We start from the raw sequence: 230,686 nt of genomic DNA, 5'->3' as shown, positions 1-230,686 counted from the left end.
GCGGTCGTCGAGATCGCGGGCGTCGATCCCGGGATGGGTGGAGGTACTCGTCACGAGGGGCATGTGAATCCGTTCAGAGGAGGTGGCCGAATGCCGAACCAAATATCTTTGCGCTAAGACAGTTGTAAAGCCTTAGCGCTAAGAGGTCAACCTCGAAGAAGCCCACTACAGGGGCTTGTTACACGGGATTTACGCGTCCGAAACGGCAGAGATGCAGGTCACACCGCATGTGTCGGCCATCACGGGCGGCCCGAAAAAGTTTTGAGTGCGGCGCTCAGACGGCTGCGATCGGGTCCGCTTCGCCGGGATCGAGCCCGTCACCGAGAACCGCGAATCGTGCCGAGTGTTCGAGGGCGCCCAGGAGGCGGGCGAGGTCGGCGGCCTCGTCCTCGGAGAGTTCGGCGAGCATGGTGCGGAGCTTCGCGAAGTGCTCGTCGGCGATGCGGTCGACGAGAGCCGCGCCCTCGGGAGTCAGTTCGACGTAGACCACACGCGCGTCCGAACGGTCTCGAGTGCGCGTCACGAACCCCGCGTCCTCGAGTCGTTTGACGCGCAACGACAGGCCGCCCGTGGTGACGAGGGTCTGCTCGGCGAGTTCGCCCGCGGTCAGACGGTGGTCGGGAACGGCTCGGCGCAGGCACGCGAGGACGTCGAAGCCGGAGTCGGTGATGTTGTGCTCGTCGAAGGTGGAGGCGATGCGCGCCTTGTAGACGAGAAAGCTGCGGTGGAGCCGGCCGAACACCTTGAGCGCCGAGACATCGAGCTCGGGCCGGGCGACGGCCCAATGGGACACGATGACGTCGACACCATCCATGCAGGCGAGGTTAGTGGATCACCGTGCGAGGAAGGCCCCCACGGTCGCCTCGAAGGCGGCCTTGGCCTCGATCATCACCCAGTGCCCGCACTTCGGGAAGATGTGCAGCTCGGCGTCGGGGATGAGTCGCATCGGGATCATCGCCATGTCCGGCGGGCTGACGCGGTCGTCGCGGCCCCAGGTCAGCAGTGTGGGACAGGCGACCTTGTGCATCGATGCCCAGTACGGCGGCGTGTCGGAGGCGGCCATGAACTGCTGCTGCATCTCGAATGCCGCTGAGCCGTACATCATCTGCGCCGTCTTCTGCGCGTCGGGATTGATGGCGGCCTCCCAGCGCTCGGCGATGAGTTCCTCGGTGACCAGCGAGCGATCGAAGACCATCGACGTGAGCCAGCGGACGAGCTTGTCCCGGTCCGGGGCGTCGGTGAACTCCTGCAGCAGGCGCAGGCCTTCACTGGGGCTGGGGCTGAACACATTCGGGCCGACGCCGCCGATGGTGACGAGCTTCTCGACACGCTCGGGCTTCTTGATCGCCAGGTTGACGCCGACGACGCCGCCCATCGAGTTGCCGATCATCGCGGCCTTGTCGATGTCGAGTGCGTCCATGAACCGGATGACCGAACTGCCGGCGGTCAGCACCGGGTGGCCCTCGACGGCATCGCTGACCCCGAACCCGGGGAACTCGATCACGAAACAGCGGTGTGTCTGTGCGAACTGCCCGAGATTTCCGCGGTAGTTGCGCCAGCCGGTCACACCGGGCCCGGACCCGTGCAACAGGATCAATGGCGGCGCGTCGGCGTCGCCGGCCTCGTGATAGCGCAGCGTGCCCTGATCGGTAGTCAGTTCCCGTTTGGTCGCTTCGAAGGTGACATCCACGTCGACCAGACTAGAACGTGTTCTAATCCGTTGTCACCGGGTGGGCGTGATCCGACCGGTCTGCGGCGGTGAGGTGCCCGACCCCGATGATGTCGTGCAGGATGCGATGCACGATCGCGTCGCCGACGACCTCGTAGTGGACCATCCGTCCGGCTTTCTCCGAGCGGACCCATCCCTGGTCGCGCAGTTTGCGGATCGACTGGGACGCGGCGTTCTCCGTGATGCCGATACGGGTGGCCAGTTCGGCGACCGTCGAACCGGGCCGAGCGTGCATCTCCGCGACGAGTCGCAGGCGGTTCGGGTCGCTGAGCAGCATGAACCGCGCAGCCCAGGAGTCGGCGTCGAATGAGTCCGGGTCGAATGAGTCTGCGTCGAATGAGTCTGGGTCGAATGAGTCTGCGTCGAATGAGTCTGGGTCGAAGTCGGTCACCGGCTCCTCCTCGTCGCTCGCGTCAGTGGTGTGCCCATCGTTCACCACCGCCTCAGGTGGCGGCAAATGCGTGTCTGGGAGAACATGTGTCTGTGTACACAGGTGTTGGTGGATCGTCATCCACCGTCCGTCGCCTCGCCGCGGCAGGAGTGGCGGTGCTGATCGCGACGGTCGCACTGGCGGGATGCTCGACCCCGGGCCGCACGCCCGTGACCGACCAGATCGTGCTCGCAGAGGGCCAGGGACTCGGCGACTTCAACCCGATGCTGGGTTACGCGCAACTCGGCGTCTCGCCCGTCTTCGACGGTCTGCTCATCCCGGCCGCGGACGATGACGACCGCGTTCCCGACCTCGTCCCGGCCCTTGCCCGGTCGCGGCCCGAGCGCGTCGCCCCGCGTACCTGGCGGGTGCCCCTCAAGACCGGTGTCACCTTCTCCGACGGCACCGCGTTCGACGCCGCCGACGTCGTCGCGACCTACCGGGCGGTCGTCGATCCACGGGTCGCGTCCGAGATCGCGACCGACTTCGCGCCGATCGTCGCGGTCGAGGCCGATGGGCCCGGAGCGGTCACGGTGCGGATGAACACCGACGCCGATCCGTCGCCGTACCTGCTCATGGGCGTCGTGCCCTCGGAGCGGGTGGAGGACGCGCCGGCCGCGGAGTGGGCGCTGAACACCGAGCCGGTGGGCACCGGGGCGTACCGGCTCGAGTCGCTCGACCCCGATCAGGCCGGTCTCGTTGCCCGCGAGGACTACTGGGGCAAGCGGCCGACGGTCCAACGCATCGTCTACACCCACGTTCCCGACGACAACACGCGCGCACAACGGGTCGCGGCCGGCGAGATCGACGGTGCCAACCTGCCGCCGAGGCTCGCCGCGAGCCTCGAGGGCCGTGACGGGATCGACGTGGTCACGGTGAAATCCGCTGACTGGCGTGGTATCTCGCTGCCGAGCACGAACCCGTTCACCGCCGACCCGGCCGCCCGCCTCGCCATGAACCTGGGCGTCGACCGGCAGGCCGTCGTCGACGACGTGCTCACCGGCGACGGCGAACCCGCCAGCACGCCGATCGCCTCGGTGTACGGGCCGGACGTCTACGACGAGGAAGCGCAGTTCGACTTCGACCCCGAGGGTGCGGAGGACGCACTCGACGCGGCCGGGTGGCGACCGGGTGCCGACGGGATCCGGGTCCGCGGTGCCGACCGGGCATCGTTCCCCCTCCTGTACAACGCCCAGGACACCCTGCGCCGCGACCTCGCGGTGGCCTTCGCCGCGTCGATGAAACGGATCGGCGTCGAGGTACTGACCCGCGGCACGAGCTGGGACGACATCGACTCCGAATTGAGCACGGCCGCAGTTCTTCTGGGCGGGGGAGCGACGCCCTATGCCATCGACTCCCAGGTCCACGACACCCTGCACACGCGAGTCGCGAACTCGTCGCGGTACGCGAACCCCGGCGACCTCACCGCTCCGGGACTCGACGCGCTGCTCGACGAGGCGCGTGCGAGCGCACCCGGACCGGAGAACGACCAGCGGTACCAACGCATCCAGCAGGTCTACGCGGCCGCGCCGTCCTACGTCTTCCTGGCCTTCCTGCACCACACCTACGCCTCCCGCGGCGACGGCTGGCGGCACGACGCACCCATCCTGGAGCCGCACTCGCACGGCGTCACCTGGGGCCCCTGGTGGAACGTGCCGTCATGGCAACCGGTCTCATGACCTCACTCACCCCGGAAGTCCGGTCGGCACCCGGCGTCGACCCGGCGAACCGGTCACGCCAGCAGCGGCCGCGGCACGAACGGTCGCGGCGGGGAAACTCGCGCGCACGGCGAGCCAGACGGCTTCTGCTCCGGCGCATCCTCGTGATGATCCCCACGACGATCCTGGTGTCGCTGGGGATCTTCGCCGTCGCCGCGGCGTCGCCGTTCGATCCCCTCACCGCCCATCTCGGCGACAACTACCAGTCGGCGACCCCCGCGCAGCGGGAGGCGATCGCGGCCGCCTACGACCTGGACCAGCACTGGCTGAGCGCGTGGTGGAACTGGTGGAGTGCACTGCTGCACGGTGACCTGGGCTGGTCCGCGACCCAGGGCCGGGCGGTGGGAGACGTGCTCGTGCAACGGCTTCCGTTCACCGTCGGGATCTCGACGGCCGCTCTGGTCTCCGCGGCCCTGATCGCCGTGGTCGGCGGCGCCGTCATCGGCATGCGGCGCGGCGGGCTGATCGACCGGGCGTGTACCGCGCTGGCGGCCATGCTCGCCGCGACCCCGCCGTTCGTGGTGTCCCTGGTGCTGGTCAGCACCTTCGCGGTCACGCTCGGGTGGTTTCCGACCTCCGGTGCCCGGCGCCCCGGCGACGACTACTCGGTCGAGGGACTGCTCACCCACGCCGTGTTGCCGTACCTGGCGCTGACCGTGTCGATGGTTCCGTGGTTGCTGCTGACCATGCGGGCGGCCGTCGTCGATGCCACCGCCTCGGACGCGGTCCGGGCCGCACGCGCTCGGGGAGTCGACGGCTGGGCGCTGCTCAGGGGGCACGTGGTACCGGTGTCGGTGTTGCCCACGCTCGCGCTCCTGGGCACCCGCCTGCCCGAGCTGATCGCCGGCGCCGCGATCGTCGAGACCGTCTTCGGTTGGCCGGGTCTCGCCGAGGCGCTCGTGGATTCCGCGGTGGCGCTGGACTTCTCGTTGCTGGCCGCGCTCGCCGTCGGATCGGCCGTACTCGTCCTCCTCGGGTCGGCGCTGTCCGATGCGGCGGCGGTGTGGATCGATCCGCGGATCGGGCTGACCGCATGACGGCCCTCGGTGGGGCGACGGGTGTGCCGGTCGAGCGCCGTCGGGCCGCGATCGGTCACCGCGCCGCCGTGGTCGCACCGTGGGTGGTGCTGGCGGTCCTGGCGGTCACCGCGGTCGGGTGGCCTGTGGTCGCAGGCGAACAGACCGCCGACTTCGCTCGTTCGTTGCTGCCGCCAGGGGCGCAGGCCGCGCTGGGGACCGATCACTCGGGATACGACCTCGGTGTCAGAACCGCCGAGGGTTTGCGGATCTCGCTGCTGATCGCCGCCGCGTGCGCGGTCCTGGCGACGGCCCTCGGCGTCATCGTCGGGCTCGGTGCGGTGACGGCCGGCGGGTGGTTCGACGCGGTGGTCATGCGCGTCGTCGACGGCGTCAACGCCTTGCCCCACCTGGTCGTCGGAGTCGTCATCGCCGCGATGTGGCGCGGTGAGCCGGTCGCGATCATCGCGTCGATCGCGCTGACCCACTGGCCGTCCGTGGCGCGCGTGGTGCGAGCCGAACTGCTCGAGGCGAGGTCGTCGGGGTGGGTCGAATCGGCTCGGCTCGCCGGCGCCTCCCGCACCTTCATCGCCGTGCGTCATCTGTTGCCCGCGGTGAGCGGCCAGGTGCTGGTGGCGATGACGGTGTTGCTGCCGCATGCGGTCTGGCACGAGACGACGCTGTCGTTCCTGGGCGTCGGACTCTCCCCGGACGCCGCGAGTCTCGGAACGCTGCTCGGGCAGGCGCGGGGTGACATCCTCACCGGTGCGTGGTGGACGTTGGTGGTGCCCGGCGTCGCCCTGATGCTCACGGCCCTCGCGTGTGCGGCCGCGGCGTCGTCGCTGCGACGCGCCACGTCGCCACCTGTCGGTGAGGTGTGGCGATGAGCGCCGGGCTCGACGGGGTGACGGTCGATATCGTGGCGCGGAATCGGTGGAACCGGTCGGTGGTCCGCGTCCTCGACGACGTCACGCTGCCCCTACCCGCCGGATCGATGACCGCGCTCGTGGGCGAGTCCGGCTGCGGCAAGTCGATGGTCGCGGCCGTACTGTCCGGTCTGCTCCCGCCGGGTTCGGTGCCGACCGGACGGCTTCGGGTCGGCGACGAGGTCTTCACCGATCGCGAACTCGCCGGCGCCGACCACCGCTGGCGAGGCCTTCGCGGGCATCGCGTCGGCCACGTTCCCCAGTCGGCGTCGACCTCGTTCACGCCCGTGCGCAGCGTCGGCGCCCAGCTCGACGAGGTGATCGGCATCCTCGGCGGGTCGCAGGATGCCGTCGAGCTGTGCCGGCGCGTGCACCTCGACCCCGATGCACTCCGGCTGTATCCGCATGAGCTGTCCGGCGGCATGGCGCAGCGCGCCGCGATCGCCGCGGCGCTGGCCGGTGACCCGGACACGATCGTCGCCGACGAGCCCACCTCGGCCTTGGACGCCGAACTCGCCGCCGAGATCTGGCAACTCCTCACCGACACGGCGCGGGCCGGCGCGGCGGTCCTCGTCATCACCCATGACGTGGAGACGATGCGGCGCGGGTGCGATTCGGTGGCCGTCATGCGGGCGGGACGGATCGTCGACCATCGCCGGCTCGATCAGATCGCGGCGTCCGACGACGCCTATGTTGCGGGCTTCTTCGAGCGGGTGCCGTGATCGCCGGCGACCTCCTCGTCGGCGCGGGCCTGACGGCCCGGTTCGGAGACACAGTCGTCTTCGAGAGCCTCGACGTCGGCGTCGGGCCCGGCTCGGTGACCGGGGTGGTCGGGCGATCGGGGAGTGGCAAGACGACGCTGCTGCGCATCCTCGCGGGGCTCGCGGACCCGGCGGCGGGGACGGTCGAGTGGCGGGACGGCCGGCGCCCCGGTGACCTCGGTCTGATCGCCCAGCATCCACGGCTGGTCACCAACCCGCGATGGACGTTGCGCCGGATCGTTGCCGAACCCGCGGCGATCGCGAGACGCGACTGTGACGTCGAACGTGCCGCGACCCGCGTCGGGCTCGACCCCGCTCTGCTCGACCGCTACCCGTCACAGGTGAGCGACGGTCAACTCCAGCGGGCGTGTCTCGGCAGGCTCGTGGTGCAACAGCCGCGGGTCGTGCTGTGCGACGAACCGACCGCGATGCTGGACCCGGTCGCCGCGCGCGCCGTGGCCTCGCTGCTCGACGACCTCGTCGCCGACGGCGCGGGACTGCTCCTGGTGAGCCACGACCGGCGGTTCGTGGGTTCGCGAAGCCGGGACGTCATCGACCTCGACGCGCGCTGATCACATCTGCAGGCGGACGGCGTCGTCCTCGCCGAACTCGTCTTCGAGCACCTCGGGGGAGTAGTCGAGGTCGATCTCGGCGACCGGACGTCCCCGGGCGGACTCGATCGCCGACAGGCGGCGCTGGGCGCGGTCGGCGGCGTAGGCGAGGAACTCGTCGTTGTCGAGCCCGAAGGGCTGGACCTCGAACTGCTGGTTGACCCACTCGATCATGCCCAGTGCGAGTGGCAGCAGTTCGTTCATGCGTTCGCCGACGGCATCCCACAGTGTGTCGTCGGCCGCGACGTGCCGGCGACACGTGAACGTTCCCCACGCCATGTGCCGGCGCTCGTCGTCGCCGATGAACCGGATGAGCTTCTGCATCCCGGGGAAGATCCCGTACCTCGTGCACACCTTCTGCCAGGCGTGGTAGCCGGTGAGCGCCAGGCTGCCCTCGATCACGTGGTTGTAGGTGACGCTGGCGCGGATCTGGTTGCGCGGCGACGGGTCGTGGTCGAGGACGCGCAGCGACGCGGGCAACTCCTCGTAGAACAGCTGGTGATAGTAGGGATTCGCGCTGACGAAGCCCTGGAGGTCGCCGGTGAGGCCGACGGCGTCCATCCATCGCCGGAACACCTGGGTGTGTTTGGCCTCCTCGAAGCAGAACTGCGACAGGTACATCTCGTCGCCGAAGCGGCCCTCGGTCGCCATCGCCTTCATGAACGGCTGGATGTCCTGGGTGACCGCTTCCTCGCCCGCGATGAACTGACTCACCAGGTAGGTGGCGCTCCGGCGCTGTTCGTCGGTGAGCTCGACCCAGTCCTGTGCGTCCTGGGAGAAGTCGATGGCGGCCGGGTCCCAGAACCGGGCGTTGCCTTTCACGAAGAGCCGCAACGGAAACGAGTCCCAGTTGAGACCGCCCTGTCGCAACGAGGAGAAGTCCTGCCGGCCCTCCGCCTTGTGTTCGATGAGAGTCATGAGATCACCAGCCAGACACTTCGGAATCGGAATACCCCGACGCTAACCCCTTCCTCGATCCGGAGACGCGAAATCGGTCAACTCTGTTGCCCCGGAAAGGGTTTCCGGTGTGCGCGGGTCGACCGTCGGTGCCGCCGCCGCCGAACCCCGCGTCGTCGACCGTGCGCCTTAGGTCGTCGACTGGGCGGCTTTTCTCGTCGACTGTGCGGCCCACATCGTCGACTGTGCGCTTTTGTCGTCGACCGTGCAGCCGTACCCGAGGTCGCCGGTGACCTCTGGCGCCCCGCCGTATCGAGAGGCTGGAACGTCACCCCCAATCCTGTGCCATGGATCGAGTGAAACGCCTGCGAGAGTGTCGGCAGTGGACCACCATGTGATCTACGTCGCATAAGCAGACGGCGATATCTGACGCCCCGAATCGGGGTAGCACGAGCAAGGAGCACGAATGAAGACCAAAGGTGCAGTTCTGCGCAATCCGGGCGAAGAGTGGAAGATCGAGGAGTTCGAGCTCGGCGATCCGGTCGCGGGTGAAGTCCAGGTCAAACTCGTCAGCTCGGGTCTGTGCCACTCGGATCACCATCTGCGCACCGGCGACAGCCCGGCGCCCATGCCGGTACTCGGAGGTCACGAGGGTGCCGGTGTCGTGACCAAGGTGGGGCCGGGCGTCACCCGCCTCAAAGAAGGCGATCACGTCGTCACCGCGTTCATCCCCGCCTGCGGCACGTGTGAGCCGTGCTCGCGCGGCCAGCAGAACATCTGCGACGAGGGTGCGCGCCTGCTGACCGGTTTGTCCATCGCCGACGACACCAACCGCGCGTACACGCACGACGGGGTGCCCCTGGTGCAGATGTGCATGCTCGGTACGTTCGCGCCCTACATCACCGTCAACCAGGCGTCCCTGGTCAAGATCGAAGACGACATCCCCCTCCAGGCAGCGGCGCTGCTCGGCTGTGGTGTCGCCACCGGATGGGGGTCGGCTGTCGAGATCGGCGGAACCCACGCCGGCGACACCGTCGTCATCGTGGGCATCGGTGGCGTGGGCATCAACTCGGTGCAGGGAGCGGCCGCGGCCGGCGCGCGTAACGTCATCGCCGTCGACCCTGTGCCGTTCAAGCTGCAGATGGCCGAGAAGCTCGGTGCCACACACACCTTCTCGTCGATGGAGGAGGCGCTCGAGGCGATCGGCGACATCACCTGGGGCAAGATGGCCAACACCACCATCCTGACGGTCGGTGAGATCGACGGCTCGATGATCGCCCCGGCCCTCGCACTGACGGGCAAGGCGGGACAGGTCGTCGTGGTGGGCATGGGCAACTTCGCCTCTATGGACGCCCAGATGAACCTCTTCGATCTCACTCTCATGCAGAAGCGCGTGCAGGGCGCGATCTTCGGTGGCGCGAGTCCCCGGACGCAGGTCCCGGCGCTGCTCAACGAGTACCGGGCGGGCAAGCTCAACCTCGACGACCTGGTGACCCAGACCTACCGTCTCGATCAGATCAACGAGGCCTACGACGACATGCTGGCGGGCAACAACATCCGCGGCATGATCGTCTACAGCGACGACGACTACTGAGCCGACCGGCCAGGGTCCACGGAATCGCCGCGGGCGAGCGAGCGACGCCAGATCACCGCACGGTGATCTGGCGTCGCTCGTTGACCAGCAGGTTGAGGAACCGCAGTCCCAGTCCGAGCAGCACCAGCGTGCTGGCCATCTGGATCGACACCGCGACCCGGGCGCCCTGCGAGTCCGGCGCGATGTCGCCGAACCCCGTCGTGGTGAAGACCGTCAGACAGAAGTACAGCGCATCGACGCGAGTCAGGGACTCGTTGAAACTCCCGTTGTCGTACTCGGAGAACAGGAAATAGGTCGTGGCGAACACGACGATATAGAAGCTCGCCAGTGCCACGAGCATCTCCATCGCGGTCGCGACCGGCCGGTCCGAGTGGCTGAACCGGCGGACCTCCCAGACGCAGAACCAGATCAACGCCACGGCACCGATGATCAGACCCAGGTAGTTGACGTCACTGGCCTTGTTGATGGGCAGCAGGAAATAACCCGTCAGCAGGAGGACCGCCGCGCCGATCGGCCGCAGCAGGGCGACCGTGAGATCGCGCCCCCGCACCAGACCCAGTGATGCGGCCGTGCCCGGCGCAGGCGTGTCTCGCGGACCTGTGCCGCCGGGAACGTCGTTCACCAGATCCGCACGCGCTCGGCCGGGTCGAGATACAGCGCGTCCCCCGGCTCGACGTCGAAGGCGTCGTAGAACGCGTCCATGTTGCGGACGACGCCGTTGCAGCGGAACTCCGGCGGTGAGTGCGGGTCGATCGAGAGGCGCCGGATGGCTTCGGCGTCACGGGTCTTGGTCCGCCAGATCTGCGCCCAGCTGTAGAACACCCGCTGCGTCCCGGTCAGGCCGTCGATGACCGGTGGCTCGGAGCCGGCGCCCTCGGTCGCGATCTGATACGCGACGAGAGCGATCGACAACCCGCCGAGGTCGCCGATGTTCTCGCCGATGGTGAAGTCGCCGTTGACCTTGTGCTCGGGATCGAGCCCGGTCGGCGTGAACTCCCCGTACTGGTCGATGAGTTTGCGTGTCCGCGAGGAGAACTCGGTGCGGTCGGTGTCGGTCCACCAGTCGACGAGGTTGCCGTCGCCGTCGTACTTGGCGCCCTGGTCGTCGAAGCCGTGCCCGATCTCGTGCCCGATGACCGCGCCGATGCCGCCGTAGTTGACCGCGTCGTCGGCGTCGGGGTCGAAGAAGGGCGGCTGCAGGATCGCGGCCGGGAACACGATCTCGTTCATGCCGGGGTTGTAGTAGGCGTTGACCGTCTGCGGGGTCATGAACCACTCGTCACGGTCGACGGGCGCGCCGATCTTGGCGAACTCGCGATCCTGCTCGAACGACGAGGCGCGTGCCACGTTCCCGATGAGGTCGCCACGGTCGACGGTCAACGAACTGTAGTCTCGCCACTTGGCCGGATAGCCGATCTTCGGGTTGAACTTGCCGAGTTTGACGAGGGCCCGCTCCCGGGTTTCCGGCGTCATCCACGGCAGGTCGGAGATGTTGCGGCGGTAGGCCTCCACCAAGTTGGCGATCAGCTCGTCCATCCGCGCCTTGGCCTCGGGTGGGAAGTGCTTGGCCACATAGAGTTTGCCGACCGCGAAGCCCATCGCGCCCTCGACGAACCCGACGCCCCGCTTCCACCGGTCACGGTTCGTCTCCGCGCCGGTCAGGGTGCGGCCGTAGAAGTCGAAGTTCTCGTCGACGAACGGCGAGGACAGATACGGTGCCGCGGAGCGCAGCAGGCGCCAGGTCAGCCAGGTCTTCCATTCGTCCAGCGGGCGCTCGGCGACGAGTTCGCCGACGCCCGACACGAAGGACGGCTGCGCGACGACCACCTCGGCGAAGGTGGCGTCGCCGCTGGTGCCCAGGCCGCCGAACCACTCCGCGAACGGGAATCCCGCTGCCGTGGCGGTCAACTCGTCCAACGACATGAGGTTGTAGGTGAGCTCGGCATCGCGTCGCCGAACCACGTCCCAGTGCCGGCCGGCGATCGCTGTCTCGAGGTCGAGGATCGCCGCTGCCCGAGCAGCGGCGTCGTCGAATCCGGCCAGCGCGAACATGCGCTCGACGTGTGCGACGTATGCCGTCCTGGTGTCGGCGTGCTTGTCCTCCCGGTAGTAGGACTCGTCGGGCAGTCCGAGGCCCGACTGCGTCAGGTGCACGAGGTAACGGTCGGACTGCTTGGCATCGGTGTCCACGTAATAGCCGAACAGGCCACCCGTGCCGTGCCGCTGGAGCCGGCCGATCCGCCGGGCGAGCGCCTCGACGGAGTCGATGGCCGCGATCTTCTCCAGTTCGCCGGTGATCGGGCCGATCCCGAGGGCCTCGATGTGGTCGGTGTCCATGAACGAGGCGTACAGGTCGCCGATCTTCTGCTCGTCGGAGCCGCTCTCCGGGTTCGACGCCGCGCATTCGGTGATGATGTCGCGCACGTTCTCCTCGGAATTGTCGCGGAGCACATGGAACGCGCCGTCGACCGAGCGGTCTTCCGGGATGGCATGCGACTCGAGCCACTTACCGTTCACGTGGGCGAACAGATCGTCCTGGATGCGGACAGAATCGTCGACCCACTCGAGGTCGAGTCCGGAGTTGAGGTCAGTATTCGATGCGGTCACGCGCTCCATCCTGTCACCGGATCAGATATTCGTCAGCCGCATCTGCCGTGGGCGAAACTCGAGACGTGGTGTCGGCATACTCGCCGACCGCGGGCACGCATCCCACCTACCCTGAACCGATGGAGTCAACCTTCGATGTCGTCGTTATCGGCGGCGGTCCGGTGGGCGAGAACGTCGCCGATTACGCGATCCGGGGCAGTGATCGAACCGCTGTCGTCATCGAGCACGAGCTCATGGGCGGTGAATGCTCGTACTGGGCGTGTATGCCGAGCAAGGCGTTGCTGGGTCCCGGGTCCGCGCTGGCGGAAGCACGTGCGCTGGCGGGCGCGCGTGAACGCGTGAGCGGGGACCTGCCCGACGCCGCCGGAGTCCTCGGCTGGCGCGACACCGTGACCGGGCGCCGTGACGGGCCCGGTGCCACCCATGACGATACGGGGCAGGTCAGGTGGGCCGAGGGTGCGGGGATCGAGGTGATCCGCGGACACGGCCGCATCACGGGTGAGCGGCAGGTGACCGTGGGCGACACGGTGCTGACGGCGCGCGAGGCGGTGGTCGTCGCGACCGGGAGCACGGCGTCGATCCCGCCGACACCTGGTCTGGCCGACGCACTCCCGTGGACCTCCCGCGACGCGACCAACCTCGTCGAGGTACCGGATCGTGTCCTCGTCCTGGGCGGCGGAGTGGTGGCCTGCGAGGCAGTGACCTGGTTGCTCGACCTGGGGGCGCGTCAGGTCGTGATGGCCATCCGGGGTGACCGGTTACTGCCCAAGATGGAGCCGTTCGTCGCGCGTCGGGCCGCGGACTCGTTCACCGCTCGCGGCGTCGACATCCGGTTCGGTACGACGATCGAGTCCGTCGACCGGCCCGGCGTCGCCGACACCGGCTACGGACGCGTCCACGGCGGACCCGCGACCGTCGAGCTCGCCGGGGACGGCGCCGGCCGACTGGTCGTCGACGAGATCCTGGTCGCCGCGGGACGATCGCCCGCGACGCGGGATCTCGGTCTGGAATCGGTGGGCCTGGAGGCTGGCGGCCCGCTGCGAGTCGACGACCACCTGACGGTGACAGGTCGTCCGTGGCTGTACGCGGTGGGTGACGTCAACGGCCGGAATGCGTTGACACACATGGGTAAGTATCAGGCGCGGGTGGCCGGGGACGTGATCGCCGCGCGCGCACAGGGCCGCGACCTCGACGGCCCGCGATACGTCGCCACGTCGGATCACGGTGCCGTACCGCAGGTGGTGTTCACCCGGCCGGAGGTCGCGTCGGTCGGGCTGACCGAGAAGCAGGCGAAAGACGCCGGCATCGACGTGCGGATCGCCGACGGGGACATCTCGGTGGCGGGGTCGTATCTGGCCGATCCCGAGTACTCGGGCCACGCCTGTCTCGTCGTCGACGTGAGCCGCGACGTCCTCGTCGGTGCCACGTTCGTGGGGTCGCAGACCGCGGAACTCGTGCATTCGGCGACGGTTGCGATCGTCGGTGAGGTCCCGCTGTCGCGGCTGTGGCACGCGGTTCCGTCGTATCCGACCATCAGCGAGGTGTGGCTGCGGCTGCTCGATCAGCTGCGTTGAGCCGCGGCCCGTCGGCCTGGGAGTCGGGCCCGACCGCCGTCAGAAGCTGAGTCGCCGGATCTTCTCCGGCCGGATGACGATCCGCACCCAGTCGTCGGCGAGGATCTCGGCGAGATCCTGTGCGCGGGTGGGGTCGTCGAGGTCCCAGTAGCGGTCGGCGAGTCGGGCCGCGAGTTCACGTGCGGCCGTACCGTCGGTCTCGACGCGGGCGGGACCGGACAGGGAGATCCAGCGCTCGCGTTCCTCGACCGGGGACGCGACCACGATCGACGCGCGCGGGTCGTCGGCGAGGCGGCGGACTTTGATCGAATCGGGGCCGGTGAAGATCTGGATCTCACCGTCCGGGGTCGCTTCGAACCAGACCGGCCGCGGTTGCGGGGGCGTCGGGCCGCTCGCGGTCGAGAAGAAGCCGAGAAGGGGGCGGGCCAGGAACTCGAGGTCGTCGGCGGTCAGCGTGTCGGCAGAGGTTGCGGTGGCTTCGCTCATGCTGGGTACAACGACGAACGTCGCGGTTGATTCCGCCGGGAATATTGGTAAGACCACTTGACCACCAGGCCGCTCGCGTCTACGGTTCGACCATGCCTTTCGAACCGGTGACGCAGCAGAGCGCACCCGAGATCGTCTTCGGTCAGATCGTCGAAGGCGTGTTGTCCGGTGATCTGCCGGCCGGGGAGGCCCTGCCCAGCGAACGTGAGCTCGCGCGCATCCTCGGCGTCTCGCGACCCACCGTGCGGGAGGCCCTCAAACGGGTGGCGGCGGCGGGACTGGTCTCGATCCGCCAGGGCGACGGTGCGCGAGTCCAGGACATAGCCCGGACGGGGGGCCTCGATCTGCTGCCGCGATTGCTGATCCGGGGTGGTGCACTGGTGCCGAGTGTCGCGCGCTCGATCGTCGAGGCGCGCGCCGCGATCGGCCCGGACGTCGCGGGCCTCGCGGCGAGGCGGGCGACCGACGATCACATCGCACGTCTGGCGGCGGTCCTCGCCGATCTGGCCGCCGAGCCGGACCCGGTCGGACAGCAGGTCGCGGCTCTCGAGTTCTGGAGCACGGTCGTCGACGCGGCCGACTCCATCGCCTTCCGGCTCATGTACAACTCGCTCCGCGCCGCGTATGAGCCGGCGGTTCCCGCGCTCGCGTCGATGTTGGAGCCCGAGGTCGGGAACATCGACGGTTATCGCGCGGTCGTCGACGCGGTCGCGACCCATGATCCCGAACGCGCCGAGGCCGCGGCCCGTGAACTCCTCACGCCCGCGACCGCGGCTCTGCTCGACCTCTGTCGAGCACTCGAGGACGCCGAGTCCGACGCCGGACAGGAGAGCTGATGTCTGCCCACGAGATGCGCAACGACGACCCACACCGCGGCGACCCACCCGGCGATGACATCGACGCCAGGGCACGCAGGCAGGTGGCGGCCGAGGAGCGGCGGATGCGGTCACGGCGGACGACGAGTCTGCGCGACGCATTCGTCGAGTTCCTCCGGCATCCGTCGCCATGGATGATCGGCGCCTTCCTCGCGGCCTCGGTCACGGCGCGAACATGGTTGGGCGGATGGGGGATTGCCGATCTGCTGGTTCCCGTGGTGATGATCGCGAGCTTCCCGCTGGTGGAATGGCTGATCCACGTCTTCGTCCTGCATTGGCGACCTAAGCGGGTTGGTCCGATCACCATCGACCCGCTGGTGGCGCGCAAGCATCGGGAACACCATTCGGATCCCAGGAACATCCCGCTGGTGTTCATCCCGTGGCAGGTACTGGTCGCGGTCGTCCTGGCAGCTGTCGCGGTGGGTCTCGTCGTATTCGCCACTGCCGAACGCGGTCTCACCTTCATGGCGACGCTCGCCGCGATCGGCCTGGTCTACGAGTGGACGCACTATCTGATCCACTCCGACTACCGGCCGCGTCACGCATACTATCGCCGGTTGTGGCGGAATCACCGCTTCCACCACTACCGCAACGAGCACTACTGGTTCGCGGTCACGACGGCCGGGACCGCCGACCGGTTGTTGCGCACCTACCCCGACCCCGAGACGGTCGAGAAGTCGCCCACGGCAAAGGATCTGCACGCGCTCTCGCGGACAGCGGACTGACCGGAGAACCCCAATCAGGTTGCCTTTTGTCCCGGTAACCGGGACAAAGCGCAACCTGATCCGGGATACTCTCGACGCATGCGGGTATTCGTGACCGGCGGCACGGGGGCCATCGGGGGATACGCGGTGCCCGCGTTGGTCGCCGCGGGACACGACGTGCGCGCTCTGGCGCGCTCGGATGTCGCCGCCGCAGCGCTGCGCGCCCACGGTGCCACACCGGTCCGCGTCTCGTTGTTCGATCGGGACGGCCTCGCCGAGAACTTCGACGGCTGCGCCGCGGTCGTCAATCTCGCGTCGGCCTTGCCGGGAACGACGTCGTTCATCCGGAAGTCGGCGTGGGCGGAGTGTCACCGGATCCGGCGGGACGGCTCCGCGGCGGTGGTCGATGCGGCCATCGCCGCCGGCGTACCGCGGGTACTGCAGGAGTCGGTCGCCATGATCTACGCCGATGCCGGTGATCGGTGGATCGACGAGGAGTCCCCGGTCGACAACTACCCGATCGCGGTGGGCAATCACGCCGCGGAGGAGTCGGCCCGTCGTTTCACCGGTTCCGGCGGTGTCGGTGTGGTGCTGCGGTTCGGGCTGTTCTACGGCATCGGCGCCGCCCACAGCGAGCAACTCGTGGCGCTCGCGCGGCGTCGGATCGGGTTCCGGGCGGGCCGGCCCGGCGCCTACGTCTCCTCGATCCATCTCGCCGACGCCGCCGACGCCGTGGTATCCGCACTCCGGACCGATTCCGGCACATACAACATCGTCGACGATCTGCCGGTCACCAAGCGGGATCACACCGCGGCCCTGGCCGGTGCGGTCGGCAGGCATCCGGTCGTGACCGGCCCGGGTCGTGCCGCGCTCCTGCTCGGCGAACGCACCACGTCGCTGACGCGCTCGCTCCGGGTGTCCAACAAGCGGTTTCGGTCGGCCGCCGGCTGGCGGCCGCACTACGCCTCGGTGTGGGAGGGCTACGCGCACATGGTGCGTCGGCCCGCCTGATCAGCCGGTGATGGCGGCGGCAGGCCTGTTGGGTTCGACGGCGCCGGTGCGGGCCGGTGTGTCGCGTCCGAGGTAGCGTAACCAGCCACGGTACTCCGTGATGTCCGTCGCGGACTCGAGAGCGGATGCAGCGCAACCGAACCCGGTCATCGTCCGGCCGTCGGACAACGCGACCGGTCCCAGCGCCATCGGCGACGGGAGGCTACGAGCGAACGACGCGAACCCCGCGGCCGGGACGCGCCAGATGCCGCCGGCGATCTCGACGCCGCCGGCATGCGCATGGACGAGACCCGGTTTGGGCGGGGTGGTGTCCAGCGCGTACAGCCGATACGACGGGGCGGTACGGGCCGGACCCAGATATCGCGCACCGCGCGAGTACATCTCGTGTTCGAGGGGCTGGCCGGGAAGATGCGCCCCGACGACGAAGAGATCGACGAAGGACGCGCCGGCCGCCTCGATCCAGGGACCGGCGGGATTCAGCGGGCCGGCAGCTCCCGGTACGGCAACGGCGTCGGGTGCGACGAACACGCGCCGGGCCAGGTCGAGCGCCACGGCATCACCGAATGCCCGGCACAGCACCGTGACCCCGAACTGGGCGTCGCCCGCCATCCCGGCAGGTGTCGCGACGCCGCACAGGTCGAAGAGATTGGCGAAGTTCGTGTAGGTGCCGAGCCACGAGTTGACGCCGATCGGATCGGATCGAACGGCCTCGATCGTCGGATGGCCGGGGGCCGTGGGGACCAGCAGTGCGTCGAACCCCTCGAGCGACGCCAGGGCTTGCGCGCGCAAGGTGTCGAGCCGGGCGAGGTCCCGGACCATCCGCGACCCGGGGACGCGGCCGGCCGCCGAGATGATGTCGCCGACGGTCGGGTCGATGCGCGCCGGGCCGGACGAGGCCTCGCGATGCGCATCGACGAACTCGCCGACCGCGGCATGTCGCTCGGCGACGAGACCGCCGTCGTACAGCAGCCGGGCGGCGTCGAGGAACGGGGTGAACGGAATGGTCTCTACCGCAACGCCATCGGCGCGGAGCCGGTCGATGACGGCGGAGAACGCCGCCGTCCACGACGCGGACATCCCGGGCAGCTCCGCGGGTACCGCGACCCGTGGTGCCGGGGGCGCGGCGAGTGGCGCGTCATGCGGCACCGGACGTGCATTTGCTCCGCCGGCCATCTGGGCCATGGCGCTGTTCGCGGTGTCGAGATCACGAGCCATGATCGTCACGGCGTCCCACGAGCGGCACGCCGGCACCAGCCCGCGGGTGGACACCAGGCCGAGCGTGGGCTTGATCCCCACGATGCCCTGGAACGCCGCCGGCACACGGCCGGAACCTGCCGTGTCGGTGCCGATCGCGATGTCGGCGAGGCCGAGGGCGACGGCGACCGCCGAGCCCGAGCTCGACCCACCCGAGATGTGGTCCGGGCGGCGCGCGTCGCGCACGCCGCCGTATGGGCTGCGCTGCCCCACGAGGCCGGTCGCGAACTGGTCGAGATTGGTCGAGCCGACCACGGTCGCCCCAGCCGCTCGTAGACGCGCGACCGCCTCGGCATCGGCGTCGGCAGGCCCACCCGCGAACCCCGGGCAGGCGGCGGTGGTCGGCAGGCCCGCGACGTCGACGTTGTTCTTGACGGCCAGCATCAGGCCTGTCAGCGGGCCGTCGGCCGCCGACGCCTCCCGCGTCACGCTCGTGCGGTCGCGGATGTCGATCCACACCTCGGGGCGTCCGACGGCGTCGACACCGTCGAAGAATGCGGTGACTCGTGGGGTCATGGTGGTCGTCCTCATCCCTGTGCCGGGTGGTGCTGGTCAGATCTGTGCCGCAGGTCGCTGATCAGCGAACCGAACGCGTTGTCGAGGTGGGCCGCGTGTGCGGTCCCGGGCAGGACGCGCCGATCGAAGCCGCAGAGCGCGGCGACGGCGTCGACCGACGCGTACCGGGCAGCCGGGGATCGCTCGCCCACGGTCAGTGTCACCGGCGACACCTCGGCGACCGGCGGTCGCGGTTCGAACGACCGGAACATCGCCAGTTCGCGTGCGACAGTGGCCTCGTCGGCCGTCGTCATCGCCGCGCGCCAGCCCGGTCCGTAGAGTGTCTGGCCGAAACCCTGTACACCTCGTTCCCGGAAGGCCTCCACCACGGGGTCGAGCAACCCCGGGGCCAGGGACCCCGCGGCCGGTTCGTGCAGGAACGCCGCGGCCATCTCGACGCCGCGCGCGGCGAGTTCCACGCCGAGGGTGGCGCCGCCGCTCACCCCGAACACCACCGCGCCGTCGCACAGGGGTGCGAGGAACTCGACTTCGGTGTCCAGGCAGCCGGATCGGGGACGCATCGGCACGGTGACGTCATAGCCGATCGCGGTGAGCGCGTCGGCCGTCGAGGCCCACACCGGAGGATCGACGGCGACGCCGCACACCAGGACCGCGCGGTGGCGGGACGTCACGATCCGCCGGCCGAGGTGACCGAACCGAGCGTCGTCAACAGTTGTTCCGACGTCGCCGTGGCCCCGAAAACGCCGCCCTGCATGGCGATCATGCTCAACGCGGCGAGGTGGTGACCGTGGTCGGTCGCGCCGGTGCAGTCCGACAGCACCAGACATTCGAAGCCGCGGTCGTTGGCCTCGCGCATCGTGGTGTGGACGCAGACGTCGGTGGTGATCCCGGTGAGGATCAGGTGGGTGATGCCCGCGGACCGCAGGACGAGATCGAGATCGGTGGCGTAGAACGCGCCCTTGCCGGGCTTGTCGATGATCGGTTCCCCGGGCCGGGGAGCGACTTCGGGCACGATCTCCCACCCCGGTTCCCCGCGGACGAGGATCCGGCCGCACGGGCCCGACGAGCCGATCTCGGCGCCCGCCCGCGCCGACCGCCACCGTTTGTTCGCGGGGAGGTCGCTGAGGTCGGGTCGATGGCCTTCTCGGGTGTGGATCACCAGCATCCCTGCCGCACGGCAGGATTCGAGGACCGACGCCGTGGGAGCCAGGCCGGCCCGGGTCAGGGACAGGTCGTATCCCATCGAGTCGACGTAGCCTCCGGGACCACAGAAGTCGACCTGCCAGTCGATCAGCAGCAGGGCTGTCCGCGAGACATCGAGCGTGCCGTCGTATGGCCACGGGTACGGGGTCGCGTCGACGGTCGACGTCACTGGTCTGCTCCTCGGTTCGACGGGGCGGTGGGTCCGGGACCGACCTCGTAGACGACGGTGACGCTGCCCCCGCCCGGCCGGCCCTGGTGCTCGGCGCCGCCGGACACGTACACCGCTCCGTCGCCCTTGACCGCGGCGGTCAGTGCGCCGACCGCGGCGCGGGCGTGACGAGTGGCGTTGATGTCGGAGTCGGTCAGCATCGTGTGTCGCAGCCCGCGGATGGTGCCGGAGGGATCGGACTCGGCCTTCACGAACAGCTGGCGGATTCGGCCCCCGTCCTGCGCGACGACGTCCGCGGCCTTCTGCAAGGCTGCGAGGTCGTAGGCGTCGGCCATCTCGGTGTGCAGGGCCCGCAACGGGTTCGACGCCTCGGTGCTCACCCCGAGCACCAGCACGTGGCAGGTGTTCAGTTCGGCTCCGGAGCTCGCCGACGCGCGGTTGGACCACGCGGTCCGCTGCCCCGCGAGTGCGGCCCGGGCGGTGTCCTCGTCGATCTCCCCGAGGGACAGGGCGATGCCCAACGAGCTGGCCGCACGGGAGCGAGCCATCGACTCGTAGGTGTCGCCGCTGGCCGGCTCGATTCCGCGGTCACGCAATCCGGTGATGTCGGTCGACGTGAGGAGCGGGCACTTGACCAGCACCAGATGCACATCGTCCGCGCTGATTCCGAGGTCCACGACGAGCTTGGCGACGGTGTCGCGCACCGCCTCCATCTGCCCCACTCGTCCCAGGTCCTCCGGTGGGATGACAGGTGTCTCACCGACCGCGGCCACCAGCCCGCGATCGTGCCGAGGGTCGTGCGTGTCGTCGGCTATCAGGAGGTTGACGTGGGGCGCGAGAACACCTTCGGTGCCGCCGGAGAAGACGGTGACCGCATCGGGCCCGATCCGCGGTTCCCAGGCGGCGGCGGCCAGTGTCCGGCTGAAGTCGTTGACGCAGCCGTTGCCCTCGGTCTTGCCGACCACGGCCAGCACGTCGTCGGCCGAGTATCCGTTGCCGGAGAGTGTGTCCAGTGCATCGGTGTCGTCGGGCCCGGTGGTCGGGACGGTGAGCAGTCGTACGCCGGTCATGCCACGGCCTCCTTGTCTGCGATGGGGTCGGTGGTGGGTGGGTCGGTGCGGCGCCGGCGGGGGAGATGATGAAATATGATGTTCAGCACGAAGGCGGTGATCACCGCGCTGCTGATCGCATTGCCGAAGATGATCTGCACTTCCGCCGGGAAGTTGCTGTAGATGTCCTTCGACACGATCGGGATCATTCCGGCGCCCAGGGCGAGGGACACGATCAGGAGGTTGTCGTTGTTGCGGTAGTCGACCTTCGACAGCGTGCTGATGCCGGTTCCGGCGACGGTCGCGAACATCACCAGGCTCACCGAGCCGATCACTGCGCCGGGGAGACTCGCGATGGTCTCACCGAGCTTCGGGATCACGGCGAGCACGATGAGGATGGCACCGGCGACCACGACCACGGTCCGGCTGGTCACCCTGGTGAGCCGGACGAGGCTCACGTTCTGCGCGAAGATGGTGTCCGGGAACGATGTCCACGCGCCGGCCAGGACCGCCGAGACACCGTCCGCGGCGAGCCCGCGGGCGATGCGCGGCGGGTCGGCGTCGATACCGGTGGTCTCCGAGATCGCCATCATGTATGCGGTCGACTCGATGAAGATCACGATCATCACGATGCTCATCGAGATGATGCCGGCGAGGGGGAACGTGGGAGCGCCGAAGAAGAACGGCTCGGGGATGCCGAACCAGGCGGCGTCGCCGACTCCGGTGAAATCGGTCAGCGACATGAACGCGGCTGCGACGGTGCCCAGGACCAGAGCGATGAGAACTGCTGCCTGGCGCAGGAATCCGTTGCCGTAGCGCATCAGCGCCACCACCACGACGACGATGCCGAGGGCGAGCGAGAGGCGGGCGCCGTCCGCCGGCTCGTCGTCGAAGATCATGGACACGGCCTTGCCGATGAGCGAGAGGCCGATCATCGTGACGGCGGCGCCGCGTACCGCGGGCGGGAAGAACCGCAACAGTTTCGAGAACGGCACCGCCATCAGGATGGCGAAGACGCCGGCCCCGATCATCGAACCGTAGACGGCATTGAGGCCGTACTCCTGCCCGATGAGGATCATCGGGGTGACGGCGGTGAACGAGGCGCCGGCCACCACCGGCATCCGTGCGCCGAGGAACTTGCCGACGCCCGCGGCCTGGATGATGGTGACGATGCCGGCGATCAGGAGATCGGCGTTGACGAGCAGTCCGATGGTCTGTTTGTCGAGGCCGAGGGCGGCGCCGAAGACCAGGGGGACGGTCACGCAGCCCGTGTACATGACGATGACGTGCTGGGCGCCGAACACACCCGTACGCCACCATCCCGCGAGGCCGGACCCGGCCGGTGATGTGAGGAGTTTGTGCATACGAAGATTCGTATACGTTCCTCATGTCTTGGACGTTAGCCAGCGTTACCAGGCGGTAAAATGGACCAATTTCGTATACGAAACTGGTCAGTGGAGCAGTGTTCGGACCAAGTCTTCGTCTTTCCGGACATGCTCGTCCATCAGGTATCCGGCCTGGACCGGCGAGCCGTCGAGAATGGCCCCGGCGATCGCGGTGTGATCGCGCCAGCACCCGTCGGCACGAGTGGCGACCTCGCGATCGAAGACCCACGCGATGCGGCGCAGGGTCCGGTCCAGTGTTCTGGCCAGCTCGCGATTGCCCGATGCCTCGGCGACGAGCGCGTGGAACTGCATCACCAGCGGCGGCACCGCGTCGTGCTGCTGCATCTGTTTCGCGGCGGTGCCCGACTCGGTGACCATCCGCAGCTGCTCGGCGAACTCGCCTCCCCGGCGTTCGGCCGCGAGTTGGGCGCCGAAGACCTCGAGGCCACGACGGACCTGCATCACCTCGAGTGCGTCGGTCCGTGACGCCCCGGACACCGTCGCCCCCTTGTACCGCTCGAGGTGGACGAACCCCTCACTCTGCAACTGCGACAACGCCTCACGCACGGGCACGCGCGACACCCCGAACCGTTCCGCGAGCATCGGCTCGGGAAGACGATCTCCCGGCGAGAGCCGGCCGTCGAGCACGTCGTCGCGGATGGCAGTGGCGATCGCATCCCTCGTCGCGGGTCGCGCCGGTCCACCGTCGGCGATCGTCGGCTCGTCGATCGTCAGGACGGGGGTGGGGTCGGTCGTGTCTGCTTCGGGCCTCACGCGACTCAGGATAGGCCGAGATGGTGGAGTTCACCCGGCCTGACCGCCGCCCAGCCCGGCGGCCATGGACCACACCAGCACCTCGGCGTCGCCGTCGGTGCTCGCGCGGATCGACAACGGCGCCGAATCGACCGCGCGCACGGTATCGCCCGGACCGAGAACACCGATCTCGCCGACGCCGATCTCCCCGACACCGATCTGTCCGTCGACGACGAACAGGTGGGTGAACCGGGAACCGGGCACCTCGACGGCCTCGCCGGGCCGCAGGCGCGCCGCGTACAGGGTCGCGGCCGAGTTGGCGACGGAGATCGCGGCGTCGCCGTCCGCGTCGCCCGACGCGATGTGGACGAGTCCCCCGGCCGCGAGACGCTCGCGGACGTCGGCCTGCGCGTAGGAGGGCGCGAGGCCATGGCGGTCGGGCATCAGCCACATCTGGATGTACCGGACGGGCTCGGTGCCGGAGCCGGCGAGACCGGGCCAGGCGTCGTTGCGCTCGGAGTGCTCCACCCCGGTGCCCGCGCTCATCCGCTGCACCAGGCCGGGGTAGAGGACACCGGAGTGCCCGGCCGAATCACGGTGGACCAGCGTTCCCGAGACCACCCACGTCACGATCTCGCTCTCCTGATGGGTGTGCAGATCGAAGCCCGCGCCCGGCGCGACGACTTCGTCGTTGACGGCCAGCAGCGCGCCGAAGTGGGTGTTCGACGGGTCGTAGTTGTCGCCGAAGGAGAAGCAGTGCCGAGAGGTCAGCCAGTCGGTGGTGGTGACCGCGCGATCGTCACTCCGGAAGACGGTGAAAACCATGTATTCATTCTCGCAGTCCGGCAAGCTGAGGGCGGTCGGGGATGGGCGGGTCCGGCGGCGTGGATGTGGTTGCCGGACGGCGATCTCGTATGTCGCGGTGTGTCATAGGTCCCTATGGCGAGATGAGTTCGTGACCGGCTTGATCCCCGAATGGAAGCTCACGACGTCGAATTCGGGTGTTACACGAGTGAAAATTGATGTCATGAAGATCTGGGTCAAGCGCGCGACGACAGCCGCTTGCGCCGCGGTCACGTGCGCGGTCATGGTGAGCTCCTGCGGGTTCGCCGGTTCGTCGGACACGGGTGCCGCAGCCGCCATCGACGCATTCGCCGCCGCACTGAGCCGCCAGGACGCCGGCGGGGCCGCGGCGTTCACCACCGCGCCGGGACAGGCCGGTGACAGTCTCACCACCACGCTGAAACAGATGTCCGCGCAACGTGTCGATGTCGACGTCGAGAACCCCGTCGAATACAGCGACGGGACGGCGACGTTCTCGGTCAGCACCACCTGGAACTGGGACAAGGGTCGCGAGTACGAGTCGACCAGCGGCGGCACCGCCCGCAAGCTGTCGTCGGGCTGGAAGGTGACCTGGGACCCCGCGATCCTGCACGCCGGCCTCACCGCCGGTGGCACTCTCCGCGAGATCCGCACCGACGCGAAGCCGGCACCGACCGTCCGCAGCCGCACCGGCCGGGTCTTCATGTACGCCCAGCCGGTCAACGAGATCGTGCTCGACCCCACCCGCACCGCCGACCTGAACGCCTCCGTGCGGGCCCTGGCCGGGGTGATCGCGCCCATCGCACCCATGATCACCGGGCAGGTGATCCGCGAGAAGCTCGACGCGACCCCGGGCAAGGCCGTCACCGCGGTCGGTCTGCGTGACTCCGACATGGAAGTCCTCGCGGGCGACCCGCGGCGGGTACCCGGTGTCACGGTCAACCGGTCCGACCAGCTCGTGATGGCCGACCGGCGGCTCTCCTCACCCCTCGAGGACGGACTCACCAACTACTGGCAGGCCATCCGCGACGCCACCGCCGGCTGGCAGGTCGAGATGCTCGGGCCGGGCGCGGCGCCCCGCAAACTGGCGGGCGAACAGGGTCCTCCCGGACCGGACGTGCCGACGACCGTCGACCAGGGTGTCCAGCTGACCTTGGGTGACGCGGCTGTCGAGGTGGGCCAACCCGCGACCATCATGACCCTGGATGCGCAGACCGGGGCGATTCTCGGGATGGCCCAGAATTCGTACGCGGTCGAGAGCGGCGTCGACATCGACCGGCCTTACCAGGTCGGCACGACGCTCAACCCCGTCTTCGACGCGATCGGACGAGCTGCCGGGCCGCAGCACGAGCGCGGTGACGAACTCCTCGACCGGTTCGGGCTCGGCGTCCAGTTCACGGTGCCGGGCGCGAGTGTCGCCACCCCGGATCGTCCCGGTATCGCGACCATCGATTTCCGTCCCGGTCAGAGCATGATGTCGATGACGAACATGGCTGCCTTCGGTGTCGCGATGGCCCGCAGCGCGTCCGGCCAGACGTCGTCGGTGCCGCCGTTCGTGATCAAGAACGTGCCCACGAAGATCTCGGGCGGAGACCTCGGCGGTCTCGACCCTGCTGTCGTCCGGCCGGTTCTGCAGGCGATGACCGCGACTGCGGCCACCGGCGACGCCAGCGACCTCACCCGGGCGCCGGGACTGCGGGCCCTCGTGGGCACCAACGGTCCCGAGGGACCGGGGTGGTTCGTGGGTCTGCAGGGCGGTCAGGTCATCGTGGTCTACACCGAGGGACCGAAGTCGGGAACCGCTGCCCTCCAGGTCGCGCAGAAGTACTTCACGATCAAGTAGGTCCGCCGACAGGTCGCGGTAGCGGGGTCGGTCAGGCGGAGGCGCGACGGCCGAGCATGGCGAAGACGGCTCGCCAGCCCAGCATGAAGGCGGCGAGCACGAGGGCCGCGACGATCACGAAACTCACCGCCACTCCCTGGCTGAGGATGAACCGCAGGATCATCGCGACGGTCACCGTGCAGAACCAGACGACGAGGCCGACCGGGACGACCCGGTCCGGACGATAGTCGTGGCCGAAGAAGTCGCTCGACCGCACGTGGGCGTAGACATAGGTGATCGACCAACCGGCAGCGCAGCCGGCCAGGAAGGGCCACAGCGTGTGCAGCACCGACGTCAGCGCATATCCCTCTTCGTGGCTGGCCCGGCCGATGAGCACGAAGACCGTGATCGCCACGGCGTCGAACAGGGCTGCGACGGGAGCCGTCGCGGTCCCGCGCGCGGGCGAGGTCCCCGTCTCCGCCGCGTCGGAGCCCCGGTCCGTCTTCGAGCTCAGCATGGTGGACTACCGTACCGGGTCCGAGGGCGGATCGGTGTCGGACGTTCGGCCGGAGTCCGAGCGGAAACCGTCTCCGGGCGGCCCGTCCGGAGACGGTCCGTCGACCGACGGACCGGTGGGCCGGCCGTTCGGTGGGCTCCGGTCGCCGGACGTCACATCGCCGCCCGCGGGGTCGGCGGGCCCGGAGTCGGCCGTCGCCGAGGTCTCGTCGGCCGCGCGTTCGAGGACCTCGGCGTCTCGCTCCACCTCGTCGATGAATGTGTCGTCGCGCTTGATCCGGTTGCGGAACATGAGGCCGATGACCACCCAGCCGATGGCCGAGACGATCACGTAACTGATCAGGCGGTAGATCAGGACCGCGGTGATCGCGTCGGCCGCGGGCATCCCGGCGCTGGTGAGCGCCGGCACCAACACCGCGTCGACGACGCCGATACCGCCCGGCAGCAAGGGGATGGCCGAACCGACGGCCTTGCCCGCTGCGTAGGCCACCATCAGGCCGGAGATGCTCGGATGCGCGTCGACCGCCCAGCAGGCGAACATCAGGCATCCCACGTCGGCGACCCAGTTGAACAGGCTCCAGCCGAATGCGACCGAGGTGTCGCGCTTGCCGAGCTGGACCGCCCGGAGTTGTTCGAGCGTCTCGAAGAGCCGTTCGGTGCCCTGGTCCTCCGGTTTGTTGCGGAGTTGGTTCCACCAGCCGAGGACACGAATCCCGGTGCTCTTCAACGATTCCGGGTGACTGGCCAGGTACTGCAGCACCACCGCGACCGCGAGGAACCCGGCGACCGAGAAGACCACCGAGAACGGACTGGTCTTCGCGCCGGCCAGCAGGGCGCCGCCGAATCCCAGTACGGCGAGACCGATGCCGGCGAGCAGACCCGACATCACCACCTGCCAGGACGCGATGACCGGCGTCGCGCCCCACTTCCGGGTCTCCCGGTAGGTGAACGCCGGGGCGAGGACCTGCCCACCCGGCATCGTCTGGCTCAGGGAGTTGGCCGCCAGGATGACCGACAGGGATTTCCACTGCGTGACTCGCAGGCCCGCTGAACGCAACAGTGCACGCTGGACCTGGGCGAAGCTGTCCATCGACAGCATCGCGGCGACAAGACAGGCCGCGACCCAGTGCCACTCGATCTCACCGATACGGAGCCAGGCACCCTTGAGCTCGGGCCAGATGAGGACGACTTCGACGGCGAGGATGATCAGGACGACGGTGAGCAGGACCCAGCGCACCCACCAGAACCGAGGACGGATCGCCGGGGCTGCCGCGCCCCCCGGCGAGCCAACATCCTCCGACGACATACGTGCCACCATAAGGTAGGGGCCCGGTGTCGGTGACGACCCCCGTAGGCCACCCGCACTGTCCAGTGGTGTGTCTCAGAACCAGGCGACGGGTCTCCGGCGTTCGATCGGCGCCTGGCTGCGTTGTCGTCGGTCGAGATAGCTCCGCTATCCCTCCCTCCTCCGCCTTGCCAGATCACCGATCGCTCCGCCGAAAACCGGCCACCTACTTCCGAGACACACCACTAGTGTTGCTTGCGTGACCGAAGCCGAACGCGCCCAGCGGCCGCGCGATGCCCGCGACCTCGCGTCCATCGATCGGGCCAAGGTACACCCGCAGGTGCGGGCTGCGGCGGAATGGGCGTGGCGGCTGCTGCTCCTCGTCGCCGCCGGCTACGTCGCCACCCAGTTGTTCCGGGAGTTCGAGGAAGTCCTCGTGCCGATCGCCCTCGCCATTCTGATCTCGGCGATGCTGGTCCCCGGCGTCGACGCCCTCGACCGGCGCGGACTACCGCGGTCGCTGGCGGTCATCGTCAACCTCGTCGTCGCGATCGGACTGCTCTCGGCCGTCATGACCTTCGTCGTCCGCGAGTTCATCGACGGCGTCCCCGAACTCGCCGAACAGGTCCGGGTGACCGTCGAGAAGACCAGGGAGTGGCTCATCAACGGGCCCCTCGGGCTCGATCGTGACCAGGTACGCAACTTCGGCACCGACACCCTCGACTTCATCCAGCACAACCAGGACCGGGTCACCAGCGGCGCACTGGCCACGGCCACCACGGCCACCGAGATCATCACCGGCGCCCTGCTGACTCTCTTCCTGCTGATCTTCTTTCTCTACGGCGGGGGCCAGATCTGGCGGTTCTCGGTCAACGTGATCCCGCAAGCCAACCGGAATCGGGTGTGGGAGGCGGGTATCGCCGGTTTCGGCACGCTCGTCGGGTACGTCCGGGCGACCGTCGCGGTGGCCTTCGTCGACGCGTGTGGGATCGGCATCGGTCTCGCCATCCTGCAAGTGCCCCTGGCTCTTCCGCTGGCGTCGCTGGTCTTCCTGGGCGCGTTCATCCCGATCGTCGGCGCCCTGGTCACCGGCACGCTGGCGGTGCTCGTCGCCCTGGTGACCCAGGGCTGGATCGCGGCGGTCGTCGCGCTCGCGATCGTCGTCGGCGTCATGCAGCTCGAAAGCCATGTGCTGCAGCCGTTCCTGCTCGGCCGGTCGGTTCGTCTGCACCCGGTCGCGGTGGTCCTCGGGATCGCTGCCGGCCTGGTGTCGGCCGGCATCATCGGCGGTCTGCTCGCCGTGCCCCTGATCGCATTCTTCAACACCGCGGTTCGGCGCCTGAAAGGGAGCGTGGCCGACGGTCACGACGCCGCTGACGACGGCCGGCGCCCGGGGGTCGTCGCCGAGCCGGACCCGCCGGTCTGGGACACCGACGATCCTGACGCCGCGGCCGAGACGCTCTCGCGACAGGCTTCGGGCACGGACTCTCGCGCGGGGGACGTGGCACCGGAGGGACAGGGCCAGGAGATCTCGGACCCGGCCAGGGGCGATCGGGACGGGCGCGGCACGACATGACGCGCCAGCGGCCGCCGGTCGTCGGCAACCCGCCGGATCGGGAGCCCGCCCCGGACCGTCTGGCCCGGGTCGTCGACAACGACCCGGTCGGTCCGCTGTGGCGAGGTGCGCAGATCTTCCGGCTGCTGTCATACCTCTACGCGCTCGGCTTCCAGATCGCCGTGAACCCCGACCTCGACCGTGGCGGCGTCGCCTGGGTGCTGTTCGGGCTGCTCTCGGCGTGGACCCTGGTGAGCGGGATCGGCTACTTCGTCGGGTTCGCACGCAACCTCGTCTGGGTCGGCGTCGAGGTGGTCGTCGTGTGCGCGCTGATGCTGTCGACGTCGTTTGTCGCCGACGCGGAGTGGGCGTGGAACAACCAGACCTGGCCCACCACGCTGTGGGCCACCAACGCGGTCATCTCGGTCGCGATCCTCACCGGGCCGGTCGGCGGGATCGTGGCGGGCCTCATCGTCGGCGGCACCAGTACTTTCGTCAAAGGCGAACTCAACCTCGACTTCGGCCGGAACGCGACGATCATCGTGATCGTGGCGACCGGCATGGCGGTCGGCCTCGCGGCCGCGAACGCGAGGCGCGTGCAGGAGCAACTGTCCCGCGCGGCGCGTATCGCCGCGGCCGCCGAGGAACGCGAGCGGCTCTCCCGGGAGGTCCACGACGGCGTGCTGCAGGTCCTGGCGCTGATCGCTCGACGCGGACGCGAGATCGGCGGCCCGACAGACGAACTCGCCAGCCTCGCCGCAGAGCAGGAGCGCACTCTGCGCCGACTGATCTCCGACACCGACGAACCGGTACCCGCTTCCCCCGATGCGCTCTCCCCCGATCCGCAACGCAGCGTCGACCTCGCCGCGGTCCTCCGCCCCTTCGCCGACGATCGGGTCTCGGTCAGTGCGCCCGCCGATGCGGTGATGGTCCCGGCGCACACCGGTTCCGAGATCCGCGCGGCGGTCGGCAACGCGCTCGACAACGTGGCGAACCACGCCGGTCCCGGTGCGCGCGCGTACATCCTGGTGGAGGATCTGGGGCAGGACGTGGTGGTGAGTGTGCGCGACGACGGGATCGGCATCCCCGACGGCAGGCTGGCCGAGGCGGTCACGCAGGGGCGCGTCGGGGTGTCGAAGTCGATCGTCGGGCGGATCGAATCCCTCGGCGGGACCGCGCAACTCGACACCGAACCGGGTGCGGGCACGGAGTGGGAGTTCACCGTCCCGCGGGACGACAGCTGACAGTCGAGGGGAGAAACGGGTATGGGTGCAGGCCGGAGTGACGAGGAACGGGCGCCGCTGCGGATCATGGTCGTCGACGACCATCCGATCTGGCGTGAGGCGGTGGCCCGTGATCTCGCCGACGAGGGATTCGACGTGGTCGCCACCGCGGACGGCGTGGGCAGCGCGGGCCGGCGCGCGGCCGCCGTCACGCCGGACGTCGTCCTGATGGACATGCAGTTGCCCGACGGTACCGGCACCGAGGCGACGGCCGCGGTCCTCGAGGTCTCCCCGCGAACACGCATCCTCGTGCTGTCGGCGTCGGGCGAGCGCGACGACGTGTTGGAAGCGGTGAAGGCCGGGGCCAGTGGCTATCTCGTGAAGTCGTCGTCGCGCGAAGAGCTGGTCGAGGCGGTGCGGGCGACCGCCGACGGGCAGGCGGTCTTCACGCCGGGACTCGCCGGCCTGGTGCTGGGCGAGTACCGGCGCATGTCCCGGCAACCCGACGCCGCGCCTGCTGCACCCGTACTCACCGAACGTGAGACCGAGGTGTTGCGCCTGGTGGCAAAAGGGCTGAGCGCCAAGCAGATCGCGCGGCGCCTCGACCTGAGTCACCGGACCGTCGAGAACCATGTCCAGGCCACTCTCCGCAAGCTCCAGCTCGGCAACCGGGTGGAGTTGACCCGTTACGTCATCGAGCACGGCCTCGAGGAGGAGTGAGTCGCGCGCCGGCTCAGGGAAGGCGGGTCAACTGTAGAAACGGAAGATGGCTTCCGCCACGCATGCCGGCTTCGTCAGCCCCTCGCACTCCACGGTCATGCCGATGATCATCTGCGTGAACGCCTCGGATTCGTCGACGTCGAGGACGTGGGCGATGCCACGTACGCGGCTTCCGACAAGTACGGGAGACGGAAATCGAACCTTGTTGAGTCCGTAGTTCACGCCCATCCGCGCCCCGTCGACGACGAGGATCTGCTCAATCATCGCGCTGAGGAGTGAGAGGGTGAGGTACCCGTGAGCGATCGGCCCGCCGAACGGACTCTCCCGGGAAGCGCGTTCGGGATCGACGTGAATCCACTGGCGGTCTTCGGTGGCGTCGGCGAAGTTGTCGACTCGTTCCTGCTCGATGGTCAACCAGTCGCTGCGTCCCAGTTCTGACCCGTTCAGCTGTTTCAGATCGGCGAGACGAACGGCATTCGGCGGCATAGACATTCCTACTCGATGGTGGATGGATCGCCGGACACCAGAGGTGCCCGGCGCGGTTCAAGCGAGATCACAAGTAGAGCTGCGCCAGACGCAGCCCGATCGTGATCGTCAGTCTGTCTTCGGCATCGCTCAGATCCAGCCCGTACTTGGACTCGATCTTCTTGAGCCGGCTGTAGACGGTCGAGCGGTGCATGTGGAAATCGGCTGCGATACGGTCGACCTCGCCGTTGCGGTTGAGGTATTCGCGCAGGACGTCCACCATCTCGGCGCGCTCCTCGGCGACCAGACGCCCAACCCTCGGATCGAGAGTTCGCTTCCCACGGTCCCGGCCGAGAGTCGCGAGACTGCGCCACGAGCCGAGATCGTCCCAGCGAGATGTTGTCGGCCGCTCGCTCAGCAACTTTCCAACCCGAAGCGCCGCGAGACCCTCCTCGTATGACTGTCTGGCCGAGTCGAGTCCGTCGACCTCGCCACCGATTCCGAAGAACACGACGGGCGGCGGGCTGCTCTGCTTGAGAATCGTCGACAGTCGATCGATCTCCTTATCCGATGATCGCTCGTCTTCATTCACGACGATCACAAGCCGCTCGTCGATCGCGGCCCAGGCCCCGTCTCCCCCCGGTGGGCCGTCCCACATGATCCGGGTGAGATGGGCGGCGGTGTCGTCCGCGAACTCCGACACGAGCACGCGAATTCGACCGGCATTCTCGAAAGCGCGCATGAACCGAAGACTGTCGACCCCGACACTCCGGATGGCCGGGTCTGGGCTGAGGGCCGAGCGAACCGCGAGCTGCGACTGGCTGGCCCGGCTCTTCTGCAGTTCGATCTCCAAACCGACAGAGATCAAAGTTCGTTGGTTCACCACGTGCCAGTCGGACGGGATCCTCTGATCCGGGTCGAGTGCGAAGATGTATCCGATCGGGTGGCCCCTGTAGGGGATGGAGATGATCGTACGGGGAAGGGCGTCGATCTGTTTGTTCTCGGGCGTCCGTACGAGCCCTAGAGCAGGATCGAGATACTCCTGCAACCACTCCGGTACTCGAGACGGATTGTTCAGCAGAATACCGCCGCGCCGCAGGGCGTCCGATGCCTCCGGTGGTTGATGTGAGAACGCGAGGATCGTGCCCATTCCGGCGGTGATCAAGATCGGCGTATCGAATTGCGAATACAAGAGGTCTGCGATCAGTTGGGCTTGACTGGATGCCCGCACGATGCCTCCTGAAGTGGCCGTAGCTCGCGTCGATCTTCTTCGCAAGAGTACCGACTCCGACTTGGTGAGCTCAGTGATTCAGTCGGAGTCCGGTGCGAAAACCCGTGAGCTCCCAGATCGCGCCCCGGCCCCCGGACGTGATGTACGCGACGTCGAGATCTGCACCACCGAAACAGATGTTGGTTACGTGCGAGTCGTACACCGGGACCTCGACGAACTCGAGGATCGCGCCTTCGGGAGAGAGCACAGTGATCCCGCCCAGCTCGAGCGTCGCCACGCAGATGTTGCCCTCGACGTCGACGGCCAGCGAATCGAACATCGCCCCGGAAGGTCCATGGGATACTCGAGGCTTGGCGACGGACAGTTCGCCGGGCGCAACCACATCCCAGGCCGCAAGCCTGCCGTGTCCGGTCTCCGAGACGTAGACAACCGTTCCGTCCGGCGATAGTCCGACGCCGTTCGGTTGGGTCAGCGGAACGTGTGGCCGCGTGTTGTGAACCAGCTCCACTATCGCGGAACCATCCGCCTTCGCGTAATAGAGACCGCCGAGGTCCGCAGACCGGCCGTCTGCGCGTCCGGTGTCGGTGAAATAGAAGCCACCGTGTGCGTCGAAGACGATGTCGTTGGGGCGGAGAAGCGGGCGACCGTCGCATTCGGTGTACAGCTGCGTGACGTGGCCGTCGAGGCTCACTCGCTGGACCCCGGACGGAGCCGTGCTCACCGGAGAGCCGTTCGGGTCTCCGCCCTTGAGCCCGTTGTGCGATGCGAACGCGATGCCGCCGTTGTTGACGACGTACAGATCTCCGCCGGGTCCCAGGGCGGCGCCGTTCGGCCCGCCTCTGGTCTCGGCCAACGTGTCTGTCGTCCCGGTCTCGGTATCCACCAGGACCAGGATCCCGTTCTCGACGTCGGTGACAACGAGGCGGCCATCTGGCAGTACTGTCGGCCCCTCCAAAAATCCCAAGCCAGAGACGATTTCGCGGAACTCCATGTTGTACTCCTCATCGAGAACAGTGACTGTTTCACTGTGTGCGGTCGGGTTCACTGTGTGCGGTCGGGCGACGCGAGTCCAGAGCCGACTGTCGCGGGTTGTGCAAGGGACCACCGACGGACGTCGGTTGCCCGTCACTCCCGTCGACGAACACCAGCGTCGAGTGGACGAGGGCGTCGCGTCACGTCCGGGACGTCTCCCTCGCGCGCAGGTCCTTTCGGAGGATCTTTCCGCTGGCGGATTTGGGGATCTCGTCAATGAACTCGACGATCCGGACCTTCTTGTGCGGGGCGACGCGTGCGGCGACGAACGCGATCAACTCCTCCCCGGCAAGCGGATGCCCGGGCTGTCGGACCACGAATGCCTTCGGGATCTCCTCGCCGTCACCGTCGCGAACTCCGACCACCGCTGCGTCGGCCACAGCTGGATGGGAGAGCAGGAGAGCTTCGAGCTCGGCCGGGGGCACCTGGTAGCCCTTGTACTTGATCAGCTCTTTGACTCTGTCGACGATCCGGAACAGGCCGCTCGGCTCGACGGTGGCGATGTCACCGGTGTGCAGGAATCCGTCTTCGTCGAGGGTTTCGGCGGTGGCCTCGGGATTGCGCAGGTAGCCGACCATGACGTTGGGCCCGCGCACCCACAGCTCTCCCGGCTCACCCGGTCCGACGTCGGCACCGGACACAGGGTCGACCAACCTGCAATCGATGTTCGGGAGCGCGTACCCGATGCCACCGAGGTCGTCCTCGGGTCGCGCCGGATCCATCATGTGGCTGGTCGGGGACAGCTCGGTCATTCCGTAGCCCTGAAGGACCGCGCAGCCGAGACGTTCACCGACCGCTCGACCCAGTGCCGCGTCCAGTGATGCAGCGCCAGAGACCACGCCTTCTACGCTGGAGGTGTCATGCGCGGCGAGATCTTCTCGCTTGGCCAGGGCGACCGCGATGGGCGGCGCGATGTACACCCACGTGACCCGGTGTTCGGCGACGACACGGAGGAACTCGTCGAGGTCGAATCGGGGCATCGTGACCACGGTGGCGCGCCGCAACAATGCCTGGTTCATGATCACGGTCATGCCGTAGATGTGAAAGAACGGCAGGACCGCGAGAATGACCGACTCGCTGTGTGTCGGCGTGATGGCCGCCGTCTGAACGAGATTGGCGACGACATTGCGGTGCGTCAGCATCACACCTTTGGGCAGCCCGGTCGTCCCGGACGAGTAGGGCAGAACCGCCAGGTCCGACGGTGTGCTGGTCAGTTCCGGTGGCGCGGTCTCGGCGGCGATCAACTCGTTCAGTGAGATGTGACCGTCCGCGCGATCCAGCACGAAGACCGCTTCGCGACCGAGGCCGGCTGCCTCGGCGGCGTCGACGGCCCTGTCCAGACACGCGGCGACCGTGAAGATCGCTGTGGCGCGGGAGTCGACGAGCTGATGCGTGAACTCCGGGGCCGAGTACAGCGGATTCGTACTGGTGACGATCGCGTTCGCCCGGAGAATGCCATGGAACGCGACCACCCATTCGGGGGAGTTGGGCGCGAAGATGGCGACCACGTCCCGGGCCCGTATTCCGCGGCTGTGCAATGCGCCGGCGAGTCGGCGTACGGACTGTTCCAGGTCGGCATACGTGATCGACCTGCCAGTGGCTCCGTCAACCAGCGCGACAGCAGCGGATCGATCACCGAATCCGTTTCCGAAGAGCAGCTCCGGGATAATCGTGTCCGGAATCTGGACCGGCGCAAACGGACTGGGGATCGATGGCGGTCGCCGGGCGGTCTCCGTCTTCTTCGGGGTCATTTCGGTCCTCTCGTCACGTGCACGGCCCGGCCGGTCACAGCCACGCCGGGTCGAGCTCGACACAAGTTCGGTCCAGCCCGTTGAGCAGGTCGAGCTGCGGGTCGGTTCGCGGGAGTTCATAGCGGTAGAAGTAGGTCGCCGCCGCGTGCTTGCCCTGACGCAGAACATCATCGCGTTCCGACGCGGCGAGGAACTGTTCCAACCACACCCAGGCCAGGACGATGTGCCCGGCAGCCTCGAGGTAGATCGAGGCGTTGGCGAGCCGAACGGTCAGATCCTCTTCCTTGTGAATGCGGCGGGTGACGTCGATCAGTCGGGTCAGCGACGCGTCGAGCTGCGCGGCCATGTCCGCAGCCAGATCGCCCGCGTTGCGGGCCTTCTCGATCGTCGAGCGCAGGAGGGTCTCCAGTGCTTCCAGCCCGGCGCCGCCCGCCATCAAGGTCTTGCGGCCGAGCAGATCGATGCCTTGGATGCCGTGAGTGCCCTCGTGGATCTGGTTGAGCCGGTTGTCGCGATAGTGCTGCTCGACGTCGTACTCTCTGGTGTAGCCGTATCCGCCCAGCACCTGGATCGCGAGGTCGTTGGCCTCGACGCACCATTGCGACGGCCAGCTCTTCGCGATCGGCGTGAGGACCTCGAGGAGCAATGCGGCACGTGCTCGGTCGTCCTGGTTCTCGGCGGTGGTCTTGTCGTCGAGGAGTTTTCCGCAGAACAGGATCAATCCCAGGGCACCCTCGGCGTACGACTTCTGCGCGAGGAGCATCCTGCGCACGTCGGCGTGTTCGGTGAGAGCGACCTGCGGCAGTGTCGGGTTCTTGGAGTCGGGCGCGCGTCCCTGGGTCCGGGTGCGTGCGTACTCGAGCGATTTCAGGTAGCCGGTGTATCCGAGGGCAGCGGCCCCCGCTCCGACTGCGATCCGTGCCTCGTTCATCATGTGGAACATGTAGGCGAGGCCCTGATGTGGCTGCCCGACAAGGTATCCGACCGCCCCGGGTGCATCACCGGGAGTGTGGACGCCTTCGCCGAAGTTGAGCATGGTGTTGGTGGTGCCGCGGTATCCCATCTTGTGATTGAGGCCTGCGAGCACGACGTCGTTGCGTTCGCCGATCGAACCGTCGTCGTCGACGAGGAACTTCGGCACGACGAACAGCGAGATGCCCTTGACTCCCGGCGGGCCGCCGGGGATCTTCGCCAGCACGAGGTGCACGATGTTGTCGCCGAGTTCATGGTCACCCGCGGAGATCCACATCTTGTTGCCGAAGACGCGGTAGGTGCCGTCTCCGGCGTCCTCGGCCCGGGTGGTGATGTCGCTGAGTGACGACCCGGCCTGTGGCTCCGACAAGCACATGGTGCCGTGAAATCGTCCCTCGATCATCGGGCGGACGAAGGAGGTGACGAGCTCGGGCGCGGCGTGTTCGACCAGGAGATTGGCGTTGGCGATCGTGAGGAACGAGTACGACCAGGTCCCTGGATTGGCGGCGCCGAACCAGGCGCTGCAGGCGGCATGCACCACGTGCGGTAGTTGCAACCCGCCGACCTCGGCGTCCATCGTTGCGGCGAGCACACCGGATTCGGCGATGGCGTCGACTGCGGGCTTGACTGCGTCATGGATCACGACGCGGCCGTCGACGAATTGCGGCTCCGATATGTCGTTGGTCTTGTTGTGCGGGGCGAGGCGTTCGGTGGCGATGTCGGCGCACAACCCGAGTACGGCGTCGAAGGTCTCGCGCGAGTGCTCGGCGAACCGATGTCGGGCGGTCAGTTCGTCCGCGCGCAGCCAGTCGTACAGGAGGAAGTCGAGGTCGGCGCGGGACAACAGGAGCGATCGGTGTGTCATGTGTTCCTCGTGACGGATGGTCGGGACGTGGTCATCGGTTGAGTGACAGACCGCCGTCGACGGTGAGTAGAGCGCCGGTGACGTAGCCGGCAGCGCGGGAACTGAGATACACGACCGTCCCGGCGATGTCGTCTGGTTCGCCGAGCCGGCCCAGGGGCGTCTGCCCGATGAACTCGTCCGAGCGCTCCTCGAGCGTCCGGGCCATCATCTTCGTGGCGAACGGTCCGGGCGCGACGGTGTTGCAGGTGATGCTGCGGGGGCCCAATTCGACGGCGAGGACGCGGGTGAGGTGATGGAGTCCGGCTTTGCTTGCCGCGTAGGAGTAGTTGGGCAGTGAGGGCACGCTGAGACCGTCCACCGAGCCGATGTTGATGATCCGGCTGGGTGACTTCGTCGTCGCGGTCTCGGCGAGGTCCGGCAAGAACGCCTGGGTGAGGAAGAACGGTGACTTCAGATTGAGATCGAGGACTTTGTCCCAGGCGTCGGCCGGGAACTCCTCGATCGGTGCACCCCACGTGGCTCCGGCATTGTTGACCAGGATGTGTACCCCGTCGTGCCGCGCCCGGACCGCGTCCGCGAGCCGATGACACTCGCCTTCCTGCGAGAGGTCCGCCGGGATGGCCGTCACCTCGCCGAACTCCGCGAGCTGGGCACGTGCCGCCTCGCACGCTTCCGCGTTCCGTGACGAGATGACTACAGACGCCCCGGCTTCGAGGAGACCTTGCGCGATCATCAGACCGATTCCTCGGCTGCCGCCGGTCACGACGGCCGTCCGGCCGCTCAGGTCGAAAAGGCTGCTCATCAGATGGAGATGCCGCCGTCGACGGGCAGGACCACGCCGGTGATGTAGGCGGCCTCGTCGGCGGCGAGGAACGCTACTGCGGCTGCCATCTCGGAGGGATCTGCGAAACGCTGCATCGGGATCTGCTCCGTCAGGAGGGCGAGCTTGTCAGCGGGAACCGACTCGATCATCCGGGTCTGCGCATTCGGCGAGATCGCGTTCACGGTGACCCCGAAACGGGCGAGTTCCTTTGCGGCGGTCTTGGTGAACCCGATGATCCCTGCTTTGGCCATGGCGTAGTTCGACTGTCCGGGATTGCCTCGCAGACCCGTGAACGAGGTGACGTTGATGACCCTCCCGCCGCCCTGCTTGCGGAAATGCGGCACGGCGGCGCGCGTGAACCGGAAGGTGCCGCCGGCGTGTACGGCCATCACCGCCTCGTAGTCGTCGTCGCTGATCTTCCACAGCATCGCGTCGCGGAGGATGCCCGCGTTGTTGACGAGAACGTCGAGACGCCCGGTGTCGGAGATGACCCGCTCGACGACCGCGTCGACGTCGTCCGTCTTGGAGACATCCGCGGTGAGCCCCACGGCGCCGATCTCGTGAGCTGCCTTCTCGACTGCGTCCGCATCGAAATCAACCAGATAGACTGTGGCGCCCGCGGTTCGGAAGTTCTCACCGATCGCCTTGCCGACGCCGCGGCCTGCTCCGGTCACGACAACGGTTCGACCGGTGAAGTCGAAGGTCAGGTTGGTCATCAGGACAGCCTTTCGTAGATGATTGCCATGCCTTGGCCGCCGCCGACGCACATGGTTTCCAGTCCGATGCTCTTGTCCTTGGCGCGGAGTCCGTTGAGCAGGGTCGTGGTGATGCGTGCGCCGGTCATGCCGAATGGGTGCCCGACGGCGATGGCGCCGCCGTGGACGTTCAGTTTGTCGCCGAACGGGTCGATGCCCAGATCTCGGGCCGACGGGATCACCTGTGCGGCAAAGGCTTCGTTCAGCTCGACGAGGTCGACGTCGTCGATTGTCATGCCGGCGCGCGCCAGAGCCTGCTTCGACGCCTCGACCGGACCGTAGCCCATGATCTCCGGGGAGAGTCCCGTCACGCCTGTGGAGATCACCCGGGCCAGCGGCGTGAGACCCAGGTCGCGCGCCTTCGTGTCGGACATGACGACCAGGGCGGCCGCGCCGTCGTTGAGAGGACAGCAGTTGCCTGCGGTGACGAGGCCGTCGGGTCGGAATACCGGCTTCAGCTGGGCCACTGCGTCGTAGGTGACCCCGGAACGCGGACCGTCGTCGGTCCGGACGACAGTACCGTCCGGCAGCGTCACCGGGGTGATCTCCTGGGCGTAGAACCCGTCGGCGATGGCCTGCTCGACGAGATTGTGTGAGCGGACGCCGAACAGATCCATGTCCTCACGGGTCACATTCTTTGCGCGCGCAAGGTTCTCGGCCGTCTGACCCATCGCGATGTAGACGTCCGGCAGCGCGCCGTCGTCGCGGGGATCCGTCCACGCGTCGGTGCCGGAATCGGCGGTGGCGACCGTGCGCGCCTCGGCGTCGGCGAACACCGGGTTGTGCGTGCCCGGGAGTTCGTCGGCGCTGCCTTTGTCATAGCGGGACACCGTCTCGACGCCGGCGGAGATGAACACATCACCCTCGCCCGCTTTGATTGCGTGCAGTGCCATACGCGTGGTCTGCACGGAGGACGAACAGTATCGGGTGATGGTCGTGCCGGGCACCGAATCCAGTCCGAGCAGCACGGACACCACACGGCCCATGTTGTAACCCTGTTCGCCACCCGGCAGCCCGCAGCCGAGCATCAGGTCATCGATCTGACGCGGGTCGAGCGCCGGGACCTGATCGAGGGCGGCACGCACCATCTGAGCGGCCAGGTCGTCCGGACGCATGTCCTTGAGCGAACCCTTTCGGGCGCGGCCGATAGGGGATCGCGCTGCGGCGACGATCACTGCTTCGGTCATCTGAACTCCTAAGTTCATCAGGTTACTAACTAATTAGTAAGCGACTACAAGCACTGTAAGGGGGCGTCGCCAGCGAGCGCAAGCGTGAGGTCGTGAAGGTCGAACCCGGGGCCCAGGTGTCGGAGGCCACACGCTGGACCAGGCGCCCACACAACGTCGCAGATGTAGAACGCGAGGTCGCGCAGCAACTTTCGCGGATTGTCAGCTGGCGGCCGCCGGAACCTGCTACCGGGTTTGTGTGTGGATCTTCAGCGCAGCGAGTATGTTCCTACTCGGTCCTTGGCGTCACCGAAGAGCACCTGAATGTTCTCCCGGATGGAGAACGGTTCTGCACGCTCGGACAACCGGTCGCCACTGGAGCGAACCGAACCGCACTTCGACACCCTGTTCGCGTAGGCGGCGAGTCAGCTTCGCGACCGGGTACTGCGCCTACACCACGCCATGCCCGGGCGACGGCGCCGAGGCTGTTCGCGCAAGTCAGGCAACGCCGGCTCCGGCTACTAGCACCATTGCCGGTGGGACCCTGCCCGCCGCGGTGACCTGGCCGGCGAACAACCTACCGAAAACATGGGCGGCCTCTACGACGGCCAGCTACCCGCGATTGTCGCGATCGGGCTCAGCACATCCATCGACTGGCGCGCGAGATGCGAAGCACCGCGTACATGGTCAGGGCTGTCACTGCCCGCCATTCAATCATCTCGAGCCGGTCCGGATCGAGGGATTGGGGCCAGCATCGCGATCACGACGCTGCCGACATCTAGCGCGGGATCTCATCCGGCTGCGGGGAATTGATCAGCACGACAACTCCCGCGTCCCGCACCTGTCCCGCTGTCACCTCTGCTGCCGTGCGGTAGGCATCTTCGGCGAAGCCGGCCCGCACCGCACTGCAAGGTCACCGTACAGCCCAGTCCGATGACCTTGCGCACAGTACCCGGCGCCAGGGCAACGCAAGCCTCGGCCTTCACAGTCGCGGCCACCACTTCGATCCGCTCGATGATGTGACGGGAGTCGGTGCGGCGGAAATTGGTTCCGGGGATTCTCCCTTATCCGAACTCTCTGCTCGAACTCGGACACAGACGCGGTGCGGGCTTTGTCGGCGACTCGGATCGAGGAATCCAGGCGCGGGCCTTTAGTCAGCCTCGCTCGGTGAATCCCGCGTCGACTTTCATCTCGAGACCGGTGACGTAACGGGCGGCATCGGACGCCAGGAAGAGGACTGCCTGGCTGACGTCCTGTGCTTCGACAAGATCGACAGGGAGCAGATTGGCAGAAACATTGTTTGCCATGTCGGGGTTGTCTGCGTACCACTGGACCAGCTGGGGGTTGGTCACCATGTGTGTGCTGACACCCGTGGGGTGAATCGTGTTGACGCGAATGTTGTGCGGTGCCAACTCATTTGCGAACGTGCGCATCAATCCGACGACACCGTGTTTGGTGGCGGTGTAGTCGGCCATCGACCGCAGACCTCTGATGCCGGCGGTCGAACTGGTCAGCAGGACCGACCCGCCGGCCCCGCGCGCGACCATCGACGGTACCGCGGCTTTGACCGTATGAAAAGTGCCGGTGAGATTGATGTCGATGATATCCCGCCAGCGCTGGAGCTCGATGTCGACGCTGTCGAGCGGCCCGAAGGAATACACACCGGCGTTGGCGACGACGATATCGATCTGGCCGAACTGGTTGAGACCATCGTCTACGACCCGTTGCACTGCATCGAAGTCGCGTACGTCGGCTTCGGCGGCAACGATCTTCTGTCCGGTGGCCTCGACCAATGCGACGGTCTCGGCGAGGTCGTCGCTGGTGGACATCTCGTAAGGGATCGTGCTGAGGGGCTTGCAGATGTCGAGAGCGATGATGTTCGCTCCGTGCTGCGCGAGGGTGACGGCATGTTCGCGCCCTTGACCTCGCGCCGCCCCGGTGATGAAAGCGACTTTTCCTTGCAGTGATGACGTCATTGGTGCTCCGTTCGAGTGCGTTTCAGTGGCGAGACTCGGTGACCGGACCGATGCCGACCGCGGGTGGCGGTTGGCGCGATTCAGGGCTGAGCGGGTGAAGCGCCGAGTCAGAACCGATGCCTGTCCCGTGGCGCCACCGGTCATTCATCCGCCTGGCCTCCACAAGTCCTCGTGGGACGCATTCGATGGAGGACCAGGCTGTGGCGACTATTCACGCTGCAGTCATCTAAGCTCCCGCGATAGCGAGAGTTACTAATTGATTAGTAATCAATATAGGGGGGAGGCCGCGGTGAGCACAAGAGATGAGATTCTGAAGGCAGACACGAAGAGAGCGGGTCGATGATCACCAACCAAGACCAGGAAGCCGCAGTGGACGCGGCAATGAAGATCCTTGTCGCAGAGGATCCATGGCGAGATCTACCGCCGACGGCGCGTCTGGTTGTTGAGTCGGCACTACTCTCGTTCGCCGACCGCGGTTTCCACGCCACGACGCTCAAACACATCGCGGCGGGATCGGGATTGAGCACCGCCGCGCTGTATGTGCACTTCAGTTCCAAGGACGATCTGCTCTACGACATCAGTCGCCGAGGTCACGAGAGTGCGCTGTCGATTGTCGAGAAGGCGGCCGCGCTCGAGCCCGCCGATCACGCCTTCCGCACGCTCGTCTACGTCTTCGGGCGATGGCACGCCGAGCGTCATACTGTCGCCCGGGTCGTCCAGTACCAGCTCAACGCCCTTACCGGTGTTCAGGCCGAAAAGATCGGGGGGATTCGCAAACGGACAGAGCAGGCGGTCCGTCGGGCAGTCGCCGCAGTGTCCGCCGCCGGCGACGACGACATCGACCTGCGGGGCCTCAGCGCCGCGGTCATCTCGCTCGGTATCGACGTCGCCCGCTGGTACGAGCCCGGCGGACGCTACACCCCCGACGAGGTCGGCCGGCTGCAGTGCAGGCTCGCAGCCCGCCTTGTGCAGCTGGGGTCACATCCGCGCTGACACCTGTCCTGGCGCTTGCGCCTTGCGCGTCCATCACCATGCTGCGTGTGTCGCCACTGTCCTGATCTGTCGCATTATCGGACAGTCTTCGAAGTCGGCGAGGGGCCATGCTCACCGAGTCGCCCTCGACCGGCTTCTCGACACGGCGTAAGCGTTCCGAGAAGCCGCTGCTCTGAACGCGGCGTAGAGACCGGGTAGCGCAGGCACCTGGCACCCGGCCCCGACCTTGTCCCGGGCCAGGGAGATCAGAGAGTAGGTGTTGCCGAGATGACGGCATTGATCACAGAGGTCAGCGGGCACGTGGCGATCATGACCTTGAACAGGCCAGAGAAGCACAACGCCATGAATGCGGAGATCTTCGTCAAGATGGCCGAGTCCTTCGCGGCGTGGGCGAACGACCCTCAGGTCAGGTCGGTGATCATCACCGGCGCGGGAGACAAGGCGTTCTCGGCCGGCGCCGATCTGGGGTCGGTTGTTCCGGTGTTGACCCGAGCACGGCCACCCGAGAACGACTATGAGTCCACCCTCATCGGCACCCACCCCAAGGTTCGAGACGCGGCGATGTTGCGTACCTACTTCCCCAAACCGATCATCTCGGCTGTGAACGGTTTCTGTCTGGCCGGTGGAACTGAACTGATTCAGGGCACCGATATCCGAATCTGCGTCGAGGGAGCAACTTTCGGTCTCCCTGAGGTGAAGCGGGCAATCATTCCGGCAGGCGGGTCGCTGGTTCGCCTCACACGTCAAATGCCCTATGCCAGAGCGATGGAAGTGATTCTCACCGGCGATCCTTTCTCGGCAGACGAAGCACTCGGTTGCGGCTTCGTGAACCGTGTGACGACGCCGGACCGGCTCATGGACACGGCCATGGAGATCGCGCAACGGATCAACGAGAACGGACCGGTCGCCGTGGCGGCGGCGAAGCGGGTCATGACCGAGACGTCGGGAATGACGCTGGACGAAGCCTTCTTGGTCGAGAACCGCGCCTGGGACCTCGTGAGTTCATCGGACGACGCCAAAGAAGGACCGTTGGCGTTCATCGAGAAACGGCCTCCGATCTACACCGGGAAGTGAACTACCGGCCGGCACTCGGCCTTCGTCCCGCGTCTCCACGCAGTCACGAGTAAAACGGCTGCGCAGCGTGAAAGTTCCGCGACAGCAGTCGCAGCCCGACAGCCTCTAAGGAATCCCTATGAACAACGAAGAGCCCACACCAGTCGATGACAGCAGCAGTGCGTCCGCGGTGGGCACGCAACAGGCGCCGGCCCACGGTGCAGTGTCCCTGAACCCCAAGAAGAGAAGGGCCGCGTTCATCGGGGCCGTTTGCGGACACATCTTCGAGTGGTACGACTACGCGATCTACGGCTTCCTCGCTGTGTACATCGGCGACAACTTCTTCAGCTCGGATGACCCTGCTGTCAACGTGATCAGCGCATTCGCCGTCTTCGCGCTGGCATTCTTCATCAGGCCGATCGGTGGAGTCGTCTTCGGACCGATGGCCGACAAGATCGGCCGGAGAAAGACGCTTCTCATAGTGCTCACCTTGATGAGCGGTGGAACCGTCCTGATGGGCCTGCTGCCGACCGCCGCTACCATCGGCGTTCTGGCCCCGGCGCTGCTCATCCTCCTGCGGTTGGTTCAAGGGCTCTCTGCGGGAGGGGAACTCGGAACTGTCAACACGTTCATCGCCGAGTATTCCCCGAAGGGCAGACGAGGGGCCTCCACCAGCATCATCTCCGCCGCCGCGCTCGTAGGCCTGTTGTTGGGCGCATTTGTCGCCAACGGACTGAGCTGGGCGTTGGGCGAGGATGCGATGACTGACTGGGGTTGGCGCATCCCATTCCTGTTCGCGGGCCCGCTCGGGCTGCTTGCAATCTATATCCGCCTGAAGCTGGAGGAGAGTCCTGAGTTCACTGCTCTCCAGAAGACCGACAGCACGTCCAAGTCGCCGTTGAAGGAAGCGCTGCGTCATCCGCGGATGCTGTTGCTGGTGTTCTGTGCGGTAACCCTCATGGGCTCGTCCATCTACCTGGTGATGACCTACTCGACAACGTATTTGACCAAAGTCGTGGACTTCGAATGGGGCCCCACATTCGTGTACGTCGTCGTCGCCGGGGTGATCGCCGTGATACTCGCCCCCATCAGCGGCCACGTCGGCGATCGTTTCGCACGCCGGCGCGACTATCTGGTATTGACGTCGGTGCTGCTCGCGCTTGCCACGGTGTGGTTCTTCCTGGCGGCACCTGGTTCCACACCCACGACGTTGATCGTGCCGTGGATCGCACTGGCGGTCTCCTTCGCGCTCCTACTCGGGAGTCCTTTGGCGATGATGAGCGAGCTTCTGCCGGTTCATCTGCGTTCTACGGGTTCGGCAATCGGGTATAACCTCTCGGTAGCCATATTCGGAGGCTCTGCCCCCTTCATCGCCTCGTCGCTCATCGCGTGGACGGACAATCCTTCGAGTCCGCTGTGGTACTTTCTACTCACCGCTGCGGTATCCATCGGCGGCCTCTTACTGGTGCGCAAATCTGACCTACATGGTGAAGATAAATAAGGCGCACGCCCCCCGAATTTCCCTTGCGCTGCTATCGCCGGCCTGTTGAGGCCCACACGCGGCCACCAAGGGAATGAAGTCGAGCATCTGGAGGAGTCAGATCAAATGAACAGATCCGTAAAATTCTTGACGGGAGGCAGCTGAATGAACGCACTTTCTGACAAGTCCTGCATCGTCGGTATCGGCCAGACGGAGTACACCCGGGGGACCGAGAAAACTGAACTTCGTCTTCTTCTCGAGGCGACCAAAAATGCTTTGGATGACGCGGGTCTGAAAGCCCACGAGATCGACGGGATCGTGGGTCCGCCAGTGGCGAGCACGGCCGAACAGCTGGCCGCAAACCTCGGCATCGAGGACCTGAAGTACGCCTCGACCATCCTCATGGGTGGCGCCAGTCCGGTGGTCGCGCTCCAGACTGCAGCGATGGCCGTCGCTTCGGGTGTCGCAGAGAACGTCCTGGTGCCGCTGGGTTGGAACGGGTACACGGATCGACGTATCAGCAAGGTCGGCACGGATCTCGAGGGCCTCGCCGGGTCGCTGGGTTCCTACTACGTTCCACACGGTGCAGTCGCACCTGTTCAGTGGTACGCGTGGCTTGCCACACGACACATGGCCGAGTTCGGTACGGACAAGGATGCGCTGGCCGAAGTTGCCCTGAGTAGTCGATCGAACGCCCAGTTGAATCCAGACGCACTGATGTACGGGCGGACACTCTCTCGCGAGGAGTACGACGAAGCGCGTTGGATATCGAAGCCATTCCAAAAGTTCGACTGCTGTCTGGAGAATGACGGCGCATGCGCCGTCATCGTCTCCTCACCGAGTCGGGCAAAGGATCTGCGGAAGAAGCCGGTATACATAGCCGGAGTCTCCGAGGGGCACCCTTACCCGGCAGACGATTTCGCATCTCGTGAGGACATTTTCGAGATCGGCCTCAACAAGGCTGCCCCGCGCGCGTTTGCGTCTGCCGGCGTCACTCATTCCGACATAGACTTCATGCAAGTGTATGACTGCTTCTCCTTCATTGCACTGCTGCAGATCGAGGCGATGGGATTCTGCAAGCGAGGCGAGGTGAAGGATTTCATCAAAGATGGACGCCTGCGCTTGACCGGAGAGTTGCCGATGAATACGCACGGAGGCCTCCATTCGGAGGCGCACATCTGGGGAATGAACCATATCAACGAGGCCGTCAAGCAGCTTCGCGGTGAGGCCGGTAAGCGGCAGGTTAAGGACGCGAAGACCGGTTTGGTGACAGGCTGGGGAGACTTTGGCGATGGCGGATTGGCGGTACTCCGAAATGACTGACCCGACGAAGAAGCTTACTTTCATCAAACCTGTTCGTTCGCCGGTGGCCGACGAGTTCTATGGGCACTTCGCGCAGGGCAAGATCGCGCTCCAACGATGCAGCGCGTGTAATTCGTGGATTCACATCCCGCGAGAGATGTGTTTTCGGTGCGGCTCTCTCAATCTGAAGTGGGATGAGTGCTCGGGCCGGGCGGAACTGTTCACGTGGACAGACACCGCTTTGGCGCCGCTCCCCGTCCTCGCGGAAGACGTTCCATTCGTGGTCGGTCTTGTTCAGCTCGAGGAGGGCCCTCGCGTGGTCTCCCGGCTTGTCAACGTCGCCGATGTCGAGCTGACACCTGGTCTCAAGTTGAAGGTGAGGTTCGACGAAGTCGACGGCGACACCATGATTGCCACCTTCGAACCCGAGTAGGCGCCGCTGACGAGCGACTCCGATCCCAAATGGCGTGCCACCGCTGAGCGGTGGCACGCCATCTGCGTTTCGGATCCACAGTTCAGTCCATACAGGATTCAGTCGCGCGTGGCCCCGATCGTGATGGCCGCGTAGATGCAATCCTGGTCGAAGTTGTTCTTCCACGCATGGGGGACGCCTCCCATCACGAGCAGACTGCCCGGTCGGAGTGTTCGGACTCGTCGACTGGGAAGTTCGATGTCGACTGGCCGGAGGGCACTATCTCGTAGTCGATGGTGTCTAAGGCATGCAAACGCGGGATCACCGTCGTGGCCGGTCGAGATGGCCGACGGCGTCGACCTGGCCACGTCGAGCTTGCCCGCCGAATGTGCGGGGAAGCAGACGATTCCGAAGGTGTAGCCACCGATCTCGGCGACTCCGGTTCGTGTTGGCACGTTCTCGGGCGAGTTCGTTTGATGCCCATCGGTGACCGACCAGTACCATGACGACTCGACTGCCCCGTCGATCGCAGCCGTCGCAGGTGAAGAAACGTCCATGAAATCGGGTTCACCGTCCTCGCTCTCGATTGCGACAACGAGGTCGAAATCAGATGGGCGTGGGAAAGACATGATCGTTCTCCTGCGTAGGCGGCGAATCGGCAAATACGACCTTTTCGACACTATTCACCACACACTCGCGTCCAATGCGCTTGTGGGGCTTCGCCCATGGCTCCGGTGCATAGCGATGTGGCTTTCTGGAACGGGCTTCCCGACGTGGGGCTGCTCCCGAGAACCGATGTGGTTCAGCACCGCGCGCGGGTCGCGGCTGCAGTCGACATCCCGGTGTACTGCGACGCCGACACAGGTTTCGGCCCCGGGCCCGCGCTGGTTCAGCGAACAGTGCAGGAGTTCATCGGTGCCGGTGTCGCGGGTATACACATCGAAGACCAGGCGGAACCGAAGAAGGCGGGCGGACAGAGCGGTATCGCTTTGGTCTCTGACGCCGAAGCCATCGGTCGGTTGGCGGAGACCCCGGGCCCGGCTTACGTCATCGAGTCCGCGGATCAGCGTTCGCGTCCATCACTGGCGGAACTCTCTGCCATGGGGCGCAAGCGATCGAGGTGACTCCGATAATGCGCACGGGGCTCACTGACATGTGGAGCTTGCTGAAGGAGCTACGCGGTACAGGAAGTCTGGAGCCCTTGACCCGGCGGTTCGATGTGATCGACTCACTGAAAGGCGCTGGTGACTACGTCGGAAGCGGCTACCGCTGGGTCCGGCCGAGCTACGAGCACGTGAGGCTCCTGGAGGAGGAGTATCTTCCGCCGGAGTCGCAGCGCGATTACGTCAACAATGTCAATGCCACACGGGAGGAGGCCTGACCCGGCGCGTGGCGCGGACAAACCCGTCGCTTCCTCCCCGGTCGTCGCCCGTTTCCGGCGAGGTTCGGCGGTGTTGCGGCCGAGCGTTTTTGGTGTTGGCACTGCTTGGCAGGAGGGTTCGCGGCGCGGGCGCAGTATCCGAGGCGCCGTCGGCCGACCTGATCCTGGTCACTGACCTCAGCAGGGCTCGGTCTCTTGGTTGAACAGCGGTGGCCAGAAAGGACAGCTACTTGTCCGCTTTGGTCATTCCGGTCAGCAATGTCGAGACGTAACGTTCGTCACACAAGGTGATCGATGCAACCTGTGCCACACGAACCGGGGTACGTGTGGGTACGTCTGATCGTCATCTGTGTCGATGGGAACCCATGCGTCCCAATCGTAGTCACGACCAACGGATCGGAAAACATCCATGCTTACCAAAGCCGCAATCCTGCCTGCAGTTGGTGCCGAGTGGCAGATCGAAGAGATCGAGCTCGGCGATCCGATCGCCGGTGAAGTTCAGGTTCGCCTCGCCGCCTCGGGGTTGTGCCACTCGGACGAGCACGTGGCGACCGGCGCGAGCCCGCTTCCCTTCCTGCCGGTGCTCGGCGGACACGAGGGTGCGGGCGTGGTTACCAAGGTGGGGCCCGGTGTGAGCGGGATCGAAGAAGGCGATCACGTTGTCCTGTCCTTCGTTCCGGCGTGTGGTACCTGTCGCCCGTGCGCCTCGGGCCTGCAGAACCTGTGTGACAAGGGTGCCGGCCTGCTGACCGGCGAGGCGATCTCCGATGGGTCCTATCGGGCGAGGACCCGCGACGGTAAGCCGTTGCTGCAGATGTGTCTGCTCGGGACATTTGCCCCGTACGTGACCGTCAATCAGGCATCGGTCCTCAAGATCGAGAAGGACATCCCGCTCGAGGCCGCGGCCCTCCTCGGATGCGGAGTCTCGACCGGGTGGGGATCGGCCACCGCGATCGGGCAGACCCGACCCGGTGACACCGTCGTCGTCGTGGGTGTCGGCGGAGTCGGGATCAACGCGGTACAGGGTGCCGCCGCCGCCGGGGCGCGTTTCGTCGTCGCGGTCGATCCGGTCCCGTTCAAGCAGAAGAAGGCACTGGAGTTCGGCGCGACGCACGTCTACGACTCGATGTCTGCCGCGCAGGCAGCGCTACCGGATCTCACCTGGGGACGACTTGCCGAACTGGTGGTACTGACCCTCGGGGAGGTCGAGGGACACCACGTCCAGGAGGCGTTGTCGCTCACCGCAAAAGGCGGCCAGGTGGTGGTCACCTCGGTGGCGCACCACGCCACCACGACCGTGGATCTCAATCTCTTCGAGCTCACCCTGCTGCAGAAGCGCGTCCAGGGAGCGATCTTCGGCGGCGTCGGTCCGCGCACCCAGATCCCCAGCCTTCTCGAGCAGTACCGCGTGGGCAATCTCAAGCTCGAGGAGCTCGTCACGCCCTACCGGCTCGAAGACATCAACCAGGGATGGCAGGACATGCGCGACGGCAAGAACCTCCGCGGAGTGATCCGCTACACCGAAGCGGACTACTGATCGCACCGCCTGTCCCCCATCCATCGACCAAAAAGGATGCATCGCATGAATGTGCATGACACGAACTACATCGGCGGTTCCTGGCAACCCTCGACGAGCACCGAGTTCATCCCCGTGGTCAACCCGGCCACCGGGGAGGAGATCACCAAGGTCGTCGCCGGGACCACGGCCGACGTCGACGCGGCGGTCGACGCCGCCGCGGCCGCTCTGCCGGCCTGGTCCGCGACCTCCGTCGAGGATCGTGCCAAGTTCCTCTCCGGTATTGCCGACGGGATCACGGAGCGTCTCGAGGCCATCGCGGGTTTGTTGAGCAGTGAGATCGGGGCACCGATCGAATTCGCACGCGCAGTGCAGGTTCCGCTGGCGATCAACAGCTTCAGCCACGCCGCCGTGACTGCGGCCGAGTTCGATTTCGAGTACCCCGAGGGCAACTCGACCATCGTGCACGAGCCTTTCGGCGTGGTCGGTGCCATCACGCCGTGGAATTACCCGCTGTTCATGGTGGCCGAGAAAGTCGCCTATGCGCTCGCCGCAGGTAACACGGTCGTGTTGAAGCCCAGCGAGGTCGCCCCGCTGAGCATCATCTCGCTGGTCGAGATCTTCGAGTCAGTCGGAGTGCCGGCCGGCGTCTTGAACGTGGTGTTCGGCACCGGCCCGGTAGTCGGGGAGGCCATCGCGGCGCATCCGGAGGTCGGGATGGTCACCTTCACCGGCTCCACGAGGGCGGGCCGAAGGGTCGCCGAACTCGCTGCGCCCACGGTCAAGCGGGTCACGCTGGAGCTCGGTGGCAAGAGCCCCACCGTGGTGTTGGAGGGTACGGATCTCTCGACCGCGATCCCCGCCGCTGTGCAGGGCGCGATGATGAACTCAGGCCAGACATGTTCGGCGCTCACCCGTCTGGTCGTCCCGCGTGACAAGCAGGCCGAGGTCGAGTCGATCGTGAAGGCGACGCTGGCCAACTTCACCGTCGGTGACCCTTCGGAGGACAGCACTGTGCTGGGCCCCCTCGTCTCGGCAACGCAGCAGCGACGAGTCCTGGACTACATCGAACGCGGTAAAGCCGAAGGCGCACGCGTGGTCACCGGCGGCGGCACCGGCCGTCCGCATGATGACCAGGGGGCGTATGTGGAGCCCACCGTCTTCGCCGACGTCGACACGTCCATGGTGGTCCACCAGGAGGAGATCTTCGGACCCGTGCTCGTGATCGAGCCCTATGACGACGAAGCGGATGCCGAACGAATCGCCAACGATTCCGTCTATGGACTCGCCGCGGCAGTGTGGGCGGGCGATTCTTCCCGCGCGCACGCGTTCGCCCGGCGTATCAAGGCGGGCCAGGTCATGGTCAACGGGGCCGATTTCGACCCGAACGCGCCGTTCGGCGGTTACAAGCAGTCGGGTGTAGGCCGGCAGGCGGGCCGTTTCGGTCTACTCGAGTTCCTCGAGGTCAAAGCACTTCAAGGGTGACCTCCGGCGGTGGTCGCCGGAACCGACCGGCGCCCACCGCCCAGCACGATCACTATTACCGAAAGAACAATTCTCATGCCTCTAGAACCAGTGTCCCAGGCCATGCTGGCCCAAATGGCCGAGGAAGGCGCACCGGCCATCCACGAGTCGACACCCGCCATCGCCCGCATGACCGGACCGATCATGGCCGGCCTGACCGGAGCGGGCCCGGAGGTCGGCACTGTCCGCAACCTCAAGCTCGACGGCACGGACGGCAGATTCCGGGTTCGCGTGCTCGAGCCGGAGGCCCCGTCGCAGGCGATCATCGTGTATTTCCACGGCGGCGGTTGGGTCCTGGGCGACATCGACCTGCAGTACGACCACCTGGCTCGTCTCGTGGTGAACCAGACGCAGTCCACGGTGGTGCTGGTCAACTATCGGAAGGCACCCGAACATCCCTTCCCGACGGCCATCGAAGACAGCTACGCAGGCCTTCGCTGGGTCAGCGATCATGCGAATGAGCTTGCGCCCGAGGGTGTTCCGCTTATCGTCGCCGGTGACAGCGCCGGCGGGAACATTGCCGCGGTGATGACGCAGTGGGCCCGGGACAAGGCCGGACCGCGGATCGACTACCAGGTCCTCGTCTACCCGGTGACCGATTGCGATGTGAACACCGACTCCTACCTCGCGCCGGAGAACCAGCTGATGCTCAGCAGGGACACCATGATCTGGTTCTGGGACCACTACCTCCCCGATGAGGAGGCGCGCAAGAAGCCCGAGGCCTCGCCGATACGCGCCGAGAGCCTCGCGGGTCTGCCGCCGGCGCTGGTGTTTGTCGCTGAATACGACCCCTTGCACGACGAGGGTATCGCCTACGCCAAAGCGCTGGAAGCCGCCGGGGTGCCGGTGACGCTCGAGGAAGCCCAAGGGCAGATGCACGCGTATTTCCAGATGATCAACATCCTGCCCGGAGCCCTCGAGGGCATACGGCTCGTCACCGACCACATCAACACCCACATCGCTTCTCTGGTGGAAAGAGTCTGACCAATGCCTGACCACGACGCCATCATCATCGGTGCCGGCTTCGCCGGCCTCTATCAACTCCACCGCCTGCGCGAGCTCGGTTACGACGTCCGGGTCTTCGAGGCCGGCGGAGACGTCGGCGGAACCTGGTACTGGAACCGCTATCCGGGGGCACGCTGCGACGTCCCGTCGATCGAGTACTCGTACTCTTTCGATCCGGATCTCGAGCAGGAATGGGACTGGAGTGAGCGGTACGCCGCTCAGCCAGAGATTCTCTCCTACATCCAGCACGTGGCGCAACGGCACGACCTGCGCAAGGACATCACGTTCAACACGCGCGTCGAGTCCATGGACTGGGACGACAACCTGAGCCAGTGGACCGTGCTGACCGACGACGGCGCTTCCCACACCGCTACCTACGTCATCGCGGCGACCGGGTGCCTCTCGGTACCGGCGCAACCCGTCTTCGACGGGGTGGAGGACTTCGGTGGGGAGATGTACTCCACATCGAGCTGGCCGCACGAGGGTGTCGACCTGGCCGGCAAGAAGGTCGCAGTGATCGGTACCGGTTCGTCCGGGGTCCAGACGATCACCGCGATCGCGCCGGTCGTCGGTGAGCTGACCGTGTTCCAGCGCACGCCGGTCTATGCCGTGCCTGCCCACAACGGGCCGAACGCGGAACGCCTCGCCGAGGCGAAGACGCATTACCGCGAGATCCGGGAGAGCAGCCGGACGACCCTCGGCGGACTGCAGTGCAACGACGGGACCCGGTTGTTGGTCGAGACCGATCCCGCAGAGGTGGCGATCGAACTCGATCGGCGCTGGGCCAACGGCGGACTGTGTTTCCCCAATGGATTCACGGACGTCTTCACCGACCCGGTGGCCAACGAGGCCGCAGGTGACTACATCCGTCGGCAGATCCGGGCAAAGGTCACCGACCCCGATCTCGTCGAAAAGCTGTTGCCGCACTACCCGGTCTCGACGAAGCGGCTGTGCGTGGACACCGGCTATTACGAGGTCTACAACCAAGACAACGTGTCGCTGGTCGACATCCGGGAGCACCCGATCCGCCGTATCACCGAGCGCGGGATCGTCGCCGGCGACACCGAGCACGAGTTCGATGTCATCATCTTGGCAACCGGATTCGATGCGATGACCGGTGCGCTCAACTCGATCGACATCAAGAACGGCGCGAAGACCCTGCGGGACAAATGGGCTCACGGCCCCCGCACCTACCTCGGACTGATGTCAGCGGATTTCCCGAACTTCTTCTTCGTGACGGGCCCGCAGAGTCCGTCGGTCCTGTCCAACATGCTGACGTCCATCGAGTACCACGTCGACTGGATCGCTCGCGCGATCGAGCACATGCGTGAACGAGGGTTGAGGCGCGTCGAGGTCGACAGCGAGGTCGAGGACAACTGGGTGAACACCACCAATGACCTCGCGGACCTGACCCTCTATCCGCAGGCGACGTCGTGGTACATGGGTGCGAACATCCCGGGCAAGCAGCGGGTCTTCATGCCCTTCGTGGGCGGCGTCGGCACCTACAAGCAGATCGGTGACGGCGTCGAGGTGGCGCACTACCACGGCTTCGAGATGGTCTGACCTCCCTCCGCTCGCGATGGACGTCACCGGGCCGGGCGCGCCGACAGTGACTGCAGTTTAGAGAACCCCACGTCAATCAATCCCGAGAAACAGCGAACGAAGGAGCAATCGATGTCCGAGGCCGTATCCGATGAACGCGCGATCATCGAGGTGGGACTGCGCTATGCGCGGAGTCTCGACACCCGAGATCAGGAAGCCTTCATGTCATGCTTCACCCCCGATGCAGCGTTCGGGCTGCCGAAGCTTCGAACCCAGACGGTATTGGACCAGACGCTGCAGTTCCTGGGCGAGTCGTTCTCCGCCACCCAGCACGTCACCACTCAGTTCCAGGTCGAGGTGTCCGGCGACACGGCATCGATGCACTCGTACTACATCGCCACTCACGTATGGCGTCAGAAGCTCGCCGATCCTCTGTTCGTGATGGGCGGCTTCTACGAGGATTCCCTGATTCGCACGTCCGACGGTTGGCGAATCCGCGATCGCCTTCTGAAGAATGTCTGGGTGACCGGCGACCGCGACGCCATTGCGGCAGCCGGAATGGGAGAACTCTTGGAGTAAGGCCTTGGGGCTGCGACGTCCATCGTCCGATGTGAGGAGCTCGGCTGGATGGAAGTGCCCCTGAGGAAAGCCCACAGCAAGCCCTCCGCAACGTCGCTACATCGATCCCGCTTGGGAGGAGTAATTTGTGAGTAACAACTTGAAAGGCAAGACCGCGCTCGTCACTGGCGGAGGGTCAGGACTGGGGGAAGCCATCAGCAAAGACCTCGCGAGGAACGGTGTCAACGTCGTCGTCTTCGACCTCGACATCGATGCAGCCACGCGTGTCGTGAACGACATTGCGGCCGCAGGCGGTGTCGCAGTCCAGTTCCAGGGCGACGCGGGCGTCGCCGACGACGGCAGGAAGGCTGTCGAACTTGCGGTCGCGACCTACGGTGCCCTCAACTACGCCGTCAACAATGCTGGAGTCGTCGGTGCCGATGTTCCGGTTGGAGACCTCGACTTTCAGGACTGGGACCGGGTCATTGGCATCAATCTGAGCGGAGTCCTCTACGGAATGCGCTATCAGATCCCGGCTATCCTCGCTTCGGGCGCCGCGGAAGGAGCCATTGTGAACATAGCCTCGGTTCATGGCGCCGTCGCCGCCCCTGGCTACTCCGCATATACGGCGGCCAAGCATGGCGTGGTGGGTCTGACCAGGAATGCTGCGGCTGAATACGGAGCTCAGGGGCTGCGCGTCAATGCGATCGGGCCTGGTTACATCAACACACCGATGATGGCCCCCGCGCCGGAGGAAGTTGTCACTGCGATCAAGGCGAAGCATCCGCTCGGCCGCCTGGGACAGCCGGAGGAGATCGCCAACGTGACCACGTTTCTCCTCTCCGACAAGGCCAGTTTCATGACCGGCTCGTATGTGTGCGTTGACGGCGGCTACACCGCAGTCTGAGCGTCAGGGCAGATACGTCCCTGGAGTGGTGGGGGTGATTCGGCGCGGGGCGTGAAGCAGGTGCCCGTCGGCAGACCTTCGGAGTGTAAGGCCAACCACGCAGTGAAAGACAATCACCGGCAGCCTTGCCGCTCTTCCCTGTCCGAACTTGTTCGAGGCCTTCCGCGCCGGTGAGACGGCGGCTCACCGTGGAGGCCGCGCGGCAACCAACAACCGCAAGGGCCGACTATGAGCGGTGACGTCGGCAGGTCGGTGACCTCGGTGACCCAGGCGCCGCGGTTGGCGGGCCTGGGCGATCGATGCTTGGTGGCCAGTCGCCGAAGACACCAGCGCCCACAACCTCCAGGCGAATCCGCCTCGGATTCGATTTAGTCGCGACGGAACCCCGGGACCGTCTGCTCCCACCTGCGTTGTGCACGCAGGAAACTCGACAGATCACCGAAACCGAGTCGATGTGCTGTCTCCGTTGCCGTCAGTTGGTCGACCTCCAGCAGTTCCCTTGCGACCGCGGCACGTACGTCGTCGACGATGCGCCGATAGCTGGTGCCCTCGGCGGTCAGTTTGCGACGGAGGGTGCGATCGGTCATGTGTAGCGCTTGCGCTGCGCCGACGATGCCGTCGTCGCGACCACCCAATCGCAACAGCCTGGCGCGGACAGCAGCGGCGGCGCCGCGTCGGTCCAACCGTTCGCTGAGGATCCGTTCGCAGAGCGAGATGCACTCCTGCGCGGTCTCAGCACATGCTTGCGGCAGTGCCTGGGTCAGGTACTCCCGCTCGAATACGATCGCGGTGTCGGCGGCGCCGAACTCGACCGGGACGTCGAAGAGTGGATGGCCGGCCACGCCTGCGAACTGCGACCGGACCGACAACAGCGGCACCGATGTGGAATCCCCGGCGAACAACTCGTTGTGAGTGGTCACCGTGGCAGCCAGGTCGCGTTCGATCAAGAACTGACGCACATCTTCTGGTACGCCGTCTCCGCTGAACCGGGTCGCGTATCGGCCGTCGGGGGTGATCTCCGCGGTCACCGTCGAGAATGCGAACGTCAACCCCAGGAGCCGCAACGCGGTATGGGTCATGTCGACCGTGCGAGGGCTGCTCAACAGAGCGAAACCGAGCTGTCCGTAGGTGGTCAGGTGAAACTTGCGACCCACCTCCAGTCCGAGTCCGGGGCGGTTCTTCATCAAGGTGAGGAAATTTCGCGTGGCGGTGATCTCTTGCCGCGCATCGACCAGAGTCACCGAGCTGTCGAGTTCCTCCGGAGACAGGCCCGTCGAAGCCAGTACCGCCTCGCGGGAGTAACCGTGCTCGACGGCGTGGTCGGCCATGATCCGGACGCCCAGGGCTGTCCGTGGATGATCCCAGTGGCTGAGCGACGCGGCAAAAGTGCCCGGGCGTCCCTTGTCGAACACACGTTCTTCTTCGGGAGCGTTCGGCGGGTTTGTCGAACTCGCGAAGGGATTGATCATCTTCACCTCACCACTGAATCCTAGGCAACCGGGCGGGCGCGAGAGGGGAAACCGTGAAACACCCGACCCGCGGACCACGCAGAGCGTCCACCCGGTGGTGTGCGTGCGCTCAAAGTCGACCAAAAGGGCTGTGCCGGTGGTGCTTTAGAAGTATTGTCCCGCCTGGGAGGCGCCCTACCGGGCGGCGCGCTCGCCGATCCGAGGTGCCTCGGTCACGCCGTCCCGGGCGAGGTCGGCGGCGATCCACTCACGCAGGTCCACCTTCCTGATCTTGGTTCCGGACATCGGCCACTCCGTGACGATACGCAGATACCGGGGGATCTTGAACGAGCTGATGGCACCGCTGCAGAAGTCGACCAGATCGTCGAGGGTCAGCGAAGCGCCGGGGGCGAGCTGGACGTAGGCGGCTGGGACCTCCTGGTAGCGCGCGTCCGGTGCGGCAACCACCTGGGCGTGTGCGACAGCGGGGTGCTGGGCGAGGTAGTCCTCGATCTCGACCGCTGCGACGTTCTCGCCGCCGACCTTGAGCATGTCCTTGATCCGACCGCCGAAGACGACGTTGCCCTCAGCGGTCACCATGGCCCGGTCCCCGGAATGGAACCAACCGTCGGCGTCGATGGCGGCGGCGGTGCCGGCGGGGTCTTTGTAGTAGCCCTCGAACATCGAGTATCCGCGGATGCACAGCTCGCCCATCTGGTCGGTGCCGGAATCCTGACCGGTATCTGGATCGACGATCTTGACCTCCATCCCGTCGACCGGCCGGCCCAGTGTGCGCAGCCGGATCTCGGGCGGGTCGTCGGGCATCGGCATGAGCAGGTTGGGTCCGCACTCGGTGGAGCCGTAGCACGTCAGTTGATGTGCCTGCGGCACGGCCTGTTCGAACTGAGTGATCCGCTCCGGGGTGGCGATGTTCTGGATCAGGCGAACCGCGCTCAAGTCCGTGGCGCCGAAGTCGGGATGCTCGAGGACTGCCTGCCAGATGGTTTCGAAGATGGGGAAGAGGACGGTGCAGCGCTCAGCGGCGATCATGCGCAGCGCGGCACCAGGTTCGAAGTGACCGGCATGGCAGAAGGTGGCGCCGACGGAGAAGCAACTGAGCATCGGCACGAGGCCCCCGCAATGGAAGAGCGGAAGCGGATTCCAGAAAGAGTCAGCGGGTTCCAGCAAGAACCGGGTGTGCGCGACATTCGCGGCGTGTCGGGCCAGTGCCTCATGGGTCAGCAGACAACCTTTGGGATAGGCGGTCGTGCCGGACGTGTACATCAGCAGAGCGATGTCGCGGACACGGACCCGTTGCCGCAAGGTCTCGATCCGAGACGGGTCGACTGCTGCGGCACCGGCCTCGAACGTCGCGCGGTCGAGCATTCCCGGCGTCGAGCCCGAGAGGTTCACCACCGCCCGGAGTCGCGGTGCTGCTTCGAGGTGCAGCCGTCCCGGCTCGCCGCCGGCGAGGTCGGACAGCACCGTGCTGATCAGTTCGGCGTAGTCGGTGCCGTTGGGGTCCGAGGCCACGAGCAGCACGTCGATGTCGGCGTGTTCGATGACATAGGACAATTCATGCGCCTTGAACCGGCTGTTGATCGGCACGCATACGGCACCGAGCTTCGCGGTGGCGAGCAGCGCGGTCACGTAATCGGACGTGTTGGGCATCAGGATGCCGACCGTGCTGCGGCCGGTGACTCCGAGCGCGAAGAGGCTTGCGGCGATGTGGTCGATCCGGGCCGCGAGCTCCGGATACGTGAAGCGAGCGTCGGGCATGACCAGAGCAGTGGCGTCGGAATGCTGTGCTTGCGCGTCTACCAGATCGCCGAGCGTCGTTACGCGAATGACCATGTCGGTTCCTCATCGATCGTTTGTCGGGTTGTCGTCCGTTGGACGACAGAACCGGTGGTATCCGAGCCGAATCTGCGACGCGGATACCACCGGTCGGGTGTCAGGCGGAGACGGAGTCGCGTCCGCCGACCTTCTGCAGGAACGACAGCAACTCGGCGTTGTACGTGGCCGGCTCTTCCATGTGAGGTGCGTGGCCACAGCCGGACATCGTGAACAGACGGGCGTCCTTGAACAGCTCGATGGACGCCTGGACGCCGTCGAACGGGATGAAGGCGTCCGCGTCGCCGGCGATCACCAGTACGGGGCGATCGAGCTGCCGGGCCAGATCGCGCTGGTCGATGTCAACGAGCTCCCGGAGGCTCTGCTCGGAGCGCGGACCGTTCTGGGCGAACTGGGTCCAGGCCCACTGCGACAGGTCCGGCGAGACCGGCTTGGCGAAGCAAGCGTCGGCGATCACCCTCATTCCCGCCGCGCGGTCCTGTGCCATCAGCGCGAGGGAGTCCGCGGTGCCCTGGCGATCGTTGCCGTACGGCCAGTCGCCGGTCGGGCTGAATCGCGGCGTCGCCGCACCGGTCAGGACCACGCCGCCGAGGTTGTCACCCAGCCGCGATGCAGCCTCCATGACTACCGCGCCGCCGAGCGACCAGCCGTTGAGGATCGGCTTGACGAGCCCGCACTTTTCGACAAGCGCCACCACATCGGACGCGATGGCGCCGATCGAGGCGTCGGTGAAGTCCTTGTCGGACTCCCCGCAACCGCGGTGATCGAGTGTCAGGACCTCGTGTCCGGCCCCGAGAAGCGCGCCGAGCACGGTGTTCCACAGACGTGTCGTACCCCCCCAGCAGTGCACCAACACCACGGGGGTTTTGTCTCCGGCGAAGTGCTCATAGTAGACGTGCTTGCCGTCCTCGACCTCGAGATACGCCATTTCTGCTCCATTCGTCGTTGTAATCAGATGCGCCGAGCGGCGCGTAAGTCAATGGGTCCCGAATGAGGCCCGGCACCGGCCTCGTCGACGGTGCCGGGCCGGGGCTCAGCTGACGGTGGCGGCCGATCGGGCGTCGACGAGATCGAAGCCGCGACTCTCCGACTCCTCGAGCATGTCGAAATAGGCGGGCACCCCGCCGAACCAGTAGAGGATCTTGTGTGCCTTGCCGGGGATGTTGGCACCGAGGTACCAGCTGTGGGCTTCCTCGCCCTTGGCGAGGACCGTCGAATCGAAGGCCTCCTGCGTGACGCGGAACCAGTCGTCTACCGTCTGGCGGGACACCTCGGCGACGCGGCCATCCTCCTCGCAGAGCGTGATCACCTTGCCGATCCACTCGGCCTGATGCTCGATGACCGGCGGGTTGTTGGCAAAGGGGCCCTGGGGGCCGAGGATGGTGAAGAAGTTGGGGAAATCGTCGACCATTATCCCCATGTAGCTCTCCGCGCCGTCGGCCCAACGGTTCTCGATCGTCTGACCGCCGCGACCGCGGACGTCCATGTGCGTGAGAGCCCCGCTCACCGCGTCGAATCCGGTGGCGATGATGACGATGTCGAATTCCAGCTCGCCCTCAGCGGTCTGCAAACCCTTCTCGGTGAACTGCTCGATGGGGTTCGTGTTGACGTCGACGAGGGTGACGTTGTCGCGATTGAACGTCTCGTAGTAGAAGTGCCCGAGGGGAACCCGCTTACCGCCGACTGGGTGGTTCGTCGGGCATAGCAGCTCGGCGGTCTTCGGGTCCTTGACGATCGCCCGAATCTTGTTGCGGACGAATTCGGAAGCCAGATCGTTGCACTCCTGATCGGTCAGGAGGTCGTCGAATGTCTCGAAGATGTAGCGGAATCCGCCTGATTCCCAGCCTGCCTGCAGTACCTGGTCGCGAGTGGCGGGTTCGGTGTCGCCCGAGATCCGATTGACCGGGTCGAACGCCATTCCGAACGGCTGGTCCCGGACCTGGGCCCACACGCGGTCGTAATCTCGCTTGATCGCATTGCGGTGCAAGTCGGTCAGTGCGAAGTTGCGACCCGGCATCACGAAGTTCGGAGTCCGCTGGAAGACGGTGAGGGTCTCGGCTTCCTGGGCCACGAGCGGAATGATCTGGATCGCCGTGGCGCCGGTACCGACGACGGCGACCCGCTTGCCGGTGAAGTCGACGCCCTCTTTCGGCCAGTTCGACGAGTGGTGGGCCTCGCCTTTGAAGTTCTCGACGCCGCCGAAGGGGAAGTGCTGGATGCCGAGCTGTCCGGTCGCTGCGACGACGTAGCGGGACGTGTAGGTCTGGCCGGTGCTGGCTGTGACGGTCCACAGCTGGGTGTCCTCGTCGAACTTCGCGGCTTCCACCGTGACGCCGAATTCGATGTCCTTGCGCATGTCATGACGATCCGCGACGTGACTCAGATAAGCCTGGACCTCCGCCTGGGTGGGGAAGCGTTCCTTCCAGTCCCACTCCTGCTGTAGGTCTTTGTCGAACGAGTAGCAGTAGACCCAGCTCTCGCTGTCCGTGCGTGCACCGGGATAGCGGTTCCAGTACCAGGTTCCGCCGACGTCGGTGCCCTTCTCGAGCACCTTGGTGGAGAGTCCGCGGGACCGTAGCTCATGCAAGCAGCGGAGACCGCCGAAGCCGGCTCCGATGACGATGGCCTCGACGTCCACGTCGTCCCTTCTTCCCGCGGCGTGTGCAGCGTTTGTCACTGTGACTCCTTTTGTAGCTATCGGTGGTGCTGCGTTCGGCGATCCGATGCAGCGTGCAAAATTGGTCGTTGATCTCGGCCGACGAGTGACCGCCATGTGTCGGCCAGTGTGGTGGGCGTCGGCGCGGCCAGATCCTGTGGCGGTGATCACTCAGAATCGTGATTCAATCGAGGGGCTCGAAACTGTCCGAGTACGAGACAGCTCGGGACGCCACCAGATGGCTGTGTAGCGATATGGGACAGTTGTGTCGCATCGCTTCAGGGTTGACTCAAGTCACAAAGGTGAAGTCATAGAGGCTTCGGTCACACAGGGAACGTGGAGGCTTTTACATGATCCTTGACCATCGAGAGCGGGCTGTCCGCACGGCGCGCGAGGAGTTCTTGTCGGGCGATACACCGGTCCGCGACATTCGACCCGAGATCGCGGCGTCATGGCGTCGGTCGCAGTTGTGCGGGGTCGCCCCGAACGCGATCGAGGTGCCCTTCCTTCCGCACCTCGACGGGGCCAATCGGCTGCTCATGAGCGCGGCAACTCCAGTCATCGACTGGCTTGCGGAGCGGCTTCCCAGCGGAACTGCCGTCATTCTCGCGGACTCCGAGGCTCGGATCTTAGACCGCCGCGCCGCGGATCCCACATACTCCCGCTACCTGGACGAGGTGTTCTGCGTGCCGGGCTCGGTGTACAGCGAGGAACACATCGGCACAAACGGGATCGGCAGCGTGATAGAGACGGCCGCACCCGTCGCCATCGCTGGTGCCGAGCACTACCGCGACAACTTCCAGGACTTCACCTGCGTAGGGGCGCCCTTGCGGCACCCGCTCACTCAGAAATTGGTGGGCGTACTGAACGTGTCGAGTTCGTACCGGCACTCCCACGACCTGATGATCCCACTCATGCTCTCCGCGGCCCGAGACATCGAGTCCCGCATGTATGCCGGGTCTTCACTGCAGGAGCGAATGCTCCTGGAGGAATTCCTCGGGGCGTCTCGCCGAACGTCGGCCGCGATCGTCAGCCTCAATCAGGATTTCCTGATCACCAACAATGCGGCCGCAACACTTCTGGATGCGAACGATCATGCGCTTCTGTGGGAATTCGCGACCTCGTCGACGACCGAACGTTGCGAGTTCGTGGGTGAATTGCAGTTGCACGGAGGAACAGTCGTCCAGGCCAGAGGCCGTATGGTCGGCGAGGGTCGAGAGGGTGCAGCTGGAGTGCTCATCGAGCTTCGCGGGGACACCGTGGGGTCGCCCCACCGGAAGTCGGCTACACACATGTCCGACCCGGAGGTGCCGGGACGGAGTGCCGCGTGGCTACGCGTCATCGGTGATGTCACCGCCGCTGCACGTGCGGGTCGTGACGTCGTCCTCACCGGCGAGGGCGGGACGGGTAAGAGTCGACTGGCAACACGCGTGGCCGGTGACGACGCGGCCGTATTCGAGTGTGCTCTCGCGGCGCTCGACCAGGACTGGGCAGTGCAGGTCCGGCGCGCGCTCGAAGGACCAGGAACCGTCATCCTCCGCCATCTCGAGGTTCTCCCGCCCAGTCACACCGCTCTTCTCTCCGCGCTTCTCGACGGACCCCGCAGCGCGCGCGTGATCGCCACGGTCAAGACCACCGGCCTGGCCGATCAGGCGGTTCGACTCATGGACCATTTCGGAGCGCGGTTCGAACTTCCTCCGCTGCGTGACCGCCCCGAGGACATCCCGGACATCGTCACCGCGCTGCTGCGAGAGCCGGACGGGGCCCCGACGCCGCGCATCCAGCCCGCCGCCATGCAGGCGCTTCGCGGTCTGCCCTGGCCCGGCAACGTCCGCGAACTGGGCGCCGCGCTCGAATCGGCTCGGTTGCGTTCTCTCGGCGGAGACATCGGGCTCACCGATCTTCCGCCCGAGTACCGTCGTGCTGTCGGAGCGCCCCTCCCGACGCTGCAGCGATCGGAAAGGGATGTCATTCTGACAGCGCTGGCCGACTCTCGCGGCAACAAACTCGCCGCGGCGGAACGTCTGGGAATCGCGCGGTCCACGCTGTATCGAAAGATGCGGGCTCTGGGCATCAAGGAAGCGTGACGTCGACCTGATTCGATCCATCTCAACGACTCGAACAGCTGTCGGGTTGTTCCGGAGAAACTTCCGACACGAGGCGCGAGCGCATAACGCCGCTCTGGAAGAGACTCAAGTCTGACCAATAGTCGACGAGCGTCTGACAAGGGAGTGCGATGTCTCAGCGAATTCTGTTACTGAACCCATGGGGTATGGATTACATGGATGCGCCGGCAGAGGAGGTGGTCGGACCGCGAGTCCGACCCGATACGACGATCGAGGTCCGCAACCTGGGCGATGGCGCTCCCCCGCTTCCGTGGCCAGTCCCAGGAATTGAGTCCACGATGGTCGCCGCCGCGCAGCGAGCACAAGCGGAGGGCTTCGACGGCGTGGTCATCGCCTGCTCGGGGGACCCATGCCTGCAGGTGGTCCGTGAGGCGGTCGACATTCCGGTGTCCGCTCCGACCGAGGCGGCAATTCGCATGTCGCGCGCGTTCGGCAAACTGGCAATTCTTGCCCGGCAGCTGCCGGACAGCTACGCATCGCGTCTTCGGTCGCTGGGCAGCGGAGACTTCTGGCAGACCACGGCCCGCGAAAACGGCTTGAACGAGGGCGAGTACGCATTCCGCCGAGTGCCGATAACCAATCATCCGGAACCCGACGTGCTCGACCACCTGACTTCCGCCGACCCAGATCGACTGCGTGAGTTGACCCTCGACGCGATGACTCAGGCGCTGCGCACCGACGGCTTACGGCAGGCCGCGGCAGCTGTCGCCGAGGACGGCGTAGATGCCGTGTACTTCGCCTGCACCTTCTTCAGCAAGGGGATCGCAGAGCTGAACACTGACGGCGCGTACTTCGGGGTTCCCGTCCTCAACCCGCTGGTGTCGGCGGCGAACTTCGTTGAATCGGCCATCATCTCCCAGAGTGCGGGTGCGGTCACCAGCTCGTTTGTGTGATTCACCTCAATCATCCGTAATGACAGTAAATTTAAAGGAATTTAGTATGCGCGAATCGAATTCGGACACGCCGCAGTCAAAAGGGCCCCTCCGTTTCTGTATGTTCACGACCAACGCCCCGGCGGGATTCCCGGGTTCGCCGTGGAATCAGCCGCTGGGTGCTGATCACGACTACCGGTCGTTGAAGTCCTGGATGGACCTGGCCCGTACCCTCGAAGAGGCGCGGTTCGACGCCATCTTCTGGGCGGACCACTCCGGTGTCTACGACACCTATGAGGGCTCGCGAGACGCAACCGTCCGTCGCGGTGTGCAGTTCCCGATCAACGACCCCAGCGCGCTGGTGCCTGCACTTGCCGCGGTCACCGAGAACCTCGGTTTCGCGTTCAGCGCGAACGTCATCCAGGAGCATCCCTACAGCTTCTCGCGACGCGTCGCCACCCTCGATCATCTCACGCAGGGCCGGGTTGCCTGGAATGTCGTGACGTCGTTCCAGAGGTCGGCATGGCGCAACGTCGGATTCGAGGAAGTCGCCGATCATGCCCAGAGGTATGCGCGGGCCGAAGAGTACGTCGATGTCTGCTACAAGCTGCTCGAAGGTAGCTGGGAGGATCGCGGGGTCATCCGTGATCCAGAGACCGGGATCTACGCAGACCCGACTGCTGTGCATTCCATCGATCACGTCGGCGAGTTCTACCGGTCAGCGGGACCGCTGTGCGTCGAACCGTCGCCGCAGCGGATGCCGGTCATTTTCCAGGCGGGCTCGTCTAGCACGGGGCGATCATTCGCGGCGCGGAACGCGGAGGCGATCTTCATCTCGGCGAAGAGCCCTCAGGGCGCGGCCACTTTTGTCCAGGATGTGCGTAAGCTCGCCGAGGAATCGGGCCGCGATCCGGGTGACATCCTGATCTTCCAAGCCATTTCCGCCATCGTCGGGCCCACGGAAGAAGAGGCCCAGCGCAAGGCAGACGAGATGCGGGCATACCTGAGTGACGAAGCGAGTCTCGCCTACCAGAGTTCCGCCATGGGACTCGATCTCAGCGGACTCGATCTCGACTCTCCCATCGGCGATCTGAATACGGATGCGATGCAGGGAGCAGTCCGGGCCCTGGCCGAGGCGGCACCGAACAAGCAGTGGACCTTCCGCGAGGTGATCCAGAAGCCCATGACACCGCACGTTGTGGGCACCGGAGAGCAGGTCGCCGATTGTATCGAAGAGTGGGCGGCTGCGGGTCTTGACGGAATCAATTTGTCGTTCATCAACGGCCCGGGTGAAGTCGCCGACTTCACCCAGTACGCGGTGCCCGTACTGCAGGCGCGCGGGCTCATGCAGACCGAGTACGCTCCGGGGACCCTGCGGGACAAGTGGTTCGGCTCAGCCCGCGTCAACGATCGGCACCCGGCGGCCAGCTATCGCCGAGCGGCGCTTGCCGAGAAGGGCAGTGGCTAGATGGCTCGGCACCTCGAGGTGGCCGAGGACGACACCGACTTGACGAGACCTTTTCAAACGCTCGTCCGCGAACGTCGTTCCTATCGCAGCTTCTTACCGGAGCCCGTGGATGAGGAGACGTTGCGCGAGGCGCTGGCCGATGCGTCGTGGTCGCCGTCGAATTGCAACACCCAGCCGTGGGAGGTCCACATCGTCTCCGGCGCCGCTCGGGACCGTCTCGTCGCCGCACTGCTGGAGGCCGAAGAGAAGTCCCCCCCGACTCCCGACTTCACCTTCGATGCGTCGGCGTACCAGGGCGCACTGGGGGAGCGCCGGCAGGCCCAAGGCGCTTCCTATCACGAGGCATTGGGAGTCGAGCGGAAGGACTACAAGAAGCGTCGTTCGGTTTCCGTCCAGAATCTTCACTTCTTCGGTGCACCGCACGCGGCGTTCCTCTTCATGCCCGCAGTCGGAGACTCCGTGCGCGTGGCTTCCGACGTGGGCATGTTCGCACAGACCTTTCTCCTTGCTCTGGCAGCCCGAGGTCTCTCGGGCGTACCGCAGACGACCCTCGGGATGTTCGCCGACACCGTGCGCGAGGAGCTGGGGATCTCGGACGAATCGAAGCTCTTGTTCGGCATCTCGTTCGGACGACCGGACCCGAACGCACCCGCCTACCGCTATCGGATTGGACGAGAGCCCGTCGAGAACATCGTCACGGTGCATACCGGGTGACCGAATGCAGCAGCCCGCCAATGGAGCGTGGCGCTGCCTGAGGCTGACATCTCAAGCCGGCCGACCGAACAGGTCGGCCGGCTTGATTATTCATGCGGTCAACGACGCGTGCTAGAGGCACGTCGAACGTTGCGAACCAACGTGACCCGATAGGCGGCCACCGCCGTCAGGCTCTTGAGATGCTCACTGGGCACCCGCTTGAGGACCTTGGGTTCGGTCAGAGCGAGCATTCGGCGGTACGCGGTCTCCAGGGGGATACCGAACTCCTCGAACACGGTCTGAGCCGAGGGCCCGCCGAAGGGTAACCAGCGCGCAAAATGCTCGATAAGGGCTAGGTCATATCGCTCGAGCATCGGACGATTCTCAGCGGAAGAGGATGCGTGCGATGATGATTCGCTGGACATGACAGAGTTCTTTCGTTTGTGGTGAGGGCGCCCGACCCGTCAGCTCAGTTCGATGACGAGGTCACCGGCTTCGACTTGCGCGGTCGAGGTGATGGCAACGCGAGCGACCGTTCCCCCCTTGCGGGTGGTGATGGCGGCTTCCATCTTCATCGCTTCGATGGTGGCGATGGTGGTGCCGGGTTCGACGTCGTCTCCGACGGCCACGGCGACGGTGACGACACCGGCGAAGGGGGCCGCGACATGGAGGTCATTGCCGGGTTCGGCCTTCTCCGCAGCGGGGATCTCCACGCCGACGGCTCGATCGCGAACCTGCACCGGTCGCAACTGCCCGTTGAGGATGGCCATCACCGTTCGCATGCCGTGGTCGTCGGGCTCGCTGACGGCTTCGAGTCCGGTGAGCAGATCCACGCCTGGTTCGAGTTCGACACTGTGCTCCTCCCCATAGCGCAACCCGTAGAAGAACTGGGCGGTCGAGAGTAGGGAGGTGTCGCCGTAGGTGTTGCGGTGCTGTTCGAACTCGCTCGTCGGTGCGGGAAAGAGCAAGCGGTTCAACAATTCCTGCCGGTCGCGCCCGGGCTGACGCAACGTCTGCTCGTCGGCATCGGAGAGGGTGTTGACCTGCGATGCGGCTGCGCGACCCTCAAGTGCTCTGGTGCGCAGGGGTTCTGGCCAACCGCCCGCAGGATCGCCGAGCTCACCCCGGAGGAACCCGACGACCGAATCCGGGATGTCGTAGGCCGAGGGGTTTTCGGCGAATCCCGCGGCGGATATTCCTCCGCCGACCAGGGCCAGGGCCAGGTCACCGACGACCTTTGAGGAGGGGGTGACCTTGATCAGCCGACCGAGCATGCGGTCGGCCGCAGCGTAGGCGTGTTCGATCGCCTCGAAGCGGTCGCCGAGCCCCAGCGCGATGGCCTGCTGGCGCAGGTTAGACAACTGCCCGCCGGGGATTTCGTGGTGGTAAACCCGTCCGGTGGGTGCGGGCAAACCGGATTCGAACGGCGCGTACACCTTCCGTACCGATTCCCAGTAAGGTTCGAGGTCGCACACGGCGGCGAGGTCGAGTCCGGAGTCGCGCGGGGTGTGCGCGGTTGCCGCCACGATCGCCGATAGCGAGGGCTGGCTGGTGGTTCCTGCCAACGGCGCCGACGCGCCGTCGACTGCGTCCGCGCCTGCCTCCCATGCCGCGAGGTAGGTGGCCAGCTGTCCGCCCGGGGTGTCGTGGGTGTGCACATGGATCGGGAGGTCGAATTCCCGACGCAGGGCCGAGACGAGTCGGGTGGCGGCCGGGGCGCGGAGCAGTCCGGCCATGTCCTTGATCGCCAGGATGTGTGCGCCTGCGGAGACGATGTCTTCGGCCAGGCGCAGGTAGTAGTCGAGGGTGTACAGATTCTCACCCGGGTCGGCGAGGTCGCCGGTGTAAGACATCGCGACCTCGGCGACGCCGGTACCGGTTGCGCGCACGGCGTCGATGGCCGGTCGCATCGCCTCGACGTTGTTCAGTGCATCGAATATCCGGAAGATGTCGACACCGGTCGCGGCGGCCTCGTCGACGAAGGCAGTGGTCACCGACGTCGGGTACGGGGTGTATCCGACGGTGTTCGCGCCGCGCAGCAGCATCTGGAGACAGATGTTGGGGATCGCTTCGCGCAGTGCCGCCAGCCGCTCCCACGGGTCCTCTTTGAGGAAGCGCAGGGCCACGTCATACGTTGCGCCACCCCAGCACTCCACCGACAACAGCTCCGGCGTCGACGCCGCCACATACGGCGCCACGGCCAACAGGTCGCTGGTCCGGACCCTGGTGGCCAGCAGTGATTGGTGCGCGTCACGGAAAGTGGTGTCGGTGATTCCGAGTTGCGGGCGGGCCCGTAGGTCGGCGGCAAAGCCCTCGGGACCCAGTGTGAGCAGTCGTTGCCGGGAGCCCGCCGGCGGTGAGGCCGGCCCTGGCCTGGTCAGCGCTGGCAGTTTGTCTCGTGGATCGACCGCGATCGGGTGCTCGCCGTGTGGCCGGTTGACCGTCACGTCGGCGAGGTAGGTGAGGATCTTCGTGCCCCGGTCCGCGGACACCCGTGCGGTCAACAACTCCGGACGTTGCTCGATGAACGCGGTGGTGATCCGGCCGGCTCGAAACTCGGGGTCGTCGAGGACCGCCTGTAAGAAAGGCACATTCGTGGCGACTCCACGGATGCGGAACTCGGCGACCGCGCGGCGCGCACGGGCGACCGCGGTGTCGAAGTCGCGACCCCGGCACGTCAACTTCACCAGCATCGAATCGAAGTGAGCGCTGACTTCGGCGCCCAGTGTGGCACCACCGTCCAGACGCACGCCCGCACCACCTGGAGTGCGGTAGGCGGTGATGCGGCCGGTATCGGGCCGGAAGCCGTTCGTCGGGTCCTCCGTGGTGATGCGGCATTGCAGGGCGGCGCCACGAATCTGCAACCGGTCTTGCGACAGACCGAGATCGGCCAGCGTCTCGCCGGAGGCGATCCGCATTTGCGACTGGACCAGATCGACATCGGTGATCTCTTCGGTCACCGTGTGTTCGACCTGGATTCGAGGATTCATCTCGATGAACACGTGCTGACCACGCTCGTCCAACAAGAACTCGACGGTGCCGGCACACGAGTAGCCGATGTGACGGGCGAAGGCGACGGCGTCCGCGCAGATCTTCGCTCGCAGTTCCGCGGACAGATTCGGCGCCGGGGCGAGCTCGATCACCTTCTGATGCCGTCGTTGCAGACTGCAGTCCCGCTCGAAGAGGTGGATCACGTTCCCCTGGGTGTCGCCCAGGATCTGTACCTCGATGTGGCGCGGGTTGATCACCGCCTGCTCGAGGAACACCGTCGGGTCACCGAACGCCGACTCCGCTTCTCGTGATGCTGCCCTGATCGCCTCGCCCAACTCCTCGGCTTCCGCAACCCGGCGCATCCCCCGACCACCGCCGCCGGCTACGGCCTTGACGAACACCGGGAACGACATCGCCTCTGCGGCGGCCAGCAACTCATCGACATCGGCCGACGGAGCGGATGACGCCAGCACCGGCAGGCCGGCTTCCCGCGCTGCTGCCACTGCTCGGGCCTTGTTCCCGGTCAGCTCCAGCACCTCGGTGGGCGGCCCTATGAACGTGAGCCCGGCCGCCTCACAGGCCGCGGAGAGATCCGGATTCTCGGACAGGAATCCGTAGCCCGGGTAGATCGCATCCGACCCCGACCGGCGTGCCGCGGCGACTATCTCCTCCACCGACAGATAGGCCCGCACCGGGTGGCCCGGCGCACCGATCTGATAAGACTCGTCGGCCTTCAGCCGATGGGTGGAGTTTCGATCCTCATACGGGAACACCGCCACCGTCGCGGCTCCGAGTTCGTATGCGGCACGAAAGGCTCGAACAGCGATCTCGCCGCGATTGGCCACCAAAATCTTGTCAAACACCGGGTTGTTCCTCGTCTAGGTCGTGGGGGTCTCGCGTGCAGATCGCCTGCGCCGGCGGTCGTCGCCTGGCACCCGACGGTCGAAGCCAACCATCGGGAAGAGCCTGAGCTCGTGGATCGGACCTCGCTCAGCTGGAGGTCATGGGTGAGGTACGCCCCCGGTAGAACAACAGCGGCGGACGCTCGTCCTGCACCGTATGGGTAACTCGTCCGACGACGATCTCGTGATCACCGCCGGGATGGATCTCTTCGATGTCGCACACCAGGCGGGCGATGGCTCCGCGGAGGGCCGGTAATCCGTCCGGGAGTGAGTCGAGTTCCACCCCATCGAATTTCGGCCCACCCGAGCGGGCGAAGGCGCCGGCGAGCGCCGCCTGCTCGGCACCGAGGATGTTCACCGCGAATCGCCCGGTCGCCCGGATTCCCGGCCAGGTGCTCGAGGAGAGCCCGGGGCAGAACAGGATCAGGGGAGGGGTGAGCGACAGGGAGGTGAACGAGTTGACCGCCATCCCCAACGGGCTGCCGTCGGTGTCACGGCCGGTGACAACGGCGACCCCGGTGGCCCAGCGGCCACACACGTCCCGTAGTACCTCCGTGCTCACGGGCTCCTGTAGGTCGGTCATGCGGATTCCTTTCTCTTCGCGTGTCCGGTGGACTCGAGTGCGGTGATGTCGCCATCTGTAGTCCCGAACTGCCGGGTGGGGGGCTCCGGTGCAGGTGCGCACCCGGTCGGACCGTCGAGCCCGTGTCCGAGGAGCCGGGTTTTCGTCTCGAGATAGGCTCTGTTGTCCGTTCGGACGGGGGTTCGGAGCGGAACGAGTTCGACCTCGATGCCGGCCCGCTCCAGTGCTGTTAGCTTGTCCGGGTTGTTGCTCAGCAGGCGGACACGACCGAGTTCGAGCATGCGCAGCATGTCCACTGCGGGTCCGTAGTCGCGAGCGTCGACGGGATGCCCGAGGAGCACGTTGGCTTCGACGGTGTCGTAACCCGTGTCCTGGAGGGCGTAGGCCTTGATCTTCTCGAAGAGACCGATCCCGCGACCCTCGTGCCCCCGCACGTACAGGACCGCCCCGACTCCTGCGGCGCCGATCTCGGCGAGGGCGAGGTCCAGCTGATCGCCACAGTCACACCGCCATGAACCGAGTACGTCGCCTGTCAAACACTCGGAGTGCACGCGGACCAGCGGAGCGTCGACCGTCGCCAAATCCCCGAGAATGAGGGCCAGGTGTTCGGTGCCGCTGCTGTCTCGGTGAGCCACCGCGGAGAAGGTCCCGTAGCGCGTGGGGAGTCGTGCACCGACAGGAGGCTCTACGTGGTCAGGCGCGTCGAGGTGGGCGACGAGTTCGGCAACCGTGATCAGCGGGATGTCGAGACGGCGCGCCAACCGACGGAGGTAGGCGCCGTCGGCCGCGGACCCCTCGTCGTCGAGCACCTCACAAATGGCGGCCGCCGGTGTCAGACCGGACAATCGGGCGAGGTCCACCGAGGCCTCGGTGTGCCCGCGCCGAACCCGTACACCGCCGTCGACCGCGCGAAGCGGGAAGATGTGGCCGGGTCGTCGGAGCTGCGCCGGCTGGGTGGCCGGATCGGCGATGGCGCGTACGGTGGTGGCTCGGTCCGCGGCCGAGATGCCGGTTCCGGTGGCCACGGAGTCGACCGACACCGTGAATGCAGTGCCGTGGCTGTCACTGTTCGACTCGACCATCTGCGGCAGATTCAACCTGTCGATGATGGAACCGTCAGCCGCGACGCAGACCAGGCCGCGCCCCTCGTTGATCATCGTGTTCAGATGCGCTGCGGTGGCGAATTCTGCGGCGACGACGAGGTCGCCTTCGTTCTCCCGCGATGCGTCGTCGACGATGATCACCAGCTCCCCGGCGGTGAACGCACGGATGGCGTCGTCAACGGTGCTGTTCTTGCCGGTCACGCGCCCGACACTCCTGGCATTGATGTCCATCTCGAGCCTCCTCGTATCCACGGCATAATCACTGGTTTGCGGGCCGGAACCGTGACAGCCCCTCGACGGCCTTGGTCCGGATGTGGCCGACGTCGGATCCGATCGTGAGGAAGTCGGCCTCCTCGTCGAGGCCGAATCCGACGGGCGCACCGATCCGCGCACCGGTCGGACGAATAGCGGACTGGACACCGATGAAGATCTCGCGGATCTTGTCTCGGTCGGCGTACATGTCCAATCCGAGATCCTGGGACAGGTCGGCGGGGCCGAAGAACAGGTAGTCGATGCCCTCGATGGCCGCGATCTGTCCGGCGCTCTCGATCCCCGCCATCGTCTCCAACAGCGGTATGAGCAGCACGTTCTGGTTGTGATGCGCGGCCCGCACCTCCCACTCGGTGGCAAGGAAGCCGGCGCCGGGCGTCTGCGGGCACTTGCCGCGGCCGCCCGGTTCGTACCGAGTCGCGCTCACGAGTCGCTCGATCTCCGTGGTGTCCTCGGCCTTCGGGATCACGATCCCGTGCGCACCTGCATCCAGAGCCTGCTGGAGCGCACCTGCGGTGGGTTCCAGAACGCGGATCAGAGGTACGGCTCCGCCCGACTCGACGGCGCGGACATGGTTCACCGCCGCCGTCAGATCAATCATCCCGTGCTCGCGATCGATGATGACGAAGTCGTAGCCGGACGAGGCGAAGATCGCGCTGGTCGACGCATCGTTCGTCATCACGAATGCGCCCAGGGGACGCACCCCGCGATCCACCACGCTGTCGAAGCGCTCTCGGGCCGACGTCTTCATGCCGACTCACCCCCTTCAGAATCTCCGGTCGAGGAGGGGACGAGTACCACCTTGATCGGGCGCTCATCGGTGTTGAACGATGCGACCTGTATCGCGTGGGCCGCCTCGGACAGGTCGAAGCGGTGGGTGATCAGCTCGCCGAGATCGGTTCCCTCGTTTTTCATCTCGACCGCGAGTTCCAGTGCGGCTTCGACCGTGTGCGGGTGAGACAGCGCGTGCATGATGGTCACCTCCTTGCGCAGGAAGGCCATCCAATCCGCGGGCGCGGTGCCGGAGACCGAGACGTTGACGATGGTTCCCTGATGGCGCACCAGCCGTATGGCCAGTGCTTTCGCGGAGCCGGCACCCGATGCCTCGATGACGTAGTCGACCTCGTCGACAACCTCACGCACCTGATCCAGCAACTGGTCTTCTTCACCGGGAACGAGTGTCAGCGCGGCCTCGGCTCCGAGCCGGGTGGCTGCCGCAAGACGCTCCGAGTCGTGTTCGACCCCGATCACGATCACTTTCGCGCCGGCACGATGGGCCACCGCGGCGCACGCGAGACCCTGGGGCCCCGGTCCCAGGACGGCAACACGATCTCCAGCACCGATGCCGGCAAAGTTGTTCCACCGCAAGCCGTTCGCCAGAACCGAACACCCGACCAGAGCCGAGCCGAGGTCGAGCGCTTCCGGCACGCGGTACACCAGTGCGGCCTTGGGGACGAAGACGTGGCTCGCGTAGCCACCCCAGAGTCCGGGGGCCTTGCTCATCGAGATCTGCCCGTAGCCCTCACGATTCGGATTGTTCTCGCAGAGGTAGTACTGGCCCCGGTCACACAACAGGCAGCCGGCGCATGGCCAACGTGCTTCCACGGTGACTCGGTCGCCGACCTTCACGTCGCGTTCCGACGGTGAACCGGAGGCCACGACGCGTCCGATGATCTCGTCGCCGAAGATCAACGGAGCCCGCTTGTTCAGATGATCGAACTCCCCGCGGAACATGTGTAGCTCGGAACCGTCGACGCCGGCCATCTCGATCTCGACCAGGAGTTCGCCGGGCCCGAGGTCGGGCAGCGGAATCGATTCGAGCCGAAAGGCTTCCGGTCCGTCGTAGACGACTGCCGTAGCCGTTGAACCCTCGAGAAGGGATGTGTCCGCCATGGACGCTCCTGACCGTGCGAAGTACTCGGATATCGACTTCTCGATCATGACCGCGTGGGAGGGCGCGGGCGATGGACGAGCGTCGCGAGAAAAGACGCATTCGGTGAACGCGTGGTTGCACTTCTCGGTCTGTCATGGCCTGGCGAGGTGGCGGTCGGTACACCGCCGAAACGCGGCGCAGCGGATGACGGCGCGCCAACGGTCAGCAGAACTGCACGTCAGCGGGTTGAGTAGGCAGTTGAGGAGGTGGGTGCCGTGGTCTGGGCCAGGTCGCCATTACTTGCGTGACCGCGCAATCGATACGTGCGCCGACCCGTGGATTCTGGGTAGGTTGCCCCTGCGGGGTCGGTGCTTGCTCAACCGGCGAGTCCGCGGACCGTCAACAGGAAGGCCAGCAACTCATGGATCATGAAAAATACACCGGCACAGCAGGTTATATCGGGCTCGGCAACATGGGCGGCGGTATCGCCACTCGTCTGGCGCGCACTGGTGTGAAACTTGTCGTGTTCGACATCGACCCGAATGCCGTCGACAAACTGGTGGCCGAAACGGCCTCGGCCGCGAGCTCCGTCGGTGAACTCGCCACCGCGTCGGACACGATCATCGTCTGCGTAGACCCCGAACACATTGTCAAGCAGGTGGTACAGGAGCTCGTCGAACACCTGCGTCCCGGGAAGTCGGTTGTCATACAGTCTTCCGTATCTCCGACGTCGCTCTTCGAGGTCGCACGTCTGGTCGAGGGTACGGGTGCGACCCTGTACGACGCCCCGGTCAGCGGCAGCGTGGAGGATCGCGTCAACGGAACATTATCGGTCCTGGTCGGCGCGTCACCGGATACCGTCGGATCAGACAAACCGCTGTTGGAACGCATAGGTCGTCCGCTCTACCTCGGCACGCTCGGCGGCGGCGAGGTGGCGAAGTTGTGCAACAACGCGATCATGACCACCACACGCACCGTGGCATCCGAGATGATGAAATTCGCCAAGGCCTACGGGCTTACCGAGGAAGACGTGCGCGAGGCAGTAGCCATCAGCAGCGGGGCGTCGTGGGTACTGGACAATTGGGACTACTTCGACCAGCGGATCTCGGCCGGACTCACACTGCGGATGTCTCCGAAGCAGGTCGAAGAGATCCTGGCAGCTGCCAATGAGAAGGGCGTGCGGCTCCGGATGCTCGAATCCGTTCTCGAACACGGGCTCGATATCGACAAGGAACGATTCCGCCTGCTGACAGGCAAAGACCCCGACACCGTTCTCTGACTTGCTCCGTGCCGACATGTGGGAATCCACGCGGACCGAGGCAGAGGTGCGCGGCGCCGGGGTAGGTCAGCCCCGGCTACTTCTGCGAGCGACTCCGCTTCAGCAGCTCCTGGACGCTGATCTGGCCGTCGTCACCGGTGTCGTCGGACCGGGCGTGCCGGTCCGTGCGCGGGCGACGGCGACGAGTCGAGTCGTCCGCCGGGCGATCCTGCTCACCCGAGGTGGGCCCGCCGTCGGGTCGTGAGGCGGCCGCCGGTGTCGCGTCGGCGCTCAGGCCGCGCTCCATCGGTGAGGGACCGGCGCTGCGACGTCCACGGGACGACGGGGTCGACGACTCCGGGCTGACCGAGGCCGCGAGGGGGCGGCGGCCGGTCTCGTCGAGGGCGGGCCGTCGCCCGAGCGGTGAACGCTGGCCGGTCGGCTCCGGGTTCGGCCGAACCGGGCCCGGAGTCGGATTCGGGCGCCCGCCGGTCTCCGGCACGCGCGGCGGGTCGGACGGGGGAGTGACCGTCGGACGGTCGCCGTTCGCCGACCGAGGTGCGGCGTCGCCGAGCCGGATGCCGCCTTCGCCGAGACTCCAGCCACCGGTGTCGGGACGATCACTCTTCGACAGCGCGGAGCGACGGTACGGCGCCACCGGGCGGCGTTCGGCCGGCTCGGGGTTCGGAGCGCCGGGTGCGGGTGACGGTCCGACGCGCGCCGGCGGGGTGCGCGGCGGGGTCGGCCCGGTGTTCGGGCGTCCCGTGGTCGTCGGGGGACCTGCCGGTGGACCCGCCGGAGCCGGTGTCGGTCCGGCACCGGTGCGCTGGTCGGGTGTCTGGCCGGCCGGTGCGCCCGGGCGGGCGGTGCCGTGCGGGCGGTCCGGAGCCGGCCGGCCCGGTGTGGCGGACCGCGCGGTGCCCACCGGTACCCGACCCCGGCCGGGGACTGCGCCCGCCGGGACCGGTTGCCTGCGTGCCGCGGCCATCACCGACGTCGGGGCCTCGGCCACCACGGTGCCCGCGCTCACCGGACGGGCGCCGGCACCGGCATCGCGCTGCTCGTCGGGCTCGTCGTCGAGCACGGTCTCGCCGAGCCCGATCTTGCGCTGGACCACTCGCATCCACCGCGGCGCCCACCAGCAGTCGTCGCCGAGCAGCTTCATCACCGACGGGACGAGAAGCATGCGGATGACCGTGGCGTCGAGGATCAGCGCGGCGATCATGCCGAATGCGATGTATTTCATCATCACGATCTCGGACAGACTGAACGCGCCGGTGACCACGACGAGGATGGCGGCGGCCGCGGTGATGATGCCGCCGGTGTGCGCGGTGCCGCTGCGGATCGCCTCGGTTGTGCTCGCACCCTTCTGTCTGGCCTCGACCATGCGGGAGAGCAGGAACACCTCGTAGTCGGTCGAGAGGCCGAACACGATCGCGATGATGAGCACCAGCACGGCCGCGAACAGCGGGCCCGGGGTGAAGTTGGCCAGCTCGGCGCCGTGGCCGTCGACGAAGATCCAGGTGAGGATGCCGAGCGTGGCACCGAGACCGAGGGCCGTCATGAGCGCGGCCTTGATGGGCAGGACGAGCGAGCCGAACTGCAGGAACATCAGCAGGCCGGTGATGAGCACGAGCATGACCGCCATCAGCGGGAGCCGCTGCATCAGCGCGTCGATCGAATCCTGCGTCAGGGCCGGGGTGCCGGCCACGTACATCGTGAGGCCCTCGGTGTCGATCGCGCGCAACTGCTCGATCGCCTGGGCGGCGGTGTTCCGGTCCTGCAGACCCGCCGACACCTGGTAGACGCCCACGTTCGGGTATCGCTCGGCGTCGAAGGAGCCGAAGTCGGACTTGTCGGGGTCGCTGAACTTGTTCGTGAAGCCGGGGACCTCGTCGGCGCGCTTGGCGATCGCGTCGAGCTTGTTCTGGTCGGTCTGACTGGACTCGTCGTAGATGATGACGAGCTTGATGGCCTCGGTCCGCTCGCTCGGGAAGTACTCGTCGAACTTCTCCTGTGCGACACGGTTGGGATTGTCCGGCGGCAGGAACTTCTCGCTGATACCGCCGAACTGGATGCTGCCGAACGGGATGATCAGCGCGAGCAACAGGAGCACGGTCGGGACCGCGGTCCGGACCGGATGCTTCATCACCCAGGTCGCGAGCCGGCCCCAGAAGCCGTTCTCGACCTCCTGGCTGGTCTTCATGCGACCGCTGAACCGGTTCTCGATCGCCACGGCGCGTTCCTCGCCGGAGAAGCGGCGGGCCAGCGGCACCGCGGTGTACTTCATGATCGTGCTGATCGACAGCATGTTCACGCGGGGGCCGAGGATGCCCAGGATCGCCGGCAGGACCGTGATCGACAGGATCGCGGCGAGGGACACCGATGCGATCGCGCCGTAGGCGACGGACTTGAGGAATCCCTGCGGCATGATCAGCAGACACGCCAGCGCGGCGACGATGATCGTCGCGGAGAAGACCACCGTCTGGCCGGCGGTCATCACGGTTCTTCGGACCGCGGCCTTCGTCGAATAACCCTCACCGAGTTCCTCTCGGAACCGCGACACGATGAACAGGCCGTAGTCGATCGCGATGCCGAGACCGATCAGCGTGACCACCGACTGCGCGAAGATGTTCAGCTCGGTGGTGAGCGCCAGGATCTTCATGATGCCCAGCGACCCGGCGATGGTCAGACCGCCGATCAGGACGGGCAGACAGGCGGCGACGACGCCGCCGAACACGAAGAACAGCATGATCGCCACGAGCGGCAGCGCGAGCACCTCGGCCCGGTGGATGTCCTTGTCCATGCCCTCGGCCATGGAACCGGCCACCGGCTGCAGACCTGCCAGTTCGAAGGTCGTACCGGGTAGATCGAACCGTTCGGCGATGTCGTCGAAGAACGGTTCGATGGTCTTGTAGTTGGCGAGAACCGTCGTGTCGTCGTCTCCGGCGACACCGATGCTGATGAAGGCGTGTCTGCCGTCCTCGGTGAACAACCGGTCCTGCAGCGTGCTCTGTGCGGGCTGGACGAGGAACGGGTCGTACAGGCCGGGATCGGCGCGTCCGACGATGTCGGGATGGGTCGCGATCAGATCCTCGACGAACGTCTCCACCTTGGCCCCGAAGGCCTTGTCGTCGACGCGGGTGCCCTCGGGCGGGGTGATCATCAGGATGACGTCGGAGGTGTGGTCGCGCCCCAGCGCCTGGTCGGCGTACCGCGCACCGGTGTCGGACTCCGATGTCGGATCGAACCAGCCGCTCTGGCTGAGGTGCTTGCCGAGATCGAGACCGTACAGTCCGAGTCCGGCCATCATCGCGATCAGCACCGCGATGACGAGGAAGCGCATTCGGTAGACGAATGTGCCGATGAACCGGAACACGCTGATGTCCTTTCGTGTACGACGACGAGACGGGCACTCCGGTCGCCCGCCTTCGCGGAGCGCCGGGGGCGATTCTGTCAGTTTCCCGAAAGATCCTGACAGTGTTGCCTGAGTGATCCCTGAGGCGTCGGCCTCGGATCACCCGCGAGCACACCTGGGCCGACGCCCGACAGCGGGTCGCCGACGACCGGCCGACGACCCCCGGGCGGCCACGACGCCGCAGGTCAGCGTAGCAATGCGCTGAGCGGACGGAAGGGCGTGAGCCACGCACCCTCGTCGGGCAGGGAGTCCAGCCCGATGCGCGGAAGCGGCTCGCGGAACACGCCGGCGATGTCCTCGAGATCGATGAACTCGATTTCTTCGGTGCTCAGTGCCCAGCTGGCGTGTTCCCGGAATCCGATGACGGTGACGGGCACGCCGTCCCCGACCGCCTCGAGCAGCGGTTCGCGGAAAGCCTGGCCGTCGGCGGATGCCACGATCACGCCCGCTAGTCCAACAGTTTGCCTGCGAAGCTCGATGTGGTCGAGCATGTCGGAGTCGACGTCGCTGTCGTCGGACAGTTTCGGCTTGGCGAACACGGCGAAACCGACGTTTCGTAGGGCGTCGACCCACGGCCGGACGACGTCGGCGCTACCAGGGGCGATGTTGGTGAAGACGGTGGCCTCCGGCTCGACCGCGCCGCCGCCGTCGGTGAGAGCGGACACATCTGCGGTCCGCTGCAGCAACCAGCGGCCGAGAGCGTCGAATCGGGGGCGGTGCGCCGCGGTCGGTCGCCCGCCGAGCAGGGCACCGAGACCCATGTCCATGTTGGGTGCGTCCCACACCAGCAGCATGCGGCGCGTACCCGTCTGACCGGCGATGGTGTCGGCGAAGCCGGTGGGGCTGTGATCAGTCATGGCGGGCTCCCGTCGGGGTGTCGCCGGTCGCGGTGACCGGCGGGATGGGCCGCGTGTAGACGAACTCGCTGACGTAGCGGCCGTCGCGCTCGGCGCGTCCCTCGAACTTCGTCGTCGGCCGTTCCAGCAGGATCGGCGACTCGCGGGTCAGTTGGACGACATGCGGGCGATCGGCGTCCTGGGTGGCGAGCGCCTCCGCGATCCATTCGGCGTACCCCGCGTGATCGGTCGCGATGTGGAGCACTCCCCCGGGGATCAGACGGTCGGCGATCAGCTCCAGTGTGCCGGTCTGCACGAAGCGCCGCTTGTGGTGCCGCGATTTGGGCCACGGATCGGGGAAGAACAGTCGGATCCCGGTGAGGCTCGACGACGGGATGAGCTCGGTGAGGACGATGGCCGCGTCGCCGCGGATCAGACGCACATTGGTGAGCCCGTTGCGGTCGATGAGACCGAGGAGCTGGGCCAGGCCCGGCTTGTAGACCTCGACGGCGACGACGTCGACGTCGGGCTCGGCCTCGGCCATCGCCGCGGTCGAGATGCCGGTCCCGCTGCCGATCTCGAGGACCTTCGGGGCGTCGCGCCCGAACAGCTCGGTGAGGTCGAGTTGCGGCTCGGGCACCCGCTCCGGGCCGATCTCGAGGTCGCGGCCGAGAACCGGCCACAGCGCCTGCCAGTTGCGCTGCTGGCCGGTCGTCAAGGTGCCGCGGCGGAAGCGGAAGCTCGTCACGCGGGGGTACAACCGGGACCTGTCGGGGCTGTTGTTCACGCGTCCATCGTTGCGCATCGGGCCGTCTCGACGAAGTCGCGGGCGAGTCGGCTGCCGCAGTCGTGGGTGGTCGCGGCGGCCCGGATGTGCGCCGAACCGGCCTCCGGGCGGCATGTGGAGGTAGCTCCGCCGTTCGCGCCGATCCCGATTAGTCTCGGCCCTGCCGCGGTTCACGTGCGCTGATGTCCGGGGGGTCGTCGGCGTGCCGGGGCCGGGTCGCGAGATGCGCGGGGGGTCGGATGACGAGGAGGCTGCGGTGGGGGCACCGGTGAACGGCGGCCGGCGCGGTGGGCCCGCCGGGAGCGAGTTGTCGGTCGCTGCCGAGCAGGGCCGTCTCGCCGATCTCGTCGACCCGGGGTCGCCGCTGGTGCCCGTCCTGACCGCCGCGGGCCGGCGGTTTCTCCGTCCGTTGCACGTCCAGGTCGTCGGCCGGCCCGGGACCGGCCGGGACACGATGGCCCGCGCTCTCCGAGAACGTCTGTCGCTCACCGTGATCGGACCCGGCGAGGGCGAGCAGGGTGCTGCCGACGCCGATCTGTGGCTCCTCGTCCTGGCCGGGTTGCTCCGCCGCGCGGACCGCGAACTCCTCGCGTCCCTGCCGTCCGATCGTGTCCTCGTGGTGCTCGGCAAGGCCGACACCCACGGCGACTGGGACTCCGCGGTCGCGGTCGCGTCGACGTGTGCGACCCGTCTGGGCACACCGGTGTATCCGGTGTCGCAGTTGCTGGCGTGCGCCGACCTCGACGCCGCCGAGTTCGCGGCTCTGACGACGATGGCGGCCGCGGGTGTCGGGATGCCGTCCATGGCGGGCCGGTTCCTCATCGGACGCCCGGGTTCCGACGAACGTCTCCTGCGCCAGGGGCTGCTGCGCCGGATCGACGCCTACGGCATCGACACCGCGCTCGCCCTCATCGAGTCCCGGTCACCCGTCGCCGCCACTGCACAGGACCTGAGCAGGGCACTCCGGGACGCCTCCGGGGTGCCCGATCTCGCGGGACCCCTCGGGGCTCGCGTCGGCCACATCCGGTACTGGCGGGAGGTCGAGCTGCGCTGCCGGCTGGAGGAAGCGGCCGCGGCCGGCCTCGACCGACCCGGGGCCGAACGACTGCTGGCCGGGGCAGGGGTTGCCGGATGACCGACACGGCACTCGACGACGCACGCGAGCTGACCGGGTTCGCCGCCGATCGCGTCGGCACCGGCACCGGCGTGCTGGTCGTCGGCACCGACGGGGTGGGCGTACGCACCCTGGTCGAGGCCTGCCGTGCGCTCGCCCCGGATCTCGACATCGCCGCCCGCACCCGGGGAGACGGAGCACCGGCTGCTGCGGCGCTCGTGGTCGTGGATCCGTCGTCGTCGGTCGGGGACGAGGAACGAGCCCTCGTCGAGCAGATGCGCGCGCAGGTCGGGACCGTGGCGATCGTGTGCACCAAGATCGATGCGTTCTGGGAGTGGCCGCGGACCGTGCGTGCGCACCGATCCGCCCTCGACCCGTTCGGGTCGCTGCCCCTGTTCGGGGTGTCCGCGGTCGCGGCCCTGGGGGGTGCCGTGGACGAGTCGGGGGTCGAGGCCCTCGCGGAATGGCTTCGCGAGGCGACCGGCGCGCCGGCTGCACTCCGCGACGAGCGCGCCCGCCTGGGGGCGGGCATCGGCGCGGTCGAGCATCTACTCGCCTCCGCGGGGACCGGCGCCGACGACGAGGTGTCCGCGCGTGCCGACGCCGATGAGCTCCTGACCGCTCGCCGCCGTCTGCTCGCCACCCGCGAACGTGGGCGCACGGACCGTCTGGCGGCCGTCCGCGCCGGGCTGTCCCGTGTCCGGTCCCAGTCGTCGGCGGAAGTGCACGCCGGCGTGCGCGATCTGGCGGCGGCCGCCGCCGACCGTGCCCCGGTCGCCGACAAGGAGTACGGCGCCTGGGTCCGGACCGGGTGGTCCGAACTCGCCGACCGCATTCGTCACCGTGTCGACGAGCGCGTCGACGCCGTGCGGGCGACCGCCCTGGTCGGCCTGGACGCCGAGCCGACGACGGACGAGCCCTGGCCCGCGGTGGATCTCCACACCGAACGACCGAGCAGCCGGGCGCGGCGCGCGGGCGCCGAAGACGCGCTGCTCGTGGTCATCGGCGCCTCGACCGGTCTGGGTGTCGGACGGCTGGTCGTCGCGCCGATGGCCTCGGTCCAGACGCTCCAGTGGATCAGCATGCCGCTCGCCCTGCTCCTGGGCGTGGCGGTCGCGGCGTGGGTGATCCGCGTCCGGCGGAGTGCGGTGGATCGTTCCGAGCGGGCGGCGCGTACGGCCGAGCTGCTCACCGAGGCGCGGACCACACTCGATCATCAGCTCGCGCTGCGCGTCACGGCTGCCGAGACCCGGATCGCCGGGCAGATCGCCCGCGCTCACGAACGCCGCAACCGGGAGGTGTCGACGGAGATCGCGCGGCTCGACGAGGAGATCCGACGCGTGCGCAGCGGGATCGATGTCCGTGACGCCCGGGTCCGGCGCGAGCGGGCCGAGGCCGTCCGCCGCGATCTCACCGCGCGGTCGGAACGGCTGTGGGCGCATCCCGGCCGAGGCGACGATCCGGGACGAGAATCCGACGACCCCGCCGGGCATCGAGACGATCGACGGCATGACGAACCGGCCGCGGGCACCCGCGCCGGCCACGACGACGGGAAGCAGTGATTCCGATGGACCCGATGTTCTCCGACGACACCCCGGACCCGGACCGCGCGGACGAGTCCTCGCTGTTCGGTGAGGTGGGACGCTCCGACGACCCGCGGTCGTTCGAGTCGGTGGCCGCGCTGCACGAGACGCCGGCGTCCGACGACCTCGACGACCACCTGTGGATGCACGAGGACGGCCGGATCTGGGATCTGGGACCCGCCGAGGTCGACACCGACAACGACGGGATCAACGACTCCCTCACCCGGAACGGTCCCGACGGGTTTACCGTGTACACGGACAGCGATCGGGACGGACAGGTCGACAAGATCACCGAGATCGGCGCGGACGGCGAGTTCCGTTCGGCGGTGCTCGACCCGGACACCGGCGAGTGGATCTCCGGCGGTTCGGGACGCATCGGCTGACAGGTGACCGGACGTCCGAACCGGTACGCTTCGCGCCGAGACCAGGCCGCGCGCGACTACCAGGGACTTTGGTCATCTGTTCGCTGGGTGTGGGATAGACCGCACCTGGTGAACCCCGTGACCTAGCGCCCGTTCGGTGTACGTATCCTGGACGACGAGACGACCTGACAGGTGGCCATTCCAAACGGCCACCACCTCGGAGGAGGCCCCAACGATGACCGCAGCCACCATTCCCGGATTGGACCCGAGCAGCGCTCCGACAAAGCACGCGGGACTGCTGGCCTGGGTGGCCGAGGTCGCCGAGCTGACCCAACCCGACCGGGTGGTGTGGTCGGACGGCAGCGACGAGGAGTGGGCGCGCCTCACCGCCGACCTCGTGAAGGCCGGCACCTTGGTCAAGCTGAACGAGGAGAAGAAGCCGAACTCCTTCCTGGCGAACTCCGATCCGGCCGACGTCGCACGCGTGGAGTCGCGGACCTACATCTGCTCGGAGTCCGAGGACGACGCCGGCCCGACCAACAACTGGGTCGACCCCGCCGAGATGCGTTCGACGATGACCGAGCTCTACCGCGGCAGCATGCGCGGTCGCACCATGTTCGTCATCCCGTTCTGCATGGGCCCCCTGGACTCCGACGATCCCAAGCTCGGTGTCGAGCTGACCGACTCCGAGTACGTCGTGCTGTCCATGAAGATCATGACCCGCGTCGGCCCCCGCGTCCTGGAGATCCTGGGCGAGGACGGCTTCTTCGTGAAGGCGCTGCACTCCGTCGGCGCGCCACTCGAGCCCGGCCAGGCCGACGTGCCGTGGCCGTGCAACACCGAGAAGTACATCACCCACTTCCCGGAGACCCGCGAGATCTGGTCGTTCGGCTCGGGTTACGGCGGCAACGCCCTGCTCGGCAAGAAGTGCTACGCCCTGCGCATCGCCTCGGTCATCGCCCGTGACGAGGGCTGGATGGCCGAGCACATGCTGATCCTGAAACTGACCAGCCCGGCGAACAAGGTCTACTACATCGCCGCGGCCTTCCCGAGTGCCTGCGGCAAGACCAATCTCGCGATGCTCCAGCCGACCATCCCCGGGTGGAAGGCCGAGACCGTGGGCGACGACATCGCCTGGATGCGTTTCGGCGCGGACGGTCGTCTCTACGCGATCAACCCGGAGTTCGGTTTCTTCGGTGTCGCCCCCGGCACCAGCTACGACTCGAATCCGAACGCGATGAAGACCATCGAGGCCGGAAACACCCTCTACACCAACGTCGCTCGCACCGATGACGGCGACATCTGGTGGGAGGACATCGACGGCCCGGCGCCCGCGCACCTCACCGACTGGCTCGGCAACGACTGGACTCCGGAGTCCGATCACAAGGCCGCACATCCGAATTCGCGCTACTGCACCCCCATCTCGCAGTGCCCGTCGCTGGCCGACGAGTGGGATGATCCGCAGGGCGTGCCGATCTCGGCGATCCTCTTCGGTGGCCGTCGCAAGACCACGGTTCCGCTGGTGACCGAGGCCCGCGACTGGCAGACCGGTGTCTTCATGGGCGCCACCGTCGGCTCCGAGCAGACGGCCGCCGCCGAGGGCAAGGTCGGCACCGTGCGTCGCGACCCGATGGCGATGCTGCCGTTCATGGGCTACCACGTCGGTGACTACCTGCAGCACTGGGTGAACATCGGCAAGAACGCCGACGAGTCGAAGCTGCCGAAGGTCTTCTACGTCAACTGGTTCCGTCGTGGCGACGACAAGCGCTTCCTGTGGCCGGGATTCGGCGAGAACAGCCGCGTGCTGAAGTGGATCATCGAGCGCATCGAGGGTGAGGCCGAGGGTATCGAGACGCCCATCGGCATCGTCGCCAAGCCGGAGTCGATCGACGTCAGCGGCCTCGACGTACCCGCCGAGGACGTCGCGGAGGCGCTTGCCTTCAAGCCCGAGGAATGGCGCGAGGAGATCCCGTCGATCGAGGAGCTCTTCGACTTCGTGGGCGAGAAGCTGCCGAGTTCGCTGCGTGACGAGCTGGACGGTCTGAAGCAGCGCCTGGCCTGACGCGGGCGTGCTGCGGGGTTCGGGGCTGAATGTACGGATGGGTCAGAAGTGACGGTTGAGGTATCGTGCCCCTCATGAAACTACGTGTGTGGGGCGCCTCGATCGTCGGTGCCTGCGTACTCGGTCTGGCCTCTCCGATCGCAGGTCAACCGGCCTCCGCGACACCGCCTTCCGGGGCGGGCGTGTCGGCGTTCTTCACCGATTCGACGACGATCGGGGACGGGCTCCCCACGGTCAACCGGATCTCCGGAATCGACCGGACCGGTAACGGCACCTATGTGCTGATCGCCGAAGACGTGCTGCCGGCACGCTTCTTCACCGCGTCGATCGGATACACCTCGGTGACCGCGGCATTCGCCGGGCAGCCGCGGATCAACGGGGGCGGCACGGTCCTCGGTCCGTGGTTCCTCCCGTTGCTGCCCGGCCAGGCGCAGTTCGAGGGCATCCGCCGGTCCGCGGGCGGTTACACCGTCGTCAGCGGTGGCAACAACCAGTTCGTCCGTCAGATCGGGCCCATCGGACAGGTCATCCGCGACCTGCCGATCCCCTCGGCGTGGCGGCCGTCACCGAAGTCGGGTCTGGCGGGCCAGCGCGGACTCACGGGTGCGGCGGTCGGACCGCAGGGTCAGGTCAGCGTTCTGACGGCCGGTGGACTCCGGCAGGACGCCGCGCGTTCGGCCCGCCTGCTGACCTTCGGCAAGAGCAATCGCGAGTTCGTCTACCGCACCGACGCGAACAAGGTGGCCGCCGACGTACTCGCCGTCAACTCGACCGACTTCTTGGTCCTCGAGCGTGGACCGGGCCGGCTCGCGAACATCTTCTGGACGACCACCCGCGGTGCCACGTCGGTGACGAACAAGAAGAAGCTGAGCGGACGCGAGAAGGCGATGACCAAGCGGCGGATCTTCTCCACCACCGCGACGCCGCACCTGCTCACCGGCAACATGTCGGGTCTCGCCTGGGGTAACTGGCACCCGGACAACCCGTTCGCCAAGACCCGCACGCGCACCCTCCTCGTGGTCTCCGACAACGTCGGATCGCCCAACCGGTTGCACTCGTTCGAGGTCCAGATCCCGAAGTAGAGTGCCGAACGTCACCCCTGTCAGGGTGGGGTCAGGGTGATACCTGATGGCCAACCGGCGCAGGATTTGGCACGGTTGAGGGCATGACGACGACTGATGTGGCCGCTCGAGACGACGGTGGCGATGATTTCGGGGCGCCCAAGCATGCGGTGGCTGCCGGAGCCGACAACCTTTCCAAGCGGTACGGCGTCGGCGACACCGCCGTCGAAGCCCTGAAGAGCGTCTCGATCTCGTTTCGGGAGGGCGAGTTCACCGCCATCATGGGTCCGTCGGGGTCGGGCAAATCGACCCTGATGCACTGTCTGGCCGGCCTCGACGTCGCGAGCGACGGCAAGGTCTTCATCGGCGACACCGATCTGACGGCGTTGTCGGACAAGGCGATGACGATGCTGCGCCGCGACCGTATCGGCTTCGTCTTCCAGGCGTTCAACCTCGTGCCGACGCTGACGGCCAAGGAGAACATCACCTTGCCGGTCGACATCGCCGGCCGCACCGTGGACACCGAATGGTTCGACGCCGTGGTGGCCCGGCTGGGTATCACCGACCGGCTCGGACATCTCCCGAGTGAGTTGTCGGGTGGTCAGCAGCAGCGCGTCGCGTGTGCCCGCGCACTGATCGGCAAGCCGTCGATCATCTTCGGCGACGAGCCGACGGGCAACCTGGATTCCCGTTCCTCCGGCGAGGTGCTGTCGATCCTGCGGGCCGCGACCGACGAGTTCAAACAGACCGTCGTCATCGTGACGCACGATCCGAGGGCCGCGTCGTATGCCGATCGCGTGGTGTTCCTCGCCGACGGCCAGATCGTGCAGGAGCTCTCCCGGCCCTCCGCCGACGATGTCTTCGAGGTCATGAAGAACCTGGACAACGTCCCTGCGCCCGACGCCGCCAAAGCGCACTGAGCCGTGGCCTCCTCCTCGGTGATGCGCAGGGTTTCGCTGCGAAACCTCCGCGCGCACAAGCTCCGTCTCTTCCTGACCCTCTTCTCGATCGTCCTGGGCACCTCGTTCGTGGCCGGGTCGATGGTGTTCACCGGATCCATCTCGAAGGCGTTCAACGACATCTTCGACAGCGCCGCACCGGGCGTCGCGGTCGAGGTGACCCCGGCCGACCGGCAGTCGCCGGGGGTGCCGAACTCGATCGTCGACCAGCTCCGGGATCAGCGCGCGCAGTTCGGCATCGACAAGCTCGTCGTCAACAACAACGGACTGGTCACGGTCGCCGACTCCGACGGCAAGGCCATCCAGACCGGTGGTGCCCCGAGCGTGGGCAGCACCTACATCCCGCCCGACGAGGCGCTCTCGCCGGAGGAGTCGACGATCCTGCCGGGCGGCCGCGGGCCCGAGAACGCCGGTGAGATCGCGCTGAACACCTCGGCCGCCGAGGCTGCCGGCCTGAAGGTGGGGTCGAAGACCAAGGTCGTCGTGGGCCAGGGCAATGCCACGCCGCTCGAGGTGACCGTCGTGGGTCTCGTCGACGCGCCGAGCTCGACGGGTGGGTATGTGAACGTCCAGTTCGACGCCGCGACGTCGTCCCGGTTGTTCACCGACGGCGAGCATGTCGGCGTCGTCGACATGTCGGCCGCCGCCGGGGTCACCCCCGAGCAGCTGCAGGACCGGATCATCGCCGGGCTCGGCGCCGACGCCGACCTCTACGACGTCCGCACCGGCGATCAGGTCCGCGAGGATCAGAAGGCCCAGGTCAACGAGTTCCTGCAGATCTTCCAGTACATCCTGCTGGCGTTCGCCGCGATCGGTCTCGTCGTCGGCACGTTCATCATCTACAACACGTTCTCGATGATCGTCGCGCAACGGAACCGCGAATTCGCGCTCCTCCGGGCGGTCGGCGCGAGCCAACGCCAGGTGTCGCGGTCGGTGCTGTTCGAGGCCTTCGTGGTCGGCGTCCTCGGCGGCGCCCTCGGTCTGGCCATCGGGATCGCACTGGCCGCCGGCCTGAAGGCGATCACCAGCGCGACGTCGGGCCTGCCCGACGGTGAGTTGGCCGTCGGCCCGGATGCGATCCTGGCCGGCGTCCTGGTCGGCGTCGTGGTGACGATGATCAGTGCGTGGGTACCCGCGGCGAGAGCAGCACGTGTGCCGCCGGTCGAGGCGATGCGCGCATCGGCCGCCGAGGGGTCGGCCTCGTTGCGCAACCGCACCATCCTCGGCGCGATCATCGGCGTCGCCTCGATCGCCGCGATCGTCATCGGTGCGATGGGTGAAGGGACCGGCCCCGCGGTCACGGTGGGTGCCGGCGCCGCGGGTGCGGTCCTGTCGGCCGTCCTCGTCGGTCCGGCGCTCGCCCGCCCGTTCGTCAGCGTGCTCGGCCGGGTCATCGGGGCACCGTTCGGCATGATCGGACGCCTGGCGCGGACCAACGCGGTCCGCAACCCGCGGCGTTCTGCCGCGACGGCGTTCGCGCTCACCCTCGGACTGATGCTGGTCGCGATCATCGGCACCCTCGGACAGTCGTTCAAGGGCACGGTCGACGACGCGGTCGACGCCGGTATCACCGCCGACTACATCGTGGCGGGCACCAATCAGTCGCCGCTGCCTCCGGCGGTGACCGACGCGATCGACGGTGTGCCCGGCGTCGGCGACGTGGTGTCGTTCGGCATCGTCCAGGCCAAGGTCGACGACAAGTCGGAGACCGGGTTCTCCGCGCTCGGCGGACCGCTCAACAGCGTGACCGTGATGGACATGCAGGACGGCGCGTCGTCGGATCTGCCCGCCGACGGGATGCTGATCAGCGAGCGCACCGGCAAGTCCAACGGCTGGAAGCGCGGCGACGTGGTCACGTTCACCTCCGCGACGGGCGCGCAGGTCCAGGTCCCGATCGCCGGCGTGTATGCCGACAACGAGGCGCTGCAACCGTGGGTGGTCGGTCCGGACGTCTACGAGAAACTCGTCCCGCCCTTCGCGCGGGTCAACGTCACGCTCTTCGTGAACGCTGCCCCGGGTACCGACCTCGAGACCCTGCGCACCGATCTCGAGGACGCGACGGCCGCGTATCTCACGGTCCAGATCCAGGATCGGGATCAGTTCAAGGGGCAGATCTCGTCGCAGATCGACCAGATGCTCGGCACGCTGTACGCGATGCTCGGGCTGGCGCTGCTGATCGCGGTACTCGGCATCATCAACACGCTCGCGCTGTCGGTGGTCGAACGCAAACGTGAGATCGGGATGCTGCGCGCGATCGGCATGGTCCGGGCCCAGGTCCGGCGTTCGATCTACCTCGAGTCGGTGCTGATCTCGATCTTCGGTGCCGTGCTGGGTGTGCTCCTCGGGACCGTCATCGGCGTCGCGCTGGTACGGACGCTCGCCGAATGGGGCCTGGGCGCCCCGGTGGTCCCGTGGTCGCTGATCGTGATCACTCTCGTCGCGTCGGCGGTTGTCGGAGTGCTGGCCGCGTTGTGGCCCGCGGTCCGCGCGGCGCGAACCGGGCCACTGGAAGCGATCGCCGACATCTGACGCAGTTCACGGTGGTCGGGTCGAGCCCGATCCTCAGATGACAGAATCGAGCGCATGACCCGACCACCAGAGGGCGATCCCAACGATCCGCGGAACGATCCGCCTGAGACCCGGCAGTTCGATCCCGACTTCGACCCGTCGGCGCCGCCGTCGCAGGCCTACACCGAACAGCAGCCCGGACAGCCGTACCCGGGTCCGTACACCGAGCCGCACCAGGGCGGGCAGCCCTATCCGGGTCCGTACACCGAGCCCCAGTACGCCGATCCCCACTACACAGGCGGCTCGCCGTACGCGTCCTCGCCCTACGATGCACCGGCCGGTGGCGAGCCGCCTCGCGGTTCCGGATCGAAGGGGCGGACGATCGGGCTGGCGCTGGCTGCGCTGATCGCGCTCGTGGTGCTCGGCCTGGTCGTCGTCCTGGTCACCCGGTCGGGCGACGGCGACTCCACCAGTGCGGCCTCCTCGTCGACCACCGAGTCGACCGGCCCGGCGACGACCAGCGAGACGACATCGTCGAGCACCACGACCACCGAGGAGACGACGTCGACCACCACGACGACGCAGCGCTCCGGAACCGTCACCTACCAGCTGACGGGCAACGGCGACGTCGTCGCGCTCACGTTCCGTCGTGGCCCGGGGTCGCCGACCGTGATCCCGGCGACGGGGTCGCCGTGGTCCCAGCGGGTGCAACTCGAGGGGACCCGGGCGAGCCTGTCGGCCATCGTGGTCCGCGGCCCGGTGTCGTGCGCGATCCTCGCCGACGGCGAGCAACTGGCTGCCGCGACCAGCCAGGGCGGCACGCTCAACTGCACCGCGGACCTCGCTGCGGAGTAGTCCGGGCAAACCCCGGCCTTCCCGTTGCGTTTTGTCCCGGGAACGGTGGGTGTCAACCTGTGTTGAGTCACTAGTTTGTGTTTAGTGCGATCTGGTTGTGTTCGTGGTGCAGGTTGATGCCGACGCGGCTGCGCGGGCGGTGCACGCTGGGACGACGATGGCGGAACCGGTCGGGGTTGTGCGCGTAGTAGGTGTTGAGTGTTGAGGTGCGCACGCTGTGGTGCCTCCGCCAGTTGCCGTCGTGGACTGATTGTGGAGTGAACAAGGCCAGTCCACGGTGGTGGTGCTCGCGGTTGAACCAGTCGACGTAGGACTCGACCCAGTCCCGAGCGCTGTGGATGTCGTCGAAAGTGGTCGGATATGACGGCCGGTGTTTCATGGTGCGGAACTCGGATTCCTTGTACGGGTTGTCATTCGATACTCGTGGACGGCTGTACGACATGGTCACGTTCATCGCCGCACACAGCTGGGCCAGTCGCGCTGACCGCATGACCGACCCGTTGTCGGAATGGATGACGCGCGGAACCTGATCGGTGTCGAATGCTGCAGCAAACAAGCCCGCCGTGATGTCTTCGTCCTCGCGAGGTGCCACGCAGGACGCGATGATCTTGCGCGAGTACAGATCCTGGATCGAGTACGCCTTGTAGCGCTGCCCGACGTAGGTGCCGTTGAGGTCGGTGATATCCCACATCCACACCTGTCCGGGGGCGGTGGCCGCCACGACCGGCACCTGCCGTGGGGAACGTGTGCGCAGGCGTGGCGAGGCAGGGCGGGTGGACTGATCGATCCGGTTGGCAATGCGATACCAGGTGCGCGGCGACGCCAAGTACCGGCCCGAATCCCAGGTGCGGGCGAAGGTATCGAGCACCGACTGCCCCTGGGACCAGCCGGCCCGGATCAACTCGCTGATCGTCGCGACGTCGGCGGAGTTGAGTCGGCTGGGATAGGCCCGGTCTCGTTGGGCGATCGGATGTGACACCGCAGGTCGTGGCCGGCGACGGTAGTGAAACGATCCGCGCGATACCCCAGCGATCGTCAACGCCGACCGCTGGGAATACCCCGAGGCTGTGAGTTCGGCGATCAGGCCGAACCTTATTTCTCGCAGGTGGGATCGTCCGGTGTCGTCCCGGGCTCTTGCGAGTCCAACTCGCGCAAGAGCCCGATAGCTTTTCCCAACGCGGCATTACCGCCTTGCAGGGTCTCGATCTGCCGATGTAACCGTTCGAGTTCGTCGGCATGAGCACGCTGTTGAGCTTCTAATTGTTTCTCGGCTTCGATCGCCCGTCGGATCGCGTCCGGGCGGGTCACCGAGTCACGCGGCACCAGCCCGCGTGCCAGATCACCGGCCAGATAGGCCTGGCGCCATCGGTGTAGCTGATATTTACTGATCGACCTGGCTTTCAGCCACGGCCCCTTCTGCCCCTGTCGAAGAGTCATGTACTCCTCCACAAGAGCTTCGATCTCCTCGACCGTGTAGCCCGGTGACATGCTCACAGTGTGCTCCTCCCCATCAGGAGTGACTCACATCCAGAGTGGCAACCACCGGAACCGGGACAAACCGCAACCGGATACTCACAGTCGACGCAGGACGAGCACGAGGTTGGTGCCGAGAACGTCGCGGAGCACCGGTAGGCGCATCACCCACCACATCCAGCGCGGGATGTAGCGGGGAAACGCCGCGACGAGTTCGGCATGCCCGCTGCCGGTCGCCGACCGGGCCCAGCGCAGCCCGTCGGCGGCGGAGACCGCGAACAGCGACGTCCCGTAGAGGTTCTTGGGCGGGTGACCGTTGCGTCTGGTGTAGATCCGGGCCGCGCGGTGGCCGCCGAGGTAATGGGTCAGGCCCATCTCGTGGCCGCCGAACGGTCCCCACCAGAGTGTGTAGCTGATGATGACGATGCCGCCGGGACGCGTCACCCGCAGCATCTCGTCGGCCATCTGCCACGGCGTCGGGGTGTGCTCGACGACGTTCGACGACAGACAGACGTCGACGCAGCCGTCGGCGAAGGGGAGGGCCTGGCCGGAGCCGCGGACCGAGCCACGATGCTCGAGCCCGCCGGCGTGCATCTCGTCGGGATCGGGTTCGACGGACACGTAGTGCGCGCCCCGGGCCCGGAAGGCGTCGGCGAAGTACCCGGGGCCGCCGCCCACGTCGAGGATCACCGCCCCGTCGGGACCGGTCCCGGCGAGGTCCGGTACGAACGCCTCGACCATGTTCGCGGTGTCGGCGGCGAGCGCGCCGTAGAAGCGAGCGGGGTCGGACTGCTCGTAGCGGAAGTCGTTCAGCAGTCCGGCGGCACGGCGCAGGGTGGCGAGCCGGGCCATCCGCGCACCGCCGGGGAGTGGAGTCGTCATCGTCGGGTCACTCTAGTGGCGCGCCCGTGCGGTGGGTACCGGCGCTCCGGCCGCGGTGGGTAGGCTGACGGACGATGCGCGCACCGTCTGACGTCCTGCTCCTGTGCTGGCGGGACACCCGCCACCCCCAGGGCGGCGGCAGTGAGACCTACCTGGAACGCGTGGGGGCCGAACTGGCCCGCCGCGGCGCGCGGGTCACCTTCCTCACCTCCGCCTACCCCGGGTCCGTCCGCGAGGAGACGCGGGACGGCATGCGGTTCATCCGCGCCGGCGGACGCATCAGTGTGTATCCGCGCATGCTCGCGACGATCCTCGGCGGCCGGCTCGGTCTCGGGCCGCTGGCCGGGTGCCGGCCCGATGTCGTCGTCGACACCCAGAACGGTGTCCCGTTCTTCTCGGCGCTGGTCTCGCCGGCCCCGACGGTGGTCCTCGTCCACCACTGTCACCGCGAACAGTGGCCGGTCGCCGGTTGTCTCCTCGGTCACGTGGGATGGTTTCTCGAGTCGCGGGTCTCGCCTCGGGTCCATCGTCGCAACCGATACGTGACGGTCTCGGCGCCGTCGAAATCCGAACTCGTCGCACTCGGGGTGGACGCCGAGCGGATCGCGGTCGTGCGCAACGGGATCGATCCGCTGCCCGAGGGCATCGGGGCGACCGGTCCCGATCGGGACGCGGTTCCCGGTGGGCCGGACGGCCCGGTGCGGCTCTGCGTGTTGTCGCGGCTGGTGCCGCACAAGCAGGTCGAGGATGCGCTGACGGTGCTCGCGCGGCTGCGCCACGACGGTGTCGACGCCCACCTCGACGTCATCGGCGGCGGCTGGTGGGCGGACGAACTGCTCCGCGCCGCAAACGATCTCGCGGTGACCGACGCGGTCACCTTCCACGGCCACGTCGACGAACACCGCAAACACGAACTCCTCGCCCGGGCCCGGGTCCACCTCATGCCGTCGCGGAAGGAAGGGTGGGGACTCGCCGTCGTCGAAGCCGCCCAGCACGGTGTCCCGACGATCGGCTACCGCGGTGCCGCCGGACTCGCCGACTCCATCGACGACGGGAACACCGGATTGCTCGTCGACGGGGTCGACGAACTGGCCAGCGCGACAGGAAAACTCATCGACAATCCGGATGAGGCACGCCGTCTCGGACGTAACGCACAGGTCAAGGCGAGCCGCTACTCGTGGTCGGCGACCTGCGACGGATTCATGGCGACGTTCGACGCCGTGCTGTCCGCGCCCGGCCGCTGACCACACCGATACCGACGCCGATCAGCCCGGCGACCAGGAGCGCGGCCCACACCAGGTGTGCGGCGGTGGCGATCGCCCGGTCGGTGACGCCCGCGGAGCGATCCGCCGGGTCGCCCACCTGATAGAGCTGCAGCGACGGACCGTCGAAGGCGAGGTGCCCGGAATCGGCGAGTTGTGCTGGCGGGGAACCGTTCTCGACCAGTACCCACCCGACGCCGAGTTCGGTGAGAGCAGTCGGTGACCCACCGGATTCCAGTACCCGCGTCACTGCCGCGGCGTGTACGCCGGGCGGGTCGATCACCTCTCCGTCGACGCGGAGCTCGCCGGACTCGACGACCGGCGCCCGCATCATCCGTGCGGCGGGGTCGAGCGACGGGTCATGGGCGAACGGGTACTCGCGGACCGTTCCGGGAGGCCACAGGGCGACCGAACCCCGATCCGGCGGCACGATCTCCGCGACCTGTCGCCACTCGTCGGGATAGTCGATCGCGCGCACCGCGCCACCGACGCCCCACGCGAGGTCGGGGAGCGGCGCCACCACCAGCAGTACGACCGCGGTGAGCGCGAAACCCGCCGGTACACGACGCCGCGCCGCCGCCACGGCCGCCGCCACGCAGACCGCGACCGCCGGGACGAGGAGCGCCGAGAACTTCTGGGTGTCGCGCAGGAGTCCGCCGCCGCCGAGGTGCTCGACGACGAAGCCCAGGACGGTACGGGCCGGGCCGAACGTGCTCAGCAGCAACACGATCGCGGTGACCGACGCCAGGACCGCGATGGCTGGCACCGACGGATCCAGCTCCCCGCGACGACGCCACAGATACCGCGCGCCGACGGCGACGACGAGGAGCAGGCAGAGGGTGGCCACCGCGGCCCACCCGATGGTCCGGCTGGCGGGCACGGCGTCGGCGTTCCAGATCCCGCCCAGGGAACCGACCGTGCCCACGGGCCCGAGCCAGGGCTCGGAGCGCAGACCGAACGCCTCCACCCCGGCGGCCGCGGAGGTGGTCGGGGCGTCGGTGATCAGTGACGTCAGCAACCACGGCAGCGTGCTGAGACCCCAGAGGGCGAGGGCGGCCACCGTGGGTCGCGAGCCGATCGGGCGCGCCAGAAGCGCCACCGCCAGCACGATTCCGGCCAGGACGGACCCGGTGGGCGTCAGTCCGGCGACGGCGAACAGCCCACCCAGTTGCAGCAGCCGGACGGCGTCCGCTCCGGGGTCCGGTCGCCAGGTGGCTTCGACTCGGCTCCTCGATCTCGATGCGCTCCTTCGTCGCTTACTCGACCCGGCGGCTGCGCTCGGTGCCGGCTCAACCAGCGGGGGGCATTCCCGCAGGTCCATGACCGCAACGAGAATCCACCCCAGTGCCGCATACCCGGCCAGCAGGCTCCAGTGGCCCTGCAGGAGCCGTTCGGCGACATAGGGATTCCACACCGCGACGAGCGCGGCCGCCGAGGCACCGGCCCGCCCGGCGCCCGGGACCAGTCGGGCCGCCAGGCGTCCGTAGCCGACTCCCGCGCACACCAGCGCCGCGGCGAGGACTGCCAGCACGACGACCCCGCCGTCGAGGACGGTGCTCACCATCGCGAGGAACCAGTCCTGCGGCACGGCGCGCGGCGGCAGGTCGCCGATCCCGAGCGTGGTGTCCGTGACGTGGGTACGCGGTGTGGACACCGCATCTCGGTACAGCAGGTGACGGTCGCCGACCCCGATCAGGCCCGGCAGCAGCGGCGCCAGGATCACCGCGGTCGCGCCGATACCGGTGCCGTACAGGGCCGGCAGCAGTCGTCGGGGGGTCACCGCGGTGATGCCGATCAGAAGTGGTGGGTGTCCGAGGGCGCGGGAGCGTGCACCGGATCGTCGTCGTAGTCCGATTCGGTGATGCCGTACGACCGGGCCAGGTCGAGGATCTTGGTCGCCCGCGCGATCCGTGGCAGGTCGGAGCCGTTGCGGATCTCACCGCCGTCGCGCTCGAATTCGGCGAAGAACTCACGCGCCCAGGTGATCTCGTCCTGGGAGGGGGAGAGGCCCTCGTTGACCTGCGCGCACTGGCCGGGGGTGAGGCAGATCTTGCCGGTCATGCCGAACTCGGCGCTGACCGCGGTCGCCTCACTGAGTTTGAGTGCGCTCGAACCGACTGTCGGGCCGTCGATGGCGCTGGGCAGGTGGGCGGCCTTGGCGGCGATGGTGAAACGCGAACGGGCGTAGGCGAGGGTCTGCGGGTTGTCGCCGAAACCGGTGTCGCGGCGGAAGTCCCCGATGCCGAACGCGAGGCGGAAGGTGCCTTTGGCGGCCGCGATCTCACTGATGCGCTCGAGCCCCCGCGCGGTCTCGACGAGTGCCACGATGGGCAGACCGGGCAGGCGCTTGGCGGTCTCGGTGACGTGGTCGACCGACTCGACCATCGCCAGCATCACCCCGCCGACCGCGGTCTGCGACAGGGCCTCGAGGTCGTCGGCCCACCAAGGGGTGCCGAATCCGTTGACGCGGACCCAGTCTCCGGCGCCGGGGCCGGCGGTCCCGTCCTTCGGCCCGAGCCAGCGGACGACGTTGTCGCGCGCTTCGACCTTGTCCTTGGGAGCGACGGCGTCCTCGATGTCCAACACGACGATGTCGGCGCGCGAACGGGACGCCGGCTCGAACTTCGCGTAGTGGGAACCATTGACCAGCAGCCAGCTCCGGGCCAGCACCGGGTCGATGCGCGAACCGATGTCTGTCGACTCGGCGTCGTAGGTGGGGTTGTCGTCGTACATCAGGGTCTCTCGGTCTGTGGAGCTCGGGCTGGGTGGACAGCAGCCTTCCCATCGTTGCCTACGGACGACGGCCGGTGCAAAGCGCCTCGCGCCCGATCGGCACACTTGGTCCATGCAGCAGACGCGCCGGACGACGGGCACCGTCGGCGCCGTCGGGTCGGTGGCGGTCGGTTCGATGGTGGCCAACGTCTGCATGTACGTGGTGCACCTCGCCGCGAGTGCCCGCTTCCTCGATGTCAGCGAATACGGCGAGTTCGCGGTGCTGCTGTCGGCCATGCTCGTGCTCGGCGTGCCGGCGATGGCCCTTCAGAACGTCATCGCCCGGGAGGTCGTGCTCGGCGGCGACGAGGGACGCCTCCGCGCGCTCGGGGTGGTGACGACGTCCTGGGTTGTCGTGCTCACCGTGGTCGCCACCCCGCTGGTGGCGCTGCTGTTGCGCACCGACGTGGCGACGACAGCGGCAGCGCTCGCCTCCGCGCCGCTACTCGCCCTCATCGCCGCAGGTCAGGGGATTCTGCAGGGCCGCGGCGAGTTCCGGGTGCTGTCCTGGGTGCTGGCCGTGGTCGGTGTCGCCCGGTCGATGCCGATCATCGGGGCGTTCGCCGCCGGCGCCGGGCCGGCGGGTGGGCTCCTGGCCGGGACGCTGGGTGCCGCGGCCTCCGCGGTCGTCGTCTGGCTCGTGGTGTGGTCGGTGGCGCGGGCCGTCCGGCCTCGAGGTGGGGCGTCGGGTTCCGCGGGAGTGCTCAGCGTGGTGCGCGCGTCCCAGGTCCAGCTGGTGCTGATCGTCGCCTCGTCGATCGACCTGTTGCTCTCACCCCGGGTCCTCGACGCGGAGGAGGTCGGGGTGTACGCACTCGGCGCGATCGCGACCAAGGTGGCCTTCTGGCTCCCGCAGGCGATCGGCGTGGTCTTCTATCCCCGCCTGGCCGATCCCGCGCGGTCGCGGGCCTCGCTGCGTCAGGCGGTGACGGTCGTCGCCGGGATCGGGGTAGTACTCACCGTCCTGGCCGGTGCGGCCGGGCCGGTCGTCCCGCTCGTCTTCGGGGACGGCTACGACACGCTCGTGCCGATCCTGTGGTTGTTCGCCTACATCGGCGCCGCGCTCGCCGTCCTGCAGGTCGTCCTGCTGTCGGCGATCGCGCGCGACCGGACGCGCGTCGCGCTCGGTACCTGGCTGGTGGTGGCCGCCGAGGTGCTGATCATCCTCACGGTCGCCGGGTCGGTGATCGGAGTCGCCGGAACCGCCGCGGTGGCTGCCACGATCGCCGCGCTGGGGACGTGGGCGGTCGCGCGCTGATTCGCCCCGCCATCATGGTCAACGAATCCGCTCCCTGAGCAGCGCGCTCGCGCCCTCCACGCCCGCTCCCTGAGGAGCGAGCTTGCGCCCTCCACGCCCGCTCCCTGAGGAGCGAGCTTGCGCCCTCCACGCCCGCTCCCTGAGGAGCGAGCTTGCGAGCGTCACGAAGGGTCTCGCAACCTCGGTCACCGGACCCTTCGTGACGCGCCCTCCGCAGGCTCCGGGGCTCCTCAGGGAGCACAGGGTGGTGACCGGACGTTGCCGAGTACCCGAACTTTCGGCAGTGTTGTGTCATGAGCGACAACGAGAGCACACAGGTCACTGTCCAACGCACGATCGAGGCGCCCGTCGACGCGGTGTTCGACGTTCTCTCCAATCCCGAACGGCATCAGGCGCTCGACGGTTCGGGGTTCATCCGCGGCGTGGACCACGCCGACCGCATCCAGCAGGTGGGTGACGTGTTCACCATGAACATGGCGGGCGACCACATGGGCGGCGAGTACAAGACGGACAACCATGTCACGGGCTACGCCAAGGACAAGCTCCTGGCATGGCAGACCGCGCCCGCCGGCACCCAGCCGCCCGGATGGGAGTGGCTGTGGGAGCTGGAATCCCAGGGTCCCAACGAGACGCTGGTTCGCCACACCTACGACTGGTCGAAGGTCACCGACAAGAAGCTGCTCGAGAAGGTCAAATTCCCGCTCGTGACCGAGGATCAGCTCAACGACACCCTCGGCCGGCTCGCCGCCGAGTCGGCGTCCTGACGCCGATCCCGATCACTCCGGCTGCCCGCCAACGGTTTTCGCGTCACGCTGACGCCGAAGCCGGGCGGGCAGCCAGGCGGGATTGATCAGTATCAGCCCGGCCAGCAGGGCCGCGACGCCGAGGATTCCGGTGCCGATCGGCACCAGGCGGCCCCAGATCAGGATCGGGGACGCGAGGTCGGCGGCCAGGTCGGTCATCCGCGCCTGGGTGTCGTCGTCGTAGGTGAATGTCGCTCGTAGGTGCGGCAATTCGAAGTCGTCCGGGACGCCGGGGGTGCCGTCGGGGAAGCGGTACACCTCGTCGACGGTGATCGTGGCGTCGACGATCGTGCCGGTCCGCGGGTCGACGGCGAGATCCCATGAACTCCGGTGGTGCAGGTCCGCGGTCAACGGTCGGCTCGTGTCGCCGACACCGAACCACGACGCCGGCCGCGTGATCGAGACGTTGGTGCCCACGGGCCGGCCCAGCGCCTCGCGAGCGAGGTCGGTGTCGGGGACCTCGGCGCGGAACCGGGCGACGTCGCGGCCGCGGACCTCGGTGTCGCCGTCGTACACCAGCGGCACGGCGGTACGGGTGACGGCGTCGAAGAACTCCCGGTCGGCCGTTTCGGTGTCGAAGGGCAACAGATAGGTGACGCCGCGGCGGTCCGGGACAAGGACGGCCGCCTGTCCGCTGTCGTATTGGATCTCCGACGCCCCGCGCGCGGCGAGTCGTGGCAGCGCGTTCTTCCGGTCGAGTGTCACCCGATCCTTGACGGCGTTGACGGTCGCGTCGTTGCACGGTTGCGACCCGTCGTCGGACTGGTTTCCGGGGTCGGCGCCGGGGCGCGGATCGCCGGGGTCGACCTCACGGTCGTCGATGCGCAGCGTCTCGGCCTGGATGGACGTGCCGGCCTGCAGGGTCACCCGGTGTTCGTCGGACGGTTGCACCGCCACGACGCGTTGCTGGCGGACGAGGTCGGCGCCGACGGTGCGGGCCGAACGGGTCCCGAGCGAGCACCGGTCGAAGATCGTCGCGTCGTCGGCGGTGGCGACGGTGGTGAAGTCGGTGCTGAGCGGGATCGTCCGGAAACCTCCGACGAGCAACGTCGGGAGGGCGATGGTCACCGCGAGCAGGAAGCCGCCGACGAAGATCAGGGTCGGGCCGGCGAGGTCTGCCGTCGACCAGCGATGAGGCTGCGGATGGGTCTCGGAGTCCGGCGACGACGTCTCGGGGTCTGGGGACGACTGGGACGGCGAGGACATGGAGGCGAGGGTACGCAACGCCTCCCGGTTACCCTGTCAGCAGCATGACCAGCACCGACCCCGATTCCGTCGCCCCCGCCGCCGTCGAGACCGTCGCAGGCTCCGCCAGACGGTTCTATCCGCAGCTCGAGGGCATGCGGGCGATCGCCGCGATCGGGGTCCTGGTCACCCACGTGGCGTTCCAGACGCGGGCGGTCGAGATCCCCGTGCTCGGACCGGTGCTCGGACGCCTCGACCTCGCGGTCGCCCTGTTCTTCGCGCTCTCCGGTTTCCTGCTGTGGCGACCGTGGGTCGACGCCGCGCATCGCGGAACCCGTCATCCGTCGGTGCCGAGGTATTTCCGCCACCGGATCGTGCGGATCTGGCCCGCCTACCTGGTCGTGGTCACCCTGGTCATCCTGCTGCTTCCCGAGGCGCAGGGCGCCGACGCCCAGGTCTGGCTGGCGAATCTGACGCTCACCCAGGTCTTCGTGCCGCTCACACTCACCGCGGGTCTGACCCAGATGTGGAGCCTGTCGGTCGAGATCGCCTTCTACGCCCTGCTCCCGCTCATCGGCTTCGCGCTCCTGCGGCTGCGCGGGAGTCGCCTGCGTGCGCGCATCCCGGTGTTGTTGCTACTGGCCGCGGTGAGCCTGGGCTGGGCCTGGGTCGGCACCTCCCTGCCCGTGGCCGCCGGAGTGGAGACCAAGAACTGGGTGTTCGGTCACCTGCCGTGGTTCGTCGCGGGTCTGGTCCTGGCCGAGGTCGCCGGGGTCCTCGACTCCGGTTCGGGTGCCGGGCAGACCCGTCCGGGACGCTGGCTGGCCGGTGCGATCCGCCTGAGCGCGAACCGTCCGCTGATGCTGGGCGTGCTCGTCGTCGCCTATGCGCTGGCGTGCACCCGGCTCGCCGGTCCGACGGGTCTGGGCGCTGTCACCGAGATCGAGTTCGCCACCAAGATGGTTCTCGGCGCCCTCTGCGGTTACGCACTGCTCGCACCGCTCGTCTGCAACGACGGACCGTTCCGCATCCTCACCTCGCGGGTGATGCTGGCGCTCGGGAGGTGGTCGTACGGGATCTTCATCTGGCACGTCGCGATCCTGGCGGTGGTCTTCCCGCTGTTCGGCATCGTGCCGTTCAGCGGTGACACCCTCCAGGTGCTGGTGATCACCCTCGGTCTGTCGATCGGTGTCGCCGCGGCCAGTTACGCCTTCATCGAGGAGCCGACGCGGAACTGGTTGCGCAACCGCGAAAATCGTCGTCGCAACCGCGCGCGCCACGTCTCGTCCGACGCCTCGTCTGCGCCGGCCTCGATCGGCACCGCACCCGACGACCGGCCGTCGACGGCCGACCAGAACACCAGCCACGCGGTCATCGACACCGCCACCAGCGCCGGCAGCTGAACCCACCACTGCGACCCGTGGTAGCCCCCGGAGGCGTGCCACGGCCCGGCCGCCAGCCCGATCGTCGCGGTCATCATCGCGACGAATGCCGTGGTGACGCCGGCCTTCGGCGGTACCGCAGCGGCGACGGCGCCGACCACGACCGCCGCCGCGAGTCCCCACCAGCCCGACACCAGCCACGCCGCGGCGAGCACTGCGCCACCGGCGACGAGCACCGTCCCCCGCCCGGCCGGGGCGACGATCGGCGCTCCGGCCGGTGGGCGACGCGTCGACGGCCACCACGCGGCGACGAGGAGCAGCACCATGAGCGCGAGGCCGATCACCAGGGCCCAGCGGTACAGCGAGTCGAATCGGTAGGTGAGTTCGATGGTGCCGGCCGTCCCGGCCGGCACCACCCAGCCCTGTTGCCAGCCGTCGACGACGACCGGCCGCAGTGGCGTCCCGCCGAGCCGCGCCTGCCACCCGGGGTTGGTGCTCTCGGGCACGACCAGCAGTCGCTGCGGGCCGCTCTCGACGGTCACCGCACGCCGTACCGCCGACCATTCGGTGACCTCGGGGACAACCGACGCCGGTGCCGACACCGGGTCTCCGTTCACCAGAGAGAGGGCGTCGACGGTGAAGGCGTCGCCGGGATTGACCGACACCTCCTGCTGACCGGCGGGCAGGGCGAACCGGCCGTCGCCGCATGGCCGCCCGATGACCGGTTGTCCGTTGCGGAGGTCGGCCGCGGTGGCGCGCACGGACATTCGGACGACCTGGCCCGCGGCGGTGAGGCCGATCCCGGCGTCGCAACCGATTTCGACGACCCGCCCTTCGTCCACGCCGGCCGGTGGCGACGGTGACACCCGGACCTCGGCGATCCCCGGTGGTGCGGGACTGGCGAATCCGAGGCTGTTGACGTCGATGAGGTCGGATTGGGCGCGGATGGTGATCTCCACGCGGTCGGTCACCGCGGGGTCGAGCCGCACGATGCCGCTCTCGTCGACCTCGCGGATCTGCTCCCCGGTACCGAGGTCGACGGCGACCTCGGTGGGCGCGGCGGGATAGCCCCGCGGGGCGTCGATGGTCAGCGAATCCACCCGCTGTGCGCGCGGGAGATCCAGCACCAGGGTGGGACTGTTCTCGTCCGCTGCCGGGTCGGTCTCCGCGCCATCCGCTGCTGCACCCTCACGCTTCTGCGACGCCCGCTCGTCAGGGATCTCCGGTGCGGTCCACGACGTTCCCGGATCGCCGTCGACGGCGGCCGCGGGCCCGCCGCGCGGATCGGTCACCGGACGGGGCCCGCGCGCCGTGACCCGATCATCCTCGGCGAGTAGCCGATCGAGAGCATCGCCGGGCCGGGGCCGCAGGATCGTGGTGGGAGATACGGTGACATCCGACGGAACCGAGAGTGCGCGTCCGAACACCGCGGACGTCTCCGGGGAGAGGCCGAGTCCCGGTGCACATCTGGTCATCTGCCGCTCCGGGTCGGCGACGCAGGACGCCCGGCCGGACAACTCCTGGTACAGCAGCCACTGGGCCACCTCGGTGCCGGCCTCGAGTTCGGGCAGGACCACGCGATGGCGGATTCGCAACGGCGTCGCGGTCCGCAGGTCGGACACCGTCACCTCGCCGAGCGCGAATTGGTTTCCGGCCGTGCCGTCGTCGGTGCGCAGTGCACGGATCTGCACCCAGCGGGTGGCCCCGCTGGGCGCGGTCACCGTCATCGGTTCGCCCGGTTCGAGCCCCGAGACCACCGTGCTACCCGCCTCGGTGGTGACCAACGCACTGGTGACATCGGGTCCGAGTGCCTTCGCGGTCGTCAGGGTCAGTGCGAGGTCGGACCGCGGGGTCGTGAAACCGATGCGCATCCATCGTCCGACCGCACTCTCCAGACCGCCACTCACCCAGGCGCTCTGCGGATTGCCGTCGAAGGCCGCGGCCGCCGAGTTGGCCGGTGAGGTCTGCCCGGGCTGAACCGCGTCCGCCGCCGATCCCGACGTGGACACGTCGACCTCGCCGCTGTCGTTGTCCAGCAACCACTCTCCATGCACCAGTGGCTGGCTGTCGACGGGATAATCGGCGACGGAGTTCTGTGTTCGACGCGGATCCGAGGGGGATCTGATCGCCGAGCTGTGGTCGTCGACGCGGCCGAAGTCGGTCTCCCGGTCGCTGGGTGTGTCGGTCACGATCAACGGACCGTCGACGACGCCGGCGCGGCGTGCATCGGCATCGAGCACGACCGGTCCGAGCGGCGGAAGTCCCTGACGTGCACGAACTTCCGCCAGTTCGGCGACGGCTTCGGGACCACCGGCCACCCGCGGCAGTCCCGCGGTGTCGACGAGGCGGGGTCCGGTGCCGGCGTCCGGCACGCCGGCAGCACCGACGGCGAAGATCTGCACCGCGGGCATCGTGGGCCGCAAGCCGTTGTCGCGCACCACCCCTCGAACGCTCGGCGGGCCGATCCGCGGACCGAACGTCGCGACGCGGCGTAGTCCGGGCGAGTCGTCGAGTGCCTGTTGCGCGAGCAGCGGACGGGCCGACCGTGAGGTCTCGGGGTCGAGATCGGCTCGCAGGACTACGAATCCGATACCCTGCCCGGCGAGGGTGGCGGCCAGGCCCGGTGATCCGCGGCCGGCGGCGATCTCGCGTTGCACGGAGTCGAGCGCTCGGATCGCGCCCGGCGGCGTGAGGGGTATCGCGTCGCGGACCGCCCACGGGGTGTCGGACAGCGGCTGCAGCGGTTCGTCGCGGGTGAGTCCCCACAGCTGGTCGGCGAACGGGGCGCCGGGGACGACCAGTGCACGGGCGGGTGGGGCGCCGTCGCTGCGTTCGCCGTGCTCGGCCAGCCAGTTCGCGGTGTCCTGCCAGTGGCGCGGGATCTCCCGGTAGGTCCCGTTCGGTGCGAGCTGGCCGGTCCACATCAGCGATCCGGCGCCGATCACAGCGACGAGCAGGACGATCGCCGCGGCGACCGGACGCGACCGCTGGGGCTGGGCGAAGGCGGAGAGCGTCTCGCGGCGACTCGCGCTCCCCGGCAGCGGGACCCGAGCGAGCAGGTGGGCGACACCGAGGGCCAGCGGGATACGGAGAAGCGGCTCGAACTTGTGGATGTTGCGCAGGGGCGCGCCGGAACCGTCGAGGAAGACGCGTACCTGCTCGGCGATCGGCGACCCCAGCCCGCCCGCGTAGCCGATGCACATCACGACGAGACCGACACCCAGGATCGCGACGAGCCGGCCGCGGAACGGCATGTGCCGCATGCACAATCCGGCGAGCCCCGCGGCTGCGATGGTCCCGGTAGCCAGGACCGCGGCGGGTTGGGTCACGAGCACCGCCCCGGCGACGCGCTCCGGGGACACGAAGGGCGTCCACGAACTGGCCCCGCGCAACACCTCGGTCAGCGAGGTCCACTGCGTGGTGACCCGGGACGACTCGATGTAGTCCAGGAAGGGCGGACTCACGCGCGAGAGGATCAGCAACGGGACGACCCACCACGCGCAGGCCAGGGTCAGGCCGGCCGCGGTCCAGGCGCCGAATCGCCACCAGCGGCGGTCGCGCGGGCTGTGCAGCAGCCACCACAGGGCGGCGACGCCGAGAGCCGCCAGCGTGGCGACGGCGTTGACCGCACCCATCAGTGCGACCGCGGCCGCCGCACGTGCGGCCTCACGCCAGAGCGGCGGACCGTCGTCGGCACCGCGCGTGTCCAGCGCCCGCACCACCGGCAGGAGCACCCACGGCGCGAGCATCATCGGCAGGGTCTCCGACGAGATCGAGCCGAGCGTGGTGAGGACCCGAGGGCTCAGCACGAAGACGGTGGCGGCGATGACCCGCGAGGCCGGCGACCCCAGTCGCAGGATCTCGGCGAGGCGGACGATGCCCACGAAGCCGACGGTGAGCAGCACCGCCCACCACAGGCGCTGCACGATCCACGGCGGGACGGCGAGGAGGTCGCCCACCGTGAAGAACGCGCCGTGCGGGAAGAAGTACCCGTAGGCCTGGTTCTGTACCTGCCCCATCGGGGCGTTCGGCGTCCACAGATGCGCGGCGCGCGCCAGGAAACCCAGCGGATTCTCGGTGAGGTCGAGTTTGGTGTCCGCGGCGATGCGGCCCGGTGACTGCAGCAGGCAGATCAGCAGCGACATGGCGGCGACGACGGCGACGCCGCGCCGACTCAGCCGAGACCGATCGAGCCCAGACCGAGTCAGGACGGACCGATCCGGTGGTGGAGGCGGAGTACTCAGTTGCTGCTGCCGTCGATCAGGGGACGCCGGGACCGGCGGCGTCGCGGATGTGTCAGTTGGTGTCGCCGGCTCCGCCGCGCGAACCGTAGTCCACCGAGCCCTGGATGAATCCGTTGTTCGGGCTGATGTTGTTCAGGTCGGTGGACGGGCTGTTCTCGGAGGCCAGGAAACCGCCGAGGAACACCGCGCCGAGTCCCACCAGGATGCCGGCGACTCCGGCGACGGCTCCGGCGACAAGGCGGTTGTTGGTCATGGCGATGAAACTACCATCGCCGAAGTCCGATTCCGGGTGACACCCGCGGAGACCTGCGTATCCACTCCGCCGCGATCAGCGCCGGGAGCGCACTGTGGTGAGGGCGCGATCCCACAACAGACGCGCGCTCGCCTTGAGCAGCTCGGGTTTGTCGACGTCGCGGGTGAGCAGCATCGTCGATGTGGCGATCGTGCCGGCCGACGCCTTGGAACGATGTCCGGAGTCCAGATGCGGTTGGGGGTCGTATTCGATGATCAGCTGGATCGCCTCGGCTCGTGCGCGCCCGGCGATCTGCTCGGCCAGCCACAGCGCGAGGTCGATCCCGGCGGACACGCCGGCGGCGGTGACGAGGTCGTCGTCGGGCAGCGCGCGGACGACGCGCTCGTCGGACACGGCCTTCGCCCCGTGCAGGGTCAGTCCGGCCATCGAGGACCAGTGCGTGGTGGCCGGCTTGCCGTCGAGCAGACCCGCGGCGGCCAGCACGATCGAGCCGGTGCACACCGACGTCGTCCACTGGGCGCCGGGTCGCACGGCACGCAGCCAGTCGAGGACCTTCTCGTCCTGCGACGCCGACAGGAATCCCGGCCCGCCCGGCACGAGGACGACGTCCGGCGCCGGCGTCTCGTCGAACGAATGCGTGGCACCGACGACGAGCACGCCCGAATCGGCGACGATCGGCCCCGGCTCGTGCCAGACGAACCTCACCTCGGCGTCGGGCAGGGCGCGCAGCACCTCGTAGGGGCCGATGAAGTCCAGCGCGGTGAACTGCGGGTAGAGGACGATCGCGATCTGGGTCATGGGGAGCCTTTCGGTAGGCGGGATGGGCGGAGAAGTGTCGAGGGAGCGGGTTCAGCGGAAGGTGCGGCGATAGGTCTCCGGCGGGACGCCGAGTCGCCGGATGAAGGTCCGGCGCATCGTCTCGGTGGACCCGAATCCGCACCGGGTGGCGATCACCGGCATCGTGTCGTCGCTCTCGGTGAGTGCGCGTCGGGCGGCGTCGGTCCGGATTCGTTCGACGTAGGCGCCGGGCGCTTCGCCGGTCTCGTCGGTGAAGATGCGGGAGAAATGACGAGGACTCATCGACGCGTCGCGGGCGAGGTCGTCGACGCGGTGTGGCCGGCTCGGTTCGGCCTCGATGCGCTCCTGGATCTCGCGGATCACCGTGCGCCGGGCCCGCGGCATCCACACCGGTGGCGCGAACTGGCTCTGACCGCCGGGGCGCCGCATGTAGAGGACGAGCCACCGTGCGACGAGCTGCGCGAGGTCGGTGCCGTGGTCATCTTCGACGAGGGCGAGCGAGAGGTCGATGCCGGCGGTGACGCCCGCGGAACTCCACACACGGTCGCAGCCGCGGACGAACAGGGCCTCGGCGTCGACCTCGATCGAGGGGTACCGCTCGGCGAGCAGGCCGGCCGCCGCCCAGTGGGTCGCCGCGCGCTTGCCGTCGAGCAGGCCCGCCTCGGCTGCGAGGAACGCGCCGTTGCACACGCTGACGACCCGTCTCGCCCGTCCGGCGGCCTGCCGGATCCAGTCGACGAGATCGGGATCCCGAGAAGCGTCGTGGACGCCGGTGCCTCCGGGCAGGATCAGGATGTCGATCGGATCGGCCGGATCGGGCAGCGGGTGCGCGACGAACTCCAGGCCGACGCCGGTGCCGACGGGTTGTCCCGAGTGCGAGACCAGACGCAGGTCATAGGAGATGGGTGAGCCCCGGTCGGCGAGCGCGAGGGATGCGGTGGTGAACACATCGGCCGGACCGGTCACGTCCAGGGCCTGCACCCCGGGATAGCCGAGAATCAGCACCGATCGAGTCATGAGGACATCGTTTCCGACCCACACCGTGGCGTCCAGGCCACGCATCCCACAGATCAGGACATCTACGGCGTGACCTGTGGCGCCTTCTCGCACTTGGCGGGAACGATGAACACCGGTCGATGGCAGTGTTTGAGAACCCGCTCGGCGACGCTGGAGCGCAACAATGCCTTGAGTCCCGACGCCCCGCGGGTGCCGGTGACCAGGAGGTCCACGTCGAGCGCCTCGGCCGCGGCGACGAGCGCGCCCCACACCGTCGACTCCACTTCGACGAGCGTTCCACGCGCGGACAGCCCGCACTCGGCGGCGAGCGTCACGCCACGCTCATTGATTGCGGCGGCCTCGTCTTCGAGGGCTTGGTCGACGCCGGCGTCGAGCTGGGTGTCGATGAACGGTTGCATCCCGCCCGCGAGGGTGGACATCCGCGCCGGGGTCATGCCGCCGGGCTGCCAGGCGGTGACGACCACCGCGGACTGCGCGCGTAGGAATTGTCCGGCGTAGCGAATGGCGCGATCGGCGTTCGGTGATCCGTCGTAGGCGATCATCAGTGTCTGCGCGCCGTTGTCACCGCCGCTGCCGCTTCCGGCGGCGGCGGACCCGGACGAAACGGACCCCGCGTCCATTGGCTCAGACTACATGCCAGACTCGAGCCATGGGCCCAACTCGCAGACCCCGGCGGATTCGTCCTGAGGGGGTTCGTCACGCGTGGATTCGCAATGCGGTGACGACGGGAACGGTCGCCGTGGTGTGTGCGGCGCTCGCGGCGTGCACGTCGTCGACGCCGGACTCGCCACCGCCGACGCCCTCGTACTCGGCGTCGGCCGATGCGGGGGCGACGTCTTCATCGGCGTCGACATCCGCCACCCCGGTCGCGAACGCTTGCGGTGCAACCGAACTCGCGAAGTTGTCGGTCCGCCAGAAGCTCGCGCAGCTGATCGTCGTCGGTGTGACCGGGGCGGCCGATGCGCAGCAGATCGTCGAGAACGAGGAGATCGGCGGGATCTTCGTAGGGAGCTGGACCGACAAGGCGATCCTGACAAGCGGTGCGGCAGCACGGATCTCACAGAATTCCCCGATCCCGTTGATGGTCACGGTCGATCAGGAAGGCGGCCGGGTGTCGCGGCTCTCGGCCCTGGGCATCGACCACGCCTCGCCGCGCGAGCTGGCGCAGACCAACACGCCCGAGCAGGTGCGGGCCATCGCGGCCGGCGTGGGACGCGAGCTGAAGAGCCTCGGGGTCACCGTCGACTTCGCTCCCGTCGCCGACGTCAGCGACGAATCTGATGACGAGGTGATCGGCGACCGCTCCTTCAGCAACGACCCCGAGGTCGTCACCCGATATGCGGGCGCCTACGCCGCCGGGCTGGCCGACGCGGGAATCACGCCGGTGTACAAGCACTTTCCGGGGCACGGACACGGCTCGGGCGACTCGCACCTGGGCGTCGTGACCGTCCCCTCGCTCGCTGAGTTGCAGGACAGCGACCTCGTGCCGTTCCGGACGCTGTTGCGTGACCCCGGGACCGCGGGCGCGATGGTCGGACACCTGATCGTCCCGGGCCTGACGAAGGGATTGCCCGCGAGCATCAGCCGGCCCGCGATCCAGATGCTGCGCACCGGTGTCGGCTACGACGGTCCGCGCTTCGACGGCGTGATCTACTCCGACGACCTGTCGGGCATGGCGGCGATCAGCGCGCAGTACCCCATCGAGCAGGCGGTGGAGAAGTTCATCCTCGCGGGCGGCGACGTCGCGCTGTGGCTGTCCACCGACCGCGTCGACTCGGTGCTCGACAACCTCGAGCGCGCGGTGTCGACCGGTCGTCTCGCACCCGCCCGCCTCGACGACAAGGTGGTGCGCATCCTGCGGTCCAAGGGTGTGGTGAAATGTTGAACTGCGTCGGCCCGGCCCAGGCGAATGGGGTTTCACCTTACCGATTGGTAAGTTGTTGATATCGTCGGTCGAACGGATGTGGTGAACGGAGGTGGCGGTCATGTCGGGCGGAACCAAGCGACTGCCGCGCGCGGTGCGCGAGCAGCAGATGCTCGATGCGGCCGTCAAGGTGTTCGCGCAGAACGGCTTCCGTGAGACGTCGATGGATGCGATCGCCGCCGAGGCGCAGATCTCCAAGCCGATGCTGTATCTGTACTACGGCTCCAAGGACGAGCTCTTCAGTGCCTGCATCGCCCGCGAGTCGGGCCTGTTCATCGACGCGATGAGCGTCGGCTTCGATCCCTCGCTCTCGCAGCGCGAGCAGGCGGTCACGGTGATCCGCGAGTTCCTCCGCTTCGTGCACGAGCACCGTCAGTCCTGGCGAGTTCTGTACCGCGTGGCCATCGGCACGGCCGGTTTCGCCGGCATCGTCTCCGAGAGCCGCCAGCGCGTCACCGAGATGGTCACCGAGCTGATCAAGGCCGGCACCACGGTCGAGGGCGCCAGCGACCTCGACTTCGAGCTCACCGCCGTCTCGATCGTCGGTGCCGCCGAGGCCGTCGCCGACCGCATCACCGAGGGCGACGTCGACCTCGAGAAGGCCACCAACCTCCTCGTCGGCATCACCTGGCGCGGCCTGAAGGGTGTCGGTACCGACTCCTGAGCGACTTGGCCCCGGACGAGCGCGGGAGCGCAGCCTCTGGGCCTTTTGAGAGCTGACAACCTCTGTGCCGCAGAAGCTCCCGCGGCCCCGCCTCCCAGCCGCTGATCAGATCCAATCAGCGGGATGGAAACGGGACCGCGGGAGCGAAGAGCGGAAGCCCTCAGCCCTCCCGCGTGGTCGCGGTGAGGTGCGGGAATCCCTTGCGACGGTCGCGGATCGCGATGTCGAAGCTGCCCTTGCCGTCGATGCGGCGGGTGTACAGATTCACCTTGGCCGGCAACAGGATCGGCTTGCCGAACTTGACGTCGTAGGTGACCGCGTCGGGAAGCTGCGCCTCCACGTTCGCGATGGCCGCTGCCGCACTCCACATCCCGTGGGCAATCGCCTTGGGGAAGCCGAAGGCCTTGGCCGGCAGGTTGCCCATGTGGATCGGGTTGCGGTCGCCCGAGGCGGCCGCGTACTCACGGATCCGCTTGAGGTCGACGGCGAGGATCGCGTCCGGCGGCGGTGGGGTCTTCGACTTCGGTTCGGGACCACGCGGTTCGTCGGACAGGCTGGTGCGCTGCTGCTTCAGGAAGGTAGCCGTCTGCGTGGTGACCAGTTCCGATCCGACGCTGACCTCGCTGACGACGTCGATCAGGATGCCCTTGCGGTGCTCGCGGAGATTCTGCGCGTGCGTGACGATGTCGAGCGGTTCGCCGGCCGCGATGGGCCGCTTGCGCTCGATCGTGTTCGTCATGTGCACGGAACCGACGGCGCCGAACGGGAATTCGTCGGACGTCATCAGTTTCATGGTCACCGGGAACTGCAGCACGAACGGGTACGTCAGCGGCAGGGTGTCGCCGAAACGTTGCCCCGTCGCGTGGCAATACGCCTGCAGCGCAGCCGAGTCCACGCGTATGCCCTCGAGCCGGTAGCGCGTCTCGGGTGCGGTCGCGTCGGCGGGGACACGCGGCGGCTTGCCGATGCCGGGCAGCAGCGCGGTGACCGCCTTGCCGTACAGCTCACCGGTGCCGGGTGCCGCCGGGAGTGTGATCGTCTTCGGCATCAGGCCCCCAGGAATCCCTGGCCGCAGACGCGGACCACGTTGCCGGTGATGGCATTGCTCGCCGGGTTGGCGAAGTAGGCCACGGTCTCGGCGACGTCGACGGTCTGGCCGCCCTGCTGCAGCGAGCTCATCAGGCGTCCGGCCTCGCGGGTCGCGAGCGGGATGGCCGCGGTCATCTTGGTCTCGATGAAGCCGGGGGCCACCGCGTTGATGGTGATGCCCTTCTCGGCCAGGATCGGCGCGTAGGCGTCGACGAGTCCGATGACACCCGCCTTGGAGGCGCCGTAGTTGGTCTGGCCGCGGTTGCCCGCGATGCCGGCGATCGACGACACGTCGACGACGGCGCCGCCCTCGCGCAGCGCACCCTTCTCCAGCAGCGTCTCCACCAGGGTCTGCGGCGCGATGAGGTTGACCGCGATGACCGCGTCCCAGCGGGCGTCGTCCATGTTGGCGAGCAGCTTGTCGCGGGTGATGCCGGCGTTGTTGACGATGATGTCGATGCCGCCGTGCCGCTCGAGGGCGTGCTCGGCGAGCTTGGCGCCGGCGTCGGCGGCGGTGACGTCGAGCGGGAAGGCCGTGCCGCCGACCTTGTTCGCGGTCTCCGACAGTGCGTCACCCGCCTGCGGGACGTCGGCGGCGATCACGTGCGCGCCGTCGCGCGAGAGCACCTCGGCGATCGTCGCGCCGATGCCGCGGGCGGCACCGGTCACGACGGCGACCTTGCCCTCGAGCGGCTTGTCCCAGTTCTTCGGGGCTGTCGCATCGGCACCGCCGACCCGGATGACCTGGGCGTCGACGAAAGCCGACTTCGCCGACAGGACGAAGCGTACGGTCGACTCGAGGCCGGTCAGACCGGTCTTGGCGTCGGGGGAGACGTAGACGAGCTGGACGGTGGAGCCCTTCAGGAGTTCCTTGCCCAGCGAGCGCGTGAAGCCCTCGAGCGCGCGTTGTGCGACACGCTCGGACGGGTCGGTCACCAGTTCCGGGGTGGTGCCGATGACGAGGAACCGGGCGCACGGTGCGGTCGAACGCATCGCGGGCTGGAAGAACTCGAAGAGCTGACGCAGCTCGGCGGGGGAGGTGATGCCGGTCGCGTCGAAGACCAGGCCGCCGAACTTGTCGGCGCTGCGGCCGGTCGTGGCGTTCTGGATGAGGTCGTAGTCCTCGGTGGAGAGCATCTCGCGAAGTGGTTCGACGAGTCGGCCGGACCCGCCGAGCAGCACCGGACCGGGCAGCGGCGGCTCGGTGGGCTTGTAGCGCCGCAACGGCGGCGGGACGGGCAATCCGGCCTGCTTGGCGATGAATGCGCCGGGCGCGGAATGGACGAAGCTCGAGTACAGGCCAGTGTTTCCGTTGGCGGCCACGGTGATCTCCTCTGACGGTCGTTCGACAACGAACTTACTGATGAGTAAGAATACGCTATAGATACCGCACACGACCCTGGGAGATCGACGTGGCCGAACAGTCCAACCCCGCCAGCAAGCCCAAGACCCGGACCGACCGCCCGGTCGCGATCCTCGGCGGCAACCGCATCCCGTTCGCGCGCCAGGACAAGGCGTACGCGAAGGTCGGCAATCAGGAGATGTTCACCGCGGCCCTCGACGGCCTGGTGAGCCGATTCAGCCTGCAGGGTGAGCAACTCGGCATGGTCGCCGGCGGTGCCGTGCTGAAGCACGCTCGTGATTTCAATCTCATCCGCGAGTCCGTGCTCGGTTCGGCCCTCTCGCCGTACACCCCCGCCTTCGACATCCAGCAGGCGTGCGGAACGGGTCTGCAGGCCATCACGACGGTCGCCGACGGCATCGCCCGTGGCCGCTACGACGCCGCGATCGGCGGCGGCGTCGACACCACCTCCGACGCCCCGATCGCCGTGGGTGAGGGGCTGCGTCGTCAGCTGCTCGAGGTCAACCGGGCACGCAGCACCAAGGACCAGATCCTCGGCGCCGCGAAGTTGCTGACCAAGCTCGGCATCGAGATCCCGCGCAACGGCGAGCCCCGCACCGGCATGTCGATGGGTGAGCACGCCGCCGTCACCGCCAAGGAGTTCGGCATCAAGCGCGCCGACCAGGACGAGCTCGCCGCGCGCAGCCACCAGAACATGGCGGCCGCGTACGACGCGGGCTTCTTCGACGACCTGATCACCCCGTTCCTCGGCCTGACCCGCGACCAGAACCTGCGCGGTGACTCCACCGCGGAGAAGCTCGCCAAGCTCAAGCCGGTCTTCGGTGTCTCCCTCGGCGACGCGACCATGACCGCGGGCAATTCGACCCCGCTGACCGACGGCGCGTCGACCGTGCTGCTGGCCAGCGACGAGTGGGCCGCCGACCGCGGACTACCGGTGCTCGCCTACTTCGTCGACAGTGAGACGGCCGCAGTCGATTACGTCAACGGTCCCGACGGATTGCTGATGGCACCGACCTATGCGGTTCCGCGGCTGCTCGCCCGCAACGGACTCACCCTGCAGGACTTCGACTTCTACGAGATCCACGAGGCCTTCGCGTCGGTGGTCCTCGCCACCCTGCAGGCGTGGGAGTCCGAGGAGTACTGCAAGGAGCGTCTCGGCCTCGACTCCGCGCTGGGTTCGATCGACCGCAGCAAGCTCAACGTCCACGGTTCGTCGTTGGCCGCGGGTCACCCATTCGCCGCCACCGGCGGCCGGATCGTCGCGCAGGCGGCCAAGCAGATCAAGGAGAACGGCGGCGGTCGCGCACTGATCTCGATCTGTGCCGCCGGCGGGCAGGGCGTCACCGCGATCATCGAGGGCTGACCCGGACGAGGTCGCATCGGGCGCGGCGAGGGACCGGATCCCGACAGGTGGGACGGGTCGGCGACTGATCAACCGATCCGTCTCACCTTCGTGGGACGAAATGGGGTACTTCGTCACATATTCGGCAGAATCGTCCTTCCGGGGATGCTTCCGGCCGAAAAGTAGCGTAAATATGTCTATAGCTCCGGCTGCGCTGTCAGACCCCCGACCCGACAGCTCGGCCGGAGCGCCTACTTTCCGACCGTAGTTCTGCGGCCACCCCCTGATCTGCCCACTCGTCAGCCCCACCCGGCTGTCAGCCACGATGGATGGAGATGTGACCCCAGGCTCTCGCCGAGCACGATCCGCGCTTCGCGCCGTGCTCGCCGTCGTCGCCGTGGTCACCCTCGTCCTCGCCGCCGAATTCGTCGCCACCCGCTCCGATTCCGCGCGCAACGCCGTCGTCGGCGGAATCGACGCAGGTGGTCGGGACACCGCCGGACTCACTCCCGTCCTCGACGAGCTGGCGGCGCGCTCGACCCAGCCGGTCATCGTGCGGACGCCGGAGGGTTCGGCCGAAGTCGCGCCGGCCGATCTCGGACTCTCCTTCGACCTCGGCGCGACACGCACACGTCTGCTCGAGCAACCGCGCAACCCTCTCGTGCGACTGGGCGCCCTGTTCGGCCGGGACGCCCACGTCGAACCGGTCGTCAGGCTGGATCGGACCGCGATGAACGCCGCTCTCGACGCCCAGCGCACATCTCTCGAGAAGGCGGCGGTCGAAGGTGGCGTGCACTACGACGGCACCCGGCCCGTCGGAGATCAACCCGCCGCGGGTGAACGCATCGCCCGGGACGCGGCGGCCGCCGCACTCGTCGACCACTGGCTGGACGGCAGACCCGTCGACCTGCCCATGGAGCCCTTCTCGCCGACCGTCAGCGCCGAGGTCGTGGCGGCCACCGTCGCCGGACCTGCCGAACGCGTGACGTCGGCTCCCGTGCGTCTCGTCGACCGGCGGAAACGGACGGTCGAGGTACCCGCGGGAGACCTGGCGTCGATGGTGACCTTCGGTCCCGACGGGCGCGGCGGACTCACGCCCCGAGCCGACGAGAAGCTGGCCCGCCAGGTCCTCGCCCCGGACCTCGACGCGTCGCAGCGCGCCCCGGTCAGTGCGAGGTTCAGCCTCGCGTCCGGCCGTCCGACGGTGGTGCCCGGGGTCGCCGGCGGATCGATCAACTGGCCGAAGACGCTGGAGGCCGTCGCGAAGAGTGCGGCCGCCGACGGTGGCAACCGCACGGTCGAGGTCGTCTACGACGAGGTGGAACCGAAGCTCACGACCGATGCCGCCCGCAAGCTCGGTGTCACGGAACTGATCAGCGAGTACACGACGGGTGGCTTTTCGAGTGCCTCCGGGGAGAACATCCGGCTCGTCGCCGCCGAGGTCGACGGGGCGCTCGTCATGCCCGGAAAAGTGTTCTCGCTCAACGGACACACCGGACCGCGCGGGTCCGAGCAGGGATATGTCGAGTCGACGATCATCGACCAGGGCCGGGCGTCGACCGCCGTCGGCGGCGGTATCTCCCAGTTCGCGACGACCCTGTACAACGCGGCGTACTTCGCCGGACTCGAGGACGTCGATCACACCGAGCACGCGTATTACATCTCGCGGTACCCCGAGGCGCGGGAGGCGACGGTCTTCGAAGGGGCCATCGACCTGAAGTTCCGCAACAACACGCGGCACGGCGTCCTGATCGAGACCAGCTGGTCGTCGTCGTCGGTGACAGTGAGGTTGTGGGGCACCAAAGCGTTCGAGGTGGAGTCGGTGACCGGGGAACGGTACGCGACGACCGACCCGCAGCGCGTCCGCGTTCCGCGCGGAGACGACTGCATCCCCAGCAGCGGGAGCAAGGGTTTCACCACGTCGGACACCCGCATCATCAAGGATGCGCGCACGGGACGGGAGATCGACCGGTCCACCCGTACCGTCCGTTATGCGCCCGAACCCATCGTGAAGTGCGTCTGACCCGACGGGGCGTTTCGCGGAGGGACTTTACCGAGCGATAGAACGATCGATAGGCTCCGAGTCGTGGATATCAATGGAGCTAGTGCAATCGTCACGGGTGGCGCCTCCGGCATCGGCGCAGCAGCGGCTCGCCAGCTGGCGGCCAAGGGTGCGAAGGTCGTCGTCGCCGACCTCAACGCGGACAAGGGCGAGGAACTCGCCAAGGAGATCGGCGGGCAGTTCGTCAGCGTCGACGTCACCTCGACCGAGCAGATCGAGGCCGCGGTCAATGCGGCAACCGAACTCGGCCCGCTGCGTGCGCTGGTGAACTCGGCCGGAATCGGCTGGGCGCAACGCACCATCGGCCGCGACGGCGAGTTCAGTTCGGCACACAACCTGGACGCCTACAAGAAGGTCATCGCGATCAACCTGATCGGCACCTTCGACGCCATCCGCCTCGCCGCCACCGCGATGAGCCGCAACGAGCCGCTCGACGCCCACGGTGAGCGTGGCGCGATCGTCAACATGGCCAGCGTCGCGGCATTCGACGGCCAGATCGGCCAGGCGTCGTACTCGTCGTCCAAGGGCGGCGTCGTCGGCATGACCCTCCCGGTCGCGCGCGACCTGTCGGCGGTCGGCATCCGCGTCAACACCATCGCCCCCGGACTGATCGACACCCCGATCTACGGCGAAGGCGAATCGGCCGAGGCGTTCAAGGCCAAGCTCGGTGAGTCGGTGCTGTTCCCGCACCGCCTGGGCGTGCCGGACGAGCTCGCCTCGATGGTCGTCGAGCTGGTCACCAACAGCTACATGAACGCCGAGGTCATCCGCGTCGACGGCGGCATCCGGATGCCACCGAAGTAGTCAACAGCCATGATCGACTCCCGCCGGAACGCCGGCCTGGGTCTGATCGGAGCGATGGCGGCCGTGCTGATCTCGGCCGCGTGTGCAACCGAGACCTCGGGGACCGCTGTCCCCGAGGTCTCGCCGATCGCCCTGACGACAACTGAATCCGCGGTGACCTCGACCGCGACGACCACGACGTCACCCGCCACGACCGGCCGGGCCACCCGGCCACCGGCGGCGGTCCCGCCGCAGGCGGGTGCGGCGACCGACCCGGACGAGATGACCTGCGGCACCTATCTGTCGCTCACCGATTCCGAGCAGATCGCCACGATCACCGCGTTCGCGGACCGGCACGGCAAGGAACTGGTCAAGAGCAACCCCAACAGTTACCTGTTGGTTCGCGCGTTCTGTGTGGGCGACCCCGACATGCTTCTGAAGGACAACCTTCTGCTGCAGGGCAGCTGACCGACGTCGGCGATGAGGACCGTCGACGAGTAGACGCACCGCCGATCCGGCGGTGCGTTTCTCGTTGTCCGGGACCTGGTCACGTGAAAGAACTTTCATCCGCGTCTCATGGAGGTGTCACGCCGGCGACCCATAGTTGTCGCCATGAACGTTCCGCCCGCGACCGAACGACTCCCGGACCACCCGGGGCCGGTGACGATGTACGCGACGCGCCCACCCGTCCGGCCGATGGTGCCGCCGCCGCCGTCTCGACGCAGCTTCGCCGACATCCGCGGCGGAGCGCTGTCGCCCTGGGCGGCAGCAGGTCTCGTCGTGATCGTGCTCGCCGGCGCGTTCGTCGGACACGCCGGCTGGTCGGGTGGGTTGTCGTTCGACGCCGTTGTCACGCTGCTCGTGTTCCTGGTCGCGGTGTGGGCGTGGATCTTCTCGCCGCTCGACGACACCTACGTCGCCCTGGGTGGCGGCATAGCGCTGGTGATCTTCGGGATCATCGACGCCGACACCTTCGCGGGAACGCTGGGCTCGGGTGTGATCTGGCTGCTGATAGGCGCTTTCGTGATCGCGGCTGCGGTCACGGCGTCGGGATTGTCCGCTCGTGTGTCGGCGCGGGTGGTCCGCCGGGCCCGCACGCCTCGTCAGTTGGTTCATCTGATCACCGCCGCGCTGTTGCTGACCACTTTCGCGATCCCGGCGACCTCCGGGCGCGCGGCACTCGCGCTCCCGATCTTCCTCACGCTCGCCGCGGTACTGCGCGACCGGCCGCGCCTGGTGCTGTGCCTCGCGCTGGTCTTCCCGCTGGTGATCCTCTTCTCGGCGGTCGGGTCGCTCCTGGGAGCCGGGGCTCACCTGATCACCGCCGAGATCGTCTCGGCGGCAACGGGTGAGGGTATCGGCTTCGTGCACTGGGCGGTCCTCGGTGTACCTCTGGCCATCGTGTGGTCGCACCTGGCGGCCGAGGCGGCGCTGTGGCTGATGACCGATCACGACGAACGGGCACGTGGGCTGTGCGTGCCGCCGGCCGCGTTCGAGGAGACCGGGACGGCGACCTCCGGACCGCTCACCTCCGCGCAGCGTCGTGTGTCCGTCATTCTCGGAATCGTGGTGGTGCTCTGGTGTTCCGAACCGCTGCACGGCGTCGACCCGGCGATCGTCGCGGTACTCGGCGCCCTGGCCGCGTCCGCGCCGGCGGTCGGAGCGACGACGCTGAGCGCGGCACTCAAGACCATCCCGTGGACGCTGCTGCTGTTCATGGCCGCCACCCTCGCCCTCGGCATGGCCCTCAACTCCAGCGGCGCCGCACAGTGGCTGGCGGATCGTGCTCTCGGTTCCATCGCCGAGACCGGCCCGGCCGCTGCGATGGTGTTCGTCGTCGTGTCGGCGGTCGTGTCGTTGCTCGCGCACCTGGTGATCCAATCCCGTTCTGCCCGATCGGCGGTGTTGATCCCCATCATCGTGGTGACCGCCCCGGCCGTCGGGGTGGATCCGGTCGCCGCGGCCTTCTTGTCGACCGCCGCCGCCGGTTTCTGCATCACCCTCACGAGTTCGGCCAAACCGGTCGCCATGTTCGCCGCGAGCGACGACGTGCCGGGTTATCAACCGCGACATCTCCTCACGATGTCGGCGTTGCTCGCACCGGTCTCGCTGGTGTTGCTCATCGTCTTCGCCGGTTGGGTCTGGCCCCATCTCGGGCTTCCCCTTCTCTCGTCCTGACCGTCTCGTGCCGACCGACTCGTTCCTTACAGCTGTGCCGCGCAGGTCCTGCTGGCCCGAATCTCTACCCGTCACCACACCCTCGTCCGATCGATCAACAGGAGTGCCGATGTCCGTCCGAGTTCCGCAACGAATCCTGGTCGCCCCGAGCGGTTTCAAGGAGAGCCTCGACGCCGTGTCGGTCGCGGCCGCCATCGCCGCGGGGGTTCGGCGCACGATTCCCGGAGTGCGCGTCGACATCGCGCCCATCGCCGACGGAGGTGAGGGAACGGCGCGCATCCTGGCCGCCGCGGGCAACGGCCGACTCCACGAGCTGACCGTGTGCGGCCCCACCGGCGAGCCCGTGCAATCGCACTGGGCCGAAGTGGGCGCCGGCCGCAACCGTATCGGCGTCGTCGAGATGGCCGCTGCCGCAGGGCTGGCGCTCGTTCCTGCGGGGCAGCGCGACCCCGGCGCCACCACCACCTTCGGAGTCGGACAACTGATCGCCGCGGCCCTCGACGCCGGTGTGTCGGCGATTCTCGTCGGCTGCGGCGACTCGGGCACCTGCGATGGCGGGGCCGGCGCGCTGCAAGCACTCGGCGCCCGCGTCCTGGACCGCGACGGACGCGAGATCGGGCGCGGTGGTGACGAACTGGCACGTGCCGCGTCGCTGGACCTCACCGGTCTGCATCCGCGACTGCGTGAGACGGAGGTGGTGGTCGCGGGCAATCCGCACAACGTCCTCACCGGACCGAGCGGCGTCGCCCGGGTCTTCGGCCCCCAGAAGGGAGCGACACCCGCGCAGGTCGACTCGCTGGCTTCCGCGCTCGACATCTGGGCAGACGTCCTGCAGCGGGATGGGCTGGCCGACATCGACTATCGCCACGGAGCGGGCTCCGGCGCGTCGGGCGGGCTCGGGGCGGGTCTCGCCGCGGTCGGCGGAATCCTGCGTTCCCGGTTCGACGCGCTGCTCGATTCCGGCCTGTCGGGAATCGACCTCGATCATCGGATCGGCAAGGCGGACCTCGTGATCACGGCCGAGGGTTCCATCGACTTCCAGACCCCGCACGGGAAGGTGCCCGCCGAGGTGGCTCGCCGCGCCCAGCTGCGGGGTGTGCCCGTGGTCGCACTGGGGGGTTCGCTCGGGCATGGTGCACCGTCGGTCCACGACGTCGGGATCGGCGCGATCGCCTCGATCATCGCGGTACCCATGCCATTGTCGGAGGCGGTCGCCAACGGCGAGCAGCTCCTCGCCGACGCCGCCGAGCGCACGATGCGGATGATCCTGCTGGGCGCCGCGGTTTCGGCCCGCGCGGGACAGCGGAAGCGGAAGAAGGCCGTCTGACTGTTCGCACATCCGCCACTTTTGGGCGTATCCACCCCCTCTGGACTGGGTGGATATGCCCAAAAGTGGTGGATATGTGGGACCGGATTCGCGCGGTTCGGGATAGTCTTCGCGGCGTGACCAATTCGCCATATCAGTCGGGGGATCCGCGATTCGGACCACTACCCCCATCAGGGCAGTACCCTCCGCACCCGGGCTTTCAACCGCCGACTCAGCCGTACGGGGCTCCGCCCCCATATGGAGGTCCGATTGCCGGAGGCATGTACCCGCCAGGACCGCCGTTCCCGCCGCAGCGGACGAAGAAGCGCGCGTGGGTGTGGGTCTCGCTGGTGGTGATAGCTGTCGTGGTGGCTGTCTCCGCTTTCTTGATTATGTCGAAGATGGTGGATTCACTACCACCGAGTGCCGCTATCACCACTAGCGATGATGTGGCCGTCGGCGAGTGCGTCCGTGTGTCGGCCAGCGAGGGGTACCTCGACGCTGAACGAGTGCCCTGTGGAACGAAAGACTTCCACTTCGTTGTGGCGGACAAGGTGATCGACGAATCGAATTGCGGACCGGAGTACTCGCGATATTGGTTTGTCCACGCACGGCCCGGAACAAGCGAGACGCTGTGCGTGGCCCAGGTCTACCAACAGGGCCGCTGCTATCACGAGCCGGGCGCGGTCGGCGGGACTGCGCTGGCTGAGATTCGAGAAATCGATTGTGACGGGCCGGTGCTGAAGCCTGGGGCAACCAACTTCCGCGTCGACACGAAGGTCTCTCGGGAACCCACGTGCGATCCAGGTCAAGGGTTGTACTACGTCCCGAAACCGACCCCCGCCGGATACTGCGTCAGCCTCCTCGAATGATCAGTTCTCGGCATTCATTCTGGTCCGTTGACGATGGTGCCGATGCGCTGGACGTACCGGCGGGTGCCGGTAGTCTTCGCGCGTGACCAACTCGCCATATCAGCCGGGGGACCCGCGATACGGGCCACAACAACAGCCCGGCCAGTACCCACCGCACGGCGGGTTCCCGCCACCGAATCAGCCCTACGGGGCTCCGCCACCGAATCAGATGCCCTACGGCGCGCCGCAGCCGTATCCAGGCGGTCCGATGCCGGGAGGGATGTACCCACCCGGGCCGCCGTTCCCGCCGCCGCCGAAGAAGAAGCGCACCGGCTTGTGGGTCGCACTGGGCGTCGTGGGGGTGTTGTTGCTGATCGTGATCGCCGGCGGCGTGGCGCGGGTGCTGGTGTCGTCGGCGCAGGGTGGCGGGATCTCGGACGTCAGTGACGTCGATGCCGGCGACTGCATCACCGTGACCGCGGAGCCGGACACGCTCAAGGCCACAGAAGTATCGTGTGGTGACACCGATTTCCACTTCGTCGTCGCGGAGAAGTCCATCTCGCAGGGACTCTGCGGATCTCAGTACTCGCGGTACTGGGTCGCGGGAGAGGACGGCGCGCTGTGCCTGGCGCAGGTGTACCAGGAGGGTCGTTGCTACCATCTGCCGTCTGCGACCGGTGGTACCGCGCTTGCCGACATCCGTGAGATCGATTGTGATTCACCGGTATCGGGCGGGACCAACATCCGTGTCGACACGAAGGCCGCGGGCGAGCCCGACTGTTCCGGTTCGGACGGGACCTACTTCGCGGAGAAGCCGAAGCCGGTCGGGTACTGCTTCAGCGTGATCGAGTGACGTCGCCGTATCGTGGGCCTGAGCCGCGATCTGCGTTGACTCCACGCAAACAAGAACTCCCACCGGCGATTGCACCGGTGGGAGTTCTTGTTGAGCGGAGAGCGTCTCAGAAGGCCGCTTCGTCGAGTTCCATGATTTCGTTGTCGATGTTCTCGACGGTGACGCGGACGGAGGTGAGCAGCGGCAGCATGTTCTTGGCGAAGAAGCTGGCAACGGCGACCTTGCCTTCGTAGAAGGACTTGTCGGCGTCGGAGGCCCCGTTGTCGAGGGCGGCGAGGGCGACCTCGGACTGGCGGAGGAGCAGCCAGCCGATGAGCAGGTCGCCGACGGCCATCAGGAAGCGAACCGAACCGAGTCCGACCTTGTAGAGCTCGGCCGAGTTCTCCTGCGCCGCCATCAGATCGTTGGTCAGCGAGGCGGCCATCGCCTGCACGTCGTCGAGCGCGGTCTTCAGCAGTGTCCGCTCGGTCTTGAGCCGGCCGTTGCCCGCCTCGGAGTCGATGAAGGTCTGGATCTGCCCGGCGACGTGTGCGAGCGCCTGGCCCTTGTCGCGGATGATCTTGCGGAAGAAGAAGTCCTGGGCCTGGATGGCCGTGGTGCCCTCATAGAGCGAGTCGATCTTGGAGTCACGGATGTACTGCTCGATCGGGTAGTCCTGGAGGAATCCGGAACCACCGAGCGTCTGCAGCGACTCGTGGCCGAGAGTGCCGTAGGCGCGCTCGGAGCCGACGCCCTTGACGATCGGGAGCAGCAGATCGTTGACGCGGTGGGCCATCTCGGGGTCGGCGCCCGACACGATCTGAGCGGCGGCGGTGTCCTGGTGCGACGCGGTGTAGAGGTAGATCGCGCGCAGACCTTCGGCGTAGGCCTTCTGGGTCATCAGCGACCGGCGCACGTCGGGATGGTGGGTGATCGACACGCGCGGTGCGGCCTTGTCGGTCATCTGGGTCATGTCCGCACCCTGGATACGCTCCTTGGCGTACTCGAGCGCGTTCAGGTAGCCGGTCGACAGGGTCGAGATGGCCTTGGTGCCCACCATCATCCGCGCGTGCTCGATGACCTCGAACATCTGCGCGATGCCCTTGTGGACGTCGCCGACGAGCCAGCCCTTGGCGGGCGTGCCGTGCTGACCGAAGGTGACCTCGCAGGTGGCCGACGCCTTGATGCCCATCTTGTGTTCGACGTTGGTGACGTACACGCCGTTGCGTTCGCCGAGTTCACCGGTCTCGAAGTCGAAGTGGAACTTGGGCACGAAGAACAGCGACAGGCCCTTGGTGCCCGGTCCGGCGCCCTCGGGGCGGGCGAGCACGAGGTGGAAGATGTTCTCGGTCATGTCCTGGTCGGCCGAGGTGATGAACCGCTTCACGCCGTCGATGTGCCACGAGCCGTCTTCCTGCTGAACGGCCTTGGTGCGTCCGGCGCCCACGTCGGAGCCGGCGTCGGGCTCGGTCAGCACCATGGTGGCGCCCCAGCCGCGCTCGGAACAGATGGCGGCCCACTTCTTCTGCTCGTCGGTGCCGTTGTTGTAGAAGATGTTGGAGAAGCCGGCGCCGGCGGCGTACATGAACACGGGGGGGTTCGCACCGAGGATCATCTCGCCGATCGCCCAGTACAGCGACCGCGGCGCGGGGAGGCCGCCGAGTTCCTCGGCGATGCCGATCTTGTCCCAGCCGCCCTCGACCAGGGCGTTGTAGGACTTCTTAAACGACTCGGGGATCGTGACGCTGTGCTCGTCGGGATCGAAGACCGGGGGATTGCGGTCGGCGTCGACGAAGGACTCCGCAATCGGGCCCTCGGCCAGCGCACGGACCTCGCGCAGCATGTCGACGGCGGTCTCGTGGTCGAGGTCTCCGAAGTCGCCGGACTCCAGTACCTTGTCGAGCTCGAACAGTTCGAAGAGGTTGAACTGCAGGTCGCGCATGTTGCTCTTGTAATGGCCCATGGTGGTTCCTTGTCTGGTGTGGCCGTCTGCGTTGGCGTCTTCGGCCCGGTCCGATCGCTCACGAGATGTTCGCGTACCGGCCGGGACGAGGTGACTGTTCGGCTCAAGCTAAGTTACTCGCCGGTAACCACCAGAATAGACCGAACTCCCGGTCTGATCAATCGGAAGATGTGTGATCTGCGCCGGCGGCGACTTCGACACGAGAATCTCCCAACGCCGACGCGCGGGCCGGATCTGCGGTCCAATGACTGAATGTACAGAGCCCGCACCGCCGGACGCCGAAACGGCGTGGTCGTCTCCGCGAGCGTCGTCGCCGCGGTACTCGCCCTGGCCGCGGGGCTGCTGGTCAGCGTCGCCCCCGCCGACGCGGCGCCAGCGCCGAGGTGGGACGGCGTGTACTCGCTCAAGAGGTTCGCGGCGTCCAAGACCGGGACCAGCCTCGCGGCCCGACAGCGCGAACCCGATTTCTCCGACGACTACACCTTCGCGACCGACTGTGTGCGCAGTCGATGCGTCGCGACCGTCGTCGGAGGTCCCAAGCCGGCCAATCCGACGTTGCCGCAGCCGCCGCGATACACCTGGCAGAACGGTTCGTGGGTGCATCGTTACAGCTGGCAGTGGGACTGCTGGCAGGGGGTGGGCGTGCCCAAGGTGTGGCGGCCGGCGCGGTCGGTCGCGACCTACAAGCCCCAGAGCGATGGATCACTGAAGGGCGTGTGGCGGACCACCATCTACGGCGGGCCCTGCCGGGGGACGGTCGTCATGAACGTGGCCGCCTACCCGGTGCGGGTTCCGACCTCGTGAGGTGAACGCCTACAGCGCCTCTCGCAGATAGGCGAGATCGTCGGGGATGCCGTCCCCGGGCGTCTCCAGGATGACCGGAGCGCCCGCCGCCTCGGCGACCGCGACGAGGACCTCGGGGTCGATGTGACCCGACGCGAGGTTGGCGTGACGGTCGCGACCGGAGTCGAACTCGTCGCGAGAGTTGTTGAGGTGCACCAGATCGATCCGGCCCGTGATCTGGCGGACCCGCTCCACGAGCCCGACCAGATCTTCGCCGCCGGCCCAGGCATGGCAGGTGTCGAGGCAGAATCCCGCCTGATCGAAGTCGCCGACGGCCTCCCACAGCCGGTCGATCGACTCCAGGGTGCGTGCCATCGCGTGGTCGCCGCCCGCGGTGTTCTCGATCAGGATCGGGACACCGAAGCCGCCCTTGTCGACCTGACGGTCGAACAGCTTGCGCCAGTTGGCGAATCCCTCGGCACTTTCCTCGCCGTCGCGCAGGTGCCCGCCGTGGACGACGAGTCCGAAGGCACCCAGCTCGGCGGCGGCCGCGGCCTGCTGTTCGACGGCCTTGCGTGACGGCATCCGCAGCCGGTTGTTCAGGCTCGCGACGTTGATCTGGTAGCTGGAGTGCACGACGACGTCGATGTCGGATTCTCGGAACTCCGCCGCGCGGGGGTTCGGCTGCGGCTTCTTCCAGCTCTGGGGGTCCGTGACGAACATCTGGAAGACGTCGATCCCGAGCTCGGCGGCCGTGGCCAGGGGATCGGCGTCCTCGCGAAGATGTGCTCCGATGCGCATGCGACAACGATAGTTGCCCTCACCGACGGTCGGACGCCCCCGTCGACGTCGATCGGCGGACACGCCGTGGGCGCCGGAATTCGTCCCGTCGTCTCGAACCCCTGTCCGGGGCCGCTACTCACCCATGCACGGCTCGGTCTCGATGGTGATCGGCACCCCGGGTGCGATGAGGAGCCGGCACGGTGCCGCGCTGTCGTGATAGAGGTTCAGCCACTCGTGACCGCGGGTCCCGTCGGCGTACACGGCGTCGAGAGTGCGGTTGAGGCGGGCCTCCGCCTCCTTGTTGATGATGTAGCGCTGGTCGCCGTAGCGCAGGTAGCGATTGGGCACCGAGGCCTCCTTCAGGGGATCGACGACTCCAGTGTGATCCACAACACCCCGTCGGGCGAGGCGTCCGCGAAAACCGCTGTCGGCGCGCGTGGGCTGGGCGGCGCCGCGCCGAAACCACTCGAATCCGACATGCCTGACCGTCGGGGTCGCTCGCCAACAAGAGATGGCCATTACACTGACGGCAGGTTAAGTGGGTGGTTGCCCTGCGGGGTGTGACAGGCGGGGTTGTGTCGGGTGAGTGTCGACGAGACGATGGGCGTCCCGCAGCCGGGCAGAAGACCTTCAAAGCGCGACGAGCGCCAGAATCCCGAGACGACCGCCGAGACCGACTCCTCGCTGGACACCGAACGTGAGGACGCTGATCGCGAGGACACCGGTCCCGCGGGTGTGAATCCGGTCCTCGACGACTTGGCCGCGGCCGCCGAGATGGAGGCCGACCCGGAGAGCCGCCGCGATCTGACTATGGTCCGGCGCATCGCGATCGGCGCCTGGGTCGTGCTCATGGCGGTGCACGTCGCGCTCTATGGCCTCGCATTCGACCGCACGCGACTGATCGTCCTGATGTGTCTGGGACTCGCCGCCGCCTGTATCGGCCGGCGCAAGTTCATCACGATCCTCATCGACTGGGCGCCGTTCGCGCTGATCCTGATCCTCTACGACTGGACGCGCGACGTCGCGCGCATCGTCGACATGCCCACCCACTGGCATCTGGCGATCGATTTCGACGCCTGGCTGACCGGTGGTGTCAATCCCACGGCGTGGCTGCAGGAGAACCTCAAGCAGGCGACCCCGCCCTGGTGGGAGGTCATCGTCAGCGTTGTCTACATGTCCTACTTCATCATTCCGTACGCGGTCGCGGCGGTGCTGTGGCTGAAGGACCGGGCCGCATGGCGACGTTACGCGGCGTGCTTCGTGGCGACGACCTTCCTCGCCCTCGTCGGATACACCCTCGTCCCGGGTGCTCCGCCGTGGGCCGCCGCGCGATGCACCGCGGCCGAGGTCCAGGACTTCCCGCGCGACCCGATCTGCATGTACTCGCCCGAGGCGAAAGAACCCGGCGGGCTGCTGGGGCCGCTGGACAACGCGTACCCGGACGCCAATCCCTACGTCGAACGCATCTCCGCGCGGGGCTGGGGCTTCCTCAACATCCACGCCGCCTCGAACCTCGTCGAGGTCGGTCAGGGCAAGTCCAATCTGGTGGCCGCGATCCCGTCGTTGCACGCCGGTCTGACGATGCTCCTGGCCCTCTTCATGTGGCCACGCGTGAAGGCTCTGGGCAAAACACTGTTCATGGGCTACGCCTTCGCGATGGCGTTCGCCCTGGTGTACACCGCCGAGCACTACATCTTCGACATCGTGCTCGGGTGGGCGCTGGCCGCCGCGGTGGTGGCAACCTACCTGGTCATCGACCGCAAGATTCTGATCCCACGACAACGACGCCGGGCTGCCGAAGAGGCAGCGGGGGAGTCGGGAGACGATTCGGTCCCCGACGGCGCCAGGGCGTCGACGCCGGCGTCGTGAGCTCGTAACCTGGCACCGTGAGCCGCCGCCGTGGAACGGGTCGCGGTGCCGTACGCCGGCGCCGCGGGCTGGTTCTCGTGCTCGCTCTCGCCGTGATGCTGATGCACACGGTGGTGTCGGGTCACTCGGGTTCGCCGGCATCGTCCGCTTCGGCAGCGGGTCATTCTCAGGCCGGGCCATCCGGCGGCGACAGCGGGATGTCGCACCACGCCGGTCATTCGGCGCACAGCGGGTCGTCGACGATGAGCGCCGCGCCGGAGTTGACCGGCCCGGAGATGACCGACACCGACGACTGCGGCGAGCACTCGCACGACTGCGTCTTCATCCGCGCGGCGGGCGTCGATCTCCCGGCCGTGGTGCTCGTCCTCCTCGTCTGGTCGCTCGCGGCGCTGCCGCGCATCGCCGACATCGCTCGCCGCCGAACGACAGTCCTGGGTCGTCCGCCGCCGTGGGCCATCTACTCCCATCTGCAACTACAGGTGATCCGCTGCTGAGATGAGCGTCTGCGGACCGCTGGGTCCGCTCTGTCCTCATCTCTCCCATCCGGTCGGCCGTCGCGCCCGCCGGAAACTTCGACAGCAGCAAGGAACTCACTCATGCACACGTACAACACATCTCGACGCCGTATCCGGCCAGCGGCGGGAATCGGGCTGACCGCGGCGGCACTCATCGCGGTCGCCGGGTGCTCGCCGGACGAGTCGCCGGGTGGCACCACGGCCGATGCCACCTCGACCTCCGGGTCGGCGACGACCTCCGCGCCTGCGTCGACCGCTCACAACGAGGCCGACGTCGAATTCACCTCGACGATGATCGGACATCATCGCCAGGCCGTCATGATGGCTGAACTCGTCGAGGGCCGAACGGACAACGCGGAACTGATCGCCCTCGCGTCGACGATCGAGAAGGCCCAGGACGCCGAGATCGAGCAGATGGAGGACCGGCTCGAGAGCTGGGGCGAGCCAGGCGACGACCACGGGGACATGGGGCATGGTGACATGGGGAGCAGGGACATGGGCCATGACGGTCACTCCGCGATGCCCGGCATGCTCACCCCGGACCAGATGGCCGCCCTACGCGACGCACGCGGTGGGGAGTTCGACCGGCTGTGGCTCGAGGGCATGATCCGGCACCACGAAGGCGCCATCGCGATGGCCGATGCGGTACTCGCCGACGGCGTCAACCCTGCGACGAAAGCCCTTGCCCAAGAGGTCAAGCGAACCCAGCAGGCGGAGATCGACCAGATGAAGGGGATGCTCGGCCAGAGCTGAGCCCCAACCGACGACGCCGGGGCGGTTGGGTCCGGAGACGGACGTCAACCGCCCCGACGTGTCGGTGGGTCACCTACCGACGGCTCTAGTTGTTGCGGGCCAGCACGTTGTTGACGCGGAACATCGGCCGGATTGGGGTTTGACCTTCAAGTTGGTTGAGGCCTGATGATGTTCCTGTGAGTGACCCGAGATTGATGTCGATTGGCGAGTTCGCAAAGCTCGCTGAATTGACGACAAGCGCGTTACGGTTTTACGACGACGCAGGGCTGCTTCGGCCTGAGCTCGTCGACCCACTGACTGGCTACCGGTTGTACAGCGATGCCCAGCTCGAACCCGCCCTGCAGCTGCGGCGACTACGCGAGGTTGGCATGCCGCTGTCTGCTATCGGTACGTTCTTCACGGCGGGCGACGACGAAAAGGCACGTCTGATTGATGATCAGATTGCCAGGGTCGCCGCCGACACCGTCGGTATGTACCAGGTTGCTGCAGCGCTGAAGGCATCCCTCGGAGAGGGCGCCCACATCACTGTGTGCGAGCTTTCGGGGCCGGTGCTCGCGGCCGCTGTCGATCAGGTACTCGCTACCACCGTTCACGATCGACACATCCCAGTTCTCGGTGGTGTGCGAATGGAAACCGACCTTGATTCGGTGTCGCTGACAGCGACCGACCGGTACCGCCTGGCGACACGAACACTGTTCCCGGACAAACCGTTTGCCGGTTCATGGGCGGGGACGCTCGCTGGTGAAGATCTGCAGGGCGCGATCTCGCGACTGCGGCGAAGTCCCCGTGTGATTGCCGAGGCGGGTGAACGAACCCTGACCTTTCGCATGGTCGACGGCACCGTGGCGCACTGCCGGCTCTTAACCGAGACGTTCCCTGACTACAAAATGCTGATTCGTTCCCTTGCATTGGTGACGCACCGTGTCACCATCGACAATCAGCAGATTCTCACCGCACTGGAACAAACTGCGCCAGACACGGTCGGCCTCGAGGTGATCGACAGCAAACCGGTTCTCCTGCTGCCCGACGCCAGAATTGACCTCAACGGCTCGGCGACAGGTCCCGACCTCACACTCTGGTTCGAGCTCACAACGCTGTATCCAGCGTTGGGTCATACCGTCGGCAACGACGTAATGCTCGACCTCCGCGGGCCCGACCAGCCGGCCACAGTCCGATCGGCTGACGCCGGCGATCTCACCGTACTCGTGATGCCCTGCCGTCACCCTTCCTCGATCACCGGCTGAACCACGCCTAGAGCCGACGCCGAAAGCATGCCGTACACCGCCGAAAACAGCAAGGACTGAATAACGCCATGACCACGAACGCAGCTATGCCTGACCCGACAATGGAATCCATCGGCAAAGCCGTGACTATCGGCCGCGAAGGCGACACCGAGTCGGCTCGACGAGACCTCCTCGATATTTGGAACCGAATCGGGGTGGACGGTGACCCGTTCCATCGCTGCACTCTCGCGCATTACCTCGCCGACTTATACGACAGCCCTGCCGTGGCACTCATGTGGGATGTCCGGGCTTTTGATGCCGCCGCCACAATTACCAATCACCGGGCTCAGCAGCACCATGCAAGCCTCCAAGTGGCGGGCTTCTACCCGAGCTTGCTGCTGAACATTGCCGACAACCTCCGCCGACTGGGCTCGTTCGAGGCAGCTACCGATTACATCGATCGCGCTGGACAGCACACTTCCGCCCTGGCGCGAGATGGCTACGGCGACATGATCCGCACAGCCATCAACGAGGTGCGCCAGGCCATAAGCGCCCATGACACCACGCCCCGGCCCTCGGCACCAAGTGCGACACAATGACCCATACCAACGCGCCCCTGTCGATTAAGGTGCGTCGCCGTCTTGTGAAACGGTGTCAAAACCGTCCGATCGCGCACGTCGCCGCGGAAATGGGCATCTCCGGGGCGTGTGTGTCGAAGTGGGTCAACCGTTACCGCCGTTACGGTGAAACCGGTCTGCAAGATCGTGCCTCGACACCGTGTCGGCAACCGCGCGCTACGCCGCCGGAAGTGGTTGCCCAGGTTGAGCAGTGGCGACGTGAACACAAGTGGTCAGCTTCCCGAATCGCCTTCGAGCTCAATCAGGACGGCATAGCGATCAGCCGTCGTACTGTCACTCGGACACTCGCCCGACTCGGCCTGCACCGCCGAAGATTCATCGACCCCAACGTCGAAGGCAATCGTAAACCGCAGGCCATCGTCGCGAAACGACCCGGTCACATGGTGCACCTGGACGTGAAGAAGGTTGGGCGCATCCCAGACGGCGAAGGTTGGCGCGTCCACGGCCGCGACTCCGAACAAGCCAAGGCCGCATCACGAACAAAGACCAAGACCGGCAGGCGCGGATACGTCTACCTGCACTCCGCCGTGGACGGACACACTCGCCTCGCCTACACCGAAGCACTGCCGGACGAAAAGGCGGTCACCGCAATCGGATTTCTACACCGGGCCCACGCACGGTTATTAGCGCACGCTATCAACAGAATCGAGCAGATCGTCACCGACAACGGAGCCTGCTATCGCGCCGTGACCTTCTCTCACGCACTGCTCGGCGAACAACACAAAAGGACCCGCCCATACACCCCGCGCCACAACGGTAAAGTCGAGCGCCATAACCGAATCTCGCCGAAGAGTTCCTCTACGCCCGCGTCTGGAACTCTGAAGAACAACGAGAACGGGCACTTCAAGTCTGGAACGTGCACTACAACTACCACCGCCCCCACGGCGCTGCCGCCGGTAGACCGCCGGCCTCCCGAGCCCCGGCTGGCGTAGCGAACGTCATGGCCTCATACATCTAGTTGGCGACGCGGCAGGACGAGTTTTCGTATCGAATCGAGTTAGGACCGTAACTGTCCTAACTCGACGACACACTCGGATCATGAGTGAAATCGAATCGACTGCAGGACAGCCCGATCAGACCACTATCACCGACTACGACGATCCGAACGCGCCGTGGAACCAGGCGTGGGACCAAGAGGGCGGCATCGCCAACTGGAACGATGATGTGATCAAGGAGTTTCGGGAGAACGCGGGCAAGGTGGCCGGCGCTTACGCAGGCACCGACCTCATCCTGCTCACCACCATCGGGGCCAAGAGCGGAAAGCCACACACGACTCCACTGGGACCCTGCTACCGCGACGACACCATGTACGTGAGCTCGTTCATCGAGGACAAGTACCCGGCATGGTGGTACAACATCAAGGCGAATCCACAGGTCAGGATCGAGTTCCGGGACAAAACCCACCAGGGGACCGGCAAGGTGCTCGAAGGCGTGGACTATGACGAGTTCGCAGCCTGGGTGCTGGCCAACAACCCACTGCTGGCGGACTTCCAGTCCAAGGTCGAGCGCCCCATCCCGCTGGTCGTGCTCACCATCGCCGGCGAGGGCTGGGCGCTCCCCACGTGACCTGAGCGCGGGGAGTTCGGCGTGTTCACGCGGCAATCGGATCTGGCGCGCCTGGGGTCGACCACAGCCACGGCGGTTCGGACGCTGGGGGAGGTGTCTCAGGAGGTGAGTCGGACGGCGCCGAGGCCGGAGCATTCCATGTAGGGCACGGGTGTGCCGCCTTGGTAGCAGTTCCAGGTGCTTCCGGCGACGGTGACTGTGATGGGGAACTGGGCGCCGGTGGCGCGTTGAGCGCCCAGGGCCGATGACACCGATTGGGCGGTGGCGCAGTCGGGTCCGAAGGCCCATATGGCCAGGCCGTTGTAGCCGGCCCCGCAGTAGGTGCCTGCGGCGGAGGGTTCGTTGGGATCGGTAGGGCGTTCGGCGGCTGGGGGTGCTCCCTGGTCGGGTGTGGGACCGGTCGCCTCGGTGGGCTGCGGTTGATCCGGGGCGTCGACGCCGGGGTCGATGCCGGTTTCGGCGCCGGGGGCACCGCGGGGAGCTGCAGTGGATTCACCGGCCGCCGATGTGCTGGTGCTGCCCGTGGCTGCGCTGCCCGGCGCTGACGGTGACTGGGGTGGGGTGTCGGTGGGGTCGCTGGTACAGCCGGCAAGTGCGAGCGCCGTGGCGGCGGCCGCGACGGCGGTGAGTGTGCGGATATGCCTCATCGGTTGTGCCCCTTGCTGTCTGGTGGTGGGTCGTAGGGGTTAGGGCACGAGGAGTGCGTTGAGGCCGGGAATGATGTTGTTGGCCACGGTGCCGCTGTACTGCTCGCGCAGCACGGTCACGGTCGATACGAGGGGTCCTGCCCCGGTCGGTGCTGATGCTGTGGTGGGCAGGGTGGAGGGGTATCCCGTGAGGGGGATGGTGCCGGGGGCGAAGTTCGGTCGCTGCCAGTGCCTCAGGTTCACCGTGCCGGTTGCACCGGTGGTGAGGTTACGCCACGCCACCTGCACGTACTGGTAGGCGTAAAAGGTGTTGTAGTGCGCCAGGTTGGCGACCGCAAATGACACCGATGATCCGGCGGCGGGTCGGGCGGTCACGAGTGTTTGGCGAAACAATCCACCTCCCACATAGCCCGGGCCGACATTCGGGCCGCTGATCGCCGGGAGGGCGAACGTCAATTCCGGTGCGGCGACCGGGGTTGCGGGGTCTGGGGTCGCTGATGCTGTCGGAGCGATGGCGATCGATACTGCTGCGGCGCCGGCCATGGCGATCCCGGCAGCGGTTGCTCGGATGCGGTGGAGCATGGGTGGGTCCTCACTGTTGAAGAAGCAAAGATGGAAGGAAGTGCAGCAAGACTTTGCTACATCGAACCCCCTTGTGATGATGGTCGCCCCCGCCTCGCTGGGTGTTACCGCGTCCGATGATCGAACGACGAGCTGAACAGTCTCCATGGCGTCCGCCGGAATGTGTGTTACACGGTGGGCGGGTTGAGCAGGGCGAAGCCTTCCTGTCGTCGGTAGGGGAAATAGGGGTAGGGCGCCTCGACTGCCGAGGCGTCGTCGAGGTAGCGGACCTGTTCGGTGGTCAGTGACCATCCGGCCGCGCCGAGGTTGTCCAGGAGCTGGGAGTCGTTGCGGGCGCCGATGATCACGCTGGACACGGTGGGTCTGCGGCTGAGCCAGTTGAGGGCGACTTGCGCGACGGTGTGACCGGTCTCTTCGGCGACGTGGTCGAGGGCGTCGACCACGGTGTAGAGGTGTTCGTCATCGACCGGTGGGCCGGCGTCCGCGGTGGAATGCAATCGACTCGTCGGTGGCAGGGGCGCGTCGCGCCGTATGCGTCCGGTCAGCCGACCCCAACCGAGGGGACTCCACACGATCGCGCCGACGCCCTCGGCGGCGCCGAGCGGCATCAGCTCCCATTCGTAGTCGCGCCCGATCAGCGAGTAATACACCTGATGAGCGACATGCCGTGGGGCGTTGCGTCGGTCGGCGGTCGACAGTGAACCCATCAACTGCCAGCCCGAGAAGTTGGACACACCGGTGTAGCGCACCTTGCCGCTGCGCACGAGCACATCCAGCGTGTCGGTGACCTCGTCGAGGGGGGTGGCGGCATCGAAGGCGTGCAGCTGAAACAGGTCGATCCAGTCGGTGTCGAGGCGCCGCAGCGCTGCGTCGACGGCGTTGATCAACCGCGTGCGGGAGGTCCCGCGATCGGATGGGCCCGCACCGATGGGCAACGCGGCTTTCGTCGACAGCACGACACGATCGCGCCGACCGCGTAGTGCCGCACCCAACACTTCTTCGGATGCGCCGTCGGAGTACACATCAGCTGTGTCGAACAGGGTGACACCGGCATCCAGACACAGATCGACGAGCCGGCGCGCGGCCACGACGTCGGTGTCTCCCCACGCGCCGAAGAACTCACCCCGTCCGCCGAATGTGGCGGCACCAAAACCGAATTCCGAGACCACCAGACCAGAACGGCCCACCTGTCGATACTCCATACCCACTCCTTAACGGGATAACAGAACCATTAGCAACGATACCTGCCGAACATCATAAATGGAACTGGGTTCCCGATAAGGCGTGCGCGGTCGTAGTATGAAGTCATGGCTCAGTCCCGCCCGAGTGCCGCCCCCGTCGCTGTTCATCCGGTCGCTGCTCGCCCCGGCGGGCGCACCGCTGCAGTACGCAAGGCGGTGCTGACCGCGACTGAAGACGCGCTCATCGAGCACGGCTTCGCCGGAATCGACCTGCCCTCGATCGCTCGGTCGGCGGGGGTGGGAAAGACCACGATCTACCGCCGGTGGGGGACGGCTCAAGCTCTGGTGGCCGACCTGCTCGATGACATGGCCACAGGATCGGTGTCCGCGACACGAACCGGTGATCTGGACGCCGATCTGAGCGCCAACGCCGAACTGCTCGTACGGACGCTCACACACCCACGTCAAGGGCCTCTGTTCGCTGCGCTGATCGCCGCAGCCACCCACGATCGGGACACCAAGACCGCACTGGCCAAGTTCTACCGGCGACGCGTCGAGGAATGGTCGCTACCGATCCTCGACGCCATTGACCGCGGCGACGTTCCCGCAAACACCGACGCGACAGCCGTCGTACGCCACCTGTCATCGCCGCTGTACTACCAATTTCTCACCACCACAACACCACTCGATGACAATGCCGCCGAGCTGGCGGTACGCACCACACTTGCGGCATTGCATGCACACTGCTTCACTCGGTCCGGTGCCGCACCGACCTCGCCCGCAGCTGCGACGACATCCCCGCGTCCGAGGCGATAGAGCACTGACGCCCTCTTGGCGCTCCTGAGTGCAGCAACCACCGCTGAGTTCGCGCCTGGCGGTCTATCCATCCCGATACCCCAGAGAGGTCGAGTTCTGACTCATGGACACCGAACTGCCGCGGCCGCACTACCTCACCGTCGACGGAATACGTGTTGCGACGTACGTTTTCGAGCCCACGCACCAGGCCGTTGGAGAGGTTGTGATGTGTCACGGCACCCCCTGGTCTGCGCGTGTATGGGCTGAGGTAGCCCGCCATGTCGGTCGCGATCGCCGCGTGTTCCTGTGGGACATGCCGGGATACGGCCAATCGATCACCCCCGATGCGCCACTCGACCTGACAACCCAGATGTCGAGATTCGCCCAGGTGCAGTCGTTGTGGGGCGTTACCCGGCCGCATGTCGTTGCTCATGACATCGGCGGTGCGGTCGCGTTGGGCGCCCATCTACTCCGCGATTGCGGGTATGCATCGTTGTTTCTCTGGGACATCGTGACCCTCGATCCATGGGGATCACCGTTCTTCCGCCTGGTCGCTGACCATCCAGAGGTGTTTGCTCAACTTCCCGACGCTCTGCACGCCGCGCTGGTACGCGAGTACATCGCCGGAGCCATACCCCACGGACTGCCCGCAGAGCAGCTCGATGCGCTCGTCCAGCCATGGCTCGGCGGGAACGGCCAAGCCGGCTTCTATCGGCAGATCGCGGCCCTGCGACCAGAGCACACCAGGCCCGTCGTGGAACGACTGTCACAGGTGCGGTGTCCCACCCGCATCGGTTGGGGCGCCGATGATCCATGGATTCCCGTCGAGCAAGCCACCCGGTTACAACAACTACTACCCGGCCGTCCCGACCTGGTCACGCTCGACGGCGTCGGTCATCTCGCCCCCATGGAATCCGCGGCGCAAGTCGCACAGGCCATCGACGACTGGCTTGGAGAATTCGCGTGAGCCGACCGGATCACGGGACGGTGATGTCCATCTCCCGACGTGTCGGGGGTGGGCAGTGGTAGGTCAGCCGCGGCGCAGCGGTAGCCGCATCAGGTAGACCTGGTACCCGATGGAGATCGAGTAGGTGAAGTAGAGGGTGCTGCCCTTCGACCACGGGTGGATGTAGGGTGCGTAACCCGTGTACGGGTCCACCGAGGGTGCGACGATCTCGCCGGAAGTCCACGGGCCCCAGGGCTTGTCGGCGGTGCGCAGGGTGACGCCGACATCCTGGCTGGCCAGTGAGATGTACTTGCCGAGGTAGTCGTTCCACTGCACCGACAGCTCGCCTGTCGGCGCGCCCATCACCGGGGTGGCGGCATCGGGGTTGTTCGGTACCCAATTGCCGTAGGAGAAGTACTGCCACTTCCCGAGCTTCTCGATGTCCTTCTCGTCGACGCGGGCGAGATAGACTCCGCCCCAACGTCCGTCGGGCGTCCCGTAGTAATAGATGGTCTTGCCGACCTTGAGGAAGGCGCCCATCTGGAACTTCTTGTTGCCGCCCCCGTTGGGACGGAACGAATTCACCGCACGCCAGTTCTCCCCGTTGTCGGCGGAGGAGACCAGACCGGCCCAGTTGGTGGTCCAGATGCCGGGCGAGTCCCAACGTTTGACCGACATCACGGTCATGTACTGCTTGCCGTTGGCGGCCACCCCCGCGGTCGGGATGATCGTGACCTCGCGGCGGACGTTCGGCTTCAGCAGACGCTTCGCATGGCCGGGGCGGCCGGCATGCGAGGTGAACGTCATCCCGTCGTTCAGATGCCTGTCGGTGCTGCGGAGCAGGACGTTGGACCGCCAGTAGAAGAGCTCGCCGTACAACAGGGACCACCCGTTGAACGACTGGGTGTCACCGAACGCGGTGAGGATCTCGCCGCGGCCGTTGTCCCACATGACACCGAGATCGGTACCGACGATGTTGAACCGCCCGATGGTGTCGTTCATCGCGAACGGGCCGGTCAACCGGTTGACGATGGTCGCCGGACCGTTGGCATGCGGGGCGGCGTGCGCGGGTGAGGCGGCCAGGGTGGTCGTCAAGGCCAGGGCCAATACGGAGACGACAAGACCCAGGAAGAGCCGTGAGAGGCGCCGTGTCATGGCCGTGACCTTATCAAGACCTGAGATATATGTGTGAGGTGCACTACGGTGCTTCGCGAGCCTAATGGCTGTGTGTCCTCAGGCTTCTCGAAAGCGTTCGGAGATGTCGACGGTGGTGAAGTCGATCTGTGCGGCCGCATTGTTCACCGCGGTCACGAGGGCGGTCCCGAACATGCCGTCGGCATCGTAGAGCCCGGCGGTGCTCACCGAGACGCCGTCGTCCTCGATGTGCAGGTCGGCCTCGACGCCGACCCGCCCATCCGACGGCAAACGGCTCAGCGCGACGGTCAGATCGCAGTTGATGAAGCCGATGCCCGCGCTGCCCCAGTTCGAGACGAAGCTCGCGGCCTCGGCGCTGACGACCGCGCTCTGAAACGGCGTGGGTTTCTCCCCGGTCACGATGGGCGCGGCGCGGGACCACCGTCGCTTGCGGTGCGCGTTCTGATGAGCCGCCATGTCCCGTCCCCACTCGCCGACGGCCCCGGCCGTGGCGTCGGAGGCGAACCGGGGGAAGAGGTCGTCGTCCTCGGCGGCCACCGCGGGCGGGTGGAAGGTGACCGTTTCGGCCGGACGATGCCACCGTTGCCCGGGCGGGTTGCTCGAGGTGCGCAGGAACACGGTGGAACCGCGGGCGACGACGACCTCGTCGCCATCCTCCGGATGCTGTACGACCTCGACGTCGACGACCCGGATGCGTCCGCCGGATCGCACCGGGCGGACCCGTGTCGAGGTGACGATGTCGCGCGCGGCCCGGAAGAGATCGATGGTGCACCGGGCGGGTAGGAACTCGTCCCCGCCGAACTCGATCTCGACCGCGCGCGCGGCGAGGCCGCACACCGACGGACCGTTCAGGGTCCCGGGTGCCCACGGGCTGGCGGCGAAGCGGGTCGGACGGTACCGGATCCCGCGGTCGGCCCCGCCGGTTCCGCTGATCGGCTCGAAGTAAGCGATATCGGTCATCGTTACTTGTTACCCCGTGTTCATTCGCGTCGACGACGACGGTCGGGTTTGTGCCACTCCTGCGCGAATAGCGCGCCGGATCCTCCTGCGGCGGATAACCTCCGACCATGACCTTCGCCACGGTGTACACCAAACACTTCCCCGACGAACTGGTCGGTGCCGTGCGCACGGCACTGATCATCACGTCGATCGTCGGCATCGTGATCGGGGTCGTCGCGATCCTGTGGCCCGGGCCGACCATCGTCGTCGTTGCAATGCTGTTCGCGATCTCGCTGATCATCGCCGGCATCTTCCGCATCTACCAGGCCTTCGCGGCGTCGTTCCTGAGCACCGGGGTCCGGGTGATGCTGGGGATCGTCGGCGCAATCGTGCTGCTGGCCGGTGTGATCGCACTGTTCAGCCCGGGCGATGCCGTGTGGCTGCTCGCGGTGTTCATCGGGATCGGCTGGATCTTCCAGGGCGTCGCCGACCTGTACGCGGCGATCACCAAGTCCGGTCATTCCCCGACCTGGTTCCTGATCCTGTCGGGCATCGTCGCGATCATCGCCGGCATCGTGATGATGGTGCTGCCCGCGTTCTCGCTCGAGGTGCTCGCCCTGGTCGGCGGCATCATGCTCGTCGCCCTGTCGATCGCCACACTCCTCACGCTGCCCAAGAAGGTCGAGCAGCCGGCCGCCGGAGAGCCCGCGGTCTGATCCGCACCCCTCCGCCGGTTGAGCTTCCCTCTGCCGGTTGCAGCTTCACTCTGCCGGTTGAGCTTCCCTCTGCCGGTTGAGCTTGTCGAAACCCCGTCAGCGCGGCCAGGGAGCGATGGGGTTTCCCTGCCAGCGGGTGTGCGCCGGGACGACATCACCACGCATGACCAGCGACGCGGGTCCGACGGTCGCCGAGTCGCCGAGTCCGGATGCGGGCAGGGCGACGCAGTGCGGGCCGAGGGTCGCACCCGCACCCAGGGTGACGCGATCGATGGCCATCACCCGGTCGTGGAACAGGTGGGTCTGCACCACGCAGCCGCGTTGCACGGTCGCGCCGTCGCCGAGGGTGACGAGGTCGGCCTCCGGCAACCAGTAGGTCTCGCACCAGACGCCGCGACCGATCTTCGCGCCGAGCATCCGCAACCACAGGTTGAGGATCGGTGTACCGGTCGCGGCGTTGGCGAACCAGGGGGCCGCAACGGTTTCGACGAAGGCGTCGGACAATTCGTTCCGCCAGACGAACGAACTCCACAACGGATGCTCGCTCACCCTGATGCGTCCGACGACGAGCCATTTCGCCGCGGCGGCGGTGACACAGGCGATCGCGCCGACGACCAGCAGCAGCAGGCCGCTCACCAGGGCTGCGACCCCGTAATGCACGTGTACCGCCACATATTGCAGCGCGAGCAGCAGGCCGATACCCAGCCCGAACGACACCATGACGGGCACCAGGCGCAGCGTCTCGATGAGTGAGCGGGCGACCTTCAGCGTGGCCGATGGCTCGAAGGTGCGCGAGGTGTCGGTCTCGGCGGCGGTCCGGCGCAGACGTACCGGCGGGCTGCCGAGCCAGCTCGACCCCGACTTCGCCCGGTCAGGTGTCGCCGAGAGCACCGCCACCAGACCGTTCTTGGGGACCTTGCGGCCGGGACCGGTCATGCCGGAGTTGCCGAGGAAGGACCTCTTGCCGATCTTCGCCTCGTCGATGTGCAGCCAGCCGCCACCGAGTTCGTAGGACGCGACCATCGTGTCGTCGGCGAGGAAGGCGCCGTCGCCGATGGTGGTGAACCGGGGGAGTACGAGTGCGGTCGAGATCTCGGTCCCCGCACCGACCTTCGCGCCGAGGATACGGAACCAGATCGGTGTCAGCAGGCTCGCGTACAGCGGGAACAGGTAGGTGCGCGCGGCGTCGAGGAGGCGTTCGGTGATCCACACCTGCCAGCCGACGCGGGAACGCACCGGGTGGTAGCCGGTGTTCAGGCCCAGCGAGGCGAGCCGGACCAGGGCCGCGGTGATCGCGGCGAACACGAAGAGGCTCGTGACGGTGGCCGCGGGCAGCAGGATCAGCGCGCGAATCCCGGCGTCCCGCAGGCGGTCCGCGGTCAATGCCCAGGACCCGATCACCGCCAGGCCCGACGCCAGCGAGATCAACGGGATCGCGGCCAGCCCCAGTGAGGACAGGCCGAAGACCGGCACCCACCACGTCGCCCGTGGGGGCCGGTGGTCGGGCCAGGGATGTTCGGCCTTCCCGATCTTCGCCGCGGGCGAACCGGCCCAGTGCTGGCGGGCCTTGACCCGGCCGAACACCGCCGACCCGGGGGCGACGACGGCGTCGCGTCCGACGACCGCGCCCGGGGTGAGTGTCGACCGGGCGCCGATCGACGCCCCGCGTTTGATCGCGATCTCACCGATGTGGACGTCGTCGCCGTCGATCCACCAGCCGGAGATGTCGACCTCGGGTTCGACGGACACGCCGTCGCCGACCGTGAGCAGCCCGGTGACCGGTGGGATGGTGTGCAGGTCGACGCCGCGCCCGATCGTCGCACCGAGGGCCCGCGCGAGATAGATCATCCACGGCGCCCCGGACAGATTGGCGGCACCGCTGGCGTCGAGGAGGCGCTCGGCCACCCAGAGCCGCAGGTGCACGTTGCCGCCGCGTGGGTACACGCCCGGAGAGACGCGGGCGAGGAGTACTCGCGCGCCGACGGCCGCGATGCACATGCGTCCGGGTGGGGTGATGAAGACCAGGAACGCCGCCAGCAGGACCCACCAGTTGATCTCGACCAGCCACTCGACCGTGCGGTCCATCCGCTCGGCGGTGAGGACCGCGAGGTTGTTGACCACGCCGAGCCACGTCGCCCACTGAAGTCCGGTGAGCGTCGTCAGCGGGAGGGTCAGTGCGAGCTGTGCCAGCCCGGCCGAGCGCGGGGTCGGTTCGATGTGGCGTTCGTCGATGCTCGTCGTCGGGCGGCGGGCGCCGAGCATCTCGGCCATGGATCCCAGGCGCGGGTGGTCATAGAGGTCGGCCACCGAGATGTCGGGATACCGTTCGCGGACAGCGGTGACGAGCTGTGCCGCGGCCAGTGATCCGCCGCCCTCGGCGAAGAAGTCGACATCGGGGCTGGAGACGGTCAGACCGAGGACATCGGTCCACAGTTGCGCCAGCCACAGCTCGGTCTCGCTGAGTTCTACGTCGTCATCCACTGGTCTGCCGCTGCCTGGCAGGGGCCAGGGCAGCGCATCACGATCAACCTTTCCCGAAGTGCGCGTGGGCAATTCGTCGACAAGGGCAAGAGTGGGCACCATGGCGGCGGGCAGTTGGCGCCGCAATTCGGCGTGCGCGCCGGCCACGTCGAAGCCGGGGTCGGCGGACACGAGATAACCGACGAGCAGGCTGTTGCCGGCCGCGGATTTGCGGACCGCGGCCGCTGCCCCACTCACCCCGGGCAGGTTCTGCAGCGCGTTGTCGATCTCGCCGAGTTCGATGCGCCGGCCGCCGACCTTCACCTGGTCGTCGGCGCGGCCCATGAACAGCAGGCCCGCGGTGTCCAGCCGCACCAGATCGCCACTGCGGTAAGCACGTTCCCAGCCGAGCGTCGGCATCGGAGCGTACTTCTCCGCATCCTTCGCGGGATCGAGATACCGGGCCAGGCCGACGCCGCCGATCACCAGTTCACCGACCTCGCCTTCGGCCACCGGTTGGCCCTGGGCGTCGACGACAGCGAGATCCCAACCGCGCAAGGGCAATCCGATCCGTACCGGACCGCCGCCGCCCAGTGGTGCGGCGCAGGCGACGACCGTCGCCTCGGTCGGGCCGTAGGTGTTCCAGACCTCACGGCCCGGGACGGCGAGCCGGTCGGCGAGCTCGGGCGGGCAGGCCTCGCCGCCGAAGATCAACAGCCGCACCGCTTCCAGGGCTTCGGGCGGCCACAGCGAGGCCAGCGTGGGCACCGTCGACACGACGGTGATGTCCCGCGCCACCAGCCACGGTCCGAGGTCCATGCCGCTGCGTACCAGCGAGCGCGGTGCGGGTACCAGGCACGCGCCGTTGCGCCACGCGAGCCACATCTCCTCGCAGGACGCGTCGAAGGCGACCGACAGCCCGGCCAGGACCCGGTCGTGGGGGCCGATCGGGGCGTCCGGGAGGAACATGGCCGCCTCGGCGTCGACGAAAGCCGCGGCGTTGCGGTGGGTGACCGCGACGCCCTTGGGCTTGCCGGTCGACCCGGAGGTGAAGATGATCCACGCATCGTCCTCGGGTGTGGGGCGGGCCGGGGGTTCCGCGGACGTCGAAGCCGTCGACGCCGTTCTCGTCGAACGGGGTCCGCCCGCGTCGACGATGGCGTCGACGTCGGCCTCGCCGAAGACGAGCTCGGCGCGTTCGTCCGGGTCGTCGGCGTCGACCGGCACGTAGGCGGCGCCCGCGTAGAGGGTTGCCAGGATCGCGACATAGAGGTCTCGCGAGCCCGAGGGCATCCGGATGCCGACCCGGCTGCCACGCCCGACGCCGGCCTCGCCGAGACGCGCGACGGTGCGGCGGACCACAGCCAGCAACTGGCCGTAGGTCAGGGTCATCTCGCCGTCGTCGATGGCCGCCGCGTCCGGGTGTGCACGGGCGGTGGCGGTGAGTACGTCGCAGAGGGTGCGAGGGGGGTCTGCCTGCGCAGACAGCAGGAACTGGGGTGGGATCGGCACCTAACCGGCACCTGCCGGGCACATCCGCGATGGGGTCACGAGTCCGAGAATATAGCCGACGAAGGTGACCGACCGGCCTCGACACAGTGAACGCGGTCGCCGATGAACGGACTGAAACGTGTGGCTCCGAGGTGTAGTTTCGGGCCAGGAGGAATCTGATGCCCATCGTTCACCACCGTCGGCCCAGCCTGCGGTCGTTCCCCATGTGGCTCGGTGCACGTGTGCTCCTGAAGCCGACCCTGGCGTTGTGGCCGGTCAACAAGCCGGGACTCGCCGGTCTCTTCCTCATCGACCGGCTCATCGCGATCGGACCCAAGCCCCGGGGCGTGGTCCGCGAGCAACTGGTCCTCGCCGGCCGGCCCGCCGAACTGATCATGCCGGTCGGGCCGTCGCGCCGGGACAGCGACACGGCGATGCTCTATCTGCACGGTGGCGCCTTCGTGGTGTGCGGGCTCGGCACGCACCGCTCGATCGCGGCGCGGATGGCGCGGGCGTGTGAAGTGCCGGTGTTCTCGCTCGAGTACCGCCAGCTGCCGAAGGCGGGTGTCGGTACGTCCGTCGTCGACGCGGTCGACGCCTACGCCGAACTGATCAACGAGCGCGGGTTCCGTCGCGTCATCGTCGCCGGGGATTCCGCCGGCGGTTTCCTGGCCGCCAAGGTGGTCGAGGCGGTCGCGGCCCGGGACCTCCCCACCCCGGCGGCCCTCGTCGGGTTCTCGCCACTGCTCGACATGGACCTGGGTACTCATCCGGACCGGTCCAGCCGTTCCGACGCCTACCTGCCGAAGACCAAGATGGCCCGGCTGGCGCCGCAGTTCGACAGGGGCCCGATCCCGCTCTCGGGTGTGCGACGCATCGTCGACGCCGACCTCGCGTCGTTTCCGCCGACCGTCCTGGTCGCGGCCGAGGGGGAGATGCTCGAGCCCGACGTCATCGACCTCGTCGAATCGCTCGACGAGGCGGGTGTCACCGCGGTGGCCCACATCTACGCCTGGCAGATCCATGCTTTTCCGGTGCTGAGCTCGCATCACCCGGAGACACTGGACGCGGTCGAGGTGACCGCGGCCTTCGCCACCGACGCGATCCGAGAGGGCAAGACCACTGACGAACGAACGGGCAAGCGCGCCGGCTGACGACGTGAACACCCCGGCCCCGGCGAACCCGGGCACCGCCTACGCCGACGAGTTGGAGACCAGACCCCCGGGCGCGGTGGACGCCCGGTTCACCCTGGCCGCGGAACGCACGCTGCTCGCGTGGGTCCGGACCGCCCTCGGATTCATGGCGGCCGGGATCGCCGTCGTCTACCTGTCGCCCGACGAGACCACCCCGCTCATCGACGTCGCACTGGGCGTCCTGATGGTCGGGCTGGGAGCTTCGTTGGCCGTACTCGGGGCCTGGCGATGGCGACGGACGACGCGCGCGCTGGTCACCGGAGGCGAGATGCCGGGCCCGAAGCAGGTCATGCTCGTGGTCGCTGCGATAGTGGTGGTGGCGGTCCTCGTCGCGGTGGTCATGGTGATCCAGTCCTGACCTCGCCGTTCACCACGACACTCCTACCTTCGGGACGGCCGCGACACTCAGCCGTCCACCATCCAGGGAGATCGACGTGACCACCGGCCCCGACTTCTCGCGGAGCGCGCAGACGTTCTCGATGACGCTGACCATCGTCGGCGCGACCATCCTCATCTTCTGCATCGGCTGGCTGACCGTCGGCTGGTGGCAGGAGGGCCGGTGGTTCTGGGTGGCCGTCGGGATCGCCGTGGTGGTCGTGAACGTCGTGCTGATCGGCATGCAGCTCCGGCGCCGCCTCGGTGAGCGGGTCAAGGACACCGACGACCGCCCCCGGCGCCGCGGGTTGATCGACAACTTCGACGACCTCGACGACTGAGCCCGCGGGCGCTCACGCCGTCAGCGAATCCGAGTCCTCGGGATCGTCGTCGGCGAACTGGGTGCGGTAGAGCTCGGCGTAGCGACCGTTGCGGGCGAGGAGTGTCGGGTGATCACCGCGTTCGACGACGCGCCCGGCTTCGAGTACGACGATCTCGTCGGCGGCCCGGATCGTCGACAGCCGGTGTGCGATGACGATCGAGGTCCGTCCCTCGAGTGCTTCACCGAGTGCTTCCTGGACCGCAGCCTCCGACGTCGAGTCGAGATGCGCGGTGGCCTCGTCGAGGATCACGACCGACGGCTGGGCCAGGAGCAGTCGGGCGATCGTCATCCGTTGGCGCTCACCGCCGGACAGCCGGTAGCCGCGTTCGCCGACGACGGTGTCCAGTCCGTCCGGAAGTGATCCGACGAGGTCGTCGAGCCTAGCTCGCCGCAGCGCGTCCCAGATCTCGTCGTCGGACGTGTTCGGCCGCGCGAGAACGAGGTTCGCGCGAATGGAGTCGTGGAAGAGATGCCCGTCCTGGGTGACGAGGCCGACCGTCCGGTGGACCGACGCGGTCTGCAACTTCCGGATGTCCACCCCGGCCAGCTTGATCGACCCCTCGTCGACATCGTAGAGGCGGGTCGCGAGACTCGCGATGGTCGACTTACCCGCACCCGAACTCCCCACGAGGGCCACCATGCTGCCGGCCGGAACATCCAGGTCGACGTTGTGCAGAACCGTCGTCCCGGCTCGATTGTCCAGTTGGGCAACCTCTTCCAACGAGGCCAGGGACACCTTGTCGGCCGCCGGATAGGCGAACGAGACGTCCTCGAACCGGACGGACACCGGCACGGGTCGGCCACTCTCGGTGCCGGGCACCGCGATCGCATCCGGCGCGTCGGTGATGAGGGGCCGCAGGTCGAGCACCTCGAAGACGCGCTCGAAGCTGACCAGCGCACTCATGATCTCGACGCGGGCATTCGCCAGGGCCGTCAGTGGCGCGTACATCCGGGTCAGCAACAGCGCCAGTGAGACCACCGCGCCCGCGGACAGGTGATCCTGTACCGCAAGCCAACCGCCGAGCCCGTAGACCAGGGCGAGGGCGAGCGCCGACACCAGCATCAGCGTCGTCATGAAATACGCCTGCAGCATCGAGCGGCGTACCCCGATGTCGCGGACACGGTCGGCACGTTCGGCGAATTCCCGGGACTCGAGATCGGGCCGCCCGAACAGCTTCACCAGCGTGGCGCCGGGAGCGGAGAAGCGCTCGGTCATCTGCGTCGACATCCGGGCGTTGTGCTCGGCGGCTTCGCGGGACAGCGCGGCCATCCGCCGGCCCATGCGCCGCGCCGGTACGACGAAGACCGGCAGCAGGATCAGCGCGAGCAGCGTGATCTGCCAGCTGATCGCGATCATCACGGCGAGGGTCAGGGTGAGCGTGACGATGTTGGAGACGACGCCCGACAGGGTGTCGCTGAACGCGCGCTGGGCACCGATGACGTCGTTGTTGAGCCGGCTCACCAGTGCCCCGGTGCGGGTACGGGTGAAGAACGCCACCGGCATCTGCTGCACGTGGTCGAAGACGGCGCGACGCAGGTCGAGGATGAGGCCCTCACCGATGTTCGCCGACAGCCACCGGACGCCGATGCCCGCGCCGGCCTCGGCGACGGCGATCAGCGCGATGGCGACCGCGAGTCCCACGATCATCGCCTCCGAGCCGCCCTCGGTGATGAGGTTGACGACCCGGCCCGCCAGCAGCGGGGTCACGACCGTCAGCACCGCGGTGAAGACCGACAGGACGAGGAAGAAGGCGATACGACGCCGGTGCGGGCGGGCGAAGTCGCCGATCCGGCGAAGTGTCACCCGGCGGTCGCCCCGCAACCGTTTGCTGCTCGGCTGGGTGGAGGACTTGTACATCATGTCCCAGGCCACGGACTGCATGCTCATGCCGTCCACGGTAGAACTTCAAGTTGGCTTCAAGTCCACTTTGTTCGCTGCCGGAGGAATCCTCCGGCAGCGAACACACCGCCCCGCGGGGACGAGAGCGCTATCCGGCGAGCGCGTCGGCGACCCCCGCGCCGAGCACGTCGAGGAGGTCCGACGACGCGGCGACGGCGCCGAACACACCGCCCTGCATCGTGACCATGTTGAGCGCCGCCTCGTGGTTGGCGGGATCGGTCGCACCCGTGCAGTCGGAGAGGATGAGGCATTCGTAACCGCGGTCGTTCGCCTCGCGCATCGTGGTGTGGACGCAGACATCGGTCGTGATGCCGGTGAGGATGATGTGCGTGATCCCGTTGGTGCGCAACACGAGATCGAGGTCGGTCGCATAGAAGGCGCCCTTGCCCGGCTTGTCGATGACGATCTCGCCGTCGAGCGGAGCGACCTCCGGCACGATCTGCCATCCCGGTTCGTCGCGGATGAGGATGCGCCCGCAGGGGCCGGTGGAGCCGATCTCGGCCCCGATCCGTCCCGACCGCCAGCGCTTGTTGGCCGGGAGGTCGGACAGGTCGGCGCGGTGACCTTCCCGAGTGTGGATGATCGTGAGGCCGGCGTCGCGCGCCGCGGCCAGGACGCGGGCGGTCGGCTCGAGCGGTGCCCGCGTCAGCGACAGGTCGTAGCCCATCGAGTCGACGTAGCCGCCGGGACCGCAGAAGTCGGTCTGCCAGTCGATGCAGAGGAGTGCGGTGGAGGCGGGGTCGAACCCGCCGTCGTAGGGCCACGCATACGGCCGTGCGCCGCCGATGGTCGAGAATTCATGTGGTGCAGCAGATGTCATGGTCGTTTCCTGGTCGGGGGGTGCGGATGTCGGGTGGTGATCTGGGTGATGACGAACATCAGTCACACCGGCGCCGAGGTGGTGTCCTCGACGGTGACGTCCGGCGTCGACGACGTGGCGGACGTCCGCCGGCTCAGAACTGCCGCGAGGGCGCCGGACACGACGATCCCCACCGCGACGACGCACAGGGCCGGGGCGAAGTAGTGGGTGACGAGCGCTGCGATCGCACCGGCGCCCCAGGCGATGAACGCCGTTGCACGCCACGGTGTCGGGGCGTCGGACGACGCGGCCCGCCTGGTCAGGGGCAGCACCTGGTCGACGATGAGGACCGCGCCGAGCGGTGGGACGACGACGCCGAGCAGGTTGAGCCAGTCCTCGAAGTGCTGCCAGATGCCGGCGACGGCGAGTGCGACGCCGATGGCGCCGAGTCCGACGGTGAGCACGCGCATCCGGATGCCGGTCAATTCGCTCCAACCGACGGCGCCGTTGTAGAGGCAATGTGTGCACACCGAACCCAGGTTGATGAACACGAAGGCGACCGCGATCGGCACCAGCACGCCGCCGTTGTCGATGAGGATGCCGAGGAACCCGCCGCCGTTGGTGGCCGGATCGTCGCCCGCGCCCATCGCCACGATGACGCCGCCGATGGTCAGCGCGACGGTGTTGCCGACCGGGAATGCGCTGAACGCGGCGAGGAATGCCTGCTTGCCGTTGACCGACCAGCGGGTGAAATCCGCTGTCATGGTTCCGGAGTCGGCGAACAGGGCGACCACGAGCGTGACCGCGGCTCCGAACGTGAGCGCGGTGGCGCCCGCTCCGCCGGTGTAGGAGGCGAAGTCTCCGGCGCCCGGCGCGGACGAGGCGTCGACGATGGCGAGAACGCCGAGGATCAGATAGAGCGGTGCCGCGATGATCCCGATCACGGTCAGTGCCCGGATGCCGAGCAGGGTCGCCGCGACATACCCGACGCCCGCGATCAGGGCGATCAGCGTGGCGTTCCACCCCATGCTCGCCTCGAGCGTCGATCCGGTGAGACCGGTCTGGAAGGCGAACCAGCCGATCACCACTGTGGTGAGGAAGGCTGCCGGGATGCGGTAGCCCTTGGCGCCGAACGTGCGGGCAGCCATCAGCGCGAAGTTCTCGCCGGTGCGGCCCGCCTGGTAGCTCAGCAGTCCGACGTAGGCCATCAGGATCAGATTGCCGACCGCGATCGCGGCCATACCCGGCCAGAACCCGAGCGAGTACACGATCATGCCGCCGAAGACGGCGCAGGTGAGGATCATCGGGAACCCGAGCCACACCGACGACACTGCGAAGAGCGATCTGCGCGCCGATGCCGGTACCGGCCGGTCCTCGTACTCGTCGAACGCCGACGTATCGCCGTCGGCGTCGTCAGGGCTGGTGCCGGCGACCGGTATGTCTGAGGTGGATCTCATGGTTCCTCCCGAACCTCGTTGCAGATTCCTATAGGAAACGCCTGAGGCGTCGCGCTTCCGTTGCAGCTTCGTTAACAGCCGATTAATCCGCATAGTCCGCGGTACAGCGAGCGCGATCTCGCGCGGTGATGACGCCCCCATGCGCACCTCTGCGCGAGACGGCCATCGTCATATAGGATCTCTGCATGATCGAGCGTGCCCCCGTCGTGGGCGCCACCCCCGCGCCTGCCGACCGGATCCGCGCCGACGTGGAGGAGGCCATCCTCTCCGGACGGCTTGCGCCGGGCACGAGGATCAACGCCGACGAGCTCGCCCGCGAGTCCGGGGTCAGTCACATCCCGGTGCGGGAGGCCCTCCGGTCCCTGGAAGCCGAGGGATGGGTCGTCCGTCGTCACAACCGCGGGACCTACGTCCGGGACCGGGACTCCGCCGAACTGTCGGACCTGTTCGAGGCGCGGCTCATCGTCGAGCGGAAAGCGGCGTGGCTCGCAGCGCAACGACGGACCGCGGCGCAACTCGACGATCTCGTGCGGATCGTCGAACATCAGGACGCGACGACCGATGACGCAGTGCTGTCCGCGATCAACTGCGACTTCCATGTCGGCCTCGCCGGTTGTGCGCACAACCGTGTTCTCGAGTCGATGGTCGCCGACGTGAACAAGCGGGTTCGCTTCTACTACCTGCCGACCGCGGCCCGACGGCACGACGTCTCGGTGGCCGAGCATCGCGCGATTCTCGACGCGGTGCGCGACCGCGACTCAGAGCGTGCGGCCGACTTGCTGGAGCGGCACATCGCCGACACGAGAGCAGGAGCGTCCCGGACGCTCACCGCCGGTGAGGTAGATGAGGCGGGCACGGCCGGAAGACAGGCCGGCTGACGCGGCGGCAGGCTGGCGACGCCGGGGTTTCCACGCATGCTCTACGTTGGTATGCGAGGTCACAACACGATTCGGCCGACTGACAGACCGGCCCGGGCCGGCGATGAGGGCCGGTGGCAAAGGAGCGAGGCGACATGGCAGAACTCAAGCTCGGTTTCAAGGCGTCGGCGGAGCAGTTCGATCCGCGCGAGCTGGTGGAGATCGCGGTCGCGGCCGAAAAGCACGGCATGGATTCGGTTGCGGTGAGCGATCACTTCCAGCCCTGGCGGCACAACGGCGGGCACGCGCCCTTCTCCCTCGCGTGGATGGCGGCGGTCGGTGAGCGCACCAAGCGGGTGCAGATCGGCACCTCGGTCATGACCCCGACCTTCCGCTACAACCCCGCGGTCATCGCGCAGGCCTTCGCCACGATGGGTTGCCTGTACCCCGGTCGGATCATGCTCGGCGTCGGAACCGGCGAGGCACTCAACGAGTACGCGACGGGATTCCAGGGCGAGTGGCCGGAGTTCAAGGAGCGCTTCGCGCGCCTGCGTGAGTCCATCAAGTTGATGCGCGAGCTGTGGACCGGCGAGGAAGTGAACTTCGACGGCGAGTACTACCACACGCAGGGCGCGTACATGTATGACGTTCCGGAGCAGCCGATCCCGGTGTACGTCGCCGCCGGCGGTCCGGTCGTCGCTCGTTACGCGGGCCGCTCCGGCGACGGTTTCATCTGCACCTCCGGCAAGGGGCCCGAGCTCTACACCGAGAAGTTGCTGCCCGCGGTCGCCGAAGGTGCGCAGAAGGCCGAACGCGACGTCGACACCATCGACAAGATGATCGAGATCAAGATCTCCTACGATCCCGATCCCGAACTGGCACTGGAGAACACGCGCTTCTGGGCGCCGCTGTCGCTGACGCCGGAGCAGAAGCACAGCGTCAACAGTTCGACCGAGATGGAGCGCCTGGCCGACGAGTTGCCGATCGAGCAGGTCGCCAAGCGGTGGATCGTCTCGTCCGATCCCGACGAGGCCGTCGAGAAGGTCAAGTTCTACACCGACGCCGGGCTCAACCACCTGGTGTTCCACGCCCCCGGGCATGACCAGCGCCGCTTCCTCGAGAACTTCGAGCGCGACCTCGCCCCACGACTGCGCAAGCTCGGCTGAGCCTACGAAACCGTCTGGGCGACAGCGGCGTCGAGCATGTCCAGCACTCGCCGGACCGGAGGTAGGTCGAGTCCGGCCTGTCGCACCCTCACCCGCACCTCGCGCGCGGGCGTGGGGTCGACGATGGGAATCGACGCGACACCGGGTGGCAGGTCGATGAGTGCGAGCTCGGGGACGACGGTGAGTCCGACGCCGGCGGCGACGAAGCGGATCGCGGTCGGGTAGTCCTGCGTCTCCACGCTGAAGTCGGGAACGAAGCCCACCGAGGTGCAGGCGTCGAGCAGTGCCTGCCGGCAGGGTCCGCGTGCCACGTCGTTGTCGACCCAGGGGACCTGGGACAGTTCGCGCAGGGTCACCGAGTCCAGCGCGGCCCACGCTGAATCCTCCGGCACGACAGCGTGATAGGGGTCCGTGGTCAGTCGGCGACCGACGAACCCCGCGACCTCGGCGGAGGGTCGTCGGCTGTCCGCCACGTAGATCTCGATGTCGGGCGACGCCGACGACGGACCCATCAGTTCGATGAGGCGCAGATCGAGCCGCAGTCCGGGGAACTCGCGGGAGATGGTGGCGACGATCGGCGGAATCCAGGTGGCGCCCGCGGAGGCGAAGTAGTTGATGCGCAGCTGGCCGAGACGCCCGTCGCGCAGCTCCGAGATCAGGCCGTCGACGCGCGCGATCTGTTCGAAGACGGTGTCGGACTCGCGTGCCAGGATGAGGCCGGCCTCGGTCGGCACGATGCCGCGCCCGTCGCGCTCGACCAGTGACAGCCCGGTCTCGCGCTGGAGTGTGGCGATGTGCTGACTGACTGCCGACGGTGTGTATCCGAGCGCGGCCGCGGCCCCGCCGATGGACCGCTCGCCGATGACCGAGCGCAGGACCCGGAGGCGGTGGATGTCGACCATGCGGAGACGATACAACGGGAACACTACAGCGATGCTGAAGTATCAGAAATGAGTATTCACTTGTCCTGAAGTGCGGAATGGGCGAACCTGGAGGACATGTCCTCGCGCCTGACGCCGGCCTCCTCTGTGTCCGCCGCCGCATCACTGCCCGCGCTCGCCGCACTCGTGACCGTCGTGTTGTGGGCGTCGGCGTTCGTCGGCATCCGTGCGCTGGGCGACACGTTCTCCCCGGGTGCCATGGCCTTTCTGCGGTTGCTCGCCGCGGTCATCCCGCTGACGATCCTCGTGGCGGTGGTGCGTCTGCGTGCGCGGGCGACCGGGGCGCAGGCACGGCCACTGTTCCCGCGGGGTCGAGCGCTCGCCATGGTGACGGCCTACGGCGTCGCCTGGTTCGCCGGGTACACCGTCCTGCTGAACTGGGCCGAGCGGCACCTCGACGCCGGGACCGCGGCGCTGCTCGTGAACCTGGCGCCGATCCTCGTCGCCGTCGCCGCGGGATTGTTTATGGGAGAGGGATTCCCGCGCCATCTCGTGATCGGCATGACGATCGCTTTCGCGGGGGTGGTGCTGATAGCACTCGGCGGGTCGGCGACCGCGGACGCGCACGCCGACTGGCTCGGTGTCGTGCTCGGGGTCGCCGCGGCGATTCTCTACGCGACCGGCGTGCTGATCCAGAAATCCGCACTGCGCACCGTCGATGCGCTGACCGCCACCTGGCTGGGTGCGGTCGCGGGCTTGGTGGCGACTGCGCCGTTCGCGCCCGTCGCCGTCACCGAATTGTCCGGCGCCGAGCCGGGCGCGATCTGGGCGGTCATCTACCTCGGGGTCGGACCGACCGCGATCGCATTCTCCACGTGGGCCTACGCGCTGGCCCGGACCGACGCGAGCGCCATGGCGGCCACGACGCTCGTGGTCCCCGCACTCGTCATCGTCCTCTCGTGGGCGCTGCTCGGCGAGCTGCCCACCGGTGTCGGCATCGTCGGTGGACTGCTCTGCCTGGCCGGCGTCGCCATCGCGCGCCGATTGCTGCCGAGACGGCCGCGCGTGGCCCGGCGTGCGCGTAGCCTGGACGCATCGTCGCCGGCGTTGACGCCTCCCGTGCCACGACGGGTTCCCGGCACGACCGCAACCGAGGGGACACCGCCATGCGCAAGCTCGTCGCCGGCCTCGCCATCGGCGGGTCGCTGACTCTCGGTGCGGTGGCGACGCTGCTGACCGTCGACTCGGAATCGCCTGCGGCGCCGCCCACTGTGAGCTGCCCACCGTTCTCCGGTTCCGGGCCGATCCCCGGGTGCTCGTTGCGTGTCGACGGGACCCATCTGCAGATCACCCTGTACAACAACGCCACTCGAAGCCCTGCTGTGGAGTGCACCCTGACGCCGAGCGGTGCGCTCCGTCCCACCGACTCCGCGTCGATGGGGCCGGGCTCGCGCGGGACGCTCGGGGCCTCGGTGTTCCCGAACGTGTCGAGGGTCTTCGTCGTCGACTGCCGTGGCGGCGGTACGGGCGCCGACCGCGTCGAGCGCCAGACCACGATCAGCGCGCGCGCCGAGGCGCCGGTACCCGAGCGGACGACGCCGCCGGCCCGTCGTTCATCACCTCCGCCGGCCCCCTCGGCGCCCTCCACGTCACGCGGGTCCGACGTGCCCGCGGATGACTCGGCACCGCAGCCGAGTACCGGGGATGCCGGGTCCGCCGAAGCCGCGATCCCGCCGCCGACCGTCACCACGACGACCACGACGGTTCCCGCCTCATCCTGATTCGCTACGGTTTTCGCATGGATCGCGACCGCATGGTGGATGTCGGAGTCGGGCTTGTCTCCCGGTTCGGGGCCAAGACGCTGAGTCTGACGTCGGTGGCACGGCACGCCGGGGTCGCGCGCGCCACCGCCTACCGGATGTTCGGCGGGCGCGAAGCGCTGGTCACGGCGATCGTCGAACGCGAGGTCTCGCTGCTGCGGGTGAAGCTGGTGGAGTGGTCGGCGAGTGCACCCGACGCGGCGGGCAAGATCCACGCGCAGGTGGTGAACGTGCTGCCCTACATCCGCAACCACGACGCATTGCAGTACGTCCTGCGCAAGGAGCCCGAGGAGGTCGTGCGCGCGCTGGTCGCCACCAGCGATTCGGCCGGGCCCACCCTCATCCACCAGATCGTGTCGGAGACCCTGCCCGACCTCGAACCCCAGATCGGGGACCAGCTGTTCCCGAACCCGCGGGGAGCCGCGGAGTTCCTCGTCCGCACCATCTACTCCCTCATGCTCATCCCCGACAGCTTCCTGAGCGATGAGCAGATCGCCGAACTCGTCGTCCGGGCGGTCGTGCGCACCGACGCCGAGGGAGACGCCTCCGGCGGGGATGATTCCGGGGGTGTTCCGCCGACCGGCGGTGCCGCACCGGGCGCGGCCCGATGACCGACGAGCGGATGTCCGACGAGACTGCGATACCCGTCGTCCAGATGCGCCGGCCGCGATGGGGGGACCCGGCGCGCACCGCCGAACTGCCCGGCGCGGCGGCTGCGCTCGCCGGCGGCCGGGACGCCGACTCCGGCGTCGACCCGGCGACGATCACCCTTCCCCGACCGGTCGTCGATCCCAGTGTCCGAGAGGAGATCTCGGCGATCGTCGGTGCCGGAAACGTCACCGACGCGGATGCCGCACGGGTTCAGCACACGCGCGGGTACTCCACCCCGGACATCCTGCGGTTGCGTGCGGGCGACGCCGGCGATGCGCCCGATCTCGTGGTGTACCCCGGTGGCCACGACGAGGTGGTCGCGATCCTGCGGCTGTGTTCGGACCGGCGGATCGCCGTGGTGCCCTTCACCGGTGGGACGTCCGTGGTCGGTGGTCTGACGCCGGACCGTGCTGCGGTCACCGGTGTGATCAGCCTCGACCTGCGACGCCTCGACCGGGTGGTGGAGATCGACGAGATCTCCCGGATGGCGACCCTGGAGGCGGGCCTGCGGGGGCCGGCGGCCGAAGCGCTCCTGCGTGAGAAGGGGTGGACCATCGGGCATTTCCCGCAGTCCTACGAGGGCGCCGGGATCGGTGGCTACGCGGCCACCCGATCTGCCGGCCAGTCGTCGGCGGGCTATGGGCGGTTCGACGAGATGGTCGAGGGACTCGTGCTGGCGACCCCGCGCGGCACGATCGAACTCGGTACCGCGCCCCGCTCGGCGGCCGGCCCCGATCTACGTCAGCTGGTCCTGGGGTCGGAGGGTGTGTTCGGTGTCATCACGAGCGTGCAGGTGCGCATCCGGCCGGTGCCGGTGGCCCGCGTCTTCGACGCGTGGCGCTTCGCCACGTTCGCCGACGGCGCGACCGCTCTTCGCCGGCTCGCCCAGGACGGTCCGCTGCCGACGGTGCTGAGGCTGTCCGACGAGGTGGAGACCGCGCTGAATCTCGCGGACCCGGCCGGCGCGGGGAGCGAATCGGGCGATGGTGGGTCAGCGGGGTGTCTGGTCGTCGCCGGATATGAGGGTGCCGCCGACGAGGTGGCACGCCGTCGCGACGCGGCGTCGGCGGTCCTGACCGACGCCGGCGGCGGCGCGCTGGGCGACGGTCCCGGGGAGTCCTGGCGGACAGGCCGTTTCGCCGCACCGTATCTGCGCGATCCGTTGCTCGATGCCGGCGTGCTGGTCGAGACGCTCGAGACCGTCGCCTTCTGGTCGCGGTTGCACGAGGTGCGCGACGCGGTGACGGCCGCCCTCACGGACTCGCTCACGGCGTCGGGCACGCCGCCGCTGGTGATGTGCCACATCAGTCACGTCTACGAGTCGGGCGCCTCGCTGTACTTCACCGTCGTCGCACCGTTCGGCGACGATCCGCTGACGCAGTGGGCGGCGGCGAAAACCGCGGCCAATTCCGCGATTCGGGCGTCCGGGGCCAGTATCACCCACCACCACGCGGTCGGTCGGGATCATCGGGACGCCTACCACGACGAGATCGGGCCCCTGGCACTGGAGGCGTTGCGGGCGGTGAAGGCGTCGCTCGATCCGGCCGGCGTGTGCAATCCGGGAATTCTGATCTGACCCTCGATCCGACGGGAGGGGTGCGTGGCTCGAGCGCCACTATGCTGGGGCGCATGGCCACGGATGCAGTCCAGACCGCCGACGGACCCGCGAGTGCGGAACAGGTCGTCGCCGACACCACGACGAGTATCTACATCGCTTCCGCGGAGGGGGAGACCGGTAAGTCCATCGTCGCGTTGGGGCTGCTGGCGCTGCTGTCGGCCACCGGCGGGCGGGTCGGCGTGTTCCGTCCGATCTCACGGACGGCCACCGAGGATCGGGATCCGATCCTCGATCTGCTCCTCGACTACGACTCCGCCGACCTCCCCTATGAGGACTGTCTCGGCGTCACCTACGAACAGGTCCACGACGATCCAGAAGGTGCGATCGCGGAGATCGTAGCCCGTTTCCACGCCATCCAGTCCCGGTGCGACCGCGTGGTCATCGTGGGCTCGGACTACACCGACGTCGGAACTCCGTCCGAACTGAGCTACAACGCCCGGATCGCGGCCAATCTCGCTGCCCCGATGGTGTTGGCCATCAGGGCGATCGACCGGTCGCCGGCAGAACTGCACGGTCTGGCCGAAGGCCTCATCGCCGAGGTGAAAGCCGCGCACGCGACCCCGGTCGCGCTCGTCGCCAACCGATGCGATCCCGATCGGCTCGTCGAGATCCGGGAACAGCTGCGCAGCACCGGGATTCCGGCGCTGTGCCTCCCCGAGGAGCCGGTGCTGTTCGCGCCCACGATGGGGGAGCTGAAAGAGGCGCTCGGCGCGACCATGTACAGCGGCGACGAGGAGCTGCTCGACCGGGAGGCGCTGCGGGTGATGGTCGGCGGCATGACCGTCGAGCACATCCTCGAAAGGCTCACCGACGGCACGGTCGTCATCACTCCGGCCGACCGATCGGATGTCCTGCTCGCTCTGGTGAATGCGAACACTGCGCAGGGGTTTCCGCGTCTGTCGGGCATCATCCTCAACGGTGGGCTCAAACCGCACCCGATGATCGAGGCGCTGGTGAGTGGTCTCAAACCGACGCTGCCCATCATCAGCTGCCCGCAGGGCACCTACGACACCGCGCGTACGGCCGCGCACACGCGGGGCAAGCTCGGTGTGGGCTCCGTGCGCAAGATCGAGGCTGCGTTGTCGATGATGGAGACCCACGTCGACCCCGAGAAGGTCATGCACAACCTCAACGTGTCGACGCCGACGGTGGTGACGCCGCAGATGTTCGAGTACCGGCTGATCTCCCGCGCGCGTGCCGACCGGAAGCACATCGTGCTGCCGGAGGGGGATGACGACCGAATCCTGCGCGCGGCCAACCGGCTTGCCCGGCGCGGCGTCGCCGATCTCACCATCCTCGGCGATCCCGACACGGTCCGGGAACGCTCCATCGAACTCGGACTCGACCTGGCCGATGTGAGGGTCATCGACCCGGCCGAGTCCGAGTACCTCGACGAGTTCGCCCGGGTCTACACCGATCTGCGCAAACACAAGGGCATGGATTTCGAACGGGCACAGGAGAAGATGCGGGACGTGTCCTACTTCGGCACGATGATGGTGCACACCGGCCGCGCCGATGGGATGGTCTCGGGGGCGTCGCACACCACCGCACACACGATCCGGCCGGCTTTCGAGATCATCAAGACGAAACCGGGGGTCTCCACCGTCTCGAGCGTGTTCTTCATGTGCCTGGCCGACAAGGTGCTGGCCTACGGTGACTGCGCCATCGTCCCGGACCCGTCCGATGAACAGCTCGCCGACATCGCCATCTCGTCGGCGCAGACGTCGGCGGCCTTCGGCATCGATCCGCGGGTCGCGATGCTGTCCTACTCCACGGGAACGTCCGGGTCGGGCGCCGACGTCGAGAAGGTAAAGACGGCTACCGAACTCGTGCGCGAGCGGGAACCCGGGCTGCTGGTCGAGGGACCCATCCAGTACGACGCCGCGGTGGAACCGTCGGTGGCGAAGACCAAGATGCCCGATTCGCCGGTCGCCGGTCGCGCGACCGTGTTGATCTTCCCCGATCTGAACACCGGCAACAACACGTACAAGGCGGTTCAGCGCAGCGCGGGCGCGATCGCGATCGGCCCGGTGCTGCAGGGATTGAACAAACCGATCAACGATCTGAGTCGTGGAGCTCTCGTATCCGACATCGTGAACACCGTGGCCATCACCGCGATCCAGGCCCAACAGGGGGATGTGGACCCGATCACGGGGAACGCCGCCGCCGACGACGAGGCCGGTCGATGAGCGGGGCGTCCGGTGCGGTGCTGGTGTTCAATGCCGGCTCGTCGTCGCTGAAGTATCAACTGGTGCAGCCGGCGGACGGCACGGTGATCGCCGAGGGCATCGCGGAGCGGATCGGCGATGCCGGTTCGTCGATGACGCATGAGCAGAACGGTGAGACGGTCACCGAGACATTGCAACTCGACGATCACCTCGCCGCGGTCCGGCGTGCGGAGCGTTTCTTCGCCGACAACGGAACCGACTTGGCAAAGGCGGGACTGAGTGCGGTGGGGCACCGGGTGGTCCACGGCGGCAGGTCGTTCTACGAGCCGACCGTGGTGACCCCCGAGGTGATCTCGGAGATCGAGCGGATCTCCCCGCTGGCACCGCTGCACAATCCGGCCAACCTGGTCGGCATCCTGGCGGCACAGGAGTTGCTGCCCGACGTTCCGTCGGTCGCGGTCTTCGACACCGCCTTCTTCCACGGGCTCCCCGACTCGTCCGCGACGTACGCCATCGACCGTGCGGTGGCCGACGAACATGCGATCCGCCGCTACGGTTTTCACGGCACCAGCCATGAGTACGTGGCCGGCCGGGTGGCCGAGTTCCTGGACCGCGACCCGGCGTCGCTGAACCAGATCGTGCTGCATCTCGGCAACGGCGCGTCGGCCTCGGCCATCGCCGGCGGACAGCCCATCGACACGTCGATGGGTATGACCCCGCTGGAGGGGCTGGTCATGGGAACCCGCAGCGGTGACATCGACCCCGGGCTGGTGTTGCACCTGAACCGGGTGGCGAATCTGTCGGTCGGCGAGATCGACACGCTGCTCAACAAGCGTTCGGGACTTCGAGGTCTGTGCGGCGAGAACGACTTCCGCACCATCACCGAGCTGATGGACTCCGGCGACGACGCGGCCCGTCGCGCCTTCGACGTCTACATCCATCGCCTACGTCGCTACCTCGGAGCCTACGCCTTCGCCCTCGGGCGCGTCGACGCGATCACCTTCACGGCTGGGGTCGGTGAGAACTCGGCAGTCGTCCGGTCTCGTGCGCTGGCGGGCCTGGAGGGGTTCGGGATCGTTGTCGACGAGGAGCGGAACGCTCTGCGCGGCAAGGCTCCTCGGCGGATATCGGCGGATGACAGCGCCGTGGATGTGCTCGTGGTGCCGACCAATGAAGAGCTGGCCATCGCGAGGCAGTCGGCGGCGGTCGTCGGGGGTTGATTCCCGGTGGGTCGGCATCGTCTGGACCGCGTACTCGAAGGTCGATATACCGGCACTGAAGGAGTACGGCGCCGCTGATGTTCCAGGATGGCTGCGTTCGGAAGGCTGACGGGTAAGAGACCAAGCCGCAGGGTGGTTCGATATTCGGCCGTCCCTACCACGCACCACCGACAAGATGCGCTCTGCAGCGGGTAAGCGAAAACCGTTGCACACCAGCGTTATAGCCGCTACGCTCGAACATGTATTCGCGCAACGTCTCCGGGGGGTGACCATGTCTGACGAATCCGCCGCATCACAACCTCGTGCTGTCGAGCTGGTGGCCGAGCTGAATGCGATCCTCGACGAACTGCGGACCGTCGACCTGTCCCCGTGCACCGACGAGGAACTGATCGACGTCGCCTCTGCCACCGAACGGGCCATCGCGCGAACCACTTACGCCGGCGACCGCCACGTCGCCGAAGCCGAGGCTCGCGACCTGCCACGCAAGACCGGATACCGCACACTCACCCAGTTCATGAACCATCGCCTCCGCATCACCAATCCTGTGCGACGGCGCAAGCACCTCAATGCCACCGCCACGCTCACGTGCCTCAACGGCGATCGCCTGGAGCCCGAACACCCCACACTGGCAGAAGCTTTCGCCACAGGGACTGCCGGAACCGCACACATCCAGGCCGCCCTCGACGTCCTCGACCACATCCCGAACGCTGTCGACCACGATGTGAAGGTCGCTGCCGAACGACAGATGGCCGAGATCGCCGTAGCCCACACCCCCGCCGACATCACCCAACTCGGCGCGCGCCTGCTCGCCCACCTCGACCCCGACGGCACACTCGCCGACGACACCGACCACAAACGACGCCGCAACCTGTGGATCGGCCGACAACGAGCTGACGGCACCGCCAAGATATCGGGCACCCTGACCCCCGAACTCGTCGCCCGACTCACGATGATGTTCGCGGTCTGGGGTAAGCCCGGACTCAACAACCCAGACGACCCCGCCTCACCCCGCGGGCCGGCCGGAGCTGCCGACCCCGACGCCCTGGCCACCGCCGCCGACCGCGACCAGCGCACCCTCGCCCAGACGAATCACGACGCGCTCGACGCCGCACTCACCGCGGGTTTCGCGGACGGGACTCTCGGCACCTCGCACCGCGGCCTGCCCGTGCAACTGATCATCAAAGCCGACCTCGGCGACCTGATCCGCGAAGCCGGCCTCGCCACCACCGCCACCGGAACCCTGCTACCCATCCCCGACCTGATCGCCATGGCCGGTGAGGTTCAGCCGTGGTTGGCGATCTTCAAAGACGCCACCGCCGTGCCGCTGTACTTCGGTAGGGGCAAGCGTCTGGCCACCCGCGAACAACGCTTCGTCTCGTTCGCCCGCCCCGACGGCGAAGTGTGCTCCGCTCCCGGGTGCGATCAACCCGCAACCCACGTCGAACTCCATCACGCCCACAAGGATTGGGCCAAGGGTGGTCTCACCGACATCGACGACCTCGCGCCGGCCTGCCCGCGGCACAACCGCATGGTCGGTGACCAGCCCGGCCAGTACACCACCCGGATCGAACGGTCCGGACCCGACGAAGGCCGCTGCGTCTGGCGATTGAACGCCGAACCCGGCGCACCACCCAACCCCGACCGCCTCAACCGCCGACCCGACATACCCCGGCGGTTCACGACACACTTGAACACTGTGCGCGACGAGATCCACGGACAACCAACACGGTCCGGCGGCGACTCACGCCCAGACAATCGAAACTGCGATGACCTGCGCCTGACGATCAGCCACGTCATCGACGTCCGACCACCACGGCGCGTGCATCGCACCCGTCTGTCGCTGGTCGAGGCACACCTCGAGGATCTCCTCAGCCAAGAACCGCTGGTGCGTAACGCAATTGCACCCTTCAGGTCGTCCTAGAACAGCGTATTCGGCCGAACGTAGTTGGCGAGGTCGACGAGCATGAACCGGTGGTCCCGGTTGGTGCGGGTCAGACGTGCCAACTGACGCAGCGAGCGCTCTGTGCCGGTCCGAATCCCGTACTCGGTGAACGGGAATCCGAGCAGTGTGGACGGTTCTTTGTCCAGCAGGGCGTCGTCGGGGTTGTCGTGAATCCAGCCCAGCGCGGTGCCGAGCACGATCAGCAGCATCCGGGCCTTGCGCGGTTCGGTGTCCGGGATCTGTTCCAGGCGCCGGGCCGCCTCGACGATCTGCTCACGGGTCACCTGGGTGGTGGGCCGTCCGTGGACGAGCGCGATGATCGCCGTCGCGCGTGCGGTGTTGAAGTGGCGGCTGGTCGCGGGAACCTCGTCGAGCGGCTGGATGGCGGCCTCGATGTCACCGGCCGCCACCGCGAGCCGGGCCAGACCGAACGCGGCGGTCACGATGCTGTGATCGGTCAGCCACAGATCGTGATAATGGTGCTGCGCAACGTCATACAGTTTGGCGATCTTCTCCGCGGATTTCGCCGGACCGTTCTCGTCGGCGAGCCAGCGGCCGATGAGTTCGGCCGTACCCGCGACGGCGAGCTTGGGTGCGACCTCACCGGGCATCGCACCCAGGACCTCGTCGAAGCGCTCATAGGCCAGTTCTGGCTCGTCGTTCATCAGCGCGCAGATACCCATGTACCACTCGACCCGCCACGAATCGCCGTGGTGGGCACGGACTTCCTGGAGGAGGGCGAGCGCGGTGTCGACGTCGTCGAGCTGCAGATGCGCGCGGGCCTCGGCGAGGTCGATCTCCCGTGAGGGGTGGGCGTTCTCGACCGGCCGCCCGCCGAAGAGCGAGGCGAAACCCTCCGCCCGCGCGGTGTTGATCGAGTCGAGGGTCTGACGCGGATCCGACAGCGCCGCCGACGTGAGCAGGCTCGCCGCCGGATCGAGCGGGTTGACCAGCGGTACGGGCAGCGCGTTGGCGATGTCCACCGGGTCGTAGAACGCCGCCTGATCGGGGTCGAAGAAACCGTCGACGGGCGCGAGCATGAGGTCGGTGCCGAAAGTCGAGCGCTGCGGCGTGAACACCGTCGACAGTGCGGGTCGCGGAACCCCGGTGTGGACGGCGACCGTCTCACGCAGCACGTTCAGCACCTGGGTGCTCATCTCCTCCGCGGAGACGAAGCGGTCGGCCGGGTCGGGTGCCGTGGCGCGCTGCAGGAGCCGGTAGTACGACGGGTTGTTCCGGAAAACAGGCGTTTTCGACGCGGCGGGCAGGCCGTCGACGTAGCGCCCGTTCCGCATCTCCATCGGCACGGTGAGGACCGCGAGGGTGCGTCCGATGCTGTAGATGTCGGTCGCGATCTGCGGTCCGGTCTTGACGATCTCCGGTGCCTGGAAGCCGGGCGTCCCGTACAGGTGTCCGTAGCCGTTGATCGGGGAGACGGCGCCCAGATCGATCAGCTTCACCTCGTCGCTGCCGACCATGATGTTCTCGGGTTTGACGTCGTTGTAGACCAGTCCGACCGAATGCAGATAGCCCACGGCGAGAAGTACTTCCAGGATGTAGGCCAAACCCTGCTCCACCGAGAGCAGGGCGTTGTCGGGATCACCTCCGGTGATCTGCTTGAGCGTCTGGCCGCCGATGTACTCCATCACGATGTACCCGAAGCGGTCATCGTCGTCGACGTGCTCGACGAAGTTGTAGATCTTCACGATCCCGGGATGGTTGACCGAGGCCAGGAACTGCCGCTCCGCGACCGCCACGCGCTGGGCCTCCGAATCCGAGGAATTCAGCAGACCCTTGAGGACGACGGGCCGATCACTCACATTGCGGTCGATGGCCAGGTAGATCCAGCCGAGGCCGCCGTGGGCGATCGCGCCGGCGATCTCGTACTGGTCGGCGACCAGCGTGCCCGGCGCCAGGCCCGGGACGAACGAGTACCGGGCGCCACAGTTGCCGCAGTCGCCGGTCGGGGGGCCGGCACCGTCGCCCTCGCGCCGGCCGACCGGTTTGCCGCAGCGCCAGCAGAACCGCTTGCTGTCGGCGATCACCGGGTCGTCGATGACGGCATCGGCGGGTTCGATGTCGGTGATCTTCGGCATCTCGACCAGGCCGCTGCCGAGCCGGCGTTCGTGCACCGGAGGCCGACGGTGCGGCACCAGTCGCCGGCCGAGCGGACCCGAGTCGGGTTCGGGATGGGGTACGGCCGGACGCGATCGGACGACGCGGTCGGTCCGGTCGTCAGGGTCGACCCCGACGGTGAACACCGGTGCGACGGCCTGTGTTCCGACATCCGGGTCGGCGCGGCGCCCGGGCCGTGGATCGGTCGTGTCGTCGGAGCCGGCGGTCAGTGCCGGCTCATCCCCGAGAAGCGAGTCGAGCGAGACCCGCTGGGTGCCCAGCTCGTCGCCCTCCGTGTGGGCGCGCGAGTCGCCGCGCACGTCGTCCGGCTCGTCGTGGCGGGCGGTGCTGTCCATGGGCATCAGTCCCGGTAGTACGGCTGGGGTGCGCCGTACCCACTGTCGAGGATGGACAACCAGCGGTCGCGGATCTCCTGCCAGCGACCGGAGACGCGAATGCGCTCGAGCACCCCGTTGACGAAGCGGACCATGTCGTCCTGCCCCTTGGGAATCCCGACGCCGTAGAACTCCTCGCCGAGGCTGGGACCGACGACCCGTACCCATGGGTCCTGCGCGGCGAGGCCCGCGAGGATCGCGTCGTCCGACGTCACCGCATCGATCTGGCCCTGTTGCATGAGCACCAGGCAGTCGGCCCAGGTGGTGGTGCTGACCATGCGCGCGCGTGGCTGGATCGACTGGATGCGACCGATCGAGGTCGTCCCGCGCGCCGCGCAGACGCGTTTGCCCGCGAGTTGATCCGGACCAGCGACGTTCGAGTTCCGGAAGGACAGAATCCGCTGCGAGGCAACGTAATAAGGGGCGGAGAAGCTGATGTCGCGCAACCGGTCGCAGGTGATGCTCATCGTCTTGATCACCACGTCGACGGTCATGTCCCGCAGCGCGTCGATGCGCTGCGCGGAACTCAGGACCTGGAATTCGATCCGGCGGTCGTCCCCGAAGATGGCCCCAGCGATCTCGTGCGCGATGTCGACGTCGAAACCCTGGATGTCGCCGGTGATCGGATCGCGGAAGCTGAACAGGTTGGAGCCGATGTCGAGGCCGACGATGAGCCGGCCGCGTTCCAGGATCCCGGCCATCGTCGAATTCGGTGGCATCTGACGGGCAAGCGGCATCTGGGCGGGCGGCCGCAGGGTCAGCGTCGCGTTGCATGCCTCGGAACTCGGTGGGGGTTCGACGGGCACGTCGACCTGCACGCCGGGCAGCACGGGCGACCCGGCGGTGGCGGTCGGCGGCGGTGATTCGGGTGCGGGAAAACGCACGCATCCCGTCGCGACCAGACCGGTGAGCGCGAGCACGACCACGACGGTCAGCAGGCGGCGAGCCGAGCGCGGGGTCGTCATCGGTACTCCCGGATCCGGGGGATGAGACCGCCCACGACCGCGACGCCGGCGAAGACGGTGAGCAGCAGGATTCCGGTGCCGGTGAACCCGAGTACGCGCTGCGCGGTGTTGATGTCGTCCCGGAACGAGTTCCGGGCGGTGGTGATCGCATCGACCAGGGCGGTGTCGACAGCGGTGTAGGCGCGCGCGGAACTGTCCGGCCCGTCGCCGACGGTGTGCAGGCGCGCGAGACCGAAGTTCCCGGTCTGGATGTAGCGGCGGACGGCGGCGTCGGTGCGCCGCCACTCCGTCAGCGCCGCGGTGACCGTGTCCAGCTGCTCGGGGGTGACGGCGCTGTCACCGTCCTCGGTTCCGTCGCGCACGTCGTCGACGATGGTGCCGATCTCGCTCGTCGCGACGGAGAAGCTGCGTTCCAGACCGCCCTGGTCGCCGCGGCGGATGAGGGACAGGGTCTCGGCCGACCGCGCCTGCTGGGTGAGGATGCGCGCAGCGGTCAGGTCGCGGAGCGGGTCGGCGCCCTCGGTGCGGGCGTCGCTGGTCGCGGCGACCGACATCAGGCCGGAGGCGAGCAGCCACAGGGTCCCGATGCCGAGGGCGAAGATCGCGGCGACGACCCCGACGTTGAACCGTCTGCGGGTCCGGCGCGCGAGATAGCGGGACGTCAGCACCAGCGCGGCGAGCAGGAACAGCAGCGGTGCGTAGACGGTCCAGGGCGGACGGGTCAGCGTCTGTTGTGGATCGGCGATCGCCATCGAACGTCGTTCGTAGAGACGCTGCGCGGCCGGCAGGATCTGATCCTGCATCATCGACGACGCCTGTCCGAGATACGCCGACCCCACCGGGTTGCCGAGCCGGTTGTTGGTCCGCGCCGTCTCGATGAGTCCGCTGTACACCGGGATCGACGTCGACAGCGTCTCCAGATCGGCGCTGACCGCCTGCTCCGACCGGTCCGACGTCATTCCGGAACCCGGCTCGCTGGAGGTACCGGTCGCCAGGATCAGCGACGACGACGCCGTCGCCAACGCATCCGAGTAGCGTTGTCGCAGATCAGGGGTCTCGAGTCCGCCGGAGATGAACGCCGCGTTGGCCGAGGCGTCGGCGATCGACAGTGAGCTGTAGAGGACCTGGGCGGCCTCGGCGAGCGGCTCGGTCCGGTCGATGAGGCGCTGCAGGGTCTGGGTGCGGTCTTCGAGAACCGTCGATGCGTACAGCCCGGTGCTCAGACAGCCCAGCGCCAGGATGCCGCAGATGATGATGAGCTTGCCGGGGGTCGTGACCGCGAAGTGGCGGATGGTCTGGAAGGGCGACTGGGCGCGTTCCCGGGCGGTGGCGACGAGTTCGCGACGGTCGGCGAGCACCTGGCGGATCGGGGGAGAGGCCTGCGCCGGCCGGATCGTGCGACCGCCACGCGTCAGCGCCGTCCGCACGGAGGACGCGTCGCCGGTCACCTACCTGATCCCTTCTCAAACGCTGGATCGTCTCCGGTGCGGTCGTACGGTCACCGGTTCCCCGTTCCGGATTCGCGTGGCCGGGCGATCAACGCCAGGTGTTGTGTCACTTGGGTCATCGTTCACCGGGTCGTGCGTGTTTCACCCTATGTCATCGGGCAGGGTTCGGTCCGGGTTGACCGACGCCGCGTCGCCGACCTCGGTCGTTCGGTTCGCGCTGCGTGAAACCGGCGTCTCCGCACGGTTCTCGACCCGGTGGTCGGCAGCGGTTTGCGATGTTCCTGGCAGGTGGCGCGCGTCTCACTTACGGTGGAGGCACCCGGTCGAGGCGATCGGGATGCGAGGAGGCGTGGTGCGCGGCGACGGCGACGGCTGGGTGATCGATCCCGACGGTTCACGATATTGGGGAATCCACGGCGCGGCAGGCCTGCTGTTGCGGGCGCCGCTGCCGGAGGGATCGACAGGTGTACTCCTCCAGCACCGCGCCGCGTGGTCGCATCAGGGTGGCACCTGGGCGCTGCCCGGCGGCGCCCGCGACTCGCATGAGGGCGCCATCGACACGGCGATCCGCGAGGCCCAGGAGGAAGCCGGGATCACCGGCGACGACCTGCGCGTCGTCGCGGCGGTCGTCACCCACGAATCGCCCGGCGGATGGACCTACACGACCGTCATCGCCGAGACCGACACGCCGGTCCGCACCGTCGCCAACTTCGAGTCCACCGAGCTGCGGTGGGTCGACGAGAAGCGGGTGGACCAGTTGCCGCTGCACCCCGCGTTCGGGCTCGCCTGGCCCACCCTCCGCGAGCGCATCGCGATGCTCGACCCGCAGAGCTGAGCTGGTCCTTCGGCGGGACCCTTCGAGGCTCGTCGACCTCGACGCGCTCCTTCGTCGCTCGCTCGGCCCGGCGGCTAGCGCTCCTCGCACCTCAGGGAGCAGAGGAGGTCACGCCCCGACCCGGCCGCCGTCCAGCAGCCGGTTCGCGCCCGCGACCAGCGCGTGGACGTTCGCCTCGTCGCTGCTCGCGCCCTCGCCGGCGGCCCAGGCGTGGCGGCCGTCGTTCTCGCACAGGAGGAACGTCGTGACCACGCCGTCGACGACCCGCTGATGCAGACGGACGATCTGAACGGGGGCACCGACGTCGTGGAGGATCGACGTCATCGCACCGACCGGGCCGGCGGCGACGGCGCTGCAGGACCTGATGCGGTCGGCGATCGCGAGCGACGCCCGGCACTCGACCAGGTCGCCCGAACACGACGCGACCGACCATGACCCGAGCCGGATCGTGCCGCCGCGGGAGTACTCGTCGGTGAATTCCTGCCAGGTCATCCCGGTGGCCTCCTCGTGCATTCCAGGGGGAAGCGGACGGCCGTACCGCTCGGTGAACAGATCGCCACCGCGACGGTCGTCGTGCTCATGCCACGAACAGGATCGATGAGTCAGATGAAGAGGGTGCATCTCGGTAACCGATTTCGGTCGAAGAATGGGTGACCGACGATAGAGCGCAACCGACCCGCAGCGGGGGGTCGGTCAGATTCAGACCCCGCTGCGGCGGGTTACGAGAATGCTCGTGATGCACAACATGATCGGTCCACCATAGACCCGCGACACCGACCGGGCAAACCTGTTTCGTCCCCGACGACGACTCGCTACAGCATCCCGGCGAGTTCCCGGGCCGCGGCGGTCGGGTCGGCGGCGGCGGTGATGGCGCGCACCACGACGATGCGCCGGGCCCCGAGCGCGGTGACCTCGCCGACGCGGCCGGCGTCGATCCCGCCGATGGCAAACCACGGTTTCGCCGATTGCGTTGCCCCCGAGAGCATTTCCGCAGTGGCGGACACGAGGTCGAGGCCGGCGGCGGCGCGGCCGGGTTTGGTGGGCGTGGTCCAGCACGGGCCGACGCAGAAGTAGTCGACGTCCTCGTCGGAGATCGCGGCGGAAGCCTGCTCGGGGTCGTGGGTCGAGGCGCCGATGACGACGTCGCGGCCGACGATCCGGCGGGCCGCCGACGGCGACAGGTCGCCCTGTCCCACGTGCAGGACGTCGGCGCCGGAGAGGGCCGCGATGTCGGCGCGATCGTTGACCGCCAGCAGCGCACCGTGCGCGTCGGTGATCGCCCGCAGTCGCGCGAGGATCTCGAGCTCCTCCCGCGCCTCCAGGGTCCCGAACTCGCGTTCGCCCGGCGAGTTCTTGTCGCGGAGCTGCACGATGTCGACGCCGCCCGCCAGCGCGGCGCCGACGAAATCGAGGAGGTCGCCGCGCTCGCGTCGGGCGTCGGTGCACAGGTAGAGGCGGGCCGAGGAGAGCCGACGACGACGGTCTGTCGCGTGGCCGGAATCCGCGGACCCTGACCTGGTGTGGTTCGGGGTCGTCACGCCGACCAGGCTAACCGGACACCTGACGCCCCCGCGTAGGGTGGACCGCACGAACACACGGGAGCCCGGACCGGCCGGGCTGAGAGTGCGGACCGATCCGCTGACCGTCGAACCTGATCCGGGTCATTCCGGCGAAGGAAGGTGATTCCAGCGTGAATTCCCCTCGGAAGACTGCTCACCGCACCCTGACGGTGGTGGGCGGCGGCGTCATCGGGCTGACGTGCGCACTGGCCGCGGCCGACGCCGGGTGGCGGGTTCGCGTACTCGACGCCGGAACCGACGAGCGCGCCTCGTGGGTCGCGGGTGGCATGCTCGGCTCGCTCGGCGAGGGACATCCCGGCGAAGAGGCGTCGCTCGCCCTGTCGGTGGAGTCGGTCCGGCTCTGGCCCGCGCTCGTGAAGCGGCTCGACGACCCCGCCGTCGTCACCGCCACCGACTCGCTGTTCGTCGCGGCCTCGGCCACGGACATCGAGTACCTGCGGCACCTCGCCGACTTCGTCTGGGCCGGCCAACCCCGCACCGACTCGGCGTTGCAGCCGGTGACCGGCCGCGACATCCGGGCACTCGAACCGTCGCTGAGTTCTCGTCTGGTCGGTGGCTATCGCGCGATCGGGGAGTGGTCCGTGGACAACCGGCGCCTCCTCGAGGCGTTGCGTGCCGCGGTCACGACGGCCGGCGTGGAGCTCACCACCGCCCGCGTCGGGTCCCTGGCCGATCTCGACGACCCCGGCTCCGACGGGCAGATCCTGCTCGCCGCCGGGCTCGGCACCGCGGCCCTCTGGCCCGGCGCCGACCTGCATCCGGCCAAGGGCGAGATCCTCCGGCTTCGTCGCACCCGCTGGTCCGTGCCCCCGCCCGCCCACGTCGTCCGGGCACGTCTGCACGGTCGGGCCGTCTACCTGGTGCCACGCGAGGACGGTGTCGTCGTCGGCGCCACCCAGTACGAGGCCGAGGGGTTGACCGACCGGGCGCCGCAGGCCGGTGGGGTCGCCGACCTGCTCGCCGACGCGATCGAGGTCCTGCCCGGACTGCGGACGTATGAACTGACCGAAGCGGCCGCGGGTCTGCGGCCGTGCACCGCCGACGGGTTGCCGCTCGTCGCCCGCGTGGACGCACGCACCGTCGTGGCGACCGGGCACGGACGCAATGGGATCGTCCTCGCCCCGGGTACCGCCGAGCGCGTGCTGTCGATCCTGGAAGGAGTCGAGGAATGAGTATCACGGTGAACGGCGAGAGCATGGATGTCGACGCCGACGCCTCGGTGCGCGATGTGGTCGCCGGGCTCGGGTTGCCGGACCGTGGGATCGCGGTCGCGGTGGACGGCGCGGTCGTCCCGCGCGGTCGCTGGGACCGGCACACCATGACCGACGGCGCCGTCGTCGAGATCGTCACGGCGGTGCAGGGTGGCTGACCAGTCGACACCGGACCCGTTGCGGATCGCGGGCCGCGACTTCTCGTCCCGGCTCATCACCGGCACCGGCGGCGCGTCGAATCTCGCGACCCTGGAACGCGCACTGGTCGCCTCGGGCACCGAACTCACCACCGTCGCGGTCCGCCGCGTCGACGCCGCCTCGGGTACCGGGGTCTTCGATCTGCTGCGCCGGCTCGACATCGTCGTGCTGCCCAACACGGCCGGCTGCCACACCACCGCCGAGGCGGTCCTGACCGCACAGCTGGCGCGCGAGGCGTTCGAGACCGACTGGGTCAAGCTCGAGGTGGTCGCCGACGAACGCACCCTGATGCCCGATGCCATCGAACTCGTCGACGCGGCCGCCGCCCTGGTCGGCGACGGGTTCGTCGTGCTGGCCTACACCAACGACGACCCGGTTCTGGCCGCGCGACTCGCCGATCTCGGGGTGGCCGCGGTGATGCCGCTCGGGTCACCCATCGGGACCGGTCTCGGAATCCTCAACCCGCACAACATCGAGATGATCGTCGACGACTGCCATGCCCGCTTCGACGACCCGCTGCCGGTCATCCTCGACGCCGGCATCGGCACCGCGAGCGACGCGGCGCTGGCGATGGAACTCGGTTGCGACGGAGTGCTTCTGGCGACCGCGGTGACTCGCGCGGAGAATCCCGAACTGATGGCGACGGCGATGCGGCACGCGGTGATCGCGGGCCGGTTGGCCGGGCGGGCCGGCCGAATTCCCAAGCGCTTCTGGGCCCACGCGTCCTCGCCCGGCCGCGATCCGGGCTGACGGGCGGCTGCGACAGGCCGTACGAATGACAGACCGGGCCGCTCCGGATTCGACGGCTATGGTCGAGGCGTGTTGCGGGTAGCGAATCTGACGAAGGACTTCGGCGGTCAACGCGCGGTCGACGATCTCACCTTCGAGGTCGGGCCGGGACGGGTGACCGGCTTCCTGGGACCCAACGGTGCGGGCAAGTCGACGACCATGCGGATGATGCTCGGTCTCGATCGTCCGACCTCGGGCACGGCGACGATCAACGGTCAGCGCTACCGGGACCTCGACCATCCGCTGCGTCAGGTCGGTGCGCTGCTCGACGCTCGGTGGGTGCATCCGAACCGCAGTGCGCGCTCGCATCTGCGGTGGCTGGCGGCGAGCAATCAGATCCCGGCCGCCCGCGTCGACGAGGTGCTCGAGACGGTCGGGCTCACCTCGGTGGCCAAGAAGCGCGCCGGCGGTTTCTCGCTCGGCATGTCGCAGCGGCTCGGGCTGGCGGGTGCCCTGATCGGCGATCCGCACACGCTGTTGTTCGACGAACCGGTCAACGGCCTCGACCCGGAGGGCATCGTGTGGATCCGCGGGTTCATGCGCAAGCTCGCCGCCGAGGGTCGGACGGTGCTGGTGTCGAGTCACCTGCTCACCGAGATGTCGCTCACCGCAGATCATCTCGTCGTCATCGGGCGGGGCCGGCTGATCGCCGACTGTTCGGTCGCGGAGTTCACCGGGCGGGCACGACAATCGGTCCGGGTGCGCGGCCCGCAGCTGGAGCAGCTGCACGCCGCGCTCGCGGCGGCGGGGTTGAACCCCGCCCCGGGTGACCCGGACGGTCAGGGGCGTCCGGTGATGCGAGTGCCGGACACCACGACCGATCACGTCGGCGATCTCGCTGCCGCCGCGGGCATCACCCTGCATGAGCTCTCCGCCGAGTCGGCGTCGCTGGAAGAGGTGTTCATGTCGATGACAGCCCACGCTGTCGATTACCACGGGGGAGTGAACCGGTGATCGCCGCGATCAACGCCGAGCGGATCAAACTCGCCAGCACCCGATCGCCGTACTGGTGCCTCGGGGTCGTCGTCGTGCTGGGACTGGGCCTCGCGGTGCTGCTCGGTGCCGTCGCCGGGACCTCGTACGGAAGTCCCGGGGAGGCCGACACCCTCACCGACGACTTCCTGATCGGCGTCGACCAGTTCGGGGTCGCGGTTCTCGCGATCATGGCGATCCTGGGTGTCACCACGGAGTATCGCTTCGGCACGATCCGCCCGACCTTCGCCGCGATCCCGCGCCGCCCGCGGGTTCTCATCGCGAAAGCGGTCGTGTTCGGCGGACTCTCCTTCGCGGTGGTGGCGATCCTGTGCGTCGTCGCGGTGGTGGTCGCACAGGTGCTCTCCGGCGTCGGGGTCTCGCTGACCGGCCCCGAGACCGTCCGGCATCTCTGGGGCACACCGGTTTTCGCCATGCTGTGTGCGCTGATCGGTCTCGCCGTGGGTGCGCTCGTGCGGCATTCGGCCGGCGCGGTGGCGATCATGCTCGTCTGGATGCTGGCGCTGGAGCGCATCGTGTCGGTGCTCCCGCGCGTCGGTGAGCACATGGTGTCTTTCCTGCCGTTCCTCAACGGCTGGAACTTCCTCGCCGGCGGCAGCGACACCTTCCACTGGAACGCCTACGGTTCGTTGCTCTACTTCGCGGGTTTCACAGTCGTACTGCTGGCGGCCGCCGTGGCGGTCACCAACGCCCGAGATGCGTAGTTCGCGTGATTCTCATCCGTTGGAGTCGCTCGCGGAGTCCGCTGAGAACCGGTCGATGCCATCCGGTCGGACCACATTGATGCGTCGGCGCGGCCCATTGTAGGGCCCGGCAGACTAAAATTCGCGAATATGTCCACGAATTGGCCGCTTGTCGAGCGCGATCGGGAGTTCCGCACGATCCAAGCGGCGCTCAGGGGTGAGACGACCGGCTGTGGTGTGGTGCTGACCGGTGACTCCGGCGTGGGCAAGACGACCCTCGCCCGCCACGTCACCGCGGAGTTGCCGACGGGGGTGCGCTGGGTGGCGGGCACGGAGTCCGCGCGGTCGATCCCGCTCGGTGTGTTCGCCCACCTCGTCGGCCCGGCGACGTCGAGCGATCCCGTCACCTACCTTGCGGCAGCGCGTGAATCGCTGCTCGCCGACGGCGATGTCGTCATCGGTGTCGACGACGCCCACCTGCTCGACGAGCTGTCGGCGACGCTCCTGCACCAGCTCGCGATCGACCGCGCGGTGCACATCGTGGCGACCGTGCGCAGCGGCGAGACCGTCCCGGACGCCGTGACGTCGTTGTGGAAGGACAATCACCTCACGCGGATCACATTGTCCCCGTTCACCAAAGACCAGAGTGTCGAGCTCGTCGAATCGGTGCTCGGCGGCCAGCTCGAGGAGCACTCCGCGAATCTCATGTGGGAGGCCTCCGGTGGGAACGCACTGTTCCTCCGGCATCTCGTGGACGGCGCCCGCCAGGCGGACACGCTGCGCCAGGTCAACGGCGTGTGGCAGCTCCGCGGCCGCGCCGCCATCACCTCGGAGCTGGCGTCGTTGCTGGAGGGACGGATCGAGCAACTCGACGGCCCGGTTCTGGGTGCGCTGAAGTACCTCAGTCTGTGCGAGCCGCTCGACATCGACGTGCTCTCCGAGCTCGCCGGCGAAGAAGCCGTCGAGGAGGCGGAGATCGCCGGGCTGGTGCGTATCACCCGCGACGGACGCCGCCTCGACGTCGCGTTCCACCATCCGCTGTTCGGCGAGGTGATCCGCCGCCGCCTCGGTCAGGTCTCGTCGCGACGGCTGCGCGGCCGGCTCGTCGAGGCCTTGCAGTCCCGGCCCACGAACACTCCGGCCGAGCGGATTCGTCTCGCCGACCTGGCGATCGAGAGCGACGTCGAGATCGATCTGACGCTGGTGCGGACAGCTGCCCGCGACGCGCTGAACCTCGCGCAGACGCCGCTCGGCGAACGATTCGCGCGGGCGGCGCTCGACGAGGGCGGGGGACTCGAGGAGGCCGAGCTGCTCGCGCGGGCGGTCATGTGGCAGGGCCATCCCGACGAGGCGCGGGACATCCTGGCGCGATTCTCGCCGGACGACCTCGACGAGGGCCGACTCGTGCTGTGGGGCAACTCGATCATCGGCAACACCTTCTGGGCCCTCGGCGACGCCGACCGGGCCGACGAGATCCTGCAACTGCTGACCGAGCGCGTCACCCACCCCGCGCTCAAGCCCATCGTCACCGGCATCGCCTCGGCCTGTGCTCTTTTCGAGAACCGGATCGACGAGGCGATCACGTTGTCCGACACCGTGCTGGCCGAGTCCAAGGTGCTGCCGTGGGCGGTGGAATGGGCGGTGTTCGGCGGCAGCCTCGCCCGTGCGGTGGCCGGCCGCGGCGCGGAGGTCCGGGCGTTGGCCGAACACTCGCGGGAGGTCGAGGTCGACGGGCTGCTCCGGTTCCCCACCGGCTTCGGGGAGACGCTCGCATTGACCCTCACCGGCCGGCTCGACGACGCGGATGTCGCCTCCGGGCGCTTCGTGTCGGCTGCGCAGACCGCCCAGTACCTGGGCTGGGCGATGTCCGGAATCCTGGTCGCCGCAGTCGAACTCGCACGTGGATCGTGCGGGTCGGTGACCCGGCGGATGGAACAGACGCTCGCGATCCTCGACAGCGGCCGGTTCTCCGACTCCTGGAACTTCCCGGCGCACATCTTCCTGGTGCAGGCGCTCAGCGCGCTGGGGCAGGCCGACCGCGCCGCCGCCGCGCTGGCCAAGGCGCGGGAGAAGTCCGGCAAGCATGTGGCGGTGTTCGGGCCGATGCTCGCCATCGCGGCGGCGTGGCAGGCGGCGGCGGCCGGAACCGTCACGCCCGCCGTCGAACTCGCCCATTCCGCGGCGGCGGCCGCCCGTGCCGCCGGTCAGTTCGCGGTGGAGGCCGAGGCGCTGCACACCGCTGCGCGCTTCGGTGACGAGGGCGTCGCCGATCGGCTCGCCGAACTGGCGGAACGCATCGACGGTCCGCTGTCAGATCTGTACGCGCGGCACGCCGCAGCCCTCCGCGACGGTGACGCGGTCGAACTCGATCTGTGTTCGGCAGCCTTCGAGGACTCCGGGGTGCGTCTGTCCGCCGCCGACTCCGCGGCGCAGGCCAGTGTCCTGCACGACGCGGCGGACAAGCGATCGGCGACCGTGGCGTCGGCCGCGGTGGCCAACCGCCTGGCGTCCGAATGCGGTGGCCTGCGGACACCGGCGCTGATCTCGGCTGCGCAGCCGCTGCCGTTGACCTCGCGCGAGCGCGAGATCGCCAACCTCGCGGCGGCCGGCCTGTCCAACAAGGACATCGCGCAACGCCTCACCGTGTCGGTGCGCACCGTCGAAGGGCATCTGTTCCGCGCCTACACCAAGCTCGATGTCGGTGACCGCGCCGAGTTGGCCGCACTTCTGCTCAAAGACGCACGGCCGCAGGCCCACTGAGAACCGCCCGGAGGAAACGGACAGTCGACGATATGTCGGCGGTGTCGCCCGGACGGGTCGTTTTCGGGGGCGGTTCTCGGCTCAGCCACCCGACCGGTCGAGAGCCGCGACCACCTCGTCGTCGTCGACCTGGGTGAAATCCTCGTACGACAGTCCGACGGCGCGGAACGGTTCCGGCATCACGAGGACGACGACCTCGTCGACGCCCCGATCCTGAAGTCGGCGAACCGAATCCGACGGGGCTGTCGGTGCGGCCACCACCACGTGCGCCGCGCCGGCGGCCCGGACGGAGTCGACCGCCACGGCCATGCTCGAGCCCGTGGCGAGACCGTCGTCGACGAGAATGACCGTCCGGTGGGAGAGTTCGGCTTCCGGACGGTCACCGCGATAGCGCCGCTCGCGGTCGCGGAGGACCCGCCGCTCCCGGTCGGCCGACTCCTCGAAGCCGGTGCGGGACACCCCGAGCCGACGGGGCACGTCGTCGTTGACGACCAGGTGGTGGGCGGTGAGTGCGCCCATCGCGAACTCCTCGTGGCCCGGCGCCCCGATCTTGCGGACCACCAGGACGTCCAGCCCGCACCTGCCCGTCGCCCGGGAGATCGCGTCGGCGACCTCCCGCGCGACGGGGACCCCGCCGCGGGCGAGGCCGAGGACAACCGGTGCCGACACCGGTGTGGCCGCGGTGTTCAGGACCGCGACGACCCGCGCACCCAGCAGGCGACCCGCCTCGCGGCGGTCGGCGAAAGTGCGCGGGCGCATTGTCGGACCTCAGACCCGCACTGCGGGACCGACCTTCAGAGCGAAACTCGGCAGGTCCGCGAGACCGATGGTCGCCTCGTATGTCCGGTCGTAGCCGGTGCTGCTGATGCGCCAGCCGTCCGCGGTGCGGCGGTAGGTGTCGTCGTAGAACGCGGCGCCGATGAGCATGAACGAGAACTCGGCGACGATGACGCGGTCCTGGAGGTACCAGCGTCCGCGTGCGGTGTCGCCGTCGATCTCGATCTCCGGATGCGCGACGCGGTGTTCGGTGATCACTGCGGGACCGACGTTCTCCCGCATGTATCCGACCAGCTCGTCCCGGTTGGAAAAAGCCAGCCCCTCACCGTAGTTGCCGGTGACGTCGTCGGTGAGAGTCGACGAGAACGTCGCCCAGTCCTTGGTGTCGAGGGATCTCAGATAGCGGTACTTGAGGTTCTCGATCGCCCGTAGGTCCTCGAACCGTCCGTCGGGTGCGCTCACTTCGATCTCGTTCCCGGCAGGATCCCCGCATCGATGACAGCTTTCACGACGGGCCTCGTGCGCTCCAGCAGATCGTCGGTGCCGACCCAGATGGACTCTCCCACAGCGTCGGTGGTGGCCTCGATGTCGTCGTAGGTCGCCGCTCCGGAGGGGGTGAGCCGGTGCCCGTCCTCGACACGCTCGACCAGTCCGGCGTCGACGAGGCGGTCCACGCTGTCCTCCCACTCCTCTTCCGACCACCCCCGGGTCAGCAGCAGGATTCGCTTGCCCAGGGTGCGGCGGCGAATGGTGGGATCGGGGAGTTGCGACTCGTGGAAGACGGCCGCGTCGAATCCGTTCAGGCCGTGGAGGGCGAGGGCGGCGATGTGGTTGTCGCCGCGCCATTCTCGCAGAATCGCGACGGCGTGCCACAGGCGGAGCCGTGCGGTGTCCGGCTTCGGGGCGGTCGACCAGGCGGCGGCGAGCGGGCGGCCGCCGAGCGGTAGGCCGGCCGCGAGTTCGTAGTAGGCAGAGGCGAGTTCGTCGAGGCTCGCGTCGTCGACGGAGTCGCCGAGGATGTCGCGGAGCGAATCGTCGAGCATCTGGTTGCGCCGCTCATGGACGCGGTCGAGCCCGGCGTCTACGGCTGCGGCCCAGCTCTTCGCGATGAGTTCGAAGTTGAAGTTGTAGAAGGAAGATGCGATGACCGACGACGTGCACGGGCCGAACGGGGCACCGCGCGCACCGACGTAGAAGGAGTATCCGTTCAGCCCGGTGTCCTGCTGCGCGCTCTTCAGGCCCGGATTGAAGTAGGCGATGATGTGGAAGGGTTCGAGGGTCTCGTAGGCGAGCCGGGCCGCGGAGCCCGTGCTGGTCGATGTCATCAACCCACCCTCGTCACCCGAGACGCGGGTGTCAACCACCTGGTGAGCAGGGGAAGCGGTCAGTTGCGGCGGGAGTCGCGAGCGTCGAAAACGGAGTTGTCGACCTGCCATGAGTCGGCGTCGGGCGCCGGGCCGACGTCTCGCCGGGCGTCGTCGGCCTCGCCACCGAACCCGTCGGTCTCCGCGGAGGAGTCCGCCCGCGGCTCCTCGGACCCGGGCTCCTCGCGGCCACGGCGCCACCCGCCCTTCATCGGCGGGGCCTCACCCAGGTGATCCGGGTCCACCGAGCCGTACCAGGCCACCAGCACGGCGCCGATCACCGCGCCGACGAAGCCGAGGATCGCCAGCCAGCCGAGTCCGGGCTTGGCCGTGTCCTCGAGGAACACGACCCCCACGAGGCTCGGGCCGGCTGTCTCGCCGACGACGAGCACGGCCGTCACCCCGTTCACCGCGCCGAGCTGCAGGGCAACGGTCTGGACGTAGAAGCCCACCGCGCCCGCGGCGGCGATGGTCCAGGCCGCCGGATCGGTCAGGAGGGCGACGGGATCGAACGGCTGCACTCCGTCGAGGATGCGGACGGCGATGGCGATGATGCCGAACAGCAGACCGGCCGCCGCCCCGCCGACGATGGCACCCGCCGGGCCGAGGTTGTACACGCCCACCAGCGCCAGGGCGCACAGGGCGAGGGTCGCGACGAACAGGCCCCAGTGGAATCCGACCTCCTCGCCGCCACCGGTGTGATGGGACGACGCCACGCCGAGCAGGCAGAGCGACATCACGACCAGCCAGATGGCGACCCATTCGCGGGTGTGCAGCGCGATGTTGAGGATGATCGTGCCGAGCAGCGCGGTGATGACGAGGTTCGCCGAGACGATGGTCTGGGAGAGGAACAGCGGCAGGAATCGGGCGGCGAGGGCGCCGCCGGCGAATCCGAGGACGACCAGCGTCGTGCCGAGGATGAAGGCCGGGTCGACCAGCGTCGACATGGTCGACGAGAGCGTCGGTGCGCCGTTCTCGTTGGTGATGCCCTCGCCCTCGTCGGCGGCGGCCTCGGCCACTCGGCGCGCACCGAGTGCACGCAGGACCGTCGACATCCCGTAGGCGACTGCGGCGAGGCACGCGGCGATCACGCCGATGACGAACAGCTGCATGCCTCCTCCAACTCGGTCCGGATGAGCCCCACAGGCTCGGACCGCCGACCACCCCGACTGCGTACACGCGCGATCGGCCGCCGGCGCTCTGCTGCAATCGTGCTGGTCGCAGAACTGCAGACATCGACGTGCCTGCCGATCGTGGAGAAACTAACAGGACGAACCGACAGGACGGTATCGAATATTCCCGCCCCCGGCCGAATCACACCGGGAATCCTCGGCCCCGGCCGGCCGAACGCCTTGCGCCGGCGGCACTACACTCGCTCGGGTGAACAGCGCCGGACGAGCCCATGTCCTGATCACATTCGGCAGGTCCTTCCTGACCCTGGAACTCGCGCGGCTCATGGCCGCGGCCGGTCATCGCGTCAGCATCGTCGATTCGATCCCGGTCGGAATCGGTCGATTCTCCAACGCGGTGAGCGACTTTCATCGGGTGCCGCCGCCGAAGTTCGAACCCCTCGCGTACTGCCACGCGCTCGCGCGGATCGTGGCCGAGAACGACGTCGACATGGTCATCCCGGTGCACGAGGAGACCGACATCATCGCGATGCTCGCCGACGTGTTCCCACCCGGATGTCGGCTGTTCCTCTCCGATTTCGCCACCGAGAACCGGCTGCACAACAAATACGATTTCCAGGAACTGCTCGTCGAACTCGGTATTCCGACGCGCAAGTTCGCGCGGGTCACCGGACCCGAGGACGTCGGATCGCTCGATTTCACGCAGCCGTTCGCACTCAAGCGTTGTTACTCGCGTGGTTCGCAGAAGGTCCACAAGGTGACGCCCGGTGATCCGCTCACCTGGCTCGAACACGACGAGCAGAACCCGTGGATCGCCCAGGAATGGGCCTCGGGAAGCAACTACTGCACCTATTCGGTCTGCCACGAGGGGCGCGTCTACGCACACGCAACCTATCCCGTCGACTACGCCATCGACGGCAGCTCGTGCCTCAACTTCCGGTCCGTGGACCATCCGCGAATCGCCGAATGGGTCAGCGATTTCGTCCGCCGGGTGAACTTCACCGGGCAGATCGGCTTCGACTTCATCGAGGACCGGACCGGTTCCGGTGAGGCCGCCGATCTGTTCTGCATCGAATGCAATCCGCGTGCCACGAGCGGGATCATGATGTTCACGCCCGACGACGGGGTCGACCGCGCGTTCCTCGGGACCTGGGACCCCGACGACGGGCCGATCACGCCCGGCTCGGGCGTCGACAAGATGATCGGACTGGGCATGCTGCTCTACGGGTGGCGCTCCTCGTCCCGCAAGGACCGGACCCTGCGTGACTTCGTCCGCGATTTCCGGGGCGCATCCGACGTCGTCAAGAGCCCTGGCGACCCGAAGCCCGCGCTGATGCTGCCCTTCGCCTATGCCGGAATCCTGCGCAGCTGCTTCAAATACCGGGTCGGGCTCGCCGAGGGGTTCATGCACGATCACGAGTGGGACGGGCTTCGCATCAGCCTGTGACGTGCAGCGCCCGGGGCGTAGACTCTCCAGTCACCATCACCTGCGTGTTTGCCCCATCCGCAGGGCTGTCCGGGGAGACTCGAGCTCGAGGAGAGCTGCTCATGAACATGTCCAGAATCATGCGTCGTACGTCTGTCGGGGTGGCCGCGGTCGGTGCCGCCTGCGCGATCGGTCTGGCCACCGCGCCGGCTGCCTCGGCCGCGCCGGCGGTACAACCGGTGCAGCCCGTCCAGGCCGTCGGTTCGGTGTCGATCTGCTACGGCATCCCCATCGGGCCGGTCACCATCAGCGTCTGTCTCTGATCTGATCCGTATGTGATCGCGTTGCGGTATGTCCCGGTTTCCGGGACAAACCGCAACCTGATCTGACCGCGCGACCATCTTGTGCCCTGACCGGCGCGATTCCCGGCCGAATGGCGCTCGCGCACGTACGATTCCCCGATGACGTCGACAACGGCCGAGGTCGAGGCGGGGACGGCCCCGAAGCGGGCGAAGGCGATCCTGGTCGCGCTGATCCTGGTCGCCGGGGTGGCCAACATCAATCTCGCGGTGGCGAACGTGGCACTGCCCGACATCGGCAAGGCACTCGACGCGAGTTCGACGCAGCTGAACCTGGTCGCGGTCGGCTACTCGCTGGGTCTGGCGGCGTCGGTGCTCTACTTCGGCGCGCTGGGAGATCGGCACGGCCGCAAGCGAATGCTCATCATCGGCATGTGCCTGTCGATCCCGGCGTCGCTCGTCGCCGGGTTCGCGCCCAACATCGAGGTCCTGTTCGGCGCTCGTCTGGTGGGTGGAATCGCTGCCGGCCTGGCCTTTCCGACGACCCTGGCGGTGATCACCGCCCTGTGGTCGGGACCCAAGCGCGTCCGGGCGATCGCCGCGTGGTCGGCGTTCGGCGGTGCGATCTCGGCGCTGGGGCCGGTGTTGTCCGGAGCCCTTCTCGAGGTCTTGTCGTGGCACTCGGTGTTCCTGGTGACCCTGCCGCTCGCCGTCGTCGCGCTGGTCACCGCGTGGCGGCTGGTGCCCGCCGACACCGGTGACGAGGCGGCGGTCGTCGACAACCTGGGCGGAGTCGTGTCGATCGTGATGGTGGGCTCGCTCGTCCTCGCGATCAACTTCGCCCCGAATTCCGATCAGCGACTCCAGGTCTACATCCTGGCGGCGATCGCGGTGCTGACCGGAGCGGGCTTCGTCTGGCGGCAGCTGCGCGTGCGGGTTCCGCTGTTCGACCTCCGCATCGCCTCCCGACGCACCTTCTGGGTCGCGGCGGTGGGCGGGCTCATCGTGTTCGGCACGCTCATGGGAGCGATGTTCATCGGTCAGCAGTACATGCAGAACGTGCTGGGGTACTCCACACTTGCGGCCGGCGCCACGATCCTCCCGGCCGCGGCGGCCATGATCGTCGTGGCACCGCGGTCGGCGAAGCTGGTGCAGAACATGGGTTCGCGGTTCACCCTGCTGTCCGGCTACGCCTTCATCGTCGTCGGCCTGGTGCTCGCGATGCTCACCTGGGACGAGGACGCTCAGTTCTGGCATGTCGGCCTCGTGTACGTCCTCGTCGGGGTGGGTGTCGGCCTCGCGGGGACACCGGCGTCGCAGTCGCTGACCGGCTCGGTGCCCGTTCAGCGTGCCGGAATGGCGTCGAGCATGTCCGATCTGCAGCGCGACCTGGGCGGCGCGATCCTGCAGTCCACCCTCGGTGCGATCTTGACCGCGGGTTACGCGAATCAGCTGCGGGAGACCATCTCCGATTCTCCGCAGGCCGATGAGGTCACCGAACAGACCGAAGCCGCATTGACGAAGTCGTTCTCGAGCGCGGAGGTCTTGGCCGAACGCTATCCGCAGTACGCCGATCAGATCATCGCTGCGGCCCGCGACGCGTTCGTACAGGGCGACAAGTACGCCTACGGCGCGGCGGCCGGCATCGTCGTGCTGGGTGCAGCGGTGGTGTTCTTCTTCTATCCCAAACACGACGCGGAGCGAACGGCGATGGCGGAGTACGCGAAGCAACGCAGCCTGTGATCCCCGGGAACGCTCAGCCCTCGAAGCGGCTGGCGGCGGTGACGTCCTCGGTCAAGCAGTAACCGACCGAGAGAGGCTGTGTGAAGGACCATTTCGTCTCGTCCTCGGTGCAGGTGAGGGAGTCGCCGCCCCGGCTGACGGTCTTGGCGAGGATGGTGCTGTCCGCCGGGGAGGCGTTGCATTCGACCTCGCGGTAGTCGGCGAGCTTACCGCCGCCGACCGGGATCTGGTAGCACGTGTCGACGGTGAAGTTGGGTGTGAGGCAGAGCTTCTGGTCGCCTTCGCCGAACGTGAGCGCCGAGGTGTTGGGTGTTCCGCACTCCGCCGAGGTGCCGACCTTGTCGGCGGCGTAGAAGGTGAGGCCCTCGGTCCCTTCGCAGTCGGCCTTGGTCGCCTCGACCTTGCCCTCGCCGGCCTCGGCACCGATCTGCAGGCACTCGCCCACGTCGATGTCGGAGGCCTCTTCGACGGATTGCGTGCCGACGCTGACACTGCAGGCCGCCAGCGCCGAGAAGCCCACACAGGCCGCGATCACGGCGGCCCGCCGGCCGAGCTGCCAGAAGGGCTTGTCCACGGACGGAACGTCGATGCCGGACCCGGCAATCCGATCGTCGGTGGCCTGCGAATGGCTGTGGGTGCTGCGCGACATCGTGGTTCCTATCGTCTGGAGTGGGCGGATGCCCGGTCTCGGCGGTTCATCGTGGTGATCTGGTGATGAACGACAGGATGTCTACGCGCGCTTGGCGCGAACTTGGGGTCGACTTGTCCGGCCCTTGAGGGACCTGTCCAAGTCGCCCCCAGAAGTCGCGCCTGCGAGAGGAGAGCCGATGTCCGTCGCGTCCGGCGGTGTTGTCCGCGTGGTGTTGCCACATCAGTTGTTCGAATCGCACCTCGACGCCGAGCCCGGCACCCGCTTCGTCCTCGTCGAGCACGATCTGATGTTCCGGCAGTACCGGTTCCACGTGCAGAAACTCATCCTGCACCGGGCGAGTATCCGCAGGTTCGCGGAGCGATTGCGCGCCCGGGGCTTCGAGGTCGACGTCCTGGAGACCGACGCGGACGAGTCCAGTCACGACCAACTCGTCGGATACCTCTCCCGTCGGAAGCCGGCGTCCGTCCACCTGTACGACGTCGTCGACGACTGGTTGATCGGGGACCTGCTGGCGGCCTTCGAGCACGCCGGGTGCCCACTCGCGGTCGACGACATCGCCGAGAGCCCGAACTTCCTCACCACCCGACGCCAGATCCGCGAGTTCTTCACCGGGAAGCGGCCGCGGATGCAGCAGTTCTACACCTGGCAGCGCCGGCGACTAGGGGTCCTCGTCGACGCCGACGGCAAGCCGGAGGGCGGCCGGTGGAGCTTCGACACCGAGAACCGGAAGAAGCTGCCGAAGGGCCGCGAGGTTCCGCAACCGACACCGCCGGAGCGCCATCCCGAGGTCGACGCCGCGATCGCCTGGGTGTCGGACGAGTTTCCCGACAACCCGGGTGACGCCGACGGCTTCGGCTGGGCGACGTCTCACGACGAGGCGCGCGCGATCCTCGAGCAGTTCCTCGCCGACCGGTTCGCGGAGTTCGGGCCGTACGAGGATGCGATCAGCACCGAGCACCCGTTCGTCTTCCATTCGCTGCTGACGCCCGGCCTGAACATCGGGCTGGTGAGTCCGCGGACGGTGTTGGCCAGGGCCCTGGAGGTCGGGGATCGCAACCGCGTTCCGCTGGCCGGTGTCGAGGGCTTCGTGCGGCAGCTGATCGGGTGGCGGGAGTACATGCGGGCGTCCTATGAGATCCGCGGCCGTGGTCTCCGGAGCCGGAACCACCTGGGCCACGACCGGAAGCTGGCGGACGGATGGTGGACCGCGGAGACCGGCCTCGAACCGGTCGATCTCGTCATCCGGCGGGTCCTCGCACACGGGTATGCCCATCACATCGAGAGATTGATGGTCCTGGGCAACGCGATGTGTCTGCTCCGCACCGACCCCGAGGAGATCTACGAGTGGTTCATGGAGATGTTCGTCGATGCCTACGACTGGGTGATGGTCCCGAACGTGTACGCCATGAGTCAGTTCGCGGCGGGAGAGGCGATCACCACCAAGCCCTACGTCTCGGGTAGCAACTATCTGCGAAAGATGTCCGACATCCCGCCCGGGGAGTGGGCCGAGGAGTGGGACGGTCTCTACTGGACGTTCGTCCGCGACCACCGGGACGTCTTCGAGGCCAACGCCCGCTCGAACTTCCTCGCGCGGGCCTACGACCGGCTGCCGGCGGGTACGAAGGCGGCGCACAGCCGACGGGCCGGCCGCTGGCTGAGTTGACGACCCCGCGGCTCAGCGCTGTTCGAGCGAGGCGTCGAGTGCCTCGAGTTGTTCGGGCCGCACGTCGCGGAGCACGGCGAGGGTCGCGGTGATCGCGAGGTCGCAGGCCTCGTCGACGCCCGCGCCGTCGACGATGAGGGCGCGGTGCGCGACGTCCAGGCTCATGCCGAGCAGGAGTGAGGCGAGGGTGTCCGCGCTGGCGGCGATGCCCGCGCCGCGTTCGGCGTAGTTGTCCCGCAGGCGTGCGGCGATCCGCGGTTCGAGCGCGGCGTAGAGCCGACGGTCGCCACCGCCCTCACGATGGCCGATGAGGACGCGCAAACCGGCCGGGTGGCGTCGGGCGTAGTCGAACAGCGCCTGCACCGAGTAGCGGGCGCGGGCACCGTAGGGCATGTCCTCACTCGCGTCGTACACCTCGAACATGAACGAGGTGAACGTGTCCAGCTCGCGTGTCATCACGCGATTGACCAGTTCGTCCCGGGACCCGAAGTGCGCGTACAGGGTCACCCGGGTGGTGCCGCCGCGTTCGGCGATGGCGGTCATCGTGGTGCGCTCGGCGCCGACCTCGGCGATGACCGCGCACGCGGCGTCGAGCAACTCGTCGTCGGTGGGCCGGTTGCGCGTGTTGCGTGTCGGTCGTGCGGTACCGGCGTCGGTTGGTACCGGATGGTTCTCTGCTCCGGTGGCCACGTCGCTCCCGGTCCCCGTTCGTCTCGTCCGTGCGCCTGCTGACCGTCGCGGCCTACGAGGCGAGATCCCCGACGGTGCGGCCGAAGTAGGCCGCCTCGACCATGTCTCGGCGACTGCGGAGTTCGCTCGCGGGTGCCGAGAGTGCGACACGACCATGATGGAGCACGATCGCGGCGTCGGCGATGCCGAGGGCCAGATCGATGTGCTGTTCGACGAGGACGACCGCCATCTGGTGTTCGTCGGCGATCGACCGCAAGCGGGGCAGCAGGTCCTGCACCGCGACCGGGGAGAGGCCGAGGCTCAGCTCGTCGATGAGCAGGACCTTCGGGTTCGCGAGCAGCGCCTTCGCGAGCGCCAGCATCTGCTGTTCGCCGCCGGACAGGTTGCCGCAGCGCCGCCCCCGCATCGTCTTGAGCTTGGGGAAGTACTGATAGACGGTGTCGAGGTCGGGTCCGTTGCGACGCTTTGCGAGGCGGAGGTTGTCCGACACCGACAGGCGGTGGAACACGCCTCGCGTGTCGGGCACCAGGGTGGCGCCCCGGCGCGCGTTTCGTTCGACCCGGCGGTCGATCGGGACCCCCAGGGCGGTCACCGTGCCCGACATCACGCCGAGGGCGCCGACCGCGGCGAGCAGGCTCGTCGTCTTTCCTGCCCCGTTCGGGCCGAGCAGGGCCAGGATCTCGCCGGGGCGTACGGACGCGCTGAGGCCGCGCACCGCCGGCACCCCGCCGTAACCGACGGTGATCTGGTCGATCTCCAGCACCGGTGCCGTCGGGTCCGTCGTGCTCATCTCGTCTCCTTCGGGGCGTGCCCGGTCGGGCCGTTGTCTGACGGTCGTTCGGTGCCGATGTCGCCATCGGACGGGCCGGCCGCCGGAACAGGTGCCTCGACGACGGCTTCCGGATCCACCTCGGGACTGCCGAGGTAGGCCGAGATCACCGCGGGGTCGTCCTGGATGGCGGCTGGTGGTCCGCTGGCGATCACGCGACCGAAGTCGAGCACGTACAGGCGATCGCACACGTCGAGCACCAGGGACATGTCGTGGTCGATCAGCAGGATGCCGATTCCGGTCGCCGCGATCCGGCGCAGTTCGGTACCGAACTCGCGGCTCTCATGGGTGTCGAGTCCGGCGGCCGGTTCGTCGAGCAGGACGAGTTGCGTCCCACCGACCAGCGCGCGCGCTACACCCACGAGCTTCTGCTGTCCGAGGGCCAACTCGCCGGGGAGCTGATCGGCGGCACCGGCGAGGCCGACGAGTTCGAGCGCCGACGAGATGACGTCGGCGGGCGGACGGGAACCGTTGACGACGTCGGCGAACATGGCCCGCAGACCGACGGGTTGCACTGCCACCGCGAGGTTCTGGGCGACGGTCAGGTCGGTGAACAGTTCGCCCGCCTGCCACGTGCGGGCCATGCCCGCCCGGCGGCGGCGATGTGAGCTCGCCTTGTCGAGTCGCTCCCCGCGCAGCGACACCGTGCCGGTGGCTTTCGTGAACCCGGTGACGGCGTCGACGAACGTGGTCTTGCCCGCACCGTTGGGGCCGATCAGCCCGACGATCTGGCCTGCCGAGACCGTGATGTCGATGTCGGTGTTGGCGCTGACGCCGCCGTACCGGACCGACAGTCCGCCGGTCTCGAGGAGCGTCGTCGGCGTGGTGGGCGGTTCGGCTGTCGACTCAGACATGTGCACCCTCCTGTGCGTTCTGGGCCGCGCCCGGCGCTTCCGGATGGGGTGGTGGCCGGTGTCTCTGGGCGCGTATCCGGTCGCCGAACTCCGACACCGCGCCCGCGACCCCGACCGGGTTCAGCACCGCCATCAGCAGCAGGCTGCCGGCGGCGAAGAGTTCGTAGTACTCACCGAGATCGAGGGTTTGGTTGAGGAACACATAACCCACGCCCAGCGGTCCGATGATGCCGGCGAGGACCGCGCCGGCGAACGACGTGATACCACCGACGTAGGTCATCGCGAGCAGCGTCAGCCCGATCATGACCGTGAACGAGCCGGCGGACAGCTGGCCGCGGCTGTACCCGATGAGGCAGCCGCCGATGCCGGCCAGGAAGGCCGACAGCGCGAAACCGAGCAACTTCGTTGCGGCCACGTTGATCCCGACCGACGACGCCGCGCGCTCGTTGGACCGCACGGCCAGGAAGGCCCGTCCGGTCGAGCCGCCCATGAAGCGCAGCACCACCAGGGTCGCGATGGCGACGACGATCAGGACCATCAGCGAGAAGCGGATCGTGACCAGGTTGGTGCCGTCACGCACGCCGAGGTCGAGGCCGAAGATCGTCGGGTCCTCGATGAGGTTGCCCTCGAAGGACGTGATCGCCGGATTGTTGAAGATGAAGCTCTGGATCGCCAGCGCCGCGGCCAGGGTCACGACGGCGAGCTGTGCACCCCGGATCCGGAGTGCGGGTACGCCCACCAGGACACCGAGACCGGTCGCGATCAGGGCCGCGAAGATCATGCTGAACGGGAAGGGTACGTCCCAGTTGGTCGTCAGCTTCGACAGTGCGAAGCCGGCCGCACCGGCAAAGGCCATGCTGGCCAGTGAGATCTGGCCGAGGTAACCGGTGAGGAGCACGAGGGACAGGGCGATGAGACTGAGGATCACCGAGGTCACGACGCCGAATCGCCAGCTGCCCGAGGTGAGCAGGATGGCCGCGACGACGACGGCGATGCACACGGTCGCCGGGATCACCCGGATGCGCGGGATCCGCACCGCGGGCATCCGCACCTCGCCGAGTGAACCGCGGGACGGGATGCGACCGCCCAGCAGGAAGAGGGCGATGACGACGATGATGAACGGGACGGCGTCGCCGAGGCCGGCCTGCGCCCATTCGGGCCACCAGTCCTTGGTGGTGAGCCACGTGATGACCGACTGGAACGCGCCGAGGACAAGCCCTGCGGCGCAAGCGATCCCGAAAGAGGTGAGCCGGCCGACGAGCGCGACGGCCAGCGCCGGGATGACGAAGAAGGTGTAACTGGTCTCGGTGAGTCCGATGGTGTACGACGCGAGCACGACGATGAGTCCGGTTGCCGCTCCGGTCAGCGCCCAGACGATCCCGGCGAGGCGGTCGGGGGAGTAGCCGGACAGTCGCGCGGCCAGTTCGTCTTCGGAGCCGGCGCGGGTCGCGACACCCAGGGTGGTGAGGCGGAAGTAGGCCCAGAGCACCAGCGAGACGGCGATGGCGACACCGGCCAGGATCAGATCCGAGACGTTGACGATCGCACCGGCGATGTCGACCGTGCTCTCCGGCAGGATCGCCTCGGCGAACAGGTTCTCGGTCTCGAAGCGCAAGTGCACCAGTGCCTGGATGAACAGCATGAGACCCACCGAGGCGACCACCTGCGCGAGCACCGGGGCCGAACGCAGCGGACGGAAGACGAGCACATGCGCGAGCAGGGCCCAGACCACCGCGCTGAGCACACCCAGGACGACCGCCAGTTCCATCGACGTGGGGTCGGATTCACTGCCGAGACTCAGGGTGCCGATCGGCAGGACGAGACTGCCGTCGGTGCGCAGTGCGGCAACGAGATACACCGAGTACAGGCCGATGGCACCCTGCGCGAAGTTGATGATGCCGGTGGCGGCGTAGATGCCCACGAGCGACGACGCGAGCACCGAGTAGATGGCACCGGCGGATAGTCCGAGGAAGACGAACTGGAGGAACTGGCCCATGTGGTGTACTCATTCGTTCGGCGCGTAGGGATCTCACGCGCGTGGGGGTTGAAAGAAGGGTCGGGGTCGCGACGCAGGGTCGGATGTGGCGGGGTGGGTGTCCACCCCGCCACATCAAGACCTGTCTCAGTAGGCGCCCGGGATGCGCTGCAGCGCAGCCGGGAGCGGGGTGATGAAGCCGCCGGTGGCGGGTTCGGTCTTCTTGTCGGCGACGACGTCGAAGAGCAGCATCTCGGTGGTGCAGTTCGGCGTGGTCGGCTTACCGCAGTTGAGCTTCGGGCCGATGAAGGACTGGTAGTCCGTGACTGCCTTCAGTGCGCCGAGCACGTTGGGTCCGGTGTAGTCGGTCACCTTGGCGTTGTTCAGCGTGATCGCGAAGTCCGCGAGGGTCGCGAACGTGCCGTAGGCGTAGAAGCCCGCGGTGCCACCCTGCTCGTCGATGAACGTCTGGGCGATTCCGAGATTCGCCTTGGCCGGCTCCGGAGCGGAGTCCTTGGCCGGGGGCTGCCAGATCGGTGAATAGGTCTGCGCACCAACGGCTTGCGGGCCCAGGGTGTCGATGAACTCGGTGCAGGCCGCCATGAACATGGTGCCCTCGTAGTTCACCGAGCGCAGTGACTGGGCGAGCTTGGTGCACACGTTGTCGTTCGGTGCCGTCATCAGGCCGGCGGCCGCGGGGTTGCCCTCGGCCAGCGTCGTGGCGAGCGAGGTGAAGTTCGGGCCGGTCGGCGGGTAGTAGACCGACTTGACGTCGATGCCGAGTTGCGCGCCGAGCGGCTTCATCAGCCCGTCGAACACCTGATGTGCCTGCGGCAGATCGGCATTCGCCAGGGTCAGCGACGTCTTGTTCGACGCCTTGAGCTGCTGCATGAAGCCGACGAGGAACGCGGCGGGCGGCGGGCCGAAGTAGACGCGGTTCTCGGCCGAGGCGCCGGTGGAGGTGTTGAACGGGATCTGGCCGACCAGCGGGATGCCGGCCGAGGTGAGAATCGGTACCGCGGAAGCGGACTCGGCGTTGTAACCGTCGATAGCGGCGACCACGCCGGCCTCGACGAACTGATTCGCGCAGGACACCGTCGATTCCGGTGCGGTCTGGTCGATTCCGCAGTCGACGATCTCGACGGGACGGCCACCGATGCCGCCGATCTGGTTGTTGATGTAGTCCAGGGCGGCTTCCTTGCCGGTGGTGACGCCGCCTTGGGTCGCGGGTCCCTTGCTGGGGTTGAACAACCCCACCTTGATCGCCTCGCCCGAGGCCTTGGTGCCACTGGCATCCGCGGCTGAGCCGTCCGACGATCCGCCGTCGTCGCTGCTACACGACACGACCGAGAAGATGCAGGCCGCGGCGACGGCGACCGCCGCCAACCGTCCGGCTCTCCTGCGTGAATTCGACCAACGCATGTTTCGACTGCCTTTCCCGATGAACTCCGGGCACGACGACACCGCCCTGCGAGAGGGCATGGCGACATCGCCCCGGCGGGGCTGAGAAGGAATGAGTTCATCGACCCAGCGCTGTGTCTGGGTCTGTGATTCCGGCACCGTCCGCCCAGGTCACGGCGGTGAGTCCACGTCGGATGTGATGTGGGCCACTCGAAAAGTAGCCACATCCTTACGCTGGTGTCAAGCTGTTGCGACAAACTGGACACACACTGCACCAGATCGATACGGAACTGCCGGTTGCGAACGAGTTCGCAACCGGCAGTGGGACAAACGATTAAGTCATCGTGAGGTCGGGGCGGTCCTCAGCGAACGGTCACCCGGCCGTCGGCGCCGACGGTGACATCGGCGGTGTAAGCCCGCACGAGGTCGAGGCGCTGCCAAGAGGTGCGGCCGGGGCGCTGGTCGTCGAGCGGGTACCCGGCGGGTGCCGCCGTCTGTGCCAGGACCTGGCGTCGCTGCTCGTCGGTGAGTCGCGGGTACGCCGAGGCGATCAGGTCGACGGCCTGGGGCGGTACCGCCATCGGATGCGTCGACGAGGCGACGCGACCGAAGCCGTAGGTCATCCGCGGCGCGTAGATCGTGCGGGCCTCGGCGTCGGTGACATAGGGCGTGTCGCGCGCGATGCACACCGACAGGGCTGCACCGCAACGCCATTCGAGTTCCTTGCGGATCTCTGCGGCGGAGGCGGTGAGGAGCCGGCGGAATTCGGGGTCGTTCCAGCGATCGGCGGCGGCGGCCTGCCCGACCATCGCCCCGCCGATCACGTCGAGCGGGTAGTGCACGCCCAGCACGATGCGGTGATACCCGCCCTCGGAGGCGCGGGCGAGGAACTGCGGCGCGAGCTCGGGCAGCATCGACGCGAACAGCGTGCCCCGCCAGAAGAACAGGCTGCTGTGACCGGATGGGAACGACGGGTTGCTGCCGAGGGCGTCGTACTCGCTGGCGCCGGGGCGCATGTACTTGCGGATCCGCTGGGGTGCCACGATGAACGGTCGCTGGTAGCCGAAGGCGTACTTCTCGACCAGTGTCGCGTTCGCCAACCCGCCCGCGCGGGCGAGGTAGTCGCTGAAGAGGGCGGTCGTCTTCGGCAGCCGGCCGGCGGCGAGGGCATCGGAGAAATGGCGTCCGAGTCGTGCGCCGAAGGCGTCGGACATCGTCTGCAGCGGATCGTCGTGTGCGTCGGCGAGCGCTCGACGCTGCAACGCCGGGTCGTCGGCCGCGGACTGGTTGATCGCGACCGCGGTCTCGAGGTTGCGGGCCATGACCTCCGGGTGATCCCGGCGCAGCGCGGTGAAGGTCTCGACGGGCGGCAGGTAGACGCCGCCGGGATAGGAAGAGACGTCCGAGGCGTAGAGCCGCGCCAGGTCGGTGACGGGGAACGGCGACGGCGCGGGCTTGGCCGGCGCGGCCTGGGCCGGTGCCGCGAGCGAGAGGGTCGCGGCGATGGCTGCCGCGGTACCGACCAAGGATGCGGCAAACCGTGACCAGCGGACCGAACCCCCTGCTGCCTGAGCCGGCGACGAGCGCAGCGAGGAGACTGAACCCCCTGCTGCCTGAGCCGGCGACGAGCGCAGCGAGGAGCCGAGTCGAAGGCCGGTCGTCGTTCGCGGTCGGGCGGCGCTGTCCGAGATCACGCCCTCGATCCTAGAGGGGAATGTTCGCGGGGCGAACGGGCGCGTGCATCGTGTCCAGCCGGCCGACTCACCCGAGCGGCAATCCCTGCTCGAGCAGGTCGATGGCGCGCAGTGTCGTCTCGAGCGGCGGCATCTCCCGGTTCTCGTCGATCTCGGTGGCCAGGTGGAAGGTGACCCCGGCGACCGCGTCGAGGAAGACCTTGAGCCGGAAGTCGTCGGGCGCGATCCGCAGATAGTCGGCGATGAGCTGGGTCATGTCCGAGATCATGCGCTCGGACTCGACCTGAAAAGTCTTCTGCAGCAACGGTTCGTTGCGGATGAGCTGCATGCGTAGCGGATTGCCCACCCACGGGTCGTCGACCGTCAGGCGGTGCAGCTCGGTCATCAGGCGTCGGATGAGGTCGAAGTGGTTGAGCCCGGGCGGCATCGACTCGACGATCGCCCGCGCCTCGGCGTGCAGGTGCTCGTCACCGATGACCACGCGTTCCTTCGACGGGAAGTAGCGGAAGAAGGTCGTGTGCGAGACGCCCGCGGCTTCGGCGATCTGCTCGACGGTGGTCTTCGCGTATCCCTGTTCGGCGATCAATGTGATCGCGGCCTGCCGGATCGCGTTGCGGGTGCGTAGTTTGTTCTGTTCGCGCAGGCCCATCCGACGCCCCGGGGTCGGTCCCGGGGCGTCGGAGGTGTCGTGCACCGTCAGGCAATCGCCCATGCGTGCTCACTCATTGTCGAAAGGCATGTCCAGCTGGTCAGTTCGCCGGGACCGGAGTCCTGGTGTCGTCCGGTTCCTCGAGCCCGCGATGGCGGACTGCTTCGCCCTCGATGTCGAAGTTGATCACGAAGCGGTCCAGCCAGCGCGGCAGCCCCCAGGCGCGGTCGCCGAGCAGCGCGATCACTGCGGGAACCACCAGCATGCGGATCACGAAGGCGTCGAAGAAGACTGCCGCGGCCAGGGCGAAGCCCATCATCTTGGCGGTCGTCTCCGGGGAGAGCATGAACGCGGCGAAGACGCTGATCATGATGATCGCCGCCGAGGTGACGACCCGCGCGCCGTGCCGGTAGCCGGCCACGATCGCCTCTTTGGCCGACATGCCGTGGATGTACTCCTCGCGCATTCGCGTCACGAGGAACACCTGATAGTCCATCGCGAGCCCGAACACCACGCCGATCAGGAAGATCGGCAGGAACGAGATGATCGGCTGGGTCTGGGTGATCAGTCCGAGCCAGCCCTCCTGGAAGATCGCGACGGTGATGCCGAAGGTCGCGAGCACGGAGAAGATGAAGCCGACGGTGCCGACGAGCGGAACCCACAGCGAGCGGAACACGCCGATCATGATCAGGAACGCCAGACCGACGACCACGATCAGGTAGGGGATGAGCGCGTCGTCGAGCTTCTGCGACAGGTCCGACATGATCGCGGTCTGGCCGCCGACGTGCAGTTCGGCGCCCCGCTCTTCGACGGTCGGCGCGAATGCGCGGATCTGCTCCATCAGTTCGTGGGTCGCCTGCGACGACGGTGAACTCTCCGGCGTCACGATGATGAGCGCGGTGTTGCCGTTCTGCCCGCCCTCGTTGCCCGTCCAGGTGAGCGCCGCGGCATTGGCGACGTCGCCGAGCCCGGCGATGTGGCGGACGGTTTCGTCGGCGGCGGCCTTGATCTGACCGTCGTCGTCGTGCACGACGACGAGCAGCGGGCCGTTGATGCCCTCGCCGAATCCGCGGCTGAGCAGTTCTTGCGCGGGCGCCTCGGCCTCGCTTGTCAGCGACAGGCCCAACTCCATCTTGGTGGCCGGGATCGCCGCCACCGTCAGCGCAAGAAGGCCCAGGACGATGAACGGGATCGGCCACTTCACCACTGTGCGGCCGACTCGGATCCCGAGGGTGTCGTCGGATTCGGACTCCTCGGCATGCTTGATCCACGGGATCTTGGGCACGAAGGCGAACCGTCCGAAGGCGCCGAGGAGGGCCGGGATCAGCGTCAGGGCGGCGAGAACGGCGATCAGGACCGCGACGCCGGCACCGGCGCCCATCTGGGTGATGATCGGGATGCCGATGACCACGAGCGCGACCACAGCGATGATGACCGTCAGGCCGGCGAACACCACCGCGGACCCGGCGGTGCCGACGGCCCGGCCCGCCGCGTCTTCGGGCGCACCACCTCGCCGGAGTTCGGCTCGATAGCGCGACACGATGAACAGGGCGTAGTCGATGGACACCGCGATGCCGAGCATCGTGACGATGGCCGTCGCCGACTCGTTGATCGACAGGACCTCGGCCGACAGGTTGAGCAGCATGATCGTGATCGAGACGCCGACGATGGCGGTCACGAGTGGGATGAACGCCGCGATCAACGCACCGAACGCCACGATCATGACGACGAAAGCGACTGCGAAGCCGATCAATTCGGCGGCTCCACCCGGTTCCATCACCTGCATGAGGGACCCGGTGGCCTCCACCTGCAGGCCGTCTCGGCTGTTCTCCTCGAGGATCTTGACCAGCTCGTCCTTGTTCTCGACGGTGAGGTCGAGCATCTCGATGTTCTGGCGGACCTGGATCAGCCCGACCCGGCCGTTGTCACCGACGACCGTCGGGGCGAGCGCCGGCTGGGCCGCCGCGACGGCGAGCGGGTTCGCGACGGTCTGGGGATCGATGACATCCGGCAGGGTCCGGAGATCTTCGGCCAGCGCCTCCAGTTGCGCGGTGTGATTCTGCAGGCCATCCTCGGCGGCGACCAGGATGCTGGTGGAAGCCCGCTCCTGCTGCTGCATCACCTGCGGAAAGTAGTCCTGGACCTGTTCGGTGGCGATGCCGGAGTCGGTGCCGGGGAGGCTGAAGTCCTTCGCGAACTTCGGTTGCAGAGTGCCGACGAGGCCGGCGACCGCGATCAGCGCGACCAGCCAGGCCGCGATCACCACCCATTTGTGCCGGAAGGAGAACCTCCCGAGTGCGAACAAGTACGACGCCATGACGTGGAAACCCTCCGGTGCTTCGCGGGACCGGCCCCCGACGGGCGCGGCAGGTGATCGACAAAATGATAGCCACTCACACTCGGCACTGAGTACCACTTTTGTCGATGTGCTCTGTCACACCTCGCGCGTCGATGTGGGGCAGATCGCCACTCGCGGGGGTTCGGGGCCGCGACGCGCCGCCGGAGGGGTCCCTCAGCGCGCGTTGGCTCCTCATCGCTCCCTGAGGAGGCCCGGAGCGTGCGGAGGGCCGTCTCGAAGGGTCTCGTCAGCGCGCGTTCGGCGGCGCCTGGTCTCCACGGGGATCGACGTCGGGGCGGTGGCGCGGATCGATCGGATTGTTCGAATGCCGACCGGACTGCTGGCCGGCGCCGGCCGCGTTGCCCCAATCGTCGGAGTCCTGTCCGTCCGCGGTCCGCCCGTCTGCATTACGTCCGTCTGCGTTCCGTCCGTCTGTGTTTCGTCCCTCTGCGTTCCGTCGCACGTCGGGGTCCAGCCGATCCGCGCGAGCGAACTCACTCTCGACCTCTTGCCGTGACTCCGCGGCATGTCCCTGGTGGTGTCGTGCCTGCTCCTGGAGGCGCTTGGCCTCCGCCGCCTTCGCATCCGCCTCGGCCTTGGCCTGGCGTGCACGGGCGTCCGCCTCCTCGGCGACGGCCTCACGATGGCGGACCGACGAGACCTGCTGGGCGGCGTTCTGCCGGATCTCCTCGGCTTGTACACGTCGGCGCGCCTTTCGCTGGCGCAGCAGCAACAGCACGAGCGCAAGGACGACGATCACGACGACGACGGCGATGATGATCCAGATGGCGGTGTCCACGGCTCACTCTTTTCCTCGATGATGGTGGTGTCGGGTACCCCGGCCCGGGGTTGCCTAACCCACGCCGGACCTCGCTCTGAGCTGCGGCCGCGTGGCCGTCACCGCGGTGCGCCCACGCGTACCGGCGGCCTCCGCCGATCGGCGGAGGCGGTGATGCGGTCGTAACTCCGGTGCCACAACCACTCGAGGGGTCCGCGTTCGAAGCGGCTGAGCCAGACGCGGGAGAACAGCATGAGCACTGCGGTGATGGCGAAGTAGAGTGCCACCGTGGCGGGCACCAGCGTCGTGCCGTCGAGATGCCGAGCGAGTCCAGCGCCCCAGCCGTAGCAGACCGCGCCGGCGATGGCGTTCTGAAGCAGGTAGCAGGACAACGCCATTCGTCCGATCGGCGTCAGGGCGCGACCGCATCGCCCGGGAGTGTGGCCGTCGGCATAGTAGCCGGCGACCCAGGCGAGCAGACCGAGTGCGACCACTGGCGCCAGGCAGTATCGCCCCACGACGAGTCCGGCGTCCCCGCCGGCCAGCCCGATGGCGAGATCGAGGGGAAGTGCCACTGCCAGTCCGGCGACCATCAGGCGGCGGCGCAACCTGGCTCCGCGCGCTTCGAGAACTCCGGCACGCAGAAGCGCGGCGCCGACGAGGAACAGCGTGATCGACATCGGCAGGATGAAGATGACCTCGGCGCGGAACATCAGCAGGTTCTCGGCGCGGAACGCGACGAGATCGATGAAACTGCCGTCCGCGTAGGGATTGGGGGACAGTTCGCCACCGGAGCCGGCCGGTGCCGGGGCGGCGAGGAGAGCCCAGGTCACCAGGCCCAGCAACATCACGTGCGTCGACGCCGCGACTGCGATGGCGACGTACTGGCGTCGAAGTCGCATCGACAGGAGGTAGGCGACGACGAGCCCGGTGACCGCGTAACCCATGAGGACGTCGAACTCGGTGAAGAGGAAGTAGTTGATCACGCCGTCGACGAACAGCAACGCGGCGCGCCAGAAGTACCGACCGGGCCAGCGGTGGCCTCGTCGAACGGCCGATCGCTGCTGGATGGCGAGTCCGATTCCGAACATGATCGTGAGCAGCCCCAGGAACTTGCCCTGGGCGAGCTGCTGCAGGAGGTCTTCGGCCACCGCCCAGGAGCCGGTGGCGTGGTGTGTGCCCTGGATGTAGCCGATGAGCCCGTCCGGGTTGGTGAAGATCCAGATGTTGGTGGCGAGGGTGCCCAAGATCGCGATACCGCGCAGGACGTCGAGTGCCGCGTGTCGGGTTGTCATCGTGTCTCCGTCCTTTGCTGGCACAGTCGTGCTATCAAAACACGGGGTCAACGTAGCACGGGTGTACTACCATGAGTCAATGCCCAAGTTGATCGACCGAGACGAGCGACGCGCTGAGATAGCCGAGGCCCTGTGGCGGATCGTGTTGCGCGAAGGGGCGTCTGGGATCTCGGTCCGCGAGGTGGCGGCGGAGGCCGACATCTCGGTGGGTTCGCTACGCCACGTCTTCGCAGACAAGGAAGAGCTGCTCGAATTCTCGATGCGACTGATCTACGAGCGGGTCGAGCTTCGTCTGCGCCGGCACGAGCGGATTCGCAATCCGCTGCGTTGGGCCGTGGCCGTCTTGTCGGAGGCCCTACCGCTCGACGACGAGCGGCGCGTCGAGATGCACGTCAACATGGCCATGATCTCCGAGTCGGTGGCGCATCCCGGACTCGCGACGGCTGCGCGCGAAGCCCACGACGGCCTGCGCTCGCTGTGCCGGACGGTGCTGAGTGTCCTCGACGAGCACGGGCTGATCGGCTCGGGCCGCGATCTCGACTCTCAGGCGATCGCGTTGCATGCCCTCGTCGACGGCCTGGCGATGCACCTGCTCCTCGCCGACACCGATTCGCCGGCTCGGGTCAGGCGCGTACTCGGCGACTACCTGACGGGGTTGGCGGTCGAGTCCGGAGAGATGTCGCAGTGACGCATGGTCGGTTGTCGGCGGGAATGGTTGCGCTGCTGCGCATCTGCCCGCGTCGAGCTAGGCCTCCGGGTCCGTGTCACCCTCGTCGCGGGCGCGTCGCTTGTCGGCGTGGAGTGACTTGACGCGCCGTTCCTCGCGACGGACCTCGATCTGGGTGGCGCGTTCGGCGGCAAGCCAGTCCGGCATCTCGCTGAGGAGCTCGTCGATCTGGGCCGTCGTGAGTGCCTCGGTGATGCCGCCACGGACCAGGCCCGAATTGGAGATCCCGAGTCTGGCGGCGACCAGGTTCTTCGGATGGGGGCCCTCGGCACGCAGCGTGCGAAGCCACTCCGGCGGGTCGGCCTGGAGGGCGGCGAGTTCGGCCCTGGTGATCGGGCCCTGCTGGAACTCCGCAGGAGTGGCCGGCAGGTACACGTCCAGCTTCTTGGCGGCGGTGGCCGGCTTCATCGACTGCGAGCTCATTCGTCGAGGGTATCGGGCGGTAGCCTTTGTGCGTGACCACACCCGACGTTCACACAGCCGGCGAGGCCCCGGTCTTCCGGCTGGCGTACGTCCCGGGGGTCACGCCGAGCAAGTGGGTCCGGATCTGGGCGGAGCGACGGCCCGATGTCCCGCTGGAACTCATCGCACTCGACGTCGCGGACTGTGCCGACGCGGTCGGGGAGGGGCGCGTGCACATGGCGCTCACGCGGCTGCCCGAGGCGCTCCGGTACGGCGATGCGCGGCAGCATCACACCATCGAACTGTACGAGGAGAGCACCGTCGTCGTCGTGCCGAAGGACCACGTCCTGACCGCGGGTGAGGAGATGACGCTGGCCGATCTCGCCGACGAACAGTTCCTGTGGCCGCTGGACGAGCCGTTGACGGTGCCGGAACCCCCTGGCGCGGCGGTGGAGCACCGGCCCGAGACCACCGGTGACGCAATCGAACTCGTCGCGGCCGGCGTCGGCGTGTTGCTCGTGCCGCAGTCGCTGGCGCGTCTGCATCATCGCAAGGATCTCGTCTACCGCCCGGTGACCGATGCCCCGACTTCGGCCGTCGGACTCCTGTGGCCCGCTCCGACAACGGAATCGGCGGACGAGTTCGTCGGGATCGTGCGCGGCCGCAAGGCGACGTCGTCACGTGGACGCACCGACGAGGTGCCCAAGCGATCGGCCCGGGAGAAGGCAGCGGCGAAGAGGGCGGCACGCGAGGCTGCCGGGAAGATCCCCGGCAAGAGTGCGCGTCGAGGGCCCGGACGTCCGAAGCGTCGGTGACCTCACGCAGTGGCGTGCCGCCCCCTGAGAGCCCCTGTCAGGCGCGCCATTCCGCGGTGCGTTCCGGTGATGCCTCGGCGAGTGCCTTGAGGGTGTCCTCGACGCCGAAGTCTTTGCCGTACACCGGGGTACCCGGCTGCTGACGCCACGACTCGGCGAGCGGGCCGGCGTCGACCGGATCGAATCCGAGCTCGTCGACGACCCGGGACACGATCTCCTTGCCGGCCGCGTCGTCGCCGGCGATCGGCAGCGCGATGCGTCCCTCGGTGCCCGCGGGTACGCCCTTGTTCAGCAGGTGCTTCCAGAAGATGCCGTTGAACACCTTGTACACCGGCACGCCGAGCAGTTCCGACACCCAGACGCTCTCGGGCGTGCCGTTCTCGATCGCCTCGATCTTCCCGTCGCGCTGCTGCGGGTAGTAGTTGTTCGTCTCGATGACCGGCGCGCCGGCCTTGCGGGAGTCGAGGATGCCCGGCGCGAGATCGGGGGTGTTCTTCTGCGGGATGCTGACGATCACCAGGTCCGCGTCCGCAGCGGCGTCGGCCGCCCACACCGCCGTGGCCCCGGTCTCGGAGGCCAGCTCGGCCAGGGTCTCCGGGTCGCGCGAGTTCGCCACCTGCACCTCATGCCCGAGCGACGTCAGACGACGCGTGAGCGTCCCGCCGATGAATCCCGCACCGATGATTCCGATCTTCACAACCGCACCTCTTGCCTCTTGTTGGACGATGTCGATGACCATTCGCGCAACGAGGGCGTGTGCCGCGTCATTCCCGGGCGGGACGGAGGGTGACGAGCGACTCGGTCGGGTGCGTGGGACCGGCGCGCCGTGCTCGGCTGCTGCTGGACCCAGACATCGATGTGCGTGCCTATGAGGTGGCCGACCAACCGTGCCACGTCAGAGACTCCACGACGATCACCGGTCCATCGGGCCGTCGGAGTCGATACTGCGGGTACTTCGCGGCCAGCACGTCGATGCCGTGCATGCCGACGGGTTCACCGGCGTCGACGACGTGTGCCCGGCCGTCGACCCGCACCCACCAGAGTTCATCCCAGCTGTCGGAGTACAGGTCAGCCAAGAGCGACACCGCGGGATTGTCCGCGATGTTGGCGAGACGACGTAGTGCGGTGGTTCGTTTGGGCTTGTGATCCACGCACGTGTAGATGACGTCGTCATCGATTGCGAATACGACGGGGACCAGGTGCGGTTTGTTGCCGGGTGACACGGTGGCGAGCTTGACCGACCGGGCGGCGGCGAAACGTTCGCGAGTCAGGCGCAGGTCCATCTCACGAGGATGACATGCGCCCACGTGCCGAACTGGGCGCCGGAAGAGTCGGAACGCCGCGCCTGCCGGGAGATGAGGCTCGAGGTGACCGATGAGCACGGGCACCGGTTCGGGTCCACCTCTGTGTCCACCCCCGTTCCGGGGAAACCCGACCAGAAAGGGTCTGCAGCATGACTCACGACAACGTCGCCGTCAGCCTCACGATCTCCGCCACGCCCGACGAGGTGTTCGCGGCGCTCGCTGACCCCCGCACCCACCAGGCCATCGACGGCACCGGCTGGGTTCGGGACGCAGTCGACACGACACCACTGCGGGAGGTGGGTCAGGTCTTCCGGATGAACATGTACCACCCGAACCATCCGGACGGTGACTACCTGATGGAGAACCGGGTCGAGGTGATCGAACCGCTGTCGGCGATAGCGTGGCAACCAGGGCAGCGCAACGATTCGGGGGAGCTCGAGTTCGGCGGCTGGACATGGCGGTACGATCTGGTGCCCGTGGGGGAGTCGTCCACCGAGCTCACCTTGACCTACGACTGGTCGGCCGTACCCACCCACATCCGCGAGTACATCCAGTTCCCGCCGTTTGCCGACGACCATCTGCGTAACTCGTTGAACCACATCGCCGAGCTCGTCGGCTGATCGGCGACGTCAGCACACAGAGTTCGAGACCCGGTGCCCTACTCGGCGATCGCCCGACGACTCGGTCAGCCGACGAGGTCCGGATCCGGGTCGCGATGCGCCGACGCGGCCGATGCGGGTGACAGATCGGCGGTGAGCAGGTCCACGGTCGGACTGCGTGTGATCACCTTGTGGCCCCACCACAGAGCGAGGAACACGAACAGTGCGCCGTAGGCGGTGAGCCACAGTTCGAGATTCCCTGCGGATCCGTCGCGGATCGCCGGGAGATTCTGCCCGGCGATCACTGCAACACACATGAGCAACGCGATGATCGGGCCGGCCGGGTAGAGCCACGCCTTGTACGGGAGTATGCCGAGGTCCAGACCTTGCGCGTGCCACGCCCGGCGGAACCGATAGTGAGCCCAGGCGATACCCATCCAGGTGATGAAGCCGGCCACCGATGAGGCGGTGACAAGCCAGACGTAGGCGCGACCGTCGCCCACCCGACTCGCCAGGAAGCAGAGGGCACCGATGGCCGTCGTCGCGGCCACGGCGAGGAGTGGCACACCTGATCGCGTGACCCAGGCGAACACACGCGGCGCGTTGCCCTGAACCGACAGGCCGTACAACGCGCGGGTTGCCGCGAACAGGCTTGCGTTGCCCGCCGACAGAATCGCGATCAGGATCACGGCGTTCATGATCGATGCCGCCACCGCGATCCCCGCCTCGGAGAACACGAGGGTGAACGGGGCGATGGCGATGTTCTCCTCGGATGCATTCAGCAGATTGGGATCGGTGTATGGGATCAGGAACGCGATGATGGTCAGGGTGCCGATGTAGAACAACAGGATGCGCACGAAAACGGTGCGCACGGCGCGTGGAATCGCGGTCTTCGGTTCGACCGCCTCGCCGGCGGCGACCGCGATCATCTCGGTGCCCTGAAATGCGAAGCCGGCGATGAGGAAGACCGACAGCATGCCGAGCGGGAAGTCCACGAACGGAGCGTCGTCGATCGTCCAGTTGCTGAATCCCGGCGACGGGCCGTCGCCGACGACACCGAGAATCAACAGAACGCCGACGATGAGAAAGACGACCACCGCGATCACCTTGATCGTCGCGAACCAGAACTCGGCCTCGCCGAACGCCTTGACCGCGAACAGGTTCAGCGCGAGTAGACCCGCCAAGAACACGACCGACCAGATCCACGACGGCACGTCGGGTGCCCAGTACTTCATGATCAGCCCGGCGGCCACCAACTCGGCGGCCAGGGTGACCGACCAGTTGAGCCAGTAGTTCCACCCCGCCGCGAAACCGAAGGACTTGCTCACGAAGCGTTTGCCGTATTCCTCGAACGGGTTGCTGCACGGGATGTATGCCGACATCTCGCCGAGGCTCTGCATGAGGAAGAAGACCATGCAGCCCATCAGCAGATACGCCACGATGGCGCCACCCGGGCCCGCGTCGGAGATGGTGGCGCCGGAGGCGACGAACAAGCCGGTGCCTATGGCGCCGCCGAGCGCGAGCATGCTGATGTGACGACTCTGCAGTCCCTTGCGCAGGGTTTCGTCGGGGGTGATTCCCAGAGGACTGGACATCGGCAGAGTCTAACGGCCGGTCGGCCCGTCGGCCGAGTGTTGCACCGCGGCCCGAGTACCGAGCCTCAGTCGCGGCTGGTCAGTTCGGCGACCAGGTCGTGCACCGGGTCGTCGGGGCCGATGTCGTAGGTGCACATGCTGTGCCGCGGGTCCGGGACGAACGCCCAGAACAGTGCGGTTGCCGTCCCGGCCGCCCGCTGACCGGCGACCTTGGTCCGGAAGTCGTCGACGCGCCCGGACCGTGAACCGCACGAGCCGGCAAACTGGCCGATCTCGTTCACCGCGAGGGGTTTTCCGACTGCGCGCGCCTGCCGAAGACGTTCGGCCAGTCCGTTCCACTGGTCCCCGGGGAGCGCGACACCATCCGCACCGTAGTCGTGATAGTCCAGGACATCCACGTACGGGGAGCCGGCGACGTACTGGTAGTCGGGCCCGGCGGTGCCGCACTGACCACCGCCGGTGAAGCCGGACCAGATCACCGCACCGCCGTGTAGTCGGGTGAGCACAGCGCCGGCGGTGTCGAAGAACGACCGCAATACCAGCTCGGCGTCGGCCGGGCACGACCGCTGCTGCCAGGCGCACGTCTGATCGCCACAGACGGACGGCTCGGGTTCACCCACCAATTCCCATCCCGCCAGTGCCGGGCTGCCCTTCCAGCGTCCCACTGCCGTCTGCACCCATTCCTCGAACGTGAGTCCGCCCGCTCCGGCGGCTGTTCGCCAGCCCGATCGGTACCAGTCTCGTTCCTTGAAATCTCCGCTTTCGCAGGCACCATCGGCGGCGGCCAGTACCGGCAGGACCATCTGACCGTGCCGTGCCGCGGCGTCGAAGACGGCGTCCATCGGCCTGAAATCCAACTGCTGTGTGTACTTGTTCACCGCCAGTCGAGCGAACAGATTGAAGCGGGTGAGCGAATGCGGGGGTAGGGCAGAGAAATAGTCGTCCAGATCCACCATCGCCCCGCACCCGGCGTTCACCGACCAGTCGGTGGCGAGCTGGTACGCGTCGAACCCCGATGGCCACCACTGGCGTCCATCGAGCGTCAGTCCGGCCGGCGTGGCATCCACCCGATCGGGCGCCGCGTGTGCGGGCGGAGGAAGCAGCCCGCACATCAGCAATACGATGCCAAGCACCAGGATCGGCCTTCTCACCACGTGTAGATACATATCTGTGTCCCGTATGGATCTCGATCGCCGTCGCGGTCTTCTGAACCGCGTGACCGTACCGTACTCGTGGCTTGAGAGGTGTCGACTGCGGATAACACGCGGACAGATCCGGCAAATGGTGGAGCCGATGACGGGAATCGAACCCGCGTATTCAGCTTGGGAAGCTGATGTTCTGCCATTGAACTACATCGGCGTGCGAGTGCTGGACTCGCGATCGACAGCCTAGCAAACAGGCCGCCGGGACGGTCGCCGGGACGCACAGATGTCGCACTTCGTGGCGTTGGCGGTGGTTGCCACTCTGGATGTGAGTCACTCCTGATGGGGAGGAGCACACTGTGAGCATGTCACCGGGCTACACGGTCGAGGAGATCGAAGCTCTTGTGGAGGAGTACATGACTCTTCGACAGGGGCAGAAGGGGCCGTGGCTGAAAGCCAGGTCGATCAGTAAATATCAGCTACACCGATGGCGCCAGGCCTATCTGGCCGGTGATCTGGCACGCGGGCTGGTGCCGCGTGACTCGGTGACCCGCCCGGACGCGATCCGACGGGCGATCGAAGCCGAGAAACAATTAGAAGCTCAACAGCGTGCTCATGCCGACGAACTCGAACGGTTACATCGGCAGATCGAGACCCTGCAAGGCGGTAATGCCGCGTTGGGAAAAGCTATCGGGCTCTTGCGCGAGTTGGACTCGCAAGAGCCCGGGACGACACCGGACGATCCCACCTGCGAGAAATAAGGTTCGGCCTGATCGCCGAACTCACAGCCTCGGGGTATTCCCAGCGGTCGGCGTTGACGATCGCTGGGGTATCGCGCGGATCGTTTCACTACCGTCGCCGGCCACGACCTGCGGTGTCACATCCGATCGCCCAACGAGACCGGGCCTATCCCAGCCGACTCAACTCCGCCGACGTCGCGACGATCAGCGAGTTGATCCGGGCCGGCTGGTCCCAGGGGCAGTCAGTGCTCGATACCTTCGCCCGCACCTGGGATTCGGGCCGGTACTTGGCGTCGCCGCGCACCTGGTATCGCATTGCCAACCGGATCGATCAGTCCACCCGCCCTGCCTCGCCACGCCTGCGCACACGTTCCCCACGGCAGGTGCCGGTCGTGGCGGCCACCGCCCCCGGACAGGTGTGGATGTGGGATATCACCGACCTCAACGGCACCTACGTCGGGCAGCGCTACAAGGCGTACTCGATCCAGGATCTGTACTCGCGCAAGATCATCGCGTCCTGCGTGGCACCTCGCGAGGACGAAGACATCACGGCGGGCTTGTTTGCTGCAGCATTCGACACCGATCAGGTTCCGCGCGTCATCCATTCCGACAACGGGTCGGTCATGCGGTCAGCGCGACTGGCCCAGCTGTGTGCGGCGATGAACGTGACCATGTCGTACAGCCGTCCACGAGTATCGAATGACAACCCGTACAAGGAATCCGAGTTCCGCACCATGAAACACCGGCCGTCATATCCGACCACTTTCGACGACATCCACAGCGCTCGGGACTGGGTCGAGTCCTACGTCGACTGGTTCAACCGCGAGCACCACCACCGTGGACTGGCCTTGTTCACTCCACAATCAGTCCACGACGGCAACTGGCGGAGGCACCACAGCGTGCGCACCTCAACACTCAACACCTACTACGCGCACAACCCCGACCGGTTCCGCCATCGTCGTCCCAGCGTGCACCGCCCGCGCAGCCGCGTCGGCATCAACCTGCACCACGAACACAACCAGATCGCACTAAACACAAACTAGTGACTCAACACAGGTTGACACCCACCGTGGGCGCTACGAAGTGCGACATCTGGCCGGCGATGGGTCGGTGCGCCGGAGAAGCGGCGCCAACCGACACCGGCGCAGATCCTCCCTGACCATTCGATAGCCTCGACACCGTGCTGCTCTCCGACCGCGACATCCGCGCCGAGATCGCCGACGGGCGCCTCGCCATCGATCCGTTCGATCCTGCCCTCGTCCAGCCCTCCAGCGTCGACGTCCGGCTCGACCGCCTGTTCCGGGTGTTCAACAACACCCGCTACACCCACATCGACCCCGCACAGCGCCAAGACGAACTCACCACGCTGGTCGAACCGGCCGCCGGTGAGCCCTTCGTGCTGCACCCGGGGGAATTCGTGCTGGGTTCCACCCTCGAGGTGTGTTCACTGCCCGACGACCTCGCCGGCCGCCTCGAAGGAAAGTCCTCACTCGGCCGCCTCGGCCTCCTCACCCATTCGACGGCGGGCTTCATCGACCCGGGCTTCTCCGGCCACATCACCCTCGAACTCTCCAACGTGGCCAACCTGCCGATCACCCTCTGGCCCGGAATGAAGATCGGGCAGCTCTGCCTCATCCGCCTCAGCAGTCCGGCGGCGGAACCGTACGGCAGCGCGGCGGTCGGATCGAAGTATCAGGGACAACGCGGACCGACCCCGTCGAAGGCGTACCTGAACTTCCAGAAGGACTGACCCCGCCGCCGGAAGTTCACCCTGCCGATCACCACCCGCCACAGCGTCGATGGTTACCGGCAGTCCCGGCTGGGTAAGCGTTGCGGTCATGAAGCTCACGGTGATCGGATGCGGCTACCTCGGTGCCACCCACGCGGCCTGTATGGCCGAACTCGGGCACGACGTCGTCGGTATCGACGTCGACGCGTCCAAGATCGAACGGCTCCAGGCCGGGGAGGTCCCGTTCTTCGAACCCGGTCTGTCCGACATCCTGCGCCGCAACATCGACGCCGGACGACTCCGGTTCACGACCGACCACCTCGCCGCCGCCGACCACGCCTCCGTCCACTTCCTCGGCGTCGGGACACCGCAGGAAGCCCGTGGACACCGAGCCGACCTCTCGCATGTGTACGCCGCGATCGACGCGCTCGTCCCGACCCTGCGGGGCGCACACTTGATCATCGGCAAATCGACCGTCCCGGTCGGCACCTGCGCCGAACTCGCGCAGCGGATCTCCGTGCTGTCGCACTCCGGAGCCGACGTCGAACTGTCGTGGAGTCCGGAGTTCCTGCGCGAGGGGTTCGCCGTCGAGGACACCCTCGAACCGGATCGCCTCGTCCTCGGCACGGGCTCGCTGGACCCCGACGGCGTGAACACCACAGTCCACGACCCCGGCGCCGGGTCGTCGGCCGGTGAGGTCGTCCGCGAGATCTACCGCGAGATCCTCGAGACGGGCGTCCCGCTCATCGAGACCGATTGGGCCACCGCCGAACTCGTCAAAGTCTCGGCGAACGCCTTTCTCGCCACCAAGATCTCGTTCATCAACGCGATCAGCGAACTGTGCGAGATCGCCGGGGCGGACATCAACACCCTCGCCGACGCCATCGGGCACGACCCGCGCATCGGACGCAAGTTCCTCAACGCCGGGCTCGGTTTCGGTGGGGGATGCCTGCCCAAGGACATCCGCGCGCTGACCGCCCGCGCCGAGGACATGGGTGCACCGCGGGCCGTCGGATTCCTGCGCGAGGTCGACGCCATCAACATGCGTCGCCGCGGTGCGGCAGTGGAACTCGTCTTCGAGGCCCTCGGTGGTGAGGTCCTCGGCCGCAACATCGCCGTGCTGGGCGCCGCGTTCAAGCCGGAGAGCGACGACGTCCGCGACTCGCCCGCACTGACGGTGGCCAGCAGGCTGGCACTCGAAGGGGCGTCGGTCACCGTCTTCGACCCCAAGGCGATGGACAACTCGCGACGCGTCCACCCGAGCCTCGACTACGCCACGTCGGCGCACGATGCGTGCGACCGTGCCGACGTCGTCGTCATCGCCACGGAATGGGCGGAGTTCGTCCACATCACGCCCGAGGAGCTCGAGGGCGTCGTCCGCGCCAGACGCATCGTCGACGGCCGTCGCTGCCTCGACCCGCAGATGTGGCGTGACGCGGGGTGGGATTACCGTGCGCTGGGCGGTCCGGCACCCACGCACCCCGCACCGCGAAACAACCCGTCCGAGCAGGTGAGCGGACTCGCGCCGGGGGCCTCGGTCCGCTGAGTCGTGCTAGGTTGAGATTCGCGACTGTCCAAGGGGCACGTTCTCGCCGGGGGGCCTGGGGCGAGGTGCACGTGAGGTGCAGGAATCAATCACATGACCGACACGGTGGCCGATCCGGCCGTGACGCCGGCGTCTGCGCAGGCAGAGGTCACGGTCAGTGCTGCCGTGGTCGACGCCGTGCGCGCCCAGCTCGCCGGCCGCGGAATCCCTGAGACAGCCGAGGTCGTACTGTTCGATCTCGATCCGCGCGCGGGTGTCACGGTGGGGCGCATGGACCCCGCCCGCGGGACCATCGCCGATCCCTATACCGATTCCGGCCTCACCCTCGACGCCCTCGATCAGGTGACCGCCGACCATCTCGTGCGCGTGGGACGGATGGCGGCGCCGACCTCGCGCGAGTGGCACGAGGAGGTCCTCGACCTCGTCAGGCGCGGCCGCGAACGACTCCGCGGGTCGGACGGCACGTTCCTGATGGGCCGCGACCACATCCGGTTGTTCCGGATGGCACGTCGTGACATCGCCGAAGCGGGCGCGCCGCTCACCGCCCGCGCCGAGGACCTCGCCCGCGCGGCCGTGTCCGGTGCCGCTGCCCCCGCGGTCGTCATCACCGACCGCGTCAGCGCCTGGCCGGGCCTCCGGGACGCCGTCGCGCGAGCAGTTCCCGTGCCCGTCGTCGACGTCGAGCCCTCGGGGAACGCGACCCGGCCCGCGATGAGCGGCGGGCACGCTGCCGAGCCCGACGAGCCAGAGGCCGGAGTGGTCCCCGACCGATCTGTTCCCGACGACCCCGCGACGGAACGCCAGGAGGTGACCGCACCGGAACCCACCCCGATCTTCGAGGCCGTCAACCAGTCACCGCCGACGCCGGCGCCGACGATCGCGACGGCGTTCGGGGCGCTGGCCCCATCGGGCGCCACGCCCCACGATCCGTCCTCTTCTCACGGTGCCGGACAACGTCTTCCGGACCCACCTCCCGCCGATCGCCCGGCTCCCGATGGGAATGTGCCCCACGCCGGGGCGGGCCCCGAGCAGCACCCGACGGCCGATTCGGCACTCGCCGGGTCCCCACTCACCGGCGGTCGACGTCGGCGAGGCACACGCGTTCTCGCCGTGATCGGGGTGCTGTGCGCGGTGGCCGTCGTGGCGGTGGCCACCGCCTTGGCCGTCACGCACGACGAACCGTCACCGGCCGTCGCCGCGCCGCTTCCCCAGCGCACGATCTCCTCACCCGAACCCGAATTCGCCGACCCCGCAATCCTTGCCGAGGCCCGGCAACCCGCGCGTCGATACACGCCGCCGCCTCCGCCGGAGACGTCGGCCTCGGTCGAGTCGGCGCCGCGGCCGCGCCCACGACCGCGAACCCCTCGTCCGCAACGCGGGGTGACGATCCCGAACCCGATACCCGGTCTGCCGCCGATCGTTCTGCCCTGACCCGGCGCCGTCGGCACCTGTGGGCCGATTGCCCCGCCGTCAGCTACCGGGCCGCGGTGCGAGCGCGCGCGCGACGAAGTCGAGGACGCTGTCGTAGTTCGCCGACGCATCGACGTCGGGTTGATAGGCGCGGGCGAGCTCCAGGCTGACCGCGCCGTGGACGGCGGACCACGTCTGCATGGCCAGGTCGCGCGGGTCGGCGGACATGACCACCCCGGCGACCTGGCCATACCGGATGATGTCGACGAGGACTGCGAATGCGTGTGCGGCGACCTCGATCTCGGGCGCGCACTGCGCCGAGAACATCAGACGGTAGATCACCGGATTGGCGAGCGCGAACCTCCGGTAGGCCAGCCCGGCGTTGCGTAGACGTGTCACCGGATCGTCGTCGGTCGCTGCGATCGCGTGTCCGAACTCTGCATAACCGTCCGTGACCAGCGCATCCAGTAGGCCGTCGCGACCGTCGAAGTGGTTGTAGACCCCCATCGGGGCCACCTGCGCCTCGGCCGCGACGGCACGGACCGTCAGGCCGGTCTCGCCGTCGCGCTCGAGGATCGTGCGGCCGGCTCGGAGCAGGGCGGAACGCACCTCGGCGGCCGAGGTGCGGGTGCGGGGCTTCGCGGGGGACATATTGACAACCTACTAGAACAGTGTTCTTCTTGAATAGAACACTGTTCTACAACATTGGAACGATGTTCTACCGACTCTCTGTCCGGCTGTCAGCACATGCGCCTCGAGCGGCCCCACTGATCAGGAGAATCCGATGCCAACAGAACGCACACACACCCGTTGGTGGGCGCTCGGCGCCCTCAGCTTCGCCGAACTACTCGTCATGATCGACAACACGATCGTCAACGTGGCCCTCCCGACGCTCGCTCGCGACCTCGGCGCGGGGATCTCGGGCCTGCAGTGGATCGTCGACGCCTACACCCTCGTCTTCGCGGGCCTGCTGCTGACCGGCGGCTACCTCGGTGACCGCTTCGGGCATCGCCGGATGCTCCTCACCGGCATCGCGGGGTTCATGATCGTGTCGGTCCTGGCGGCGTCGTCGCAGGACATCGGTCAGCTCATCGCCAGCCGCGCCGGTCTCGGAGTCTTAGCCGCGCTGGTCTTCCCGGCCACGCTGGCGATCATCACGACCATCTTCGTCGACGCCCGGGAACGGGCGATGGCGGTGGGGATCTGGGCGGCGGTGTCCGGGGTGGCGGTGGCCATCGGCCCGGTTCTCGGTGGCTGGCTGCTCGAACACTTCTCGTGGACATCGGTCTTCTGGGTGAACATCCCGTTCGGTGTCCTGGCCCTGGTGTTGATCCTGGCCGTCGTCCCCGGTACCCGCCCGCTGGCGGTGCCGCGGTTCGACGCCATCGGGGTCGTCCTCTCGGTCGCCGGTCTGGGCTTGCTCACCTTCACTCTCATCGAGGCGCCCCATGTCGGCTGGACCGAGGCGCGGACCATTCTCGGCGTCGTTGCCGCACTGATGATCCTGGCGATCTTTGTCGCGACGCAGCTGCGGATCGCACATCCCATCCTCGACGTGCGGCTCTTCGCCAACCGGCGCTTCGCCACCGCGGCCGGGATGATCAGCGTGGCCTTCTTCGCGCTGTTCGGCTTCATCTTCCTGATCACCCAGTTCTTCCAGGCGGTCAAGGGATACGGCCCGCTGGCCGCCGGGATTCGGACCCTTCCGTTCGCGATCGTGATGGCGGCGCTCTCCCCGGTCGCGATGGCGCTCTCGCACCGTTTCGGGCCCAGAATCGTGTCGGTGATCGGCGCATTCCTGATGTCCGGCGGGTTCGCGCTCGTCGAGATCGCCTCGCGCGCTTCCGGTTACTGGGAACTCATCGTCTGGTCGATGGCACTGATGGCGGCGGGTCTGGCGTTCATCTCCGGTCCGTGCACGCAGCTCATCATGGACGCCCTGCGCCCGGAGCAGGCCGGTGCGGGTAGCGCGGTCAACGACACCACGCGCGAGCTCGGCGGGACGCTGGGAGTGGCCGTGCTCGGCTCGATCCTGACGTCCGCCTATGTCGCCGGTGTCGGAGAACGGTTGTCGGGCAACGGGGTACCGACCGAGGCGGTCGACGCCGCGAAACAGTCGGTGATGGCCGGGGTCGAGGTGGCGGATCAGTTGCCTGGTGCGCTGGGAGACGCGGTGCGGGTCGCGGTTCAGGAGGTCTTCATGGACGGGTTGCACAACGCGGTCTGGGCTGCCGTCGCCGTGACCGCGACCGCCGGTGTCGCGGCGGCATTCCTGTTGCGCGGCAGCGGGACTGCGCCGCAGGTGGTTCCGTCGGTGGGGGCGGACGAGGTCGACGGCGGGAGGCCCTTCGTGGCTCGTCGCTAGCGCTCCTCGCACCTCAGGGAGCGGAGGGTTGTCGCTAGCGCTCCTCGCACCTCAGGGAGCGGAGGGTTGTCGCTAGCGCTCCTCGCACCTCAGGGAGCGAAGGGTTGTCGCTAGCGCTCCTCGCACCTCAGGGAGCGGAGGGTTGTCGCCGGCGCTTCTCGCACCTCAGGGAGCTGACAAGTTCAGAGATCGAGGGTGAGGTTCCCGCCGGGACTGCGTGAGACGCAGGTGAGCATGGTTCCGGCCTCGCGCTCGGGCTCGGTCAGGATGTTGTCGCGGTGGTCGATCTCGCCGGACAACGTCCTGACCTTGCAGGTACCGCAGAACCCCTGCCGGCACGAGTACGGCACCGACGGCACCACCCGGCGGATCGCGGCGAGCGCGGATTCGTCTGCGGCGACCGGGATCTTCTGGCCGGTCGAGGCCAAGGTCACCGTGAACTCGGTCCCGTTCTCCACCGGTGGCGGGCTGAAGCGCTCGTAGTGCAGTTCGATGTCGGGGCGGTCGGCGAGATGTCGCCGCAGTCCCTCGAGCATCGGAACGGGCCCGCAGCAGTACACGGCGAGGTCGGCACGACTGTCGTCGACGGGGCCCACCAGCTCGTCCATGGTGGGCAGGCCGTCTTCGTCGTCGGTTCGGATGGTGATCCGATCCCCGAACCGGGCGACCTCGTCGAGGAAGGGGATGGAGTCGGCGCTGCGGCCGGTGTAGATCATCGACCAGTCCAGACCGAATCGTTCGGCGGTGGCCAGCATCGGCAGGATCGGGGTGATCCCGATACCGGCGGCGATGAACCGGAGCCTGCGTGCCGGTGAGCCGTGACCGGGGACGGCGAGCGGAAACGCGTTGCGCGGACCCTTGATCGAGATGACGTCGCCGACGGAGAGGGTGTCGTGGATCTCGATGGATCCGCCGCCCCCGTCGGGGATGCGGCGGACGGCGATCCGGTAGTGCTCCCGGTCGGCCGTGTCGCCGCACAGCGAGTACTCACGCATGCGGCCCGAGGGGAGCAGCACATCGATGTGGGCGCCGGCATGCCACGCCGGCAGGCGCCCGCCCTCGGCCGCCACGACCGTGAGGGCGATGACGTTCTCGTCCTGCGCGACGACCTCCCGGTCGACGATCCGCACCTGCGTGATGCCGTTGTTGGGCGGGCCGGGCTGCAGGGGTGACACGGGCCGCCACATCGGCCACCACGCCCGGAACACCATCGTGCCGAGCGTGATGACCGGGTCGTGCCGCCACCGGCCGTGCAGGTGCGGCGGGGGCGCCGTGAGCGTCGTCGAATGTGGGTGTGCGCGTTGGTTCATGACGTTTCTGGGTGGTGGTCGGTGGATGATCAGGCCGCGTTGCGGGCGGCCGGGGAACTCGCGAGGTAGGCGACGGCCTGCGCGGTGCTCCCGATGTCCTCGGGCCGGAAACCCGGTCGGAAGTAACTGAAGGTGGAGAAGATGATCGTGCGCATCTTCGGCAACGCACCTGCCCGCACACCCCGGTGGTAGTGCCAGGTCTTCTGGAAGTAGTTGTACGACAGCGTCGTGTCCTGTCTCATGATGAAGCGGTAGCCGCGCTGCACGAGGAACAGCAGGATCGGCAGCACCGCGAACATCGCGCGACCGCGCCGCAGATATCCGTCGCCGAAGTACGCGGCGACGTCGTGGGCCACGGCGCGGTGCTCCACCTCTTCGGCGCCGTGCCACATGAAGAGGTCGGCCATCGTCGGATGCGCGCCGAGCCGGGTCCAGGAGTTGTTCAGCGCGAAGTCCCCGAGGATGGCGGTGTAGTGCTCCAAAGCCGCGATGAGCCAGAGACGTTCGACGAGGTGCTTGTCGCGGGCTTCCTGGGTGCCACCCTCCAAGGGGCCGAGGACCTTGCGGAAGATCCACTCCATCTGCAACTGGTAGGGCCGTGGGTCGATGCCGTGGTGATCGAGGAACTCCCACAGGACATGATCGTGCGCCTCGGCGTGCATCGCCTCCTGACCGATGAACCCTCGCATCCGGGCGGCGAGTTCGTCGTCGGCGACCAGGGGCAGGGCCTCGTTGTAGGTCTGCACGAACCAGCGCTCACCCTCGGGCAGAAGGAGGTTGAGCACGCTGATGAAGTTCGACGCGACCGGGTGACCCGGAATCCAGTGGAGCGGGACGTCGTCCCAGTCGAACGCCACATTGCGGGCGTGCAGCTCGACGGGCCCCGGATCGGCCGATGCATCGTCCCGATGCGCGGGAGTGTCGATGTGCGTCATATCCGTTCACCCCGCGACTTTCTGGCGGGCCCCGAGACGCGAGAGCCAGGGCGCGAAGCGGTAGATCCGGTATCCCACCTTGGCTTCCACGGTCACCGGCACCACCGCCTTGTCGTGCTCGATGGCCGCGACGATCTCGCTCGCCACCCGGTCGGGGGTGAATCCCCGGCGCCGGTAGAACCGATCCAGCCGATCTCGTTGTGAGTGCTCGGTTTCGGCGTCGAGTCCGGCGATCGGTGTCGAGGAGACGATGTTGGTGTCGACGAGTCCGGGGCAGATCGCGCTCACACCGATGCGGTGCTCGGCGAGTTCGGCGCGCAACGACTCCGAGAACAGCAGAACGCCCGCCTTCGACGCCGAGTACAGCCCGAGGCTGCGCGACGGGGTGAACGCCGCGGCCGACGCGATGTTGACGATGTGCCCGCCGACCCCGCGCTCGACCATCTGGCGGCCGAATTCACGACTGCCGGTGACGACTCCGCGCAGGTTGACGTCGAGGAGACGGTCGACCTGTTCGTCGGAGGCGGCCAACACCCCGCCGGCCAAGCCGATTCCCGCATTGTTGACCACGATGTCGGGGACTCCGTGGGTGCGCCGGACCTTCTCGGCGAACGCGGCGAAGGCCGCGGTGTCGGCGACGTCGAGTCGGTAGGCCGTGGCCTGCCCGCCGAATCGTTTCGTCTCGCGCGCGGTTTCTTCGACCGAATCGAGGTCGAGGTCGGCGAGCACCGACTCGCAGCCGCGTTCGGCCAGCGCGTACGCGGTCTCCCGGCCGATTCCGCTGCCTGCGCCGGTGATCACCACGAGCTTGCCCGTCAGCCGATCCGGCGGACCGACGACGCGAGACCGACCGAGTGGGGACGAGGGGTCGATGCCGGCGGTCTGGGCGGCGATGAAGTCACGGGCGACGTCGGCCACATAGTCGGGACGTGTCAGCGGGAGCCAGTGACCGGTCGGGGTGCGGTGCCGCCAGAGGCGATGGGCGTAGAGGTGTGTGTCGTCGAAAATGGCCGGGCGCAAAGCGATGTCGCGCTCGTTGATCACTTCGAGCACCGGCACGGATGTGGGCCGGGGGTCGGGATTGCGCAGCTTGGGCCGGATGTTGGCGCGGTACAGGCGGAGCCCCGAGATCATGTCCTCGCGGAGATTCGGCTGGAAGGTGGCGTTCTCACGCGGCGTGCCCTCGACCCGGTACAGGAATTCGCGCCAGAGACGTTCGGACCCGGCCGCGCGGAAGAAGAGCTTCGGCAGGACCGGCAGTTGGAAGAATGCGGTGTAGGCCGACGAGCCGCCCTGCGCGAGGCTCTGCGCGAGCCGCCGGGGCGTCGGGCGAGACAGGTTGTTCCGCGCCCAGGTCCCCAGCTGGTCGAGGTTGGGGCCCGAGATGGACACGAAGGACGCGATACGGTTCTCGGCGCCGGGACGCGCGACGGCCTCCCATGCGGTCACCGAACCCCAGTCGTGCGCGACGACGTGCGCCGGCTCGTCCGGACTCGTGGCCTCGAGGACCGCGAACAGGTCGTCGGCCATCGCACTGAGGCGATAGGCGTCGTCTCCGTCGGGATGGTCGCTGTCTCCGAAGCCGCGACAGTCGTACGCGACGACATGGTGGTCTTCGGCGAGTCGGGGCGCGACGTGGGTCCACAGGTGGTGACTGTCCGGCCAGCCGTGCACCAGCAGCACGGTGGGTTTGGACGAATCGCCCAGTTCGTAGGTGGCCAGCCGGATGCCGTCGTCGGTGACGGTTCCCCGCCGCCAGTCCGGTTGCTGTCGTGCCTTTTCGGACATGTGTGTCACCTCGCTGTGAATGGCCCCGACGCCGATCCTCGGCATGGCCTACGGGTTCATGCGGCGAGACGCGGAACGTTCGACGACGGACCCGATGGAGGTACACGTTACCAACGGTTACACAAATGTCCAGACCCTGGCGAAACAGCGAGGGCCCGGTCGGATGACCGGGCCCTCACCTGGGACTCTTCGCAGGATTCCGCGGAATCACTGCCGATACGACGACAGGAAGTTGCCGATACGTTCCACGGCCTCGGTCAGATCCCGCGACCACGGCAGGGTCACGATGCGGAAGTGGTTGTGGTCGTCGAGGTTGAAGCCGGTGCCCTGGACCACGAGGATCTTCTCCTGCAGCAGCAGGTCCTGGACGAACAGCTCGTCGTTGTGGATCTCGTAGACCTCGGGGTCGAGGCGGGGGAACGCGTACAACGCGCCCTTGGGTTTCACGCAGCTGACCCCGGGGATCTCGTTGAGCTTCTCCCATGTGACGTTGCGTTGTTCGTACAGCCGGCCGCCGGGGGAGACCAGGGCCTCGATGGACTGGTATCCGCCGAGCGCCACCTGGATCGCGTGCTGGCCCGGCACGTTGGCGCACAGACGCGTCGATGCCAGGATGCCCATGCCCTCGATGAAGCCGCGGGCGTGGTCCTTCGGTCCGGTCATCACGACCCATCCGGCGCGGTAACCGCAGACGCGGTACGCCTTCGACAAACCGTTGAACGTGAGGCACAACAGATCCGGCGCCAGCGACGCCACGTTCACGTGCTCGGCGTCGTCGTAGATGATCTTGTCGTAGATCTCGTCGGCCAGAATCAGCAGCGAATGCTGCCGTGCGAGTTCGACGAGCTGCTTGAGGACCTCACGTGAGTAGACCGCGCCGGTCGGGTTGTTCGGGTTGATGATGACGATCGCCTTGGTGCGGTCGGTGATCTTTGCGGCGATGTCGGCGACGTCGGGGTTCCACCCGTTCTCCTCGTCGCAGCGGTAATGCACGGGCTGCCCGCCGGACAGCGAGGTCATCGCGGTCCAGAGCGGGTAGTCGGGCGCGGGGATCAGGACCTCGTCGCCGTCGTTCAGCAGCGCCTGCATCGTCATGGTGATGAGCTCGGAGACACCGTTGCCCAGGATGACGTCGTCGACGTCGAAGTACGGGAAGTCGGGGATGAGCTCGTAGCGGGTCACGACGGCACGACGCGCCGAGAGGACACCGGCGGACTCGGAGTAGCCCTGTGCGTAGGGGAGGGCGTGGATCATGTCGCGCATGATCACGTCGGGGGCCTCGAAACCGAACAACGCCGGGTTGCCGATGTTCAGCTTGAGGATCCGGTGGCCTTCTGCCTCGAGGCGCTGCGCGTGCGCGTGGACGGGACCGCGGATCTCGTAGCACACGTTCTGCAACTTGAGCGACTGCTCGAGCGGCTTGAGGTTCTGGTTGAGGTGCGAAACATGGGGCCTACTCACGGGTACATTGTCGCAGCCGGTGGCAAATGCGTTTCTGCCAGTGGGGGCAAGGCCCCCTCGACAAACAGATGTCGCCTGTCGTTGCGGTGAACGCAACGACAGGCGACATCTGTCGGGCCCTGGTGAGCGACTACTTGTGGCCGGGTCGCTTCTTGCCGGCCGCGATGCCGAAGCCCTTAGCCTTCGACGCTCCGGCCTCGGCGACCGTACGAGCCGCGGACGAGCCGTTGCTCGACGCATCGGGTGCCTCGGTCGCGGGTGTCTCCTCGACCGGGGTCTCGTCGGTCTGCGCGGCGTCGGGTTCCGGTGCCTGTTCCGGCTCGGGAGCCGCTTCCGGTGCCGGCTCGGGAGCCGCTTCCGGTGCCGGCGCGGCTGCCGCCGGGGCGGCCTTGCTCGCGCCGCCCGGACGCTTCTTGCCCGCTGCCATCCCGAAGCCCTTGGCCTTGGCCGGCTTCTCCTCGGTCAGCGCGGCAGCCGAACCACCTTGCGGTGCCTCGGGTTCCGGTGCCTCCGCCGTCTTTTCGGCCGGGGCGTCGACGGCCTCGGTGGCCGGTGCCGGCTCCGCCTCGGTCGGCGTGGGAGCCGCCTCGGCAGCTGCAGCGGTCGCAGCCGGCTTGGCTGCGGACTTCCCGATACCACCGGGCCGCTTCTTGCCCGCGGACATCCCGAAGCCCTTGGCCTTGCCCGGCTTCTCTTCCGTTGCGGCAGCGACAGATGTCTCGGCGGTCGCAGTCTCGGTGGTCGCAGTCCCGGCGGTCGCCGATTCGGTGTCGACGGTCGGTGCGGCGTCCGGTGCCGATTCGCTCTCGTCGACCTTGCTCTCGGCGGGAGCGGTCACCCCGGCCGCCGGAGCTGCCGCGTTGGTGGTCTTCTGACCCGGCCGCTTCGCCTTGCCCATACCGAAGCCCTTCGATGCGGGCTTCTTCTCGGCCGCGGTCTCGGTGGCGGCCTCGGCGACCTCCTCCTTGACCGCTTCCGACGACTCGGTCTCGGCAGGCACCGGCTGCGCGGTCCCCCCGGCGGGCTTGCCGGCCGCGCCGGGACGCTTGGCGCCGCCCTTCATGCCGAAGCCCTTGGCGGCGGGCTTCTTCTCGGCGGGTGCCTCGGCAGGAGCCTCCGCGGGTGCGGAATCCGTGGCCGGAGCGGCGGACGATGCCGCGGCGCCGGGCTTCTTGCCGCCCTTCATCCCGAAGCCCTTGGAGGCCGGCTTCTTCTCGGCAGGCGCCTTCTCGGCGGGGGCTTCCGGCGCTGCGGTCTTGGCCGTCGCACCCGGCTTCTTGCCGCCCTTCATGCCCAGGCCGACCTTCGGCTTCGGCGCCGCCTCGGTGGTCGCCGAGGCAGATGCGGTCGCCGCGGCGGGAACCTTCTCGGGCTCGGGTTCGGGCTCCGGCTCCGCGACGGTCGGACGCGGTCCGAGGAACCGGCCGCCGAGCTTGACCTCGGTCCGGTCGCGCTTGACCGATTCGAGCAGCAGCTGCGCGACGTCGACGACCTCGACCTTGCCCTCGGACTCGGTGCCGCTGGTCCGTGCGGTCACACCGTCGGTCAGCATCACGCGGCAGAACGGGCAGCCGGTCGCGACCTTCTTGACCTGATCGCCGGTCGTGTCGCCCAGGGTGTCGAGTGCCTCGTCGACCCGGTCGAGGTTGATCCGCTTGCCGATCTGCTCTTCCATCCACATGCGGGCACCACCGGCACCACAGCACATGGACCGTTCGCCGTGACGCGGCATCTCGGTGAGGGTCGAGCCCGCGGCGCCCATCAGCTCACGCGGTGCGTCGTAGACCTTGTTGTGACGGCCCAGGTAGCACGGGTCGTGGTAGGTGACGCCCTCGCCGAGCGGTGCCACGGGGACGAGCCGCTTGTCGCGCACGAGGCGGTTGAGGAGCTGCGTGTGGTGGACGACCTCGTACTTCGCGCCCAGCTGCGGGTACTCGTTGCCCAGGGCGTTGAAGCAGTGCGCACAGGTGACGACGACCTTCTTGCGCTGGTCCGGCGCGGTTGCGAAGACCTCGCCGAGCATCTCGATGTTCTGCTGCGCGAGCATCTGGAAGAGGAATTCGTTGCCGGCGCGTCGCGCGGAGTCACCGGTACAGGTCTCGCCCTCGCCGAGGACCATGAAGTTGACGGCGGCCATGTCGAGCAATTCGGCGACGGCCTTGGTGGTCTTCTTCGCGCGGTCCTCGTAGGCGCCGGCACAGCCGACCCAGAACAGGTACTCGAAGCCCTCGAACGACTCGACGTCCTTGCCGAAGACCGGGATCTCGATGTCCATCTCGTCGATCCAGGCGGTACGCGCGGAGGCGTTCTGGCCCCACGGGTTGCCCTTGTTCTCGAGGTTCTTGAACATGCCGGCCAGCTCGGTCGGGAAGTCCGACTCGATCAGGACCTGGTAGCGGCGCATGTCGAGGATGTGGTCGACGTGCTCGATGTCGACGGGGCACTGCTCGACACAGGCACCACAGGTGGTGCAGCTCCACAGGGTCTCGGTGTCGATGACGGCGCCCAGGGCCTCCGGATCGAACTCGCCTTCCACGGCCTCGACGACCTGACCGCCACCGAGATCGCCCTTCGACTCGCCGACCAGCTTGCGGGCGGCCTCGGCGCGCGCCGCCTCGGGGATGGCGTTGAGCTTGTCCTCGTCGACGTTGCCGTCGGCGTCGACCAGGCCGACCTCGTCGCCGCCCATGTCCTTGCGGCCGCCGGCCAGCAGGTAGGGCGCCTTGGCATTGCCGTGGTCGCGCAGCGACATGATGAGCAGTTTCGGGCTCAGCGGCTTGCCGGTGTTCCACGCCGGACACTGCGACTGGCAGCGACCGCACTCGGTACACGTGGTGAAGTCGAGCCAGCCCTTCCAGGAGAAGTCCTCGATCTTGCCCGCGCCGAACGCGTCGACGTCGGGGTCGGCGGTCTCCATGTCGAGGACCTTGCCCTGGCTCATCATCGGCTTGGCGGCACCGAGGGCGACGCCGCCGTCCTGCTCACGCTTGAAGTAGATGTTGAAGAAGGCCGAGAAGCGGTGCCAGGCAACGCCCCAGCTGATGTTCATGCCGACCATGGCCAGCCACACCATTCCGCTCATCAGCTTGATGACGGCGAAGATCGACACCAGCGTCGGGGAGGCCGGCAGGATCTTCGCCACCTGCATGGTGAAGAAGTCGGAGTAGACGTTCGCGTGACCGTAGGTCGCGATCTTCGACGCCTTCACCAGGATCATGCCCAGACCCTCGAGCAGCACGACGCCCTCGACGAAGTACGCCGGACCGAAGCGCGAACCGCCGAAGCGGGACAGCCGTTCCGGGACGCGTGGGTGGTTCAGCTGCCGGATGACGATGAGGACGATGATGCCGACCACGGTCGCGATGCCGAGGAGCTCGTCCCACAGGTGCCACGCGAACGTGTCACCGAAGACCGGCCAGTGGAACTCGGGGTTGATGGACTGGCCATAGGCCTCGAACCACAGCAGGAAGCCGCCGAGGAAGCCGACCATCACGAGCCAGTGCGCCCAGCCGACGGTGCGGAACTTCACCATTCGCGTGTGGACGATGAACTCTTTGAGCATCGTCATCATGCGCGGCAGGATGGGCCAGAAGCGGGAACTGTCGACCTTGTGTCCGAGCTTGATGGTGCGGTAGATCCGCACCACGCCGCCGAGGAACAGGTACCAGCAGAACAGGCTGATCACCGCGGCTGTCGTGCCGATGGCAATCGTCGTGGTAGTCACGGGCGCGTACCGGCCTTTCGTCTAGGTCGTCCGCCGCCGGGTCGCGGAACGCGAGGCTGGGTACCACGGGGCGGTGTACTACAGATAACCGTAATTCCTTGCGCCACCGGCGCGCTGCCAAGGCTGGCCTAATTACGCAGGTCTACCTCATGACCGATGATACTCGCCAGTAACTTACTGTCGAGTCAGGGTGGGCGACACCACGTCCGTACCGCGAGTCCCGCGGGGGTTCACCGCGTGTGCGCGACCTTCTCGAGCTCCTCGAGCGCGGTGTCGAGGTGTGTGAGCAGCCGTTGGAGGCTCGGGAGCTGGGCGCGAGCACCGATCAGGCCGAAGTTGATGTGATCGGCGGTGCTGGTCACGGTGATGTTGAGCGCCAGTCCCTGCGTCGGGATTGAGACGGGATACACACCGTCGAGTCGGGCGCCGTTCCAGTAGAGGTGCTTTGTCGGGCCAGGCACATTGCTGATGATGATGTTGAACTGCGGCGGGACGTACTGCACGAAGCCGGGGACGGTGGCGAAGGCCAGGGGCGCGAAGTTGGCCGCGCCGAGGGCGAGGGCCTGCAACGGTCGCAGACCGCGGACCACGGACTTGCTGTGCCGCGCCGAATCCACGAGCTTGTCGAGCCGGCGTTCGGCATCGGGTTCGTCGGTTGCCAGGCTCACCAGGATCGCGGTCACCGCATTGCCGTCGTCGTCGCCGTCGGTGTGCATCGACACCGGTACCGCGGCGATCAGCGGCGCGTCGGGCAACGCGTCCTGGTCGATGAGGTACGACCGCAGCGCGCCCGAACACATCGCGACGATGACGTCGTTGAGGGTGATGCTCCGGGCGTCTGCCACCGCACGGAGACGGTCGAGTTCCCACTGTTGGGAGGCGAACCGGCGGGCGCTGCCGATGGCGACGTCGAGGATGGTGCGCGGTGCTCGTCCGAGGGGCGCCACGAAGTCCGGATCGCGCAGACCGGCGACGGCCACCTTGGCCGCGGCCGGTCCGAGGCCGGCGATCTGGCCGGCCACGTTCGCCAATCCCGACACCCGGCCGCGCAGACTCGGCGCAGGACGGGGACGGCGACGTTCGGCGAGCGCCGGGTCCCACGGTGCGGTGCCCGACCGGTCGCCGGGGTCCTCGGAGAGCGTGCGCTGCAGGAGTCGCAGGGCGGAGACGCCGTCGACCACCGAGTGGTGGATCTTGCTGTAGAGCGCCACCCGCCCGTCCGCGAGGCCCTCGATGACATGGATCTCCCACATCGGGCGGAACCGATCCAGCAGTGCCCCGTGGTTGAGTGAGACGTAGCGCAACAGCTCGAGCACGCGGCCCGGGCGGGGGAGGACCGCACGACGCACGTGGTAGTCGAAGTCGATCTCGTCGTCGTAGGACCACGCGACGTTGCCGAGTATCGTCACCGGCGAGGCCGGGCGTTTGCGGAAGAGCGGATGGATCTCGGTGCAGCCGCAGAACGCCTCGATGATCTCCTCGGCGAGCTCGCTGGACGACTGGCCCTCGCGTGGCACGAACAGCTGGAGTCCCCCGACGTGCATGGGTTGCTCACGTGTCTCGGCCAACAGGAACATCGACGAGGTGACCGGCATGTACGGCATCGCACCATCACTTTCAACACCGCGGGGTGGTGCGCACAGGCTGAGCGCGACCGGGTCCTCCAAGTATCACGGGGTGACCGCCGGGCCCGGGCTGGAATGGCCATGTTGGGGACGGGTTCCCTACGTTGTAGGGGTGAGATCGGGTGCTCGTCTGGTGGTGCCGGCACTGCTGGTGCTGGTCGAACTGTGGATCACCGTGGCCGTCACCTGGATGTACTTCGCGTCGGCGGGCAGGGTCGACGACGCGCCCGCGCCCGCTTCCCGTCCGACGCTGCTGGTGTTGGGTTCGCTCGTCCACGACGACGGGTCTCCCGGCGACTACGTGCGCGGTCGCCTCGACACCGCGCTGGAGCTGTACCGCGCCGGAGGGGTGGATCGGATCATCAACTCCGGCAACGGTTCCGAGGAAGCCGGGAACGAGCCGGCGGTGATGCGGAGCTATCTGGAGGATCGCGGGGTGGCGTCGCGGGTGATCGTCGGCGACCCGGCCGGTCTCGACACCGCCGCGAGCTGCCGGCGTGCGCGGGAGGTGTTCGGCGTCGACGAGGTGGTCATCGTGACGCAGGACTTCCACCTTCGCCGGGCCATCGCGTTGTGCCGGTACCAAGGTGTCGACGCGCGCGGCGTCGCGGCCCGATGTGACTGTCCCGCCTGGACTCTTGTGCGCAATCACATCCGCGAGACCGTGTTCGCCGGACCGCGTGCGGTGCTGACCGCGGTCAGCTGACCCTGCTCCTTCCCGAGGTGACTCACCACCACCGCAGCGACCGCTGCAGGTCGGCTTCGACGGCGGGGATGAGGCTGCGGACGAAGGTCGCCGACAGGTGGTGGAAGTCGTGCCACACCAGGATGTTCCCGACGACCGCGGGGCAGTAGGTGTCGTCGCACATGGCGTCGGTGTAGTCGAGGAAGCTCATGTTGGGGAACTCGCCGGCGAGCGGGGCCGCAGGGTCGGCCGGTGCCATCGCCTGGTCGCGGGGCACCCCGCACACCTCGGGTTTGCGGCCGCTGGCGAGACACTCCGGTGGCTTGAGTTGTCCGGTCGCCCAGGGGTTGTCGCGGACCGCGACGACGCGCTGGCCGCGGTCGCGGAACTCGGCGAAGATCTCCTCGTAGTCCTTGGGCACGTAGTCGCCGTCGCCCGCCTCTACCGGACGGGTGCTGTTGGTGAACACGACGTCGGGTTTGTCGACGGCCAGACGTTCCATGACCCGGCGCGACCAGTCGTTGCACTGGTAGTACTTCTGGCCGAACCAGGTGAAGACGTGCTCGGTCGTGAGAGCACACCCGACCTTGAGGTAGGTGGTCACGCGGAAGCCGTGGCGTTTGCCGATGGCGTCGAGGGCGGTGATCCACTGTTCGGCGTGCGACCCGCCGACGAGCGCGATCGTGCGAGTGGCGTCGACGTCGCCGTAGTACCCGACCTTGATGGACGGGTCCTTCCATCCGCTGATGATCGAGTCGTAGGAGGTGATCGGCCAGTCCATGTCGACGACGTTCGGGCTCGGTTGCGCGGTCACGTTCGGCACCGGCGCCCCGTCGAGGAACGCCCGCGCACCCGGGTAGAGGCGCGGGTCGAGATTCTGGGTGTCGAGGGTGGCGTTCGCGGCGTCGCGCTGCCAGGTCACCGCGGCAGCCCCGGTCGCGACGCTGATGACGACCAGCACCGCGACGAGCGCGCGACGGTAGCCGCGGGTGTCCTGCGGCGCCGGCCGCGCCGTGTCCGCCCGCTTGCGGTCGGCCTTGCCCGCGCGCAGCGGCGCCTCGACGTATTTGGTCGTCAGCCAGGCCAGTAGGACCGACACGGCCAGGATGGCGGTGCCCTCGAACCACGAGACGTCGTCCTGATAGCGCCAGGCCAGGTAGAAGATGAGCACCGGCCAGTGCCACAGGTACAGCGCGTACGCGATCGAACCGAGCCACACGAGTCTCGGATGCGCGAGGCCCCGGCTGACCCCGGACCGGATGGAGGTCTGGCCGGCCGTGCCCGCCCGGTCGATGGGGGCGGTCTGCGACGATCCGACCCAGATGAGCAGGAGGGTCGCCCCGACCGGCACGAGCGCCCACGCGGCCGGATATTCCTGGACCCCCGCGATCCACCACCCGCACGTGACGATGAGGCCGAGGGCGATGATCCCGAGCAGATCACGCACCCGCTGCGACAACGGGATACGCGGCATCCACACTGCGAGCAGACCACCCACGAGCGGTTCCCACAGGCGGGCGACGGTGTCGTAGTAGGTGAACGGCTGGTTGATCCCGTGGCGGTGGTTCGCCCACGCGAACGAGCCCAGTGCGACGACGCCGAGCGCGATCCCGACGACCCCCCGGACCACCTTGGGGTCGGCGAAGAACGCGGATCGGCGGCCCAGGGCGCGCAGCACCGCGCCCAGCGCCAGGGCGCACACGAGGGTGAGGACGAAGAACTGGCCCTGCATCGACATCGACCAGAGATGCTGCATCGGGCTGTTGGCGGAATCGGCGGCCGCGTAGTCCTGCGACTCGAACGCGAGATGCCAGTTCTGGTAGTACAGCGCGCTGGCCTGGAGTTCGGCGCCGAGCGGTCCCCACCGGGTCGTCGGCATGATCAGCGCGATCAGGCCGGCCGTGACCGCGAGCACCAGCAGCAGGGCGGGCAGCAGCCGGCGGAGGAGTCGGGAGAACCGCGGCCACGGATTGATCGCCGCACGCCACGAACTCGTCGCGGGCTGCGTGGCCAGGACATGTTTGAGCAGGGAAGCGACGAAGAAGTAGCCCGACAGGGTGAGGAAGACGTCGACGCCGCCGGACACCCGGCCGAACCAGACGTGGAAGATCGCCACCAGCGCGATCGCGACACCGCGCAGCCCGTCGAGGTCCAACCGGTACCCGGACGTGTTACCGGTCGCGGCGTCCTCGTTCGGGGTTGCGACGGGTGTCGCATCGGTCAGGGGCGTACGCACAGAGGGCGATGGTACTTGCCCGCACCTGAGGCCGGCCTGGCACGAGCGGGGTGTCGTCGGACCTCACAGCAGACTCGTGGGAATGCGCGCTCTCCACGAAGTCCGCGTCGCGGGCCCGGCAGCGCCGTACCATCCCTCGCATGCTGCTCTTGTCGATGGGCGTGTCGGTCGACGGCTTCATCTCCGATCGCGACGGCGACTTCAACTGGACGGTCCCCGACGACGGATTGTTCGCCTTCCACACCGAACGGGTGGCCGAACTCGGCGCCTTCGTGTGCGGCCGACGTCTCTACGAGGCGATGGTGGTCTGGGAGACCGACCCGCGGATGCGTGAGAACGAGGCCCACGCCGCGTTCGCCGACATCTGGACGGCGCTGCCCAAGGTGGTCTTCAGTCGCACCCTCACGGCGGTCGAGGGCAATGCCCGGCTGGCTCGGGGCCCGCTGGCCGACGAACTCACCGCGGTGCTGGACTCGACCGACGCCGACGTCGAGATCGGTGGTGCAGACCTGGCGCGGCAGGCCATCGAACTGGGATTCGTCGACGAGTTCCGCATCTTCCGGTATCCGATCATCGTCGGTGGCGGTACACCGTTGCTGCCGCCGGTCACCTCCCCGGTGCAGCTCCGACTCGCCGAGACCCGCACCTACGAGCAGGTGGTCTACGAGCGCTATCTCCGCGTGCGCGACGAGGCGTAGTCCTCAACCCCCAACGGGCGCCGGCGCGCGAGCCATTCGTTCTCGATGCGTCTAACCCTTCATCCGCACCGATCGCCCCGGCACCCTGTCGAGCAGCCATTGCACGCCGACAACCAGGGGAGATCCACACATGACAGCACGACGATCGGTAGCGATCATCGGGGCCGGGCTGGCCGGTACCAGCGCGGCGCTCGGCTTTCTCGACGCCGGGTTCGACGTCACGCTCTACAGCGATCGCGACCGCGAGTCGCTGCGCGACAAGGTGCCGCCGACCGGTGTCGGCGTCCTGTTCGGCAAGTCCCGTGAGTGGGACGCCGAGATCATCGAAGACCTCTACGAGGTCGGGAACACGACCGGCATCAGCGCTCGCCTGTACTCCGGCGTCGGTGACGAGCGTGCCCCGGTCCTCGAGTTCAACCCGGACTACGGCTATGTGGCCCAGGCCGTCGACCTGCGCCTGAAGGCCGACGACCGTCTCGGCCGATTCCTGGACCGCGGTGGCCGATTCGAGGTGGGTCAGGTCGACACCGACCGCCTCGACGCGATCGCCGCCGACGCCGACATCACGCTCGTCGCCACCGGCAAGGGCGGGCTCTCGACGCTCTTCCCGGTCGACGAGTCGCGCACGCACTACCGGGAACCGCAGCGCCGCCTGCTGCAGGTGACCCTCACCGGAGTCGATCACGGCCCCGAGTCCTTCGCCTACCGCAGCAGCGCCGGCGGTGACCACTCGCTGTTCAACCTCGACGCGCAGAACGGTGAGATCTTCGTCGGACCGTTCCTCCACAAGGACGCCGGACCGACGTGGTCGTTCATCGTCTTCGCCAAGCCCGACGGAGCGTGGGCCGGCCGGATCGACGACGTCCACGACGCGGTGTCCGCCCGGCAGACGATCTCCGGCATCTTCGCCGAGTTCTTCCCGGAGGACGCGCCGGTCATCGATCGGCTGCAGGTCATCGAATCCGACCCGGTCTCGTGGCTCAAGGGCGCGGTCACCCCGACGGTCCGGCAGGCCGTCGCCACCACCGCGGGCGGGCACCCGGTCGCGGCGATCGGCGACACCGCGATCGCCGTCGACCCGGTAGCGGGACAGGGCGCGCAGAACACGCTGATCCAGGTCGCCGAGCTCGTGAAGGCTGCACGGGACCACGACGGCGAGTTCACCGCGGAGTGGCTGTCGGCGGAGTTCGAGAAGCACTGGGAACGACGCGGACGGGCCGCCGTCGAGGTCACCCGGCTCTACCTGGGTGATCCCGACTACGCGACCCACCTGGAGCTGTCGTTTCCGGCTGCCGCCGTCAGTCCCGCGATCGCGTCGGCCCTGTTCGGTCTGCTGTCCGAACCGAATCCGCTCCTCGGTCTGCGGACCCGCGAGGACGTGGAGGGATTCATCTCCGCGGTGGCCGGAGAGCCGCACGACGAGGTCCTCGCCCGGTTCGCGCCGGCCGGGCGGTTCAGCAGCGCCACCCCGGCGGCCGTGAGCGCCTGACACCCGCCCCTCGGCGCCGATGTGATACGAACGACATCGTCGTTCGAGTCGGCGTCGAAGGGGGCAGATGTGAAGTCGGGGTGGACGCTGGCCGACGCGCCGCCGCAGACCGGCCGGGTTGCGGTGGTGACCGGTGCGAATTCGGGGATCGGACGCGAGATCGCGCTCGGGCTGGCGACGCTGGGCGCACATGTCGTGCTGGCGTGCCGCAATCCGGAGACCTCCGCGGAGGCCCGCGACGACATCGTCGGGAAGGTCCCGGGCGCCGAGCTGGAGATCGTCGATCTCGACCTCGCCAGTCTGGATTCCGTCCGTGCGGCCGCCGCCGAGATCGGCGCGCGTCATACCCGGATCGACCTGCTGGTCAACAACGCCGGGGTCATGCGGGCGCGTCGTGACCTGACGCCCGACGGTTTCGAGATGGACTTCGGCACGAACTACCTCGGTCACTACGCGCTCACCGGACTGCTGATGGACCGGATTCTGGCGGCCGATGCCGGGCGGGTGGTCACCGTCGGCAGCCACGCCCATCGAGCAGGCACCATCGACTTCTCCGACATCCCCATGGACCGGACCTTCAGCAGCGCGGGTGCGTACTCCCGTGCGAAGCTCGCGCAGATGCTGTTCGCGCTCGAACTCGACCGGCGCATGAGAAGTGCCGAGGTGTCGGCGATTTCGCTCGCCGCCCACCCCGGTGGCACCCGCACCGGGGTGATGCGCGAGCAGAGCAGATTCCTGCAGTGGGCATACCACGCGTCCTCGCTGCGATGGCTCACCGATCGTTTCATCATGGATCCGCCGGACGGAGCCCTCTCGGTCCTCCGCGCCGGCACCGATCCGAAGGCGCAGGGCGGCGAATACTACGGTCCCGTGGGAGGTTTCGGGCTGGCCGGTCCGCCGGTGCTGGTGGAGCCGTCGGCGAAGGCGAAGGACCGCGACGTCGCTGCGCGACTGTGGGACCTCGGTGCCGAACTCACCGGGGTGACCATCCACCTCGGCTCATCCTCGGCCCCCTGATCCGAACGAAGTGACCACCTCTGCTCCCTGATCCGAACGAATTGACCACCACCTCTGCTCCCTGATCCGAACGAAGTGACCACCACCTCTGCTCCCTGAGGTGCGAGGAGCGAAGCGACGAGCCACGAAGGGCTTCTCGTCAGATCGCGAACCGCCCGGCGAACGACCGCAGCGGGAGGTCGGTGCTCGTGACGATTCCCGGAGCGGCCTCGACGACCGAGCGGATGGCGTTCAGGGCGGGCAGCCCGGTGACCGTCATGCCGATCGAGGCGAAGTTCTCCGGCCTGGAGAGGTCGAAGCCCTTGCGCGGGAAGATCATGTGTTTGGAATAGATGTTGGGGTCGCCGGTGACCTGGGTGATGTAGCAGGCCTGGATGTTCCACGACGGGTCGGTGTGCGGGGTCATCTGCCATTCGAGATGGGACTCGACGCGGGCCACGCCGTCGACCATGCCCTGGTACTTGATGTGGCTGCCACCGAGCGAACCCTGCGGCAGCTGATACCAGCCGAGGTCGACGTCCTTGGTGCAGGCGCCCAGCTCGTAGGAGAACGCCACCTCGTCGAGTTCGAGTTCGAAGGCGTCGGCCATCAGATAGACCGAGTCCGCGAACACCGCGGTGTACTTGTACAGCGAGTCGGGGATGCTCGGGTCGTCGACCGGCAGGCCGTATCCGACAGCCTTCCAGGTGTCGACGGAGTGGTGACACGAGACGTCGACGGATTCGATGACCGTGACGTTCTCGATGTCGGCCACGTCGGCGGTGTGCACGATGCCGAGGATCTGTGCCAGGCCGGGATTCATGCCGGTGCCGTAGAAGGTGGCGCCACCGCGTGCGCAGGCCTCGGCGATGACGTCGCTGACCTTGCGGCCGGAATGGTGCGGGTGATTGGTGTCGCGATGGAAGCCGGTGATCCAGTCCGCGGTGGTCACGATGTCGATCCCGGCCTCGAGGACTTCGACGTAGAGGTCCTCGTCGGGGAACACGCCGTGGAATGTGAGCACATCCGGACGCGCGGCGATGATCTCGTCCACCGTGCCCGTGGCCGTCACGCCGACCGGATCGAGCCCGACGATCTCGCCGGCGTCGCGCCCGAT

The 230,686-nt window shown here is 67.7% G+C and carries 200 protein-coding genes, 1 tRNA gene, 2 pseudogenes and 1 riboswitch (2 of these 204 cut by a window edge); of the genes and pseudogenes, 101 read left to right on the top strand and 102 right to left on the bottom strand.

Features of this window, described 5'->3' with window-relative positions; genetic code table 11:
- From KTR9_RS23270 to KTR9_RS23255, 4 genes are all read right to left on the bottom strand, one after another.
- Nucleotides 1–63 carry the start of an aldehyde dehydrogenase gene (locus tag KTR9_RS23270; RefSeq protein WP_014928416.1) on the bottom strand. The gene continues 1,458 nt to the left of window position 1, outside the view, so 63 of the gene's 1,521 nt are visible here — the first part of the coding sequence; its start codon is at nt 61–63; its stop codon lies beyond the left edge, outside the window.
- Between the two features lie 211 nt (nt 64–274).
- The gene (locus KTR9_RS23265; RefSeq protein ID WP_010843291.1) at nt 275–814 is read right to left on the bottom strand and encodes a MarR family winged helix-turn-helix transcriptional regulator; all 540 of its coding nucleotides are present in this window, start codon (nt 812–814) and stop codon (nt 275–277) included.
- 18 nt (nt 815–832) lie between these two features.
- On the bottom strand, nt 833–1,690 hold the full coding sequence (locus KTR9_RS23260; RefSeq protein ID WP_014928770.1) for an alpha/beta fold hydrolase: 858 nt from the start codon (nt 1,688–1,690) through the stop codon (nt 833–835).
- A gap of 22 nt (nt 1,691–1,712) precedes the next feature.
- The gene (locus KTR9_RS23255; protein ID WP_044508236.1) at nt 1,713–2,006 is read right to left on the bottom strand and encodes a helix-turn-helix domain-containing protein; all 294 of its coding nucleotides are present in this window, start codon (nt 2,004–2,006) and stop codon (nt 1,713–1,715) included.
- 206 nt (nt 2,007–2,212) lie between these two features.
- On the opposite strand from KTR9_RS23255, the gene KTR9_RS23250 reads away from it, so the two are divergent.
- Genes KTR9_RS23250 through KTR9_RS23230 form a run of 5 tightly spaced genes read left to right on the top strand, consistent with a single transcriptional unit; the run spans nt 2,213 to nt 7,152 of the window.
- Complete coding sequence (locus KTR9_RS23250; RefSeq protein ID WP_083889005.1) at nt 2,213–3,838, top strand: ABC transporter substrate-binding protein; 1,626 nt, start codon at nt 2,213–2,215, stop codon at nt 3,836–3,838.
- Nucleotides 3,820–4,914, top strand: a complete 1,095-nt coding sequence (locus KTR9_RS23245; RefSeq protein WP_014928413.1) for an ABC transporter permease — start codon at nt 3,820–3,822, stop codon at nt 4,912–4,914. Before KTR9_RS23250 ends, KTR9_RS23245 begins: the two co-directional genes overlap by 19 nt.
- Nucleotides 4,911–5,780, top strand: coding sequence for an ABC transporter permease (locus KTR9_RS23240; RefSeq protein ID WP_014928412.1), 870 nt, complete (start codon nt 4,911–4,913; stop codon nt 5,778–5,780). The genes KTR9_RS23245 and KTR9_RS23240 overlap by 4 nt, the downstream gene beginning before the upstream one ends.
- Nucleotides 5,777–6,541 (top strand): ATP-binding cassette domain-containing protein, encoded by a 765-nt coding sequence (locus tag KTR9_RS23235; protein ID WP_044508234.1) that lies wholly within the window; start codon nt 5,777–5,779, stop codon nt 6,539–6,541. Before KTR9_RS23240 ends, KTR9_RS23235 begins: the two co-directional genes overlap by 4 nt.
- On the top strand, nt 6,538–7,152 hold the full coding sequence (locus KTR9_RS23230) for an ABC transporter ATP-binding protein (protein ID WP_010843298.1): 615 nt from the start codon (nt 6,538–6,540) through the stop codon (nt 7,150–7,152). Before KTR9_RS23235 ends, KTR9_RS23230 begins: the two co-directional genes overlap by 4 nt.
- On the opposite strand, the gene KTR9_RS23225 is transcribed toward KTR9_RS23230, so the two are convergent.
- Complete coding sequence (locus KTR9_RS23225) at nt 7,153–8,109, bottom strand: R2-like ligand-binding oxidase (RefSeq protein WP_010843299.1); 957 nt, start codon at nt 8,107–8,109, stop codon at nt 7,153–7,155.
- Between the two features lie 445 nt (nt 8,110–8,554).
- Here KTR9_RS23225 and KTR9_RS23220 point away from each other — a divergent pair, with 445 nt between their 5' ends.
- On the top strand, nt 8,555–9,682 hold the full coding sequence (locus KTR9_RS23220) for an NDMA-dependent alcohol dehydrogenase (RefSeq protein ID WP_010843300.1): 1,128 nt from the start codon (nt 8,555–8,557) through the stop codon (nt 9,680–9,682).
- A 52-nt stretch (nt 9,683–9,734) separates the two neighbouring features.
- Here the strand turns inward: KTR9_RS23220 and KTR9_RS23215 are convergent, their stop codons facing one another.
- A complete protein-coding gene (locus KTR9_RS23215; protein WP_010843301.1) occupies nt 9,735–10,304 on the bottom strand; it encodes a potassium channel family protein in 570 nt (189 codons plus the stop codon).
- Nucleotides 10,301–12,298: a M13 family metallopeptidase gene (locus KTR9_RS23210; RefSeq protein WP_044507357.1), complete on the bottom strand. Its 1,998-nt coding sequence runs from the start codon at nt 12,296–12,298 to the stop codon at nt 10,301–10,303. The genes KTR9_RS23215 and KTR9_RS23210 overlap by 4 nt, the downstream gene beginning before the upstream one ends.
- Before the next feature lie 110 nt (nt 12,299–12,408).
- Between KTR9_RS23210 and KTR9_RS23205 the strand changes: the two genes are divergently transcribed.
- Nucleotides 12,409–13,863: a dihydrolipoyl dehydrogenase family protein gene (locus KTR9_RS23205; protein WP_193363209.1), complete on the top strand. Its 1,455-nt coding sequence runs from the start codon at nt 12,409–12,411 to the stop codon at nt 13,861–13,863.
- Between the two features lie 39 nt (nt 13,864–13,902).
- On the opposite strand, the gene KTR9_RS23200 is transcribed toward KTR9_RS23205, so the two are convergent.
- A complete protein-coding gene (locus KTR9_RS23200) occupies nt 13,903–14,349 on the bottom strand; it encodes a pyridoxamine 5'-phosphate oxidase family protein (RefSeq protein WP_014928407.1) in 447 nt (148 codons plus the stop codon).
- A gap of 92 nt (nt 14,350–14,441) precedes the next feature.
- On the opposite strand from KTR9_RS23200, the gene KTR9_RS23195 reads away from it, so the two are divergent.
- The 3 genes from KTR9_RS23195 to KTR9_RS23185 all read left to right on the top strand — a co-directional run bounded on the left by KTR9_RS23195 (nt 14,442) and on the right by KTR9_RS23185 (nt 16,939).
- Nucleotides 14,442–15,185, top strand: a complete 744-nt coding sequence (locus KTR9_RS23195; protein ID WP_014928406.1) for a FadR/GntR family transcriptional regulator — start codon at nt 14,442–14,444, stop codon at nt 15,183–15,185.
- A complete protein-coding gene (locus tag KTR9_RS23190; RefSeq protein WP_014928405.1) occupies nt 15,185–15,949 on the top strand; it encodes a sterol desaturase family protein in 765 nt (254 codons plus the stop codon). The genes KTR9_RS23195 and KTR9_RS23190 overlap by 1 nt, the downstream gene beginning before the upstream one ends.
- Before the next feature lie 78 nt (nt 15,950–16,027).
- The gene (locus tag KTR9_RS23185) at nt 16,028–16,939 is read left to right on the top strand and encodes an NAD-dependent epimerase/dehydratase family protein (protein ID WP_014928404.1); all 912 of its coding nucleotides are present in this window, start codon (nt 16,028–16,030) and stop codon (nt 16,937–16,939) included.
- Here the strand turns inward: KTR9_RS23185 and atzF are convergent, their stop codons facing one another.
- From atzF to KTR9_RS23150, 7 genes are all read right to left on the bottom strand, one after another.
- Nucleotides 16,940–18,709: an allophanate hydrolase gene (atzF, locus tag KTR9_RS23180; protein WP_014928403.1), complete on the bottom strand. Its 1,770-nt coding sequence runs from the start codon at nt 18,707–18,709 to the stop codon at nt 16,940–16,942. It lies immediately after the preceding gene.
- 11 nt (nt 18,710–18,720) lie between these two features.
- Nucleotides 18,721–19,380: an alpha/beta fold hydrolase gene (locus tag KTR9_RS23175; RefSeq protein ID WP_014928402.1), complete on the bottom strand. Its 660-nt coding sequence runs from the start codon at nt 19,378–19,380 to the stop codon at nt 18,721–18,723.
- Nucleotides 19,377–20,081 (bottom strand): biuret amidohydrolase, encoded by a 705-nt coding sequence (gene biuH, locus KTR9_RS23170; protein ID WP_014928401.1) that lies wholly within the window; start codon nt 20,079–20,081, stop codon nt 19,377–19,379. Before biuH (KTR9_RS23170) ends, KTR9_RS23175 begins: the two co-directional genes overlap by 4 nt.
- The gene (locus tag KTR9_RS23165; protein WP_014928400.1) at nt 20,078–21,151 is read right to left on the bottom strand and encodes a ring-opening amidohydrolase; all 1,074 of its coding nucleotides are present in this window, start codon (nt 21,149–21,151) and stop codon (nt 20,078–20,080) included. The genes biuH (KTR9_RS23170) and KTR9_RS23165 overlap by 4 nt, the downstream gene beginning before the upstream one ends.
- Entirely contained in the window at nt 21,148–22,494 is a 1,347-nt protein-coding gene (locus tag KTR9_RS23160) for a nucleobase:cation symporter-2 family protein (RefSeq protein WP_014928399.1), read from the bottom strand. The genes KTR9_RS23165 and KTR9_RS23160 overlap by 4 nt, the downstream gene beginning before the upstream one ends.
- 87 nt (nt 22,495–22,581) lie before the next feature.
- Nucleotides 22,582–23,289: a GntR family transcriptional regulator gene (locus KTR9_RS23155; RefSeq protein WP_014928398.1), complete on the bottom strand. Its 708-nt coding sequence runs from the start codon at nt 23,287–23,289 to the stop codon at nt 22,582–22,584.
- 30 nt (nt 23,290–23,319) lie between these two features.
- Nucleotides 23,320–24,093, bottom strand: a complete 774-nt coding sequence (locus tag KTR9_RS23150) for a pirin family protein (protein WP_014928397.1) — start codon at nt 24,091–24,093, stop codon at nt 23,320–23,322.
- A 202-nt stretch (nt 24,094–24,295) separates the two neighbouring features.
- Between KTR9_RS23150 and KTR9_RS23145 the strand changes: the two genes are divergently transcribed.
- A complete protein-coding gene (locus tag KTR9_RS23145) occupies nt 24,296–25,933 on the top strand; it encodes an NTF2-like N-terminal transpeptidase domain-containing protein (protein WP_014928396.1) in 1,638 nt (545 codons plus the stop codon).
- 31 nt (nt 25,934–25,964) lie between these two features.
- On the opposite strand, the gene KTR9_RS23140 is transcribed toward KTR9_RS23145, so the two are convergent.
- Entirely contained in the window at nt 25,965–26,429 is a 465-nt protein-coding gene (locus KTR9_RS23140; protein ID WP_044507354.1) for a DUF3054 domain-containing protein, read from the bottom strand.
- 6 nt (nt 26,430–26,435) lie between these two features.
- A complete protein-coding gene (locus tag KTR9_RS23135) occupies nt 26,436–27,734 on the bottom strand; it encodes a flippase-like domain-containing protein (RefSeq protein WP_238553982.1) in 1,299 nt (432 codons plus the stop codon).
- A gap of 238 nt (nt 27,735–27,972) precedes the next feature.
- On the opposite strand from KTR9_RS23135, the gene KTR9_RS23130 reads away from it, so the two are divergent.
- The 3 genes from KTR9_RS23130 to KTR9_RS23120 are packed head-to-tail and all read left to right on the top strand — an operon-like array spanning nt 27,973 to nt 31,211.
- Complete coding sequence (locus KTR9_RS23130) at nt 27,973–29,289, top strand: AI-2E family transporter (RefSeq protein ID WP_014928393.1); 1,317 nt, start codon at nt 27,973–27,975, stop codon at nt 29,287–29,289.
- Nucleotides 29,286–30,512: a MacS family sensor histidine kinase gene (gene macS, locus KTR9_RS23125; RefSeq protein ID WP_014928392.1), complete on the top strand. Its 1,227-nt coding sequence runs from the start codon at nt 29,286–29,288 to the stop codon at nt 30,510–30,512. The genes KTR9_RS23130 and macS overlap by 4 nt, the downstream gene beginning before the upstream one ends.
- Nucleotides 30,513–30,533: 21 nt before the next feature.
- Complete coding sequence (locus KTR9_RS23120; protein WP_014928391.1) at nt 30,534–31,211, top strand: response regulator; 678 nt, start codon at nt 30,534–30,536, stop codon at nt 31,209–31,211.
- Nucleotides 31,212–31,238: 27 nt separating this feature from the next.
- Here KTR9_RS23120 and KTR9_RS23115 read toward each other — a convergent pair whose 3' ends face one another.
- The 10 genes from KTR9_RS23115 to KTR9_RS23075 all read right to left on the bottom strand — a co-directional run bounded on the left by KTR9_RS23115 (nt 31,239) and on the right by KTR9_RS23075 (nt 42,247).
- Nucleotides 31,239–31,697, bottom strand: coding sequence for a MaoC family dehydratase (locus KTR9_RS23115; RefSeq protein WP_014928390.1), 459 nt, complete (start codon nt 31,695–31,697; stop codon nt 31,239–31,241).
- A gap of 67 nt (nt 31,698–31,764) precedes the next feature.
- Entirely contained in the window at nt 31,765–32,907 is a 1,143-nt protein-coding gene (locus KTR9_RS23110) for a PucR family transcriptional regulator (protein ID WP_014928389.1), read from the bottom strand.
- A 70-nt stretch (nt 32,908–32,977) separates the two neighbouring features.
- Nucleotides 32,978–33,898 (bottom strand): SMP-30/gluconolactonase/LRE family protein, encoded by a 921-nt coding sequence (locus tag KTR9_RS23105; RefSeq protein WP_014928388.1) that lies wholly within the window; start codon nt 33,896–33,898, stop codon nt 32,978–32,980.
- A gap of 181 nt (nt 33,899–34,079) precedes the next feature.
- Entirely contained in the window at nt 34,080–35,690 is a 1,611-nt protein-coding gene (locus tag KTR9_RS23100; RefSeq protein ID WP_014928387.1) for an AMP-binding protein, read from the bottom strand.
- A gap of 34 nt (nt 35,691–35,724) precedes the next feature.
- On the bottom strand, nt 35,725–37,527 hold the full coding sequence (locus KTR9_RS23095; RefSeq protein WP_014928386.1) for an acyl-CoA dehydrogenase: 1,803 nt from the start codon (nt 37,525–37,527) through the stop codon (nt 35,725–35,727).
- Nucleotides 37,528–37,558: 31 nt separating this feature from the next.
- Nucleotides 37,559–38,329, bottom strand: coding sequence for a glucose 1-dehydrogenase (locus KTR9_RS23090; RefSeq protein ID WP_014928385.1), 771 nt, complete (start codon nt 38,327–38,329; stop codon nt 37,559–37,561).
- Nucleotides 38,329–39,066: an SDR family NAD(P)-dependent oxidoreductase gene (locus KTR9_RS23085; protein ID WP_014928384.1), complete on the bottom strand. Its 738-nt coding sequence runs from the start codon at nt 39,064–39,066 to the stop codon at nt 38,329–38,331. Before KTR9_RS23085 ends, KTR9_RS23090 begins: the two co-directional genes overlap by 1 nt.
- Complete coding sequence (locus tag KTR9_RS23080) at nt 39,066–40,292, bottom strand: acetyl-CoA C-acetyltransferase (RefSeq protein ID WP_014928383.1); 1,227 nt, start codon at nt 40,290–40,292, stop codon at nt 39,066–39,068. The genes KTR9_RS23085 and KTR9_RS23080 overlap by 1 nt, the downstream gene beginning before the upstream one ends.
- Before the next feature lie 477 nt (nt 40,293–40,769).
- Entirely contained in the window at nt 40,770–40,847 is a 78-nt protein-coding gene (locus tag KTR9_RS27455; RefSeq protein ID WP_238554157.1) for a hypothetical protein, read from the bottom strand.
- Nucleotides 40,848–41,425: 578 nt separating this feature from the next.
- On the bottom strand, nt 41,426–42,247 hold the full coding sequence (locus KTR9_RS23075) for a mycofactocin-coupled SDR family oxidoreductase (RefSeq protein ID WP_044507350.1): 822 nt from the start codon (nt 42,245–42,247) through the stop codon (nt 41,426–41,428).
- A gap of 339 nt (nt 42,248–42,586) precedes the next feature.
- Here KTR9_RS23075 and KTR9_RS23070 point away from each other — a divergent pair, with 339 nt between their 5' ends.
- From KTR9_RS23070 to KTR9_RS23050, 5 genes are all read left to right on the top strand, one after another.
- On the top strand, nt 42,587–43,240 hold the full coding sequence (locus KTR9_RS23070; protein ID WP_202949968.1) for a TetR/AcrR family transcriptional regulator: 654 nt from the start codon (nt 42,587–42,589) through the stop codon (nt 43,238–43,240).
- A gap of 267 nt (nt 43,241–43,507) precedes the next feature.
- Nucleotides 43,508–44,314, top strand: coding sequence for an enoyl-CoA hydratase/isomerase family protein (locus tag KTR9_RS23065; protein WP_014928379.1), 807 nt, complete (start codon nt 43,508–43,510; stop codon nt 44,312–44,314).
- Nucleotides 44,315–44,432: 118 nt separating this feature from the next.
- Nucleotides 44,433–45,794 (top strand): MFS transporter, encoded by a 1,362-nt coding sequence (locus tag KTR9_RS23060; protein WP_014928378.1) that lies wholly within the window; start codon nt 44,433–44,435, stop codon nt 45,792–45,794.
- A 144-nt stretch (nt 45,795–45,938) separates the two neighbouring features.
- Nucleotides 45,939–47,096, top strand: coding sequence for a thiolase C-terminal domain-containing protein (locus tag KTR9_RS23055; RefSeq protein ID WP_014928377.1), 1,158 nt, complete (start codon nt 45,939–45,941; stop codon nt 47,094–47,096).
- Complete coding sequence (locus tag KTR9_RS23050; protein ID WP_158409762.1) at nt 47,089–47,508, top strand: Zn-ribbon domain-containing OB-fold protein; 420 nt, start codon at nt 47,089–47,091, stop codon at nt 47,506–47,508. The genes KTR9_RS23055 and KTR9_RS23050 overlap by 8 nt, the downstream gene beginning before the upstream one ends.
- A gap of 98 nt (nt 47,509–47,606) precedes the next feature.
- On the opposite strand, the gene KTR9_RS23045 is transcribed toward KTR9_RS23050, so the two are convergent.
- Entirely contained in the window at nt 47,607–48,116 is a 510-nt protein-coding gene (locus tag KTR9_RS23045; protein WP_044507348.1) for a hypothetical protein, read from the bottom strand.
- A 117-nt stretch (nt 48,117–48,233) separates the two neighbouring features.
- On the opposite strand from KTR9_RS23045, the gene KTR9_RS23040 reads away from it, so the two are divergent.
- From KTR9_RS23040 to KTR9_RS23005, 8 genes are all read left to right on the top strand, one after another.
- The gene (locus KTR9_RS23040; RefSeq protein ID WP_158409761.1) at nt 48,234–48,611 is read left to right on the top strand and encodes an isocitrate lyase/phosphoenolpyruvate mutase family protein; all 378 of its coding nucleotides are present in this window, start codon (nt 48,234–48,236) and stop codon (nt 48,609–48,611) included.
- A gap of 8 nt (nt 48,612–48,619) precedes the next feature.
- The gene (locus KTR9_RS23035) at nt 48,620–48,868 is read left to right on the top strand and encodes a hypothetical protein (protein WP_044507346.1); all 249 of its coding nucleotides are present in this window, start codon (nt 48,620–48,622) and stop codon (nt 48,866–48,868) included.
- A gap of 409 nt (nt 48,869–49,277) precedes the next feature.
- Complete coding sequence (locus KTR9_RS23030) at nt 49,278–50,405, top strand: NDMA-dependent alcohol dehydrogenase (protein WP_014928373.1); 1,128 nt, start codon at nt 49,278–49,280, stop codon at nt 50,403–50,405.
- 45 nt (nt 50,406–50,450) lie between these two features.
- Nucleotides 50,451–51,869 (top strand): aldehyde dehydrogenase family protein, encoded by a 1,419-nt coding sequence (locus KTR9_RS23025; RefSeq protein WP_014928372.1) that lies wholly within the window; start codon nt 50,451–50,453, stop codon nt 51,867–51,869.
- Between the two features lie 9 nt (nt 51,870–51,878).
- Nucleotides 51,879–52,892 (top strand): alpha/beta hydrolase, encoded by a 1,014-nt coding sequence (locus KTR9_RS23020; protein WP_238553980.1) that lies wholly within the window; start codon nt 51,879–51,881, stop codon nt 52,890–52,892.
- A gap of 3 nt (nt 52,893–52,895) precedes the next feature.
- A complete protein-coding gene (locus KTR9_RS23015) occupies nt 52,896–54,476 on the top strand; it encodes a flavin-containing monooxygenase (protein WP_014928370.1) in 1,581 nt (526 codons plus the stop codon).
- Between the two features lie 111 nt (nt 54,477–54,587).
- Nucleotides 54,588–55,034 (top strand): nuclear transport factor 2 family protein, encoded by a 447-nt coding sequence (locus tag KTR9_RS23010; protein WP_014928369.1) that lies wholly within the window; start codon nt 54,588–54,590, stop codon nt 55,032–55,034.
- A 127-nt stretch (nt 55,035–55,161) separates the two neighbouring features.
- Nucleotides 55,162–55,920 (top strand): SDR family NAD(P)-dependent oxidoreductase, encoded by a 759-nt coding sequence (locus KTR9_RS23005; protein ID WP_044507344.1) that lies wholly within the window; start codon nt 55,162–55,164, stop codon nt 55,918–55,920.
- A gap of 368 nt (nt 55,921–56,288) precedes the next feature.
- Here KTR9_RS23005 and KTR9_RS23000 read toward each other — a convergent pair whose 3' ends face one another.
- The 4 genes from KTR9_RS23000 to KTR9_RS22985 form a co-directional block, all read right to left on the bottom strand.
- The gene (locus KTR9_RS23000) at nt 56,289–57,389 is read right to left on the bottom strand and encodes an AraC family transcriptional regulator ligand-binding domain-containing protein (protein ID WP_014928367.1); all 1,101 of its coding nucleotides are present in this window, start codon (nt 57,387–57,389) and stop codon (nt 56,289–56,291) included.
- A gap of 174 nt (nt 57,390–57,563) precedes the next feature.
- On the bottom strand, nt 57,564–59,222 hold the full coding sequence (locus tag KTR9_RS22995; protein WP_014928366.1) for an AMP-binding protein: 1,659 nt from the start codon (nt 59,220–59,222) through the stop codon (nt 57,564–57,566).
- Between the two features lie 100 nt (nt 59,223–59,322).
- Nucleotides 59,323–60,150: an alpha/beta fold hydrolase gene (locus tag KTR9_RS22990; RefSeq protein ID WP_014928365.1), complete on the bottom strand. Its 828-nt coding sequence runs from the start codon at nt 60,148–60,150 to the stop codon at nt 59,323–59,325.
- A gap of 105 nt (nt 60,151–60,255) precedes the next feature.
- Nucleotides 60,256–61,899 (bottom strand): flavin-containing monooxygenase, encoded by a 1,644-nt coding sequence (locus tag KTR9_RS22985; protein ID WP_014928364.1) that lies wholly within the window; start codon nt 61,897–61,899, stop codon nt 60,256–60,258.
- Between the two features lie 329 nt (nt 61,900–62,228).
- On the opposite strand from KTR9_RS22985, the gene KTR9_RS22980 reads away from it, so the two are divergent.
- From KTR9_RS22980 to KTR9_RS22965, 4 genes are all read left to right on the top strand, one after another.
- Entirely contained in the window at nt 62,229–63,965 is a 1,737-nt protein-coding gene (locus tag KTR9_RS22980; protein WP_014928363.1) for a sigma-54-dependent Fis family transcriptional regulator, read from the top strand.
- A gap of 317 nt (nt 63,966–64,282) precedes the next feature.
- Nucleotides 64,283–64,897, top strand: coding sequence for an aspartate/glutamate racemase family protein (locus KTR9_RS22975; RefSeq protein ID WP_044507339.1), 615 nt, complete (start codon nt 64,283–64,285; stop codon nt 64,895–64,897).
- A gap of 46 nt (nt 64,898–64,943) precedes the next feature.
- On the top strand, nt 64,944–66,344 hold the full coding sequence (locus tag KTR9_RS22970; protein WP_014928361.1) for an NtaA/DmoA family FMN-dependent monooxygenase: 1,401 nt from the start codon (nt 64,944–64,946) through the stop codon (nt 66,342–66,344).
- Entirely contained in the window at nt 66,345–67,058 is a 714-nt protein-coding gene (locus tag KTR9_RS22965) for a nitroreductase (RefSeq protein WP_014928360.1), read from the top strand.
- A gap of 98 nt (nt 67,059–67,156) precedes the next feature.
- Here the strand turns inward: KTR9_RS22965 and KTR9_RS22960 are convergent, their stop codons facing one another.
- From KTR9_RS22960 to KTR9_RS22935, 6 genes are all read right to left on the bottom strand, one after another.
- On the bottom strand, nt 67,157–67,411 hold the full coding sequence (locus KTR9_RS22960; RefSeq protein WP_044507338.1) for a hypothetical protein: 255 nt from the start codon (nt 67,409–67,411) through the stop codon (nt 67,157–67,159).
- A 90-nt stretch (nt 67,412–67,501) separates the two neighbouring features.
- Nucleotides 67,502–70,891, bottom strand: a complete 3,390-nt coding sequence (locus KTR9_RS22955; RefSeq protein WP_014928358.1) for a pyruvate carboxylase — start codon at nt 70,889–70,891, stop codon at nt 67,502–67,504.
- 127 nt (nt 70,892–71,018) lie between these two features.
- The gene (locus KTR9_RS22950) at nt 71,019–71,513 is read right to left on the bottom strand and encodes a flavin reductase family protein (protein WP_044507335.1); all 495 of its coding nucleotides are present in this window, start codon (nt 71,511–71,513) and stop codon (nt 71,019–71,021) included.
- Nucleotides 71,510–72,847, bottom strand: a complete 1,338-nt coding sequence (gene ribB, locus KTR9_RS22945; protein WP_014928356.1) for a 3,4-dihydroxy-2-butanone-4-phosphate synthase — start codon at nt 72,845–72,847, stop codon at nt 71,510–71,512. Before ribB ends, KTR9_RS22950 begins: the two co-directional genes overlap by 4 nt.
- A gap of 28 nt (nt 72,848–72,875) precedes the next feature.
- Nucleotides 72,876–73,637: an HpcH/HpaI aldolase family protein gene (locus tag KTR9_RS22940; protein ID WP_014928355.1), complete on the bottom strand. Its 762-nt coding sequence runs from the start codon at nt 73,635–73,637 to the stop codon at nt 72,876–72,878.
- Entirely contained in the window at nt 73,634–74,779 is a 1,146-nt protein-coding gene (locus tag KTR9_RS22935; RefSeq protein WP_014928354.1) for a zinc-dependent alcohol dehydrogenase, read from the bottom strand. Before KTR9_RS22935 ends, KTR9_RS22940 begins: the two co-directional genes overlap by 4 nt.
- 284 nt (nt 74,780–75,063) lie before the next feature.
- On the opposite strand from KTR9_RS22935, the gene KTR9_RS26585 reads away from it, so the two are divergent.
- Nucleotides 75,064–76,038: an NAD(P)-dependent oxidoreductase gene (locus KTR9_RS26585; protein WP_148281227.1), complete on the top strand. Its 975-nt coding sequence runs from the start codon at nt 75,064–75,066 to the stop codon at nt 76,036–76,038.
- 76 nt (nt 76,039–76,114) lie between these two features.
- Here KTR9_RS26585 and KTR9_RS22925 read toward each other — a convergent pair whose 3' ends face one another.
- From KTR9_RS22925 to trmB, 3 genes are all read right to left on the bottom strand, one after another.
- Entirely contained in the window at nt 76,115–79,396 is a 3,282-nt protein-coding gene (locus KTR9_RS22925; RefSeq protein ID WP_014928352.1) for an MMPL family transporter, read from the bottom strand.
- 224 nt (nt 79,397–79,620) lie between these two features.
- The gene (locus KTR9_RS22920) at nt 79,621–80,292 is read right to left on the bottom strand and encodes an NYN domain-containing protein (protein ID WP_014928351.1); all 672 of its coding nucleotides are present in this window, start codon (nt 80,290–80,292) and stop codon (nt 79,621–79,623) included.
- Complete coding sequence (trmB, locus tag KTR9_RS22915; protein WP_014928350.1) at nt 80,285–81,076, bottom strand: tRNA (guanosine(46)-N7)-methyltransferase TrmB; 792 nt, start codon at nt 81,074–81,076, stop codon at nt 80,285–80,287. The genes KTR9_RS22920 and trmB overlap by 8 nt, the downstream gene beginning before the upstream one ends.
- A gap of 238 nt (nt 81,077–81,314) precedes the next feature.
- Here trmB and KTR9_RS22910 point away from each other — a divergent pair, with 238 nt between their 5' ends.
- From KTR9_RS22910 to KTR9_RS22875, 8 genes are all read left to right on the top strand, one after another.
- Entirely contained in the window at nt 81,315–82,193 is an 879-nt protein-coding gene (locus KTR9_RS22910; protein ID WP_044508217.1) for a hypothetical protein, read from the top strand.
- Complete coding sequence (locus tag KTR9_RS22905; RefSeq protein WP_014928348.1) at nt 82,190–83,734, top strand: hypothetical protein; 1,545 nt, start codon at nt 82,190–82,192, stop codon at nt 83,732–83,734. Before KTR9_RS22910 ends, KTR9_RS22905 begins: the two co-directional genes overlap by 4 nt.
- On the top strand, nt 83,731–84,138 hold the full coding sequence (locus KTR9_RS22900; RefSeq protein WP_443134911.1) for a DUF6802 family protein: 408 nt from the start codon (nt 83,731–83,733) through the stop codon (nt 84,136–84,138). The genes KTR9_RS22905 and KTR9_RS22900 overlap by 4 nt, the downstream gene beginning before the upstream one ends.
- Nucleotides 84,139–84,352: 214 nt before the next feature.
- Nucleotides 84,353–86,179 (top strand): phosphoenolpyruvate carboxykinase (GTP), encoded by a 1,827-nt coding sequence (locus KTR9_RS22895; protein ID WP_014928347.1) that lies wholly within the window; start codon nt 84,353–84,355, stop codon nt 86,177–86,179.
- Between the two features lie 74 nt (nt 86,180–86,253).
- Entirely contained in the window at nt 86,254–87,261 is a 1,008-nt protein-coding gene (locus tag KTR9_RS22890; protein ID WP_014928346.1) for an esterase-like activity of phytase family protein, read from the top strand.
- An 83-nt stretch (nt 87,262–87,344) separates the two neighbouring features.
- Entirely contained in the window at nt 87,345–88,160 is an 816-nt protein-coding gene (locus KTR9_RS22885) for an ABC transporter ATP-binding protein (RefSeq protein ID WP_035717671.1), read from the top strand.
- Nucleotides 88,161–88,181: 21 nt separating this feature from the next.
- The gene (locus KTR9_RS22880; RefSeq protein WP_044508215.1) at nt 88,182–90,728 is read left to right on the top strand and encodes an ABC transporter permease; all 2,547 of its coding nucleotides are present in this window, start codon (nt 88,182–88,184) and stop codon (nt 90,726–90,728) included.
- Nucleotides 90,729–90,782: 54 nt separating this feature from the next.
- Nucleotides 90,783–91,562 carry a hypothetical protein gene (locus KTR9_RS22875; protein WP_044507329.1) on the top strand — a complete coding sequence of 260 codons (780 nt, stop codon included), beginning with the start codon at nt 90,783–90,785 and terminating at the stop codon, nt 91,560–91,562.
- 70 nt (nt 91,563–91,632) lie between these two features.
- Here the strand turns inward: KTR9_RS22875 and KTR9_RS22870 are convergent, their stop codons facing one another.
- The 3 genes from KTR9_RS22870 to KTR9_RS22860 all read right to left on the bottom strand — a co-directional run bounded on the left by KTR9_RS22870 (nt 91,633) and on the right by KTR9_RS22860 (nt 93,917).
- The gene (locus KTR9_RS22870; protein WP_148281207.1) at nt 91,633–92,541 is read right to left on the bottom strand and encodes a DDE-type integrase/transposase/recombinase; all 909 of its coding nucleotides are present in this window, start codon (nt 92,539–92,541) and stop codon (nt 91,633–91,635) included.
- A 113-nt stretch (nt 92,542–92,654) separates the two neighbouring features.
- Nucleotides 92,655–93,050, bottom strand: a complete 396-nt coding sequence (locus tag KTR9_RS22865; protein ID WP_044508033.1) for a hypothetical protein — start codon at nt 93,048–93,050, stop codon at nt 92,655–92,657.
- 84 nt (nt 93,051–93,134) lie between these two features.
- On the bottom strand, nt 93,135–93,917 hold the full coding sequence (locus tag KTR9_RS22860; protein ID WP_014928344.1) for a class I SAM-dependent methyltransferase: 783 nt from the start codon (nt 93,915–93,917) through the stop codon (nt 93,135–93,137).
- A 74-nt stretch (nt 93,918–93,991) separates the two neighbouring features.
- Here KTR9_RS22860 and KTR9_RS22855 point away from each other — a divergent pair, with 74 nt between their 5' ends.
- Nucleotides 93,992–95,161: a glycosyltransferase family 4 protein gene (locus tag KTR9_RS22855; RefSeq protein ID WP_014928343.1), complete on the top strand. Its 1,170-nt coding sequence runs from the start codon at nt 93,992–93,994 to the stop codon at nt 95,159–95,161.
- Here the strand turns inward: KTR9_RS22855 and KTR9_RS22850 are convergent.
- Both KTR9_RS22850 and KTR9_RS22845 read right to left on the bottom strand, forming a co-directional pair.
- Entirely contained in the window at nt 95,118–96,959 is a 1,842-nt protein-coding gene (locus tag KTR9_RS22850) for a hypothetical protein (protein WP_014928342.1), read from the bottom strand. The genes KTR9_RS22855 and KTR9_RS22850 overlap by 44 nt on opposite strands.
- A 14-nt stretch (nt 96,960–96,973) precedes the next feature.
- A complete protein-coding gene (locus KTR9_RS22845) occupies nt 96,974–97,912 on the bottom strand; it encodes an HpcH/HpaI aldolase/citrate lyase family protein (RefSeq protein ID WP_010843336.1) in 939 nt (312 codons plus the stop codon).
- A 112-nt stretch (nt 97,913–98,024) separates the two neighbouring features.
- On the opposite strand from KTR9_RS22845, the gene KTR9_RS22840 reads away from it, so the two are divergent.
- Nucleotides 98,025–99,209 (top strand): polysaccharide biosynthesis protein, encoded by a 1,185-nt coding sequence (locus tag KTR9_RS22840; protein WP_014928341.1) that lies wholly within the window; start codon nt 98,025–98,027, stop codon nt 99,207–99,209.
- A 293-nt stretch (nt 99,210–99,502) separates the two neighbouring features.
- On the top strand, nt 99,503–99,973 hold the full coding sequence (locus tag KTR9_RS22835; protein ID WP_010843338.1) for an SRPBCC family protein: 471 nt from the start codon (nt 99,503–99,505) through the stop codon (nt 99,971–99,973).
- A gap of 12 nt (nt 99,974–99,985) precedes the next feature.
- Here the strand turns inward: KTR9_RS22835 and KTR9_RS22830 are convergent, their stop codons facing one another.
- Nucleotides 99,986–101,218, bottom strand: a complete 1,233-nt coding sequence (locus tag KTR9_RS22830) for a DUF3068 domain-containing protein (RefSeq protein ID WP_014928340.1) — start codon at nt 101,216–101,218, stop codon at nt 99,986–99,988.
- A 44-nt stretch (nt 101,219–101,262) separates the two neighbouring features.
- On the opposite strand from KTR9_RS22830, the gene KTR9_RS27110 reads away from it, so the two are divergent.
- The gene (locus KTR9_RS27110) at nt 101,263–102,600 is read left to right on the top strand and encodes an acyltransferase family protein (protein WP_014928339.1); all 1,338 of its coding nucleotides are present in this window, start codon (nt 101,263–101,265) and stop codon (nt 102,598–102,600) included.
- Nucleotides 102,601–103,496: 896 nt separating this feature from the next.
- Here the strand turns inward: KTR9_RS27110 and KTR9_RS28310 are convergent.
- The 5 genes and pseudogenes from KTR9_RS28310 to KTR9_RS22800 form a co-directional block, all read right to left on the bottom strand.
- Nucleotides 103,497–106,724 (bottom strand): annotated as a pseudogene (locus KTR9_RS28310) (DUF3367 domain-containing protein); the annotation flags it as partial.
- Nucleotides 106,725–106,875: 151 nt separating this feature from the next.
- Nucleotides 106,876–107,076 (bottom strand): DUF2613 domain-containing protein, encoded by a 201-nt coding sequence (locus KTR9_RS22815; RefSeq protein ID WP_010843342.1) that lies wholly within the window; start codon nt 107,074–107,076, stop codon nt 106,876–106,878.
- Nucleotides 107,077–107,151: 75 nt separating this feature from the next.
- The gene (locus tag KTR9_RS22810) at nt 107,152–107,874 is read right to left on the bottom strand and encodes a DJ-1/PfpI family protein (RefSeq protein WP_014928337.1); all 723 of its coding nucleotides are present in this window, start codon (nt 107,872–107,874) and stop codon (nt 107,152–107,154) included.
- A gap of 51 nt (nt 107,875–107,925) precedes the next feature.
- Nucleotides 107,926–108,891: a GlxA family transcriptional regulator gene (locus KTR9_RS22805; RefSeq protein ID WP_014928336.1), complete on the bottom strand. Its 966-nt coding sequence runs from the start codon at nt 108,889–108,891 to the stop codon at nt 107,926–107,928.
- A gap of 62 nt (nt 108,892–108,953) precedes the next feature.
- Nucleotides 108,954–109,511, bottom strand: coding sequence for a universal stress protein (locus KTR9_RS22800; protein ID WP_044507324.1), 558 nt, complete (start codon nt 109,509–109,511; stop codon nt 108,954–108,956).
- 98 nt (nt 109,512–109,609) lie between these two features.
- On the opposite strand from KTR9_RS22800, the gene KTR9_RS22795 reads away from it, so the two are divergent.
- Together KTR9_RS22795 and KTR9_RS22790 are read left to right on the top strand one after the other, a co-directional pair.
- Nucleotides 109,610–110,776 carry a glycoside hydrolase family 3 N-terminal domain-containing protein gene (locus KTR9_RS22795; RefSeq protein ID WP_014928334.1) on the top strand — a complete coding sequence of 389 codons (1,167 nt, stop codon included), beginning with the start codon at nt 109,610–109,612 and terminating at the stop codon, nt 110,774–110,776.
- A 100-nt stretch (nt 110,777–110,876) separates the two neighbouring features.
- The gene (locus tag KTR9_RS22790) at nt 110,877–111,479 is read left to right on the top strand and encodes a TetR/AcrR family transcriptional regulator (RefSeq protein WP_014928333.1); all 603 of its coding nucleotides are present in this window, start codon (nt 110,877–110,879) and stop codon (nt 111,477–111,479) included.
- Nucleotides 111,480–111,639: 160 nt separating this feature from the next.
- On the opposite strand, the gene KTR9_RS22785 is transcribed toward KTR9_RS22790, so the two are convergent.
- Together KTR9_RS22785 and KTR9_RS22780 are read right to left on the bottom strand one after the other, a co-directional pair.
- Nucleotides 111,640–112,527, bottom strand: a complete 888-nt coding sequence (locus tag KTR9_RS22785) for a MaoC/PaaZ C-terminal domain-containing protein (protein WP_014928332.1) — start codon at nt 112,525–112,527, stop codon at nt 111,640–111,642.
- Nucleotides 112,527–113,891 carry a 3-oxoacyl-ACP reductase gene (locus KTR9_RS22780; RefSeq protein WP_014928331.1) on the bottom strand — a complete coding sequence of 455 codons (1,365 nt, stop codon included), beginning with the start codon at nt 113,889–113,891 and terminating at the stop codon, nt 112,527–112,529. Before KTR9_RS22780 ends, KTR9_RS22785 begins: the two co-directional genes overlap by 1 nt.
- An 89-nt stretch (nt 113,892–113,980) precedes the next feature.
- Between KTR9_RS22780 and KTR9_RS22775 the strand changes: the two genes are divergently transcribed.
- The 8 genes from KTR9_RS22775 to KTR9_RS22740 all read left to right on the top strand — a co-directional run bounded on the left by KTR9_RS22775 (nt 113,981) and on the right by KTR9_RS22740 (nt 123,306).
- Nucleotides 113,981–115,294, top strand: coding sequence for an acetyl-CoA C-acetyltransferase (locus tag KTR9_RS22775; RefSeq protein ID WP_014928330.1), 1,314 nt, complete (start codon nt 113,981–113,983; stop codon nt 115,292–115,294).
- Between the two features lie 304 nt (nt 115,295–115,598).
- A complete protein-coding gene (locus KTR9_RS22770; RefSeq protein ID WP_443134910.1) occupies nt 115,599–117,296 on the top strand; it encodes a VanW family protein in 1,698 nt (565 codons plus the stop codon).
- Between the two features lie 63 nt (nt 117,297–117,359).
- Nucleotides 117,360–118,139: an SDR family NAD(P)-dependent oxidoreductase gene (locus tag KTR9_RS22765; protein WP_014928328.1), complete on the top strand. Its 780-nt coding sequence runs from the start codon at nt 117,360–117,362 to the stop codon at nt 118,137–118,139.
- 9 nt (nt 118,140–118,148) lie between these two features.
- Nucleotides 118,149–118,586: a hypothetical protein gene (locus KTR9_RS22760; protein WP_014928327.1), complete on the top strand. Its 438-nt coding sequence runs from the start codon at nt 118,149–118,151 to the stop codon at nt 118,584–118,586.
- 144 nt (nt 118,587–118,730) lie between these two features.
- Nucleotides 118,731–120,296, top strand: a complete 1,566-nt coding sequence (locus KTR9_RS22755; protein ID WP_044507320.1) for an SLC13 family permease — start codon at nt 118,731–118,733, stop codon at nt 120,294–120,296.
- A gap of 109 nt (nt 120,297–120,405) precedes the next feature.
- Nucleotides 120,406–121,623, top strand: a complete 1,218-nt coding sequence (locus KTR9_RS22750) for a glycerate kinase family protein (RefSeq protein WP_014928325.1) — start codon at nt 120,406–120,408, stop codon at nt 121,621–121,623.
- A 260-nt stretch (nt 121,624–121,883) separates the two neighbouring features.
- On the top strand, nt 121,884–122,474 hold the full coding sequence (locus tag KTR9_RS22745; RefSeq protein ID WP_148281226.1) for an LppU/SCO3897 family protein: 591 nt from the start codon (nt 121,884–121,886) through the stop codon (nt 122,472–122,474).
- 82 nt (nt 122,475–122,556) lie between these two features.
- Nucleotides 122,557–123,306 (top strand): LppU/SCO3897 family protein, encoded by a 750-nt coding sequence (locus KTR9_RS22740; RefSeq protein WP_193363207.1) that lies wholly within the window; start codon nt 122,557–122,559, stop codon nt 123,304–123,306.
- Nucleotides 123,307–123,412: 106 nt separating this feature from the next.
- Here the strand turns inward: KTR9_RS22740 and KTR9_RS22735 are convergent, their stop codons facing one another.
- Nucleotides 123,413–125,248: an acyl-CoA dehydrogenase gene (locus tag KTR9_RS22735; RefSeq protein ID WP_014928322.1), complete on the bottom strand. Its 1,836-nt coding sequence runs from the start codon at nt 125,246–125,248 to the stop codon at nt 123,413–123,415.
- 252 nt (nt 125,249–125,500) lie between these two features.
- On the opposite strand from KTR9_RS22735, the gene KTR9_RS22730 reads away from it, so the two are divergent.
- Entirely contained in the window at nt 125,501–126,052 is a 552-nt protein-coding gene (locus KTR9_RS22730) for a hypothetical protein (RefSeq protein ID WP_238553978.1), read from the top strand.
- Between the two features lie 9 nt (nt 126,053–126,061).
- Here KTR9_RS22730 and KTR9_RS22725 read toward each other — a convergent pair whose 3' ends face one another.
- Both KTR9_RS22725 and KTR9_RS22720 read right to left on the bottom strand, forming a co-directional pair.
- A complete protein-coding gene (locus KTR9_RS22725; protein ID WP_044507318.1) occupies nt 126,062–126,832 on the bottom strand; it encodes a deoxyribonuclease IV in 771 nt (256 codons plus the stop codon).
- 114 nt (nt 126,833–126,946) lie between these two features.
- Nucleotides 126,947–127,162 carry a hypothetical protein gene (locus KTR9_RS22720; protein WP_014928319.1) on the bottom strand — a complete coding sequence of 72 codons (216 nt, stop codon included), beginning with the start codon at nt 127,160–127,162 and terminating at the stop codon, nt 126,947–126,949.
- Nucleotides 127,163–127,396: 234 nt separating this feature from the next.
- Here KTR9_RS22720 and KTR9_RS22715 point away from each other — a divergent pair, with 234 nt between their 5' ends.
- From KTR9_RS22715 to KTR9_RS22685, 7 genes and pseudogenes are all read left to right on the top strand, one after another.
- A complete protein-coding gene (locus tag KTR9_RS22715; RefSeq protein WP_014928318.1) occupies nt 127,397–128,683 on the top strand; it encodes a phosphatase PAP2 family protein in 1,287 nt (428 codons plus the stop codon).
- Between the two features lie 17 nt (nt 128,684–128,700).
- Complete coding sequence (locus KTR9_RS22710; RefSeq protein ID WP_014928317.1) at nt 128,701–129,177, top strand: hypothetical protein; 477 nt, start codon at nt 128,701–128,703, stop codon at nt 129,175–129,177.
- 102 nt (nt 129,178–129,279) lie between these two features.
- Nucleotides 129,280–129,951 (top strand): DUF305 domain-containing protein, encoded by a 672-nt coding sequence (locus KTR9_RS22705; RefSeq protein WP_014928316.1) that lies wholly within the window; start codon nt 129,280–129,282, stop codon nt 129,949–129,951.
- Between the two features lie 176 nt (nt 129,952–130,127).
- Nucleotides 130,128–131,195 carry a DNA polymerase III subunit beta family protein gene (locus KTR9_RS22700; protein ID WP_044507315.1) on the top strand — a complete coding sequence of 356 codons (1,068 nt, stop codon included), beginning with the start codon at nt 130,128–130,130 and terminating at the stop codon, nt 131,193–131,195.
- Nucleotides 131,196–131,263: 68 nt separating this feature from the next.
- Complete coding sequence (locus tag KTR9_RS22695; RefSeq protein ID WP_014928314.1) at nt 131,264–131,773, top strand: hypothetical protein; 510 nt, start codon at nt 131,264–131,266, stop codon at nt 131,771–131,773.
- Nucleotides 131,770–132,770 (top strand): annotated as a pseudogene (locus KTR9_RS27105) (IS481 family transposase). The gene KTR9_RS22695 and the pseudogene KTR9_RS27105 overlap by 4 nt, the downstream one beginning before the upstream one ends.
- 80 nt (nt 132,771–132,850) lie before the next feature.
- Nucleotides 132,851–133,378, top strand: a complete 528-nt coding sequence (locus KTR9_RS22685; RefSeq protein ID WP_014928312.1) for a nitroreductase/quinone reductase family protein — start codon at nt 132,851–132,853, stop codon at nt 133,376–133,378.
- Between the two features lie 98 nt (nt 133,379–133,476).
- On the opposite strand, the gene KTR9_RS22680 is transcribed toward KTR9_RS22685, so the two are convergent.
- The 3 genes from KTR9_RS22680 to KTR9_RS22670 all read right to left on the bottom strand — a co-directional run bounded on the left by KTR9_RS22680 (nt 133,477) and on the right by KTR9_RS22670 (nt 135,809).
- Nucleotides 133,477–134,025: a hypothetical protein gene (locus KTR9_RS22680; protein WP_044507312.1), complete on the bottom strand. Its 549-nt coding sequence runs from the start codon at nt 134,023–134,025 to the stop codon at nt 133,477–133,479.
- A 39-nt stretch (nt 134,026–134,064) separates the two neighbouring features.
- On the bottom strand, nt 134,065–134,607 hold the full coding sequence (locus tag KTR9_RS22675) for a hypothetical protein (protein ID WP_014928311.1): 543 nt from the start codon (nt 134,605–134,607) through the stop codon (nt 134,065–134,067).
- A gap of 167 nt (nt 134,608–134,774) precedes the next feature.
- Nucleotides 134,775–135,809, bottom strand: coding sequence for an aldo/keto reductase (locus KTR9_RS22670; protein ID WP_014928310.1), 1,035 nt, complete (start codon nt 135,807–135,809; stop codon nt 134,775–134,777).
- Nucleotides 135,810–135,914: 105 nt separating this feature from the next.
- Between KTR9_RS22670 and KTR9_RS22665 the strand changes: the two genes are divergently transcribed.
- Nucleotides 135,915–136,604 (top strand): TetR/AcrR family transcriptional regulator, encoded by a 690-nt coding sequence (locus KTR9_RS22665; protein WP_014928309.1) that lies wholly within the window; start codon nt 135,915–135,917, stop codon nt 136,602–136,604.
- A gap of 103 nt (nt 136,605–136,707) precedes the next feature.
- Nucleotides 136,708–137,550 carry an alpha/beta fold hydrolase gene (locus KTR9_RS22660; RefSeq protein ID WP_014928308.1) on the top strand — a complete coding sequence of 281 codons (843 nt, stop codon included), beginning with the start codon at nt 136,708–136,710 and terminating at the stop codon, nt 137,548–137,550.
- Between the two features lie 63 nt (nt 137,551–137,613).
- Here the strand turns inward: KTR9_RS22660 and KTR9_RS22655 are convergent, their stop codons facing one another.
- The gene (locus tag KTR9_RS22655; RefSeq protein WP_014928307.1) at nt 137,614–138,684 is read right to left on the bottom strand and encodes a DUF4185 domain-containing protein; all 1,071 of its coding nucleotides are present in this window, start codon (nt 138,682–138,684) and stop codon (nt 137,614–137,616) included.
- 78 nt (nt 138,685–138,762) lie between these two features.
- Nucleotides 138,763–139,644, bottom strand: a complete 882-nt coding sequence (locus KTR9_RS22650) for an acyl-CoA thioesterase domain-containing protein (protein WP_014928306.1) — start codon at nt 139,642–139,644, stop codon at nt 138,763–138,765.
- Between the two features lie 107 nt (nt 139,645–139,751).
- Between KTR9_RS22650 and KTR9_RS22645 the strand changes: the two genes are divergently transcribed.
- Complete coding sequence (locus KTR9_RS22645; RefSeq protein WP_014928305.1) at nt 139,752–140,339, top strand: HdeD family acid-resistance protein; 588 nt, start codon at nt 139,752–139,754, stop codon at nt 140,337–140,339.
- A gap of 96 nt (nt 140,340–140,435) precedes the next feature.
- Here the strand turns inward: KTR9_RS22645 and KTR9_RS22640 are convergent, their stop codons facing one another.
- The gene (locus KTR9_RS22640) at nt 140,436–144,311 is read right to left on the bottom strand and encodes a Pls/PosA family non-ribosomal peptide synthetase (RefSeq protein ID WP_014928304.1); all 3,876 of its coding nucleotides are present in this window, start codon (nt 144,309–144,311) and stop codon (nt 140,436–140,438) included.
- Nucleotides 144,312–144,469: 158 nt separating this feature from the next.
- On the opposite strand from KTR9_RS22640, the gene KTR9_RS22635 reads away from it, so the two are divergent.
- From KTR9_RS22635 to KTR9_RS22625, 3 genes are all read left to right on the top strand, one after another.
- The gene (locus KTR9_RS22635) at nt 144,470–145,444 is read left to right on the top strand and encodes an alpha/beta hydrolase (RefSeq protein ID WP_014928303.1); all 975 of its coding nucleotides are present in this window, start codon (nt 144,470–144,472) and stop codon (nt 145,442–145,444) included.
- Nucleotides 145,445–145,448: 4 nt separating this feature from the next.
- Entirely contained in the window at nt 145,449–145,841 is a 393-nt protein-coding gene (locus tag KTR9_RS22630; protein WP_014928302.1) for a YidH family protein, read from the top strand.
- Between the two features lie 76 nt (nt 145,842–145,917).
- Nucleotides 145,918–146,199, top strand: coding sequence for a hypothetical protein (locus KTR9_RS22625; protein WP_014928301.1), 282 nt, complete (start codon nt 145,918–145,920; stop codon nt 146,197–146,199).
- A 12-nt stretch (nt 146,200–146,211) separates the two neighbouring features.
- Here the strand turns inward: KTR9_RS22625 and KTR9_RS22620 are convergent, their stop codons facing one another.
- The 3 genes from KTR9_RS22620 to KTR9_RS22610 form a co-directional block, all read right to left on the bottom strand.
- Nucleotides 146,212–148,128 carry an ABC transporter ATP-binding protein gene (locus KTR9_RS22620; protein WP_044508211.1) on the bottom strand — a complete coding sequence of 639 codons (1,917 nt, stop codon included), beginning with the start codon at nt 148,126–148,128 and terminating at the stop codon, nt 146,212–146,214.
- 100 nt (nt 148,129–148,228) lie between these two features.
- Nucleotides 148,229–148,960 (bottom strand): biuret amidohydrolase, encoded by a 732-nt coding sequence (gene biuH / locus KTR9_RS22615; RefSeq protein WP_014928299.1) that lies wholly within the window; start codon nt 148,958–148,960, stop codon nt 148,229–148,231.
- Nucleotides 148,961–149,022: 62 nt separating this feature from the next.
- Nucleotides 149,023–150,396: a cytosine permease gene (locus tag KTR9_RS22610; protein ID WP_014928298.1), complete on the bottom strand. Its 1,374-nt coding sequence runs from the start codon at nt 150,394–150,396 to the stop codon at nt 149,023–149,025.
- 185 nt (nt 150,397–150,581) lie between these two features.
- Between KTR9_RS22610 and KTR9_RS22605 the strand changes: the two genes are divergently transcribed.
- Both KTR9_RS22605 and fgd read left to right on the top strand, forming a co-directional pair.
- Complete coding sequence (locus tag KTR9_RS22605) at nt 150,582–151,274, top strand: GntR family transcriptional regulator (protein WP_014928297.1); 693 nt, start codon at nt 150,582–150,584, stop codon at nt 151,272–151,274.
- A 134-nt stretch (nt 151,275–151,408) separates the two neighbouring features.
- Nucleotides 151,409–152,419, top strand: a complete 1,011-nt coding sequence (gene fgd, locus KTR9_RS22600) for a glucose-6-phosphate dehydrogenase (coenzyme-F420) (protein ID WP_014928296.1) — start codon at nt 151,409–151,411, stop codon at nt 152,417–152,419.
- 2 nt (nt 152,420–152,421) lie between these two features.
- Here the strand turns inward: fgd and KTR9_RS22595 are convergent, their stop codons facing one another.
- Nucleotides 152,422–153,321 (bottom strand): LysR family transcriptional regulator, encoded by a 900-nt coding sequence (locus KTR9_RS22595; RefSeq protein ID WP_010844845.1) that lies wholly within the window; start codon nt 153,319–153,321, stop codon nt 152,422–152,424.
- A gap of 96 nt (nt 153,322–153,417) precedes the next feature.
- On the opposite strand from KTR9_RS22595, the gene KTR9_RS22590 reads away from it, so the two are divergent.
- The 7 genes from KTR9_RS22590 (at nt 153,418) to KTR9_RS22560 (ending at nt 162,698) form a co-directional block, all read left to right on the top strand.
- Nucleotides 153,418–154,509, top strand: coding sequence for a DMT family transporter (locus KTR9_RS22590; protein ID WP_014928294.1), 1,092 nt, complete (start codon nt 153,418–153,420; stop codon nt 154,507–154,509).
- Nucleotides 154,467–155,081, top strand: a complete 615-nt coding sequence (locus KTR9_RS22585) for a hypothetical protein (RefSeq protein WP_014928293.1) — start codon at nt 154,467–154,469, stop codon at nt 155,079–155,081. The genes KTR9_RS22590 and KTR9_RS22585 overlap by 43 nt, the downstream gene beginning before the upstream one ends.
- Nucleotides 155,082–155,098: 17 nt before the next feature.
- On the top strand, nt 155,099–155,731 hold the full coding sequence (locus KTR9_RS22580; protein ID WP_010844842.1) for a TetR/AcrR family transcriptional regulator: 633 nt from the start codon (nt 155,099–155,101) through the stop codon (nt 155,729–155,731).
- Nucleotides 155,732–155,742: 11 nt separating this feature from the next.
- The gene (locus KTR9_RS22575; protein WP_044508209.1) at nt 155,743–157,347 is read left to right on the top strand and encodes an FAD-binding oxidoreductase; all 1,605 of its coding nucleotides are present in this window, start codon (nt 155,743–155,745) and stop codon (nt 157,345–157,347) included.
- A gap of 41 nt (nt 157,348–157,388) precedes the next feature.
- Nucleotides 157,389–159,578, top strand: coding sequence for a phosphate acetyltransferase (gene pta / locus KTR9_RS22570; RefSeq protein ID WP_014928291.1), 2,190 nt, complete (start codon nt 157,389–157,391; stop codon nt 159,576–159,578).
- On the top strand, nt 159,575–160,777 hold the full coding sequence (locus KTR9_RS22565) for an acetate/propionate family kinase (protein WP_014928290.1): 1,203 nt from the start codon (nt 159,575–159,577) through the stop codon (nt 160,775–160,777). The genes pta and KTR9_RS22565 overlap by 4 nt, the downstream gene beginning before the upstream one ends.
- A gap of 271 nt (nt 160,778–161,048) precedes the next feature.
- Complete coding sequence (locus KTR9_RS22560) at nt 161,049–162,698, top strand: HNH endonuclease signature motif containing protein (RefSeq protein ID WP_014928289.1); 1,650 nt, start codon at nt 161,049–161,051, stop codon at nt 162,696–162,698.
- On the opposite strand, the gene KTR9_RS22555 is transcribed toward KTR9_RS22560, so the two are convergent.
- Genes KTR9_RS22555 through KTR9_RS22545 form a run of 3 tightly spaced genes read right to left on the bottom strand, consistent with a single transcriptional unit; the run spans nt 162,695 to nt 167,642 of the window.
- Nucleotides 162,695–165,190 (bottom strand): serine/threonine-protein kinase, encoded by a 2,496-nt coding sequence (locus KTR9_RS22555; protein WP_044507308.1) that lies wholly within the window; start codon nt 165,188–165,190, stop codon nt 162,695–162,697. The genes KTR9_RS22560 and KTR9_RS22555 overlap by 4 nt on opposite strands.
- A gap of 5 nt (nt 165,191–165,195) precedes the next feature.
- On the bottom strand, nt 165,196–166,194 hold the full coding sequence (locus KTR9_RS22550; RefSeq protein WP_014928287.1) for a glutamate ABC transporter substrate-binding protein: 999 nt from the start codon (nt 166,192–166,194) through the stop codon (nt 165,196–165,198).
- Nucleotides 166,191–167,642, bottom strand: coding sequence for a hypothetical protein (locus KTR9_RS22545; RefSeq protein WP_014928286.1), 1,452 nt, complete (start codon nt 167,640–167,642; stop codon nt 166,191–166,193). Before KTR9_RS22545 ends, KTR9_RS22550 begins: the two co-directional genes overlap by 4 nt.
- Before the next feature lie 352 nt (nt 167,643–167,994).
- Between KTR9_RS22545 and KTR9_RS22540 the strand changes: the two genes are divergently transcribed.
- Nucleotides 167,995–168,477: an NUDIX hydrolase gene (locus KTR9_RS22540; RefSeq protein ID WP_014928285.1), complete on the top strand. Its 483-nt coding sequence runs from the start codon at nt 167,995–167,997 to the stop codon at nt 168,475–168,477.
- Nucleotides 168,478–168,585: 108 nt separating this feature from the next.
- Here the strand turns inward: KTR9_RS22540 and KTR9_RS22535 are convergent, their stop codons facing one another.
- Entirely contained in the window at nt 168,586–168,969 is a 384-nt protein-coding gene (locus tag KTR9_RS22535; protein WP_044508206.1) for a hypothetical protein, read from the bottom strand.
- 320 nt (nt 168,970–169,289) lie between these two features.
- The gene (gene thiE, locus KTR9_RS22530; protein WP_014928283.1) at nt 169,290–170,015 is read right to left on the bottom strand and encodes a thiamine phosphate synthase; all 726 of its coding nucleotides are present in this window, start codon (nt 170,013–170,015) and stop codon (nt 169,290–169,292) included.
- Between the two features lie 47 nt (nt 170,016–170,062).
- Nucleotides 170,063–170,173, top strand: a riboswitch (TPP riboswitch).
- Here thiE and thiO point away from each other — a divergent pair.
- The 6 genes from thiO (at nt 170,168) to KTR9_RS22500 (ending at nt 176,691) form a co-directional block, all read left to right on the top strand.
- Nucleotides 170,168–171,229 (top strand): glycine oxidase ThiO, encoded by a 1,062-nt coding sequence (thiO, locus tag KTR9_RS22525; protein WP_014928282.1) that lies wholly within the window; start codon nt 170,168–170,170, stop codon nt 171,227–171,229. Its footprint overlaps the riboswitch before it by 6 nt.
- Nucleotides 171,226–171,426 carry a sulfur carrier protein ThiS gene (gene thiS, locus KTR9_RS22520; RefSeq protein WP_010843758.1) on the top strand — a complete coding sequence of 67 codons (201 nt, stop codon included), beginning with the start codon at nt 171,226–171,228 and terminating at the stop codon, nt 171,424–171,426. The genes thiO and thiS overlap by 4 nt, the downstream gene beginning before the upstream one ends.
- The gene (locus KTR9_RS22515; protein WP_044507305.1) at nt 171,419–172,216 is read left to right on the top strand and encodes a thiazole synthase; all 798 of its coding nucleotides are present in this window, start codon (nt 171,419–171,421) and stop codon (nt 172,214–172,216) included. The genes thiS and KTR9_RS22515 overlap by 8 nt, the downstream gene beginning before the upstream one ends.
- 69 nt (nt 172,217–172,285) lie before the next feature.
- Nucleotides 172,286–173,209: an ABC transporter ATP-binding protein gene (locus KTR9_RS22510; RefSeq protein WP_014928280.1), complete on the top strand. Its 924-nt coding sequence runs from the start codon at nt 172,286–172,288 to the stop codon at nt 173,207–173,209.
- The gene (locus KTR9_RS22505) at nt 173,206–173,952 is read left to right on the top strand and encodes an ABC transporter permease (protein ID WP_014928279.1); all 747 of its coding nucleotides are present in this window, start codon (nt 173,206–173,208) and stop codon (nt 173,950–173,952) included. Before KTR9_RS22510 ends, KTR9_RS22505 begins: the two co-directional genes overlap by 4 nt.
- A gap of 129 nt (nt 173,953–174,081) precedes the next feature.
- Nucleotides 174,082–176,691, top strand: a complete 2,610-nt coding sequence (locus KTR9_RS22500) for a LuxR C-terminal-related transcriptional regulator (protein ID WP_148281225.1) — start codon at nt 174,082–174,084, stop codon at nt 176,689–176,691.
- 81 nt (nt 176,692–176,772) lie between these two features.
- On the opposite strand, the gene KTR9_RS22495 is transcribed toward KTR9_RS22500, so the two are convergent.
- The 4 genes from KTR9_RS22495 to KTR9_RS22480 are packed head-to-tail and all read right to left on the bottom strand — an operon-like array spanning nt 176,773 to nt 179,944.
- Nucleotides 176,773–177,450 (bottom strand): phosphoribosyltransferase, encoded by a 678-nt coding sequence (locus tag KTR9_RS22495; RefSeq protein WP_010843753.1) that lies wholly within the window; start codon nt 177,448–177,450, stop codon nt 176,773–176,775.
- Between the two features lie 9 nt (nt 177,451–177,459).
- Complete coding sequence (locus tag KTR9_RS22490; RefSeq protein WP_014928277.1) at nt 177,460–177,930, bottom strand: nuclear transport factor 2 family protein; 471 nt, start codon at nt 177,928–177,930, stop codon at nt 177,460–177,462.
- On the bottom strand, nt 177,927–178,793 hold the full coding sequence (locus tag KTR9_RS22485) for an SCO6745 family protein (RefSeq protein ID WP_014928276.1): 867 nt from the start codon (nt 178,791–178,793) through the stop codon (nt 177,927–177,929). Before KTR9_RS22485 ends, KTR9_RS22490 begins: the two co-directional genes overlap by 4 nt.
- Before the next feature lie 59 nt (nt 178,794–178,852).
- Nucleotides 178,853–179,944, bottom strand: coding sequence for a hypothetical protein (locus KTR9_RS22480; protein ID WP_014928275.1), 1,092 nt, complete (start codon nt 179,942–179,944; stop codon nt 178,853–178,855).
- Nucleotides 179,945–180,212: 268 nt separating this feature from the next.
- Here KTR9_RS22480 and KTR9_RS22475 point away from each other — a divergent pair, with 268 nt between their 5' ends.
- From KTR9_RS22475 to KTR9_RS22465, 3 genes are all read left to right on the top strand, one after another.
- Nucleotides 180,213–181,409 (top strand): carboxylate--amine ligase, encoded by a 1,197-nt coding sequence (locus KTR9_RS22475; RefSeq protein WP_010843749.1) that lies wholly within the window; start codon nt 180,213–180,215, stop codon nt 181,407–181,409.
- Between the two features lie 101 nt (nt 181,410–181,510).
- Nucleotides 181,511–181,711, top strand: coding sequence for a hypothetical protein (locus KTR9_RS22470; protein ID WP_014928274.1), 201 nt, complete (start codon nt 181,511–181,513; stop codon nt 181,709–181,711).
- Between the two features lie 138 nt (nt 181,712–181,849).
- Nucleotides 181,850–183,430 (top strand): MFS transporter, encoded by a 1,581-nt coding sequence (locus KTR9_RS22465; RefSeq protein ID WP_014928273.1) that lies wholly within the window; start codon nt 181,850–181,852, stop codon nt 183,428–183,430.
- A 13-nt stretch (nt 183,431–183,443) separates the two neighbouring features.
- On the opposite strand, the gene KTR9_RS22460 is transcribed toward KTR9_RS22465, so the two are convergent.
- Nucleotides 183,444–184,079 carry a hypothetical protein gene (locus KTR9_RS22460; RefSeq protein WP_044507301.1) on the bottom strand — a complete coding sequence of 212 codons (636 nt, stop codon included), beginning with the start codon at nt 184,077–184,079 and terminating at the stop codon, nt 183,444–183,446.
- A 178-nt stretch (nt 184,080–184,257) separates the two neighbouring features.
- Between KTR9_RS22460 and KTR9_RS22455 the strand changes: the two genes are divergently transcribed.
- The gene (locus KTR9_RS22455) at nt 184,258–185,745 is read left to right on the top strand and encodes a cryptochrome/photolyase family protein (RefSeq protein WP_014928271.1); all 1,488 of its coding nucleotides are present in this window, start codon (nt 184,258–184,260) and stop codon (nt 185,743–185,745) included.
- 12 nt (nt 185,746–185,757) lie between these two features.
- Here the strand turns inward: KTR9_RS22455 and KTR9_RS22450 are convergent, their stop codons facing one another.
- The 10 genes from KTR9_RS22450 to KTR9_RS22405 all read right to left on the bottom strand — a co-directional run bounded on the left by KTR9_RS22450 (nt 185,758) and on the right by KTR9_RS22405 (nt 198,248).
- The gene (locus KTR9_RS22450; protein WP_010843744.1) at nt 185,758–186,435 is read right to left on the bottom strand and encodes a TetR/AcrR family transcriptional regulator; all 678 of its coding nucleotides are present in this window, start codon (nt 186,433–186,435) and stop codon (nt 185,758–185,760) included.
- A 52-nt stretch (nt 186,436–186,487) separates the two neighbouring features.
- Nucleotides 186,488–187,225 (bottom strand): ABC transporter ATP-binding protein, encoded by a 738-nt coding sequence (locus tag KTR9_RS22445; protein ID WP_014928270.1) that lies wholly within the window; start codon nt 187,223–187,225, stop codon nt 186,488–186,490.
- Entirely contained in the window at nt 187,222–188,118 is an 897-nt protein-coding gene (locus KTR9_RS22440) for an ABC transporter ATP-binding protein (RefSeq protein ID WP_014928269.1), read from the bottom strand. The genes KTR9_RS22445 and KTR9_RS22440 overlap by 4 nt, the downstream gene beginning before the upstream one ends.
- Nucleotides 188,111–190,114 carry an ABC transporter permease gene (locus tag KTR9_RS22435; protein WP_014928268.1) on the bottom strand — a complete coding sequence of 668 codons (2,004 nt, stop codon included), beginning with the start codon at nt 190,112–190,114 and terminating at the stop codon, nt 188,111–188,113. Before KTR9_RS22435 ends, KTR9_RS22440 begins: the two co-directional genes overlap by 8 nt.
- A gap of 126 nt (nt 190,115–190,240) precedes the next feature.
- Nucleotides 190,241–191,515, bottom strand: coding sequence for an ABC transporter substrate-binding protein (locus KTR9_RS22430; protein WP_014928267.1), 1,275 nt, complete (start codon nt 191,513–191,515; stop codon nt 190,241–190,243).
- A gap of 341 nt (nt 191,516–191,856) precedes the next feature.
- The gene (locus tag KTR9_RS22425; RefSeq protein ID WP_014928266.1) at nt 191,857–193,020 is read right to left on the bottom strand and encodes a phosphatase PAP2 family protein; all 1,164 of its coding nucleotides are present in this window, start codon (nt 193,018–193,020) and stop codon (nt 191,857–191,859) included.
- 235 nt (nt 193,021–193,255) lie between these two features.
- Nucleotides 193,256–193,900, bottom strand: coding sequence for a TetR family transcriptional regulator (locus KTR9_RS22420; protein ID WP_010843737.1), 645 nt, complete (start codon nt 193,898–193,900; stop codon nt 193,256–193,258).
- A 37-nt stretch (nt 193,901–193,937) separates the two neighbouring features.
- Nucleotides 193,938–196,154 carry an MMPL family transporter gene (locus KTR9_RS22415; RefSeq protein ID WP_014928265.1) on the bottom strand — a complete coding sequence of 739 codons (2,217 nt, stop codon included), beginning with the start codon at nt 196,152–196,154 and terminating at the stop codon, nt 193,938–193,940.
- A gap of 268 nt (nt 196,155–196,422) precedes the next feature.
- Entirely contained in the window at nt 196,423–196,974 is a 552-nt protein-coding gene (locus tag KTR9_RS22410; protein WP_014928264.1) for a hypothetical protein, read from the bottom strand.
- A 98-nt stretch (nt 196,975–197,072) separates the two neighbouring features.
- Nucleotides 197,073–198,248, bottom strand: a complete 1,176-nt coding sequence (locus KTR9_RS22405) for a DUF418 domain-containing protein (protein ID WP_014928263.1) — start codon at nt 198,246–198,248, stop codon at nt 197,073–197,075.
- A gap of 79 nt (nt 198,249–198,327) precedes the next feature.
- On the opposite strand from KTR9_RS22405, the gene KTR9_RS22400 reads away from it, so the two are divergent.
- The gene (locus KTR9_RS22400; protein ID WP_014928262.1) at nt 198,328–198,936 is read left to right on the top strand and encodes a TetR/AcrR family transcriptional regulator; all 609 of its coding nucleotides are present in this window, start codon (nt 198,328–198,330) and stop codon (nt 198,934–198,936) included.
- A 57-nt stretch (nt 198,937–198,993) separates the two neighbouring features.
- On the opposite strand, the gene KTR9_RS22395 is transcribed toward KTR9_RS22400, so the two are convergent.
- Nucleotides 198,994–199,383 carry a DUF5997 family protein gene (locus KTR9_RS22395; RefSeq protein WP_010843732.1) on the bottom strand — a complete coding sequence of 130 codons (390 nt, stop codon included), beginning with the start codon at nt 199,381–199,383 and terminating at the stop codon, nt 198,994–198,996.
- Between the two features lie 41 nt (nt 199,384–199,424).
- Between KTR9_RS22395 and KTR9_RS22390 the strand changes: the two genes are divergently transcribed.
- Entirely contained in the window at nt 199,425–200,192 is a 768-nt protein-coding gene (locus KTR9_RS22390) for a LysR family substrate-binding domain-containing protein (RefSeq protein WP_443134909.1), read from the top strand.
- Nucleotides 200,193–200,229: 37 nt separating this feature from the next.
- On the opposite strand, the gene KTR9_RS22385 is transcribed toward KTR9_RS22390, so the two are convergent.
- Complete coding sequence (locus KTR9_RS22385) at nt 200,230–200,931, bottom strand: NADPH-dependent F420 reductase (protein WP_083889002.1); 702 nt, start codon at nt 200,929–200,931, stop codon at nt 200,230–200,232.
- A 127-nt stretch (nt 200,932–201,058) separates the two neighbouring features.
- Complete coding sequence (locus KTR9_RS22380) at nt 201,059–201,475, bottom strand: TIGR03668 family PPOX class F420-dependent oxidoreductase (protein ID WP_044507295.1); 417 nt, start codon at nt 201,473–201,475, stop codon at nt 201,059–201,061.
- A 170-nt stretch (nt 201,476–201,645) separates the two neighbouring features.
- On the opposite strand from KTR9_RS22380, the gene KTR9_RS22375 reads away from it, so the two are divergent.
- The gene (locus KTR9_RS22375; RefSeq protein WP_014928258.1) at nt 201,646–202,116 is read left to right on the top strand and encodes an SRPBCC domain-containing protein; all 471 of its coding nucleotides are present in this window, start codon (nt 201,646–201,648) and stop codon (nt 202,114–202,116) included.
- A gap of 65 nt (nt 202,117–202,181) precedes the next feature.
- Here KTR9_RS22375 and KTR9_RS22370 read toward each other — a convergent pair whose 3' ends face one another.
- The 3 genes from KTR9_RS22370 to KTR9_RS22360 all read right to left on the bottom strand — a co-directional run bounded on the left by KTR9_RS22370 (nt 202,182) and on the right by KTR9_RS22360 (nt 205,049).
- On the bottom strand, nt 202,182–203,690 hold the full coding sequence (locus tag KTR9_RS22370; RefSeq protein ID WP_044507293.1) for an amino acid permease: 1,509 nt from the start codon (nt 203,688–203,690) through the stop codon (nt 202,182–202,184).
- Nucleotides 203,691–203,755: 65 nt separating this feature from the next.
- Entirely contained in the window at nt 203,756–204,856 is a 1,101-nt protein-coding gene (locus KTR9_RS22365) for a hypothetical protein (protein WP_014928256.1), read from the bottom strand.
- 119 nt (nt 204,857–204,975) lie between these two features.
- A tRNA-Gly gene (locus tag KTR9_RS22360) sits at nt 204,976–205,049 on the bottom strand.
- 148 nt (nt 205,050–205,197) lie between these two features.
- Between KTR9_RS22360 and KTR9_RS22355 the strand changes: the two genes are divergently transcribed.
- From KTR9_RS22355 to KTR9_RS22335, 5 genes are all read left to right on the top strand, one after another.
- Nucleotides 205,198–205,593 (top strand): hypothetical protein, encoded by a 396-nt coding sequence (locus KTR9_RS22355; RefSeq protein ID WP_044508033.1) that lies wholly within the window; start codon nt 205,198–205,200, stop codon nt 205,591–205,593.
- 113 nt (nt 205,594–205,706) lie between these two features.
- A complete protein-coding gene (locus tag KTR9_RS22350) occupies nt 205,707–206,615 on the top strand; it encodes a DDE-type integrase/transposase/recombinase (protein ID WP_148281207.1) in 909 nt (302 codons plus the stop codon).
- 137 nt (nt 206,616–206,752) lie between these two features.
- Entirely contained in the window at nt 206,753–207,322 is a 570-nt protein-coding gene (dcd, locus tag KTR9_RS22345) for a dCTP deaminase (protein ID WP_014928255.1), read from the top strand.
- A gap of 88 nt (nt 207,323–207,410) precedes the next feature.
- On the top strand, nt 207,411–208,847 hold the full coding sequence (locus tag KTR9_RS22340; RefSeq protein WP_014928254.1) for a UDP-glucose dehydrogenase family protein: 1,437 nt from the start codon (nt 207,411–207,413) through the stop codon (nt 208,845–208,847).
- A gap of 93 nt (nt 208,848–208,940) precedes the next feature.
- Complete coding sequence (locus tag KTR9_RS22335; RefSeq protein ID WP_014928253.1) at nt 208,941–210,278, top strand: hypothetical protein; 1,338 nt, start codon at nt 208,941–208,943, stop codon at nt 210,276–210,278.
- Between the two features lie 39 nt (nt 210,279–210,317).
- Here the strand turns inward: KTR9_RS22335 and KTR9_RS22330 are convergent, their stop codons facing one another.
- Complete coding sequence (locus KTR9_RS22330; protein WP_014928252.1) at nt 210,318–210,908, bottom strand: TetR/AcrR family transcriptional regulator; 591 nt, start codon at nt 210,906–210,908, stop codon at nt 210,318–210,320.
- A gap of 133 nt (nt 210,909–211,041) precedes the next feature.
- Here KTR9_RS22330 and KTR9_RS22325 point away from each other — a divergent pair, with 133 nt between their 5' ends.
- Nucleotides 211,042–212,622 carry a DHA2 family efflux MFS transporter permease subunit gene (locus tag KTR9_RS22325; RefSeq protein ID WP_014928251.1) on the top strand — a complete coding sequence of 527 codons (1,581 nt, stop codon included), beginning with the start codon at nt 211,042–211,044 and terminating at the stop codon, nt 212,620–212,622.
- Between the two features lie 182 nt (nt 212,623–212,804).
- Here KTR9_RS22325 and KTR9_RS22320 read toward each other — a convergent pair whose 3' ends face one another.
- The 6 genes from KTR9_RS22320 to KTR9_RS22295 form a co-directional block, all read right to left on the bottom strand.
- A complete protein-coding gene (locus tag KTR9_RS22320; RefSeq protein WP_014928250.1) occupies nt 212,805–213,932 on the bottom strand; it encodes a PDR/VanB family oxidoreductase in 1,128 nt (375 codons plus the stop codon).
- Nucleotides 213,933–213,961: 29 nt separating this feature from the next.
- Entirely contained in the window at nt 213,962–214,867 is a 906-nt protein-coding gene (locus KTR9_RS22315; protein WP_014928249.1) for a metal-dependent hydrolase, read from the bottom strand.
- A gap of 6 nt (nt 214,868–214,873) precedes the next feature.
- The gene (locus tag KTR9_RS22310) at nt 214,874–216,655 is read right to left on the bottom strand and encodes an SDR family oxidoreductase (protein ID WP_014928248.1); all 1,782 of its coding nucleotides are present in this window, start codon (nt 216,653–216,655) and stop codon (nt 214,874–214,876) included.
- A gap of 207 nt (nt 216,656–216,862) precedes the next feature.
- On the bottom strand, nt 216,863–218,116 hold the full coding sequence (locus KTR9_RS22305; RefSeq protein ID WP_014928247.1) for a pyridoxal phosphate-dependent aminotransferase: 1,254 nt from the start codon (nt 218,114–218,116) through the stop codon (nt 216,863–216,865).
- Nucleotides 218,117–218,246: 130 nt separating this feature from the next.
- On the bottom strand, nt 218,247–221,840 hold the full coding sequence (locus KTR9_RS22300; RefSeq protein WP_014928246.1) for a (Fe-S)-binding protein: 3,594 nt from the start codon (nt 221,838–221,840) through the stop codon (nt 218,247–218,249).
- 230 nt (nt 221,841–222,070) lie between these two features.
- Nucleotides 222,071–223,444 carry a WS/DGAT/MGAT family O-acyltransferase gene (locus KTR9_RS22295; RefSeq protein ID WP_010843715.1) on the bottom strand — a complete coding sequence of 458 codons (1,374 nt, stop codon included), beginning with the start codon at nt 223,442–223,444 and terminating at the stop codon, nt 222,071–222,073.
- A gap of 154 nt (nt 223,445–223,598) precedes the next feature.
- Between KTR9_RS22295 and KTR9_RS22290 the strand changes: the two genes are divergently transcribed.
- Nucleotides 223,599–224,171, top strand: a complete 573-nt coding sequence (locus KTR9_RS22290) for a SanA/YdcF family protein (protein ID WP_014928245.1) — start codon at nt 223,599–223,601, stop codon at nt 224,169–224,171.
- Nucleotides 224,172–224,193: 22 nt separating this feature from the next.
- Here KTR9_RS22290 and KTR9_RS22285 read toward each other — a convergent pair whose 3' ends face one another.
- Nucleotides 224,194–226,386 carry an acyltransferase family protein gene (locus KTR9_RS22285; RefSeq protein ID WP_014928244.1) on the bottom strand — a complete coding sequence of 731 codons (2,193 nt, stop codon included), beginning with the start codon at nt 226,384–226,386 and terminating at the stop codon, nt 224,194–224,196.
- A 140-nt stretch (nt 226,387–226,526) separates the two neighbouring features.
- On the opposite strand from KTR9_RS22285, the gene KTR9_RS22280 reads away from it, so the two are divergent.
- From KTR9_RS22280 to KTR9_RS22270, 3 genes are all read left to right on the top strand, one after another.
- On the top strand, nt 226,527–227,084 hold the full coding sequence (locus tag KTR9_RS22280) for a dihydrofolate reductase family protein (protein ID WP_044507289.1): 558 nt from the start codon (nt 226,527–226,529) through the stop codon (nt 227,082–227,084).
- A 130-nt stretch (nt 227,085–227,214) separates the two neighbouring features.
- The gene (locus KTR9_RS22275) at nt 227,215–228,573 is read left to right on the top strand and encodes a styrene monooxygenase/indole monooxygenase family protein (RefSeq protein WP_010843711.1); all 1,359 of its coding nucleotides are present in this window, start codon (nt 227,215–227,217) and stop codon (nt 228,571–228,573) included.
- A 69-nt stretch (nt 228,574–228,642) separates the two neighbouring features.
- Nucleotides 228,643–229,590, top strand: coding sequence for an oxidoreductase (locus tag KTR9_RS22270; RefSeq protein ID WP_014928242.1), 948 nt, complete (start codon nt 228,643–228,645; stop codon nt 229,588–229,590).
- 139 nt (nt 229,591–229,729) lie between these two features.
- Here KTR9_RS22270 and KTR9_RS22265 read toward each other — a convergent pair whose 3' ends face one another.
- Nucleotides 229,730–230,686 carry the 3' portion of an NAD(P)H-dependent amine dehydrogenase family protein gene (locus tag KTR9_RS22265; protein ID WP_014928241.1) on the bottom strand. It continues 129 nt past the right edge of the window, so only the last 957 of its 1,086 coding nucleotides appear in the window; the start codon falls outside the window, past its right edge; the stop codon is at nt 229,730–229,732.

This window comes from Gordonia sp. KTR9 (genome assembly GCF_000143885.2).
Lineage (GTDB): Bacteria > Actinomycetota > Actinomycetes > Mycobacteriales > Mycobacteriaceae > Gordonia.
The sequence above is the reverse complement of the archived record's forward strand: the minus strand, read 5'-3'. Positions and strand labels throughout refer to the sequence as shown.

What these genes read in the sequence shown, in the direction of transcription:
- KTR9_RS23085 (WP_014928384.1), bottom strand. Translation starts at nt 39,066, where the DNA reads ATGACCAACCTGACCTTCGACTTCACCGGTCGAACCGTTGTCGTGACC.
- KTR9_RS22440 (WP_014928269.1), bottom strand. Translation starts at nt 188,118, where the DNA reads ATGTCTGAGTCGACAGCCGAACCGCCCACCACGCCGACGACGCTCCTC.
- KTR9_RS23015 (WP_014928370.1), top strand. Translation starts at nt 52,896, where the DNA reads ATGCCTGACCACGACGCCATCATCATCGGTGCCGGCTTCGCCGGCCTC.
- KTR9_RS22365 (WP_014928256.1), bottom strand. Translation starts at nt 204,856, where the DNA reads ATGTATCTACACGTGGTGAGAAGGCCGATCCTGGTGCTTGGCATCGTA.
- KTR9_RS22580 (WP_010844842.1), top strand. Translation starts at nt 155,099, where the DNA reads ATGGATCGCGACCGCATGGTGGATGTCGGAGTCGGGCTTGTCTCCCGG.
- KTR9_RS22905 (WP_014928348.1), top strand. Translation starts at nt 82,190, where the DNA reads ATGACCGACACGGCACTCGACGACGCACGCGAGCTGACCGGGTTCGCC.
- KTR9_RS22385 (WP_083889002.1), bottom strand. Translation starts at nt 200,931, where the DNA reads ATGGTCATCGACATCGTCCAACAAGAGGCAAGAGGTGCGGTTGTGAAG.
- KTR9_RS23080 (WP_014928383.1), bottom strand. Translation starts at nt 40,292, where the DNA reads ATGACCGAAGCAGTGATCGTCGCCGCAGCGCGATCCCCTATCGGCCGC.
- KTR9_RS22895 (WP_014928347.1), top strand. Translation starts at nt 84,353, where the DNA reads ATGACCGCAGCCACCATTCCCGGATTGGACCCGAGCAGCGCTCCGACA.
- KTR9_RS23255 (WP_044508236.1), bottom strand. Translation starts at nt 2,006, where the DNA reads ATGCTGCTCAGCGACCCGAACCGCCTGCGACTCGTCGCGGAGATGCAC.
- KTR9_RS22835 (WP_010843338.1), top strand. Translation starts at nt 99,503, where the DNA reads ATGAGCGACAACGAGAGCACACAGGTCACTGTCCAACGCACGATCGAG.
- KTR9_RS22310 (WP_014928248.1), bottom strand. Translation starts at nt 216,655, where the DNA reads ATGTCCGAAAAGGCACGACAGCAACCGGACTGGCGGCGGGGAACCGTC.
- KTR9_RS22760 (WP_014928327.1), top strand. Translation starts at nt 118,149, where the DNA reads ATGATCGACTCCCGCCGGAACGCCGGCCTGGGTCTGATCGGAGCGATG.
- KTR9_RS22430 (WP_014928267.1), bottom strand. Translation starts at nt 191,515, where the DNA reads ATGCGTTGGTCGAATTCACGCAGGAGAGCCGGACGGTTGGCGGCGGTC.
- KTR9_RS22275 (WP_010843711.1), top strand. Translation starts at nt 227,215, where the DNA reads ATGACAGCACGACGATCGGTAGCGATCATCGGGGCCGGGCTGGCCGGT.
- KTR9_RS22770 (WP_443134910.1), top strand. Translation starts at nt 115,599, where the DNA reads ATGGATGGAGATGTGACCCCAGGCTCTCGCCGAGCACGATCCGCGCTT.
- KTR9_RS22620 (WP_044508211.1), bottom strand. Translation starts at nt 148,128, where the DNA reads ATGAGCATGCAGTCCGTGGCCTGGGACATGATGTACAAGTCCTCCACC.
- KTR9_RS23030 (WP_014928373.1), top strand. Translation starts at nt 49,278, where the DNA reads ATGCTTACCAAAGCCGCAATCCTGCCTGCAGTTGGTGCCGAGTGGCAG.
- KTR9_RS22400 (WP_014928262.1), top strand. Translation starts at nt 198,328, where the DNA reads ATGCCCAAGTTGATCGACCGAGACGAGCGACGCGCTGAGATAGCCGAG.
- KTR9_RS22485 (WP_014928276.1), bottom strand. Translation starts at nt 178,793, where the DNA reads ATGACATCGACCAGCACGGGCTCCGCGGCCCGGCTCGCCTACGAGACC.
- KTR9_RS23150 (WP_014928397.1), bottom strand. Translation starts at nt 24,093, where the DNA reads ATGGTTTTCACCGTCTTCCGGAGTGACGATCGCGCGGTCACCACCACC.
- KTR9_RS22550 (WP_014928287.1), bottom strand. Translation starts at nt 166,194, where the DNA reads ATGACGACCCCGCGCTCGGCTCGCCGCCTGCTGACCGTCGTGGTCGTG.
- KTR9_RS22685 (WP_014928312.1), top strand. Translation starts at nt 132,851, where the DNA reads ATGAGTGAAATCGAATCGACTGCAGGACAGCCCGATCAGACCACTATC.
- macS (WP_014928392.1), top strand. Translation starts at nt 29,286, where the DNA reads ATGACGCGCCAGCGGCCGCCGGTCGTCGGCAACCCGCCGGATCGGGAG.
- KTR9_RS22330 (WP_014928252.1), bottom strand. Translation starts at nt 210,908, where the DNA reads ATGTCCCCCGCGAAGCCCCGCACCCGCACCTCGGCCGCCGAGGTGCGT.
- KTR9_RS22660 (WP_014928308.1), top strand. Translation starts at nt 136,708, where the DNA reads ATGGACACCGAACTGCCGCGGCCGCACTACCTCACCGTCGACGGAATA.
- KTR9_RS22730 (WP_238553978.1), top strand. Translation starts at nt 125,501, where the DNA reads ATGTACAGAGCCCGCACCGCCGGACGCCGAAACGGCGTGGTCGTCTCC.
- KTR9_RS23105 (WP_014928388.1), bottom strand. Translation starts at nt 33,898, where the DNA reads ATGGAGTTCCGCGAAATCGTCTCTGGCTTGGGATTTTTGGAGGGGCCG.
- KTR9_RS22335 (WP_014928253.1), top strand. Translation starts at nt 208,941, where the DNA reads ATGACCGACACGGTGGCCGATCCGGCCGTGACGCCGGCGTCTGCGCAG.
- KTR9_RS23115 (WP_014928390.1), bottom strand. Translation starts at nt 31,697, where the DNA reads ATGCCGCCGAATGCCGTTCGTCTCGCCGATCTGAAACAGCTGAACGGG.
- KTR9_RS22650 (WP_014928306.1), bottom strand. Translation starts at nt 139,644, where the DNA reads ATGACCGATATCGCTTACTTCGAGCCGATCAGCGGAACCGGCGGGGCC.
- KTR9_RS22435 (WP_014928268.1), bottom strand. Translation starts at nt 190,114, where the DNA reads ATGGGCCAGTTCCTCCAGTTCGTCTTCCTCGGACTATCCGCCGGTGCC.
- KTR9_RS23225 (WP_010843299.1), bottom strand. Translation starts at nt 8,109, where the DNA reads ATGACTCTCATCGAACACAAGGCGGAGGGCCGGCAGGACTTCTCCTCG.
- KTR9_RS23010 (WP_014928369.1), top strand. Translation starts at nt 54,588, where the DNA reads ATGTCCGAGGCCGTATCCGATGAACGCGCGATCATCGAGGTGGGACTG.
- KTR9_RS22920 (WP_014928351.1), bottom strand. Translation starts at nt 80,292, where the DNA reads ATGACTGATCACAGCCCCACCGGCTTCGCCGACACCATCGCCGGTCAG.
- KTR9_RS22865 (WP_044508033.1), bottom strand. Translation starts at nt 93,050, where the DNA reads ATGTCACCGGGCTACACGGTCGAGGAGATCGAAGCTCTTGTGGAGGAG.
- KTR9_RS23000 (WP_014928367.1), bottom strand. Translation starts at nt 57,389, where the DNA reads ATGATCAATCCCTTCGCGAGTTCGACAAACCCGCCGAACGCTCCCGAA.
- KTR9_RS23160 (WP_014928399.1), bottom strand. Translation starts at nt 22,494, where the DNA reads ATGCACAAACTCCTCACATCACCGGCCGGGTCCGGCCTCGCGGGATGG.
- KTR9_RS22995 (WP_014928366.1), bottom strand. Translation starts at nt 59,222, where the DNA reads ATGGTCATTCGCGTAACGACGCTCGGCGATCTGGTAGACGCGCAAGCA.
- KTR9_RS23140 (WP_044507354.1), bottom strand. Translation starts at nt 26,429, where the DNA reads ATGCTGAGCTCGAAGACGGACCGGGGCTCCGACGCGGCGGAGACGGGG.
- KTR9_RS22990 (WP_014928365.1), bottom strand. Translation starts at nt 60,150, where the DNA reads ATGGCGTATCTCGAGGTCGAGGACGGCAAGCACGTCTACTATGAGCAC.
- KTR9_RS23055 (WP_014928377.1), top strand. Translation starts at nt 45,939, where the DNA reads ATGAACGCACTTTCTGACAAGTCCTGCATCGTCGGTATCGGCCAGACG.
- KTR9_RS22460 (WP_044507301.1), bottom strand. Translation starts at nt 184,079, where the DNA reads ATGTCGCGCAGCACCCACAGCCATTCGCAGGCCACCGACGATCGGATT.
- KTR9_RS22340 (WP_014928254.1), top strand. Translation starts at nt 207,411, where the DNA reads ATGAAGCTCACGGTGATCGGATGCGGCTACCTCGGTGCCACCCACGCG.
- KTR9_RS22665 (WP_014928309.1), top strand. Translation starts at nt 135,915, where the DNA reads ATGGCTCAGTCCCGCCCGAGTGCCGCCCCCGTCGCTGTTCATCCGGTC.
- KTR9_RS23045 (WP_044507348.1), bottom strand. Translation starts at nt 48,116, where the DNA reads ATGTCTTTCCCACGCCCATCTGATTTCGACCTCGTTGTCGCAATCGAG.
- KTR9_RS22325 (WP_014928251.1), top strand. Translation starts at nt 211,042, where the DNA reads ATGCCAACAGAACGCACACACACCCGTTGGTGGGCGCTCGGCGCCCTC.
- KTR9_RS22725 (WP_044507318.1), bottom strand. Translation starts at nt 126,832, where the DNA reads ATGCGCATCGGAGCACATCTTCGCGAGGACGCCGATCCCCTGGCCACG.
- KTR9_RS23050 (WP_158409762.1), top strand. Translation starts at nt 47,089, where the DNA reads ATGACTGACCCGACGAAGAAGCTTACTTTCATCAAACCTGTTCGTTCG.
- KTR9_RS22355 (WP_044508033.1), top strand. Translation starts at nt 205,198, where the DNA reads ATGTCACCGGGCTACACGGTCGAGGAGATCGAAGCTCTTGTGGAGGAG.
- KTR9_RS22555 (WP_044507308.1), bottom strand. Translation starts at nt 165,190, where the DNA reads ATGGACAGCACCGCCCGCCACGACGAGCCGGACGACGTGCGCGGCGAC.
- KTR9_RS22455 (WP_014928271.1), top strand. Translation starts at nt 184,258, where the DNA reads ATGTCCGTCGCGTCCGGCGGTGTTGTCCGCGTGGTGTTGCCACATCAG.
- KTR9_RS23210 (WP_044507357.1), bottom strand. Translation starts at nt 12,298, where the DNA reads ATGGAGCGCGTGACCGCATCGAATACTGACCTCAACTCCGGACTCGAC.
- KTR9_RS22370 (WP_044507293.1), bottom strand. Translation starts at nt 203,690, where the DNA reads ATGTCCAGTCCTCTGGGAATCACCCCCGACGAAACCCTGCGCAAGGGA.
- KTR9_RS23025 (WP_014928372.1), top strand. Translation starts at nt 50,451, where the DNA reads ATGAATGTGCATGACACGAACTACATCGGCGGTTCCTGGCAACCCTCG.
- KTR9_RS22590 (WP_014928294.1), top strand. Translation starts at nt 153,418, where the DNA reads ATGTCCTCGCGCCTGACGCCGGCCTCCTCTGTGTCCGCCGCCGCATCA.
- KTR9_RS23265 (WP_010843291.1), bottom strand. Translation starts at nt 814, where the DNA reads ATGGATGGTGTCGACGTCATCGTGTCCCATTGGGCCGTCGCCCGGCCC.
- KTR9_RS22500 (WP_148281225.1), top strand. Translation starts at nt 174,082, where the DNA reads ATGTCCACGAATTGGCCGCTTGTCGAGCGCGATCGGGAGTTCCGCACG.
- KTR9_RS22735 (WP_014928322.1), bottom strand. Translation starts at nt 125,248, where the DNA reads ATGGGCCATTACAAGAGCAACATGCGCGACCTGCAGTTCAACCTCTTC.
- ribB (WP_014928356.1), bottom strand. Translation starts at nt 72,847, where the DNA reads ATGGACATCAATGCCAGGAGTGTCGGGCGCGTGACCGGCAAGAACAGC.
- KTR9_RS22755 (WP_044507320.1), top strand. Translation starts at nt 118,731, where the DNA reads ATGAACGTTCCGCCCGCGACCGAACGACTCCCGGACCACCCGGGGCCG.
- KTR9_RS22565 (WP_014928290.1), top strand. Translation starts at nt 159,575, where the DNA reads ATGAGCGGGGCGTCCGGTGCGGTGCTGGTGTTCAATGCCGGCTCGTCG.
- KTR9_RS22975 (WP_044507339.1), top strand. Translation starts at nt 64,283, where the DNA reads ATGGTCGCCGCCGCGCAGCGAGCACAAGCGGAGGGCTTCGACGGCGTG.
- KTR9_RS22595 (WP_010844845.1), bottom strand. Translation starts at nt 153,321, where the DNA reads ATGGTCGACATCCACCGCCTCCGGGTCCTGCGCTCGGTCATCGGCGAG.
- biuH (WP_014928299.1), bottom strand. Translation starts at nt 148,960, where the DNA reads ATGACATCTGCTGCACCACATGAATTCTCGACCATCGGCGGCGCACGG.
- KTR9_RS22785 (WP_014928332.1), bottom strand. Translation starts at nt 112,527, where the DNA reads ATGCCGAAGACGATCACACTCCCGGCGGCACCCGGCACCGGTGAGCTG.
- KTR9_RS22395 (WP_010843732.1), bottom strand. Translation starts at nt 199,383, where the DNA reads ATGAAGCCGGCCACCGCCGCCAAGAAGCTGGACGTGTACCTGCCGGCC.
- atzF (WP_014928403.1), bottom strand. Translation starts at nt 18,709, where the DNA reads ATGACCCCACGAGTCACCGCATTCTTCGACGGTGTCGACGCCGTCGGA.
- KTR9_RS22420 (WP_010843737.1), bottom strand. Translation starts at nt 193,900, where the DNA reads ATGGGCGATTGCCTGACGGTGCACGACACCTCCGACGCCCCGGGACCG.
- KTR9_RS22295 (WP_010843715.1), bottom strand. Translation starts at nt 223,444, where the DNA reads ATGCCGTACATGCCGGTCACCTCGTCGATGTTCCTGTTGGCCGAGACA.
- KTR9_RS23075 (WP_044507350.1), bottom strand. Translation starts at nt 42,247, where the DNA reads ATGACGTCATCACTGCAAGGAAAAGTCGCTTTCATCACCGGGGCGGCG.
- KTR9_RS22980 (WP_014928363.1), top strand. Translation starts at nt 62,229, where the DNA reads ATGATCCTTGACCATCGAGAGCGGGCTGTCCGCACGGCGCGCGAGGAG.
- KTR9_RS22380 (WP_044507295.1), bottom strand. Translation starts at nt 201,475, where the DNA reads ATGGACCTGCGCCTGACTCGCGAACGTTTCGCCGCCGCCCGGTCGGTC.
- KTR9_RS23185 (WP_014928404.1), top strand. Translation starts at nt 16,028, where the DNA reads ATGCGGGTATTCGTGACCGGCGGCACGGGGGCCATCGGGGGATACGCG.
- KTR9_RS23195 (WP_014928406.1), top strand. Translation starts at nt 14,442, where the DNA reads ATGCCTTTCGAACCGGTGACGCAGCAGAGCGCACCCGAGATCGTCTTC.
- KTR9_RS22935 (WP_014928354.1), bottom strand. Translation starts at nt 74,779, where the DNA reads ATGGCGGACACATCCCTTCTCGAGGGTTCAACGGCTACGGCAGTCGTC.
- KTR9_RS22415 (WP_014928265.1), bottom strand. Translation starts at nt 196,154, where the DNA reads ATGGCGTCGTACTTGTTCGCACTCGGGAGGTTCTCCTTCCGGCACAAA.
- KTR9_RS23100 (WP_014928387.1), bottom strand. Translation starts at nt 35,690, where the DNA reads ATGACCCCGAAGAAGACGGAGACCGCCCGGCGACCGCCATCGATCCCC.
- KTR9_RS23205 (WP_193363209.1), top strand. Translation starts at nt 12,409, where the DNA reads ATGGAGTCAACCTTCGATGTCGTCGTTATCGGCGGCGGTCCGGTGGGC.
- KTR9_RS23190 (WP_014928405.1), top strand. Translation starts at nt 15,185, where the DNA reads ATGTCTGCCCACGAGATGCGCAACGACGACCCACACCGCGGCGACCCA.
- KTR9_RS23095 (WP_014928386.1), bottom strand. Translation starts at nt 37,527, where the DNA reads ATGACACACCGATCGCTCCTGTTGTCCCGCGCCGACCTCGACTTCCTC.
- KTR9_RS22680 (WP_044507312.1), bottom strand. Translation starts at nt 134,025, where the DNA reads ATGAGGCATATCCGCACACTCACCGCCGTCGCGGCCGCCGCCACGGCG.
- KTR9_RS22845 (WP_010843336.1), bottom strand. Translation starts at nt 97,912, where the DNA reads ATGTACGACGACAACCCCACCTACGACGCCGAGTCGACAGACATCGGT.
- KTR9_RS22605 (WP_014928297.1), top strand. Translation starts at nt 150,582, where the DNA reads ATGATCGAGCGTGCCCCCGTCGTGGGCGCCACCCCCGCGCCTGCCGAC.
- KTR9_RS22810 (WP_014928337.1), bottom strand. Translation starts at nt 107,874, where the DNA reads ATGACCCAGATCGCGATCGTCCTCTACCCGCAGTTCACCGCGCTGGAC.
- KTR9_RS22560 (WP_014928289.1), top strand. Translation starts at nt 161,049, where the DNA reads ATGTCTGACGAATCCGCCGCATCACAACCTCGTGCTGTCGAGCTGGTG.
- KTR9_RS22575 (WP_044508209.1), top strand. Translation starts at nt 155,743, where the DNA reads ATGTCCGACGAGACTGCGATACCCGTCGTCCAGATGCGCCGGCCGCGA.
- KTR9_RS23240 (WP_014928412.1), top strand. Translation starts at nt 4,911, where the DNA reads ATGACGGCCCTCGGTGGGGCGACGGGTGTGCCGGTCGAGCGCCGTCGG.
- KTR9_RS22405 (WP_014928263.1), bottom strand. Translation starts at nt 198,248, where the DNA reads ATGACAACCCGACACGCGGCACTCGACGTCCTGCGCGGTATCGCGATC.
- KTR9_RS22815 (WP_010843342.1), bottom strand. Translation starts at nt 107,076, where the DNA reads ATGACCAACAACCGCCTTGTCGCCGGAGCCGTCGCCGGAGTCGCCGGC.
- KTR9_RS22705 (WP_014928316.1), top strand. Translation starts at nt 129,280, where the DNA reads ATGCACACGTACAACACATCTCGACGCCGTATCCGGCCAGCGGCGGGA.
- KTR9_RS22470 (WP_014928274.1), top strand. Translation starts at nt 181,511, where the DNA reads ATGAACATGTCCAGAATCATGCGTCGTACGTCTGTCGGGGTGGCCGCG.
- KTR9_RS22655 (WP_014928307.1), bottom strand. Translation starts at nt 138,684, where the DNA reads ATGACACGGCGCCTCTCACGGCTCTTCCTGGGTCTTGTCGTCTCCGTA.
- KTR9_RS23200 (WP_014928407.1), bottom strand. Translation starts at nt 14,349, where the DNA reads ATGAGCGAAGCCACCGCAACCTCTGCCGACACGCTGACCGCCGACGAC.
- KTR9_RS22805 (WP_014928336.1), bottom strand. Translation starts at nt 108,891, where the DNA reads ATGACTCGATCGGTGCTGATTCTCGGCTATCCCGGGGTGCAGGCCCTG.
- KTR9_RS22315 (WP_014928249.1), bottom strand. Translation starts at nt 214,867, where the DNA reads ATGACGCACATCGACACTCCCGCGCATCGGGACGATGCATCGGCCGAT.
- KTR9_RS22830 (WP_014928340.1), bottom strand. Translation starts at nt 101,218, where the DNA reads ATGTCCTCGCCGTCCCAGTCGTCCCCAGACCCCGAGACGTCGTCGCCG.
- thiS (WP_010843758.1), top strand. Translation starts at nt 171,226, where the DNA reads ATGAGTATCACGGTGAACGGCGAGAGCATGGATGTCGACGCCGACGCC.
- KTR9_RS22610 (WP_014928298.1), bottom strand. Translation starts at nt 150,396, where the DNA reads ATGAGATCCACCTCAGACATACCGGTCGCCGGCACCAGCCCTGACGAC.
- KTR9_RS22790 (WP_014928333.1), top strand. Translation starts at nt 110,877, where the DNA reads ATGTCGGGCGGAACCAAGCGACTGCCGCGCGCGGTGCGCGAGCAGCAG.
- KTR9_RS23165 (WP_014928400.1), bottom strand. Translation starts at nt 21,151, where the DNA reads ATGACCGGCGTACGACTGCTCACCGTCCCGACCACCGGGCCCGACGAC.
- KTR9_RS23235 (WP_044508234.1), top strand. Translation starts at nt 5,777, where the DNA reads ATGAGCGCCGGGCTCGACGGGGTGACGGTCGATATCGTGGCGCGGAAT.
- KTR9_RS22960 (WP_044507338.1), bottom strand. Translation starts at nt 67,411, where the DNA reads ATGCTCGAGCGATATGACCTAGCCCTTATCGAGCATTTTGCGCGCTGG.
- KTR9_RS23220 (WP_010843300.1), top strand. Translation starts at nt 8,555, where the DNA reads ATGAAGACCAAAGGTGCAGTTCTGCGCAATCCGGGCGAAGAGTGGAAG.
- trmB (WP_014928350.1), bottom strand. Translation starts at nt 81,076, where the DNA reads ATGCGCAACGATGGACGCGTGAACAACAGCCCCGACAGGTCCCGGTTG.
- KTR9_RS22800 (WP_044507324.1), bottom strand. Translation starts at nt 109,511, where the DNA reads ATGGACGCGGGGTCCGTTTCGTCCGGGTCCGCCGCCGCCGGAAGCGGC.
- KTR9_RS22875 (WP_044507329.1), top strand. Translation starts at nt 90,783, where the DNA reads ATGACCCGACCACCAGAGGGCGATCCCAACGATCCGCGGAACGATCCG.
- KTR9_RS22970 (WP_014928361.1), top strand. Translation starts at nt 64,944, where the DNA reads ATGCGCGAATCGAATTCGGACACGCCGCAGTCAAAAGGGCCCCTCCGT.
- KTR9_RS27110 (WP_014928339.1), top strand. Translation starts at nt 101,263, where the DNA reads ATGACCAGCACCGACCCCGATTCCGTCGCCCCCGCCGCCGTCGAGACC.
- KTR9_RS22320 (WP_014928250.1), bottom strand. Translation starts at nt 213,932, where the DNA reads ATGAACCAACGCGCACACCCACATTCGACGACGCTCACGGCGCCCCCG.
- KTR9_RS23090 (WP_014928385.1), bottom strand. Translation starts at nt 38,329, where the DNA reads ATGAGCAGCCTTTTCGACCTGAGCGGCCGGACGGCCGTCGTGACCGGC.
- KTR9_RS22635 (WP_014928303.1), top strand. Translation starts at nt 144,470, where the DNA reads ATGCCCATCGTTCACCACCGTCGGCCCAGCCTGCGGTCGTTCCCCATG.
- KTR9_RS23120 (WP_014928391.1), top strand. Translation starts at nt 30,534, where the DNA reads ATGGGTGCAGGCCGGAGTGACGAGGAACGGGCGCCGCTGCGGATCATG.
- KTR9_RS22860 (WP_014928344.1), bottom strand. Translation starts at nt 93,917, where the DNA reads ATGACGACTCCACTCCCCGGCGGTGCGCGGATGGCCCGGCTCGCCACC.
- KTR9_RS22855 (WP_014928343.1), top strand. Translation starts at nt 93,992, where the DNA reads ATGCGCGCACCGTCTGACGTCCTGCTCCTGTGCTGGCGGGACACCCGC.
- KTR9_RS22585 (WP_014928293.1), top strand. Translation starts at nt 154,467, where the DNA reads ATGCGCAAGCTCGTCGCCGGCCTCGCCATCGGCGGGTCGCTGACTCTC.
- KTR9_RS23135 (WP_238553982.1), bottom strand. Translation starts at nt 27,734, where the DNA reads ATGTCGTCGGAGGATGTTGGCTCGCCGGGGGGCGCGGCAGCCCCGGCG.
- KTR9_RS22670 (WP_014928310.1), bottom strand. Translation starts at nt 135,809, where the DNA reads ATGGAGTATCGACAGGTGGGCCGTTCTGGTCTGGTGGTCTCGGAATTC.
- fgd (WP_014928296.1), top strand. Translation starts at nt 151,409, where the DNA reads ATGGCAGAACTCAAGCTCGGTTTCAAGGCGTCGGCGGAGCAGTTCGAT.
- KTR9_RS22645 (WP_014928305.1), top strand. Translation starts at nt 139,752, where the DNA reads ATGACCTTCGCCACGGTGTACACCAAACACTTCCCCGACGAACTGGTC.
- KTR9_RS22890 (WP_014928346.1), top strand. Translation starts at nt 86,254, where the DNA reads ATGAAACTACGTGTGTGGGGCGCCTCGATCGTCGGTGCCTGCGTACTC.
- KTR9_RS22940 (WP_014928355.1), bottom strand. Translation starts at nt 73,637, where the DNA reads ATGAAGACGTCGGCCCGAGAGCGCTTCGACAGCGTGGTGGATCGCGGG.
- KTR9_RS22675 (WP_014928311.1), bottom strand. Translation starts at nt 134,607, where the DNA reads ATGCTCCACCGCATCCGAGCAACCGCTGCCGGGATCGCCATGGCCGGC.
- KTR9_RS22840 (WP_014928341.1), top strand. Translation starts at nt 98,025, where the DNA reads ATGCAGCAGACGCGCCGGACGACGGGCACCGTCGGCGCCGTCGGGTCG.
- KTR9_RS23035 (WP_044507346.1), top strand. Translation starts at nt 48,620, where the DNA reads ATGCGCACGGGGCTCACTGACATGTGGAGCTTGCTGAAGGAGCTACGC.
- KTR9_RS22965 (WP_014928360.1), top strand. Translation starts at nt 66,345, where the DNA reads ATGGCTCGGCACCTCGAGGTGGCCGAGGACGACACCGACTTGACGAGA.
- KTR9_RS23070 (WP_202949968.1), top strand. Translation starts at nt 42,587, where the DNA reads ATGATCACCAACCAAGACCAGGAAGCCGCAGTGGACGCGGCAATGAAG.
- KTR9_RS22950 (WP_044507335.1), bottom strand. Translation starts at nt 71,513, where the DNA reads ATGACCGACCTACAGGAGCCCGTGAGCACGGAGGTACTACGGGACGTG.
- KTR9_RS22535 (WP_044508206.1), bottom strand. Translation starts at nt 168,969, where the DNA reads ATGACCTGGCAGGAATTCACCGACGAGTACTCCCGCGGCGGCACGATC.
- KTR9_RS22885 (WP_035717671.1), top strand. Translation starts at nt 87,345, where the DNA reads ATGACGACGACTGATGTGGCCGCTCGAGACGACGGTGGCGATGATTTC.
- KTR9_RS22465 (WP_014928273.1), top strand. Translation starts at nt 181,850, where the DNA reads ATGACGTCGACAACGGCCGAGGTCGAGGCGGGGACGGCCCCGAAGCGG.
- KTR9_RS22880 (WP_044508215.1), top strand. Translation starts at nt 88,182, where the DNA reads ATGCGCAGGGTTTCGCTGCGAAACCTCCGCGCGCACAAGCTCCGTCTC.
- KTR9_RS23245 (WP_014928413.1), top strand. Translation starts at nt 3,820, where the DNA reads ATGGCAACCGGTCTCATGACCTCACTCACCCCGGAAGTCCGGTCGGCA.
- KTR9_RS23060 (WP_014928378.1), top strand. Translation starts at nt 44,433, where the DNA reads ATGAACAACGAAGAGCCCACACCAGTCGATGACAGCAGCAGTGCGTCC.
- KTR9_RS23065 (WP_014928379.1), top strand. Translation starts at nt 43,508, where the DNA reads ATGACGGCATTGATCACAGAGGTCAGCGGGCACGTGGCGATCATGACC.
- KTR9_RS22445 (WP_014928270.1), bottom strand. Translation starts at nt 187,225, where the DNA reads ATGAGCACGACGGACCCGACGGCACCGGTGCTGGAGATCGACCAGATC.
- KTR9_RS22375 (WP_014928258.1), top strand. Translation starts at nt 201,646, where the DNA reads ATGACTCACGACAACGTCGCCGTCAGCCTCACGATCTCCGCCACGCCC.
- KTR9_RS22695 (WP_014928314.1), top strand. Translation starts at nt 131,264, where the DNA reads ATGACCACGAACGCAGCTATGCCTGACCCGACAATGGAATCCATCGGC.
- KTR9_RS22495 (WP_010843753.1), bottom strand. Translation starts at nt 177,450, where the DNA reads ATGCGCCCGCGCACTTTCGCCGACCGCCGCGAGGCGGGTCGCCTGCTG.
- KTR9_RS23145 (WP_014928396.1), top strand. Translation starts at nt 24,296, where the DNA reads ATGAAGATCTGGGTCAAGCGCGCGACGACAGCCGCTTGCGCCGCGGTC.
- KTR9_RS22480 (WP_014928275.1), bottom strand. Translation starts at nt 179,944, where the DNA reads ATGCAGCTGTTCGTCATCGGCGTGATCGCCGCGTGCCTCGCCGCAGTC.
- KTR9_RS22750 (WP_014928325.1), top strand. Translation starts at nt 120,406, where the DNA reads ATGTCCGTCCGAGTTCCGCAACGAATCCTGGTCGCCCCGAGCGGTTTC.
- KTR9_RS22280 (WP_044507289.1), top strand. Translation starts at nt 226,527, where the DNA reads ATGCTGCTCTTGTCGATGGGCGTGTCGGTCGACGGCTTCATCTCCGAT.
- KTR9_RS22745 (WP_148281226.1), top strand. Translation starts at nt 121,884, where the DNA reads ATGTACCCGCCAGGACCGCCGTTCCCGCCGCAGCGGACGAAGAAGCGC.
- pta (WP_014928291.1), top strand. Translation starts at nt 157,389, where the DNA reads ATGCTGGGGCGCATGGCCACGGATGCAGTCCAGACCGCCGACGGACCC.